This is a genomic window from Achromobacter sp. E1, from assembly GCF_037039475.1.
Classification (GTDB): Bacteria; Pseudomonadota; Gammaproteobacteria; order Burkholderiales; family Burkholderiaceae_B; genus Achromobacter; species Achromobacter mucicolens.
Window position 1 is genome coordinate 2,781,404 of the sequence record NZ_CP146253.1, and the last position, 225,125, is coordinate 3,006,528.

The 225,125-nt window shown below is 66.1% G+C and carries 199 protein-coding genes, 1 pseudogene and 1 other annotated feature (2 of these 201 running past the window's edge); of the genes and pseudogenes, 93 read left to right on the top strand and 107 right to left on the bottom strand.

Annotated features, from left to right (window positions below; genetic code table 11):
* Positions 1 to 556, top strand: the 3' portion of a protein-coding gene (locus V6V88_RS12835) for an ABC transporter ATP-binding protein (RefSeq protein ID WP_056317404.1). Its footprint begins 122 nt before the window's first position; the window shows 556 of its 678 coding nt (coding positions 123-678); the start codon falls outside the window, past its left edge; it ends in the stop codon at positions 554 to 556.
* A 4-nt stretch (positions 557 to 560) separates the two neighbouring features.
* Here the strand turns inward: V6V88_RS12835 and fabV are convergent, their stop codons facing one another.
* Positions 561 to 1,751, bottom strand: coding sequence for an enoyl-ACP reductase FabV (fabV, locus tag V6V88_RS12840; protein WP_062841166.1), 1,191 nt, complete (start codon positions 1,749 to 1,751; stop codon positions 561 to 563).
* Between the two features lie 106 nt (positions 1,752 to 1,857).
* Positions 1,858 to 2,832 carry a DMT family transporter gene (locus V6V88_RS12845; protein ID WP_223575605.1) on the bottom strand — a complete coding sequence of 325 codons (975 nt, stop codon included), beginning with the start codon at positions 2,830 to 2,832 and terminating at the stop codon, positions 1,858 to 1,860.
* Between the two features lie 93 nt (positions 2,833 to 2,925).
* On the opposite strand from V6V88_RS12845, the gene V6V88_RS12850 reads away from it, so the two are divergent.
* From V6V88_RS12850 to V6V88_RS12880, 7 genes are all read left to right on the top strand, one after another.
* On the top strand, positions 2,926 to 3,813 hold the full coding sequence (locus V6V88_RS12850; RefSeq protein WP_056317412.1) for a LysR family transcriptional regulator: 888 nt from the start codon (positions 2,926 to 2,928) through the stop codon (positions 3,811 to 3,813).
* A gap of 344 nt (positions 3,814 to 4,157) precedes the next feature.
* Entirely contained in the window at positions 4,158 to 5,204 is a 1,047-nt protein-coding gene (locus V6V88_RS12855; protein WP_280003452.1) for a TRAP transporter substrate-binding protein, read from the top strand.
* Between the two features lie 130 nt (positions 5,205 to 5,334).
* Positions 5,335 to 5,955 (top strand): TRAP transporter small permease, encoded by a 621-nt coding sequence (locus V6V88_RS12860; protein WP_226849232.1) that lies wholly within the window; start codon positions 5,335 to 5,337, stop codon positions 5,953 to 5,955.
* Positions 5,952 to 7,235 carry a TRAP transporter large permease gene (locus tag V6V88_RS12865; protein ID WP_108005640.1) on the top strand — a complete coding sequence of 428 codons (1,284 nt, stop codon included), beginning with the start codon at positions 5,952 to 5,954 and terminating at the stop codon, positions 7,233 to 7,235. Before V6V88_RS12860 ends, V6V88_RS12865 begins: the two co-directional genes overlap by 4 nt.
* A gap of 67 nt (positions 7,236 to 7,302) precedes the next feature.
* Positions 7,303 to 7,986 (top strand): DUF2848 domain-containing protein, encoded by a 684-nt coding sequence (locus V6V88_RS12870; protein ID WP_108005641.1) that lies wholly within the window; start codon positions 7,303 to 7,305, stop codon positions 7,984 to 7,986.
* A gap of 90 nt (positions 7,987 to 8,076) precedes the next feature.
* Positions 8,077 to 9,426 carry an amidase gene (locus V6V88_RS12875; protein WP_223576501.1) on the top strand — a complete coding sequence of 450 codons (1,350 nt, stop codon included), beginning with the start codon at positions 8,077 to 8,079 and terminating at the stop codon, positions 9,424 to 9,426.
* Positions 9,427 to 9,455: 29 nt separating this feature from the next.
* The gene (locus tag V6V88_RS12880; protein ID WP_056317425.1) at positions 9,456 to 10,262 is read left to right on the top strand and encodes a putative hydro-lyase; all 807 of its coding nucleotides are present in this window, start codon (positions 9,456 to 9,458) and stop codon (positions 10,260 to 10,262) included.
* A gap of 41 nt (positions 10,263 to 10,303) precedes the next feature.
* Here the strand turns inward: V6V88_RS12880 and V6V88_RS12885 are convergent, their stop codons facing one another.
* The 5 genes from V6V88_RS12885 to V6V88_RS12905 all read right to left on the bottom strand — a co-directional run bounded on the left by V6V88_RS12885 (position 10,304) and on the right by V6V88_RS12905 (position 15,980).
* Entirely contained in the window at positions 10,304 to 11,605 is a 1,302-nt protein-coding gene (locus V6V88_RS12885; RefSeq protein ID WP_280003457.1) for an alpha/beta hydrolase, read from the bottom strand.
* Positions 11,606 to 11,800: 195 nt separating this feature from the next.
* On the bottom strand, positions 11,801 to 12,871 hold the full coding sequence (locus V6V88_RS12890) for a porin (protein WP_280003459.1): 1,071 nt from the start codon (positions 12,869 to 12,871) through the stop codon (positions 11,801 to 11,803).
* 332 nt (positions 12,872 to 13,203) lie between these two features.
* A complete protein-coding gene (locus V6V88_RS12895; protein ID WP_062841158.1) occupies positions 13,204 to 14,505 on the bottom strand; it encodes a TRAP transporter large permease subunit in 1,302 nt (433 codons plus the stop codon).
* Positions 14,498 to 14,998 carry a TRAP transporter small permease gene (locus tag V6V88_RS12900; RefSeq protein WP_280004153.1) on the bottom strand — a complete coding sequence of 167 codons (501 nt, stop codon included), beginning with the start codon at positions 14,996 to 14,998 and terminating at the stop codon, positions 14,498 to 14,500. The genes V6V88_RS12895 and V6V88_RS12900 overlap by 8 nt, the downstream gene beginning before the upstream one ends.
* A 7-nt stretch (positions 14,999 to 15,005) precedes the next feature.
* Positions 15,006 to 15,980: a TRAP transporter substrate-binding protein gene (locus tag V6V88_RS12905; protein WP_280004152.1), complete on the bottom strand. Its 975-nt coding sequence runs from the start codon at positions 15,978 to 15,980 to the stop codon at positions 15,006 to 15,008.
* A gap of 293 nt (positions 15,981 to 16,273) precedes the next feature.
* Here V6V88_RS12905 and nudC point away from each other — a divergent pair, with 293 nt between their 5' ends.
* The 3 genes from nudC (at position 16,274) to V6V88_RS12920 (ending at position 21,403) form a co-directional block, all read left to right on the top strand.
* Entirely contained in the window at positions 16,274 to 17,044 is a 771-nt protein-coding gene (gene nudC / locus V6V88_RS12910; protein WP_280004151.1) for an NAD(+) diphosphatase, read from the top strand.
* Positions 17,045 to 17,181: 137 nt separating this feature from the next.
* Positions 17,182 to 17,691 carry a winged helix DNA-binding protein gene (locus V6V88_RS12915; protein ID WP_280004150.1) on the top strand — a complete coding sequence of 170 codons (510 nt, stop codon included), beginning with the start codon at positions 17,182 to 17,184 and terminating at the stop codon, positions 17,689 to 17,691.
* An 88-nt stretch (positions 17,692 to 17,779) separates the two neighbouring features.
* Positions 17,780 to 21,403 carry a hydantoinase B/oxoprolinase family protein gene (locus tag V6V88_RS12920; RefSeq protein ID WP_338619446.1) on the top strand — a complete coding sequence of 1,208 codons (3,624 nt, stop codon included), beginning with the start codon at positions 17,780 to 17,782 and terminating at the stop codon, positions 21,401 to 21,403.
* Between the two features lie 25 nt (positions 21,404 to 21,428).
* Here the strand turns inward: V6V88_RS12920 and V6V88_RS12925 are convergent, their stop codons facing one another.
* Entirely contained in the window at positions 21,429 to 22,463 is a 1,035-nt protein-coding gene (locus V6V88_RS12925) for a C45 family peptidase (protein ID WP_338619447.1), read from the bottom strand.
* A gap of 168 nt (positions 22,464 to 22,631) precedes the next feature.
* Between V6V88_RS12925 and glnH the strand changes: the two genes are divergently transcribed.
* The 4 genes from glnH to V6V88_RS12945 all read left to right on the top strand — a co-directional run bounded on the left by glnH (position 22,632) and on the right by V6V88_RS12945 (position 26,231).
* The gene (glnH, locus tag V6V88_RS12930; RefSeq protein ID WP_056317448.1) at positions 22,632 to 23,384 is read left to right on the top strand and encodes a glutamine ABC transporter substrate-binding protein GlnH; all 753 of its coding nucleotides are present in this window, start codon (positions 22,632 to 22,634) and stop codon (positions 23,382 to 23,384) included.
* Positions 23,385 to 23,519: 135 nt separating this feature from the next.
* Positions 23,520 to 24,176 (top strand): glutamine ABC transporter permease GlnP, encoded by a 657-nt coding sequence (glnP, locus tag V6V88_RS12935; protein ID WP_056317451.1) that lies wholly within the window; start codon positions 23,520 to 23,522, stop codon positions 24,174 to 24,176.
* On the top strand, positions 24,173 to 24,901 hold the full coding sequence (gene glnQ / locus V6V88_RS12940) for a glutamine ABC transporter ATP-binding protein GlnQ (protein WP_062841152.1): 729 nt from the start codon (positions 24,173 to 24,175) through the stop codon (positions 24,899 to 24,901). The genes glnP and glnQ overlap by 4 nt, the downstream gene beginning before the upstream one ends.
* Positions 24,902 to 25,002: 101 nt before the next feature.
* Positions 25,003 to 26,231 (top strand): IS3 family transposase gene (locus tag V6V88_RS12945; protein ID WP_338618505.1). Its coding sequence is split into 2 segments (ribosomal slippage): positions 25,003 to 25,350 and positions 25,353 to 26,231, totalling 1,227 coding nucleotides; the frame shifts between segments, so codons are not numbered across the junction.
* Between the two features lie 59 nt (positions 26,232 to 26,290).
* Here the strand turns inward: V6V88_RS12945 and V6V88_RS12950 are convergent.
* The 3 genes from V6V88_RS12950 to gmk are packed head-to-tail and all read right to left on the bottom strand — an operon-like array spanning position 26,291 to position 29,488.
* On the bottom strand, positions 26,291 to 28,585 hold the full coding sequence (locus V6V88_RS12950) for a bifunctional (p)ppGpp synthetase/guanosine-3',5'-bis(diphosphate) 3'-pyrophosphohydrolase (RefSeq protein WP_063954917.1): 2,295 nt from the start codon (positions 28,583 to 28,585) through the stop codon (positions 26,291 to 26,293).
* A gap of 22 nt (positions 28,586 to 28,607) precedes the next feature.
* Complete coding sequence (gene rpoZ, locus V6V88_RS12955; protein ID WP_006219679.1) at positions 28,608 to 28,811, bottom strand: DNA-directed RNA polymerase subunit omega; 204 nt, start codon at positions 28,809 to 28,811, stop codon at positions 28,608 to 28,610.
* A gap of 44 nt (positions 28,812 to 28,855) precedes the next feature.
* On the bottom strand, positions 28,856 to 29,488 hold the full coding sequence (gmk, locus tag V6V88_RS12960; protein WP_081101052.1) for a guanylate kinase: 633 nt from the start codon (positions 29,486 to 29,488) through the stop codon (positions 28,856 to 28,858).
* Positions 29,489 to 29,654: 166 nt separating this feature from the next.
* Here gmk and V6V88_RS12965 point away from each other — a divergent pair, with 166 nt between their 5' ends.
* A complete protein-coding gene (locus V6V88_RS12965; protein WP_056317463.1) occupies positions 29,655 to 30,425 on the top strand; it encodes an SDR family oxidoreductase in 771 nt (256 codons plus the stop codon).
* A gap of 117 nt (positions 30,426 to 30,542) precedes the next feature.
* On the opposite strand, the gene V6V88_RS12970 is transcribed toward V6V88_RS12965, so the two are convergent.
* Positions 30,543 to 31,139: a C40 family peptidase gene (locus V6V88_RS12970; protein ID WP_056317465.1), complete on the bottom strand. Its 597-nt coding sequence runs from the start codon at positions 31,137 to 31,139 to the stop codon at positions 30,543 to 30,545.
* A 376-nt stretch (positions 31,140 to 31,515) separates the two neighbouring features.
* Between V6V88_RS12970 and V6V88_RS12975 the strand changes: the two genes are divergently transcribed.
* Positions 31,516 to 33,012: an AMP nucleosidase gene (locus tag V6V88_RS12975; RefSeq protein ID WP_223576500.1), complete on the top strand. Its 1,497-nt coding sequence runs from the start codon at positions 31,516 to 31,518 to the stop codon at positions 33,010 to 33,012.
* Between the two features lie 229 nt (positions 33,013 to 33,241).
* On the top strand, positions 33,242 to 34,729 hold the full coding sequence (locus tag V6V88_RS12980; protein ID WP_338619600.1) for an amino acid permease: 1,488 nt from the start codon (positions 33,242 to 33,244) through the stop codon (positions 34,727 to 34,729).
* A gap of 21 nt (positions 34,730 to 34,750) precedes the next feature.
* Here the strand turns inward: V6V88_RS12980 and V6V88_RS12985 are convergent, their stop codons facing one another.
* Entirely contained in the window at positions 34,751 to 35,683 is a 933-nt protein-coding gene (locus V6V88_RS12985) for a YicC/YloC family endoribonuclease (protein WP_056317471.1), read from the bottom strand.
* A gap of 184 nt (positions 35,684 to 35,867) precedes the next feature.
* Between V6V88_RS12985 and rph the strand changes: the two genes are divergently transcribed.
* Positions 35,868 to 36,602, top strand: coding sequence for a ribonuclease PH (gene rph / locus V6V88_RS12990; RefSeq protein ID WP_056317474.1), 735 nt, complete (start codon positions 35,868 to 35,870; stop codon positions 36,600 to 36,602).
* A gap of 219 nt (positions 36,603 to 36,821) precedes the next feature.
* On the opposite strand, the gene V6V88_RS12995 is transcribed toward rph, so the two are convergent.
* Positions 36,822 to 38,195, bottom strand: coding sequence for an MmgE/PrpD family protein (locus V6V88_RS12995; RefSeq protein ID WP_056317476.1), 1,374 nt, complete (start codon positions 38,193 to 38,195; stop codon positions 36,822 to 36,824).
* A gap of 16 nt (positions 38,196 to 38,211) precedes the next feature.
* Positions 38,212 to 39,372 (bottom strand): acyl-CoA dehydrogenase family protein, encoded by a 1,161-nt coding sequence (locus V6V88_RS13000; RefSeq protein ID WP_056317477.1) that lies wholly within the window; start codon positions 39,370 to 39,372, stop codon positions 38,212 to 38,214.
* A gap of 231 nt (positions 39,373 to 39,603) precedes the next feature.
* On the opposite strand from V6V88_RS13000, the pseudogene V6V88_RS13005 reads away from it, so the two are divergent.
* Positions 39,604 to 40,989 (top strand): annotated as a pseudogene (locus V6V88_RS13005) (methyl-accepting chemotaxis protein); the annotation flags it as partial.
* 198 nt (positions 40,990 to 41,187) lie between these two features.
* Here V6V88_RS13005 and V6V88_RS13010 read toward each other — a convergent pair.
* A complete protein-coding gene (locus tag V6V88_RS13010; RefSeq protein ID WP_230964992.1) occupies positions 41,188 to 43,041 on the bottom strand; it encodes an EAL domain-containing protein in 1,854 nt (617 codons plus the stop codon).
* Positions 43,042 to 43,245: 204 nt separating this feature from the next.
* Between V6V88_RS13010 and rdgB the strand changes: the two genes are divergently transcribed.
* The 5 genes from rdgB (at position 43,246) to ntrC (ending at position 49,477) form a co-directional block, all read left to right on the top strand.
* Positions 43,246 to 43,869 (top strand): RdgB/HAM1 family non-canonical purine NTP pyrophosphatase, encoded by a 624-nt coding sequence (rdgB, locus tag V6V88_RS13015; protein WP_056317482.1) that lies wholly within the window; start codon positions 43,246 to 43,248, stop codon positions 43,867 to 43,869.
* Between the two features lie 34 nt (positions 43,870 to 43,903).
* Positions 43,904 to 45,124, top strand: a complete 1,221-nt coding sequence (gene hemW, locus V6V88_RS13020) for a radical SAM family heme chaperone HemW (protein ID WP_338619456.1) — start codon at positions 43,904 to 43,906, stop codon at positions 45,122 to 45,124.
* A gap of 183 nt (positions 45,125 to 45,307) precedes the next feature.
* A complete protein-coding gene (gene glnA / locus V6V88_RS13025) occupies positions 45,308 to 46,720 on the top strand; it encodes a type I glutamate--ammonia ligase (protein ID WP_056317488.1) in 1,413 nt (470 codons plus the stop codon).
* 187 nt (positions 46,721 to 46,907) lie between these two features.
* Positions 46,908 to 47,972: a nitrogen regulation protein NR(II) gene (gene glnL / locus V6V88_RS13030; protein WP_056317491.1), complete on the top strand. Its 1,065-nt coding sequence runs from the start codon at positions 46,908 to 46,910 to the stop codon at positions 47,970 to 47,972.
* The gene (ntrC, locus tag V6V88_RS13035; protein ID WP_338619459.1) at positions 47,972 to 49,477 is read left to right on the top strand and encodes a nitrogen regulation protein NR(I); all 1,506 of its coding nucleotides are present in this window, start codon (positions 47,972 to 47,974) and stop codon (positions 49,475 to 49,477) included. Before glnL ends, ntrC begins: the two co-directional genes overlap by 1 nt.
* Positions 49,478 to 49,507: 30 nt before the next feature.
* On the opposite strand, the gene V6V88_RS13040 is transcribed toward ntrC, so the two are convergent.
* Entirely contained in the window at positions 49,508 to 50,419 is a 912-nt protein-coding gene (locus tag V6V88_RS13040) for a LysR family transcriptional regulator (protein ID WP_056317499.1), read from the bottom strand.
* Between the two features lie 181 nt (positions 50,420 to 50,600).
* Between V6V88_RS13040 and V6V88_RS13045 the strand changes: the two genes are divergently transcribed.
* The 5 genes from V6V88_RS13045 (at position 50,601) to V6V88_RS13065 (ending at position 55,015) form a co-directional block, all read left to right on the top strand.
* The gene (locus V6V88_RS13045; protein ID WP_280003741.1) at positions 50,601 to 51,299 is read left to right on the top strand and encodes a pirin family protein; all 699 of its coding nucleotides are present in this window, start codon (positions 50,601 to 50,603) and stop codon (positions 51,297 to 51,299) included.
* 112 nt (positions 51,300 to 51,411) lie between these two features.
* Positions 51,412 to 52,317: a pirin family protein gene (locus V6V88_RS13050; protein ID WP_280003740.1), complete on the top strand. Its 906-nt coding sequence runs from the start codon at positions 51,412 to 51,414 to the stop codon at positions 52,315 to 52,317.
* Between the two features lie 103 nt (positions 52,318 to 52,420).
* The gene (locus V6V88_RS13055) at positions 52,421 to 53,011 is read left to right on the top strand and encodes an ABATE domain-containing protein (RefSeq protein WP_338619462.1); all 591 of its coding nucleotides are present in this window, start codon (positions 52,421 to 52,423) and stop codon (positions 53,009 to 53,011) included.
* Between the two features lie 171 nt (positions 53,012 to 53,182).
* The gene (locus V6V88_RS13060; RefSeq protein WP_280003739.1) at positions 53,183 to 54,055 is read left to right on the top strand and encodes an alpha/beta hydrolase; all 873 of its coding nucleotides are present in this window, start codon (positions 53,183 to 53,185) and stop codon (positions 54,053 to 54,055) included.
* A gap of 54 nt (positions 54,056 to 54,109) precedes the next feature.
* Positions 54,110 to 55,015 (top strand): LysR family transcriptional regulator, encoded by a 906-nt coding sequence (locus V6V88_RS13065; protein ID WP_338619463.1) that lies wholly within the window; start codon positions 54,110 to 54,112, stop codon positions 55,013 to 55,015.
* A 6-nt stretch (positions 55,016 to 55,021) separates the two neighbouring features.
* Here V6V88_RS13065 and V6V88_RS13070 read toward each other — a convergent pair whose 3' ends face one another.
* Entirely contained in the window at positions 55,022 to 55,486 is a 465-nt protein-coding gene (locus V6V88_RS13070) for a RidA family protein (RefSeq protein ID WP_062841141.1), read from the bottom strand.
* 55 nt (positions 55,487 to 55,541) lie between these two features.
* Positions 55,542 to 56,288: an SDR family NAD(P)-dependent oxidoreductase gene (locus tag V6V88_RS13075; protein WP_280003736.1), complete on the bottom strand. Its 747-nt coding sequence runs from the start codon at positions 56,286 to 56,288 to the stop codon at positions 55,542 to 55,544.
* Positions 56,289 to 56,495: 207 nt separating this feature from the next.
* Here V6V88_RS13075 and V6V88_RS13080 point away from each other — a divergent pair, with 207 nt between their 5' ends.
* A complete protein-coding gene (locus tag V6V88_RS13080) occupies positions 56,496 to 57,473 on the top strand; it encodes a tripartite tricarboxylate transporter substrate binding protein (protein ID WP_338619464.1) in 978 nt (325 codons plus the stop codon).
* A gap of 52 nt (positions 57,474 to 57,525) precedes the next feature.
* Here the strand turns inward: V6V88_RS13080 and V6V88_RS13085 are convergent, their stop codons facing one another.
* The 3 genes from V6V88_RS13085 to V6V88_RS13095 all read right to left on the bottom strand — a co-directional run bounded on the left by V6V88_RS13085 (position 57,526) and on the right by V6V88_RS13095 (position 61,166).
* Complete coding sequence (locus V6V88_RS13085; RefSeq protein ID WP_062841198.1) at positions 57,526 to 58,302, bottom strand: ABC transporter ATP-binding protein; 777 nt, start codon at positions 58,300 to 58,302, stop codon at positions 57,526 to 57,528.
* Positions 58,303 to 58,307: 5 nt separating this feature from the next.
* The gene (locus V6V88_RS13090; protein WP_338619465.1) at positions 58,308 to 59,978 is read right to left on the bottom strand and encodes an iron ABC transporter permease; all 1,671 of its coding nucleotides are present in this window, start codon (positions 59,976 to 59,978) and stop codon (positions 58,308 to 58,310) included.
* A 144-nt stretch (positions 59,979 to 60,122) separates the two neighbouring features.
* Positions 60,123 to 61,166, bottom strand: coding sequence for a Fe(3+) ABC transporter substrate-binding protein (locus tag V6V88_RS13095; RefSeq protein ID WP_062841138.1), 1,044 nt, complete (start codon positions 61,164 to 61,166; stop codon positions 60,123 to 60,125).
* A 348-nt stretch (positions 61,167 to 61,514) separates the two neighbouring features.
* On the opposite strand from V6V88_RS13095, the gene V6V88_RS13100 reads away from it, so the two are divergent.
* Positions 61,515 to 62,291, top strand: a complete 777-nt coding sequence (locus V6V88_RS13100) for a ferredoxin--NADP reductase (protein WP_056317527.1) — start codon at positions 61,515 to 61,517, stop codon at positions 62,289 to 62,291.
* A gap of 100 nt (positions 62,292 to 62,391) precedes the next feature.
* Here V6V88_RS13100 and V6V88_RS13105 read toward each other — a convergent pair whose 3' ends face one another.
* Genes V6V88_RS13105 through V6V88_RS13115 form a run of 3 tightly spaced genes read right to left on the bottom strand, consistent with a single transcriptional unit; the run spans position 62,392 to position 65,130 of the window.
* On the bottom strand, positions 62,392 to 63,354 hold the full coding sequence (locus V6V88_RS13105; RefSeq protein ID WP_175235302.1) for a tripartite tricarboxylate transporter substrate binding protein: 963 nt from the start codon (positions 63,352 to 63,354) through the stop codon (positions 62,392 to 62,394).
* Between the two features lie 37 nt (positions 63,355 to 63,391).
* A complete protein-coding gene (locus tag V6V88_RS13110; protein ID WP_056317531.1) occupies positions 63,392 to 63,775 on the bottom strand; it encodes a hypothetical protein in 384 nt (127 codons plus the stop codon).
* The gene (locus V6V88_RS13115) at positions 63,772 to 65,130 is read right to left on the bottom strand and encodes an acyclic terpene utilization AtuA family protein (RefSeq protein WP_338619467.1); all 1,359 of its coding nucleotides are present in this window, start codon (positions 65,128 to 65,130) and stop codon (positions 63,772 to 63,774) included. The genes V6V88_RS13110 and V6V88_RS13115 overlap by 4 nt, the downstream gene beginning before the upstream one ends.
* Positions 65,131 to 65,224: 94 nt before the next feature.
* On the opposite strand from V6V88_RS13115, the gene V6V88_RS13120 reads away from it, so the two are divergent.
* The 5 genes from V6V88_RS13120 (at position 65,225) to V6V88_RS13140 (ending at position 70,438) form a co-directional block, all read left to right on the top strand.
* A complete protein-coding gene (locus V6V88_RS13120; protein ID WP_338619468.1) occupies positions 65,225 to 66,151 on the top strand; it encodes a LysR family transcriptional regulator in 927 nt (308 codons plus the stop codon).
* Positions 66,152 to 66,247: 96 nt separating this feature from the next.
* Positions 66,248 to 66,634, top strand: a complete 387-nt coding sequence (locus tag V6V88_RS13125) for a Rid family detoxifying hydrolase (RefSeq protein ID WP_056317538.1) — start codon at positions 66,248 to 66,250, stop codon at positions 66,632 to 66,634.
* A gap of 39 nt (positions 66,635 to 66,673) precedes the next feature.
* The gene (gene recG / locus V6V88_RS13130; RefSeq protein ID WP_338619469.1) at positions 66,674 to 68,764 is read left to right on the top strand and encodes an ATP-dependent DNA helicase RecG; all 2,091 of its coding nucleotides are present in this window, start codon (positions 66,674 to 66,676) and stop codon (positions 68,762 to 68,764) included.
* A gap of 78 nt (positions 68,765 to 68,842) precedes the next feature.
* Positions 68,843 to 69,793, top strand: coding sequence for a LysR substrate-binding domain-containing protein (locus V6V88_RS13135; protein WP_338619470.1), 951 nt, complete (start codon positions 68,843 to 68,845; stop codon positions 69,791 to 69,793).
* A 144-nt stretch (positions 69,794 to 69,937) separates the two neighbouring features.
* Positions 69,938 to 70,438, top strand: coding sequence for a Dps family protein (locus V6V88_RS13140; RefSeq protein ID WP_056317547.1), 501 nt, complete (start codon positions 69,938 to 69,940; stop codon positions 70,436 to 70,438).
* Between the two features lie 103 nt (positions 70,439 to 70,541).
* Here V6V88_RS13140 and V6V88_RS13145 read toward each other — a convergent pair whose 3' ends face one another.
* The gene (locus tag V6V88_RS13145) at positions 70,542 to 71,135 is read right to left on the bottom strand and encodes an alpha/beta hydrolase (protein ID WP_223575576.1); all 594 of its coding nucleotides are present in this window, start codon (positions 71,133 to 71,135) and stop codon (positions 70,542 to 70,544) included.
* Positions 71,136 to 71,404: 269 nt separating this feature from the next.
* Between V6V88_RS13145 and V6V88_RS13150 the strand changes: the two genes are divergently transcribed.
* Positions 71,405 to 72,532 (top strand): branched-chain amino acid ABC transporter substrate-binding protein, encoded by a 1,128-nt coding sequence (locus tag V6V88_RS13150; protein ID WP_056317555.1) that lies wholly within the window; start codon positions 71,405 to 71,407, stop codon positions 72,530 to 72,532.
* A 171-nt stretch (positions 72,533 to 72,703) separates the two neighbouring features.
* On the opposite strand, the gene V6V88_RS13155 is transcribed toward V6V88_RS13150, so the two are convergent.
* From V6V88_RS13155 to ugpB, 4 genes are all read right to left on the bottom strand, one after another.
* A complete protein-coding gene (locus V6V88_RS13155; protein ID WP_062841130.1) occupies positions 72,704 to 73,792 on the bottom strand; it encodes a sn-glycerol-3-phosphate import ATP-binding protein UgpC in 1,089 nt (362 codons plus the stop codon).
* A gap of 50 nt (positions 73,793 to 73,842) precedes the next feature.
* Positions 73,843 to 74,694, bottom strand: a complete 852-nt coding sequence (gene ugpE / locus V6V88_RS13160) for a sn-glycerol-3-phosphate ABC transporter permease UgpE (protein WP_056317563.1) — start codon at positions 74,692 to 74,694, stop codon at positions 73,843 to 73,845.
* 21 nt (positions 74,695 to 74,715) lie between these two features.
* Complete coding sequence (gene ugpA / locus V6V88_RS13165) at positions 74,716 to 75,597, bottom strand: sn-glycerol-3-phosphate ABC transporter permease UgpA (RefSeq protein ID WP_056317567.1); 882 nt, start codon at positions 75,595 to 75,597, stop codon at positions 74,716 to 74,718.
* Between the two features lie 241 nt (positions 75,598 to 75,838).
* A complete protein-coding gene (ugpB, locus tag V6V88_RS13170) occupies positions 75,839 to 77,152 on the bottom strand; it encodes a sn-glycerol-3-phosphate ABC transporter substrate-binding protein UgpB (protein WP_128829267.1) in 1,314 nt (437 codons plus the stop codon).
* 520 nt (positions 77,153 to 77,672) lie between these two features.
* On the opposite strand from ugpB, the gene V6V88_RS13175 reads away from it, so the two are divergent.
* From V6V88_RS13175 to V6V88_RS13200, 6 genes are all read left to right on the top strand, one after another.
* Complete coding sequence (locus V6V88_RS13175) at positions 77,673 to 78,227, top strand: queuosine precursor transporter (RefSeq protein ID WP_280003088.1); 555 nt, start codon at positions 77,673 to 77,675, stop codon at positions 78,225 to 78,227.
* A gap of 453 nt (positions 78,228 to 78,680) precedes the next feature.
* A complete protein-coding gene (locus V6V88_RS13180; protein ID WP_280018342.1) occupies positions 78,681 to 79,796 on the top strand; it encodes a high-affinity branched-chain amino acid ABC transporter substrate-binding protein in 1,116 nt (371 codons plus the stop codon).
* Positions 79,797 to 79,987: 191 nt separating this feature from the next.
* Complete coding sequence (gene livH / locus V6V88_RS13185) at positions 79,988 to 80,914, top strand: high-affinity branched-chain amino acid ABC transporter permease LivH (protein ID WP_056317577.1); 927 nt, start codon at positions 79,988 to 79,990, stop codon at positions 80,912 to 80,914.
* A complete protein-coding gene (locus V6V88_RS13190) occupies positions 80,914 to 82,149 on the top strand; it encodes a high-affinity branched-chain amino acid ABC transporter permease LivM (RefSeq protein WP_062841127.1) in 1,236 nt (411 codons plus the stop codon). Before livH ends, V6V88_RS13190 begins: the two co-directional genes overlap by 1 nt.
* Positions 82,146 to 82,913, top strand: coding sequence for a high-affinity branched-chain amino acid ABC transporter ATP-binding protein LivG (gene livG / locus V6V88_RS13195; RefSeq protein WP_062841126.1), 768 nt, complete (start codon positions 82,146 to 82,148; stop codon positions 82,911 to 82,913). Before V6V88_RS13190 ends, livG begins: the two co-directional genes overlap by 4 nt.
* Positions 82,913 to 83,614, top strand: a complete 702-nt coding sequence (locus V6V88_RS13200) for an ABC transporter ATP-binding protein (RefSeq protein ID WP_062841125.1) — start codon at positions 82,913 to 82,915, stop codon at positions 83,612 to 83,614. The genes livG and V6V88_RS13200 overlap by 1 nt, the downstream gene beginning before the upstream one ends.
* A gap of 150 nt (positions 83,615 to 83,764) precedes the next feature.
* Here the strand turns inward: V6V88_RS13200 and V6V88_RS13205 are convergent, their stop codons facing one another.
* The 3 genes from V6V88_RS13205 to V6V88_RS13215 are packed head-to-tail and all read right to left on the bottom strand — an operon-like array spanning position 83,765 to position 86,963.
* Positions 83,765 to 84,508 carry an amino acid racemase gene (locus V6V88_RS13205; protein WP_280003091.1) on the bottom strand — a complete coding sequence of 248 codons (744 nt, stop codon included), beginning with the start codon at positions 84,506 to 84,508 and terminating at the stop codon, positions 83,765 to 83,767.
* 16 nt (positions 84,509 to 84,524) lie between these two features.
* Entirely contained in the window at positions 84,525 to 85,976 is a 1,452-nt protein-coding gene (locus V6V88_RS13210) for a D-aminoacylase (protein ID WP_280003093.1), read from the bottom strand.
* A 9-nt stretch (positions 85,977 to 85,985) separates the two neighbouring features.
* Entirely contained in the window at positions 85,986 to 86,963 is a 978-nt protein-coding gene (locus V6V88_RS13215) for a tripartite tricarboxylate transporter substrate binding protein (RefSeq protein WP_280003095.1), read from the bottom strand.
* A gap of 119 nt (positions 86,964 to 87,082) precedes the next feature.
* Here V6V88_RS13215 and V6V88_RS13220 point away from each other — a divergent pair, with 119 nt between their 5' ends.
* Positions 87,083 to 88,039, top strand: coding sequence for a LysR substrate-binding domain-containing protein (locus V6V88_RS13220; RefSeq protein ID WP_280003097.1), 957 nt, complete (start codon positions 87,083 to 87,085; stop codon positions 88,037 to 88,039).
* Positions 88,040 to 88,061: 22 nt separating this feature from the next.
* Here the strand turns inward: V6V88_RS13220 and V6V88_RS13225 are convergent, their stop codons facing one another.
* Positions 88,062 to 88,673 carry a glutathione binding-like protein gene (locus V6V88_RS13225; RefSeq protein ID WP_223575572.1) on the bottom strand — a complete coding sequence of 204 codons (612 nt, stop codon included), beginning with the start codon at positions 88,671 to 88,673 and terminating at the stop codon, positions 88,062 to 88,064.
* 151 nt (positions 88,674 to 88,824) lie between these two features.
* Between V6V88_RS13225 and V6V88_RS13230 the strand changes: the two genes are divergently transcribed.
* Positions 88,825 to 89,988, top strand: coding sequence for a PQQ-dependent sugar dehydrogenase (locus tag V6V88_RS13230; RefSeq protein WP_062841119.1), 1,164 nt, complete (start codon positions 88,825 to 88,827; stop codon positions 89,986 to 89,988).
* A 5-nt stretch (positions 89,989 to 89,993) separates the two neighbouring features.
* Entirely contained in the window at positions 89,994 to 90,632 is a 639-nt protein-coding gene (locus V6V88_RS13235) for a glutathione S-transferase family protein (protein ID WP_280003100.1), read from the top strand.
* Positions 90,633 to 90,653: 21 nt separating this feature from the next.
* Here V6V88_RS13235 and V6V88_RS13240 read toward each other — a convergent pair whose 3' ends face one another.
* Together V6V88_RS13240 and V6V88_RS13245 are read right to left on the bottom strand one after the other, a co-directional pair.
* On the bottom strand, positions 90,654 to 91,562 hold the full coding sequence (locus V6V88_RS13240; protein WP_280003101.1) for a DMT family transporter: 909 nt from the start codon (positions 91,560 to 91,562) through the stop codon (positions 90,654 to 90,656).
* A 59-nt stretch (positions 91,563 to 91,621) separates the two neighbouring features.
* A complete protein-coding gene (locus V6V88_RS13245) occupies positions 91,622 to 91,999 on the bottom strand; it encodes a DUF423 domain-containing protein (protein ID WP_062841117.1) in 378 nt (125 codons plus the stop codon).
* Positions 92,000 to 92,266: 267 nt separating this feature from the next.
* Between V6V88_RS13245 and V6V88_RS13250 the strand changes: the two genes are divergently transcribed.
* Positions 92,267 to 92,737 (top strand): antitoxin Xre/MbcA/ParS toxin-binding domain-containing protein, encoded by a 471-nt coding sequence (locus tag V6V88_RS13250; protein WP_056318733.1) that lies wholly within the window; start codon positions 92,267 to 92,269, stop codon positions 92,735 to 92,737.
* On the top strand, positions 92,734 to 93,246 hold the full coding sequence (locus V6V88_RS13255) for an RES family NAD+ phosphorylase (RefSeq protein ID WP_056317613.1): 513 nt from the start codon (positions 92,734 to 92,736) through the stop codon (positions 93,244 to 93,246). The genes V6V88_RS13250 and V6V88_RS13255 overlap by 4 nt, the downstream gene beginning before the upstream one ends.
* A 59-nt stretch (positions 93,247 to 93,305) precedes the next feature.
* On the opposite strand, the gene V6V88_RS13260 is transcribed toward V6V88_RS13255, so the two are convergent.
* Both V6V88_RS13260 and V6V88_RS13265 read right to left on the bottom strand, forming a co-directional pair.
* Positions 93,306 to 94,367 carry an alcohol dehydrogenase gene (locus tag V6V88_RS13260; protein WP_223575569.1) on the bottom strand — a complete coding sequence of 354 codons (1,062 nt, stop codon included), beginning with the start codon at positions 94,365 to 94,367 and terminating at the stop codon, positions 93,306 to 93,308.
* Positions 94,368 to 94,380: 13 nt separating this feature from the next.
* Entirely contained in the window at positions 94,381 to 95,589 is a 1,209-nt protein-coding gene (locus V6V88_RS13265; protein ID WP_062841115.1) for an ABC transporter substrate-binding protein, read from the bottom strand.
* A gap of 222 nt (positions 95,590 to 95,811) precedes the next feature.
* On the opposite strand from V6V88_RS13265, the gene V6V88_RS13270 reads away from it, so the two are divergent.
* Entirely contained in the window at positions 95,812 to 96,552 is a 741-nt protein-coding gene (locus V6V88_RS13270) for an IclR family transcriptional regulator (protein WP_223575568.1), read from the top strand.
* A gap of 28 nt (positions 96,553 to 96,580) precedes the next feature.
* On the opposite strand, the gene rocF is transcribed toward V6V88_RS13270, so the two are convergent.
* Positions 96,581 to 97,519 carry an arginase gene (rocF, locus tag V6V88_RS13275; protein WP_338619476.1) on the bottom strand — a complete coding sequence of 313 codons (939 nt, stop codon included), beginning with the start codon at positions 97,517 to 97,519 and terminating at the stop codon, positions 96,581 to 96,583.
* A 51-nt stretch (positions 97,520 to 97,570) separates the two neighbouring features.
* Complete coding sequence (rocD, locus tag V6V88_RS13280) at positions 97,571 to 98,806, bottom strand: ornithine--oxo-acid transaminase (RefSeq protein ID WP_081101049.1); 1,236 nt, start codon at positions 98,804 to 98,806, stop codon at positions 97,571 to 97,573.
* A 163-nt stretch (positions 98,807 to 98,969) separates the two neighbouring features.
* Here rocD and V6V88_RS13285 point away from each other — a divergent pair, with 163 nt between their 5' ends.
* The gene (locus V6V88_RS13285; protein ID WP_152385489.1) at positions 98,970 to 99,791 is read left to right on the top strand and encodes a MetQ/NlpA family ABC transporter substrate-binding protein; all 822 of its coding nucleotides are present in this window, start codon (positions 98,970 to 98,972) and stop codon (positions 99,789 to 99,791) included.
* 12 nt (positions 99,792 to 99,803) lie between these two features.
* A complete protein-coding gene (locus tag V6V88_RS13290) occupies positions 99,804 to 100,259 on the top strand; it encodes an Lrp/AsnC family transcriptional regulator (RefSeq protein WP_056317626.1) in 456 nt (151 codons plus the stop codon).
* 15 nt (positions 100,260 to 100,274) lie between these two features.
* Here the strand turns inward: V6V88_RS13290 and V6V88_RS13295 are convergent, their stop codons facing one another.
* From V6V88_RS13295 to V6V88_RS13330, 8 genes are all read right to left on the bottom strand, one after another.
* The gene (locus V6V88_RS13295; RefSeq protein ID WP_223575567.1) at positions 100,275 to 101,444 is read right to left on the bottom strand and encodes a metallophosphoesterase; all 1,170 of its coding nucleotides are present in this window, start codon (positions 101,442 to 101,444) and stop codon (positions 100,275 to 100,277) included.
* 101 nt (positions 101,445 to 101,545) lie between these two features.
* On the bottom strand, positions 101,546 to 102,766 hold the full coding sequence (locus V6V88_RS13300) for an alpha-hydroxy acid oxidase (protein WP_062841110.1): 1,221 nt from the start codon (positions 102,764 to 102,766) through the stop codon (positions 101,546 to 101,548).
* Between the two features lie 107 nt (positions 102,767 to 102,873).
* On the bottom strand, positions 102,874 to 103,743 hold the full coding sequence (gene asd / locus V6V88_RS13305; protein WP_062841109.1) for an archaetidylserine decarboxylase: 870 nt from the start codon (positions 103,741 to 103,743) through the stop codon (positions 102,874 to 102,876).
* A 133-nt stretch (positions 103,744 to 103,876) separates the two neighbouring features.
* A complete protein-coding gene (locus V6V88_RS13310) occupies positions 103,877 to 105,481 on the bottom strand; it encodes an ATP-binding cassette domain-containing protein (protein WP_338619477.1) in 1,605 nt (534 codons plus the stop codon).
* 321 nt (positions 105,482 to 105,802) lie between these two features.
* Complete coding sequence (locus V6V88_RS13315) at positions 105,803 to 106,672, bottom strand: CoA ester lyase (protein WP_223575565.1); 870 nt, start codon at positions 106,670 to 106,672, stop codon at positions 105,803 to 105,805.
* Between the two features lie 7 nt (positions 106,673 to 106,679).
* Complete coding sequence (locus V6V88_RS13320) at positions 106,680 to 107,402, bottom strand: response regulator transcription factor (protein ID WP_056317634.1); 723 nt, start codon at positions 107,400 to 107,402, stop codon at positions 106,680 to 106,682.
* A gap of 321 nt (positions 107,403 to 107,723) precedes the next feature.
* Entirely contained in the window at positions 107,724 to 108,215 is a 492-nt protein-coding gene (locus tag V6V88_RS13325) for a hypothetical protein (RefSeq protein WP_056317637.1), read from the bottom strand.
* 113 nt (positions 108,216 to 108,328) lie between these two features.
* Complete coding sequence (locus V6V88_RS13330) at positions 108,329 to 109,462, bottom strand: 3-deoxy-7-phosphoheptulonate synthase (protein WP_056317640.1); 1,134 nt, start codon at positions 109,460 to 109,462, stop codon at positions 108,329 to 108,331.
* A 313-nt stretch (positions 109,463 to 109,775) separates the two neighbouring features.
* On the opposite strand from V6V88_RS13330, the gene V6V88_RS13335 reads away from it, so the two are divergent.
* Together V6V88_RS13335 and V6V88_RS13340 are read left to right on the top strand one after the other, a co-directional pair.
* Positions 109,776 to 111,002 carry an EAL domain-containing response regulator gene (locus tag V6V88_RS13335; protein WP_175235316.1) on the top strand — a complete coding sequence of 409 codons (1,227 nt, stop codon included), beginning with the start codon at positions 109,776 to 109,778 and terminating at the stop codon, positions 111,000 to 111,002.
* Between the two features lie 153 nt (positions 111,003 to 111,155).
* Positions 111,156 to 112,466: a ferric reductase-like transmembrane domain-containing protein gene (locus tag V6V88_RS13340; protein WP_280003113.1), complete on the top strand. Its 1,311-nt coding sequence runs from the start codon at positions 111,156 to 111,158 to the stop codon at positions 112,464 to 112,466.
* 4 nt (positions 112,467 to 112,470) lie between these two features.
* On the opposite strand, the gene V6V88_RS13345 is transcribed toward V6V88_RS13340, so the two are convergent.
* Both V6V88_RS13345 and V6V88_RS13350 read right to left on the bottom strand, forming a co-directional pair.
* On the bottom strand, positions 112,471 to 114,123 hold the full coding sequence (locus V6V88_RS13345) for a mucoidy inhibitor MuiA family protein (RefSeq protein ID WP_223575564.1): 1,653 nt from the start codon (positions 114,121 to 114,123) through the stop codon (positions 112,471 to 112,473).
* A gap of 154 nt (positions 114,124 to 114,277) precedes the next feature.
* A complete protein-coding gene (locus tag V6V88_RS13350) occupies positions 114,278 to 115,177 on the bottom strand; it encodes a LysR family transcriptional regulator (RefSeq protein ID WP_056317651.1) in 900 nt (299 codons plus the stop codon).
* 106 nt (positions 115,178 to 115,283) lie between these two features.
* Between V6V88_RS13350 and V6V88_RS13355 the strand changes: the two genes are divergently transcribed.
* From V6V88_RS13355 to V6V88_RS13365, 3 genes are all read left to right on the top strand, one after another.
* Positions 115,284 to 116,564 (top strand): MFS transporter, encoded by a 1,281-nt coding sequence (locus V6V88_RS13355; protein ID WP_223575562.1) that lies wholly within the window; start codon positions 115,284 to 115,286, stop codon positions 116,562 to 116,564.
* A gap of 96 nt (positions 116,565 to 116,660) precedes the next feature.
* Positions 116,661 to 119,657: a GAF domain-containing protein gene (locus V6V88_RS13360; RefSeq protein WP_338619478.1), complete on the top strand. Its 2,997-nt coding sequence runs from the start codon at positions 116,661 to 116,663 to the stop codon at positions 119,655 to 119,657.
* Positions 119,658 to 119,790: 133 nt separating this feature from the next.
* The gene (locus V6V88_RS13365) at positions 119,791 to 120,156 is read left to right on the top strand and encodes a hypothetical protein (RefSeq protein ID WP_062839538.1); all 366 of its coding nucleotides are present in this window, start codon (positions 119,791 to 119,793) and stop codon (positions 120,154 to 120,156) included.
* 56 nt (positions 120,157 to 120,212) lie between these two features.
* Here V6V88_RS13365 and V6V88_RS13370 read toward each other — a convergent pair whose 3' ends face one another.
* Complete coding sequence (locus V6V88_RS13370) at positions 120,213 to 121,658, bottom strand: RNA polymerase factor sigma-54 (RefSeq protein ID WP_223575560.1); 1,446 nt, start codon at positions 121,656 to 121,658, stop codon at positions 120,213 to 120,215.
* Positions 121,659 to 121,816: 158 nt separating this feature from the next.
* On the bottom strand, positions 121,817 to 122,737 hold the full coding sequence (locus tag V6V88_RS13375) for a sigma-54 dependent transcriptional regulator (RefSeq protein WP_223576499.1): 921 nt from the start codon (positions 122,735 to 122,737) through the stop codon (positions 121,817 to 121,819).
* 259 nt (positions 122,738 to 122,996) lie between these two features.
* Between V6V88_RS13375 and V6V88_RS13380 the strand changes: the two genes are divergently transcribed.
* Positions 122,997 to 124,382 carry a sigma-54 dependent transcriptional regulator gene (locus V6V88_RS13380; RefSeq protein WP_223575559.1) on the top strand — a complete coding sequence of 462 codons (1,386 nt, stop codon included), beginning with the start codon at positions 122,997 to 122,999 and terminating at the stop codon, positions 124,380 to 124,382.
* Between the two features lie 6 nt (positions 124,383 to 124,388).
* Here V6V88_RS13380 and V6V88_RS13385 read toward each other — a convergent pair whose 3' ends face one another.
* Complete coding sequence (locus V6V88_RS13385; protein WP_056317667.1) at positions 124,389 to 124,763, bottom strand: hypothetical protein; 375 nt, start codon at positions 124,761 to 124,763, stop codon at positions 124,389 to 124,391.
* 150 nt (positions 124,764 to 124,913) lie between these two features.
* Between V6V88_RS13385 and V6V88_RS13390 the strand changes: the two genes are divergently transcribed.
* On the top strand, positions 124,914 to 125,129 hold the full coding sequence (locus V6V88_RS13390; protein WP_062839535.1) for a hypothetical protein: 216 nt from the start codon (positions 124,914 to 124,916) through the stop codon (positions 125,127 to 125,129).
* A 28-nt stretch (positions 125,130 to 125,157) separates the two neighbouring features.
* Here V6V88_RS13390 and V6V88_RS13395 read toward each other — a convergent pair whose 3' ends face one another.
* Together V6V88_RS13395 and V6V88_RS13400 are read right to left on the bottom strand one after the other, a co-directional pair.
* Complete coding sequence (locus V6V88_RS13395; RefSeq protein WP_223575558.1) at positions 125,158 to 125,466, bottom strand: DUF378 domain-containing protein; 309 nt, start codon at positions 125,464 to 125,466, stop codon at positions 125,158 to 125,160.
* Positions 125,467 to 125,512: 46 nt separating this feature from the next.
* The gene (locus V6V88_RS13400) at positions 125,513 to 125,779 is read right to left on the bottom strand and encodes a hypothetical protein (protein WP_338619481.1); all 267 of its coding nucleotides are present in this window, start codon (positions 125,777 to 125,779) and stop codon (positions 125,513 to 125,515) included.
* Between the two features lie 170 nt (positions 125,780 to 125,949).
* Here V6V88_RS13400 and V6V88_RS13405 point away from each other — a divergent pair, with 170 nt between their 5' ends.
* Positions 125,950 to 126,540 (top strand): phage holin family protein, encoded by a 591-nt coding sequence (locus V6V88_RS13405; RefSeq protein WP_062839532.1) that lies wholly within the window; start codon positions 125,950 to 125,952, stop codon positions 126,538 to 126,540.
* A 31-nt stretch (positions 126,541 to 126,571) separates the two neighbouring features.
* Positions 126,572 to 127,192: a DUF4142 domain-containing protein gene (locus tag V6V88_RS13410; protein ID WP_338619482.1), complete on the top strand. Its 621-nt coding sequence runs from the start codon at positions 126,572 to 126,574 to the stop codon at positions 127,190 to 127,192.
* Between the two features lie 7 nt (positions 127,193 to 127,199).
* On the opposite strand, the gene V6V88_RS13415 is transcribed toward V6V88_RS13410, so the two are convergent.
* The 3 genes from V6V88_RS13415 to V6V88_RS13425 form a co-directional block, all read right to left on the bottom strand.
* The gene (locus tag V6V88_RS13415; protein WP_062839530.1) at positions 127,200 to 128,090 is read right to left on the bottom strand and encodes an SDR family oxidoreductase; all 891 of its coding nucleotides are present in this window, start codon (positions 128,088 to 128,090) and stop codon (positions 127,200 to 127,202) included.
* A gap of 83 nt (positions 128,091 to 128,173) precedes the next feature.
* Positions 128,174 to 128,515, bottom strand: coding sequence for a DUF883 family protein (locus V6V88_RS13420; protein WP_056317694.1), 342 nt, complete (start codon positions 128,513 to 128,515; stop codon positions 128,174 to 128,176).
* 74 nt (positions 128,516 to 128,589) lie between these two features.
* Entirely contained in the window at positions 128,590 to 128,919 is a 330-nt protein-coding gene (locus V6V88_RS13425) for a four-helix bundle copper-binding protein (RefSeq protein WP_056317697.1), read from the bottom strand.
* Positions 128,920 to 129,037: 118 nt separating this feature from the next.
* On the opposite strand from V6V88_RS13425, the gene V6V88_RS13430 reads away from it, so the two are divergent.
* On the top strand, positions 129,038 to 129,319 hold the full coding sequence (locus tag V6V88_RS13430; RefSeq protein ID WP_338619483.1) for a hypothetical protein: 282 nt from the start codon (positions 129,038 to 129,040) through the stop codon (positions 129,317 to 129,319).
* Here V6V88_RS13430 and V6V88_RS13435 read toward each other — a convergent pair whose 3' ends face one another.
* The gene (locus V6V88_RS13435; protein ID WP_338619484.1) at positions 129,320 to 130,372 is read right to left on the bottom strand and encodes a DNA topoisomerase IB; all 1,053 of its coding nucleotides are present in this window, start codon (positions 130,370 to 130,372) and stop codon (positions 129,320 to 129,322) included.
* Positions 130,373 to 130,554: 182 nt separating this feature from the next.
* Between V6V88_RS13435 and V6V88_RS13440 the strand changes: the two genes are divergently transcribed.
* The 3 genes from V6V88_RS13440 to V6V88_RS13450 all read left to right on the top strand — a co-directional run bounded on the left by V6V88_RS13440 (position 130,555) and on the right by V6V88_RS13450 (position 132,025).
* On the top strand, positions 130,555 to 130,719 hold the full coding sequence (locus V6V88_RS13440) for a hypothetical protein (RefSeq protein ID WP_167427925.1): 165 nt from the start codon (positions 130,555 to 130,557) through the stop codon (positions 130,717 to 130,719).
* Between the two features lie 47 nt (positions 130,720 to 130,766).
* Entirely contained in the window at positions 130,767 to 130,919 is a 153-nt protein-coding gene (locus tag V6V88_RS13445) for a DUF3309 family protein (RefSeq protein WP_076520934.1), read from the top strand.
* A gap of 149 nt (positions 130,920 to 131,068) precedes the next feature.
* Positions 131,069 to 132,025 carry a 2-hydroxyacid dehydrogenase gene (locus tag V6V88_RS13450; RefSeq protein WP_223575553.1) on the top strand — a complete coding sequence of 319 codons (957 nt, stop codon included), beginning with the start codon at positions 131,069 to 131,071 and terminating at the stop codon, positions 132,023 to 132,025.
* Positions 132,026 to 132,103: 78 nt separating this feature from the next.
* Here the strand turns inward: V6V88_RS13450 and V6V88_RS13455 are convergent, their stop codons facing one another.
* Positions 132,104 to 132,940 (bottom strand): universal stress protein, encoded by an 837-nt coding sequence (locus tag V6V88_RS13455; protein WP_271264952.1) that lies wholly within the window; start codon positions 132,938 to 132,940, stop codon positions 132,104 to 132,106.
* Between the two features lie 115 nt (positions 132,941 to 133,055).
* Complete coding sequence (locus tag V6V88_RS13460) at positions 133,056 to 135,179, bottom strand: FUSC family protein (protein WP_338619485.1); 2,124 nt, start codon at positions 135,177 to 135,179, stop codon at positions 133,056 to 133,058.
* A 257-nt stretch (positions 135,180 to 135,436) separates the two neighbouring features.
* Between V6V88_RS13460 and V6V88_RS13465 the strand changes: the two genes are divergently transcribed.
* Complete coding sequence (locus tag V6V88_RS13465) at positions 135,437 to 136,348, top strand: EAL domain-containing protein (protein WP_338619486.1); 912 nt, start codon at positions 135,437 to 135,439, stop codon at positions 136,346 to 136,348.
* 177 nt (positions 136,349 to 136,525) lie between these two features.
* On the top strand, positions 136,526 to 136,705 hold the full coding sequence (locus V6V88_RS13470; RefSeq protein WP_338619488.1) for a hypothetical protein: 180 nt from the start codon (positions 136,526 to 136,528) through the stop codon (positions 136,703 to 136,705).
* A 123-nt stretch (positions 136,706 to 136,828) separates the two neighbouring features.
* On the opposite strand, the gene treY is transcribed toward V6V88_RS13470, so the two are convergent.
* Genes treY through glgA form a run of 8 tightly spaced genes read right to left on the bottom strand, consistent with a single transcriptional unit; the run spans position 136,829 to position 155,817 of the window.
* On the bottom strand, positions 136,829 to 139,456 hold the full coding sequence (gene treY / locus V6V88_RS13475; RefSeq protein ID WP_338619489.1) for a malto-oligosyltrehalose synthase: 2,628 nt from the start codon (positions 139,454 to 139,456) through the stop codon (positions 136,829 to 136,831).
* Positions 139,453 to 141,573, bottom strand: a complete 2,121-nt coding sequence (gene malQ, locus V6V88_RS13480) for a 4-alpha-glucanotransferase (RefSeq protein ID WP_338619491.1) — start codon at positions 141,571 to 141,573, stop codon at positions 139,453 to 139,455. Before malQ ends, treY begins: the two co-directional genes overlap by 4 nt.
* Positions 141,570 to 143,357 carry a malto-oligosyltrehalose trehalohydrolase gene (gene treZ, locus V6V88_RS13485; RefSeq protein ID WP_338619492.1) on the bottom strand — a complete coding sequence of 596 codons (1,788 nt, stop codon included), beginning with the start codon at positions 143,355 to 143,357 and terminating at the stop codon, positions 141,570 to 141,572. The genes malQ and treZ overlap by 4 nt, the downstream gene beginning before the upstream one ends.
* Positions 143,354 to 145,465 (bottom strand): glycogen debranching protein GlgX, encoded by a 2,112-nt coding sequence (gene glgX, locus V6V88_RS13490; protein WP_338619494.1) that lies wholly within the window; start codon positions 145,463 to 145,465, stop codon positions 143,354 to 143,356. Before glgX ends, treZ begins: the two co-directional genes overlap by 4 nt.
* A gap of 4 nt (positions 145,466 to 145,469) precedes the next feature.
* Positions 145,470 to 147,668, bottom strand: a complete 2,199-nt coding sequence (glgB, locus tag V6V88_RS13495) for a 1,4-alpha-glucan branching protein GlgB (protein WP_338619496.1) — start codon at positions 147,666 to 147,668, stop codon at positions 145,470 to 145,472.
* Complete coding sequence (treS, locus tag V6V88_RS13500) at positions 147,665 to 151,021, bottom strand: maltose alpha-D-glucosyltransferase (RefSeq protein WP_338619606.1); 3,357 nt, start codon at positions 151,019 to 151,021, stop codon at positions 147,665 to 147,667. The genes glgB and treS overlap by 4 nt, the downstream gene beginning before the upstream one ends.
* Before the next feature lie 17 nt (positions 151,022 to 151,038).
* The gene (locus V6V88_RS13505) at positions 151,039 to 154,236 is read right to left on the bottom strand and encodes an alpha-1,4-glucan--maltose-1-phosphate maltosyltransferase (RefSeq protein WP_338619497.1); all 3,198 of its coding nucleotides are present in this window, start codon (positions 154,234 to 154,236) and stop codon (positions 151,039 to 151,041) included.
* A 12-nt stretch (positions 154,237 to 154,248) separates the two neighbouring features.
* Positions 154,249 to 155,817, bottom strand: a complete 1,569-nt coding sequence (gene glgA / locus V6V88_RS13510) for a glycogen synthase GlgA (protein ID WP_338619498.1) — start codon at positions 155,815 to 155,817, stop codon at positions 154,249 to 154,251.
* Positions 155,818 to 156,068: 251 nt separating this feature from the next.
* On the opposite strand from glgA, the gene V6V88_RS13515 reads away from it, so the two are divergent.
* From V6V88_RS13515 to V6V88_RS13540, 6 genes are all read left to right on the top strand, one after another.
* On the top strand, positions 156,069 to 157,841 hold the full coding sequence (locus tag V6V88_RS13515) for a thiamine pyrophosphate-requiring protein (protein ID WP_338619499.1): 1,773 nt from the start codon (positions 156,069 to 156,071) through the stop codon (positions 157,839 to 157,841).
* Between the two features lie 39 nt (positions 157,842 to 157,880).
* Positions 157,881 to 158,081: a hypothetical protein gene (locus V6V88_RS13520; protein WP_280018288.1), complete on the top strand. Its 201-nt coding sequence runs from the start codon at positions 157,881 to 157,883 to the stop codon at positions 158,079 to 158,081.
* 89 nt (positions 158,082 to 158,170) lie between these two features.
* Positions 158,171 to 158,512 carry a DUF883 family protein gene (locus V6V88_RS13525; RefSeq protein ID WP_056317742.1) on the top strand — a complete coding sequence of 114 codons (342 nt, stop codon included), beginning with the start codon at positions 158,171 to 158,173 and terminating at the stop codon, positions 158,510 to 158,512.
* Positions 158,513 to 158,743: 231 nt separating this feature from the next.
* A complete protein-coding gene (locus tag V6V88_RS13530) occupies positions 158,744 to 159,172 on the top strand; it encodes a PRC-barrel domain-containing protein (RefSeq protein ID WP_056317745.1) in 429 nt (142 codons plus the stop codon).
* Positions 159,173 to 159,193: 21 nt separating this feature from the next.
* The gene (locus V6V88_RS13535; RefSeq protein ID WP_338619501.1) at positions 159,194 to 159,880 is read left to right on the top strand and encodes a PIG-L family deacetylase; all 687 of its coding nucleotides are present in this window, start codon (positions 159,194 to 159,196) and stop codon (positions 159,878 to 159,880) included.
* Between the two features lie 168 nt (positions 159,881 to 160,048).
* Positions 160,049 to 161,158 (top strand): DUF748 domain-containing protein, encoded by a 1,110-nt coding sequence (locus tag V6V88_RS13540; RefSeq protein ID WP_338619503.1) that lies wholly within the window; start codon positions 160,049 to 160,051, stop codon positions 161,156 to 161,158.
* Between the two features lie 19 nt (positions 161,159 to 161,177).
* Here V6V88_RS13540 and V6V88_RS13545 read toward each other — a convergent pair whose 3' ends face one another.
* From V6V88_RS13545 to V6V88_RS13585, 9 genes are all read right to left on the bottom strand, one after another.
* Positions 161,178 to 161,936: an alpha/beta fold hydrolase gene (locus V6V88_RS13545; RefSeq protein WP_056317755.1), complete on the bottom strand. Its 759-nt coding sequence runs from the start codon at positions 161,934 to 161,936 to the stop codon at positions 161,178 to 161,180.
* Positions 161,923 to 163,053, bottom strand: coding sequence for a DUF3182 family protein (locus tag V6V88_RS13550; protein WP_338619504.1), 1,131 nt, complete (start codon positions 163,051 to 163,053; stop codon positions 161,923 to 161,925). The genes V6V88_RS13545 and V6V88_RS13550 overlap by 14 nt, the downstream gene beginning before the upstream one ends.
* An 8-nt stretch (positions 163,054 to 163,061) precedes the next feature.
* Positions 163,062 to 164,063 carry a lysylphosphatidylglycerol synthase domain-containing protein gene (locus V6V88_RS13555; protein ID WP_142055299.1) on the bottom strand — a complete coding sequence of 334 codons (1,002 nt, stop codon included), beginning with the start codon at positions 164,061 to 164,063 and terminating at the stop codon, positions 163,062 to 163,064.
* Entirely contained in the window at positions 164,060 to 165,250 is a 1,191-nt protein-coding gene (clsB, locus tag V6V88_RS13560; protein WP_142055297.1) for a cardiolipin synthase ClsB, read from the bottom strand. The genes V6V88_RS13555 and clsB overlap by 4 nt, the downstream gene beginning before the upstream one ends.
* A complete protein-coding gene (locus tag V6V88_RS13565) occupies positions 165,247 to 166,014 on the bottom strand; it encodes an endonuclease/exonuclease/phosphatase family protein (protein WP_056317766.1) in 768 nt (255 codons plus the stop codon). The genes clsB and V6V88_RS13565 overlap by 4 nt, the downstream gene beginning before the upstream one ends.
* Before the next feature lie 111 nt (positions 166,015 to 166,125).
* On the bottom strand, positions 166,126 to 167,592 hold the full coding sequence (locus V6V88_RS13570; protein WP_338619508.1) for a SulP family inorganic anion transporter: 1,467 nt from the start codon (positions 167,590 to 167,592) through the stop codon (positions 166,126 to 166,128).
* A gap of 91 nt (positions 167,593 to 167,683) precedes the next feature.
* Positions 167,684 to 167,736: a sequence feature (sul1 is cis-regulatory element that is thought to sense ions involved in sulfur or methionine metabolism; They are found in Alphaproteobacteria), on the bottom strand.
* A gap of 74 nt (positions 167,737 to 167,810) precedes the next feature.
* Entirely contained in the window at positions 167,811 to 168,791 is a 981-nt protein-coding gene (locus V6V88_RS13575) for a c-type cytochrome (protein WP_338619511.1), read from the bottom strand.
* Positions 168,788 to 170,560 (bottom strand): GMC family oxidoreductase, encoded by a 1,773-nt coding sequence (locus tag V6V88_RS13580; protein ID WP_338619513.1) that lies wholly within the window; start codon positions 170,558 to 170,560, stop codon positions 168,788 to 168,790. Before V6V88_RS13580 ends, V6V88_RS13575 begins: the two co-directional genes overlap by 4 nt.
* Complete coding sequence (locus V6V88_RS13585) at positions 170,553 to 171,311, bottom strand: gluconate 2-dehydrogenase subunit 3 family protein (protein ID WP_338619514.1); 759 nt, start codon at positions 171,309 to 171,311, stop codon at positions 170,553 to 170,555. The genes V6V88_RS13580 and V6V88_RS13585 overlap by 8 nt, the downstream gene beginning before the upstream one ends.
* Positions 171,312 to 171,425: 114 nt before the next feature.
* Between V6V88_RS13585 and V6V88_RS13590 the strand changes: the two genes are divergently transcribed.
* Positions 171,426 to 171,848, top strand: a complete 423-nt coding sequence (locus V6V88_RS13590) for a hypothetical protein (protein WP_156403376.1) — start codon at positions 171,426 to 171,428, stop codon at positions 171,846 to 171,848.
* A 395-nt stretch (positions 171,849 to 172,243) separates the two neighbouring features.
* A complete protein-coding gene (locus tag V6V88_RS13595) occupies positions 172,244 to 173,821 on the top strand; it encodes a TerC family protein (protein ID WP_056317786.1) in 1,578 nt (525 codons plus the stop codon).
* Between the two features lie 24 nt (positions 173,822 to 173,845).
* Here V6V88_RS13595 and V6V88_RS13600 read toward each other — a convergent pair whose 3' ends face one another.
* The 3 genes from V6V88_RS13600 to V6V88_RS13610 form a co-directional block, all read right to left on the bottom strand.
* On the bottom strand, positions 173,846 to 174,328 hold the full coding sequence (locus V6V88_RS13600; RefSeq protein WP_338619518.1) for a hypothetical protein: 483 nt from the start codon (positions 174,326 to 174,328) through the stop codon (positions 173,846 to 173,848).
* A 126-nt stretch (positions 174,329 to 174,454) separates the two neighbouring features.
* Entirely contained in the window at positions 174,455 to 175,171 is a 717-nt protein-coding gene (locus V6V88_RS13605) for an NAD(P)H-dependent oxidoreductase (RefSeq protein WP_338619519.1), read from the bottom strand.
* Entirely contained in the window at positions 175,168 to 175,623 is a 456-nt protein-coding gene (locus tag V6V88_RS13610) for a GNAT family N-acetyltransferase (protein ID WP_056317796.1), read from the bottom strand. The genes V6V88_RS13605 and V6V88_RS13610 overlap by 4 nt, the downstream gene beginning before the upstream one ends.
* A gap of 112 nt (positions 175,624 to 175,735) precedes the next feature.
* Between V6V88_RS13610 and V6V88_RS13615 the strand changes: the two genes are divergently transcribed.
* Positions 175,736 to 177,160 carry a PLP-dependent aminotransferase family protein gene (locus V6V88_RS13615; protein ID WP_338619520.1) on the top strand — a complete coding sequence of 475 codons (1,425 nt, stop codon included), beginning with the start codon at positions 175,736 to 175,738 and terminating at the stop codon, positions 177,158 to 177,160.
* A gap of 21 nt (positions 177,161 to 177,181) precedes the next feature.
* Here V6V88_RS13615 and V6V88_RS13620 read toward each other — a convergent pair whose 3' ends face one another.
* Positions 177,182 to 177,661: a carboxymuconolactone decarboxylase family protein gene (locus tag V6V88_RS13620; RefSeq protein ID WP_056317802.1), complete on the bottom strand. Its 480-nt coding sequence runs from the start codon at positions 177,659 to 177,661 to the stop codon at positions 177,182 to 177,184.
* Positions 177,662 to 177,903: 242 nt separating this feature from the next.
* Between V6V88_RS13620 and chrA the strand changes: the two genes are divergently transcribed.
* A complete protein-coding gene (gene chrA, locus V6V88_RS13625) occupies positions 177,904 to 179,160 on the top strand; it encodes a chromate efflux transporter (protein ID WP_056317803.1) in 1,257 nt (418 codons plus the stop codon).
* A 35-nt stretch (positions 179,161 to 179,195) separates the two neighbouring features.
* Here the strand turns inward: chrA and V6V88_RS13630 are convergent, their stop codons facing one another.
* A complete protein-coding gene (locus tag V6V88_RS13630; protein ID WP_338619521.1) occupies positions 179,196 to 179,990 on the bottom strand; it encodes an enoyl-CoA hydratase in 795 nt (264 codons plus the stop codon).
* A gap of 54 nt (positions 179,991 to 180,044) precedes the next feature.
* Positions 180,045 to 181,247 (bottom strand): multidrug effflux MFS transporter, encoded by a 1,203-nt coding sequence (locus V6V88_RS13635; RefSeq protein WP_056317810.1) that lies wholly within the window; start codon positions 181,245 to 181,247, stop codon positions 180,045 to 180,047.
* An 87-nt stretch (positions 181,248 to 181,334) separates the two neighbouring features.
* On the opposite strand from V6V88_RS13635, the gene V6V88_RS13640 reads away from it, so the two are divergent.
* On the top strand, positions 181,335 to 181,643 hold the full coding sequence (locus V6V88_RS13640) for a SelT/SelW/SelH family protein (protein ID WP_056317812.1): 309 nt from the start codon (positions 181,335 to 181,337) through the stop codon (positions 181,641 to 181,643).
* Positions 181,644 to 181,787: 144 nt separating this feature from the next.
* The gene (locus V6V88_RS13645) at positions 181,788 to 183,008 is read left to right on the top strand and encodes an ISL3 family transposase (RefSeq protein ID WP_338615745.1); all 1,221 of its coding nucleotides are present in this window, start codon (positions 181,788 to 181,790) and stop codon (positions 183,006 to 183,008) included.
* A gap of 65 nt (positions 183,009 to 183,073) precedes the next feature.
* Here the strand turns inward: V6V88_RS13645 and V6V88_RS13650 are convergent, their stop codons facing one another.
* From V6V88_RS13650 to V6V88_RS13665, 4 genes are all read right to left on the bottom strand, one after another.
* On the bottom strand, positions 183,074 to 184,600 hold the full coding sequence (locus tag V6V88_RS13650; protein WP_056317816.1) for a tripartite tricarboxylate transporter permease: 1,527 nt from the start codon (positions 184,598 to 184,600) through the stop codon (positions 183,074 to 183,076).
* A 3-nt stretch (positions 184,601 to 184,603) separates the two neighbouring features.
* Positions 184,604 to 185,074, bottom strand: a complete 471-nt coding sequence (locus V6V88_RS13655; protein WP_056317818.1) for a tripartite tricarboxylate transporter TctB family protein — start codon at positions 185,072 to 185,074, stop codon at positions 184,604 to 184,606.
* Positions 185,075 to 185,333: 259 nt separating this feature from the next.
* Positions 185,334 to 185,813, bottom strand: a complete 480-nt coding sequence (locus V6V88_RS13660; protein WP_152384443.1) for a nuclear transport factor 2 family protein — start codon at positions 185,811 to 185,813, stop codon at positions 185,334 to 185,336.
* 53 nt (positions 185,814 to 185,866) lie between these two features.
* On the bottom strand, positions 185,867 to 186,457 hold the full coding sequence (locus V6V88_RS13665; RefSeq protein WP_223575522.1) for a TetR/AcrR family transcriptional regulator: 591 nt from the start codon (positions 186,455 to 186,457) through the stop codon (positions 185,867 to 185,869).
* Positions 186,458 to 186,772: 315 nt separating this feature from the next.
* Here V6V88_RS13665 and V6V88_RS13670 point away from each other — a divergent pair, with 315 nt between their 5' ends.
* Entirely contained in the window at positions 186,773 to 186,925 is a 153-nt protein-coding gene (locus V6V88_RS13670; RefSeq protein ID WP_338619522.1) for a hypothetical protein, read from the top strand.
* Between the two features lie 23 nt (positions 186,926 to 186,948).
* Here the strand turns inward: V6V88_RS13670 and V6V88_RS13675 are convergent, their stop codons facing one another.
* From V6V88_RS13675 to V6V88_RS13685, 3 genes are all read right to left on the bottom strand, one after another.
* A complete protein-coding gene (locus V6V88_RS13675; protein WP_338619524.1) occupies positions 186,949 to 188,703 on the bottom strand; it encodes a GGDEF domain-containing protein in 1,755 nt (584 codons plus the stop codon).
* Positions 188,704 to 188,939: 236 nt separating this feature from the next.
* The gene (locus V6V88_RS13680) at positions 188,940 to 190,490 is read right to left on the bottom strand and encodes a sensor domain-containing diguanylate cyclase (protein WP_056317825.1); all 1,551 of its coding nucleotides are present in this window, start codon (positions 190,488 to 190,490) and stop codon (positions 188,940 to 188,942) included.
* 114 nt (positions 190,491 to 190,604) lie between these two features.
* Complete coding sequence (locus tag V6V88_RS13685; RefSeq protein ID WP_056317828.1) at positions 190,605 to 191,723, bottom strand: site-specific integrase; 1,119 nt, start codon at positions 191,721 to 191,723, stop codon at positions 190,605 to 190,607.
* Positions 191,724 to 191,928: 205 nt separating this feature from the next.
* Here V6V88_RS13685 and poxB point away from each other — a divergent pair, with 205 nt between their 5' ends.
* Complete coding sequence (gene poxB / locus V6V88_RS13690) at positions 191,929 to 193,656, top strand: ubiquinone-dependent pyruvate dehydrogenase (protein ID WP_338619526.1); 1,728 nt, start codon at positions 191,929 to 191,931, stop codon at positions 193,654 to 193,656.
* 139 nt (positions 193,657 to 193,795) lie between these two features.
* Entirely contained in the window at positions 193,796 to 194,839 is a 1,044-nt protein-coding gene (locus V6V88_RS13695; RefSeq protein WP_338619528.1) for a DNA-binding protein, read from the top strand.
* 29 nt (positions 194,840 to 194,868) lie between these two features.
* Here V6V88_RS13695 and V6V88_RS13700 read toward each other — a convergent pair whose 3' ends face one another.
* The 4 genes from V6V88_RS13700 to V6V88_RS13715 all read right to left on the bottom strand — a co-directional run bounded on the left by V6V88_RS13700 (position 194,869) and on the right by V6V88_RS13715 (position 203,193).
* Complete coding sequence (locus V6V88_RS13700; protein WP_056317838.1) at positions 194,869 to 195,537, bottom strand: response regulator transcription factor; 669 nt, start codon at positions 195,535 to 195,537, stop codon at positions 194,869 to 194,871.
* A gap of 323 nt (positions 195,538 to 195,860) precedes the next feature.
* Positions 195,861 to 199,130, bottom strand: a complete 3,270-nt coding sequence (locus tag V6V88_RS13705) for a response regulator (protein WP_338619529.1) — start codon at positions 199,128 to 199,130, stop codon at positions 195,861 to 195,863.
* An 8-nt stretch (positions 199,131 to 199,138) separates the two neighbouring features.
* Complete coding sequence (locus tag V6V88_RS13710) at positions 199,139 to 200,356, bottom strand: EAL domain-containing response regulator (protein WP_280002119.1); 1,218 nt, start codon at positions 200,354 to 200,356, stop codon at positions 199,139 to 199,141.
* Positions 200,353 to 203,193: an ATP-binding protein gene (locus V6V88_RS13715; RefSeq protein WP_223575515.1), complete on the bottom strand. Its 2,841-nt coding sequence runs from the start codon at positions 203,191 to 203,193 to the stop codon at positions 200,353 to 200,355. The genes V6V88_RS13710 and V6V88_RS13715 overlap by 4 nt, the downstream gene beginning before the upstream one ends.
* A gap of 137 nt (positions 203,194 to 203,330) precedes the next feature.
* On the opposite strand from V6V88_RS13715, the gene V6V88_RS13720 reads away from it, so the two are divergent.
* From V6V88_RS13720 to V6V88_RS13750, 7 genes are all read left to right on the top strand, one after another.
* Positions 203,331 to 204,098 (top strand): hypothetical protein, encoded by a 768-nt coding sequence (locus V6V88_RS13720; protein ID WP_223575514.1) that lies wholly within the window; start codon positions 203,331 to 203,333, stop codon positions 204,096 to 204,098.
* A 115-nt stretch (positions 204,099 to 204,213) separates the two neighbouring features.
* A complete protein-coding gene (locus V6V88_RS13725) occupies positions 204,214 to 204,570 on the top strand; it encodes a hypothetical protein (RefSeq protein WP_223575513.1) in 357 nt (118 codons plus the stop codon).
* Between the two features lie 132 nt (positions 204,571 to 204,702).
* Entirely contained in the window at positions 204,703 to 205,830 is a 1,128-nt protein-coding gene (ydiK, locus tag V6V88_RS13730) for an AI-2E family transporter YdiK (protein ID WP_223575512.1), read from the top strand.
* A gap of 680 nt (positions 205,831 to 206,510) precedes the next feature.
* Complete coding sequence (locus V6V88_RS13735; RefSeq protein WP_223575511.1) at positions 206,511 to 207,218, top strand: RNA pseudouridine synthase; 708 nt, start codon at positions 206,511 to 206,513, stop codon at positions 207,216 to 207,218.
* Positions 207,219 to 207,463: 245 nt separating this feature from the next.
* Positions 207,464 to 208,417 carry an LD-carboxypeptidase gene (locus tag V6V88_RS13740; RefSeq protein WP_223576497.1) on the top strand — a complete coding sequence of 318 codons (954 nt, stop codon included), beginning with the start codon at positions 207,464 to 207,466 and terminating at the stop codon, positions 208,415 to 208,417.
* 123 nt (positions 208,418 to 208,540) lie between these two features.
* On the top strand, positions 208,541 to 208,885 hold the full coding sequence (locus tag V6V88_RS13745; RefSeq protein WP_062839481.1) for a helix-turn-helix transcriptional regulator: 345 nt from the start codon (positions 208,541 to 208,543) through the stop codon (positions 208,883 to 208,885).
* A 16-nt stretch (positions 208,886 to 208,901) separates the two neighbouring features.
* Positions 208,902 to 210,209, top strand: coding sequence for a HipA domain-containing protein (locus V6V88_RS13750; protein WP_280002124.1), 1,308 nt, complete (start codon positions 208,902 to 208,904; stop codon positions 210,207 to 210,209).
* A gap of 6 nt (positions 210,210 to 210,215) precedes the next feature.
* On the opposite strand, the gene V6V88_RS13755 is transcribed toward V6V88_RS13750, so the two are convergent.
* From V6V88_RS13755 to V6V88_RS13765, 3 genes are all read right to left on the bottom strand, one after another.
* The gene (locus tag V6V88_RS13755; RefSeq protein WP_056317851.1) at positions 210,216 to 210,680 is read right to left on the bottom strand and encodes an Rrf2 family transcriptional regulator; all 465 of its coding nucleotides are present in this window, start codon (positions 210,678 to 210,680) and stop codon (positions 210,216 to 210,218) included.
* A gap of 83 nt (positions 210,681 to 210,763) precedes the next feature.
* Positions 210,764 to 211,636 carry a class I SAM-dependent methyltransferase gene (locus tag V6V88_RS13760; protein ID WP_280002128.1) on the bottom strand — a complete coding sequence of 291 codons (873 nt, stop codon included), beginning with the start codon at positions 211,634 to 211,636 and terminating at the stop codon, positions 210,764 to 210,766.
* 42 nt (positions 211,637 to 211,678) lie between these two features.
* Entirely contained in the window at positions 211,679 to 213,028 is a 1,350-nt protein-coding gene (locus V6V88_RS13765; protein ID WP_280002130.1) for an APC family permease, read from the bottom strand.
* A gap of 585 nt (positions 213,029 to 213,613) precedes the next feature.
* On the opposite strand from V6V88_RS13765, the gene V6V88_RS13770 reads away from it, so the two are divergent.
* On the top strand, positions 213,614 to 213,952 hold the full coding sequence (locus tag V6V88_RS13770; RefSeq protein WP_338615271.1) for a DUF6152 family protein: 339 nt from the start codon (positions 213,614 to 213,616) through the stop codon (positions 213,950 to 213,952).
* A 13-nt stretch (positions 213,953 to 213,965) separates the two neighbouring features.
* Positions 213,966 to 214,451, top strand: a complete 486-nt coding sequence (locus V6V88_RS13775) for a DUF6644 family protein (RefSeq protein ID WP_280002134.1) — start codon at positions 213,966 to 213,968, stop codon at positions 214,449 to 214,451.
* A 7-nt stretch (positions 214,452 to 214,458) separates the two neighbouring features.
* Here the strand turns inward: V6V88_RS13775 and V6V88_RS13780 are convergent, their stop codons facing one another.
* Positions 214,459 to 215,394: an SMP-30/gluconolactonase/LRE family protein gene (locus V6V88_RS13780; RefSeq protein ID WP_280002136.1), complete on the bottom strand. Its 936-nt coding sequence runs from the start codon at positions 215,392 to 215,394 to the stop codon at positions 214,459 to 214,461.
* Between the two features lie 394 nt (positions 215,395 to 215,788).
* Between V6V88_RS13780 and V6V88_RS13785 the strand changes: the two genes are divergently transcribed.
* Positions 215,789 to 217,111, top strand: coding sequence for a tetratricopeptide repeat protein (locus tag V6V88_RS13785; RefSeq protein ID WP_280002138.1), 1,323 nt, complete (start codon positions 215,789 to 215,791; stop codon positions 217,109 to 217,111).
* A 26-nt stretch (positions 217,112 to 217,137) separates the two neighbouring features.
* Here the strand turns inward: V6V88_RS13785 and V6V88_RS13790 are convergent, their stop codons facing one another.
* The 7 genes from V6V88_RS13790 to V6V88_RS13820 all read right to left on the bottom strand — a co-directional run bounded on the left by V6V88_RS13790 (position 217,138) and on the right by V6V88_RS13820 (position 223,316).
* Positions 217,138 to 218,940, bottom strand: coding sequence for an alpha/beta fold hydrolase (locus tag V6V88_RS13790; RefSeq protein WP_280002139.1), 1,803 nt, complete (start codon positions 218,938 to 218,940; stop codon positions 217,138 to 217,140).
* Positions 218,937 to 219,350, bottom strand: a complete 414-nt coding sequence (locus V6V88_RS13795; RefSeq protein ID WP_280002141.1) for a hypothetical protein — start codon at positions 219,348 to 219,350, stop codon at positions 218,937 to 218,939. Before V6V88_RS13795 ends, V6V88_RS13790 begins: the two co-directional genes overlap by 4 nt.
* A 145-nt stretch (positions 219,351 to 219,495) precedes the next feature.
* The gene (locus tag V6V88_RS13800; protein WP_280002143.1) at positions 219,496 to 220,230 is read right to left on the bottom strand and encodes a helix-turn-helix domain-containing protein; all 735 of its coding nucleotides are present in this window, start codon (positions 220,228 to 220,230) and stop codon (positions 219,496 to 219,498) included.
* Positions 220,231 to 220,415: 185 nt separating this feature from the next.
* On the bottom strand, positions 220,416 to 221,069 hold the full coding sequence (locus V6V88_RS13805) for a response regulator transcription factor (RefSeq protein WP_062839547.1): 654 nt from the start codon (positions 221,067 to 221,069) through the stop codon (positions 220,416 to 220,418).
* On the bottom strand, positions 221,066 to 222,154 hold the full coding sequence (locus tag V6V88_RS13810) for a PAS domain-containing sensor histidine kinase (protein WP_175155490.1): 1,089 nt from the start codon (positions 222,152 to 222,154) through the stop codon (positions 221,066 to 221,068). Before V6V88_RS13810 ends, V6V88_RS13805 begins: the two co-directional genes overlap by 4 nt.
* A gap of 161 nt (positions 222,155 to 222,315) precedes the next feature.
* Positions 222,316 to 222,831 carry a hypothetical protein gene (locus tag V6V88_RS13815; protein WP_280002146.1) on the bottom strand — a complete coding sequence of 172 codons (516 nt, stop codon included), beginning with the start codon at positions 222,829 to 222,831 and terminating at the stop codon, positions 222,316 to 222,318.
* A 29-nt stretch (positions 222,832 to 222,860) separates the two neighbouring features.
* Complete coding sequence (locus V6V88_RS13820) at positions 222,861 to 223,316, bottom strand: CBS domain-containing protein (RefSeq protein ID WP_056317885.1); 456 nt, start codon at positions 223,314 to 223,316, stop codon at positions 222,861 to 222,863.
* Positions 223,317 to 223,482: 166 nt separating this feature from the next.
* Between V6V88_RS13820 and V6V88_RS13825 the strand changes: the two genes are divergently transcribed.
* Positions 223,483 to 224,856, top strand: coding sequence for an MBL fold metallo-hydrolase (locus V6V88_RS13825; RefSeq protein ID WP_280002148.1), 1,374 nt, complete (start codon positions 223,483 to 223,485; stop codon positions 224,854 to 224,856).
* Positions 224,857 to 224,877: 21 nt separating this feature from the next.
* On the opposite strand, the gene V6V88_RS13830 is transcribed toward V6V88_RS13825, so the two are convergent.
* Positions 224,878 to 225,125 carry the 3' portion of a universal stress protein gene (locus tag V6V88_RS13830; protein WP_280002150.1) on the bottom strand. The gene runs 178 nt beyond the window's last position, so the window shows 248 of its 426 coding nt (coding positions 179-426); its start codon lies beyond the right edge, outside the window; it ends in the stop codon at positions 224,878 to 224,880.

Below are 225,125 nucleotides of genomic sequence, written 5' to 3' on the forward strand. Positions count from 1 at the left end.
CACCGGCAGTTCCGGTTCGGGCAAGTCGACTCTGCTGGGACTGCTGGCCGGCCTGGATGTTCCCAGTGCGGGCAGCGTACACCTTGCGGGGCAGGACCTGTTTGCCTTGGACGAGGACGGCCGCGCGCGCCTGCGGGCCAATCATGTGGGCTTCGTGTTCCAGTCGTTCCAGCTGCTGCCCAATCTGACCGCACTGGAAAACGTGATGTTGCCGCTGGAATTGGCGGGCCAGTCCGCGCGCGAGGCCGCGCAGGCCATGCTGGAGCGCGTCGGGCTGGGCGCGCGCCTGCACCACTATCCGCGCACGCTGTCGGGCGGCGAGCAGCAACGGGTGTCGCTGGCCCGGGCCTTCGTGGTGCAGCCGGACCTGCTGTTCGCCGACGAACCCACCGGCAGCCTGGATGCCGCCACTGGCGTGACGGTCATCGACCTGATGTTCGACCTGCACCGCGAACAAGGCACGACGCTCGTGCTGGTCACGCATGACCCGCAACTGGCGGCGCGCTGCGGGCGGCAACTGGTGCTGGCGGCCGGCCGCATGGTGCCGGCTGATTGAGGCGCTAGGCCAGTTCGCGGATCGGCACCACCGGATCGACGTCTGCGTCGTAATCGACGCCGTCGATTTCAAAGCCGAACAGCCGCAGGAAGTCGCGCTTGTAGCCGGCAAAATCGGTCAGCGTATACAGGCTGGCCGTGTCGACCTGATCCCATAGCGCCTGCACCCGCGCCTGAACCTTGGGATCCAGTTCCTTGTAGTCGGCGCGCAACCGGCCCTCGTCGTCCAGGATGGGGGAAGGGCCGCACAGGCTGTCGCGATACAGTCCATACACCTGTTCGATGCAGCCTTCGTGCGTGCCGTCTTCCTTCATGACCTTAAAGAGCAGCGACAGGTACAGCGGCATCATGGGGATCGCCGAACTGGCCTGCGTCACCACGGCCTTGAGCACCGACACGCGGGCATCGCCGCCGCGCGCGGCCAGCTTGGCGCGGATGTCCAGCACGCGCTGGTCCAGGTCTTTCTTGGCCGCGCCGATGGACCCGTTCCAATAGACGTCGTGCGTGATCTTTTCGCCCAGATAGGTGAACGCGGTGGTGGTGGCGCCTTCGGCCAGCACCCCGGCTTGCAGCAGCGCATCGATCCACATCTGCCAGTCTTCCCCGCCCATCACGGCGACGGTGGCGTCAATCTCGTCTTGCGAGGCCGGCTCCAGCACGCCGTCCTTGATGAGTTCCTTGTCGGTGTCCAGGCCGCGCAAGGTCACGGACTTGCCGATGGGCTTGAGCGTGGAGGTGTGGACCTGCCCCGTCTTCGGGTGCGTGCGGCGCGGCGCGGCCAGGCTGTAGATGACCTGGTCGACCTGGCCCATGTCTGCCTTGATGGCGTCGATGGTGCGCTGCTTGATCTCATCGGAAAACGCGTCGCCGTTGATGCTCTTGGCGTACAGCCCCTCGGCTTGGGCGAACTTGTGGAACGCGGCGCTGTTGTACCAGCCCGGCGTGCCCGCCTTGCCGGCGTCGCCCGGCCGCTCAAAGAATACGCCCAGCGTCTGCGCGCCACAGGCGAAGGCCGCGCTGATGCGCGCGGCCAGGCCGTATCCCGTCGACGCGCCCAGGACCAGCACGCGCTTCGGTCCCCCGGGCACCGGTCCTTGCGCCTTCACGTAGTCGATCTGTTGCTTCACGTTGGCTTCGCAGCCGGCAGGATGGGTGGTGACGCAGATGAAACCGCGCACGCGGGGCTTGATGATCATGGGAGCCTCTTGTTGGGGATACGCCAGGGGCAGATGCCGGATCGGGCATCAGGCGAAGCGCATTGTACGGGAGGCGGCCGGCCGGTGACGGGGACAGCGCCGCCGCTCAGCGCCGGGCCGTCGTTCCGGCGGCCGCCTGGGCCAGCGCGGCGCCCAGCGCGCGGCTGCGCCGCCATTCGATCATGCCGATGCCCACGCCGCTGGCGCAGATGATCGCAATGCCCAGCCAGGTGAGCGGGTCGGGAAAATGCCCCCACACCAGCCAGCCGACCGACGTGGCGCTGATGATCTGCAGGTAGATGAATGGCGCCAGCGTGGAGGCCGGGGCGCGGCGGTAGGCGGCAATCTGGAACAGGTGGCCCACGCAGCCGGTGATGCCGGTCGAGATCAGCACGATCCAGTCGAACGCCGACAAGGCCTGGAGCACGGGCAGGGCGGGCGGAAGGATGAAGGGCAAAGCGAGCGTCAGGCAGATCGTGCCCACGGCGCCGCTCCAGATCAGCGAGGTGAACGGATCGTCGCCGGCCACGCGGCGCGTGGCGATGAATTGCGCGGTAAAGCAACAGGCGGTCAGCAGGCCGAAGATCGTGCCCACCGGGTGCAGGCCGCCGCCGGGGCGGATGACGATCAGGACGCCGACGAAGGCGATGCCGGCGGCGACGAAGCGCGACATGCGCGCCGGTTCCTTAAGGATCCAGGGCGCCAGCGACAGCACGAGCAGCGGCGCCAGGAAATTGATCGAGGTGGCTTCGGCCTGGGGGATGTAGCTGAGGGTCGTGAAGAACATCAGCGTGGCCAGGAACATCGAGCCGCCGCGGATGAGCTGTTCGCGCGGCTTGGTGCTGCGCAGCACCCGCACGCCGCGCGCGGGCAGCACCAGCGCCAGGACGAGCACCAGATGGATGGCGTAACGGACCCACGACAGCACCAGCAGGGGCACGCCCGCGTTCATGACCCATTTTCCGCTCGCGTCCAGGCACGACAGGGTCCACATCGACAGCACGAGCAGCAGCACGCCGATCATCGGGCCGCGCGCGGTGGACGCGCCGGAGCGCGGGCGACCGTTATCGGCCGGGGACATGGCGGGTACTCCTTTCAGCGTACACAGGGCATGGCGCCTTTGGGGCGATGAGCGGCTGACATGATACGCTCATCCCGCCGGGGGAAAAGGCCAATGATAGAACTACGCAACGTCGAAACTTTTTTTTGGGTCGCCACACTGGGCAGCTTCCGGGCCGCATCGGACAAGCTCAACACCACGCAGCCCGCCGTCTCGCAGCGCATTGCTTCGCTTGAGGCGGATCTGGGCGTCAAGCTGTTCGAGCGCGACGCGCGCGGGGTCAAGCTGACCGCCAAAGGGCACGAACTCCTGTCGCATGCCGAACGCATGCTGCAGGTGCGGCGCGACATGTTCGAGGCTGCGCGCGAGCAGAACGTCATGTCCGGCACCGTGCGGATCGGCGTGGCCGAGACCATTGTGCAGACCTGGCTGCCCGCGCTCATCGAACTGATCCATGCGACTTATCCGGCGCTCGTGCTGGAGATCGAAGTGGACACCACGCACGTGCTGCGTTCGCACCTGATGTCGCGCCAGATCGATCTGGCCTTCTTGATGGGGCCGGTGCTGGAGGCGCGCGTGGAGAACCTGCCGCTCTGCACGTATCCGTTGGCGTGGGTGGCCAGCCCGCTGCTGGATCTGGGGCCGGAGCCCTTGACGCTGGCCACGATCGGCAAGCTGCCGATCATCACGTATCCCTCCAACAGCTCGCCTTACCGCGTGGTGCGCGACATGCTGACCCGGGCCGGCGTGACCTCGCCGCGCATGTACGGCAGCGCTTCAATGTCCATGGTGGTCCGCATGACGCAGGACGCGATCGGCACCAGCGTCATCGCGCCTGTGTTCCTGGGCAAGGAGCTGGCCCGCGGCGAATTGCGGATCCTGCAGGTGCAGGCCGACCCGCTGCCTGAGCTGAGCTTTACCGCCACATGGGTGCAGGGCCCCGACAGTCATGCCGTGCGCGTCATTGCGCAGATGGCGCAAAAGGTCGCCGCGCAGGCCTGAGCGGGCAAAACAGCCGTAGGTGTTTTCCCGAGCCAGCGGCGTTGCCTGGTTGCCCGCGACATGCCCGCCAAGTCTCTCGCCGTACGTGCCCGATGCCCGCAAGGCCGCGCCAATGCGTCGTTTGCGGCAAATGGCATTGCTTGGCGCCGCGAGACCCAAGAAAAATTTATACCCCCACATCGGAACATACGATTGGACGCTTGCCGCCCCTGGCGATGCAATGGCGCTCATAACGACGTAGGGCCTGGATATATCCATCCTTGACCACCGATTCCTACCGGCGCGCGACCAGGACAACGGGATCCCGCGCGCGACAGACGATCCCGCCAGCCAGGAGTTTTTCCATGAAGAAGTCTCTTGTTTTTGCCGCCGTCGCCGTCAGCTTGCTGGCCGGCGCCGTCCAGGCCCAGGACCTGCCCAAGACCCATCTGAAGATCGTGGGTGGCCTGTCGAACCTCACCGCCTACAACGACTACGAAAAGCCGTTCTGGACCAAGACCATTCCCGAGCAGTCCAAGGGGCAGGTCACGGCGGAGATCAAGGGCTTCAACGAAATGGGCTTGAAAGGGCCCGAGCTGCTGCGCCTGATGTCGCAGGGCGTGATCGAATTCGGCACCGCCACGCTGTCTTACTTTGCCAGCGACAATCCGATCAACGAGGCCATCGACCTGGCTGGCCTGGCGCCCGACGTCAAGACCGCTCGCGCCGTCACCCAAGCTTTCGAACCGGTCTACGCCAAGCTTTACGGCGAAGGCAACAACGTCAAGCTGCTGGGCATCTCCACGTATCCCGCGCAAGTGCTGTTCTGCAATGCCGAGATCAAGGGCCTGGCGGACATCAAGGGCAAGAAGGTCCGCACCAGCAGCCGCACCACGGCCGAGTTCGTCGAGGCGCTGGGCGGCTCGAGCGTGACGATGGCCTTCGGCGAAGTCGTTCCCGCGCTGCAGAACAAGGTTGTCGATTGCGCCATCACGGGTTCGCTGTCGGGTTACTCGGCCAAGTGGTACGAAGTGTCCACCCACCTGGTCGCGCTGCCGATCAACTGGAACCAGCAGATCCACGCCGTCAACCAGAAGGCCTGGGACAAGCTGGATCCGAAGGTCCGCACGTTCTTGCAAGCCCAGATCACGACGCTGGTCGACAACATCTGGGATGCCGCCGCCCGCCAGACGCAGGAAGGCTATGACTGCAACACCGGCGCGGCCGCATGCCCGTTCCCGGTCAAGGGCAAGATGGTCCTGGTGCAGCCGTCCGAGGCCGATCAGGCGCTGCTCAAGAAGGTGGCGCAAGAGGCCGTCCTGCCCAAGTGGGCCGCCCGCTGCTCGGCGCAGTGCGTCAAGGACTGGAACGCCACCGTCGGCAAGACGCTGAACCTGACCGCCAGCAAGTAAGCGCCAGAAGGCGCCGGCCTTTGGGGCCGGCGCCAATTCCGGCCTGTGCGGCGCGCGGCAACCGTGACCCTGCATTCGGGTCGGCGGTGGCCGCCCGCGACGCCGGGTCGAGCCACCAGAGGTTCCCTTCATGACACAAACCGAACACTTCCGCCTGCTCGGCGGCCTGTTGCGGCGCGCCGAGAGCTTCTCCCGCGCGGCCGTGTGGGCCGGCGGCGCCCTGACGGTGGCTAGCGTGCTGCTGATCTCGTTCGACGTGCTGGCCCGCAAATTCCTGGGCTTCACGACCGGGGGCGCGGACGAGTTGTCCAGCTACGCCTTTGCCATCAGCACATCCTGGGCGCTGGCCTTTGCCACGCTGCAACGCGCGAACGTGCGCGTCGACGTGCTTTATCAATTTCTGCCGGTGCGCCTGTCGGCGGTGCTGGACTGGATCTCCATGGTGGCGCTGGCCGTCTTCATGGTGTTCCTCACGTATTACGCCTACGACGTGGTGGTGACCTCGTGGACCCAGAAGTCGGCAGCCAACACGCCGCTCGCCACGCCGCTTTGGATACCGCAAGGCCTGTGGTTGCTGGGCCTGGGTTGGATGTGCATCACGGTCGCGCTGATGCTGGCGCGCGCGTCGGCCGCGCTGGTCACGGGCGACATCGAACTGGTCAAGCAGATCTGCGGCGTGCGTTCGGCGCAGGAAGAGGCTGAAGAAGAAGCCGCCGCTGGCGAGCGCATGGTGAAGGGAGAAGCCGCATGATTGCCACCGCCTTGACACTGCTGCTGGTCCTGATCGGCCTGTCGATCCCCGTGGGCGCAGCCCTGGGGGTGCTGGGCTTGATCCTGGACCCGATGTTTTCGATGCTGCCGCTGACGCGGGCGATCGGCGAAATTTCGTGGAGTTCGAACAACGAGTTCCTGCTGGTCGCGATTCCGCTTTTCATCATGCTGGGCGAGGTGCTGCTGCGCGCGGGCTTTGCCGAACGCATGTACAGCGCGATGAGCCTGTGGCTGTCGTGGCTGCCGGGCGGGTTGATGCACGCCAACATTGGCGCCTCGACCCTGTTCTCGGCAACCTCCGGCTCCAGCGTGGCAACGGCCGCCACCGTGGGTACTGTCGCCATTCCGCAGATCCGCAAGTACGGCTACAACGAGCCGCTGTTCCTGGGCAGCCTTGCCGCGGGCGGCACGCTGGGCATCCTGATCCCGCCGTCGATCAACCTGGTCATCTATGGCGTGCTGACCAATTCGTCGGTGCCCAAGCTGTACCTGGCCGGCATCATTCCGGGCTTCGCCATGGCGGCGCTCTTCATGCTGACGGTCGTGATCGCCTGCGTGGCCAAGCCCTCGTGGGGCGGCAAGAAAATCCGCGCGACCTGGGGCGAACGCATCGCCAGCCTGGTGCACCTGGCCCCGCCGCTCGGCATCTTCTTCCTGGTGGTCGGATCGATCTACGCCGGCCTGGCGACGCCAACCGAGGCGGCCGCGCTGGGCGTGCTGGGCGCCTTCATCCTGGCAGCGTGGTTCCGCCGCCTGACGTGGTCGATGCTGCGCGAGGTGCTGGAGGGCACGATGCGGTCCACCGCGATGATCATGCTGATCGTCATCGCCGCCAGCTTCCTGAACTTCATCATGTCCGCCACCGGTTTGACCGACGCGCTGACCAAGTCCATCACCGGACTGGGCCTGTCGCCCGGCTGGATGCTGCTGATCGTGGTGATCTTCTACCTGGTGCTGGGCTGCTTCATGGAAACGCTGTCCATGATGATCACGACCATCCCCATCGTGGCGCCCATCATGATCGCGCTGGGTTACGACCCGATCTGGCTCGGCATCGTGATCATCATCCTGGTTGAGGCCGCGCTCATCACGCCGCCCGTCGGGTTGAACCTGTTCGTGGTGCAAAGCCTGCGCAAAAGCGGCGCCATGAGCGCGGTCATTGTCGGCAGCTTGCCGTTCGTGGCCGCCATGTTCGTGATGCTGGCGCTGCTGGCCTTCTGGCCTGACCTCGCCCTGTGGCTGCCGCGCGCCTTCGGTTGATGCGCCCTTGATACCGGCGCGGCCCAGCGGCCGCGCCATTCCCCATCCCCTTATTCGCAGGACTGATATGAAAGCCGTATTCCAGATCGACGACGCCAATCCCCGCCAGGTGGAAGTGACCTTCAACAGCGTGATCGTGGCCGGGTGGGCCGGTCGCGACATGGCCGCCATCGAGCATCACATCGAAGAGCTGGCCGCCATCGGCGTGCCGCGGCCCAGCAGCGTCCCGCTGTACTACCGCATCGCGGAAAACCAGCTCACGCAGGCATCCAACGTGCAGGCGCTGGGCGAGGAATCGTCGGGCGAAGTCGAGACCTTTGTGTTCGCGGTCGATGGCGAGATGTACGTCAGCATCGCGTCCGACCACACCGACCGCAAGCTGGAGACCGTCAGCGTCGCGATGTCCAAGCAGGTCTGCGTCAAGCCTGTGGGCGCGCATGCCTGGCGGCTGGCGGACGTGGCAGGGCACTGGGACGAACTCATCATCCGTGCCTACATCGTGGAAAACGGCGAGCAGGTGCTGTATCAGGAAGGCCCGCTGTCCACCCTGCGCACGCCCCAGGATCTGATTGCCGGCTACACGGGCGGCGGCGCCGTCCTGCCGGAAGGCGCGGGCATGACCTGCGGCACCGTCGCTGCCATTGGCGGCATCCGCCCGGCCGCCGACTTCACGATGGAGCTGCACGATCCGCGCCTGAACCGCACGCTGCGCCACCGCTATCATGTCGAGTCGCTGCCCGTGGTGGCCTGATCGCCAGCTTGCCGGGCATTGAACCCGGGCGCATTCCCTGCGAAGGCGCCCGTCCGAACATTTACGCCGCCAGGCGGCATTAGGACAATGATGGTTTCGACCTTGAATGATCTGACCACGGCCCTGCGCGAGGGCCGCAGCACCTCCGTCGCGTTGACCGAAGCCGCACTGGCGCGCGCGCAGGATCCGGCGGGCGAGGGCGCCCGCGCGTTCACCAAGCTTTATGCCGAGTCCGCGCTGGCGCAGGCGCGCGCGTCCGACACGCTGCGCGCGGCCGGCATCGTCCGGTCCGCAATCGAGGGGCTGCCCATCAGCATCAAGGACCTGTTCGACGTCCAGGGCGAAACCACGATGGCCGGTTCCGTGGCGCGCGAAGGCGAGCCCGCCGCCGAAGAGAGTGCCGAGGTCGTGCAGCGTTTGATCGCAGCCGGCGCCGTCATCATCGGCCGCACCAACATGACGGAGTTCGCGTACTCGGGCCTGGGCATCAATCCGCACTACGGCACGCCGCTCAATCCGTATGACCGCGCCACCGGCCGCATTCCGGGCGGCTCGTCGTCCGGGGCTGCCGTTTCGGTTGCCGACGGCATGGCCGTTGCCGGGATCGGATCGGACACGGGCGGTTCCGTGCGCATCCCCGCCGCGCTGTGCGGCCTGACCGGCTTCAAGCCCAGCGCGTGGCGCGTGTCCATGCAAGGCGTGCTGCCGTTGTCGGCAAACCTGGACTCCATCGGTCCCATCGCCGCCAGCGTCCGTTGCTGCGCTGAGCTGGACGCCATTTTGTCGGGCGATGCGGGGCCGTTGCCGCAGGCGCTGCCGGTGCGCGGCCTGCGCCTGGCCATCCCGACGACCTTGGCGCTGGATGCCATGGACAAGCACGTGTCGGACACCTTTGCGGCGGCCGTGCAACGCCTGGAAGCGGCCGGGGCCTTGGTCGACCGGATCGAGATTCCGGAGTTCGCCGCGCTGGCTTCCATCAACAGCAAGGGCGGCTTCACGGCCGCCGAGGCCTGGGCCTGGCACCAGGACCTGATCGCGCGTGCGGGCAAGCGTTACGATCCGCGCGTGGTGTCGCGGATCATGCGCGGGCAGGACATGTCCGCGGCCGATTACATCGCGCTGCTCGATGCGCGCGAGGCCTGGGTCGCGGCGGTGGACCACCGTATCGCCGGTTACGACGCGCTCATCATGCCCACCACGCCCATCGTGGCGCCGCCGGTGGCGGACCTGCAGGCCTCCGACGAGGCTTACTACGCCGCCAATGGCCTCATCCTGCGCAATCCCACCCTCATCAACTTCCTGGATGGCTGCGCGCTGTCCCTGCCGTGCCACGCACCGGGCACCGCGCCCGTGGGCCTGATGATCTCTGCCAGCAATGGCGCGGACCGCCGCGTCCTGGGCATCGGCTTGTCCGTGGAAGACCTGTTCGCCGGCCGCTGACCGGCAATCTTTTCGCATCGAGAGAATGCATGCCTGACGTAGATAACGTTAGAACCAGCCTGGCGCTTGCGCGCCAGGCGCGGCTGGACGCCCGCAGCGGACGCCTGACGGGCCCCACGGCGAATCTGGCGCCGGGACACGTGCAGGCCAACCTGGCGATCCTGCCGCGCGCCCTGGCGGCGGACTTCCTGCATTTTTGCCAGCGCAACCCTAAACCTTGCCCCTTGCTGGCGATGTCCGAGCCCGGCGACCCCGCGTTGCCGGAGCTGGGCGCGGACATCGACATCCGCACCGACATTCCGCGATACCGGGTCTGGAAGGACGGCGAGCTGGTGGCCGAGCCGACGGACGTGCGCGACCTGTGGCGCGACGATCTCGTGTCGTTCCTCATCGGCTGCTCGTTCTCGTTCGAAGAGGCGATGCTGGACAACGGCTTGCCCGTGCGCCACATCGAGCAGGGCAGCAATGTGCCCATGTACCGCACCAACATCGCGACGCAGCCCGCAGGCGTATTCGGCGGTCCGCTGGTGGTGTCGATGCGGCCCTTGAAAGCCGCCGACGCCATCCGTGCCATTCAGGTCACGTCGCGGTTCCCGTCGGTGCATGGCGCGCCCGTGCACATCGGCGACCCCGCGCTGATCGGCATCGCGGATATCGGCAGCCCCGATTACGGCGATCCCGTCGAGATCCGGCCGGGCGAGATGCCGGTCTTCTGGGCCTGCGGCGTGACGCCGCAGTCCGTGGTCGCGGCGGTGCGCCCCGAGTTCTGCATCACGCATGCGCCCGGGCACATGCTGGTCACCGACCTGATCAACAGCCGCATGGCGGTGTTCTGATCCGAGCCGGTCGCAGGGGTCCGATACCGGCCGTCCCTCCTTCAGCGCGTGAGCATCAAGGCTTTGACGCGCTGGTCGTAATCGGGCGGAAACGTCCAGAACCGCATTCCTTGCTGCGTATAGCCCTCTTGCAGGCCGCGTTCGGCCGGGGCTTTGTGCCACAGGAACTGCATCAGCACGTCGCTGCTGACCCAGGCGTTGCCGAACCAGAAACTGTGCGCGCGGCGGTTCAGGTCGGGAATCGCGCGGGGATCCACCCAGATCATGTCGAAGTTCAACTGCTGCGAGGCGGCGTTGATGAACTGGACCTGCTCCTCGGTCAGGTCGTCGGCGCTGGGCCGGCCCGCGCGGGACGCGCGCTGGTGGCGCGCCGCAAATCGCAGGGCACGGTCGTCCAGGTTGGCGCCCAGGCTGACGCGTTCGGTCAGGTCGATGTATTGGCGCAGGTCGGTGACGAAGCGGTACGTGTCTTCATCCGGGGCCGCGAAATAGATCTGCCCCAGCCGCAAGCGTGCCCGCAGCGCCTCGCGGGTTTCGCCGTTCTTCGGCTGGGCCAGCGTCGCGAGTCCTTCACTGGCAATGCGCGCACCGGCGCTGAAGGCAAGCACGTTGATGTGCTCGGCATTTGTGTTGCGTGCAAGCAGCTCGATCAGACGGGCAAACGCGGGCACGGACTGCCGCGCCGCGCGCACGTCCGTGGCATAGGCAAGCAGGCTGGCCGCCGAAGGCCACAGAAACACCAGCACGACGGCCTGCCGTCCCGTGAAGTGATGGAACTGCGCGGCCTGCGCGGTGCCGCGCCATACGGCGTTATTGAAGCCATGCACGTAGACGATCAGGTCGCGGTGCCGGCTGACAGCCAAGGCGTCGTTGATGAGCGCGAAGTAAGCCTGCGCCTCGGGCGAGCTTTCCGCGTCGCTTTGCGGGCCTAGCGCAACCAGCTCTTCCATGCGCTCCAGGCTGAGTACGGGCCGGCCGCGCTGGCTGTCCGACGTGGACAATTGGCGCAACTGGTCCCAGTCCAATGTGCCGTCGCCGATCTGCACCTTGGCCACGCCCAGGCGCAGCGTGTCGCTCGGAAAGATCGAATAAAAGGGTTGGCGCGATTCGAGAAAGACGGCGCGGTTGGTGGCGTACAGCAGGGGAATGGCGGTGGTGTCGGCTGCCGCCTTGTGCGCGAACGGATCGACCTGACCGGTCGTGAACTTGACCGGCGTGGGCATCAGCTGCACTGGTGATGAACAGGCCGCCAGCAGCACGCTGACCGTCACCGCCATGGCCGTCCATGCCGTCCGCCGCAGGCGGTCAAGCGGGGCAAGCGCGCAGGCATCGAGAAGACTCATACGGCGGGCCCGGTTCATGGTGAGGAAGCGGCGCCGCGGGGGGATGGCGATGAACGCGCGGGGCCGGGGACGTTCCACGGAAAACGGCAAGGCACGCGTGGGATTGTCGCCGTGGTCCACGCGGCGATCAAGGGGGAGGGGGGTGTCTGACACCCTTGGAAGACGGCGTTACATGGGTGTCAGACACGTCGGGGGTTAAAAGATGTGCCTGAACCCCACGGCTGCGCCAAGCTGGTTGCTCTTGCCTGCGATTTCGCCGCTGGCGGCGTCGCTGACCTTGTTCCAGTCGACGGTGCCGTACAGTTGCGACCGCTTGGACAGCGAGTATTCGGCCACGGCGACCAGCGCGTAGCGTTTGCCCTTGTCGCCTTCCACGACCACGTTCTCGCTGCGGTCGTAGTACGCCGCGCCCGTGATGGCCCAACGCGGGGTGGCTTGCCAGGTCACGCCGGCGAAGTAGCCGTTGTCCTTGCGGTCCAGGCTGGCGGTGGTGGTGCCGCCCATGACGCCATTGACCCAGCCGGTTTCGTCGCGGCCGTTGAAGTAGCCCGCGAAGACCTTGGCCGATTCGAATTGGTAGGACGCGTTCAGGTTCCAGGCGCGCTGGCGTTCGTCGGAATCGGTGGCGGCGTACGTCTGCTGCCAGGCCGCGCCCAGGCCGAGCTGGCCGATCGTGTAGCGCAGGCTGGCGCCGTACTGCTGGCCGGCCTTGCGATCGTCCCAGTCTTCGCCGTTGGCCCACGACGCCACGACGGACAGGTTGCCGAACGTGTTGGCGTACTTGGTCATGTTGTTGGTGCGCACGCGCGACATGGCGGCGGGCAGCCAGGCGTTCTGCTCGTAGTTGCCGACGGTCAGCGGGTCGAAGTAGTCGGCCAGCAGGTCGAACATGGGCGTGTTCTGCAGGCCCAGCGTCAGCGTGCCGATGCTGCCGCCGTCCAGGCCAACGTACGCCAGGCGGCTGAACGCCTTGGACGGATCGGAACCATTGCCGTTCTGCAGATTGATGCCGTTCTCCAGGCGGAAGAAGGCGCGGTTGCCATTGCCCAGGTCTTCGGAGCCGCGCAGGCCCCAACGGCTGTTGGAGATGGCGCCGTTTTCCATGCTGATGCGGCTGCCGTCTTGCCCAACGGCGCCGGAACTGGTGCTCAGGTAGCGGATGCTGACGTCGGCGATGCCGTACAGCGTGACGCTGGTTTCCGCGTTGGCCGCGCCGGCGGCCAGGCCCAGGCTGGCTGTCGCCAGCGAGAGGGTGATGCGTTTCATGTTGGACTCCTCCAGGTGTAGCTGATTTATGGTTGCGCCGCGCTTGTGGCGTGGCTTGCCGCGCCCGGCGAATTGCCGGGCGCCTGGCCGCAGCACCGACGCCATGAATGGGCGCGGGTCCGGAGCAGCAGCCAGCTTTGCAGTGTTGCGTCCTGCCGGTGCCGCACAGGAACGCCTGGGGATTCTAAGTAAGTTGACGTGCGCGGAATATCGAAAAGATTCGGCGTTTTCCCGGGTTTACAGGCCGGCAAGCGTGCGCCGCCTGGATAACGGACGATCGGAAGAGAAAAACCCCGTTCGCGGAACGGGGTTTTTGTGGCGCTGGCGCGACGTTACAGCGTCATGTGCAGCGGCAGCCAGGTGGCGATGCCAGGCACCAGATAGAGCAGCAGCACGGCCAGGATCATCAGGATGAACATGGGCATTGACGCGCGTGCGATGTAGGGCAGTTCGCGCCCGCTCATGCCGGACAGCACGAACAGGTTGAACCCCACTGGCGGCGTGATCTGGGCCATTTCCACCACGAACACGACAAAAATCCCGAACCAGATCAGGTCGATGTTTGCGGCCTGCACGGTCGGCAGCAGCACGCCCATGGTCAGCACCACGATCGAGATGCCGTCCAGGAAGCAGCCGAGCACGACGAAAAACACCATCAGCGCCATGATGAGGCCGAACTGCGACAGGCCGAGTCCGCCGATCCACTCCGCCAGGGCGCGCGGCAGGCCGATGTAGCCCATCGCCAGCGTGAGGAACTGGGCCCCCGCCAGGATCAGGGCGATCATGCAGTACAGGCGCGTGGCGCCAAGCAGCGACTGCTTGAAGGTGGATCCGTTCAACGATCCCTGCAACGCCGACAGGATCAGCGCGCCCACCACACCCACCGCTGCCGCTTCCGTGGCCGTGGCGATACCGGTGTAGATTGATCCCAGGACCGCGCCGATCAGCACCAGCACGGGAATCAGATGGCGCGAGCGCGACAGCTTCTCCATGAAGCTCAGGCCGGGATCAGCCGCCGGCACTTGACCGGGATTGCGGATGGCCCACCAGGCGATGTAGCCGCTGAACAGCAGCGCGAGCAGGATGCCCGGAAGGATGCCGGCGATGAACAGCTTGGCGATGGACACGTCGGCTGCCACGCCGTACACGATCATGATGATCGAGGGCGGTATCAGCAGGCCCAGCGTGCCAGCGCCGGACAGCGTGCCAAGAATCTTCTCCTCGGGGTAGCCGCGGCGGGTCAGCTCGGGGATGGTCATTTTGCCCACCGTCGCGCACGTGGCGGCCGACGAGCCCGACACGGCCGCGAAAATCGCGCAGCCGATCACGTTCGTGTGCAAAAGGCGCCCCGGCAACCGGTTCAGCCAGGGCGCAAGCCCCTTGAACAGGTCTTCGGAAAGCCGTGTGCGAAACAGGATTTCACCCATCCACAGAAAGAGCGGCAGGGCGGTCAGCGTCCAGCTGGACGAGGCGCCCCAGATCGTGACGGCCATGGCGTCGCCGGCCGGGCGGCTGGAGAAGATCTCCATGCCGATCCAGGCAGTGCCCGCCAGGGTCAGCCCGACCCAGACCCCGCAGCCGAGCAGGACGAAGATCGAGACGACCAATAAGGTAATGACGAGAAGTTCATTCATGGGTTTGCTGCGAGCTTGCGGCGGCGACGCCGCGCGACCGGCGGACCAGTTCGTCGACCAGTGCGATAAAGAACAGGATCGTGCCGACGGCCATGGTCGTTTGCGGGATCCAGAGTGGCGTGGCGTCGTTCGACGTGGAAATATCGTTGAACAGCCAGGAGTCGTATGTGAGCTTGACGCTGAAAAAGGCGAAGGTGGCAGCCAGCAGGCAACCCACGGCCAGGGCAAAGATGTCCAGCCGGCGGCTGCCAGCGGGATTCAGCGAATTGAGCAGCAGCGTCACACGGATGTGCTCGCCGTGCTTGAACGTGCTGGCCAGCGCAAGAAAGCCCGCGGCGGCCATGAAATAGCCGGCATAGGCGTCAGTGCCGGGAATGTTGAAGCTGAGCTGGCGGGCGATGATCGCCGCCAGCACCGAGACGAGCACACCTATCGTGCACAGGCCGGCCAGAAGGCCGGCCGCGCCGTACAGGTTATCCAGAAAACGGCGCATGGCGATATCACTGCTTCTTGTAGGCGTCGATCATGGCCTGGCCGTCCGCGCCAGCCTTCTTGAGCCAGTCTTCCAGCATGCGCTTGCCGATCACGCTCAGGCCTTCCTTGAGCTCAACCGTGGGCTGGATGGTTTCCATGCCGTTCTTGGCCAGTTCGGCCTGATACCACTTGTTCTTTTCCTGCGACAGCTTCCAGCCGCGCTCTTCGGCTTGCGCAGCCGCCTTCTTGAGCGCTTCCTGCGTGGCGGGCTCCAGCGCGTCAAAGGCCTTCTTGTTGACGATGATGGCGTTCTTGGGCAACCAGGCCTGCGTGTCGTAGAACTTCTTGATGTACTCGTACGTCTTGGTGTCGTAGCCGGTGGACGCCGACGACATGTACGAATCGATCACTCCGGTGGCCAGCGCCTGGGCCAGTTCGGCCTGCTGCACGGTGACGGGCTGGGCGCCGACGAGTTCGGCGATCTTGGCCGTGACCGGGCTGTAGGCGCGCCACTTCAGGCCCTTCATGTCGCTGATCTGCTTGATGTCCTTGTTGGCGAAGATGCCTTGGGGCGGCCATGCCACCGCATACAGCAAGGTCATGCCTTGCGAGGCCAGCTTCTTTTCCAGGAACGGCTTCTGGGCCTGGTACAGCTTGAACGATGCGTCGTAGCCGGTGGCCAGGAAGGGCAGGCCATCCAGTTCGTAAACCGGGTCTTCGTTGGCGAAGTTGGTCAGCAGGATTTCGCCGATCTGCGCCTGGTTGCCTTGCACCGCGCGCTTGATCTCGGGCGCCTTGTACAGCGAGGCATTGTTGTGCAGCGTGATCTTGAGCTTGCCTTCCGACAGCGAGTCGACGTCCTTGATGAAGTTCGTCAGGTTTTCGACGTGGAAGTTGCTCGCCGGGTAGGCGCTGGGGAGGTCCCACTTGGTCTGGGCCTGTGCGCCCGCGCTGAATGCCAGGACGATGCTGCCGGTCAGCAGCGAGATTTTCTTGTACATGGTGGTCCTTCTTTGCGAATGGTGAGGTCGGGTCTGACCCGATAGGCATTGCGAAAAAAAGCATGCGCGGCGCGGCGTCGCGCCGCCCGAGCGCCGTGCCATTCTATGTTGCTGTGCAGTAACAAAGGGCGGTAAATCGGCGTTTTACGGGTAATTCCTAGGAAGGGAATGTTGTTCATTGGTTGAAGGTTCAATGACGCCGCGAGGTCCGCGCCCGGTGCGGCGCGCAGACCGGCTGTCAGCGCGTTTTTCTTCTAAGATTGCGGGATCGATGACGCGCCGAAGAGGGTCGTGTGAATTTCGTTTTCCGCCGTGATGAATTGCTGGTCGAGGTGTCGTCCAGCGTGTTGCCGGATTCGGCGTTGTGTGAACGCATCGGGCTTGTCGCCTCGGCCTTGCAGCCGGTCTGGATGCAGGCGGGGTCGCCGTATCGCACGGTCTGTGTCGACCCCGGCCTCGAAGCGCCCGAGGGTTACGCCTTCAAGAAACTGCGCTCGCTGTTCGGCGTGTTCGATGACGAAGGCATGGCGCTGGCCGGCCGCGCCTATCAAATCGCCGAATGGGCGCGAACCCACCGGTTCTGTGGCGCTTGCGGCACGCCTGCCGAGCGTGTCGCGCACGAATTCTGTTTGCGATGCCCCGCGTGCGGGCTGTCCGCATACCCGCGCATCTCGCCGGCGATGATGGTGCTGATCCGCAAAGGCGACAGCATTCTGCTGGCGCGTCACGCCAACGCGCCGACTGCCCGCTACACCGCGCTGGCCGGCTTCGTCGAGCCCGGCGAAAGCATCGAGCAGACTGTCCATCGCGAGGTCTTCGAAGAGGTCGGGCTGAAAGTCGGCAACCTGCAGTACTTCGGCAGCCAGCCGTGGCCGTTTCCGCATTCGCTGATGGTCGCGTTCACCGCGGACTACGTCTCCGGCGACATCCGGGTCCAGGAAGACGAAATTGCAGACGCGCGCTGGTTCGGGCCGGGCGATGCCATGCCCGACATTGCAGCGCGCATTTCGATTGCAGGCTGGCTGATCCGGGCCAATCTGCCCATGGGGTGGAACGCGCCCTGACGGCTTCACTACAGCCTTGATCGGTAGGGGTATTCCCTCGAAACGAGGGATTTTTTGCGGCCATCTCCTATTTTTTATTGATGAAATATAGATAAATTATTAGTATTTCATCCAGTTAATCTTCGCTTGCGCCCTTTATGAGCCCCACCTTGATAGCGTCGTCGGCACATCTTGCCGGCGGCAGCGCGCCCGACCTGTCCGAAGTGGAATTCGGGCTCATGATCGCCAGCCACGCCTTCGACCGCTGGACGGTGCGATGCATGGCTGCGGCGGGTCTGCCCGACCTGACGCCTACCGACGTGATGGTGTTCCACCATGTCTACCATCGTGAGCGCCCGAAGAAGCTGGCCGATATCTGCTTCACGCTCAATGTCGAAGACACCCATATCGTCAGCTATGCGCTCAAGAAGCTGGAACGTCTTGGCGTGGTGCGCGGCGAGCGCAGCAGCAAGGAAGTCTTCTACAGCGTCACCCCCGAAGGCGCGGCGATCCTCAAGCGCTACGGCGAAATCCGCGAGCAATGCCTGACCGCCGGCCTGGACGGCCCGGGCGGGGGCGGCCTTGATTTCAGCCGGCAACTGGCGCACACGCTGCGCGCGCTGTCCGGCCTGTATGACCAGGCGGCCAGGGCCGCCACCTCTCTCTGAATCCAACATCCGGGGCAGGGCCCCGATCCATCCGCAACCCGACCGCGGCCGAACGCGCTGCGGCGGTCTCTTGTTTTCGAGGACACCTATGAAGTGGCAATTCTGGATTGACCGTGGGGGCACCTTCACCGACATCGTGGCGCGACGCCCCGATGGCTCGACCACCACGGCGAAGATGCTGTCGGAAAACCCCGAGCAATACCGCGATGCGGCCGTGGCCGGCATCCGCAAGCTGCTGGGCATCGCGCCCGGACAGCCGGTGCCCGCCGACCAGGTCGAGTGCGTGAAGATGGGCACCACGGTGGCCACCAATGCGCTGCTCGAGCGCAAGGGCGAGCGCACCTTGCTCGTCACCACGCGCGGATTCCGCGATGCCTTGCGCATCGCCTACCAGAATCGTCCGCGGCTCTTTGACCGCAACGTGCTGCTGCCCGAGATGCTGTACGAATCCGTCGTCGAGGCGGACGAGCGCGTGGCGGCCGACGGCGAAGTGATTCGTCCGCTGGACGAAGCCGGCCTTCGCCGTGACATGCAGGCTGCGTTCGACAGCGGCATCCGCGCGGTGGCCATTGTGTTCATGCACGCGTGGCACGCCACCGGCCACGAGCAGCAGGCTGCGCGCATCGCCGCCGAGATCGGATTCACGCAGGTGTCCGTGTCGCACGAGGTCAGCCCGCTGATCAAGTTCGTCTCGCGCGGCGACACGACCGTGGTGGACGCGTATCTGTCGCCCATCCTGAAGCGCTACGTGGACCAGGTGGCCGGCGAACTGCCCGGCATCCGTCTCATGTTTATGCAGTCCAGCGGCGGCCTGACCGATGCCCACCGTTTCCGCGGCAAGGACGCGATCCTGTCCGGGCCGGCCGGCGGCATCGTCGGCATGGTTCGGACCAGCGAAATTGCAGGCTTTCCGAAGGTGATCGGCTTTGACATGGGCGGCACGTCCACCGATGTGTCGCACTACGCGGGCGAGTTCGAACGCGAATTCGAAACCCAGGTGGCCGGCGTGCGCATGCGCGCGCCCATGATGAGCATTCACACGGTCGCGGCCGGCGGCGGCTCCATCCTGCATTTTGACGGCGCGCGACTGCGCGTCGGGCCCGATTCCGCGGGCGCCAATCCGGGCCCGGCGTGCTATCGCCGCGGCGGCCCGCTGGCCGTCACGGACTGCAACGTGCTGCTGGGCAAGATTCAACCCGAATTCTTCCCGAACGTGTTTGGCCCCGAGGCAAACGAGCCCCTGGACCGCGACGCCGTGGTCGAACGCTTTTCCGCCATGGCCGCCGAAGTGCTTGCGGCCACCGGCCGCGAGATGTCGCCGGAGCAGCTGGCCGAAGGCTTTTTGCAGATCGCGGTGGGCAACATGGCCGAAGCCATCAAGCGCATCTCGGTGCAGCGCGGCCACGACGTGACCGAATACGCGCTGACCGTGTTCGGCGGCGCGGGCGGGCAGCACGCCTGCCTGGTGGCGGACGCGCTGGGCATGACGACCGTGTTTGCGCACCCGCTGGGCGGCGTGTTGTCGGCCTATGGCATGGGCCTGGCGGATCAGACGGACATGCGCCAGAAGACCGTCGAAAAAGTGCTGGACGCGTCCCTGATGGGCGAACTGCAAGCGGAGCTGGATGTCCTGGCGGACCAGGCGGTCGGCGAACTGCGCCGCCAGCATGTGGCCGAGGCCGACATCTCCGTGCAACGCCGCCTGCACCTGAAATATCGCGGCACCGACACCGCGCTGGAAGTGGCGTTCTCCAATCTGGAACAGGCGCGCAGCGACTTCGAGGCAGCCTATCGCCAGCGCTATTCGTTCCTGATGCCCAACCGCGAGCTGGTGGTCGAGACCATTTCGGTCGAGGCCACGGGTGGCGGCGAGCGCGTGGGCGAAGCGGCTACGTCGCGCACCCGCGAAGGCGCGCTGGCCGCGCGCCGAGTGGTCAGCATGTACAGCGCGGGTGCCTGGCGCGATACGCCGCTGTACGTGCGTGAAGACATGGCTGGCGGCGACGTAGTCGCGGGCCCGGCCATCATTTCCGAGCCCAACCAGACCACGATCGTGGAACCCGGCTGGCAGGCCGAGCTGACGTCGCAGGACCACTTCGTGATCCGCCGCGTCGAGGCGCGTCCGGAGCAGCGCAAGGTGGGCACGCAGGCCGACCCCGTGATGCTCGAAGTATTCAACAACCTGTTCATGTCGATCGCCGAACAGATGGGCTACCGCCTGCAGAACACGGCGTACTCGGTCAACATCAAGGAGCGGCTGGACTTCTCCTGCGCCATCTTCGACGCGCAGGCGCGCTTGATCGCCAACGCGCCGCACATGCCCGTGCATCTGGGTTCCATGGGCGAATCGGTGCGCACGGTCATGAACGCCAATGCCGGCAAGATGCAGCCGGGCGACGCGTACGTGGTGAACGACCCGTACCACGGCGGCACGCACCTGCCTGACGTCACGGTGATCACGCCGGTGTTCGACAAGGCGGGGCGCGAGATCCTGTTCTACGTGGGATCGCGCGGCCACCATGCCGATATCGGCGGGACCACGCCGGGCTCCATGCCGCCGGACTCCAAGACGGTCGAAGACGAAGGCGTGCTGTTCACGAACTTCCAGCTCGTCAAGAACGGCGAGTTCCGTGAAGAAGCCGCGCGCCAGATCCTGGGGTCGGGCCGCTGGCCGGCGCGCAATCCGGACCAGAACATCGCCGACATGCACGCGCAGATCGCCGCCAACGAAAAGGGCGTGCAAGAGCTGCTGCGCATGTGCGACCACTTCGGCCTGGAGGTTGTGCGCGCCTACATGGGCCACGTGCAGGACAACGCCGAAGAGGCGGTGCGCCGAGTGATCTCGGTGCTCAAGGACGGCAGCTACGAGTACCCGCTGGACAACGGCGCGGTCATCCGCGTGGCGGTGCGTGTGGATACCGAGGCGCGCAGCGCCGTGGTGGATTTCACGGGCACGTCGCCGCAGCTGGACAACAACTTCAACGCGCCCGGTGCGATTGCCGTGGCCGCGGTGCTGTATGTGTTCCGCACGATGGTCAATGACGACATCCCGCTGAACGACGGCTGCCTCGTGCCGCTGACCATCATCCTGCCCGAAGGATCGATGCTGCGCCCGAACCCGCCCGCTTCGGTGGTCGCGGGCAATGTGGAGACCTCCATGTGCATCGTCAACGCACTGTACGGGGCGTTGGGGGTGCTGGCCGCCAGCCAGGGCACGATGAACAACTTCACGTTCGGCAATGCGCGTCATCAGTACTACGAGACTATTTCGGGCGGCACTGGCGCCGGTCCGGTCCGTATCGACGCGGCCGGTCCGCACGACGAGGGCTTTGCCGGTACATCGGTGGTGCAGGCGCACATGACCAACTCGCGCCTGACCGATCCGGAAGTGCTGGAGTTCCGATTCCCGGTGCGTCTGGAGTCCTACGAGATCCGCAAGGGCTCGGGCGGCGCCGGCCGGTATCCGGGCGGCGACGGCGGCGTGCGCCGCATCCGCTTCCTGGAAGACATGACCGCGGCCATCCTGTCGAACAACCGGCGTTACGCGCCGTTCGGCCTGGCCGGCGGCCAGCCGGGCGCCATGGGCCGCAATATGGTTGAGCGCGCGGACGGCACCATCGAGGAACTCGGTCCCCAGGACAGCGCGCAACTGCGGCCGGGCGATGTGTTCGTCGTGGAAACGCCGGGAGGCGGCGGCTACGGCGCGCAGTAATGCCCGCCGCGATGTCCGGTCCCGTTCATTCGGGATCGGACATCACGTCCAGCGCGATATCCGCGCGCGCCTTGCGGTCGTAAACACGCAGGACGACGGCCTCATCGGTGATTTCGAACATCGCCGTGGCCAGCGTGTTCTCGTCGTCGGGGTCGTCCTTTGCCGTGCGCAGGATCGGCAGCTTGCCCTGGGTATCGAGCAGGGCGGCAAGCATGTCGGCGTGGGTCGATTCCGGCAACCACCCATCCACCAGGCCTTCGATCCGGTTCTGCCGCGCCCGCGACGAGTCGGTGACGAGCTGCGCCTGGCCTCGCGTGGCGGCGTGCACCATGTGATTGGCATGGCCGTAGCGCCGGCCGACTTCCTGGATGGACACCGATCCCGGCGTCACCTCGGCGCTGAGCACGCGCGCATCTCCGGCCGCGCCCAACAGATGGTGAAATCCGCCCGCGTGGGGCTGCTCGCGCAATAGCGTCACGGCCTCGTCCAGCGTCGTGCAGTCCAGCACGGCCCGTGCCAGGAACATGCGGGGCATGCCCGCATGCCGCTGCCGGGTACGCAGGTTGTTGATGGTTTGCACGAGGCCCGCGCGATTGGCGGCAAACGTGTGGCCGGGCAGGGAGCCCGGGTAATAGAAGCTCAGATAGCCGGGCGCATCGTCCAGCGCGACATCCACCAGATGGCAGCGGCCATACAGAAAGGGATCGCCGTCCTCGTTGTGGCCGATCCAGCGCGATCCGTCTGCCGCCCGCATGGCGACCGACGTGCAGCCATCCGTGGTGCTGTGCAGCAGATCTCCGCGGCAATGCCATAGCAGCACGTCGTTGACCGGCATGCGCAAGCCTTCGGCCAAACCTTCAAGTTCTTCCCAGATCTGCGGCAGGGCGGCCTGCGCCTGTTGGGCCAGTTCATCGACGAACGGGTGGCCGCGCCACGGGCGCAGGGCGCTCCAGGTGCCGCTCTGGTCCAGATAGGTCCCCATGATGGGGCGGGCCAGCTTGCCCAGCGCCAGGCCGACCTGGCGGCGGTTTCCAGCGATGCGCACATATTTGTAGGCCATCGAAAACCTCCGGATGTCTCGCGGATTGTAAGGGGTCCGCCACCCGCCGGGGCGTGGATTGTTGCGTTAAGATCGTCGGTAAGTTGCGCTGGCGATCCCGGCGCGACCCAGGAATCATGCCCTTACAACAAGCCCGGGGTGCCCTGCGCTCCCCAAGAGGAGAGTTTCATGATCAAACGTAAAGTCGCCGCCGCAATGGTGGGCCTGTCCCTGACTCTGTTCGGCGCCACTTCCGCCGTCCAGGCCCAGGGCAAGGAATTGGTGGTGGCCACCGATACCGCTTTCGTGCCGTTCGAATTCAAGCAGGGCAACACTTACGTCGGGTTCGACGTGGACCTGTGGGCGGCCATCGCGAAGGAACTCAACCTCAAGTACAAGCTGCAGCCGATGGACTTCGCCGGCATCATTCCCGGCCTGCAAACGAAGAACATCGACGCCGCGCTGGCCGGTATCACGATACGCGACGATCGCAAGAAGGTCATCGATTTCTCGGATCCCTACTACGAAAGCGGCTTGGCCATCCTGGTCGGCGAAAAGAACACCGACATCAAGGACGCCAAGTCCCTGTCCGGCAAGACCGTTGCGGTCAAGACCGGCACGGCGACGGTGGACTTCCTGAAGGCGCAGGTGCCCGATGCCAAGCTCAAGCTGTTCCCGAACATCGACAACGCCTATCTCGAACTGGCAACCGGCCGCGTCGACGCCGCCGTGCACGATACGCCCAACGTCCAGTATTACGCCAATACCGCGGGCAAGGGCCGCGTGAAGGTGGTCGGCTCGGTCAAGAGCGGCGACTTCTACGGCATTGCGTTCCCCAAGGGCAGCGAATTGGTGCCCGAGGTCAACAAGGCGCTCGCCACGCTGAAGGCCAACGGCGAGTACGACAAGATCTACACCAAGTGGTTCGGCAAGAAGCCCTGACCGGCTGGGCAAGCGGCATTTTCTACGGACGCGCCGCCTGAAGCGCGGTCAAGGGCGCGGCGACAGCCGCCACACTTGCCGCGGGCGCGTCCGCCATGATGTGGGCGCGCCCGCGCGCGCCATTGGGGGAAGATCGTGGAGTTTGACTGGGCTGTCATCGAGGACGCGTTACCCAATCTGCTGACGGGTACGCTCATGACCATCAAGATCACCTTCTGGGGCCTGGCGGGCGGTTTCCTGCTCGGCGCGCTTTCGGGCGTGACGCGGGCCTACGGAAACGCGGTGCTCTCGGGCATCACGCAGGTGTATGTCGCTGTGATCCGCGGCACGCCGATCGTGGTGCAGGTCATGTTCATCTACTTTGCGCTGCCGCTGCTGGCGGACATCCGGGTGGACGCCGAATTCGCGGCGATCGCCACCCTCATCATCAACTCGGGGGCGTACATCTCGGAAATCGTGCGCGGATCGCTGCTGTCGGTCCACAAGGGGCTGAAGGAAGCAGGGCAGGCAATGGGCCTGCCCTTTTACAAGATCCTGCTGCACATCATCGGGCCGGTTGCCTTCCGGCGCATGATTCCGCCGCTGGGCAACCAGTGCATCATCAGCCTGAAGGATTCTTCGCTGTTCATCGTGATCGGCGTGGCGGAGCTGACCCGGCAAGGGCAGGAAATCATGGCCAGCAATTTCCGGGCGGTCGAAATCTGGTCCGCGGTGGCGATCATCTACCTGATCCTCACGGGCCTGATGGCGTTGACCCTGCATCTGGTCGAAAAGAGGATGCGCATCATATGAGCATGGTTGAATTTCATAACGTCACCAAGCGCTTTGGCGATTCGACGGTGCTGAACGACATCTCGCTCAACATCGACGCTGGCGAGGTCGTGGTGGTGGTCGGGCCGTCCGGGTCGGGCAAGTCCACTTTCCTGCGCTGCATCAACGTGCTGGAGACGATCAACGACGGCGATCTGCTGGTGGACGGTCTGAGCGTCAAGGGCGATGCGGCGACGGTGCGCGAGATCCGGCGCGAAGCCGGCATGGTGTTCCAGCAGTTCAATCTGTTCCCGCAGATGACGGCGCTGGAAAATGTCATGTTCGGACCCATCCATACCCGCGGCCAGAGCCGCGCCGAGGCGCGCGAGCTGGCCGAGAGCCTGTTGGCCAAGGTGGGCCTGGCCGAACGCATGAAGCACTATCCGGCCGAACTCTCCGGCGGGCAGCAGCAGCGCGTGGCCATCGCCCGCGCGCTGGCCATCATGCCCAAACTGATGCTGTTCGATGAGCCCACGTCCGCGCTGGACCCCGAGCTGCGCCACGAGGTGCTCAAGGTCATGCGCGATCTGGCCGAGGAGGGCATGACGATGGTGGTCGTCACGCACGAGATGGAATTCGCGCGCAAGGTCGGCAGCCGGCTGATCTTCATCGACGGAGGCAAGATCGCGCACGACGGTCCGCCGGAAGAATTGCTGAGCAATCCGCCCAGCCAGCGTCTGAAGGACTTCCTGCAGCACGTGACCTGAAAAGAAAAAGGCGTCCGGTTTGTGGCCGGACGCCTTTTTTCTTGGGGCTGACCCGTCCTGGAATTGGTTGACACCTTTTTGAGAGAAAAAAGGAGAGTCAATTGGAATCAAGGATCAAGCGAACCCAGCGGGACTACAGTCTGGCTTTTAAACTGTCGGTGGTCGAGCAGGTGGAAAAAGGCGAGCTGACGTACAAAGAGGCTCAGCGCCGCTATGGAATCCAAGGCCGGTCGACAGTGCTGGTGTGGCTGCGCAAACATGGCCGCCCGGGCTGGAGCGGCTGGAGCCTGCCGACGGTCAGAGGAGTGGATATGGATCGTCAGGGCAAGGAGGTCACACCCGAGCAGCGGATCAAGGAGCTGGAGGTGCAGCTCAAGGAGGCCCGCGAGAAGGCGCAGTTGTTCGAGGCGGTGGTCAACGTGTTGGAGAAGGATTACGGGGTGCGTGTCGTAAAAAAGCCTTTGGGCAAGTCCTCACGCAAAAGCTCGTCCAAGGGTTGAGCGTGGCAAGGGCTTGCCGTTACATGGGCCATAGCCGCCAGGCGTATTACAAGAGCAGGCATAAAGAGAACGAGCGCCAGCAGCAGGCATACCAAGTGGTATCCATGGTCACCGCGCTGCGGGTACGCCAACCGAAGTTGGGTACGCGCAAGCTGCATCACGTGCTGGGCCAGCCGCTGCGCGAGGCGGGGATCAAGGCCGGGCGCGATGCGCTGTTCGACATTCTGCGCAGCGCCCGGATGCTGGTGCGGCCGCGCCGGGCGTATCACAAGACCACAGATAGCCATCACCGCTTCCGACGCCACCCGAACCTGCTCAAGGCAGGCGAAGGCCAAGTGGTGCCGACGGGCCCGGAGCAGGTCTGGGTAGCCGACATCACCTACCTGCCGACCGCCCAGCGGTGCACCTACTTGAGCCTGGTGACCGACGCCTACTCGCGCAAGATCGTGGGCTACCACGTGGCAGAGAATCTGCAGACCGAAGGGGTGCGCCGCGCACTGGAGATGGCGTTGCGCTCGCGGCGCTCGAGCCAACCGCTGGTGCATCACTCGGATCGAGGCATCCAGTATTGCTCAACGTACTACCAGCGCCTGCACGCGCGGCACGGCATCCGTTGCTCGATGACTGACGGCTACGACTGCTACCAGAATGCCTTGGCTGAGCGGGTCAACGGCATCCTGAAGGGAGAGCTATTGCTCCACAAGCCCGCCGATCTGGCCCAAGCCCGGCTCATGGTCAAGCAGTCCGTCGAAATCTACAACACCGAGCGTCCGCACCTGTCCCTACAATGCAAAACACCCGATGAAGTTCACCGGGTGTTCAGTCCGTAGCCTGCTACGGATACCGTGCCGTAGGTGTCAACCTATGGCAGGACGGGTCAGGCCGCGCCTCAACCCTTCACGCGGACGATCTTCTGCACTTGCGGCACGTGCCGGATGGCTCGGATGACTTGCGCCAGGTGCTTGCGGCTGTCGACCTGGATGGTCAAGTGCAGCGACACGGTGGCGACGGCGTCGTCGTGCATCGTGACATGCACGATGTTGGCATCGGCCGCGGTCACTTCCGCCGCCAGCCGGCCCAGCACGCCGCGTTCGTTGCGGGTGACGATGTCGAGGCGCGTGGCCAGGTGCTTGGCCGTTTGCGCATCCCAACCCACGTTGATCCAGCGCTCGGGTTCGCGTAGGCGCTGGCGCAACGCGACGGGGCAGTCGGCCGTGTGCACCACCAGCCCATGACCCATGCGCATGCCGGCGACGATCGGGTCGCCCGGCAGCGGGCCGCAGCAAGGCGCAAGTTGCACCGCCTGGCCTTCGTTGCCCTGGATCAGGATGGGGGCGCTGCGTGCCGAGGTCAGTTCGTCCACCGCGGCAGCCGTGGTGGCGACAAGCTGGTGTTCCGGCGCGAAGCGGCGGGCAACCACCGCGGCCAGCCGCTTGCCCAGGCCGATGTCGGCCAGGATTTCTTCGCGCGAGCTGGCGCCGGTGCTGCGCGCCAGCTTTTGCCAGCCGGGGTCGTCGGTGGCGGGCAGCGGCATGTGCAGTTCCTGCATGGCCTGGGCCAGCAACCGCTCGCCGAAGGCCACGGACTCTTCGTACTTGACCGTGCGCAGGTAGTGACGGATTTCCGAGCGCGCGCGGCCCGTGCGCACATAGTTCAGCCATTGCGCATTGGGGCGCGAGGCTGGCGACGTGACGATTTCGACGGTGTCGCCGCTGCTCAGTTCGGTGCGCAGCGGCACGAATTCGCCGTTGACCTTGGCCGCGACCGCCTGGTTGCCGATGTCGGTGTGGATGGCGTAGGCAAAGTCGACGGGTGTGGCGCCGCGGGGCAGGGAAATGATCTTGCCGCGGGGCGTGAACACGTACACCGCGTCCGGGAACAGGTCGACCTTGACGTGCTCGAGGAATTCGCCGGAATCGCCGGTCTGGCTCTGGATGTCCAGCAGCGACTGCAGCCACTGGTGCGTGCGCTTTTGCAGGTCATTGAGCGTCAGGTCCGCGCCCTTGTACAGCCAGTGGGACGCCACGCCTTCCTCGGCGACATGGTGCATATCGCGCGTGCGGAACTGGAATTCCACCGGGGTGCCGTAGGGGCCGACCAGCGTCGTGTGCAGGGACTGGTAGCCGTTCACCTTGGGGATGGCGATGTAGTCCTTGAACTTGCCGGGCACCGGGCGGAACAGCTGATGCAGCGTGCCCAGCGCCAGATAGCACTCGGGCAGCGTATGGACCACGATGCGGAACCCGTAGATGTCCAGCACGTCCGAGAAAGACTTTTTCTGGTCGACCATCTTGCGGTAGATGCCGAACAGGGTTTTTTCGCGGCCGCTGACCTCGGCTTCGATCCCGGCGGCCGGCAGGGCGGCGCGCACGGAATCGGCGATCTTGGTGATGACCTCGCGGCGGTTGCCGCGCGCCGCCAGGACCGCCTTGTACAGCACCTGGTAGCGATTCGGGTACATCGCGGCAAAGCACAGGTCCTGCAGCTCGCGGAACAGCAGGTTCAGGCCAAGCCGATGCGCGATGGGCGCATAGATGTCCAGCGTTTCGCGCGCGATGCGGCGGCGCTTTTCGGGATTGACCGCGTCCAGCGTGCGCATGTTGTGCAGGCGGTCGGCCAGCTTGATGAGGATGACGCGCACGTCGCGCGCCATCGCCAACAGCATTTTCCGGAAGCTCTCGGCCTGTTGCTCGGCCTTGGTGGCGAAATCCAGGCGATCAAGCTTGGACAGGCCATCGACCAGCTCGGCGACTTCCGGCCCGAATTTCTCGGCCAGCTCGTGCTTGGCGATGCCCTGGTCTTCCATCACGTCGTGCAGCAGGGCGGCAGACAGCGCGTTGACGTCTAGTTTCCAGCCCGCGCAGATTTCGGTGACGGCGATGGGATGAGAGATGTAGGGCGAACCGCTGGCGCGGAATTGCCCAAGATGCGCCTGGTCCGCGAAGCGATAGGCTTCGCGCACGCGCTCAACATCGTTCTTGTCGAGATAGCTGCCGATGATTTCGGTCAGCGGCGCCAGCGAGGCGACCGGAGATCCGGTCACGTCCGCCGCTTCTTGCGCGGCGACGGACGGTGGCGTAGGGGAATTCTTGTCTTTCTTGCCCGTGCGGCGCCCGAGACGGGAGCCGGCACGCAGTGCGGCAAGCAGACCAGATGAAGCGTACTTCAGCCCGGGAAAAGCCATGCTTGCAGCCCCCCGGAGCGTGTCAGGTGGGAACTTTACGCAGCATTTCAACGCCGGTGAGGCCGCCAGCGATTTCGCGCAAGGCAGTGACCGTGGGCTTGTCTTTGCTGTCCAGGCGCGGGGCGTGGCCTTGCGCCAATTCACGGGCGCGGTACGTCGCGGCCAGCGTGAGCTTGAAACGATTAGGGATTTGATTCAGACAGTCTTCGACAGTGATGCGAGCCATTAGGACACCTGGTGCTGATGGATGATGGAAAGAATGCGTTCGGCTCAGTGCTCGGCCGGGATGCCAAGTTGCGCAAACAACTCGGCGTGGCGGGCGGCCTGAGACGAAAAGCGTAGCCGTGCGGCGCTGACGATTTGGGTCAGCTCCGACAGGGCTACGCTAAATTCTTGATTAATAATAACATATTCGCATTCAGGCGCGTGGGCGATTTCGCCGCCTGCCGCCATGAGCCGGCGGGCGATCACGTGCGGCTCATCCTGGCCGCGCGCCTTCAGGCGGCTTTCGAGCTCGTCGATGGACGGCGGCAGCACGAAAATGCCGATCGCGCGGGGAAAACGCTGCTTGACCTGGCGCGCGCCTTGCCAGTCGATTTCCAGGAGCACGTCGCGTCCCTGGGCGGTGGCCTCGTCGATGCGGTCGCGCGGCGTGCCGTAGAAATTGCCGTGGACCTCGGCCCATTCCAGCAGGTTCTGGCCTTCACGCATGCGCTTGAAATCGTCCAGCGACACAAACCGGTATTCGCGGCCGTCTTCCTCGCCGGGGCGGGGAGCACGCGTGGTGCAGGAGATGGAAAGCAGGATGGAGGGGTCTTGGGCAAGCAGGGCCTTCACGAGGCTGGACTTGCCGGCGCCGCTGGGCGCGACGACCATGAAGACGTTTCCGGGAGTGGCGTGCATGAATGAATGTGACCGGCGTGTGATGCTGAGACTCGAAGAATAGCAAATCGCGCGGGTGGCCGCGCGCGCCGGAATGTTGAAAGTGTGTCGCGCTTGGAACCTTCGCTTGCAGCATCCGTAAAGCGATTCGGGTAGGATTTCGCGCATTCATAAGACGGAGAATCCGATGAACACGAACGAGATCGATCCGCCCCGCGTCGCCCTGGTCACGGGCGCCGGTACCGGCATAGGCCGCGCAGTCGCGCTGGAATTCCTGGCGCAGGGTTACCGGGTCGTGCTGGCTGGCCGCCGGCGCGAGCCGCTGGAGGCCACCCGCACGGCGGCGGGCGAGGACGGGCTGCGGGCGCTGGTCGTGCCCACGGACGTGTCCGACGAGCAGGCGGTCCGCGATCTCTTCGATACCGCCCAGCGCGAATACGGCCGCCTGGACGTGCTGTTCAATAACGCCGGGCGGGGCGCGCCGGCCGTGCCGATCGAGGAATTGCCGGTTGCCGTGTGGCGCGAGGTCGTGGATACCAACCTGACCGGCATGTTCCTGTGCGCGCAGGCGGCCATCCGCATCATGAAGGCGCAGCATCCGCGGGGCGGCCGCATCATCAATAACGGCTCGATTTCGTCGCATGCGCCCCGGCCGTTCTCCATCGCCTATACCGCCACCAAGCATGCGGTGACGGGGCTGACCAAGTCGATTTCCCTGGATTGCCGCCCGTACAACATCGCGTGCGGCCAGATCGACATCGGCAACGCCGCCACTGAAATGACCGAGCGCATGGCCGCCGGCATCCTGCAGGCGGACGGCAGCACCAAGGTGGAACCGCGCATGGACGTCGCTCACGTGGCGCAGGCGGTCGCCGCGATGGCCCGTCTGCCGCTGGATGCCAACGTGCAGTTCATGACGCTCATGGCCACCAACATGCCGTTCGTGGGCCGGGGCTGAACCGGCTGGGCGGCACGCTTGGCCAGGACGGCCAGGCACGAGAACGCCGGCATGCGTATGCCGGCGTTTTTTTGATCTCCCCCGGCGCCGGTCAGACGCCGTCCAACGGCCCCGCGCTTAGCGGGACGCTTGGGCCAGCAATTGCTTGGGCGGGGTATCCAGGTAGGCGCGGGCGCCCAGGTAGCGCTTGGACCAGTAGGCGGTCTTCATGTCGTCCACCCGGACTTTCGTGCCGCGGCGCGGCGCGTGGACGAACTTGTTCTGACCAATATAGATGCCGACGTGGGACGTCACGCCGCGTCCGCGGGTGGCAAAGAACACCAGGTCGCCGGGGCGCAATTCCTTCTTGGCCGAGACGGTCTTGCCTTCGCTGCGCTGGGCGCGCGCGGTGCGGGGCAGCTCCAGGCCGGCGATTTCACGGAAGACATACAGGACGAGGCCGCTGCAATCGAAGCCGTCGGCATCGTCGCCGCCCCAGCTGTAGGGCGTGCCGATCGCCTCCAGGCCGGCCTGCACGACGCGTTCGCGCAGCGTCAGGACCGTGGGCTCTTGCGCCAGGCGCAGGCCGCTGAGGGTGGGGCGGGCTTGTTCGGCGGCCAGCGAGGCGTGGGCGGCGCCAGGAATCCAGGACAGGGTCAGGGCCAAGAGGGGCGCTGACAGAAATGCGGGAGTGCGGAATTGGGTAAAGCGAAACTTTCGCGTGGGCGGCGTCATTACGTCACTTCAAAAATCGGAGTGGGCGGCATGGCTTTGCCTTGACAGGCAAGCCGGCGGAAAGGGGAGCGGTTTACAGGCGGAACGCAAGAAACGCCTCATGATTATAGTGTAATAATGTTTCATTACATTTGTAGTGCAATGCAGCAAAATCCGCCGTCCGCTGTTACGGCGTGCCCACCGCGCGGCGTAACAGCGACGACATTTTTGGTGCGGGCGCGGCGTGGCGGCAACGACGCGATCGCCAATAACGCCGCATGACATTTGAATGCCCATCGCCTCGGGCATAATCGACCGCATCGGCCCGGCGGCGTTGCCGCCGCGCGCGGCCGAGGATGCAGGCAAGACAGATAAGAAGGCGGAGTAAAGCTCAATGATGAACGCAGTGCACCCTTTGTCCTCCATGAACCGGCCCGAGGACTTGCCCTTCGAACCCTTCCAGGACGCCGTGTCCGCCGTCGACCGGCTGGTTGAAATCTATGCGCGCAACACCGCATTCCTGCGTACTGCGTTCCGCGAGGTCCTGAAGGGCACCGGCAACGGCAGCGCGCGATTCCGCGCCTACTATCCGGCCATCCGAATCGTGGTGGAAACCTACGACCCCATCGACACCCGGCTTTCGTATGGCCACGTGGCCGAACCGGGCTACTACCAAACTACTGTCACCCAGCCGGCGCTGTTCCGCGACTATCTGATCGAGCAGGTCGGCCAGTTGTTGCAGAACCATCGGGTCGCGGTCGAAGTGGGCGAGTCCGATTCGCCGATTCCGCTGCATTTCGCCTTTCCCGAGGGCGCCTATGTGGAGGGCGAGCACCTCGAGGCGCTCAAGCGCCCGCTGCGCGACCTGTTCGACGTGCCGGACCTGGCGGTCACGGACGATGCCATCGTCAATGGCTCGTGGCGCGGCAAGGACGGCGAGCCCAAGCCGCTCGCGCCGTTCACCGCGCAGCGCGTGGACTATTCGCTGCACCGGCTGCAGCACTACACCTCGACCGCGCCGACGCACTTCCAGAATTTCGTGCTGTTCACCAATTACCAGTTCTACGTGGATGAGTTCTGCGCCCGGGCCCGCGCCCTGATGGCCAGCGGCAACGAAGACTATGAAATGCTGGTCGAGCCCGGCAACCGCATCACGCGGCGCGGCGAAAGCGGTCCCGGCGACGAAGTCCAGCCGGTGCGCCTGCCGCAGATGCCCGCCTATCACCTGGTGCGCGGCGATCATTCCGGCATCACGCTGGTCAATATCGGCGTGGGGCCGTCCAACGCCAAGACAATCACCGACCACATCGCCGTGCTGCGCCCGCACGCCTGGCTGATGCTGGGCCATTGCGCGGGCCTGCGGGATTCCCAGCGGCTGGGCGACTATGTCCTGGCGCACGGCTACGTCCGGGAAGACCATGTCCTGGACGACGATCTGCCCACCTGGGTGCCGGTCCCGGCCCTGGCGGAGGTGCAGGTGGCGCTGGAGCAGGCGGTCGAAGAAGTGGCCGGGCTGTCCGGGTGGGACCTGAAGCGCATCATGCGCACGGGCACCGTCGCCACAATCGACAACCGCAACTGGGAGTTGCGCGACCACGTCGATCTGGTGGAACGCTTTGCGCAGTCGCGCGCGATTGCGCTGGACATGGAATCGGCCACCATCGCGGCCAACGGCTTTCGTTTCCGGGTGCCTTACGGCACCTTGCTGTGCGTGTCCGACAAGCCTTTGCACGGCGAACTGAAATTGCCGGGCATGGCCAGCGCCTTCTACCGGCGTCAGGTCAACCAGCATCTGGAGATTGGCATCCGGGCGCTGGAGCGCCTGCGCGACATGCCGCCCGAACGGCTGCATTCGCGCAAGTTGCGCACGTTCATGGAAACAGCGTTTCAATGAAGGGGCCTCTGCCGCAAGGCTGAACGGCTGATCCGTCCCCCGCAGCCCGCGATTTTTCATGTCGGGGCCGATTGCGCTATTCTCGCGCGTTGCCCGGTAATCCCAGGGCGTTCGCGCGGCGTTGCGCGAGCGCCATCCAGACGTGAAGGAACGCATTTTGGCTCCATCGGAACACGATGACCGCCGCTCCGGCGGCACGCGCAACGCGCAGGCGGGCAGGCCGTCCGAATTGCGGCGCACGCTGTCCGCGCGCCACCTGACCATGATCGCGGTGGGCGGGTCGATCGGCACCGGCCTGTTCGTCGCGTCGGGTGCGACCATCGCCAAGGCCGGGCCCGGCGGCGCGCTGCTGGGCTACGTGCTGATCGGCATCATGGTGTATTTCCTGATGACCAGCCTGGGCGAACTGGCGGCCGCCATGCCCGTGTCGGGCTCGTTTTCAACCTACGGCGCGCGCTATGTCGAGGATGGGTTTGGCTTCGCGCTGGGGTGGAACTATTGGTACAACTGGGCGGTGACTGTCGCGGTCGACCTGGTGGCGGCGCAGCTCGTCATGGCGTACTGGTTTCCCGACGTGCCCGGCTTTTACTGGAGCGCGTTGTTCCTGGCGATCACATTTGGTCTGAACGCCATGTCCGCCCGCGGCTTTGGCGAGGCGGAATTCTGGTTCGCGCTCATCAAGGTGATCGCCGTGCTGGCCTTTGTCACGATGGGCGTGATGATGCTGCTGGGCATTATCCGTGGCGGCGAGACGGGCGGCGTGGCCAATTGGACGGTGGGCGACGCGCCGTTCGCCGGCGGCTTCGCCGCGCTGATCGGCGTGGCCATGGTGGTGGGGTTTTCCTTCCAGGGCACCGAACTGATCGGCATCGCCGCGGGCGAATCGAAGGATCCGGCGCGCAATCTGCCGCGCGCGGTGCGCCAGGTATTCTGGCGCATTTTGCTGTTCTACGTGGCGGCCATCCTGGTCATCGGCCTCTTGATTCCCTATACCGATCCGCACCTGCTGCGCAACGACGTCGAGGACATCAGCGTCAGCCCGTTCGCGCTGATCTTCGAGCGCGCCGGCTTGTTGGGGGCCGCCTCCGTCATGAACGCCGTGGTGCTGACCTCGGTGCTGTCCGCGGGCAATTCCGGCATGTACGCGGCCACGCGCATGCTCTACAGCCTGGCGCGGGAAGGCAAGGCGCCGCGCATCTTTGGCCGCATTTCGCGCGGCGGCGTGCCGCTGTGGGCGCTGCTGGCCACCACCGTCGTGGCGGCGCTGTGCTTTTTCACCTTCATCTTCAGCCCCAACGCCGTCTATATCTGGCTGCTCAATACCTCGGGGATGACGGGATTCATCGCGTGGCTGGGCATCGCCATCAGCCACTACCGTTTCCGCCGCGGCTACGTGAAGCAGGGCAACAGCCTCGCGGATCTGCCTTATGTGTCCCCGTTCTTTCCCTTCGGACCGATTTTCGCGTTCGTGCTGTGCCTGATCATCACGCTGGGGCAGAACTACCAGGCGTTCCTGCAGGACAAGATCGATTGGGGCGGCGTGGTCGCCACCTACATCGGCATTCCGCTCTTCCTGCTGATCTGGGCCGGCTACCGGCTGACGCGCGGTTCGCGGTTCGTCAATTACCGCGACATGCGTTTTCCGGATGCTCGCGCCCGCAGCCAATACCTGGATTCGGCGTTGCGGGGCGAACCGGCTATTGGCGAGAGCCGGTAAAGCGGGGGGGCGTGGCGCCCCTTACTCGATGTTCTGCGCCTGCTCGCGCATCTGCTCGATCAGCAGCTTCAGGTCCATGGCGGCGCGGGTGACTTCCATGCTGCCTGCCTTGGAGCCCAGCGTGTTGGCTTCGCGGTTCATTTCCTGGAACAGGAAGTCCAGCCGCTTGCCCGCGCTGCCGGCGCTCTTCTTGCCGGCCGCCGCCTTGCCGCCGCCGTCCGAGAGCAGATGACGCAGTTCTTCCAGGTGCGAACGCAGGCGTGAGAGTTCCTCGGCCACGTCGATGCGCAGGGCAAAGAGGTTGGCCTCCTGGGACAGGCGCTCGGACAGTTCGGCGCCGGAAATATGCGTGAATCCGCCGGGGAACGCGGATTCCACGCTTTCACGCAGCTTGGCGGCCTGCCGGTCGCGGTGGTCGGCCAGCAGTTGCGGCAGATGCGCCTGCACGATGTCCACCACGCGCGCGACGCCGTCGGCGCATTCGCGCATCATGCCGGCCAGGCGCTCGCCTTCGCGCTCGCGGCCTTCCTGAAGCTGGGTCAGCGCTTGCTGGGCGGCCTGCAGGCAGGCGGCGCCCCAGATCTGCGGATCCAGCGCATCGTTGCCGCGCTGGCCGGGCCAGTTGAAGAGTTCGGCAAGGCGCGGGGAGGCGATGTCCGGGATGATGCGGCGCGCGGCCTGCAGCTGTTCGGCCAAGCTGTCGAGCCAGGCGGGATCCAGCTTGGACAGATCGGTATTGGCCGCACGGGTAAAGGACACGCGGATTTCGACCTTGCCGCGCGCCAGATTGGCCGTCAGCAGTTCGCGCAGCGGCGTTTCCACGTGGCGCAGCTCGTCGGGCAGGCGGAAATACAGGTCGAGAAAACGGCTGTTGACGCTGCGCAGTTCTATGGCGAGAGTGCCTTGTTCTAAGTCTGCTCGGGCGTTGCCGAAGGCGGTCATGCTGCGGATCATGGTGTGCGAGTCCTGATAATTCCTGAGGTGGGAGCCGGTTGCGCCGGGGCCCGCGGCGCCCAGGGTCTGGGCTGCGGGTCTGTGTATTCAACCGGATACATCGCGGCAGGATACTCCAAGCGCGATTGTCCCGGCGCGCCTGCCCGTACAATGCCGCGAATCGAAGCCAAGTCTGGAGCCCGTTGTGACCACCATCCCCACCATTGCCCGGCCGTCGGGCCGCGCCGCCGACCAACTGCGTCCGTTCAGCCTGGAGCGCGGGTTCACGCGTTACGCCGAAGGCTCCGTGCTGGTGAAGGCGGGCGACACCCACGTGCTGTGTACGGCAAGCGTCCTGGACAAGGTACCGCCTTTTCTGAAGGGCAAGGGCGAAGGCTGGGTAACGGCTGAATACGGCATGTTGCCGCGGGCCACGCACACGCGCGGCGACCGCGAGGCCGCGCGCGGCAAGCAAAGCGGCCGCACGCAGGAAATCCAGCGCCTCATCGGACGCAGCCTGCGCGCCGTGTTCGACATGAAGGCGCTGGGCGAACGCACCCTGCACCTGGACTGCGATGTGCTGCAGGCCGACGGCGGCACGCGCTGCGCCAGCATTACCGGGGCCTGGGTGGCGGCAGCCGACGCGGTGGCGCTGCTGATGAAGCGCGGCGACCTGGCCGCCAGCCCGATCCGCGACGCGGTGGCCGCGGTGTCCGTGGGCCTGGTGCGCGGGCAGGTGGTGCTGGACCTGGACTACCTGGAAGACTCGGCTTGCGACGCTGATGTGAATGTCATCATGACGGGCAGCGGCGCCTTCGTGGAAGTGCAGGGCACCGGCGAAGGCGCCACGTTCACGCGCGGGGAGCTGGACACGATGCTGGTGCTGGCGGAAAACGGCATCGCCAATCTGGTGAAGGCGCAACGCGCCGCGCTGGCGTAAGCCACGCGAATTGTGCGCCGTGTGAACACGGTGTGTCGTGCGGACACGGTGTCTGACACCCTGGTGAGATAACCGGCAACTGACGGTTGTGCCCGCAGGGTGTCAGACACCTTGCAGCGTCGCCCACAATCACGACACGGTGTCTGACACCCTGGTGAGACAGCCGGCAACTGACGGTTGTGCCCGCAGGGTGTCAGACACCTTGCAGAGACGCCCGCATTACCGCGGCAGCAGCGTCTCAACCTTGCTCAGCTTCTCCAGCCCCCAGATCGTCGCGATCAGGCCGCGCAGTTCCTGCTCTGTCGCCGCGTCGGCGTAGCGGCCCAGACTGAGCGTCTTGTCCTCGATTTCGGGGCGGCTGAGCGTGTTGCCGGGATCGCCCTTGGGTTCGTCCACGCGGCCATGCAGCACGCGGCCGTCGCGGGTGTAGACCGTGACCTTGCCGATCCAACGTTGCGGATAGGCGCCGTCGACTTCCGGGTCGAGGGCCATTTCGACCTTGCCGCGGAAGGCAGCCACGCCGGGGTCGTCGAGGCCCGCGTCGAACTCCGCGAGCCCGGCGCGGCCCTGGCGCGCGATCAGCGCCAGCACCGTGCCCATCGAAAACTTGGACTGGTGCACCGTCTGCGGATTGACGACGGGGCCAAGGACGTCGATGGCGCCCTGGTGGACATGCGCCACGACGCGCTCGACGTCGGCCTCGGTGAGGTCGTTGTCGCGCAGCGCCTGTTGCAGCGCGTCCGCCGCCGGATGCGTGTGCCGGCAAGAGGCATGGAACTTGAATGAGGTCTCGGCCAGCGCCCAGCGCTGTCCCAGACGGTCGCACAGGCGGCTGGGATCGGCGTCCGTGGACATGCCGGCGGCCATGCCTTGCGGGCCTTCCAGGATGTGGCGGGCGCCCGTGAAGCCTTCGCGCGCCAGGTAGGCCGCGGTAATGCCGTCGGCGGCGGCCTTGGCGGTGTGCAACTGCTTGGAGTCGGCGGCGTCGCGCAGGAATTCCCACAGGCCTGCGGCTTGCGTGCCCGCCGAGCCCAGCGCGTGCAGCATCTGTTCAGGGGACAGGCCCAGCAGCCGCCCCGTGGTGACGGCGGCAGCCAGGGTGCCCGCCGTGCCCGTGGTGTGGAAGATCTTGTAGTGCGAGCGCCCGAGGAACTCGCCCACGCGAATGCCGACCTCATAGCCGGCCACGGCGGCGGTAAGCAGATCGCGCCCCGACGACCCCAGCGCCTGCGCAACGGCCAGCGCGGGAGGGAACACCACGGCGGCGGGGTGAAAGACCGAGCCGTTGTGCACGTCGTCCTGTTCGACTACATGCGCGGCCGCCGCGTTGACCATGGCGGCAAAAAGCGGCGTGGTGCGGCGGCGGGTGATCAGGACTTCGCTGGGGCCATCGGCCGGACCCATTGCGGCGGCATAGCGGTCTATCGCCTGGACCGCGCGGGCCGACGCGCCGGCAAGGATGGACGCCAGGCAATCGAGGAGCAGGTCTTCGGCGCGGCGCAGCACCGGGGCGGGGATGTCTTCGTAGCGCAGGTTGGCGGCAAAGGCGGCGAGTTCGGCGCTCAGGTGCGGGGTGTCTTTGTCTGCGGTCATGTCGGAAGTTGGCATGTCAGAAGGAGCGGGGCAGGCCCAGGATGTGTTCGGCGACGTACGACAGGATCAGGTTGGTGGAAATGGGGGCCACCTGATAGAGGCGCGTCTCGCGGAACTTGCGCTCGACGTCGTATTCGGTGGCAAAGCCGAAGCCGCCGTGGAATTGCAGGCACGCGTTGGCTGCTTCCCAGGATGCGTCGGCGGCCAGCAGCTTGGCCATGTTGGCCTGGGCGCCGCAGGGTTCGTGGGCGTCGAACAGGCGGCAGGCTTCATAGCGCATCAGGCTGGCTGCCTCGACGTTGATGTGCGCGCGCGCGATGGGGAACTGCACGCCCTGGTTCTGGCCGATCGGGCGGCCGAAGACCATGCGTTCCTTGGCGTACGCGGTGACCTTGTCGACGAACCAGTAGCCGTCGCCGATGCATTCGGCGGCGATCAGGGTGCGTTCGGCGTTCAGGCCGTCCAGGATGTACTTGAAGCCCTTGCCTTCTTCGCCGATCAGGTTTTCTTCCGGGATTTCCAGGTTGTCGAAGAAGAGCTCGTTGGTCTCGTGGTTGACCATGTTGGGGATCGGGCGGATCGACATGCCGTGCTTGACCGCATGGTGCAGGTCAACGAGGAAGATCGACATGCCTTCGGACTTGCGCGTGACCTGATCGAGCGGCGTGGTGCGCGCCAGGAGGATCATCAGGTCCGAGTGCTGCACGCGCGAGATCCACACCTTTTGGCCATTGATGACGTAGCGGTCGCCGCGCTTGACGGCGGTGGTCTTGATCTTGGTGGTGTCGGTGCCGGTGGTGGGCTCGGTGACGCCCATCGACTGCAGCCGCAGTTCCCCGGCGGCGATGCGGGGCAGGTATTCGCGCTTCTGGGCCTCGGATCCGTGGCGCAGAAGCGTGCCCATGTTGTACATCTGGCCGTGGCACGCGCCGGAGTTGCCGCCGCTTCGGTTGATCTCTTCCATGATGACCGAGGCTTCGGTCAGGCCCAGGCCCGAGCCGCCGTATTCCTGGGGGATCAGGGCGGCCAGCCAGCCGGCTTCGGTGAGGGCGCGCACGAAGTCCTCGGGGTAGCCGCGTTCTTCGTCGACCTTGCGGAAATACTCGGAGGGAAACTGCGCGCAGAGGTCGCGGACGGCTTCGCGAATGTCCTGGTAGGCGTGGGAGGCTTGGAGCATGTGACTGGCTTTTCTGATTGAAGGAATGGTTCGGGACAGGATCGAATGTGCCGCAAGGCCGCGCATGTGCCAATTCACAAATCATTAATACAGGGTTCCTGATCGCAAAAGCGCCGCTTCATGACGGCAGTGCGACACGTCCCAACCGAGGTTGTGTCAAGAAATTGCCAAACTGGGTGTCCATAATCCGTTGCACTGCCGCACGGGCGGCCACGCAACACACGGATGGATATGCGAAAAAATCTGAGGGTAACGACGGCGCTGTCGGCCATTCTTGCCTTGTTCGTTGTGCTGTTCGCGCTTGCCGCGGCAGCGGGCATCACGGTCCTGCGCGACAATCGCGCGGATATCGAGGCCCTGGGGCGGGGCAGCATCGAAAGGGCGAGCGATCTGGCCGACATGACCAGCCGTCTGTTCCAGGCGCGCGCGGCGCTCACGGATGCCAAGACGGCGATGGAAGGCGGGCTGGAAGACGCGCGCAACGCGTCGCTGGCCCAGGCCGATGGACTGCTCAAACAGGCCGCTGCCAGCCTGGCGCGCCTGCGCGCCAACCCGGACGACAGCGCCCAGGGCGCGCCGCTGTTTGCCCAGGTCCTGACGGCGTATGCCGCCTTTGCCGACCAGACGCTCGTGCCGATGCGCACCGCGATCCAGGGGTGGAACGGCATCGAGGTCAACCGGCTGACGGACAAGGCGCTGCCGGCCAGCGGAGCTGCGTATGTGAAGCAGGCCGAGGCCTACCAGGCCTACGCCCGCGAACAGGGGCAGGAGGCGGTGGCCGGCGCAAGCCGCACGCTTGAACGGGTGATCGTGGTGGCGGCGGCCGTGCTGGGTTTCGTCCTGGTGCTGGCAGTGCTGATCCGGCTGGGATTCCGCCGCAGCATCGTGCGGCCGCTGAATGAGGCGGGGGCGCACTTTGACCGCATTGCGGACGGCGACCTGACAGGCGTGATCACGCAACGCGGCGACAACGAAATCGGTGTTCTGTATTCGGCCATGCGCCGCATGCAGACGGGGCTGTCGGCCGCCGTGGCCTCGGTCCGCCTGGGGGTGGAAGAGATCCACACCGGCTCGGGCGAGATTGCGGCGGGCGGCGCAGATATGTCGGACCGCGCGGCGCGCCAGGCTGGCTCGCTGCAGGAAGCGGCGGCGAACATGACGCAGTTGGCCCATACCGTTCAGATGACCGCCGGCAACGCGGACCTGGCGAGCCGCCAGGCGGTGAGCGCCACACAGCTGGCGCAGCGCGGCGGCCAGGCCGTCGATGAAGTGGTGCACAGCATGCAGGGCATCGCCGATAGCGCGCGGCGCATCGGGGAGATCGTGGGCGTGGTGGACAGCATTGCGTTCCAGACGAACATCCTTGCGCTCAACGCAGCCGTGGAAGCGGCCCGCGCGGGCGAGCAGGGCAAGGGGTTCGCCGTGGTGGCGGGCGAAGTGCGGTCGCTGGCGCAACGCAGCGCCCAGGCCGCGCGCGAGATCAAGGGCCTGATCGAGGATTCGGCCGCGCGCGTGGATGCCGGCGTGCGTCATGTGAATCTGGCGGGCGACACCATGCGCGACATGGTGGCCTCGGTCGATCGCGTGACGCAGATCGTGACCGAGATTTCCAATGCCACCGCCGAGCAGGCCGCCGGCATTGCGTCGGTCAACCATGCGGTGGCCGATATCGAACGTGCCACGCAGGAAACCGCCGCAATGGTCGAGCAGACGGCGGCTGCCGCGGCGGCGCTGGAATCCCAGGCGCAAGGACTGCGCCGGGCCGTGGCCAAATTCCAGATCGCGCAGGGTGCGCAGGCCGCGGCGCGCGAGGCCTCAGCCGGTGAGTTGCGGCAGGGCGGCGCCGGTGTAGCGCTCGGCCACGAGCGACAGATTCCCGTGTTTGACCTTGTGCTTGACATGGGCGGCCGCCGAGGCGATGTCCTCAGGGCGGATGCGCTCGCATAACGAGGGCGTGACGGTCAGGGCGCCCACGCCCAGCGTCACGAACGGAAAGAAGCGCGGCACGCCGTAACGGTCTTCGGCCTCGATGCCGCCGTTGCGGCGGCCCTGTTCGTCATACAGGGCCACGGCTTCCTCGTTGAATTCGGCAATGATGCGCTCGATGCGCGCCATCCAGTCGGGGCTGCGCAGCAGCACCACGAAGTCGTCGCCGCCCACGTGTCCCACGAAATCGCGCTGCGGATCGCAGTGCCGCTTGATGACGTCGGCGGTCAGCATGATCATGTCGTCGCCGCGCCAATAGCCGTACACGTCGTTGAAGGGCTTGAAGTTGTTCAGGTCGCCGTAGCAGATGGTGAAGTCGGCGGCGTCTTCGAGCAGCGTGGCGATGTGCCGGCTGATGGGGATGTTGCCGGGCAGGGACGTCAGCGGATTGGCGTAGCGCGCCGCCTCGATCCGCATCTCGGTCACCGAGCGCACCAGCGTTTCGCCGGTGGCCAGGCCGTCGTAGCGGCCGTCGCGCGTGATGATGAGCCCGTCCATCAGGTAGCGCTGGTCTTCGGAAATCAGCACGTGGCTCAGCTGGTCGATGGACACGTTGACATCCACCAGCACCGGCTCGGCGTTCATGAAGGTCGAGCAGGCGTCGCGGCCGAAGAGCTCGCGCGTGTAGCGCTGGGCGTAGTGTTCCGAGAAGTCGCGCCGGTTGATGATGCCGACCGGCCGGTTGTCGGCGTCGATCACTGCCACGGCGTGCAGATTCTTGTGCTCGATGAAAAGACGATGCACGTCATCGTTGGTGTGCTTGGTCAGCAGCGCGGCCGGCGCTTCGACGCGCAGGCTGACGGCGGTGCCGCCGGCGGCGCGTTGCGACACCGGCGCCGACGTGCGGGAACGCAGCGAATCCCGCAGCGGCGGCGTCAGTTCGGTCAGCAGGATTTCCTCGGGCATGCCCAGGAACCAGCCCTGCGCGTAGCGGATATCCAGCTCGCGCACGACGGCCAGGTCTTCGGCGGTTTCGATGCCTTCGGCGATGACCGACGTGCCCAGATGCTGTGCCACCTTCAGGATGGCCCGCACCATGTTCTGCTTGCGCTCGTCGTGGCCGATGCCGTCAAAGAAGTAACGGTCGATCTTGACCAGCTCGGGCTGGGTTTCGGCCCAGAGCTGCAGGTTGGAATTGCCGACCCCGTAATCGTCCAGCGCGATGCGCATGCCGGCTTCGCGCAGGCACGCGAACGCGTTGTGCAGGTCCGCCATGCGGTCGGACAGGGGATCCTGTTCGGTAAGTTCGACAACGATGCTGGCGGGCTCGAGGGCGCAATCCTTGAGCAGCCGGGCGGGCATGTCGTAGCCCCAGAGGGTCCAGTAATGGAGCAGGGCAGAGCCGGACAGGTTCAGGAACAACTTGCCGGCGGCGTCGTTCTGTTCAAACCCCCGCGCGCCCGCGCGAAAACTGGCCAGTTCAAGCTGCGGGTGCAAGCCTTGACGGCGCGCCTCGGCGAACAGGGCATCGGGATAGTGCAGGGGCGTGTCGGCGGGACCTCGGATCAGGCTTTCGTGCCCATAGATCCGGCTGTGGGACAGGTCGATCACCGGCTGGAAGCGCGGACGCAACAATCTTTCGCGCAGGATGCCAGCCAGGCTGGCGTGGGCGGGCGCTCCGCCGGGATGGTGACGGGGAGCACGGGCCGCCGCAGGCCGTGGCAAAGCGTGAATGGAGTTCATCGCCGGGGCATTGAGAAACGATCAGTGACAAGATGGGTCATATTGACAACAAAATATGTCTGCGTTGTTGCGCCGAATCGTTGACGTGCAATCTTCGGGCGCTGTTACAAAAGTGTCAACAAGCAATTCACCCGGGGCGTGGTACCCGCGCCATCATCGTGGAATGCACGCCCGCCGCAGGCGCGCCCCTATACAATCCGCCCTATGACATCCCCCAAGATTCCCGACTCCCTGCGCCGCGTCGTCCTGGCGTCCAACAATGCCGGCAAGCTGCGCGAGTTCTCCGCCTTGTTCGCGCCGCTGGGCATCGAGCTGGTGCCCCAGGGCGAACTGGGCGTGCCGGAAGCCGAAGAGCCGCACGTCACCTTCGTCGAAAACGCGCTGGCCAAGGCGCGCCACGCCAGCCGCTTGACGGGGCTGCCCGCGCTGGCGGACGACTCGGGCCTGTGCGTGGCCTCGTTGGATGGCGCACCCGGTGTTTATTCGGCCCGCTATGCCAAGATGCACGGCGGCGAAAAGTCCGATGCGGCCAACAATGCGTTGCTGGTGCGCAACCTGGCATCGGTCGAAGACCGCAGCGCCTGGTACGTGGCGGTCCTGGCGCTGGTGCGTTCCGAGAACGATCCCCGCCCGCTCATCGGCGAGGGCCTGTGGCATGGCGAGATCATCGATGTGCCCGAAGGCGCCAACGGTTTCGGCTACGATCCGCACTTTTACCTGCCCGACATGGCGCTGACCGCCGCGTCGCTGGATCCCGACGAAAAGAACCGGGTCAGCCACCGCGCCCGGGCGCTGCGCGAGCTGCTCAGCAAGCTGGGCAACGCTTGAACACGGCGCCGGCAAGGCGCCAGGAATTTTCCGCATGTCCATCACCATTCCCATCCGCAACGACATGGGCGCGCCGAAGTCGCGCCTCGTCGTGCCTGCTGGCGCCACGCTGACCAGCCTGCCGCCGTTGTCCGTCTACGTCCACGTGCCCTGGTGCGTGCGCAAATGCCCTTACTGCGATTTCAATTCGCATGCCGCGCCGGGCGAAATTCCCGAGCGCGCCTATCTGGACGCGCTGCGCAGCGACCTGGAACAGTCGCTGCCGTCCATCTGGGGCCGGCAGGTGATTTCCGTCTTCATCGGCGGCGGCACGCCCAGTCTGCTGTCGGCCGCCGGCCTGGACGAGCTGCTGGCGATGTTGCGGGCGTACCTGAACCTGTGGCCCGACGCCGAGATCACGATGGAGGCCAATCCGGGCACGGCCGAGGCCGGCCGTTTCAGGGACTACGCGGCCAGCGGGGTCACGCGCTTTTCGTTGGGCATTCAGAGCTTTGACGACGCCCAGTTGAAAAAGCTGGGTCGCATCCACGATGCCGCGCAGGCGCGCGCGGCGATCGACATGGCGCAGCGGGCGGCGCCCCGCGTCAATCTGGACGTGATGTTTGCCTTGCCCGGCCAGACGCTCCAGGCCTGTACGGCCGATCTGCGCGAGGCCATATCGTTCGGCACCGAGCATCTGTCGCTGTACCACCTGACGATGGAACCGAACACGGTCTTCGCGAAGTTTCCGCCCGAGGACCTGCCCGACGATGACACCAGCGCCGCCATGCAGGACGCGGTGGAGGCCGAGCTGGCCGCGGCGGGGCTGGCGCGCTACGAGGTCTCGGCCTACGCCAAGCCCGGCGCCCGGAGCCGCCACAACATGAATTACTGGGAATTCGGCGACTACCTGGGGATCGGTCCGGGCGCGCACGGCAAGCTGTCGTTCCATGACCGCATCGTGCGCGAGGCGCGTCTGAAGAACCCCGATTCCTGGATGCAGGCCGCGATGGCCCGCGATGGCAGCCACCTGGCCGAAAGCCGCCACGTCGGTGCGGACGAACTGCCGTTCGAGTTCATGCTGAATGCCTTGCGCCTGAAAGACGGCGTGGCGGCGACGGCGTTCAACGAACGCACCGGTTTGTCGCTGGCCGTCATTGCGCACCAATTGGAGGCAGCCTCGAAACGGGGCTTGCTGGACGCCGATCCCACCCGCCTGCGGGCAACCCCGCTGGGCTGGCGCTTCCTCAATGACCTTCAGGAAATGTTCCTGTAAGGTGCAAGCACCAAGATGGGGCGATCGTGCCCCACCTTTTGCACCATAGTGGTGCTACATTTCCCCAAGACCGTCCTGCCTCCCCCCGGGAATACCGGGGTTAAACCTGGCACGCTTATTGCTTCCTTCTTTTATGCCAGTCGACGGGCAAAGCCCTCGACCCTTTTATCTAATGGAGATGACATGGCAAGCCCGAAAGACGTCCTGAAACAGATCGCCGATAACGAAGTGAAATTCGTGGATTTCCGCTTTACCGATACGGTTGGCCGTGAGCACCACGTTTCCGTGCCCACCACTGCTATCGATGAAGACAAGCTGGAAAGCGGGCAGGCTTTCGACGGTTCGTCGATTCCGGGCTGGAAGGGCATCGAAGCCTCCGACATGCTCCTCATCCCCGACTGCTCCACCGCCAACCTGGATCCGTTCCGCGAAGAGCCGACCCTGATCCTGTCGTGCGACGTGGTCGAACCGTCGGACCTGAAGGGCTATGACCGTGACCCGCGTTCGCTGGCCAAGCGCGCCGAAGCCTACCTGAAGTCCTCCGGCCTGGGCGACACCGCCTACTTCGGTCCGGAACCCGAATTCTTCGTGTTCGACGGCGTGACCTGGAACACCGACATGTCGGGCACGTTCGTCAAGATCAAGTCCGAAGAAGCGCCGTGGTCCACGGGCCTGGAATTCGAAGGCGGCAACACCGGCCACCGTCCGGGCGTGAAGGGCGGCTACTTCCCCGTTCCGCCGGTCGATTCGTTCCAGGACATGCGTTCGGAAATGTGCCTGCTGATGGAACAGATGGGCGTGCCGGTCGAAGTGCACCACCACGAAGTGGCAGCGCCCGGCCAGCTCGAAATCGGCACCAAGTTCAGCACGCTGGTCCAGCGCGCCGATTGGACGCAGATCGTCAAGTACATCGTGCACAACGTGGCCCACGCCTACGGCAAGACCGCCACGTTCATGCCCAAGCCCATCGTTGGCGACAACGGCTCCGGCATGCACGTCCACCAGTCCATCTGGAAGGACGGCCAGAACCTGTTCGCCGGCAACGGCTACGCCGGCCTGTCCGAATTCGCCCTGTACTACATCGGCGGCATCATCAAGCACGCCCGTGCCCTGAATGCCATCACCAACCCCGGCACGAACTCGTACAAGCGTCTGGTCCCGCACTTCGAAGCGCCCGTGAAGCTGGCTTACTCGGCCCGCAACCGCTCGGCTTCGATCCGCATTCCGTACGTTGGCAACCCGAAGGGCCGCCGCATCGAAACGCGCTTCCCGGATCCCCTGGCCAACCCGTACCTGGCTTTCTCGGCCCTGATGATGGCCGGCCTGGACGGCGTCCAGAACAAGATCCACCCGGGCGATCCGGCCGACAAGAACCTGTACGACCTGCCGCCGGAAGAAGACGCGAAGATCCCGACCGTCTGCGCCTCGCTGGAAGAAGCGCTGGAAGCCCTGGACAAGGATCGCGAGTTCCTGACCCGTGGCGGCGTGTTCAGCAACGACATGCTCAACGCCTACATCGACCTGAAGATGGCCGATGTGACGCGTCTGCGCATGACGACGCACCCGGTCGAATTCGACATGTACTACAGCCTCTGATGTCTTGAGGCCGTGGCTGGGGGGAGCGCGATGATGTAGGCAGAAACCAGGGCCCACACCACGCGCACCACCAGGTAGCCGCCCGATGAATTGCCCGCCCGGCGCCGCGCCGGCGGGCAGGGCGTCGGGCCGGCTCGCCCGTCGCGGACGCGTTCCGCTTTCCCCTGTCCATTCGGGTACGTTGAAAATGAATGTTGAAGCTCTCGATCTGCTAGCCACGTCAGTTTTCCTGGTCAACGAGCGCGGCCACATCGAATACGCCAACGCAGCCGCCGAGGACCTTTTCGGCCGTTCGCGCAAGCAACTTGGCGGGCACTCAGCCGCCACCCTGTACGACAACCCTGAGAATATCCAGTCATCGATCGACCGCGCCGCGGGCGGCAGGTACGCCGACGTGAGGCAACTGGCCTCGTTGCGCCGCGCCACCGAATCCGTGGAAGTCTCGGTGACCACCGTGGGACTGACCGGCCAGCGCTGGCCGGTACTGATCGAAACGCGCGAAATCGAGCAACGCGTGCTGGCCGACCGCAACCACCGGCTGGTTGATGAGATCGAAGCCCACCGCGAATTGCTGCGCAACCTGGCACATGAAGTCAAGAATCCCCTGGGCGGACTGCGCGGCGCCGCGCAGTTGCTGGAGGCTGAGCTGCCCAGCGCGGCCCTGGCCGAGTACACCCAGGTCATCATTTCCGAAGCCGACCGCCTGCAGGCGCTGGTGGACCGCCTGAGCGGTCCGCAACGTGTGCCGCTCAATGCGCGGCCGGTGAACATCCATGAAATCTGCGAGCGTGTCTGCGCGCTGATCCAGGCCGAGTTCCGCAACGACGTCACGATCCAGCGCGACTACGACGCTTCGGTGCCGGACCTGAAGGGCGACGCCGCCCGCCTGATGCAGGCCGTGCTCAACGTTGCGCGCAATGCCGCGCAGGAGCTGGTGGCGCGCCCGCAAGGTCCACAGACCGAACCCGGCGTGGTGACGCTGCGCACGCGTGTCGCGCGGCAGGTCATGCTGGCGCACCGTCAGCACCGCCTGGCGCTGGTGCTGTCTATCATCGACAACGGTCCTGGCGTGCCGGAACACATCCGCGACCGCATCTTCCACCCGCTGGTCACGGCCAGGGCGGGCGGCACCGGCCTGGGCCTGAGCCTGGCGCAGGACTTCGTGCAACAGCACGGCGGCATCATCGAATTTGAATCCCGACCGGGGCGCACTGAGTTTCGCCTGGTCCTCCCGATGGAGCCCGCAAACTGATGAAACCCGTATGGATCGTCGACGACGACCAGGCCATCCGCTGGGTCCTCGAAAAGGCCCTGGCCCGCGCTGGCGTCCCCACCCGCAGTTTTTCCCAATCGGCCGACGTGCTGGAGGCGCTTTCGCGTGAAACGCCCGTGGCGCTGGTGTCCGACATCCGCATGCCCGGCGGCAACGGCCTGGAGCTGTTGCGCCAATTGAAAGAGCGGCATCCCGGCCTGCCGGTCATCGTGATGACGGCGTTCGCCGACCTGGACAGCACCGTGTCCGCGTTCCAGGGCGGCGCGTTCGATTACCTGGCCAAGCCGTTCGACGTGAACGAGGCGGTCGCGCTGATCCAGCGCGCCATGCAGGAATCGGCGCAGCCCGAAAGCCCGGAGGGGCAGGGCGAGGCGGCCCAGAACAACGAGCGCTGGATGATGACCCAATCGTCGTCCACCGCCATGCAGGAAGTCTTTCGCGCGATCGGCCGGCTGGCCCAGTCCAAGGTCACCGTCCTGATCACCGGCGAGTCCGGCACCGGCAAAGAGCTGGTGGCCCGCGCGCTGCACGGCCACGGCGTGCGTGCCAGCGGACCGTTCGTGGCGCTGAACGCCGCGGCCATCCCGCGCGACCTGCTTGAAGCCGAACTCTTCGGCCACGAGCGCGGCGCCTTCACCGGCGCCAACAATCTGCGCCGCGGCCGCTTCGAAGAAGCGCACGGCGGCACCTTGTTCCTGGACGAAATCGGCGACATGCCGATCGAACTGCAGACGCGCCTGCTCCGCGTGCTGGCCGAGGGCAGCTTCTACCGCGTCGGTGGCGCGCAACCCGTGCGCGTGGACGTGCGCATCGTGGCCGCCACGCACCAGCCGCTGGAGCAGCGGGTCGAGCAGGGGTTGTTTCGCGAAGACCTGTTTCACCGCTTGAACGTGATCCGGCTGCGGCTGCCGCCGCTGCGCGAGCGCGTCGAGGACATTCCCGCGCTGGCCCAGCACTTCCTGACCGCCAGCGCGCGCACGCTGGGCGTGCCCGTCAAGCGGCTGACGCCCGAGGCGCTGGCCGTGCTGACCAAGTTCGACTTTCCCGGCAACGTGCGCCAGCTTGAAAACTTCTGCCATTGGCTGACGGTGATGGCGCCGGGCCAGACGGTGGACCGCGTGGACCTGCCGCCCGAGATCCGGGCCATGGAACACCAGCCGCCGCCGGGCGCGGCGCCCTTGCGGGCTGCTCCGCCCGTCGCGGGAGTGGGCACCGTGGTGCAAGCCGGCGCGTACGCCGAGCAGGCCGCAGGCGACGCCGCGCCGCGCAATTGGCAGGATTCGCTGCTGCGCGACGCGCAGTACCGGCTGGAGCGCGGCGAACCGGCCGTCATGGCGACGCTGACCCGCCAGTTCGAGAAGATCCTTTTGCAAAGCGCGCTGGACGCCAGCCGCGGGCGCCGGGTGGAAGCGGCCTCCCGTCTGGGGATCGGCCGCAACACCATCACGCGCAAGCTGCGCGAGCTGGGCATCGAAGACGAATAGCCGTGCGATGGGCCGGTCCGGTGGACCGGTCTATAGCCCCAGCAGGCTCTCGCACAGACGCGGGGACTTCAGCTTCTGCAGCCACCACTTCATGGCCTCGCCCGGCGGCTCCGCCCGCCAGGCGTAGGCAACGTGTTCCGTCAGGGACATGCCCTCATCCGTCTCACACACCACCAGCAGACCCTGCGCCAGGTAGGGCGCGGCCAGCGTCAGCGGCAGATAGCCGCAGCCCAGGCCGCGCACCTGCGCCTCGATCTTGGCCTGCATCGACGGCATCACCAGCGTCGGCTGATCCGACAGAATGCCGCGCGACTGCACGGGCAGGTTGCGTGAGGTGTCGGCAATAACGACCGCGCAGTAGCGCGTGATGTCGGCGCGGCTAAGCGGCTGGGGCAGGGCGGCCAGCGGATGGTTCGCCGCCACGCAGAACCCGAATTGCATCACGCCGATCGCCTGCGAGCGATAAGGGCCCGTCGGCTCGCCCGCCGCGCCCGCACCGATCACCAGGTCCGCGCGCCCTGAGGTCAGCGCATCCCAGTTGCCGCTCAGGACTTCGGTGGAGAAACGCAGCGTCGTGGCGCTGCCCACCGCATGGAACTCATCGATCAGGTCATAGATGGGCCGCCACGGCAGCACCGCGCTGACCGCAATGCGTAGCTGCACCTCCCACCCCGTCGCGATGCGCTTGACCCGGCTGGCCAGTTCGTCCAGCGACTGCAGCAGATGCCGGCCGTCCTTGAGCAGCGCCTCGCCCGCTGGCGTCAAGAGCGCCCGATGCCCCGATCGGTCGAACAGCAGCACGTCCAGGCCGTCTTCGAGCTTGCGGATGGAATACGTCACGGCGGAAGGCACCTTGCCCAGTTCGCGCGCGGCCTTGGCGAAGCTGCCGTGGCGTGCGATGGCGTCAACGAGGACGAGGAGTTCGGGCGTGATGGGCTGCATGGAAGGGCGGCAAAAGTGGGGATTCAAGAAATTTGAACGAAGTCATCAAAATATAGCGCCAAAACCGGCGGTCAGGGCGCGCAGAATATCACTCATGCCGGGGTTGCAGACAAACGGCGAGGCAGAAGGCCCAGCCAAGACGCAGCCCTAACCATTCATATTATTGAAACAGGAGTTCACCATGCTTACGATCCGCCGCGCTGCTGAACGGGGTCACGCCAACCACGGATGGCTCGATTCGTTCCATACCTTCTCCTTTGCCAACTACTACGATCCGGCTCACATGGGCTTTGGCGCGCTGCGCGTCATCAACGACGACCGCATCGCGGCGGGCCGCGGCTTCGGCACGCACGGTCACCGGGACATGGAGATCATCACGTATGTGCTGGATGGCGCGATCGCTCACAAGGACAGCATGGGCAGCGGCTCGGAAATCCAGCCCGGCAACGTCCAGCGCATGAGCGCCGGCCGCGGCGTGATGCACTCGGAGTTCAATCCCCGCCCCGATGCCGAAACGCACATGCTGCAGATCTGGATCGAGCCCAACGTGACTGGCATTGCGCCGGAATACGAAGAGCGCGCCTTCAGCGATGCGCAAAAGCGTGGCCGTCTGCAGGCCCTGGTGTCGGGCGACGGCATCGACGGATCGATGAAGATCCATCAGGACGCGCGTCTGTACGCTGGCCTGTTCGATGGCGACGAGTCGGCTTCGCTGCCGCTGGCCGCCGGCCGCCGCGCCTGGGTGCATGTGGCCCGCGGCAGCGTGACCGTCAACGGCGCCGCGCTCAATGCCGGTGACGCCGCGGCGATCACCGACACCGGCAGCGTCGAGCTGTCGGACGGCAAGGACGCTGAAGTGCTGGTGTTCGACCTGGCCTGACGCCAACCGCCGGGCGGATCCTGGAATCCGCCCGGCTTACCCGATTACCCCCATTACCGGCCCTGAGGCCATTAAGATGGCCCCAGGCCAATCCATTGCGGAGCATTGCACCATGTCGACCCTGTCCCAAGCCGGCGAAAGCCAGATCGAAACCGTCGTGGTGCCGCGCACCAGCGACCTGGGCGGATTTTCCGTCCGCCGCGCCATCCCTTCCATGCAGCGCCGCAGCGTCGGTCCGTTCGTCTTCCTGGACCAGATGGGTCCGGCGGACTTCGACATCGGCGCCGGCATCGACGTGCGGCCGCATCCGCATATCGGGCTGTCCACCGTCACCTACCTGTACGAAGGCTCCATGGTCCACCGCGACGGGGCAGGCAACACGCAAACCATCCTGCCCGGTGAAGTGAACTGGATGACCGCCGGCCGGGGGATCGTCCACTCCGAACGCTCCTCGCCGGAAAGCCGCCTTGCGTCGCAGCGGCTCTCAGGGCTGCAGATCTGGGTTGGCCTGCCCAAGGCGCACGAAGAAACCGATCCGGGTTTCGTCCATTACGGCCTGGATGCGCAGCCGGTGGTCGAAGGCGAGGGCGTGCGCGCCCAGGTCGTCGCCGGTTCGATGTTCGGCAAGACCTCGTCGGTCAAGACGCTGTCGCCGCTTTTCTACGGCGACTTGCAACTGCAGCCGGGCGCCACGACGGTGCTGCCGGCCGAGCACGAAGAGCGCGCGGCCTATCTGGCCAGTGGCACGGTGGAAATCGACGGCCAGGAATACGAGAGCGGTCGCCTGGTGGTGTTTGCCCCGGGCAAGCCGGTGCAGATCCGGGCCAAGACCGCCGCGCGCTTCGCGCTGCTGGGCGGCGAGCCGCTCGACGGTCCGCGCTTCGTGTGGTGGAACTTCGTATCCAGCAGCAAGGACCGGATCGAACAGGCCAAGCAGGATTGGCAACGCACGCGCTTCGATCAGATCGTGCCCGGCGACGAGACCGAATACATTCCGCTGCCGGAACCGCGCAACTGAGCGGGGCGGGATGACAATGCGTGATGGGCGGCGTAATGCCGCCCTATGATCGTGTAACTTTTATCGTTTATTTTTAAGGGTTACACTGTCGCCGGAGATCACCATGAACACCAGCCACGCACCCGAATTCCGACAACTGGGCGACCACGTCGCCCTGGACATGATAAACACCGTCGAGCAGAGCAGCGCCGGCCCCGTCGACCGATGGCAGTCGGATGCGGACGTGGCGGGCTGGCTGTCGCTTGCGGGTGTCGCCGCCGCGCAGGGCGCCGCGCCGTCCGGTTTGCTGGAAAGCGCGCGCGGCCTGCGCGAAACCGTCCGAGAGCTGGTCGCCCAGCGCAAGGCGCACGCACCGCTGGCGCTTTCCGCGCTGAATCGCGCACTGGCGGCGGGCGGCAGTCACCTCGAGCTTGCGCCGGCAGACGATGGCAGCCTGATGGTGTGGCGCCGTTATCCCTCGCAGACGGCGGCGCAATGGCTGCTGCCGGTGGCCGAAGCGGCCGCCGATCTGCTGGCGCATGGCGACTTCGGCCTGGTACGCAAATGCGAAAGCGATGCGTGCTCGCTCTGGTTCTACGACCGAACGCGCTCGCACAAGCGGCGCTGGTGCAGCATGGCGTTGTGCGGCAACCGGCACAAGGTGGCGGCGTTCCGGCAGCGCGAGGCGGCGGACGCCAGCGCCAAGGCGAAATGACAACGATCGATGGTTTCCAGCCCGGCTCATGCCGGGCTTTTTCATGGCCGCGCCAAATCATTTTTAAGTAACCGGTAAAAGTAATATTGACAGGTTACGCAAAATGCGTAGACTGTGCCGTGAAGCTTCGAAACCCCATCGTCATTCCTTGCCCGAATACCGGAGATCCTCATGAATGCCCAGCCCGACCACACCGTCCACTACCGCCATGCGCAAGCCGACGGCCTGCGCTTTTTCTATCGCGAAGCCGGCGACCCGCAAGCGCCCGTGCTCCTGCTGCTGCATGGCTTTCCCACGTCGTCGCATCAGTTCCGCAATGTCATCCCGCAACTGGCCGCGCACTTTCGCGTCATCGCGCCCGATCTGCCCGGCTTTGGCTTCACCGAAGTCCCGGCCGCGCGCGGCTACCGCTACACCTTCGATAACCTGGCCAAATCGCTGGAAGCGTTCGTGGACGAACTGGGGCTGACCCGCTACGCGATGTATTTCTTCGACTACGGCGCGCCGACCGGCTTGCGGCTTGCGGTGGCGCACCCCGAGCGCGTGACCGGCCTCGTTTCGCAGAACGGGAACGCGTATCTCGACGGCCTGGGCGACGCGTGGGCGCCCATCCGCGCCTACTGGAACGACCCGTCGCCCGCCAACCGCCAGACCATTCACGACGCCATCCTGAACTTCGAAGGCACTAAGTGGCAGTACGTGCACGGCGTGGCGGATCCGGACAGCGTCGCACCCGAAGGCTATACGCTGGACGCGGCCCTGCTTGAACGGCCGGGCAACAAGGACATCCAGCTCGACCTGTTTCTGGACTATGCGAACAACCTGACGCAATACCCCGCGTTCCAGGCGTTCTTCCGTCAGGCCCAGGTGCCGACGCTGGCAATCTGGGGGCGCAACGATCCGTTCTTCATTCCGCCGGGTGCCGAGGCCTATCGTCGCGACAATCCGGATGCCGTGGTTGAACTGCTGGACACCGGCCACTTCGCGCTGGAAACTCACGGCCAGTACATCGCCCAGCGCATCATCGATGTGTTGGGGCGGTGACCGGCAAGGGCGGCACTATGGTTTCCCCGGCCGGATGTCACGGCAGGAGCCCGAATGACGCGCCACTTTGACGACCTGCAGCTGGGCAGCATCGAGATGTTCTGCCTGGCGGCGGAACTCAGCAGTTTTACCGCGGCCGCCAACGCCGCGGGTGTGACGCCGGCGGCCGTCAGCCGCAGCGTCTCGCGGCTGGAGGCGCGGTTGGGCATCCGGCTGTTCGTGCGCAGCACCCGGCATATCCGCCTGAGCGATGAAGGACGCGCCTACTTCGAGCAGGTGCGCCCGGCCATTGCGCAACTGGTCGACGCCGAACGCCAGGTGGGCGGGCAGGGCGCGGCGGGGCGCCTTCGCATCAGCTTGCCCACGCCCTATGCGCATTACCGCGTCCTGCCGCTGCTGCCCGCGTTTCGCGGCAAGTATCCCAACGTGGACGTGCACGTTCACATCAGCAACCGCAATGTCGATTTTGCCGATGACGGCTATGACCTGTCGGTGCGCGGGCGCGCGCCCGACGACTCGGCGCTGATCGCGCGCAAGCTGGAGGATGCGGAGCTGGTGGTGGTCGGCGCGCCCGAGTACCTGCGCCGGCGCGGCACGCCGCAAGCGCTGGCGGATCTGGCCGCGCACGATTGCATCCAGTTCGACCGGCCCAGCAGCGGGCGCCGCATTCCGTGGACGTTTCAGGTGGACGGTGAAGCGGTCGATATCGTGACCGACGGCGCCTATGGCACGGGCGAGGATGTGCTGGGCGGCGTGACATTGGCCCGGGCGGGCGCCGGGCTATTCCAGACGTATCGCTTCGTGGTCGAGGATGACCTGCGCAAGGGCAGGCTGACCGAAGTGCTGCAGCAACATGGCGGCAGCACCCGGCCGTTCGTGTTGCTGTACCCGCATGCCCGGCACGTATCTCGCCGGGTCCGGGCGTTTGTCGATTTTCTGGTCGACAAGCTGGCGGACTGAGCGAGGTCAGCGGCCTTTCAACTGCGCGATCACCACCAGGATCACTGCCGCGTTGCCCGGCTGCTGCGCAACCGAATTGGCGGTGCGCGCGTGGCCGGCCTTATCGCCGAGCACGCGCGCGAACAGGCCGGATGCGCCATCCAGCACGGTGGGCTGATCCAGAAAGCCCGGCGCGCTGGCCACATAGCCTTCGACACGGACAAGGTGGTCCAGCCGGTCGAAGCTGCCGGTGTGCTGGCGAATCTGCGCCAGCACGTTCAGCGCGGCAAGTTCGGCGGCCTGCCGCCCCTGATCGACAGTAAGCTCCGCGCCCACGCGGCCCTGCCACACCACGCGCCCGTCGCGCAGGGGCAATTGGCCCGAGATGAACAGCAGGTCGCCCGCCTGGCTGGCGGCGGTGTATTGGCCCAGTGGCTGGGGGGCGGGCGGAAGGGTCAGGCCTAGGTCGGCCAGTCTGGCTTCAATGGTCATGGTGCTCTCTTGGCATTGGGACACCCGCCGCTCGGCGGGCGTCCGCTGGGGTTTGCTACCAGTGGCCGGCGGCGGCGCCGCCATCGACCGGAAGGATCGCGCCGGTGGTGTAGGCCGAATCGGTCAGGTAGGTCACCGCCCCGACAATGTCCTCCACCTTGCCCATGCGGCCGGCCGGCTGCAACGAATTCAGGAAGCCGAACGTGGCCGGATCGTGCATCGGCGTCTCGATGATGCCGGGCGCCACCGCATTGACGCGGATGTTCCTGTCCGACAATTCGATCGCCAAGGCCCGTGTGGCGTGATTCAGGCCGCCCTTGATCAGCACGGGCAGCAGCGCGGGGACCCGGCTGCTGGGCTGCATGGCGATGCTGGCCGTGATGTTGACGATGTGGCCCTCGCGGTTTTCGGACATATGCACCGCCGCCTGCTGGGTGATGTGAAAGAAGCCCTTCAGGTTGGTGTCGATGATGCGGTCCAGGTCTTCGTCGGTGTACTCGCTCAGCGGCTTGGGAATGAAGATCCCGGCGTTGTTGACCAGCACGTCGATGCGGCCGAACCGCTCGGTGGCCTGGCGCACGATGGCGCGGGCGGTGCTGGCCAGGGCGATGTCGCCGGCGACAGCCAGGAAGCGGTCGGGCAGGCCCAGTCCTTCGTGCGCCAGCCGCTCGGCGGCCGCATCCAATCCCTGCTGGCTGCGGGCGTTGCCCACCACGTTGTCGCCGCGGCGCAGGTATGCCTGCGCCAGGGCAAATCCGATTCCGCTGGACGCGCCCGTGATCACTACAGTCTTGTTCGACATTTCAATACTCCGGTTTGGCTTTTGGGATGCCTGCGCGCTCAGACAGTGAGACGAACTATAGGAGCGGGCGGCCAGGCAATAAACGCCCGTGGCGGAACATGAATTGATACGTGGCGGAACAAGCGCGGGCGTCGCCGCTGGGCGGCGGCGCCGTCCGGCGATAAGATGCGCTACCCGTGCATCAACAACAAACGGGAGGGAGACATCATGCGTTGCAATACCCATAATGCGCTGCGCGGATTGGCCGCGCTGGCGTTGATCCAATGCGCCATGCCGGCGCACGCCGCCGGCTATCCGGCCAAGCCCATCACGTTCATCGTGCCGTATACCGCCGGCGGGACGACCGATCTCGTCGCGCGCACGGCGGGACAGAAGGTGGCCGAGAAACTCGGGCAGCCTGTCATCGTCGAGAACCGTCCCGGGGCGGGCGGCAACATCGGGATGGATGCCGTGGCCAAGGCGGCGCCGGACGGCTACGTCATCGGCTTTGGCGCGATCTCGACGAATGCGCTCAATCCCTTCGTGTACCCGAAGATGCCGTTCGATCCGACCAAGGATTTCACGGGAATCAGCATGCTGGGCGCCTCGTCCGTGGTGCTGGAGGTGGGGCCGTCCGTGAAGGTGGACAGCGTCAAGGATCTGGTGGCCTACGCCAAGGCAAATCCCAACACGTCGTACGGCACGCCCGGCACGGGCACGTCCATGCACCTTGCGGGGGTGATGTTCGACCAGGTAACCGGGGCTGGCATGCAGCACGTGCCGTACAAGGGCAGCGCCCAGGCCTTGAACGATCTGCTGGGCGGACACCTGCCCGTGATGTTCGACAATCTGCCCGCGTCGCTGCCGCACATCAACGCGGGCAAGATCCGCGCGCTGGCGGTGACGGGCAGCAAGCGTGCGCCGGCGTTGCCAAACGTGCCGACGCTGGCCGAACTGGGCTATTCAGGGGCGGTGGTGAATCCGTGGTTTGCGGTGTATGGGCCGGCCGGCATGTCGCCCGAGGTGACGCGCGCGTTGAGCGAAGCCTTCCAGGCGGCGCTCGCCATGCCGGACGTCAAGGACAAGCTTGAGAAAGCCGGCTTCATGCCCTATGGCTCGACCCCGCAGGAAGTCGAGCGTCTGACGCAAAGCCAGCATGAGGCCTTCAAGGCCTTGTCGCAGAAGGTGAAGCTGTCGGCGGACTGAACCGCCAGGCGCGGTCCCGGCACGGCTGGCGCCGGGGGCGCCGGGGGCGCGGCTAGCGGCCGCGCGCCAGCGCCTGTTCGCGTTGCTCTTCAAGCGCCTCGCGGCGGATGAAGTCGCGCACGAAGGCGTCGGCCGGGTGATGGTGCAGGTTGTAGGGCGTGTCCCACTGCGCGATACGCCCCTTCGCCATCACCCCGATGCGGTCGGCGATCGCGAAGGCTTCGGCCTGGTTGTGCGTGACCAGGATCGCGGTGTGGCCCGTGGTCTTCAGGATCTCGCGCACCTCGAAGGCCAGGCGCTCGCGCGTGTCCACGTCCAGGTTCGAGAACGGTTCGTCCAGCAGCAGCAGGTCAGGCGACGGCGCCAGCGCGCGCGCCAACGCCACGCGTTGCTGCTGGCCGCCAGAGATCTCGTGGGGATAGCTGCTGGCGGCATGCGCCAGGCCGACGAGTTCCAGCATTTCCTCGACGCGGCGGGCGCGATCCTGCCGCGACAGCTTGCGCAGTCCGAACGCCACGTTCAGGCCAACGGTCAGATGGGGAAAGAGCGCGTAGTCCTGGAACATCATGCCCACGCGGCGCAGTTCGGGCGCAACCTGTTCGGTGGGCGATGAGATGACCGTGCCGTCCAGCAGGATTCGGCCGGCTCGCACCGGCTCGAAGCCGGCAATGGCGCGCAGCACGGTGGTCTTGCCGCAGCCGGATTCGCCCAGCAGGCAGCCGATGTGGCCGGCGGGCAGGCCCAGCGACAAGTCCTGCACGATCGGCTTCAGGCCAGCGGGCGTCTCGTAGGCGAGGGAAATATGGTCGATTTCTAACAGATCGGGCACGATGATCAATGTCCCATTTTCAGATTGGTGCGCGCCAGCAGGATGACCGGCAGCAGGCCGGCCAGGACGATGGCCAGCGCGGCCACGGCGCCTTCTTCGTACGTCCCGCGCGCGGCTTCCGCGTACAGCCACGTGGCAAGGGTGTCGAAATTCATGGGGCGCAGCAGCAGGGTGGCGGGCAGTTCCTTCATGGCGTCCACGAACACCAGCAGCGCGCTGGCGGCCAGCGCCGGACGCAGCAGGGGCAGATGCACGCGGCGCAACGTGCCGGCCGACGTCTCGCCCAGAAGGCGCGACGCCTGCTCGAGCGACGGCGGGATGCGCGCCAGCCCGGCTTCCACCGCCCCGGTCGAAATCGCCAAAAAGCGGATGGCGTAGGCGCAGACCAGCGCGCCCATCGAGCCCATCAGGAACAGGCCCGTGCCGCCGAAGACGCGCGCGACGGCGGTGTCGATCCACACGAACGGGGTGAGAAGACCAATGGCCAGCACGGTGCCGGGCACCGCGTAGCCCAGGCTGGCGACGCGGGCGCACGCGCGGCCCGGGTTGAACCCGGCGCTTTCGCGAAGGCTGCGGCCCGCCCACGCAACGATCAGGCCGCACAGCAGGGTGACGACCGTGGCGCTGGACGCGACGATGAGGGTGTTGGTCAGGCCGCCGATCAACTGGTCCGAGACGCCGCCCACCAGATGCAGGCGCTTGTAGGTTTCCACGACCAGATACAGCGCCGGCGCGGCGAAGCCCACCAGCACCGGAATCCAGCCCAGCACGGCCGCCACACCCGCAGCGGCGCCGCGCAGCCGGCGCGGCTGCATCGGACGCATGCGCTGCGTGTTGGCATAGCGCTGCCGCTTGCGGCCGTGGCGTTCCAGCAGGATCAGCCCGATAACGATCGCCAGCATGGTCAGCGCAATCTGCGCCGCGCCGGCCAGGTCCGAACGGGTCACCCAGGTGGTGTAGACGGAGACGGTCAGCGTTTGCACGCCGAGAAATTCGGAGGCCCCGATATCGTTCAGCGTTTCGAGCAGCGCCAGGCTCACGCCCACCACGATCGCCGGACGGGCAAGGGGCAGGGCGACGCGGCAGAACACCGCCACACGGCCCGCGCCCAACGTCCGGGCCGCTTCAAGCAGGCCGGCCGCCTGCGTCATGAACATGACGCGGGTGCTCAGGTAGACGTAGGGATACAGCACGAAGCCCAGCACGAAGATGGCGCCGTAGATGGAGCGCAAATCGGGCAGGCGGAACTCGCGCGGGCTGTCGTAGCCCAGCACGGCGCGGATCGCCGACTGGATGGGGCCGATGGGATGCAGCAGGTCCAGGTAGGCGAACGCGATGATGTAGGTCGGCACGGCCAGGGGCAGCAACAGCGCCCAGGTCAGCATCCGGCGCGTCGGAAATTCGTAAGCGGTCACCAGCCAGGCGGCCCCGGTGCCCAGGAACGTCACGACGATACCCACGCCGGCCAGCAGCATCACCGTGTTCGCCATCGCCTGCGGCAGCACATAGCTGGCCAGGTGCTGCCAGTGTCCAAGGCTGCCGCCCAGCGCCCACCAGCCCAGCGTCAAGACCGGCGCAAGCACCGCCAACGCGATCAGGCCGGCGCCAACCAGCCAGCCGGTTCCGCGTTCAGACCAGCGCAGCCGCAGCGGCCTGGGCAAGGATTCTGTATACATGCTTCAAAGTCGGTTGCATCAAAGGCAAGGCCTGTTCCCCCCAAAAAGCGGGAACAGGCCCTACGCGCGGCCCCGGTTCAGGGGCACGCGCGTGTCGTTGCCGTGGTCACGCGCTGCACGCTGGCAGCGCGGTGCGGCAGCTTATCAGTTATCGAAGCCGACCTTGTCCACCAATTCGCTGGCTTGCTTGCGATGCTTGGCGATCTCGGTCAGGGGCAGGGGATCGACCTTCAGTTCACCGAAGCTTGCGATCACCGGGTCCAGCTTCACGCCCTTGCGGACGGGGTACTCGTAATTGGCCTGGGCGTACATGGCCTGGGCGGGTTCGGACACCAGGAAGTCCAGCAGCTTGACGGCGTTGGCCTTGTTGGGGGCGTGCGCCGCGACCGCCGCGCCGCTGACGTTCACGTGCGTGCCGCCGCTCTTGGCGTTGGCGAACGTCGGGCGGATGACCTTGATGGCGTCGCCCCACTTGCGGGCGTCGGTGCCGGGCTCGGCGTTCTTCATGTGGCCCACGTAGTAGGCGTTGGCCAGGCCGATGTCGCAGATGCCGCCAAGGATGTCGCGCGCCACGTCGCGATCGCCGCCGGCGGCCTTGCGGGCCAGGTTGGCCTTGACGCCGCGCAGCCACTTTTCGGTGGCTTCGGCGCCGTCATGCGCGATCATGGAGGCGACCAGCGCGGTGTTGTAGGGGTGCTGGCCCGAGCGGATGCAGACCTTGCCCTTCCACTTGGGGTCGGCCAGGTCTTCGTAGCGGAAGGCTTCGAGCTTCAGGTCCTTTTCCACGTACAGCACGCGGTCGCGCAACGACAGGGCATACCATTTGCCATCGGCGCCGCGCAGGTTGGCGGGAATGACCGAATTGAGCGTGTCGGACTTGACGGCTTGCGTCACGCCGCCGTCCACCAGGTCGAGCAGGTTGCCGATGTCCACGGTCATCAGCACGTCGGCGGGCGACTTGGCGCCTTCAGCCTTCACGCGCTCGAGCAGGCCGTCCTTGACGAAGACGGTGTTCACCTTGATGCCGCTTTCCTTGGTGAAGGCATCCAGCAGCGGCTGGATCAGCTTGGGTTCCCGGGTGGTGTACAGGCTGACTTCCTCGGCGGCGTTGGCCGACACGGTGAAGGCGGCGGCGCCAGCCAGCGCGAGCGCGCGCAGCAGCGAATTCAATTGGGGACGATTGATCATTAGGGGAACTCCAGCTAGGGCCGAAACGAATTTTTTGCCGCGGGCTTGCCGCGCTCAGGGGGCGCCGCCACGCAAAGCAGTCTGCTAACGAAAATGATTATCAAAAGAGAGAGCGACAATAACAGGAAGCATTGCGCCGTTCAACTGCTCGTAAGCCGTCCCTGCAAGACGTTGATCCCCGTCAACTTGGAATAAGGGTATTACGGAATAATGAGAGCAGTTATCAACGAGACCTTGTAGAATAGGGACAACCCTAATGCCGACCGCGGCCTTTTTTTGCGGCTCGGAATGACCTTCGCGGCGCAGCCGGGCCCCGTCCGACCACCGTCCGCCCTTACTGAATACGACATGGCTGCTTTCAACACAGAGCGCGTACTTAGCGTGCACCACTGGAACGACACCCTGTTTTCCTTCACCACGACGCGTGACGCGGCCTTGCGGTTCCACAATGGCCACTTCGTGATGATCGGCCTCGAAGTCGAAGGCAAGCCGCTGCTGCGGGCCTACAGCATCGCCAGCGCCAACTACGAAGAAAACCTCGAATTCCTCAGCATCAAGGTGCAGAACGGCCCGCTCACCTCGCGTCTGCAGCACCTGAAAGAGGGCGACACCATCCTCGTCAGCCGCAAGCCCGTCGGCACGCTGGTCGTCGACGACCTCAAGCCCGGCAAGCATCTGTTCCTGTTCGGCACCGGCACCGGCCTGGCTCCCTTCATGAGCATCATCAAGGACCCGGACGTCTACGAACGCTTCGACAAGGTCATTCTGGTGCACGGCGTGCGCTGGGTCAGCGAGCTGGCCTACGCCGACTACATCGAGAACGAACTGCCGAACAACGAATTCTTCGGCGATATCGTGCGCGACAAGCTGGTGTACTACCCCACCGTCACGCGCGAGCCTTTCCGCAATCAAGGCCGCATCACCGAACTGCTTGAAAACGGCAAGCTCTGCGCCGACATCGGCATTCCGCAGATCAACCCCGAAACCGATCGCGCCATGATCTGCGGCAGCCCGCACATGCTGGCCGACATCAGCGCCATGCTCGACAGCCGCGGCTTCACGGTGTCGCCGGGCGTGGGCCAGCCAGGCGACTACGTCGTCGAACGCGCCTTCGTGGACAAATAAGCCAGACCGCTTCCGTTCGCGGCTTCAACAAACAACCCATCGCACATCGCGATGGGTTTTTTGTTTTGGCGTGAAGCGGCAACGCCACGCCTGGCGTGAATCATTCGGGCTGAATGCCTGCCTTCTTGATGATCTCGCCCCACTTCTTGGACTCGGCTTGCTGGAACGTGGCCAGTTCCTCGGGCGACGAACTGGCGGCGTCCGTGCCGGTCTGTGCGTAGAACTGTTGGGCGGCCTTGGCCTTGGTGGCATTGACCAGCAGTTCGTTCAGGCGCTTGACCACGTCGGGCGGCGTGCCGGCCGGCGCGTAGGCAGCAAACCAGTAGCCCATTTCGTAGCCGGGCACGCCGGCTTCCGCGATGGTGGGCACGTCGGGCGCCAGCGGCGAGCGGGCCTTGCCCGTGACGCCCAGCGCGCGAAGCTTGCCGGACTTGACCTGCGGCAGACCCGTGGCCGTGTCGGTAATCATCATGTCGATCTGGCCGCCCAGCAGGTCGGTAACCGCGAGCGGGTTGCTCTTGTACGGCACGTGCAGCAGTTGCACATTGGCCATCTGCTGCAACAGCTCGCCGGCGATGCGGCTGCTGGAGCTGCCGCTGCCAAAGCTCAGCTTGCCCGGCGACTGCTTGGCCTGCGCCAGGAAGTCGCCCACGGTCTTGGCGGGCGAACTGGGGTTGACCACCATGATCTGCCCGCCCTTGCCCAGCAGCGTGAGGGGCGCGAAATCCTTGACGGGATCGTAGGTCAGCGACTTGTACAGGTGCTCGTTGGCCGCGTGCGTGGTGTTGGTGGTGATGAGCACGGTATAGCCATCGGGCGTGGCGCGGGCGCCGGCGGCCGCGCCGATCATGGCGCTGGCGCCGGGCTTGTTCTCGATCACGACCGCCTGGCCGGTCTGCTCGGTGACGCCCTGGCCGATGGCCCGGCCGATCTGGTCGGTCGCGCTGCCGGCCGCGAACGGCACGATGAAAGTGATGGGCTTGGCGGGAAATTGCGCCATGGCCGAAAAGGGCAGGGCGGCGGCCAGCAGCAGGGCCAGCCGGCCCTTGGTAGCGATGCGCATGTATGTCTCCTGTGGTGTTTTTTTATCGGAACTGAAATCAGGCGGCCGCGGGACGGTCGCCGGGTATGTCTGGCAGCCGGCTCGCCAGCTCGGGGCTGACCTCCACCGTCATGTCCAGCAATCTGAAAGACAGGCTCTTGCCATGGGTGTCCAGGTTCAGCGCGTCGTTGACGCCGCCATCCAGCACACCCTCCAGCACAAAGTTCATGGCATTGAGCATCGGCAGCGCATAACGCGTCACGCGTTTCGGGTGGCGGTAGGCGAACCATTGCGCCACGCGCGATTCAGTCACTTGCGCGGTCAGCACGTCAAAGCATTCGGGGTCCCAGGCGATGAGGCTCAGGTTCGAGATATCGCCCTTGTCCCCGGAGCGGCTGTGAGCCAGCCGGTACAGCGGCACGGCGAGCAGGGTCTGGTTCATGGCGCGATCTCCTCCAGGAAGGTCCAGCCGCTCTTTACGGCCTCGCGGGGAATGGTGCAGGACATCATGTTCAGGCGCGGGCGCAGGGCGGTGCGCACGCCGCCGCCGCCCGCCGGTCCGCAGGTATAAAGCGCGGTTACTTCGCGCAGCACGCGTTCGGCTTGTGCGCGGTCGGCGTTTTCAGTGGCCAGCCGCAGCCGCACGTCGCGGGAATGGCTATCGGCAAGCGCGCGGCGCATTTCCCCGGCGTCGTCGCCCAAGATGCTGATGGCGCCAATCAGGTCCGCCCGCAGCTTGAAGTCCGCGCCCAGGCGCTTCTGGACGATGTCGGCCGCCAAGCGGGCGCGCGCCTCGGCCTGCACGCCTGCATACGAGATTTCCGCTTCGGCCAGCCAGCCGCCGCGATAGCAGACGTTCACCTTCAGTTCCGGCGGCCGCGCGTGGCCGGTAATGCCGTGAACCGCGACCCGATTGCCGCCCAGCTCGACCACGTGCGCCTGGCTCAGGTCCGCCACCACGTCGGGCGTCAGGTAGCGCGCCGGATCGTGCACTTCATAAAGCAGTTGTTCCTTGACCGTGCGCGCATCGACCGCGCCGCCCGTGCCGTCGGCCTTGCCGATCACGAACTCGCCGTCGGCCTGGATCTCCGCGATCGGGAAACCGGCCGCGTGCACGTCGGGAACCTCTTTCAGGCCCGGGACGCAAAAGTAGCCGCCGGTGACCTGAAGGCCGCATTCCAGCATGTGGCCCGCCATGGTGGCGCGGCCCAACCGCGGCCAGTCGGCCGGATCCCAGCCGAAATGCGCCAGCGCCGGGCCGAGCGTCAGCGAAGGGTCCGCCACGCGGCCGGCCACCACGATCTGCGCGCCGGCGGCCAGCGCCTCGGCGATCTCGGTGGCGCCCAGGTAAGCGGTGGCGCTCACGATGTCCAGGCCGTCCAGCGCCGCACCCAGGCGTTGCGCCAGCAGGTCGCGGTGTTCGGCACCGTTTAGCGCGTCGCCGTGCACGACGGCGATACGCGGCACGGGCAGGCCCTGTTCGCGCGCCAGTTCGGCGATGCGCCGCGCCGCGGCGGGCGGATTGGCCGCGCCGAAATTGCTGACGATGTTGATGCCGTGGCGCAGGCAATCGGCCAGGATCGGCCCCACCAGCTCGTCCAGCAGCGGTTCATAGCCGCGGTTCGGGTCGTCGTTGCGAGCCAGCTGCGCCAGCGCCAGCGTGCGTTCGGCCAGCGTCTCGAAGATCAGCGTGCCGCCGCCTTGGGCGGCCAGGGTGCGGACCACGGCCGCGGCGCCATCGCTGCGGTCGCCGGAAAATCCGGAGGCGCAGCCGATGAGCAAGGGAGTTTGAGACATGAGCAGTCCAGGCGCGTTCAGGGTTGGGACGACTATAGGCAAGGCGCGATCATCCGTAAAATAGAAAAATCGGATCGATTAATACAAGAAACCCATGAATCTATCGTCCCGCCAATTGCGCGCCTTCGTGGCCCTGGCCGATGAACGGCACTTCACGCGCGCCGCGCAGCGCTGCCACCTGACGCAGCCGGCGTTCAGCGCGCTGATCCGGTCGCTGGAAGACGCCGCCGGCGTGCGGCTCTTTGACCGCAACACGCGGCACGTGGAGCTGACTGCCGAAGGCCGCGTGTTGGATGCGACCGCGCGCCGCCTGCTGGCGGACATGGACCTGGCAATGGGAGACCTGCGCGACCTGGCGGACCGGCGCCGGGGCAGGGTGACGCTGGCCGCGCTGCCGTCGCTGGCGGCGGGTTGGCTGCCCGATCTGCTGGCGCGGTTTCAGCTGGATCACCCGGGCATCGTGCTGGATCTGCGCGACGCCTTGCTCGATCCTTGCCTGGACATGGTGCAAAGCGGCGTGGCCGATTTTGCCGTGGCCTCGCGGCGGCCGGACATGACGGATCTGGACAGCGAATTCCTGCACGCGGACCGCTACTTTCTGGTGTGCCGCGCAGACCATCCCTTGGCTGGCCAGCCGCGCGTGCGGCTGCGCGACGTGCTGCGCCATCCCATCATCCAGCTTGCGCGCGGCAGCAGTGTGCGCAAACATCTGGACGAAGCGTTGGGCGCCGAGGCGCCGTTGCCGGTTTTCGAGGTCGAACATCTGGCCACCGTCACGGGCCTGGTGCGCGCAGGACTTGGCGTATCGGTCGTGCCTGCCATGACGCTTTTTCATTTCCGCAGCGCCGATCTGCGTATCGTGCCGCTGGCGGGCCGCGCGTTGACGCGGCCGCTTTATCTAGTGCGCCGCAAGGGCCGCAGCCTGTCGGTGGCGGCGCACGCGCTGGCCGATCTGCTGATCGCGCATCGGGGCGATATCGGCGGCGCCGGCCATCCGGCGGGTGCGCTGGATCAGACCTAGGCCATCTTTACGGCAATCCGCCACTTTCGCAAACGTCTATTGCTGATTAAACTTCGATAGTTGTAGCTTCTATCCGTCACCAGAAGGATTCCGCCCATGAGCAAGCAAATCATCCATACCGACAGCGCGCCTGCCGCCGTTGGCCCTTACTCGCAAGCGGTTGCCGTCAGCGGCACCAAGACTGTCTACCTCTCGGGCCAGATCGGCCTGGAGCCCGGCACCGGCGACCTGGTCTCTGAAAACTTCGACGCGCAGGTGCGTCAGGCGTTTGCCAACATGCAGGAAGTCATCAAGGCTGCAGGCGGCACGCTGGACAACGTGGTCAAGCTCACGCTGTTTCTGACCGACCTGGGCAAGTTCACGGCGGCCAACGCCATCATGGCCGAGATCATCCCGCAGCCGTTCCCGGCGCGTTCGACGATCGGCGTGGCCAGCCTGCCCAAGGGCGCCCAGTTCGAAGTCGAAGCGATCATGGTCCTGTAAGGCGCGCCCGGACGTTTCATACCAGGGGTTCGTTCCTACATGCCGGCCGCAGCCGTGGCCTCCAAACGTACCGGCGCCGACAAGAACGGCGCCGGCAAAGCGATGACGGATACGGAGCGCAAGCTTCGTAACCTGGGCTTGGTGCTGCCCGAGGATTTCGTGCTGCACCTGCCGCTGCGCTACGAAGACGAAACGCGCGTCATCCCGATCAGTTCGCTTCGGCCGGGCTTTGCCGGCCAGGTCGAAGGCGAGATCACCAAATCCGAGGTCCTGTACCGGCCGCGGCGCCAACTGACCGCCACCTTGGCGGACGACAGTGGCGAACTGCAATTGCGCTGGCTGAACTTCTATCCCAGCCAACAGAAACAAGTCACAGTCGGCAAGCGGCTGCGCGCCCGTGGCGAAGTGCGCGGCGGGTTGTTCGGACGCGAGATGGTGCATCCGCGGCTGACCAACGCCGATTCGCCCCTTCCGACCGCCCTGACGCCCGTCTACCCCACCACTGAAGGATTGCCTCAGCCGGCGTTGCGACGCGCCATCGCGCAGGCGCTCAATACCGCGGACCTGTCCGACACGCTTCCGGACGAGGCGCGCGCCCGCTACGACCTGCCGCCCTTCGAGCCCTCCATCCGTGCGCTGCACACGCCTGCGCAGGGCGAATCCGAACAGGCCTTGCTGGATCGCGTGCACCCGGCGTGGCGGCGGATCAAATTCGACGAACTGCTGGCGCAGCAGCTGTCGCTTGCCGCCGCCCGCGCGGCGCGCCGCATCAAGGAAGCCGAGTCGCTGCCGGCGCAGAACGGGGCAGGGGGGCTGGTCGCCCGGTTGTACGAAACGCTGCCGTTCAAGCTGACCGGCGCGCAGCAGCGTGTCGTGCAGGAGATCTCGGCGGACCTTGCCAAGCCGTATCCCATGCACCGTCTGTTGCAGGGCGACGTGGGCAGCGGCAAGACCGTCGTGGCCGCCATCGCGGCCGCGCAGGCCATTGCGGGCGGCGCGCAGGTGGCGCTGATGGCGCCCACGGAAATCCTGGCCGAGCAGCACTTTCGCAAACTGGTGTCCTGGCTGCAGCCGCTGGGCGTGAATGTCGCGTGGCTGAGCGGCAGCCTTTCGGCCAAGGCCCGCCGGGAAGCCGCCGCTGCGGCGGCCGACGGCAGCGTGCAGCTTGTCGTCGGCACGCAGGCGCTGATCCAGGACCATGTCGAATTCCACCGGTTGGGCCTGTCCATCGTCGACGAACAGCATCGCTTCGGCGTCGGCCAGCGCCTTGCCCTCACGCGCAAGGGCGAGACCGTGCGCGGCCGCATCGTGCCGCATCAGCTCAACATGAGCGCCACCCCCATTCCCCGCACGCTGGCCATGACTTTCTTCGCGGATCTGGACGTGTCCGTGATCGACGAGCTGCCGCCCGGACGCAGTCCCGTGGTGACCAAGCTGGTCTCCGACGCGCGCCGGGAAGAGGTCATTGCCCATATCGCGCAGGCGGCGCGCGGCGGCCAGCAGGCCTATTGGGTCTGTCCGCTGGTCGAGGAAAGCGAGGCCCTTGAACTGCAGACCGCCGTCGACACCTACGAGGGCATGCGCGCCGATCTGCCGGACCTGCGGATCGGACTGGTGCACGGCCGCCTGCCGCAGGCCGAGAAGGCGTCGGTGATGCAGGCTTTCCGCGACGGCGAGATCGATCTGCTGGTCGCCACCACCGTCATCGAAGTCGGGGTCGACGTGCCCAATGCGTCGTTGATGGTGATCGAACACGCCGAGCGATTCGGCCTTGCCCAGCTGCATCAGCTGCGCGGGCGGGTGGGGCGCGGCACGGCCGAGTCCGTTTGCGTATTGCTCTACCAGACGCCGCTGTCCCAGGTTGCGCGAGAACGCCTGCGCGCCATGTTCGAGACCTCCGACGGCTTTGAGATCGCGCGGCGCGACCTTGAACAGCGCGGTCCCGGCGAATTTCTGGGAACGCGCCAGTCCGGCATGGCGCTCCTGCGCTTTGCGGATCTGGAAACCGACGCCGCGATTGCCGAAGACGCGCGCGATGCCGCCGTGTGGCTGCGCACCGAGCATCCAGACGCCGTCCAGGCCCATCTGGCCCGCTGGATGCGCGGCCGCGAAGACTTCCTGCGGACCTGACATGCGGCCCGACATTCACCTTGAATCCTCTACCGCCGGCCTCGGAGCCGGCGCATAACCCCGGGGGCGTAGTCCACCATGACTCTCACCGAACTGAAGTACATCGTCGCCGTCGCCCGCGAGCGGCACTTTGGCCGCGCGGCCGAGGCCTGTTTCGTCAGCCAGCCGACGCTGTCCGTGGCCATCCGCAAGCTGGAAGACGAATTGGGCGTGACCCTGTTCGAGCGCGGCGGCTCCGAGGTCGGGGTGACGCCCATCGGCCAGCGCATCGTCGCGCAGGCGCAGAAGGTGCTGGAAGAAAGCGCCAGCATCAAGGAGATCGCCCGGCAAGGCCACGACCCGCTGGCAGGCCCGCTGCGCGTTGGCGTCATCCACACCATCGGTCCGTACCTGCTGCCCAAGCTGGTGCCCGTGCAGATCGGCCGCACGCCGCAGATGCCGCTGCTGCTGCAGGAGAACTTCACGGTGCGGCTGGTGGAACTGCTGCGCCAGGGCGAAATCGATTGCGCCATCATGGCCTTGCCGCTGCCCGAAGCCGGTCTGGTCATGCAGCCGCTCTACGACGAGCCCTTCGTCGTGGCGGTGCCCAACGATCACGAACTGGCCAAGCGCAAGGCCATCGACGCCCAGGATCTGAAGCAGCAGACCATGCTGCTTTTGGGTAGCGGCCATTGCTTCCGCGATCAGGTGCTTGAAGTCTGTCCCGAACTGTCGCGCTTCTCGGCGGCCAGCGACGGCATTCAGCGCACCTTCGAGGGCTCTTCGCTCGAAACCATCCGCCACATGGTCGCGGCCGGGATCGGCGTCACCGTGCTGCCCGTGACCGCCGTGCCCGAGAACCCGCCCGCCAACAGCCTGTTGCGCTACCTGCCGTTCGAAGGTCATGTGCCCGAACGCCGTGTGGTGCTTGCCTGGCGGCGCAGCTTCCCGCGTCTGGCGGCGATCGAGGCGCTGGCGCAGGCCGTCTATGAATGCGATCTGCCGGGCGTGAAGATGCTGGCCGGCGAAGCGGCTGCGGTGCAGGATTGAGCGGCGGCGGCCGCCAGTGCGCGGCGCGTCTTTGCGCCGCGTCAATCGGTCGCAGGCCATATTGAGAACGGCTCTGCCACAACACCCGTTCTGTCGTGTTTGCAGTGGTATTCTTATTTCCGCCTTTTTCCCTAGGAGCTAGCAATGGCCAAGTCCACCAAGAAGACCTCGAGCGTTCCGCGCATCAACATCGGTATTTCGGACAAGGACCGCGCCGCGGTTGCCGGTGAACTGTCCAAGTTGCTGGCCGATTCGTACACGCTGTACCTGATGACGCACAACTTCCACTGGAACGTCACGGGGCCCATGTTCAACACGCTGCACCAGATGTTCATGACGCAGTACACCGAAGAATGGACCGCGCTGGACAGTATCGCCGAGCGCATCCGCGCGCTGGGCCACTACGCGCCGGGCACGTACCGCGAATACGCCAAGCTGTCCTCGATCGCCGAGCCGGACTCGGTGCCGGACGCGCTGGAAATGGTGCGCCTGCTGGTCGACGGCAACGAATCGGTCGCCAAGACCGCGCGCGCTGCCTTTGAAAAGGCCGACGCCGCCAACGACCAGCCCACGGCCGACCTGCTGACGCAGCGTCTGGACGTGCACGAAAAGAATGCGTGGATGCTGCGCAGCCTGCTGCAGTGATCCGATGGCCGTCTTCCCATCACGGGGAGGCGCCCGGCGCGATACGCGCCAACCTATTGGCCGCCCTGATCGGGCGGCCATTTTTTTGCTTGCGCGGTTTGCGTCAGAAGTCGTACAGCGGCACGGGCGGAATGCGCTTGGGCGGCGGGGGAATCCGCCAGGATGCCCGGCGTCGAAGCGCCCCGAGCAGCTTCAGGCCCTGCGGCCAGTCGGCAAGTCCGCTATCGGCATTGATATGGCCCGCGCCAGCCAGCACGACGATGCGGCTGCCCCAGTCCGCGGCGAACGCATGCGCGCGTTCCAGCGTGCAATAGGGGTCGTTGTCGCTGGCCACGACCACGCTTTGAAAAGAGAGCGGCTGGCGCGCGATGGGCGCGAAGCCGCGCAGGCACGCCGGGGTGTCGGGGCGTTCCACGTCGGCGGGCGCGACCAGCAGCGCGCCGGCAACCTTGGCGCGCAGCGGCACCGGCAGCGAAGCGCTGATCAGGCAGCCAAGGCTGTGGGCCACGAGCAGGACCGGGCTGCGCGCTTCGTCCACCTCGGCCGTCAGACGGGATATCCAATCGGCCGCGCAGGGGTTTTCCCAGTCGTGCTGCTCGATCCGCCGGGCGTTTGGCAACAGGGCCTGCCACCGGGATTGCCAGTGATCGGGACCGGAGTTTTTCCAGCCCGGGACGATTATCGGTTGGAGTCTCATGCGGCACATGATGCCGCCGCGCGTTAGTAACTCAAACGAATTAATGGTCTTTTGCATATACGGCGTTTGGAATAAGCCGAGGTGCCCCGCAGCATGCCGCAGTGCATCACAAAACCGCGGAAAACCCTGCGCAAACCCGGCCAAAAGCCGCGATATTTCAGTGTATGCTTGCCGTGCAAATGCACCCGCCAACGGGCACGACATCTACGTTATCCGGCCGTCAGCCCGTTGATGGATCAACGATTACAAGTCATTCGAGGAGTCCACTCATGAAGCCAGTATTCCGTCTGACCCCGGTCATCGCAGCGCTGGGCGTCGCCGCTGGTTTGACGTTTGGCGCGGCCGCGCACGCGCAGACCATCAAGATCGGCGTCGTCGGCCCCACCACCGGTGCGGTCACGCAGTATGGCGATATGGTCCGTGAAGGGGTAGATACCGCGGTCGAGCGCATCAACGCCGCCGGCGGCGTCAACGGCAAGAAGCTGGAAACCGTGGTGATCGACGACGGCTGCGAACCCAAGCAGGGTCCTAACGCCGCCAACCGCGTCGTCAACAGCAAGATCGGTTTTGTCGTGGGCCACGTGTGCTCGGGCGCCACCATCGCCGCTGCCGACATCTACAACAACGAAGGCGTGGTCATGGTCACCCCGTCGGCCACGTCGCCGGCCCTGACCGACGGCAAGAACTACGAGTTCATCTTCCGCACCATCGGCCGCGACGACCAGCAGGGCCCCGCCGCCGCCAAGTTCATCCTGGACAAGATCAAGCCCAAGAAGGTCGCCGTGCTGCACGACAAGCAGTCGTATGGCCAGGGCATCGCCACCGCGGTCAAGAACGACCTGGAAAAGGGCGGCGTGACCGTCGCCGTGTTTGAAGGCATCAACGCCGGCGACAGCGACTACTCGGCCGTCATCACCAAGCTCAAGAGCCAGGGCGTGGACTTCGTCTATTACGGCGGCTACCACCCCGAAATGGGCCTGCTGCTGCGCCAGGCGGCCGAGCAGGGCGTGAAGGCCAAGTGGATGGGTCCGGAAGGCACGGGCAACCCGGACATCAATGCCATCGCGGGCGACGCCGTCGAAGGCATGCTGCTGACGCTGCCGGCCGACTTCACGCAGAACGCCGCCAACGCCGACATCGTCAAGGCGTTCCAGGCGAAAAAGCGCAATCCCAGCGGCGCTTTCCAGATGACGGCCTACGCCGCCACGCAGGTCATCGCGGACGGCATCAAGGGCGCGGGTTCCGACGATCCGACCAAGGTCGCCAAGTACCTGCACGCCAATTCCTTCGATACGCCGATCGGCAAGGTGTCGTGGAACAAGCAGGGTGACCTGACGAACTTCGAGTTCGACGTGTTCACCTGGCACAAGGACGGCTCCAAGACCGTCTACAAGTAAATCGCAGTGCGGCGGGCCGCTACCGGCCCGCTGTCACGCGAACGGCACGTGCAGCGTGTGGGGCATCAGGCCGCACGCATCAGACGCCGCAAAAAAAACCGGGCCGCAAGCGATCAGCTTGCGGCCCGGTTTGTTATTGCGCCATTACGGGGCAGGGGCAGAGGCCGCCGCTTACAGGCCCTGGACGCGGCGGCCGGTGTCGGCCTCGAACCAGTGCAGCGGATGGCGGCCGTCCGGGCCCACGTTGACCTGCATGCCGACCTTGGCGGACGACTCGGACAGCTGGCGCGTCGTGCAGCGCACGACCAGCGTGCTCTTGCCGCAGCGGCAGTGCACAAGCTGTTCCGAACCCAGCGTCTCGACCATTTCGACTTCGGCGGGGATGCCCTGCGTGTTCAGCAGCATGTGCTCGGGGCGCATGCCCATGATGACCTTGCGGCCGCGAACCTGCGAAGGCACCTGCAGCGGCGAGATCTCGAGCTGGTTGCCGTCGGCGGTCTGCACGGTGCCGTCGCCGGACACCTGGACTTCCATGAGGTTCATGGGCGGCGAGCCGATGAAGCCGGCCACGAACGTCGAAGCGGGCTTCTCGAAGACTTCCATCGGGGTGCCGATCTGCTCGGGCACGCCCTGGTACATGACGATCATGCGGTGCGCCAGCGTCATGGCCTCGACCTGATCGTGCGTCACGTACAGGCTGGTGGTGCCCAGGCGGCGGTGCAGCTTCATGATCTCAAGGCGCATCGCCACGCGCAGCTTGGCGTCCAGGTTGGACAGCGGCTCGTCGAATAGGAACACCTTGGGTTCGCGCACGATGGCGCGGCCCATGGCCACGCGCTGGCGCTGGCCGCCCGAGAGGGCGCGCGGACGGCGGTCCAAGAGGTGTCCCAGTTCCAGGATCTGCGCGGCGGCGTCGACGCGCTTCTTGATTTCGTCCTTGGAGAACTTGCGGATCTTCAAGCCGTAGGCCATGTTCTCGAACACGGTCATGTGCGGGTAGAGCGCGTAGTTCTGGAACACCATCGCGATGTCGCGCTCGGCGGGTTCCAGCGTGTTGACGACCTTGTCGTCAATGACGATGTCGCCGCTGGTCACGGTTTCCAGGCCGGCGACCATGCGCATCAGCGTGGACTTGCCGCAGCCCGAGGGGCCGACGATGACGATGAATTCGCCATCCTTGACATCCATGTCGATGCCATGGATGACCGGCACGTTGCCGGCGTAGGTTTTCTTGACGTTGCGGAAGCTGAGAGTAGCCATGAGTTATTCGTGTTCAGAGTCGTGTTCGGGTGGGCGCGGGTGGGGCGGCGTTACTTCTCAGTGTCGACCAGACCCTTGACGAACCATTTCTGCATCAGGATGACGACCAGCGCCGGCGGGATCATCGCGAGCATGGCGGTGGCCATGGTGATGTTCCATTCGGTCACGCTGTCGCCGCCGCTGATCATCCGCTTGATGCCGATGACGACGGGATACATGTCTTCCTGCGTGGTGACCAGCAGCGGCCACAGGTATTGGTTCCAGCCGTAGATGAACTGGATCACGAACAGTGCGGCGATGCTGGTCTTGGACAGGGGCAGCAGCACGTCGCGGAAGAACCGCACGGGCCCCGCGCCGTCGATGCGGGCAGCCTCGATGAGCTCGTCCGGCACCGTCAGGAAGAACTGGCGGAACAGGAACGTGGCCGTGGCCGACGCGATCAGCGGCAAGGTCAGGCCCGCGTAGCTGTTGAGCAGGCCCAGATCGGCCACGACCTTGTAGGTGGGCGCGATGCGGACTTCGACCGGCAGCATGAGCGTGACGAAGATCATCCAGAAAAAGAACATGCGGCCGGGGAAGCGGAAGTACACGACCGCGAATGCCGATAGCAGCGAGATCGCGATCTTGCCGATCGAGATTGCCAGCGCCATGATCAGGCTCACGTACATCATGCGGCCCACGGGCGCGCCGGACGACCCGCCCGACGAGCCGCCGAAGAGGGCCTTCATGTAGTTGTCCACGAAGTGCGGACCGGGAATCAGGGACATCGGCGCTTGAGCGACTTCCTGCGCGGTCTGGGTGGACGCGACGAAAGTGACGTAGAGCGGAAATGCCACCATCGCCACGCCGCAGAGCAGAATGACGTGGGCCAGAATATCCAGCCAGGGACGGCGTTCAACCATTGTTATCAGCCTCGAACAAAATCAATACTGCACTTTGCGGTCGACGTAGCGGAACTGCACGACCGTCAAGGCAATCACAATGAACATCAGGACGACGGATTGGGCGGCGGACGAACCGAGGTCCAGGCCGCGGAAGCCGTCGCTGTACACCTTGTAGACCAGGATCGAGGTCGACGTGCCGGGCCCGCCCTGCGTCGTGGTGTCGATCACTGCGAAGGTGTCGAAGAATGCATAGATGATGTTGACCACCAGCAGGAAGAACGTGGTGGGCGACAGCAGCGGGAAGACGATGGTCCAGAAGCGGCGCGCGGGGCTGGCGCCGTCGATGGCGGCGGCTTCGATCAGCGAGCGCGGGATCGATTGCAGGCCGGCCAGGAAGAACAGGAAGTTGTACGACACCTGCTTCCAGACCGCGGCGACGATCACCAGGACCATGGCCTGGTTGCCGTCAAGGCGCGGGTTCCAGTCCACGCCCGACTTGCGCAGGGCCACGGCCAGGATGCCGACGGAAGGCGAAAACAGGAACAGCCACAGCACGCCGACGACGGCGGGCGCCACGGCATACGGCCAGATGAGCAGGGTCTTGTAGAGCCCGGCGCCGCGGATCACGCGATCGGCCATCACGGCCAGCACGAGCGACACGCCAAGGCCCACGCCGGCCACCAGCACCGAGAACACGGCGGTGACGCGGAACGAATCCAGGTAGGCCTGTTGCGAGAACAGGTCCATGAAATTGTCCAGGCCGACGAATTGCGAGGACAGACCGAAGGGATCTTCAAGGCGCATGGACTGCCACATGGCTTGTCCGGCGGGCAGGAAGAAGAACACCACGGTAATGATCAGCTGCGGCAGGAGCAGCAGATAGGGCAAGGTCTTGTGCCCGAATACAACGCGTTTTTCCATAGGGGGAACCCAAGGTACAGAAAAGCGGCGGTTGAAATAACCGCCGCCTGAAACCGCCAGCACGCATGCCGCGCGTGGCGCCCGGAGCCCGAAAGCACCGGCACTCATAAAAACACGATAGGCTTAAAGCCCCTTAAAAACCAGGGCTTTAAGCCTCGTTTGTCCTTGTCGCAACAGGGTCCTTGTCACGGCATGGAAAATGCCGATTGACAAGGCGGCGGTCAAGCCGCGCGAAAGGGCGTTACTTTACACTCTTCTCGAACTTTTCCAGCAGCTCGTTGCCGCGCTTGACGATGTTCTCGGCGCCGTCCTTGGGGGCAACCTTGCCCGAGACGATGCGTTCGATTTCAGCGTCCTCGATCTCGCGGATCTGGGGCAGGAAGCCCAGGCGCAGACCGCGCGATTGGGCGGTGGTTTCGACGTTCAATTGCTTGACGCCCACTTCGGTGCCCGGGTTCTTGTCGTAGAAGCCTTCCTTCTTGGTCAGCTCGTACGCGGCCTTGGTGACAGGCACGTAGCCGGTCTGCTGGTGCCAACGGGCGGCGATTTCGGGGCTGGCCAGGAACTTGAAGAACGCGGTCACGCCCTTGTAGGTTTCGGGCTTCTTGTTGGCGAAGACCCACAGCGAGGCGCCGCCAATGATGGTGTTCTGCGGCGCGCCTTTCACGTCGGCGTAGTAGGGCAGCGTGGAGGTGCCGAACTCGAACTTGGCGTTCTTGGCGATGTTGGCGCGCAGGCCGGACGAACCGGTGATCATGGCGCACTTGCCGCTGATGAACAGCGAGTTGGGTTCGTCGCCGCGGCCGCCGTACATGAAGATGCCTTCCTTGCCCAGCTTGGCGAGGTTCTCGAGGTGGCGCACGTGCAGCGGGGTGTTGATGGCGATGCGCGCATCCAGGCCGCCGAAGCCGTTGTCCTTGGTGGCGTACGGCACGTTATGCCAGGCCGAGAAGGTCTCGAGCTGGGTCCAGGACGGCCACGACGTGGTGTAGCCGCATTCCTGACCAGCGGCCTTCAGCTTCTGGCCGGCTGCGGCCAGTTCTTCCCAGGTCTTGGGGGGATTGTCGGCGTCCAGGCCAGCCTTCTTGAAGGCGTCCTTGTTGTAGTAGAAGACGACGGTCGAGCTGTTGAACGGCATCGACACCAGCTTGCCGTCGGCCGACGAGTAATAGCCGGCCACGGCGCCGATGAATTCCTTGGGATCGATCGGGTTGCCGGCTTCTTCGGACATCTGCTGCACCGGCTTGATGGCGCCCTTGGCGTACATCATGGTGGCGGTGCCGACTTCAAAGACCTGCAGGATGTCCGGGGCGTTGCCGGCGCGGAACGCGGCGATGCCGGCGTTCATGGATTCACCGTAGTTGCCCTTGTAGATGGCCTTGACCTGGTAGTCGGGGTTCTTCTTGTTGAATTCGTCGACCAGGCCGTTGACGCGGTCGCCCAGAGCGCCTTCCATCGAATGCCAGAACTGGATCTCGGTGGCTGCTTGCGCGGAAGCGCCGGCGAAAGCCGTCATGATGGCGGCAAAGGTCAGTGCAATACGATGGGATCGCATAAAGGGTTCTCCAGTTGGGCGTGTTGCGAACGGGTTGTCCGGCCGCATGAAACACGACACCTTATGAATTGTTTGTGACAAAACCGTGACTTTCACATCCCTACAAACGCCTGTCAAATTGCGCGTTTTAGGCGCGAACGAACATTTTGCGATTCCTTGTGCAGGGAGCCGACCGTTTACAATCGCCGCCTATGGAAAACGAACTTTCGATTGCGTTCATTGGCGATGGCTGCGGGACGGCCGCGCGGGCCTCGCGGCAGGCCCGCAGAGTATGCGCCGCCAGGGGCGTTCATGTCATTGACATTAACCAGGATGCGCGGGCGCCGCGGCCATGCGGGACGCGCATCGCGCGCGCCTTTGCCAGCGGGTCCGCACGCATCGCGCGTGGCGTGTTCGCGGCCGCGACTCGGAACATGCCAGGTGTTGTGGCCAGGACACGTCAATGTGGGCAAGAAGGGGCCGTGAACGGCCGTTCGGCGGGCGGTCGCCGTCAGCCGCGGTGGGCGCCGGAGTGCGCGCGATGACCACGGCCGCCGCGCGCTTTCCCGCCATGACCCGCCTGCAGTTCGGCATCTCGGTGCTGTGCATGCTGGCCGTGGTGGTCGGCTCCAACATCCTGGTGCAGGTGCCGCTTAACGATTGGCTCACGTGGGGCGGGCTGTCTTACCCTGTGGCGTTCCTGGTCACCGACGTCCTGAACCGCCGCTTTGGTCCGGTCGCGGCCCGGCGTGTTGTGTGGTTCGGCTTTGCCGCCGCGCTCGCGGTGTCGGTGTGGGTGGCGTCTCCCCGCATCGCGCTGGCCTCGGGAATGGCCTATATATGTGCGCAGCTCGTCGACATTCAGGTGTTCGACCGCCTGCGCGACCAGCGTTGGTGGCGGGCGCCGCTGGCGTCGGGCGTGCTGGGCGCCATCCTGGATACGGCCGTGTTCTTCAGCGTGGCGTTCGCGGCCACCGGCGCGCCCTGGGTAACGTGGATGCTGGGCGACCTGGCCATCAAGCTGGTCGTCAATATCAGCATGCTGGCGCCGTTCCGGGCATTGATGTGGAATCTGGCACGGCCCGCGAACGCCTGATTCCCCCTGTTTTTGCTCTTGAAGCCGCGCGTGCCTCGCTGCCTGCAGCGCAGGACGCGCGGCTTTTTATTAATGGCCGCGAGTATTAATTGATGCGGTTGTAGTAAGTCCTGCGTAAGGACTGTATTTAAATATGCGATTAAACGCCGTATTAATGATTTTTCATATAAACCGGCAAGCATAAATCCCAGCGAAACGCCAGCCAACTTTGCGGCCGGAATTGCGATTTCTCCATTGATTTCACGCCTTTACGCGGCCTATGCGTCACGATTAAATGCCGCGCGTGAAATATTGGGGATTACACGCAGTGACAGTATGACGGCTTGCTTTCAGAATACCGGCCACACCGTGTTTTTGCCCAAGAAGCCGGCGACGGGCAATGCGGACAAAGGGGTACTCTCCCGATAAACCGTGTTGGACAGAGCCGCTCAAAACCTCGCTGGAGAACTCCGCATGAAGTTTCTGAATCGCCTTACCCCGGTAGCCATGGCGCTTGGGGCACTTGCCTTGGCTGGCGCCGCGCACGCCGCCGACACGATCAAGATCGGCATTCCCCAGCCCATGACCGGTCCCAACACGCAATACGGCGACCAGATCCAGGCCGGCGCGCTGACCGCCATCGAAACCATCAATGCCAAGGGCGGCGTCAAGGGCAAGAAGCTCGAACCCATCCTGATCGACGACGGCTGCGAACCCAAGCAGGCCGTGCCTGCCGCCAACCGCGTGGTCAACTCCGGCGCCAAGTTCGCCGTGGCCCATGCGTGCTCGGGCGTCACGGTTGCCGCCGTGAAGGTGTATGAAGAAGAGGGCATCGTCGGCATCACCCCGGGCGCCACGTCGCCCCTGGTCACCGACACCATCAAGCCGCATTTCTTCTTCCGCACGATCGGCCGCGACGACCAGCAAGGTCCGTACGCCGCCAACTACATCGCCAAGACGCTCAAGCCCCAGAAGGTCGCCGTGCTGCACGACAAGCAGACCTACGGTTCGGGCGTGGCCACCCAGGTCAAGGACGCGCTGGCCAAGCAAAACGTCAACGTCGCGCTCTTCGAAGGCATCAACGTCGGCGACAGCGACTACTCGGCCATCATCACCAAGCTCAAGTCGGCTGGCGTCGATCTGGTGTATTTCGGCGGCTACCACCCCGAGCTTGGCCTGCTGCTGCGCCAGTCGCGCGAACAGGGCCTGAAGGTCCAGTTCATGGGTCCGGAAGGCACGGCCAACCAGGATCTGGTGGCAATCGCCGGCCCGGCCATCGAAGGCCTGCTCGTGACGCTGCCCGCCGACTTTACCAAGCTGCCGGGCAACGAAAGCATCGTCAAGGCCTTCAAGGACGCCAAGCGCGATCCGGACGGCGCCTTCCAGATGCCGGCGTACGCCGCGGTCCAGATCCTGGCCGACAGCATCAACGCCGTCGGCGAAGATCCCGCCAAGGTTGCCGACTACATGCACAAGACCACCTTCAATACCGGCATCGGCAAGGTCGAATACGATGCCAAGGGCGATCTGAAGGACTTCGAGTTCGCTGTCTATAAATGGGACAAGGACGGAAAGAAGACCCAGCTGTAAACTCGCGATCCCGCCGGCGTGTTGCCGGCGTGTAGGGCCTGCCGTCTCCGTCTTGCCGAAATCCGCGTAGCGATGCGCCAAAAGCGCTGTGCGGCCGGCAAGGCGGCGACGACAGGCCCTTATAAAATACGCCCAGGTTTCCGGCTCCGGGTCTCTCTACCGGGGCCGGAACCATTTGGAGCAATAGAATCATGTCTGATCTCATACCCCAACTGACCCAGCAATTCTTCAACGGATTGTCCCTGGGAGCGATCTATGCGTTGATCGCCATCGGCTACACAATGGTCTACGGCATCATCGGTATGATCAACTTCGCCCACGGCGAAATCTATATGATCGGCGCCTATGTGGGCCTGGTCACCTTGACGGCCATCGGCACCAATAGCGGATTGCCGACCCCCTTCATCATTGCGGCCATGCTGCTTGTGGCCATCACGGTCACCGGCATCTACGGCTTTTCGGTCGAGCGCGTGGCGTATCGTCCGGTGCGCGGCAGCCCCCGGCTGGTGGCGCTGATCTCCGCCATCGGGATGTCGATCTTCCTGCAGAACTGGGTGGCCCTCGGGCAGGGCGCGCGCGACATGGCCGTGCCTTCGCTGGTGTCGGGCGCCGTGCAGTTCCACATGGGATCGGACTTCGACGTGACGGTGCCGTATTCGCGCATCATGATCATCGTGGTCACCGTGGTGCTGATGATCGGGCTGACGCTGTTCATCAAGTACTCCCGCATGGGCCGTGCCTCTCGCGCCTGCTCGCAGGACATGCACATGGCCAATCTGCTGGGCATCGACACCAACCGCGTGATCTCGTTCACGTTCGTGATGGGCGCGATCCTGGCGGCGGTGGGCGGCGTGCTGATCGCCATCACCATCGGCAAGCTCAATCCCTTCATCGGCTTTCTGGCGGGCATCAAGGCCTTTACGGCGGCGGTGCTGGGCGGTATCGGCAGCATTCCTGGCGCGATGCTGGGCGGTGTGCTGCTGGGCCTGGCCGAGACCTTCGCGGCCGCGTACATCTCGTCGCAGTACAAGGACATCGTGGCGTTCTCGCTGCTGGTGCTGATTCTGCTGTTCCGTCCCACCGGGCTGCTGGGCAAACCTGAGGTGGAAAAAGTCTGATGTCGACCAACAATCTCAAAAACGCCACGATGGCGGCCGTGCTGACGGCGGTCATCGTCACCCCGGTCTTTGGCCTGCAGCTCATCCGCCAGGGTGCGCGCACGTCGATGGAGTCGAACTGGTCGCTGGTGGCGCTGGCCGCCGCCGTGGTGTTCGTCTTCCAGCTGCTGCGGCCCTGGCTGGCCATTCCGTTCAAAAAGCTCAAGACCGGCCTGCCGACGCTGTCCTCCGCGCCGGCCAGGAACCACAAGCCGCTGATGATCCTGCTGCTGGCCATTGCGGTGATCTGGCCGTTCTTCGCGGGACGCAGTTCCGTGGATATCGCCACGCTGGTGCTGATCTACGTCATGCTGGGCCTGGGCCTGAACATCGTGGTGGGCTTTGCGGGGCTGCTGGACCTGGGCTTCGTGGGCTTTTACGCGGTGGGCGCCTATACGTACGCGCTGCTCTACCACTGGGGCGGCTGGAGCTTCTGGGAAGCGCTGCCGTTTGCCGGCGCCATGTCCGCGCTGTTCGGCTTTGTGCTGGGCTTTCCCGTGTTGCGGCTGCGCGGCGACTACCTGGCCATCGTGACGCTGGGCTTCGGTGAAATCATCCGTCTGCTGCTGATCAACCTGAATACGGTCACCGGCGGTCCGGACGGGATTTCCGGTATCCCGAAGCCCACGTTCTTCGGCCTGGAAATGACGCGCCGCGCCAGCACCGAGGGCGATACGACGTTCCACGATTTCTTCGGGCTGACATTCCAGAACCAGGACATGGTTATCTATCTGTACATGATGGCGCTGCTGCTGGCGCTGGTGACGCTGTTCGTGTCCACGCGCCTGATCCGCATGCCGGTCGGCCGCGCCTGGGAGGCGCTGCGCGAGGACGAGATCGCCTGCCGTTCGCTGGGCCTGAACCCCACGCGCATCAAGCTGTCCGCGTTCACGCTGGGCGCCATGTTTGCCGGCTTTGGCGGCGCGTTCTTCGCTGCGCGGCAGGGCATGGTGAATCCGGAGTCCTTCACGTTCATCGAATCCGCGCTGATCCTGGCGATCGTGGTGCTGGGGGGCATGGGTTCTCAGGTAGGCGTGATCCTCGCTGCCATCCTGCTGACCGTGCTGCCCGAGCTGGCGCGCGAGTTCGCCGAATACCGGATGCTGATGTTCGGTCTGGTGATGGTGTTGATGATGATGTGGCGTCCGCAGGGGTTGTTGCCCATGAAGCGTCCCCACGTGGAGCTGGCTAAATGAGCGAGGCATTGCTGAAAGTATCCGGCCTGACCATGCGGTTCGGCGGTCTCCTGGCCGTCGATAGCGTGGGTTTCGAGGTCATGACCGACGAGGTCTTTGCGATCATCGGCCCGAACGGCGCCGGCAAGACCACTGTCTTCAACTGCGTGGGCGGGTTCTATGCGCCCACCGCCGGCGAGATCATCATGGACGGCAAGCCCATCACGGGTCTTGCCAGCCACAAGGTGGCGCGCCACGGCCTGGTGCGCACGTTCCAGAACGTGCGTCTGTTCAAGCAGCTCACGGTGCTGGAAAACCTGCTGGTTGCGCAGCACACGCAGGTCGAATCGCGCCTGTTGCCGGGGCTGCTCAAGACCAAGGGCTATCGCCAGTCCGAATCCGAGGCGCTGTCCCGCGCGGCGCAGTGGCTGGACTTCATGGGCTTGCGGGAATTCGCCAACCGCGAAGCCGGCAATCTGGCCTACGGCCACCAGCGGCGCCTGGAGATCGCGCGTTGCATGATCACCAAGCCGCGCCTTTTGATGCTGGACGAACCCGCGGCGGGTCTGAATCCGCAGGAAAAGCGCGATCTGCAATCGCTCATCGACCAGCTGCGGCGCGAATTCGGCGTCGCGGTGCTGCTGATCGAGCACGACATGAGCCTCATCATGGGCATTTCGGACCGGATTCTGGTCATGGAACACGGCAAGCCCATCACGACCGGCACCCCGGATCAGGTGCGCAACGACGAGCGCGTCATCAAGGCGTATCTGGGGGAGGAATGATGCTCAAGCTGGAAAACATACACACCTTCTACGGCGCCATTCAGGCATTGAACGGCGTGTCGGTCGACGTGAACCAGGGCGAGATCGTCACGCTGATCGGCGCCAACGGCGCGGGCAAGACGACGCTGCTGATGACGGTCTGCGGCAATCCGCGTGCGCGCGAAGGCAAGATCACGTTCGAAGGCGAAGACATCACGAACAAGGACACGCACCACATCATGCGCAGTGGCATCGCCATTTCGCCTGAGGGCCGCCGCGTGTTCAAGGACCTGACGGTCGCCGAGAACCTGATGATGGGCGGCTTCTTTTCCAAGCGCGACGAGATCGAGGCGGGCATCGACCACGTCTACGGCTTGTTCCCGCGCTTGAAAGAGCGCGCCAGCCAGCGCGCCGGCCTGATGTCGGGCGGCGAGCAGCAGATGCTGGCCATCGGCCGCGCGCTGATGACCCGGCCGCGCCTGCTGTTGCTGGACGAACCGACGCTGGGCCTGGCCCCGCTGGTGATCGCCCAGATCTTCGACATCATTCGCGAGATCCGGGAGCAGGGCGTGACCGTGTTCCTGGTCGAGCAGAATGCGAACAAGGCGCTGGGCGTGGCGGACCGCGGCTACGTGCTGGAAAACGGCCGCGTGGTCCTGCAGGACACCGGCGCCAATCTGCTGGTCAACGATCAGGTCCGCAAGGCTTACCTGGGCGGTTGACCTCTTCCCCGCGAAGGAAGTGGGCGCATCGAAAGATGCGCCTTTTTTTTGCATCTGACGGGGGATTTATTGCGGCCGGTGTCTGACACCCTTGAGACATTGCGGCTAACTCGAGGTCATCTCCGCAGGGTGTCAGACACCTTATGCAACTTACGCCGCGATCCGTTCCGCGGGCTGGTCGGCCTGGTAGTGCGCTATAGCGGCGCGGGCCAGGGCGTCGATGGAGTCGGTGAGGGTCACGCCCAGGCTGGGGCGCAGGGCGTGCGGCACGGCCAGGGGCAGTTCCGTGCAGCCCAGGACGACGGCGTCGGCGCCGCGCGCCTTCAAACGGGCGATGCACTCGGCGGCGGGGGCGAAGGCGTCTTCGAGCTGGTTGCCCTTGACCGCGCGGATCGAGCCCATGCAGAAGCGTTCGACTTCGTCCTCGTCAGGCACGATGCACTCGTAGCCCTGGGCTTCGAGGTGCCGTTGGTACAGGCCAAGCTTTAGCGTGGCGGCGGTGCCCATCAGGCCGATACGGCCGCGGGGCAGGCCCAGACGGCGCAGGTCTTCGATGACCGCCTCGATGATGTGCAGCACCGGCACGCCGGTGGACGCGGCGATCTCGTCGAACCACAGGTGGGCGGTGTTGCACGGGATGGCGATGAGCCGGGCGCCGGCCTGTTCCAGGAAGCGCACGCCGTCGACCATGTGGGGCAGCGGATTTTCGCCGCCGGCCATGTAGGCGCTGGACCGGTCGGGAATGCGCGGATCGTTGCGCAGCAGGGTGGGGATGTGTTGCTGGTCAACCGTGGCGGGCGTCAGCGCCGCCAGGCGGAGGGCAAAGGCCGCGCCGGCCATGGGCCCCATTCCGCCCAATACACCCAGGTAGCAGCCCTGGGAAAACTTCTTCACTTTATGTACTCCGTGCTCATGCTTGACCGGGCGACAGGACCTGACCCGGGCGTTCGGCGCCCGTCCGTTCCCCGTCCCAGACCTGCCTGCCGTTGACCCACACGGCGTGGATGCCCCGGCTTGCCTGAATGGGCGCTGAAAAAGTGGCCACGTCGGTGACGGTGGCGGGATCGAACAGCACCAGGTCAGCATGATACCCCTCCCGGAGCAGGCCGCGCCCGGCCACGCCGTATTGGTGGGCCGCCAACCCCGTCATCTTGTGGATGGCCGATTCCAGGGACAACAGGTTCTGCTCGCGCACCATCGTGCGCAGGACGTTGGTGAAGGTGCCCCACTGGCGGGGGTGCGGATGGGGATCGAAGGGCAGCCCGTCCGAGCCGACCATGGTCAGCGGATGGGCAAAGATGCGGTTGACGTCGGCGGGATCCATCAGGAAGTAGATGGCGCCGGCCGGGGCCAGGCGGGCCACGGCGGCCTCGTCGTCCAGGCCCAGTTCGGCCATCACTTCGCTGAAGTCGCGGCCCGTTGCTTCGGGGTAGCCCTTGGACCAGGTGATCATCGTCCGGCTGGCAAGCCGCGCGCGATCGAGCCGCAGCATGGTGGAGGTGGCGGGGTAGGGGTGGCAGTCCAGGCAGACGGGCTGCGAGGCCGCGGCGCGGCTGATGAGGTCCAGCGTTTCGCGGGTGCGCCCGTGGTTGCGCTCGCCCGCCAGCTTGTGATGCGAAAACACGACGCGGCAATCGATTTCGCGTCCTATGTGCAGCGCCTCTTCGATGGCCGGCACGATGTGATCGGCCTCGTCGCGCAGGTGGGTGGCATAGATGCCGGCGCGGCCGCGCAGCGGCTGGCACACGTCGACGATCTCGTCCGTGGGCGCGGCGCTGGCCGGCGGATAGAAGGTGCCGGTGGACACACCGAAGGCGCCGGCGTCCAGCGCTTCCTGCATGAGTTCGCGCATGGCGGCGCGTTCCGCGTCGTTGGCAGCGCGCGATGTGTCGTCCATGACGGCGACGCGCAAGGTGGTGTGCCCCACCAGCGGAATCACGTTGACCGCGGCGGGCGTGTCGCGCAGCGCGTCCATCCAGGACCGGAAGGTGCCAAAGCGAAAGAGCGACGGCGGGCCCAGCAGGTCCAGCGGCTGCGGGATCTGCGTGCGCGCCAGCGGCGCCAGGCTGATCCCGCAGTTGCCGGTGACGACCGTCGTGATGCCTTGCGACACCTTGGGCAGCATGTCGGGATGGGCCAGCAGATACCCGTCGTCGTGGGTATGCGAGTCGATGAAGCCCGGCGCCAGGACCAGGCCCCGGCCATCGACGACCGGCACGCCGGCGGGATGGGCAAAGCTGCCCACTGCCGCGATGCGCCCGCCGCGCACGGCCAGGTCGCCGGCGGTGGCGGACCCGCCCGATCCGTCGATGAGCGTGGCGCCCGCGACGATGAAGTCAGCCTGCAAGGTGTCTGCCGTCATGAAGAATGCTCAGTCGAGTTTTTCGATGCCGGCGGTGTCGATGATCTGCTGCCACTTGGCGGTTTCGCGATCGATCAGCTGCTTGAACTCGGCGGGCGAGCCGGATGCCGGTTCGGCGCCCAGCGTGGCCAGGCCCTGGCGCACTTCCGGCGCCTGCAGCGCCTTCTGGATGGCGGCGTTCAGCGTGGCGACCACGTCATCGGGCGTGCCCTTGGGCGCCACGACGCCACCCCATGCGACCGTCTCGTAACCCTTCAGGCCGGTTTCGTCCAGCGTCGGCACGTCGGGCATCAGCGACAGGCGCTTCAGGCTGCTGACGCCGATGGCGCGGACCTTGCCGCTCTTGACGAGCGGTGCGGCTTCCGAGGTGTTGACGAACAGGTAGTCCAGGCGGCCGCCGAGCAGATCCTGGATGGCGGCGGGGCCGCCGTTATAGGGGATGAACATCACGTCCAGCTTGGCCATGCTCTTGAAGAGCTCGCCGCCCATGTGGCCGGTGGTGCCCACGCCCGAGGCGCCGTACGACAGGCGGCCCGGCTCATTGCGGGCGCGGTCGATCAGGTCCTGCACGCTCTTGATGGGCGATTCGGCCGGCACGATCAGCGCGTTGTAGAGGTCGAACATGTGCGCGACGGGCGTCAGGTCCTTGTCCACGTCGTACGGCAGGCGCTTGAAGAGCGAGCGGTTGACCGCCAGCGTGTTGATGTTGCCGTAGCCGACGGTATAGCCGTCGGGGGCGGCGCGCTTGATGAGCGCGATGCCGATGTTGCCGGCCGCGCCGGGGCGGTTCTCGACGACCATCGTGGCGCCGGTGTCGCGGGCCATCTGGGTCGTGATCAGGCGCGACAGGACGTCGGGCGATCCGCCGGCGGCGGACGGGACCACGAAGGTGATGGGCTTGTCGGGATAGCCGGCGGCCGAGGCGGCGCCGATGAAGGCGACGCTGAGCGCCGCCATGGAAAGACTGCGAAGGAGCGTGCTGCGCATGATGGATTTCCCCTGGTTTTGTTTTGTGGAGCGGGCAGATTACACCTGGGCATGCGGCACTGCGTCATCGAAAAATGTCTCAAACCTATAATCCCCCGTTATCGGAATAGGGGAAAAAAATGGATGCGGATGCGTATGCCGACGAAGTCGGTCCCAGCGCCGGAAGGCCACTGAACCTGCGTCAGATCGAGGTGTTCCGGGCGATCATGATGGCCGGGTCGATCAGCGGGGCGGGGCGCATGCTGCATGTGTCGCAGCCGGCGGTGAGCCGGGTGCTGGCGCTGACGGAAAGCCGCCTGGGCTACCGGCTGTTCGAGCGGGTCAAGAGTAGGCTGTCGCCCACCGCCGAAGCCCGGCGCCTGTATGCCGAGGTCGAGCAGGTGTATGGCGGCATTCAGCGGGTGAACGACCTGGCCGCCAGCCTCGGCCAGTCGGGCGCGGGGATGCTGAAGATCGTGGCCAGCGCCAGTTTCGGGCAGCGCCTGATCCCGATGGCGCTGGAGCGGTTTCGCGGCCGCAATGCAGGCGCGCGCGTGGATTACCGCAGCGTGACTTTCGACGAACTGGCGGCGTATTTCCTGTCGGGGCAGGCCGACATCGGCATTTCCATGCAGCCGCCGGATCACCCCAACCTGACGTCCGTGCGGCTGGCGCGCGTGCCGGTGGTTTGCGTGCTGCCGCCCGGGCATCCGCTGGCCAGTCATGAGGTGGTGCAGCCGGAAGACTTTTCGTCGGCGGCGTGGATCGGCTATCCGCGCGACACGCCGTTGGGCCGCGCGCTGCAGCCATTTTTTGGAGACGGCCCGCGCTGCGCGGCGGCGGTCGAGGTGCATTCGCCCGTGACGGCCTGTTCGTTCGTGCAGCAGGGGCTGGGACCGGCGCTGGTCGACGCGTGGTGCGTCACGCCGGATCAGGCCGCCCACATGGCGCTTCGCCCGATCGAGCCCGAGGCCAGCGTGGAAATCTGGGCGACGCATTCCAACCTGAGCGCGCCGCCCTTGCTGGCGCGGCGCTTCCTGGCCGCCGTGAAAAAGATCCTGGAAAGCGAGACGCTGCCCGGCGCAGCGCCTGCGTAGGCGAGCCGGGCAGCGACAGCCGTTACAGGCCTTCGGCCTTCAGCGCGGCCTGCACGCCCGCGTCGGCCTGCATGCGTTCGAAGAACGCTTGCAGATGGTTCAGGCCGGACAGGTCGATTTCCTTTGCGTGGGCCCAGCGCAGCACGACAAACAGATACGCGTCCGCCAAAGACGGCGCGGCGCCGGCCAGATAGGACTTGCCCGCCAGTTGCGCATCCAGTTGCCCGAACAGCTTGGTCAGAAGCGCCGACGCGGAGGCCGCCAATTCCTTTTGCGCGCCTTCGTCCTTCAGGTAGCGCTGCGCGCCGAACAGCAGCGAGAAGGTCTTGTGGACGTCGGAATTGATAAAGCCGACCCAGCGGCGCACTTCGGCGCGCGAACGCGCGGTGCCGTCGCCCAGCAGGGGGATTTCCGGGGCCTGTTCGGCCAGGTATTCCAGGATGGCGACATTCTGCGTGAGGGTCCAGTCGCCATCGGTCAGCGCAGGCACGGCGCCCAGCGGATTGATCCGCAGAAACTCCGGCTCCTTCAGCGCTTCACGGCTGAGTTTGTGCGTCTCGTACGGTTTGCCGATCCACTCGAGGACGATGTGGGAAGCGAGCGAGCACGCGCCGGGCATGTAGTACAGTTTCATCTGGTCGAGTCTCCTGAGAGCAAGAACGGGAGAGCTCCCGTCCGTGGGCGCTATGGTACGCCAACCGGGTGTGCCAATTGCGAGCGGCCCCCGCGTCTCACTGTCATGCCTTGCGCGCCTGCTTTTCAATCTGTCGCCGCCGGAGATGTCCATGCAGTCACGCACCGCCGCGAGCACGCGCGCAATTCCCCTGATCCTGTCCTTGGCCGTGGCCTTTGCGGCCGCGCCCGCCGTTGCACAAGCCTCGCAGGAACCGCCGTCGGCGCCCGCCCGCGTGACACCCGTCGTCGGCGGCCTGGATCACCCCTGGTCCATGGCGTTCCTGCCCGATGGCGGCATCCTGATCACCGAACGGCCCGGGAACCTGCGGCTGCTGCGTACGCCCGGCGGGCTGTCCAAGCCGCTCTCTGGCGTGCCGCAGGTTGCCGCGCGCGGCCAAGGGGGACTGCTGGACGTGGCGCTGTCGCCTGACTTTGCGACCGACCGCTACGTGTACCTGGCGTATGCGGAATCGGATGGCGACAAGAGCGGCACGGCCGTGGGGCGTGGACGGCTGGCCGACGACGCCAGCGGCCTTGAGGGATTCAAGGTGCTGTTCCGCCAGGAGCCCAAGCTGTCGTCCGGCCAGCACTTCGGATCGCGCCTGGTGTTCGATGGCAAGGGCTACCTCTACATCGCGCTGGGCGAGAACAATCAGCGCCCGACGGCACAAGACCTGGACAAGCTGCAAGGCAAGGTTGTGCGGCTCAAGACGGATGGCTCCGTGCCGGCGGACAACCCCTTTGTGGGTAAGCAGGGCGCGCGCCCCGAGATCTGGTCGTACGGCCATCGCAATCCGCAGGGCATGGCGCTCAATCCCTGGACTGGCGAGCTCTGGGAAAACGAACACGGGCCGCGTGGCGGCGACGAGATCAATGTCGTGAAGCCGGGCAAGAATTACGGCTGGCCGCTGGCCACCTACGGCATCAACTATTCGGGCTTCGCCATTCCGGAAGCCAAGGGCGAAACCCTGCCGGGCATGGAGCCGCCGATCTTCTGGTGGCCGAAATCGCCCGCCATCAGCGGCATGGCGTTCTACGACGCGGACCGGTTTCCGGCCTGGCGCAATTCGCTATTCATCGGCGCGCTGGGCAATCAGAACCTCATCCGCCTGACCGTTGACGGCAATCGCGTGGTCGAGAAGGAACGGCTGCTGGTCGACCGCAAGCGGCGGATCCGGGACGTGCGGCAGGGGCCGGACGGTTATGTGTATGTGCTGACGGACGCCTCGCCTGGCGAATTGCTGCGGGTGGCGCCGGCCGAAACGGGAGGGTGACGGCCATGAAATCCTACGAGCTCATCGGGTCCGCGGGTTGCGGCTCGGCCATTGTCGAGATGGCGCTGGTGCTGGCCAATGTGCCGCACACGCTGACGGATGTGCCATATCTGAAGCCGGGTCCCGAGCGGGACCGGCTTTTGCATCTGAATCCGCTGGGGCAGGTGCCCACGCTCATCCTGCCCGACGGCGAGGTGATGACCGAAAGCGCGGCGATGATTCTGCACCTGAACGATGTGGCGCCGCAGGCCGGGCTGGCGCCCGCGCCGGACAAGCCGGAGCGGGCGCGTTTTCTTAACCTGCTGATGCGGCTGGTGGCGGCGGTGTATCCCACCTTCACCTACGGCGATGAGCCCGCGCAATGGACGACGCCTGGCGCGGGGGCCGACCTGCTGCGTGAGCGCGTGCACACGCGCCGCGCCGAGCTGTGGCAGGAGCTGGAACGCCAGGCTGGCGCGCCGCACATGCTGGGGCGGCGCTTTTCGGCATTGGACCTGTACGTGACGGTCATGACGCACTGGCGTCCGGGACCGTCGTGGTTCGGCGCCATGTGCCCGACGCTGACGGCGGTGGCGCGCGAGGCCGAACAAGAGCCGAACGTCGCAAAGGTGTTGCAGCGGCACTTTCCGCCGCCCACCGAATAGTGCTGGCGGGCAGGGCGGCCGTCAGTGCGCGGCGCGGCGGCGCGACTTGCCCCGCGCCTCGCGAACGGCGATGTACACGCCGCTGCCTGCAATGAAGACGGCGCCCAGGTACGCGTAGGCGTCGGGCGCCTCACGCCAGAAGATCCATCCGAGGATCGTGGCCCAGACGAGACCCGTGTAGTCAAAGGGGGCGACGACGGACGCCGGTCCGATACGGAATCCCTGCGTGATCAGTGTCAGTCCCAATGTGCTGAACAAGGCCACCGCGCCGAAGTACGGCAGGTCTTCGGCGGCCGGCGCGCGCCAAACCCACGCCAGCCCCAGCGAGCTCCACACCAGTTGGCCCAGCACGATGTAGAAGGTGATGGTCAGCATGCCTTCGGCGCGGTTGATGCCGCGCGCCGTAATCATCATGACTGCGTAAAGCAGGGCGGTGGTCAGCGGCAGCAATGTGGCCACCTGAAAGGCCTGCGTGCCGGGACGCACCACGATCAGCACGCCCGCAAAACCCGCCAGCACGGCCAGCCAGCGCTTGCCGTCCACGCGTTCCTTCAGGATCAGCACGGAAAGCGCCGTGACGAACAGCGGCGCGGCAAACGCGATGGCGGTGGCCTCGGCCAGCGGCAGCGCCTGCAATCCCAGGTAGAAGCAACTGGCCGAGATAACGTTGATGGCGCCGCGCGTCAGGTGCAGTCCGGGATGCATCGTGCGCAGCACGCGGCGGCCGCCCAGCCACAACGCCAGCGCGGTCACGAAAGGCAGCGCGATCAGCGCGCGCATGAAGAGGATCTGCAGCGGGTTGTACGTTGCGCCCAGCCATTTGGCGCTGGCGTCGCTGAGGGTCAGAAAGAAGATGCCGCCCGCCACACAGGCGATGCCTGCGGCGGCGGAGTGTTCACGGACGGCGGGTAATGCGGTGGTTGGGGACATCAGAGACCTGCAAGAGCGGCGGTTCCTGCCGCCGGGGATGAATCACGGGAAGTATCGGTTCAGGGCTGCGCGCGGTAGGCAGCCCAGGCGACCATGGCCCACGCGGCCAGGAATGCCGTTCCGCCGAACGGCGTGACGGCGCCCAGCCAGCCTTTGCCGGTCAGCGTCAGCACATACAGGCTGCCCGAAAACAGCACGATGCCGACAAACATCACGACGCCTGCCGCCGACAGCAGAGGCGAGCCGAAACGCGCGCCGAGCAGCGCGATGACGAAAAGGCCCAGGGCGTGGACCAGGTGGTACATCACCCCGGTCTGCCAGACGGCCAGCATTTCTGGCGTCAGGATGCGTTTGAGGCCATGCGCGCCGAAGGCACCGGCGCCCACCGCCACCATGAGATTGAGCGCCGCGAGTATCGTGAGCTGCCGGTCCGTCATTGCCTGTCCTTGAGAGAAATGCGAGGGGGTAAATTTGCCGCCGCCTATGATAGGCCGAAACAGGGGCCGTGACGGGCGGCGCAGCGCGTCCAACGGGAGCGCCGCCGCCTGGCACTGCGATGCCGGGTTTGTCCCGTGGAGGCGGCCGGCAGAGCCTTGCGCGGGAATTTCCAAATGGGATATTATAAATTCAATTTGGTAATTCAGCTGCTCATGGCGTGGCCGGTCCCCCGGTTTGGCGCCCGTGCGCGGCGCCCGGAGCAGACCATGACCATCGCCCTTGCCGATAAATCGCCAACCAAGCGCGGCGCCACCGCCAAGCGTCCGCCGCGCGCCCGGCAGCTGTTCCGCGGCCTGGTCGACAGCCCCCTGACCGACATCGCGCGCGATGTGCATCGCGGCCTTCCTGCGCAGATGGTCGACGATGCGGCCGATTATCTGCAGGTGCCCAAGTCCGAGATAATGGCCATCACGGAGGTCAAGGCGGCGTCGCTGTCGCGGTGGACGCGTGAAGGGCAGGCGCTCCCGCTGGGCGAATCCGACCGGCTTGCCCGCGTCGCCCGCGTGGTGCGCGTTGCGCGCCAGGTGCTGGGCAGCGACGAGGAAGCGGTGCTGTGGCTGAATACGCCCGTGCCCGCGCTGGGCAACGTCAAGCCGCTGTCGCTTCTGACCTCGGACGCCAGCAGCCGCATCGTCGAAGACACGCTTGCCCGTGCCGCAGCGGGCGTCTACGCATGACGGACTACGTTTCGCTCTGGCGCATCGGCACCACGGCGGGCAAATACCGGGCGGACGACCTGAGCGGCGCGGGCGCAGCCGCCGTGGGCGGACGCTACAACAGCCCGGGCACGCCCGTCGTGTATGCCTCGGCCAGCGTCGCGCTGTCGGTGCTGGAAACGGTGGTGCACTTTGCCGCGCGCGCGTCCCAGCAGGCGAACCGCTACCTGATCGAACTGGCCGTGCCCGCTGCCGTCTTCGAAGCGCGTCAGTCGCTGTCGCTGGCGCAGCTTCAGGACGACTATCCGTTCTGGGATGCGGTGCCTTTCGCGGAGGCCTCGCAGGCCGTGGGCGATAACTGGGTGGCGTCGGGCGTGTCGGCGCTGCTGGAACTGCCCAGCGCCATCGTCCCGTATCGCGGCGTGCCGGACTGCAATTTTCTCGTCAACCCGGCGCATCCGGATGCCGAGCACATCGTGGTGGTGCGGCGCGAACGCTTCATCTACGATCCGCGCCTGCGGCCCGCATAGCTTTCAACACACGACGCGCCCGATGCCGGGCGCGCCGCATGGGAATGACCGCGGATGGGTCAATCGACCGTCAGCACGGCGCGTCCCACGACCTTGCCTTCGCGCAGCGAGGCCAGCACGCTGTCCGCCTCGGCCAGCGCATGGCGGTGGACTGGCATGGGCGGCACCTTGCCCGCCCGCACCAGTTCCATCAGTTCCTTCAGTTCGGTCAGGTTGCCCACGTAGCTGCCGATGATCGACAGCGCCTTCATCGGAATCAGCGCGATCGGCCAGGTCGAGCCGCCGCCGAACAGGCCCACGATGATGAGCTTGCCGCCCTTGGTCAGGAAGTCGAACGCGAGCGAGGTGGTGGCGGGCGCGCCGACCAGGTCGATCGCGGCCTGCACCGGCTTGCCGCCCGCGGCCTTCATGATCTGCTGCGCGGCGTCGGGCGCGGCGCCGTCGATGGCCGCCAGCGCGCCCGCGTCCAGCGCCGCCTGCCGCTTGGCCGGATCGATATCGACGACGATGGCGCCCGCGCCGCCCAGTGCCTTGATGAGGGTCAGGCTCATCAGTCCGAGTCCGCCCGCGCCGAAAATTACGACGGGATGTTCGCGGTAGACGTCTGCGCCGATCTTCTTCAATGCGGAATACGTCGTCAGGCCCGAGCACGCGTAGGGCGCGATCTGCGCGGGATCGAGGTCGCCGATGTCGATGAGGTAGCGGGGATGCGGCACCAGGATGTGGTCGGCGTATCCGCCGGCGCGATGCACACCCAGGCAGGCCGGCGCGGTGCAGTGGTTTTCCATGCCGGCCGCGCACGAGGCGCACTTGCCGCAACCGATCCACGGATAGACGAGGTAGTTGCGGTCGGTGGCAAGCCCTTGCGCATCGGGCCCGACCGCCACGACGGCGCCGACCGTTTCGTGGCCCATCGTCAGCGGCAGCGACACGCCGCGGTCCTTGAGCGACAGGGTGCGTCCCTGGCCGAGGTCGTAGCCGCCTTCCCACAGGTGGATATCGCTGTGGCATACGCCGGCCGCGCGCACCTTTAGCAGCACCTGCGTCCCTTGCGGGGTGGGCGTGGGCTGATCCATTTCCTGCAGGGGCTCGCGGAAATTGACGACGCAATAGCACTTCATGGTTGTCTCCTTTCTATTTCTTGACCAGGGGGCATTCGCTGTCGGCGAGCGACACGAAGACCTTTTCGCCGGGCACCGTGGACAGGATGCGGTAGTAGTCGTTCGGGTATTTGGACTCGGCGGGCTTTTTCACCTCGACCAGATACAGGTCCATGATGACGCGACCGTCTTCGGGGCGCACACGGGCATTCTTTATCAATTTGGTCGTGATGGGCAATTCCCGCATCTTCTGGTTGACCGCCGCGCCATCGAAGCTGCCCGCAGCCTGCGCGGCCTGCAGGTAGTGGGTGGTGGCCACGTAGCTCAGGGCCTGGACGATGGACGGCGCGCGCGTGACGCCCATCTTCTTCTGCCAGCGCTGCGTCCACGCGCGGGTGTCCTCGTCCGCGTCCCAGTAGAAGCCGGTGGGAAAGGTGAGGCCCTGCGCGACCGGCAGGCCCATCGCGTGGACGTCGTTGATGAACGTCAGGAACGTCAGCATGCGCTGCTTGCCGCCCGCCAGCCCGAACTCCTGCGCCTGCTTGATGAGGTTGACCAGGTCGCCGCCGGCGCTGGCCAGGCCCACGACGTCGGCCTTGGACGACTGGGCCTGGACCAGGAACGAGGCAAAGTCCATGGCGCCCAGCGGGTGGCGCGTGCTGCCCACGACCTTGCCGCCCGCGCGCTCGACAAAGCGCGAGGCATTGCTTTCCAGCGATTTGCCGAACACGTAGTCGGTGGTGATGAAATACCAGCTCTTGCCGCCGCCCTCGACCACGCTCTTGACCACGGCGTTGGCCAGCGCGTAGGTGTCCGGCGCCCATTGCGTGCTGAGGTTGCTGCATTGCTTGCCGCTGAAATCGCCGGCAAAGCCGCCGCTGATGAGCGCGGTGCCGCCTTTTTCCCGGGCGACGCCCTGGGCCGCGAGTCCGGCCGAGCTGGCGCCGCCGTCAACCACCGCGACCAGGTTCTGGGTGTCGAACCAGCGGCGCACCAGGGCGGAGGCCACGTCGGCCTTGTTCTGGTTGTCCGCGCCGACCACCTCGACGGTCTTGCCTGCGACCTTGCCGCCAAAGTCTTCCACGGCCATGCGTACGGCCATCTCGGACCCGAGCCCGCCCAGGTCGGAATAGATGCCGGAACGGTCGTTGGATACGCCCAGCCGCACGACGTCGGACTGGGCCTGCGCCGCGCAGGCGGCCAAAGTGGCGGCCAAGGCCGCCAACACGGGTTTGATACGCATCTGTCTGTCTCCCAACCCTGGAATGGGCCGTTTTATTGATCTGTCGGATGACGCGGTAACTCGGGAAGGCGGCGCCGGTGCTCCAGCCGGCTAAAATTTATTTCATATTGGTGAATGTAAATTCCTGTGCAAGAATTTAGGTACCTGTCCATGAAAAGTCAACACGGTGGAACACCCTAGTCCGCGTGGACAGAATCCGTTGCCGCGAAGGAGGGAGACGTCGTGGAAGTCAAGCTGGTTGCCCGCACGCTGGAGCTGCTGGAGCTGTTTGCGCAGACCCGGCGTCCCATGCCGCTCACCGAACTGGCGCAGGGCCTGGGCGCGCCGATGTCCAGCTGTCTGGCCCTTGTGCGCACGCTGGTGGCCCGAGGCTATCTGTACGAGGTCCGGCGCCGCGCCGGGTATTACCCGACGGCCAAGCTGCACGGACTGGCCGCGCAGATCCTCACGGGCGATCCGTGGCTGGACCTGGTGCGTCCGCGTCTTGCCGCGCTGCGCGACGCCGCGAACGAGACCGTGATGCTGGGCAAGATCCAGGATGGCGCCGTCGTGTTCCTGGACGTCGTGGAATCCACCCAGCCGGTGCACTATGCCGCGCGTGCGGGCGAGCGGCGGCCGCTGCACACCAGCTCGGTCGCCAAGGCCATTCTGGCGCGCTTGCCCGCCGCCGAGCGCGAGCAGGTGCTGGCCGCGGCGCAATACACCCGCTACACGGACCACACGCTGACCACGCGCGAAACCCTGCTGGCCGATGTGGAGCGCGCGGCCGCGCAAGGCTGGGCGTCGAACGTGGGCGAGAGCGTCGTCGACCTGACCGGTCTGGCGGTGGCGCTGGATCTTGGGGGCGAATGGTATGCGCTATGCGTGGCGGGCCCCACGCCGCGCGTGTGGACGCAGCGCGAGGAAAACCTGCTGCATCTGCGCGAGGCGGCAGAGGCCATCCGCCGCGACCGCGAGGGTTAGCGCGCCGGTCCAGCGCGCTCGCGGCCCTTCAGGGCCCCCGGCGCACCAGCGTGGATTTGCCGAACAGGCTTTCGATGAGGTCCACCGCCAGCTCGGCCGTCCGGTTGCGCACGTCGAGCGCGGGATTCAGTTCCACTACGTCCAGCGAACGCATGAGACCGGTGTCGGCAATCATCTCCATGCACAGCTGCGCTTCGCGATAGGTGGGACCGCCCATGACCGTGGTGCCCACGCCCGGCGCGATCTCGGGGTCCAGAAAGTCCACGTCGAAGCTCACGTGCAGGTGCGTATCGGCGTCCAGGCCGGCCAATGCGGCCTGCATGGTGGCGCGCATGCCCATCTCGTCCAGGTAGCGCATGTCGAAGACCTCGAGGCCGGCCTCGTGCAGCAGGCGCTTTTCGCCCGGGTCGACGCTGCGGATGCCGATCTGGCGCACGCAGGACGGCTCGATGTCCGGGCATTCGCCGGACATGCCGATCAGCGGCGCCGGCCCGTTGCCGCACAGGCAGGCCACGGGCATGCCATGCAGGTTGCCGGTGGGCGTGAGGGCATGGGTGTTGAAGTCGGCGTGGGCGTCCAGCCACAGCACGCGCAGTTTTTTGCCCGCGGCGCGGCAATGGCGCGCGACGGCGCTGACCGAACCGATTCCCAGGCTGTGGTCGCCACCCAGCAGCACCGGCAGGCGGCCCGCCGCCAGTTCCTCGTGGACCGCATCGTGCACGGCGCGGTTCCACGCCGTCACTTCCTCCAGATGCCGGTAGCCATCCTCGGGCGGCAGCCAGGGGTTGGCGGGTCCGTACAGGTTGCCGCGGTCGCGGACCTGAAAACCCAGCGCTTCGATGACCGGGCCCAGGTCCGCGACACGCAGCGCTTCCGGGCCCATTGAGGCGCCGCGGGCGCCGGCGCCGATGTCGGTCGGCGCGCCGATCAGGGTGACGTCGGTGGGCAGGGTGGGGGTGTTCGTCAATTCGCGTGCTCCGTGTTGCGGTTCAAGACTTGCCGTGCGCGGGCGTGAACGTCAGGCGGCCGACAGCACCGCCGCCAGTTGATCGCACGCCCAGTCCACTTCGTCACGCGTGACGATGAGCGGCGGCGACAGGCGCAGGGTATGGCCGTGGGTGTCCTTGACCAGCAAGCCCCGCGCCTGCAAGCGTTCGCACCACAGGCGTGCGCCGCCCGCGTCCGGCTCCAGTTCGACGGCCAGCATCAGGCCGCGTCCGCGGACCTCGCGTACCGGACCGGGGAGGGCGTGCAGGCGCTCCAGGAAGTGGGCGCCGACCACGGCCGCGTTCTCGATCATGCCTTCCTCGGTCAGCACCCGCAACGCGGCGCGCGCGATGGCGCACGCCAGCGGATTGCCGCCGAAGGTGCTGCCGTGCTGGCCGGGCTGGAACACGCCAAGCACGTCTGCGTTGGACAGCACGGCGGATACGGGATAGAAGCCGCCCGACAGCGCCTTGCCGATGAGCGTGACGTCGGCCTCGATGCCCTCGTGTTCCTCGGCCAGCAATTTGCCCGTGCGCCCCAGACCGGTCTGGATCTCGTCCAGGATCAACGTGATCCCGCGCTCCGTGCAGCGCTGGCGCACGCGGCTGAAATAACCCGGCGGCGGCAGGACGACGCCGGCTTCGCCCTGGATCGGCTCGACCAGGAAAGCGACGGTGCGGTCGCTGATGGCGGCGTCAAAGGCCTCAAAATCGCCGAACGGCACGACCTTGAAGCCGGGCGCGAACGGCCCGTAATGGCCATAGGCGTCGGGATCGGTCGAAAACCCCACGATGCCCAGCGTGCGCCCATGGAAATTGTTGGCGCACACGATGATCTCGGCCTGGTCCTCGGGCACGCCTCGTACCTCGTAGCCCCACTTGCGCACCGCCTTGATGGCGGTTTCGACGGCCTCGGCGCCGCTGTTCATCGGCAGGATCTTGTGGGCGCCCGTCAGGCGCGCCAGGTCTTCGTAGAAGCCCGCCATCTGGTCATGGCGGAACGCGCGTGAGGTCAGTGTGAGCTTTTGCGCCTGCTCGGTCATGGCGGCCAGGATGCGCGGATGGCAGTGGCCCTGGTTGACGGCGGAGTACGCGGCCAGGCAGTCCATATAACGGCGGCCGTCGACGTCATGGACCCAGACGCCGCTGCCGCGCGCCAGCACGACATCCAGCGGATGGTAGTTGTGCGCGCCCAACTGGTCTTCGATGCGGTCGCGGCGGCTGGCCGCTGACTGCGCGCTGGGCTGGGGGGTCATCAAGGCACTCATGAACGTCTCCCAAGGGCGTACTCAGGCCATCTTAGCGCCGCCGGGGTTGCTTGGCATTGCCATTGCGTGACAAAGGCCTTTCCTGGGTGCGGGGCGCCAGGTGCTGCACAATAGCGCCTGTGCCGGACCGTCGTCCGGCGTTCCGAATCTGTGGATGGCTGACATGCTTGTGCACCAATTGCTTAAGAAATTGACGCGGGGGGCCGCGGTGGCGGCGCTGGGATTGGCTGTGATTGCGCCCGCAGCCGCGCAGGAACAGCCCCTGCGCATCGGCGTCATCGCCAGCGTGGCCAACGAAGCCACCGAATTGGCCATTGCCGAGGCTAAGCAGCAGGGTCTGGACGTCAAGCTGGTGGAATTCAACGACTGGGTGCTGCCCAACATCGCGGTGGCCGATGGTTCGGTGGACGCCAACTTCTTTCAGCACGCGCCGTTTCTTGAACTCTTCAACCAGCGGCGCGGCGCCAACCTGCAACCCATTGCGTACGGCTATTCCACGACCATCGGGCTCTTTTCGAAGAAGCTGAAAAAGGGCGATCCGGTGCCCGAGGGCGCCACGATCGCCGTGCCCAACGACCCGGTCAACACCGGCCGCGCCTTGCTGCTGCTGCAGTCGATGGGGCTCATCACGCTCAAGCCGGGTGTGGCGCATCAGGCCAGCCTGGAGGACGTGGTGGCCAATCCGAAGAAGCTCAAGTTCGTGCAGATCGAAGGTTCGCAGTCGGCCCGCACGTTCGACGATGTGACCGCGTCGGTCACCTACACGACCTTCGCCAAGCAGGCGGGCCTGAACGAAAAGGACGGCCTGGCCTTTGACAATACCGACCCGGACAGCATCCGGCGCTACGCCATCCGCTGGGTGGCCAAGCCCGAAAAAGCGCAGGATCCGCGCCTTTTGAAGTTCATTGCCATTTATCAGAACTCGCCCGAAGTGAAGGCCACGCTCAAGCGTCTTTACGGCGACCTCATTTCCTTCCCCTGGTAAGGGGGCATTCCCATGTCTGACCTCGATGACCGCGACCGGAAACTCTTGACGCTGTTGGCCGACGACGCCACGCCCAGCTATGCGGAGCTGGGCAAGCTGCTCAACCTGTCGGCGCCCGCCGTGCACGAACGGGTCAAGCGGCTCAAGCGCGACGGCCTCATCAAGGGCATTGCCGCCAAGCTCGATGGCGCGAAGATGGGCCGGCCGCTGCTGGCCTTCGTGCATGTGGACACGATCAACTGGACCATCACCCAGCAGGTGCTGGGTCTGGCCGAACTGAACGAAGTCGAAGAGATCCACACCATCACGGGCAAGAGCGCCATGCTGCTGAAGGTAAGGGTGCGCGACACCCAGGCGCTGGAACTGCTGCTGGCCCGTATCCATCAGATCGAAGGCATCAGCAACACCACCAGCGACATCGCGCTGACCAGTTATCTGGAACGCGGACCGCTGCCCGAGGCGGCCTGAGCCGCCGCCCTGCTGTCAGCGCGGCGAAGCGGTGCGCAGCCGCAGCCGCGTTATTTCGGACGGCGCCCACAGGCGCTTTGGCGGCCCCCAGTAACCGGTGCCGCGGCTCGTGTAGACCCACATCTTTCCCAGCCGGTGCAGCCCGGCGGTGAAGGGCTGCTGGAACCGCACGAAGAATCCCCACGGAAAGAACTGCCCGCCATGGGTATGGCCGGAGAGCTGCAGCGTGTAGCCCGCCGGCTCGGCCGCGGGCGCGCTGCGCGGCTGGTGCGCAAGCAGGATCCGGACCGCGGCGTCGGCGGGCGCGCCGGCCAGCGCAGCCGTGGGATTGCTGCGCTGATGTGGATCGTAGGCCCCGGCGCTGTAATCCGTGACGCCCGCCACCACCACGGGCAGGCCCGACGGATGGATCACGGCATGTTCGTTCAGCAGGACGCGCAGGCCGAGGCGGCGGAATTCCGCAATCCACGGGGCTGCGCCCGAATAGTATTCATGGTTGCCGGTGACCAGGTACACGCCGAAAGGCGCGCGCAGTTCGCCCAGGGGCCGGGACTGGGCGGCAAGCTGTTCGACGCTGCCGTCGACCACGTCGCCCGTGATGGCGATCATGTCGGGCAACTGCTCGTTGACCGCGTCGACGATGGCCTGGACATAGCGGCGCTTGATGGTCGGACCGACGTGGATGTCGCTGATCTGCACGATGGTGAAACCGTCAAGATCCTGCGGCAGGCCGGCAATGGGCACGTCCACGTCGACCACGCGTGCGCGCCGCCGCGCGTTGTAGAAGCCCGCCAGTGTGCCGGCAAGCGCAAGCCCGATGACCGTCCAAGCGCTGGCGCGCCGCAGTTCGGTCCAGGGCAGGCTGGCGCCCGCCGCAAGGTTGCCCAGCCACAGGATCAGTAGAAGCGCGTCGCGCAGCACCGTCAGCACGAACAGCGACGAGAACAGACCCATTGCCAAAAGGCCGACCCAGGCGATGCGGTCCCCCCATGGCGGATTGACGGACGAACGCGCCAGCATGCCCATCGGGATCAGCACGCACGACAGCACCAGGAAAAGAATGGCGGCGGCGTCGCCTTCGCGGCCAAGCAGCAGATCGGGAATCAGGCGGGCGCCGACGTACACATGGGCGAGGGCGCCCAGGGTCAGGAACCGCAGGAAGAATGAGGATTGGCGCAGGGACACGGCAGCGGGCAGGCGCGCCGCGGAACGACGCGCAGAAAACCAGGGAACCGCCATTCTATGCCCCGCCGGCGCGTGGCGCGTTGCACCGCGCGCCGGTCTGGTCAGGCCGGCAGCTCGCCTTCCCGGCAGATGAGGCTGGCGTCCATCTCATCAAGCCGGTTGATGCCCAGCATCGCCATGTTGCGGTCGACCTCGGCGCGCAGCAATCCGATGGCGTGCGCGACGCCCGCCTGTCCGCCCACCGCCGCGGCGTAGTTGAACGGGCGTCCGACGAACACGCAGCGCGCGCCTAGCGCCAGCGCCTTGAGCACATCCGTGCCGCGCCGCACGCCGCTGTCCATCATCACCGTCATCGCGCCTGCTTGCGCCACCACGCCCGGCAGCGCGCGCAGCGGCGAGATCGCGCCATCAAGCTGGCGCGCGCCGTGGTTGGACACGATGATGCCGTCCGCGCCGTGCTGGCGGGCCAGCGCCGCATCGCGCGGATGCAGGATGCCCTTGATGATGAGCGTGCCCGGCCATTGCCTGCGGATGCGCGCGACATGCTCCCAACTGAGGTGGTCGCGCGCCGTGAAGTCGCGCAGCACCGACGCGGAGACGATGGGCGCGCCGCGCGTGGCAAAGGAATTTTCAAAGTGCGGCATGCCGTGCGCCAGCAGCGTGCGCAGGAACGTGCCGGCCAGCCAGCGCGGGCGCGCCAGGCCGTCCAGCGCCAGGCGCAGGCTGGGCTTGAGCGGCGTGGAAAACCCCGTGCGCACGTTGTTCTCGCGGTTGGCGGACACGGGGATGTCGACGGTCAGCACCAGCGTCTCGAAGCCCGCTCGCCGCGCGCGTTCGATCAGCGCATCTATCTTGGCGGGATCGCCGGGCAGATAGGCCTGGAACCAGGTGCCGGGCGCTTCTTCAATGACGGCTTCAAGCGGGATCAGCGACGTGCCGCTCAGGATTGCCGGCACATTCTGCTCGCGAGCGGCGCGGGCCAGCACGATGTCGCCCCGGTAGGCCGACAGCGCGCTGATGCCCATGGGCGCGATGCCAAACGGCGACGCGTAGGTGCGCCCGAACAGTTCGGTCTGTTGCGTGCGGCGCGAGACATCGACCAGGACGCGCGGGGTGAACGCGTACTGGGCGAACGCGTCGCGGTTGCCCTTGAGGGATTGGTTGTCTTCGGCCGCGCCGGCGATGTAGCCGAAGATGGGGCGTGGCAGCCGGCGGCGCGCGGCGGTCTCGAAATCGTCCAGGGAGAGCATGCGCCCCAGCGCGCGGGACAGCGGACGGGCAGTGGCGCGAGGCGCGGCGGCGGGCAGGGCGGATGTGGTCATGGCGGGCCGGTAAAAGCCCGTAATCTAACAACGCCCGTTTGCGGCTGAAAGCGAATAAAACAAAAGCCGCTTGTTCGCTTTTGGTGAACAAGCGGCGTTGGTGTGATTTACACCGGTGCGGGCAGCGCCAGCAGTTCGCCCATGCGCACCGGACCCAGCACGGACGGCGTATCGGCCCAGCGGATCTTGCCCGGCCCAAACAGCACGATGGCCGTCGAGCCCAGCTTGAAGCGGCCCATCTCGGCGCCTTTTTCAAGGTGGATGGGCGCGCGGGCGGCCGCGTCGTAGCGCACGGACTTGATGCGGCGCTTGTGCGGGGTGACCAGACCTGCCCACACGGTTTCGATGGACGCCACGATCATCGCGCCCACCAGCACGACCGCCATGGGACCGTGTTCGGTGTCGAAGATGCACACCACACGCTCGTTTCGCGCGAACAGTCGCGGCACGTTGCGAGCGGTCAGCGGATTGACGGAAAACAGACGGCCCGGCACATGGATCATTTCGCGCAGCGTGCCGGCGACGGGCATGTGGACGCGGTGATAGTCCTTGGGCGACAGGTAGATGGTGGCGAACTGTCCGCCCTGAAAGGGCGCGGCGCGCTCGGTGTCGCCGCCCAGCAGGTCGGCAAGCCCGTAGCTGTGACCCTTGGCCTGAAAAATGCGGCCCTGTTCGATGGCGCCCATCTGGCTGATGGCGCCGTCGGCCGGGCAGACCACCGCGCCCGGCTCTTCGTCCAGCGGCCGCGCGCCGTCTTTCAGCGCACGCGTGAAGAAGTCATTGAAGCAGTCGTAGGCCAACGGGTCTTCTTGCAGCGCCTCGCTCATGTTCACGCCGTACTTACGGACGAAACGCGAGATCATCCAGTTCTTCACCGCGGGTTCGCGGCAGTCCGATGCGTATCCAAAGAAGCGCGACACCAGGTGGTGCGGCGCGAGATACTGGCTGGCAAGAAAAAGTTGGTCTTTGATAGGCATCTAGGGCGCTAAAAAACGCGTCCCGCATGCAGCGGGACGTGGTTGAAGGTGCCGCGCGGGCCAGGTTGAAGCTGGAGTCCGGCAATTCGGCGCGATTGTAACGCGGTTGGCCGGGCGCGGCGCGCAAAAACGCTCAGGCGGCCTTGGCGGCCAGCTTGGTCTTGTAGAGCCAGTCCTTGTAGTCGTCCAGGTCGCCATCGAACGGGTTGACCTTGCCGTCGGCCACGATGATGAACTGGTCGGTGGTGGCGCGCAGCAGGTGGCGGTCGTGCGAGACAAGCACCAGCGTGCCTTCGAACTGCGCCAGCGCGTCGGTGAGGGCCTCGCGGGTTTCCAGGTCCAGGTGGTTGGTCGGTTCGTCCAGCAACAGCAGGTTGGGGCGTTGCCACACGATGAGCGCGAGCGCCAGGCGCGCTTTTTCGCCGCCGGAGAAGGGGGCGATGGAACTGGTGGCCATCGTGCCGTTGAAGTTGAAGCTGCCCAGGAAGTTGCGCAGTTCCTGTTCGCGCACGGTGGGTGCGATCTTGGTCATGTGCCATAGCGGCGATTCATCGTGGCGCAGCATCTCGACCTGATGCTGGGCGAAGTAGCCGATGGACAGACCTTTGTTGAACTGCGTCTCGCCGGCAAGCGATTCGATCTCGCCGGCAATGGTCTTGATGAAGGTCGACTTGCCCGCGCCGTTGATGCCCAAGAGACCGATGCGCTGGCCCGCCTGCAGCGAAAAGTTGATGCCCGACACGATGATCTTGTCGGACACGGCTTCGGTGGCTTCGTCCTCGATGCGGTAGCCCGCGCTGACCTTGTCCATCGTCAGCAGCGGATTGGGAGCGCGCAGCGGCTCGCGGAACTCGAACGAGAATTCGGCGGCGGCGCGCAGCGGCGCCACTTCTTCCATGCGCGCCAGGGCCTTGATCCGGCTCTGCGCCTGCCGCGCCTTGCTGGCCTGCGCCTTGAAACGGTCGATGAACGATTGCAGGTGCGCGCGCTGGCGCATCTGCTTTTCCATCATGCCTTGCGCCAGTTCAAGCTGCGCGGCGCGCTGGCGCTCGAACGACGAGTAATGGCCGGAGTAGCGCTTGAGCTTGCGTTCGTCGATGTGGACGATCACATTCACCACGCCGTCCAGGAAGTCCCGGTCGTGCGAAATGACGATGAGCGTGCCGGGATAGCGCTTGAGCCAGTCTTCCAGCCAGATGATGGCGTCCAGGTCCAAGTGGTTGGTGGGCTCGTCGAGCAGCAGCAGGTCGGACGGACACATCAGCGCCTGCGCGAGGTTCAGGCGCATGCGCCAGCCGCCTGAAAAACTCGTGAGCGGCAGGTGCATCTGCGCCTGCGTGAAGCCCAGGCCGGTCAGCAACTGCTCGGCGCGTGAATGTACCGTGTAGGCATCGGCGTCGGCCAGCGCGGCATAGATCTCGCCCATGCGCAGACCGTTCTCCGCGCTTTCCGGCTCGGCTTCCAGCGCGGCCAGTTCCGTTTCCAGCTTGCGCAGCGTGGTGTCGCCGTCAATGGCGTATTCGATGGCGGGGCGATCCAGCGCGGGCGTCTCCTGCGCGACGTGCGCCACACGCCACGACGCGGGATAGTCCAGGTCGCCCTGGTCGGCGTGCAGCGTGCCGCGCAACAGGCCGAACAGGCTCGACTTGCCCGCGCCATTGGCGCCGATGAGGCCGATCTTGTCGCCGGGGTTCAGAAGCAGGTCGACCTTGTCGAGCAACGGCTTGACGCCGCGCATGAGTGAAACTTGTTGGAAGCGGATCATGACTACGAAACGGGATGGCGCGACGGGCGCGCGGCAAGGCGCCGGCCAGCGGCGCGGTGCAAAGGGCGGAAAGCGGGGCGGGAGGGCGCGCGCAACATGCGCGCCGGCGCGAAGCATGAACGGAATGGAAGCAACCCAACTCCGAACGCGAGGGGGGGATTGTACCCGGGCGGGCAGCTCTGGGCGGGAAGCTCCGGGCGGGAAGCTCTGGGCGGGTAGCTCTGGGCGGGTAGCTCCGGGCGGGTAGCTCCGGGCGGGCAGCCTCGGACGGGCGCCTCCCGCCGCGTCTTGCCCTTAAGCCGCGCCGATCGCCTGCGCCAGTGCCAGCACGCGCTCGGCCTCTTGCGCGTGCAGGTTCTCGACCAATGCGCCGTCCACGACCGCGACGCCCTTGCCCTCGGCCTGCGCCGCAGTCCATGCCTCGAGGCGCCGGCGTGCGGTGTCCAGTTCCTCGGGCGTCGGCGCGAAGGCCGCGTTCGCGGCGGCGATTTGCCGTGGATGGATCAGCGTCTTGCCGTCAAAGCCTTGATCGCGGCCTTGCCGGCATGCGTCTTGCAGCCCGGCGTCGTCGTTCAGGTCCAGGTGCACGCCGTCCAGCACGGCCAGGCCGTGCGCGCGGGCGGCCATGACGGCAAGCGAGCGTGCCAACAGCGTCTCGTCGCGCGAAGGCGTGTGACGCGCGTGCAGGTCCTTGACCAGATCCGATGTGCCGACGACGATGGCGGCCAGCCGTGCGTGGCCGCCCGCAATGGCGTCCAGACGCAGAAAGCCAAGCGGCGTTTCGGCCATGGCCCACAGCGGCAGGCCGGCGGGAGCGCCAGCCGCGTCCAGCGCCTGCGCCAGCGCCGCCAACTGGGCCGGACTCTCGACCTTGGGCAGCAGCACGGCATCGGCGCCGGCCTGCGCAATGGCGCGCACGTCGTCCAGGCCCCAGGGCGTATCCAGTGCGTTGACGCGCACGATGCACTCGCGCCGCCCGTAGCCGCCTTCCCGGAGCGCCGCGGCAACTTGTGTCCGGGCCTGCGCCTTGGCATCGGGCGCCACCGCGTCCTCCAGGTCCAGGATGAGCGCGTCCGCATCGAGCGTGCGCGCCTTGTCGAGCGCGCGCGCGTTGGCGCCGGGCATGTAAAGAACGGAACGGCGGGGGCGGAGCGGGGCGGTCATTGCGGTCTCAGGATTTGGGCAGGCTGCCCACGATGGTGACGGGCGTGGTGCAAACATAGCCCACGCCATAGACGGTGCGTATGCCCAGGTCGCCGCCGGCCAGCGCGCGCAGCTTGCGCCGCAGCCGGTGCATGTGGGCATCGAGCCGATGCGTGTCGTAGGCCTCGACGCTTGCGCCCAGCGCTTCGACGAGGCGCGCGCGCGTCAGCGGCAGCGGCGCGGCCTGGATCAGCGCGCCGATCAGCCGGCTTTCGGTGTCGGTGATGTCGACGCTGATCTGGCTGGGCGTGGTCAACGTGCGGCGCGCCGGGTCAAAACGCCAGGCGTCCGACTGCGCGTCCTCGGTGTCGGCCGCCGGCACGACGCGCAGGCGCCGCGACAGCGCCACCAGGGTGGCCCCCAGCTCGGCCAGGTTCACGGGCTTGGTCAGGTAGTGGTCGGCGCCCAGGCTCAGGCCCGATACCTTGTCTTCGCTCAAGAGGCGCCCGGTGAGCATGATGATGCCCATCGACGGATACGTGGTGCGCAGGTGCGATACCCGCGCGAGCCCGTCGCCGTCCGGCAGCATGGCGTCCAGCACGAGGATGGCGGGGGTGACGGTAAGCAACAGGCTGTCCAGCTCGGCCAGCGAACCCGCGGTGAGGATGGCTTTGTCCAGGCCCAGGTCCTGGATGTACTCGGCGATGGAATCGCGCCAATCTCCGTGGTCGTCGACGACGATGATCGTCACGGCGCGGCGCGCTTGCGCGCTCCTCGGGCGAACAGGGATGTTCTCGTCATGCTTTGAATTCGATAGGGGGCCGCGTGCGCGCGGAAATCAGGGGATGACGGTGTGCGTATCCCGCGTGCTTGCGCGCAGAATATCATCCCCGCCGTTGCGGCGGCGCGTCATGGATCAAGGATGCGATCCAGACCGAGGGCAAAAAGGGCCTGGTCAAAAATTGCGCAGCCCGGTGCGGATCGCCCGAAAGGCCATCAGCCGTGCGTTTGCGTTTTTCTTATCCACAAGTTCTGTGGATAAGAAAAACAGCGCGGATACCGTCCTGGCCGACTAAGGGAGTAATTCGACCGGCACGCCATCGGGCACTTTGCGCATCCGATCGCGTTCGATCCGGCCCGGTGCAAAGCGCGTTTTGCGCGCAGCAGCATTTTGCAGCAGCACCGACAGCACCGAACCCTTGTCCTGGATCCATCGCGTCTTGCCGCGCAACAGCTTCACCGCGTTCTCGGCCGTTCCCAGGCGGTAGGACATGGCGTTGATCTCGATCGAGGATTTGCCGTTGAACAGCGATTCGTCGATTTCGGTGATGGCGGCCGCGTCGAGATTGTTGCTTTCGTGGTCGATCCGGTAGACGTACTTGAAGCCGTGAAACGGATCCTGCACGACGATGAGTTTTTCCGATCCGGAAACGTCGGACATCATGCCGAGGATGCGCGACTCAACCATCTGGTTGCCGCGTTGTTCTTCGGTGTAGATGAAAATGCTGTGGCGCACGGGGGGCGATGCGGCCGGCGCGGCCGCGACAAGGCGAGAACGATCCATACCTGAGCGAAGAGAAGCGGGGAGGGGTCGAGAGACCCCGAAGCCCCGCATGATACCAATTGTTTCAGGAATGTGCTGTAACAGCGGCGGCCGGCCGCTGCCCGGCAACAGGATCAGCCGCGGGCGGCCAGCTTTTCGCGGCGTTGGCGCACAGCCAGCGCCAGCGCCGCCAGCACGGGCTCGGTCTGGGTCCAGCCCAGGCATGCGTCGGTAATGGAGACCCCGTGACGCAGCGGTTCGCCGGGCTTGAGGTCCTGGCGGCCTTCCTCGAGGTGGCTTTCGATCATGACGCCGGTGATGCGGCTGTCGCCCTGGGCGACCTGGGCGGCGATGTCGTTGGCCACGTCGATCTGGCGCACGTGCGACTTGTTGGAGTTGGCGTGCGAACAGTCGATCATGACCTGTTCGCGCTGGCCCGCCTTGCGCAGGGCGGCGCAACAGGCGTCCACGCTGGCGGCATCGTAGTTGGGGCCTTGCTTGCCGCCGCGCAGGATCACGTGGGTGTCCTGATTGCCGCGGGTTTCGAAGATGGCGGCCATGCCCATCTTGGTCATGCCCATGAACGCATGCTTGGCGCTGGCGGCGACCATGGCGTCGGCTGCGATCTGCACGCCGCCGTCGGTGCCGTTCTTGAAGCCCAGCGGGCAGCTCAGGCCGGAGCTGAGCTGGCGATGGCTGGGGCTTTCGGTCGTGCGCGCGCCGATGGCGCCCCACGCGATCAGGTCGGCGATGTACTGCGGGCTGAGCAGGTCGAGGAATTCGGTGGCAATCGGCAGACCCAGGCCGCCGATGTCCAGCAGCAGCTCGCGGGCGCGGCGCAGGCCTTCATTGATGCGGAAGCTGCCGTCCAGGCGCGGGTCGTTGATGTAGCCCTTCCAGCCGACGGTGGTGCGGGGCTTTTCGAAATACACCCGCATGACGATCAGCAGATCCTTCTTGTGCTCATCGGCGGCGGCGCGCAGCTTGCGCGCGTACTCCATGGCCTGCGCGTGATCGTGGATGGAACATGGGCCCACCACCAGCACCAGGCGGTCGTCCCGGCCGTGCAGCACGTCCGCGATCTCGGCGCGGCTTTGCTCGACGAGGTTCTGGATGCTGGGCGACACCGGCAGTTCGTCCTGCAGCAGCGCAGGCGAGATCAGCGGGCGCACCGCGCTGATGCGGGTGTCGTCGGTGCGGGTGTTGTCCTGGGTGGCGTCGGCGGCGCCGACCTCGCGGTCGTGCAGGGGGTCGTCAATGCGGGTCAAGGGAAAGCTCCGTGCCGTAGATGCGGGAAAGTCCGCCATTATCGCACCCGCGGACGGTGGAGGCGGATGGGTGGCATCGCCGCGCCCGCTTGCGGGGACAGGCCCCAATGTATGGAGCCGGACGGCGGATAATCCGGCGGCTACGTCTATCGGCGGCGAACTGAATTAACCCGTTATCGATAAGGACACTTTTCGCGCGGATGCCTTAGCATTGATGCACGCTCTCAGCAGGCCGGCGCTGCCGGCCAGCGGCAGGCGCAGGCGGGGGCCGCGCACGGCTTCTTTCCGTAGGCACAGTTCAGGACGGTCAGCAATGCCAAAACCCGATGCCGGATCGTCCCGACGGATTCTTCTTGTAGAAGACCATCCCGTCGAACGCGCCTATCTGCAGAACATGTTGCTGGCATTGGGCTACCGCCGCGTGGCGGGCTTGGGAAGCAGCATCGAGGCGGTGGGCGCGATCACGCGTCAATACCATGACGTGCTCATCAGCGACATCGTGATGGGCGAGGGCGACGGCACGCGCCTTCCCAACGACCTGCGGCGGCTGGTGGACGCCGGGCGCTTGAAGAGCATGCCGCCTATCATCTGGATCAGCAGCCTGAGCGACGAATTGCTCCAGTCGCATGTGCGGTTGGCCCTGCAGGCAGGTTGCCCCTCCGCGCAGGCGCTTTCAAAGCCCGTGTCGCGCGTGGCGATGCAGCAGGCCATCAAGAACGCGCTGCGCAGCATCGACGACGAGTCCGCCTCGCCGGACAAACCCAAGTCCGTGCGGCGCGAGGTGATGGAGGCGGCGCTGAGCCAGGCGCTGCTCTCGGGCACCAACATGAGCGTGGTGCTGCAACCCCAGATCAGCCTGTCGACCGGGCGTGTGGTGGCGGCCGAAGCGTTGTCGCGCTGGGTGGATCCGAAGCTGGGCGCGATCTCCGCGGCGGACTTCGTGCCTGCGGCGCATCGGCTGGGCATGGACCGCATGTTGTTCAGCCGCGTCACCGACCGCGTGCTGGAGGTGTTGCGCCGGCTGCAGGACGCCGATGTCGCGGTGCCGATCGCGATCAACGCGTCGGCCTCCACGCTGTGCTCGCGCGACCTGCCCGGCCTGCTGGAGCAGAAGGTGGGGCAGGCGGGGCTGCCGGCCCGTCTGATCAAGGTCGAACTTACCGAAGACGAGCCCGTGACCGACTGGCTGGCGCTGTCGTCCACGCTGAACCTGTTGCGCGTGCGCGGCTTCGAGCTGGCGATGGACGACTTTGGCGCGGGCATCGCCTCCATGCGCCTGTTCTCGGCAATGCCCTTCAACGAACTGAAGATCGACCGGGACTTCATCGTCCACATGCACCGCGAGCCTGCCTCGCGTGCCGTCGTGGCGGCGGCGATCGAAATGGGGCGGGTGCTGGGGCGGCGCGTGGTTGCCGAAGGGGTGGAGCAGGAGCGCGACGTGCAACTGCTTCGCGAACTGGGATGCGACCTGGCGCAGGGCTATGGGATTTCCATGCCGTTGTCCCCGGACGAATTCATCGCGTATTGCCGGGCGCATTGAGCGCGGGCGGCGCGGCATTTTTTGCCGGGTTGGGCTTGATTCGCGTCAAAGGACGGTCCAGGTACCCGAAATGGCGGCCCTGGGCGAAACTACCATTATGTCTGCGGCCTGTCTCGGTTCGGCACGGCCGCCGATTTACTGGGAGCGATGCCAATGCGCCGAATCCTTTTCACGGTCCTCGCCGTCAGCGTCCTGGCCTGGGCGCTTGCCTTGCGGCTGCAGCCGCCCGCCGCCTTCAACGTATGGACGTGGCGCGACCAACTGATTTTGCTGACCGGTCTGGCGGCTTATGTGCTGATGGCGCTCATCATGCTGCTGTCGGTCAGGCCGGTCTGGCTGGAAAAGCGGCTGGATGGCCTGGACAAGATGTACCGGCTGCACAAGTGGTGCGGCATCCTGGCCACCGCGCTGGCGGCGGCGCACTACTTCATCAAGCTCGCCAAGCCGCTGCTGCTGGCCATCTTCGATCCGGTTCCCAAGACGCCCCGCGCCGCGGCCATGCTGGACATGTTCCGGGGATCGGCCAAGGATCTGGGCGAATACGCCGTCTGGATCCTGGTGGCGATGGTGCTATTGACGCTGTGGCGGCGGTTCCCGTACCACGTGTGGCGCCAGGTCCATCGCATTGCCGCCGTGATCTTCCTGGTGGCGGCGTTTCATGGCGTCGTGCTCACGCCCGCCGCGTGGTGGTCGCAGCCGGCGGGGTGGCTGGTTGGCCTTGCGACCGCGGTCGGATCTGTCTGCGCGGTCATGGCGCTGACGGGCCGCATCGGGCGGGCGCGCCGCTACAAGGGCACCGTGCTGGACGTGCAGCATCTGTCGGATGACATCCTGCGCGTGACCTGTCTAGTCCAGGGCGATTGGCATCACCGCGCCGGCCAGTTCGCCTTCCTGACCGCGGATCGCAAGGAAGGTGCGCACCCCTTCACGGTGTCGGGCGCCTATGATGGCTCGGGCAGGGTGCAGTTTTCGATCAAGGCGCTCGGCGATTACACGCGGCGCCTGCAGAAGAGCCTGGCGGCGGGGCAGGCGGTGACCATTGAAGGGCCATACGGCTGTTTCGACTTTCGCCGGGACGAGGGCCGCCGTCAGATCTGGGTCGGCGCGGGCATTGGCGTGACGCCCTTCATTTCATGGCTTGAGGCCTTGCAGACGCGGCCCGCGAACGCGCCCGACGCCACCTTGTATTACTGCGCCCGCAATGCAGACGATGCGCCTTTCGCCGACCGGTTGCGCCAGTTGTGCGCACGCGTCCCAAGCGTGAAATTGGACGTCCGCTACAGCGACGAGCACCGGCCCTTGACGGCCGCCGAGCTGGCGCAGGCCAGACAGGAAGGGACGCCGTGGCCAAGTGTCTGGTTCTGCGGTCCCACGGGCTTTGCCGACGCGCTGAAAGACGGCTTGCACCGGCGGGGCATGCCGGTGCGGCAGCTGTTCCACCAGGAAGCCTTCCAGATGCGCTAGCGCGTCAGAGGCCGGACACGTCGATATCACCCGGGTAGTCCACCGAGAACTTCAACGTCGTCTCGCGCGACTTGCCCGGCTCGAGCTCCCAGTCCCACACCAGCTTGCCGTCCTCTTCGCGCTTGATGTCGCGGTCGGCGGGCGACAGCAGCTTGACCACGATTTTCTCGTTACGCGAGATGGGCAGGTGATCCTTGAAGGTCACCTGTTCCTTGGTTGACTTGTTGTTCTTGACGGTGATCTTGTACTCGTAGGTGACACGCTTGCCGCTGCCCGAAAAGCCGGTGCTCTCGGTGTAGCGGTTGACCAGCTGGCGCTTGATGGAGATGCCCTCGTCCGCGCCCAGCGCCAGCTCCAGCTTTTCGCCGGGCATGACCGCTTTCATGGCGCCCGTGGCGACAAAGGCATCGTCCAGGAAGGTATTGAGCGGCCCCGCCAGGAACGGAAAGTCTGTGTTGTTGCTGGCTTGCGCGGTCAGGTAGACGGTTTCGCGCAATGCGGGCGTGGATTGGTATTGCAAGGTGGCCGGCAGTTTGGCCGTGGCGATGGCGACGCGCTGCGTGGTGTTGTCCGACAGCAGCGTTGCCGGGTTCTGGATCTGGAACGACGCGCTGGTTGCCGCATTCTGGACCTGAGCCGTGGACAGCTCGATGGCCTCGGGTTGCGGCTCGGGCAGCATGGCGCTGTCTTCCATCGCGCGGGCGCGCGGCGCGCGCTTGGCGTGCATCTCGGCCTGGACGGCAGCAGGGGCCGGCGCGGCGGCGGGCCGGGGCGGCGGGGGCGGGGGAGGGGCAGCCACGTCGATGATCCACGGGCGCAGCTTGGGCGCGCCGCCGCCCAGCGACGGCCGGGCCGTGGACAGCGTCAGCTTCACGTTGGTCCAGTCTTCGCCCGTGTTCTGGCGGATGACACCGAAGTAACCAAGGTCCACCTGACGATCGGCCGGACGCAGCCGCGCATCATAGGCGGGCGTCCAGCGTGCGCCCGCCACGGCATACGACAGCGCGAGGTCCAGCTTGCCGGCGCGCGCCATGCCGACGCGCAAGGCCACCTTCTTGGTGCGCCGGCCCGCCTCGCCACGGACCTGGCCAAGCTGGGTTTGCAGTGCCGTCATTTCGCGCTCCAGCGCGGTCTTCTGTTCGGCGACGCGGCGCAGGCCCGCCAGCGTCGTGGCCAGCGATTCGGCGCTGAGCGTCTGGATAGCCTTGAGTTCATCCACGGTGATTCTGGCTCCGTCCTTGGCCGGTTCCGTGGCGCCGCGCTGCATCATCAGGATGAGCTCGCGCTGGTTGTCCAGCACCGCGGCCTCGTCGTCGAGCGCCGCCTGCCGGGCAGTTAATTTGTCGAGTTGCGCTTCGATCGACCTCACCCGTTCGTTAGCGGTGTCGGTCTGGTAGACGTCGCTGACCTTGACGTCCAGCAGGGTCGCCTGACCGGTGCTCTTGGCGGACACCTGCAGCGAGTTTTCCTGCAGCGAGGCCGGCAGGTTGTCCAGGATCAGTTCGTGTTCGCCGGCGGCCAGGTCGCTGCTGGCAGCGCGGGTGACGACGGCGCGGTCCTGATAAACCGTGACCGCGCCGATGGCGGAGGGCAGCGCGGCAGCAGCGGCGAAGCCGGGAATCGTTGCAAAGGCCAGGGCCAGAAGGGTACGTCGCACGGGGTCACCTTTGAAAAGTTGGGCGCGGCCGGCATCGCGGATTCCAGGGGACGCATCGCCAGCAAGCGCGAGAGTCTAGTCCCAGCCCCGCGCCGCAGGTTTACAGAAAATGACAAACGCGACAGGCCGATACGGCCACGCCCGGAGTCCGGCTTCACTCCCGTTCTGGATGCGCCAGCCGGCGCAGCATGCCGACGGCGTTTTCGGCGGCCACCGAGCGGTCATGGCGGCGGTAGGCCATGTCCAGCAGCGCATGGGGCGCATCGCCCTTGATGGGACGGTACTCGATGCCCTGCGCGCCCATGTGCCGCATCGCGGCGGGCACGATGGAGATACCCACGCCAGCCGCCACCAGGCTCACGATCGACGCCATCTGCGGCGCTTCCTGGATGACGCGCGGGGCAAAGCCGGCGCGCTGGCAGGCCGACTGGATGGCGTCGTACAGGCCCGCGCCGATGGGCCGCGGATAAAGCACGAAGTCCTCCTCGGCCAGCGCGGCGATCGGGACCGCGCGCTTCCGGCTGAGCGGATGGTCCGGCGGCAGGGCGATCAGCATGGGCTCATCGAGCACCCGCTCCGATTCGAATTCGGCGTCCAGCACATAGGGCGGGCGGACAAAGGCCACGTCCACGTCGCCCGCGCGCAGGCCTCGCAGCAGCGTGACGGTATTGCTTTCGGTGAGCGTGATGCGCACGTCCGGATAGCGGTCGCGAAAAGCGCGGATGGCCCGGGGCAGGTAGGGATGAAAGACGGCCGACGCGGTAAAGCCGACCGTGATGGCGCCGCGTTCGCCGCGCCCCAGCCGCCTGGCCATATCGACGGCGCGGTCGGCGCTGGCCAGGATGGCGCGGGCGTCGTCCAGAAATTGCACGCCGGCTTCGGTCAGCGCGATGCCGCGGGGCAGGCGCAGAAAGAGCGGCGTGCCGATCTCGCGCTCCAATTGCTGGATCTGCTGGCTGAGCGGCGGCTGGCCGATGCCCAGACGGGCGGCCGCGCGCGTGAAGTGCAGTTCCTCGGCGACGGCGGTGAAATACCGCAAGTGACGCAGTTCCATCGGTTTTAAATATAGACAGGAGCGGTTTCATATATTGGACATATGCAGGGGAAATGTCTACCTTGTTCTCCACGGGCTCCTGCCCGGGTGTTTTTCGAGAATTCTGATGGCTACCCCTTCTGCAAGTCACGCAACAGACTCCGGCGTTTCGGCGCCGGCTTATCTGGCGCGCGGCACGCCGGGTCTGCGCCGCGCCCAATGGGCGCTCTTCGCCGCCGGCTTTTCCACGTTTTCGCTGTTGTATTGCGTGCAGCCGCTGATGCCGCTGTTCACCCAGGCTTTCCACGTTTCGCCCGCGCAGAGCAGCCTGGTGCTGTCGCTGTGCACGGGTTTGCTAGCTATCGCCATTTTCTTTGTCGGCCTGTTTTCGGCCGCGCTGCCGCGCAAGCGCGTCATGGCGTGGTCGCTGTTCGCGTCCGCCATTCTTGGCACCATCGCGGCGGTCGCGCCGGACTGGCAGAGCCTGCTGGCCCTGCGCGCCTTGCAAGGGGTGGCGATGGGCGGGGTGCCGGCTGTCGCCATGGCCTATCTGGCCGAGGAGGTCGAACCGGGCACGCTGGGCTTCGCGATGGGGCTTTACATCAGCGGCAGCGCGTTTGGCGGGCTGTCGGGACGGGTGATCACCGGCCTGGTGTCCGATCACTTCGGGTGGCGCGCAGCGATGGGAACGCTGGGACTGCTGGGCATCGTCGCGGCCGTGCTGTTCCTGTGGCTCCTGCCGGCCTCGCGCCGCTTCACGCCGCGGCGCGGCCAAGGGTGGGCAGGCGTCTGGTCGGACGTGCGGGCCGGCGCCGGCGCGCACTTGAAGAATGGGCCGCTGTGCGCACTGTTCGCCATGGGCGGGCTGCTGATGGGCGCTTTCGTGGCCGTCTACAACTATGTCGGCTTCCGGCTGTTGCTCCCGCCGTTCTCGCTTAGCCAAACCTTCATCGGCTTCATCTTCGTCGTCTACCTGGTGGGCATCTTCGCATCCACGTGGTTTGGCCGACTGGCCGACCGTCATGGGCGCGGCGCGATGCTGTCCGCGGCGTCGGGGCTTGCGCTGGCCGGCCTGGTGCTGACGCTCTCGGATTCGCTGCCTGTGCTAGTCGCGGGCATCGTGATCTTCACGTTCGGCTTTTTTGCCGCCCATGCCGTCGCAAGCGGCTGGGTGGGTCAGATGGCACGGGGCTACAAGGCGCTGGCCGCCTCGTTGTACCTGCTGGTCTATTACGTGGGGTCCAGCGTCCTGGGCGCGCTGGGCGGCCAATTCTGGACGGTTGGCGGTTGGCACGGCGTGGCGGCGATGGCCGGCGGCCTGCTGGCGGCCGCACTGACGATCAGCGCGGGCCTTGCCTGGCGCACGGGGCGCCGTGACCCGGCGGCAGGGGTGGCGGGGCCCGCCTGACCGCCTCTTTTTTCCAGGAAGGGTAGCCTCGCGTTACGCAGGGTTGCCCCACGCGCGCCCCTATCGCGTACATTCTGTATTGCGATAGGGGGAAACATGCTGACCAAGCAAGACCGCGTGTCCCTGCCATGGACCGACACGCTAGCTCGTCTTGAAGACGAACGTATCATGCTGGAGCGAATCGCTGCCGGCGTGCCGCTCCCGCAGGTGCTAGAACATGTGCTTCACGCCATCGAGGCCCAATCGAGCGTGAAACTTCGCGCGTCCATCGCGCTGGTGGACGACAAGGGGGGCAGGCTGGAGCATGGCGCCGCGCCCAGCCTGCCGGATGAATTCAACGCTGCGGTAAGCGGGATGATGATCGAGCCCGAGGCCGGCCCCTGGGGCGCTGCGGCGCATTCGGGCAGCCCGGTCTACGTGGAAGACATTTCCCGGGATCCTCGCTGGGCCGCATGGCGCGACGTGGCGGCGGCGCACGGCCTGCGTGCCTGTTGGTCGACCCCGATCAAGGCGCCGGACGGGCGGCTGCTTGGCGTGTTCTCCAACTATTACGACGAAAGCCGCCTGCCGTCGGCGCACGACATCGACGCCATTGCGCTCGTCACGCGTAGCGCCGCCCTGGCCATCGAACGGCATCTGCTCGATGTGGCCTTGCGCCGCAGCGGCGACCGCTGGCGCGCCATGTTCGAGGGCATGCAGGAGGCATTCTTCCTGGCCGAGGCCTTGCGCGGCGAGGATGGCCGCATTGCCGACTTCCGCTTTCTTGAAGTGAACCCGGCATTTGAACGCCAGAGCGGCATGCGGGAAGGCGACACGCTGGGTCATACCCTGCGTGAAATGATTCCGGGCGTGCCCAGCCAGATCCTGGATACGTTCGCCCAGGTCGTGGAAACAGGCGAGCCGACCCAGTTCGAATTTGCCGTTCCCGCGCCCAACGATGCGTGGTACGAAGCGCGGGCGCGCAAGGAAGGGCCCGACCGCATCATGGCGCTTTTCCTGGACGTCTCCGCGCGCAAGGCGGCCGAGACCGAGCTTTGGGAAGGCCAGCATCGCAAGAATTTCCTGCTGGCGCTGGGCGACCGCATGCGAGAACTGCACCTGCAGGCCGCGATCGAGGAGACCGCCTGCGCGGGGCTGGGGCAGCACCTGTCGCTGGGCCTGGTGGCAGTTCTGGATTGGGCCGGCGACGGCGCGGCGCCCGTCGTGTCCACGGCCTGGCAGTCCGAGGTGTACGTGGCGCGCCAGGAGCCCCTGGCGACAGAGCAATTGGGCGACGACTTTTTCGAGGCGGTGCGCAATGGGCGCACAACCTACCTGCAGCCGCTCGTGGCGCAAGAGGGCGGCGACGTCCGGCCGTCCGCCATCGTGGTGCCGATGCGCCGATGGGCGCGGCAGGGCGGCGCGCTGGTGGTCCGCCCCCTGTCCAGCAGCCGGCTCAAGCCCGCGGATCTGGCCTTCATCGAGGAAGTGGCCGAACGGATGTGCGATGCCGTCGAGCGGTCTCAGTATGCGCGCATGCTGGAGCAGCGGGTCGAACACGCCATCGCCGAGCGGGACCGCATCTGGCGGATGTCGCCCGAGTTGCTCGCGGTCATCGATGGCCGCGGCAGGTTTGCCAGCGTGAATCCCGCGGTGCAGACCATCCTGGGCTGGAACCCCGACCAGTTCCTGTCGATGGGACTGTCAGAACTGATCCACCCGGATGACCTGGAGGCGACCCGCGCCGCCTGGTCGCCGCACGCCAAGGCGAATGGTGCGCAACCTGCCCGGCACGTTGAAAACCGGGTATTGCGGCGCGAGGGGGGCTACAGCTGGATCACATGGAGCATGTCGTGGTCCGAGGACAGCCTGTATGTGGCCGGGCGCGACGATTCGGACCTGAAGGCGCAGGCTGAAGCCCTGGCCGACACCGAGAATGCGCTGCGCCAGGCGCAGAAGATGGAAGCGGTGGGTCGCTTGACGGGCGGTATCGCGCACGATTTCAACAACATGCTCCAAGGGATCACGGGCGCGCTGTATCTGGTGCAGCGCAAGCTGACGGCCGGCGTGCCGGAACAGGCGCAGCGTTTCATCACCGTGGCCATGGATTCCGCGAACCGGGCCGCGCATCTGACGCAGCGGCTGCTGACGTTCTCGCGGCGCCAGCCGATCGACCCCAAGCCGTTCAGTGTGGAAGCCACGCTGCATTCCATGACGGACCTGTTCCATCGCTACACCGGCGAGCGTGTGAACCTGGTCTTCGATCTGGAGCCGGGTCTGTGGCCTGTGAACTGCGACCGGAACCAGTTCGAGAACGCAATGCTCAACCTGGTGATCAATGCCTGCGACTCGATGCCGAACGGCGGCGTATTGACCATTGCCGCGGCGAATACGCACCTGGACGCCGCGTCACTGCGCCAGAACCCGGGCGTCAATCCCGGCGCGTTCGTCGAGGTCACGGTGTCGGACGTGGGGTGCGGCATGTCGCCCGACGTGCTGGCGCACGCCTTCGATCCGTTCTTCACGACCAAGCCGCTCGGCGAGGGCACGGGTCTGGGTCTGTCGATGACCTACGGTTTTGCCAAGCAGGCGGGCGGCAGTGCCGTGCTGGAAAGCGCCGAAGGCGTCGGCACGTCGGTTCGCCTCTATCTGCCGCGCCATCAGGGCGTGCCGGAAATGGCGGCCGAAACGCCGCGGGCGACGGGCGCGAAGGCGGCGTCGGCGGGCCAGGCCTTCGTTATCGTCGTGGAAGACGATATGAACGTGCGGGAAATGGTGCGGGAGTCGCTGGTGGACATGGGGCTGCATGTGTTGACGGCCGGCGATGGCGAAGCCGGCCTTGAGCTGGTGACCGCCACGCGCAACCTGAGCCTGCTGGTGACCGACGTGGGCCTGCCCAATTTGAACGGCCGCCAACTGGCCGACGCCGCGCGCGTCGCGCATCCTGGCCTGCGGGTTCTGCTCATGACGGGTTACGCCGAAAGCGCGGCCAGCGCGGGCGGGTTCCTGCAAGAAGGCATGGAACTCATCGTCAAGCCGTTCTCACTGGATGCTCTGGGCGAGCGCGTGCAGCGCATGCTGGAAGAGGGCGCGGCGCCGCAACGGGCACGTTGAGGGTCAAGTGTTGCAAACGCAGGTAAAAAATGCCCCGCATGGAGGACTACCAGTAGGGCAGAAGGCGGGCAGGGGGTCAGGCACGGGGCTTGCGACTAGGCCGGTGCATTTCAACCAAGGAAGGAGCTACGCTATGAAATACCGTGCCATGACCTGCGCGCTTGCTTTGATTGCCGGCGTTGCGACCGCTGGCGGCGCTTATGCCCAGTCTACGGGCCGCAGCACGCCCGCGACTTCGCCGTCCACGACGCCGAATGACGGGACTGCCGTGCCGCCCAATACCAAGGTGCCTCCGGGCCAGATTCCCCCCGCCCCGAACGCCGCGCCCAATACGGGCACGACGCCGCCGAACCTGGACAAGAGCGGTCACATGAAGTCGGACAAGCATGGGTCGGAAATGCCCAATCGCAAGCGCGAGGCCAATGACAACGTGCCGAAGACCCCGGCCGCTGGCGCTACGCCTCCTCCGGGATATCCGAACACGGGCGGCAGCAAGTAAGCAGCCCAACAAAAAGGCTTCCGCGAGGAAGCCTTTTTTTATGGGCACAAGGCTGGTCAGTGCTGGCGGCGCAGCTCGGCGGGCGGTACGCGCAGTTGGCCGCGGTATTTCGACACGGTGCGGCGGGCCAGCAGGATGCCGTTGGAGGCCAGTTGCTGCGTCAGCGCAACGTCGGACAGGGGCATTGCCGGATCTTCGGCGTCCACCATCTCCTTGATGAGCGCGCGCACCGCGGCCGCTGAACACGAGCCGCCCGACTCCGTGGCCAGTTCGCGCGAGAAGAAGTGGCGAAATTCGAAAACGCCGCGCGGCGTGGTCATGTACTTGCTCACGGTCGCGCGCGAGACAGTGGACTCGTGCATGTTCAGATCGTCAGCCACTTCGCGCAGCATGAGCGGGCGCAGCGCCACTTCGCCATATTCGAAGAACATCTGCTGGCGCTTGACGATGGCCTCGGCGACTCGCTGGATCGTCGTGTAGCGCTGTTCGACATTGCGCACGAGCCAACGCGCTTCCTGGAGTTCCTGCGCCATCGGGCTGCGGTCGTCCAGGCGGGCACGGCGAAAGAGATCCGCGTAGGCGCTGTGCAACCGCGCGCGGGGCATCGCGCTGCGGTTGGGCAACACGCGCCAGCGTCCCTGCCATTTGTCCACGAAGACATCCGGCACCACGTACACCGGCGCGTCTCCGCTGTAGCGGCCGCCAGGCTTGGGATCCAGCCGGCGGATCAGCGCGCAGGCGTCGCGCAGAGCGTCATCGCCGCATCCCAGCGCGCGGCGCAGACCGACGTAATCGTTCTTGCCCAGCCGCTCCAGATGTTCCTGGACGATTTTCTGGGCCAGTGAGCGTGTGTCGTCGTCTTCATCCGGCAGCGCGGCAAGCTGCAGGATCAGGCACTCGCGCAAGTCGCGCGCGGCGATGCCGGGGGCGTCCAGCTGCTGCACCAGGCGCAACGCCGCCATCCATTCGGATTCCTCCGGAAGCGGGCTGATGTCCGCATCCGCGGAGGTGCACAGCGCGGAGAGCGGGGTGCGCAGGTAGCCATCGTCGTCCAGCGCGTCGATGATGAACTCCGCCAGCAGGCGGTCACGCGGCTGCAGGTGATAGTTGCCCAGTTCGAAGGACAGGCGATCGCGCATAGACACGTTGGCGCAGGCCCATTGGCCCAGATCGCTGTCGCCCCCCGAGGACGTGTGGGTGGGGTAGTCGCCGGAATAGGCGGGCGCGTCGGGCGGGGGCTCGTCGCCTTCCGGGCTGTCCGAGGCCGCAACGGGCTCCGGGGCGGGCTGTCCTTCGATGTCCGCCGTCTCGCCGCGGACGCCAGGCGCAGCCGGGGCCGCCGACTCGAGCTCCGAATCGTCCGGATCTTCGAGAAAAGGGTTTGAGGCCAGCGCGTGCTGCACGGCCGTGGTGAATTCAAGCGCCGACATCTGAAGCAGCTTGACGGACTGTTGCAGACGCGGCGCGAGCGTCATTTGCTGGCGCAGGCGAAGTTCTTGCATGGGGTGGCCCAATCGAGTCTCCTGAAGGGGCAGCCGCCGGAAGGCGGCTCATTCTCCTTCTATATGCAAAGATCGTGCCAACCCCGTTCAAGGGGGCGAAGGCGCCCCGGGAACGGGGCATGCTGAGCCAGTATTACAAACGCGGTGGTAAGAACTGCTCAGGCAGCTTTTTCAGGCTCGTCCTTTTCGTAGACGTCCAGCCTGTTGTAGAGCGTTTTCAGGCTGACCCCGAGCGTCTCGGCGGCCAGGCGTTTGTCCCCCGCATGGTGGGCCAGCGTGGCCAGGATGAATTCGCGTTGGGCGCGGCCCAGCGGCATGCCCACCGGGAAGTTCAGCGAGCCGTCGCGAACCTGTGCCTGGCTGGGCCCGCGGTTGCGCGTCGCCAAGTCGGCGTCCAGCTGGGTATCGGCCATGATGTACGCGCGCTGGACCACGTTGCGCAGTTCGCGCACATTGCCCGGCCAGTCGTGCGCCTTGATCGCCTCGAGCATGGCCGGCGAAAACGTCTTTTGCGTGCCGTGCTGCGCATTGAGGATATCGAGGAATTGGTGTGCCAGCAGCAGGGCGTCGTCGCCGCGCTCGCGCAGTGGCGGCACGCGTAGCGGAATCACCAGCAGACGGTGCAGGAAGTCCTGGCGCAGCCGGCCGTCCGCCACCGAGGCGGCCGGGTCCCGGTTGCTGGCGCAGATGACGCGCACATTGGCGCGCAGCAGGTCAGTGCCGCCCACGCGCTGATACGTGCCCACTTCAAGCACGCGCAGGAAATGCACCTGCATGTCCGGCGGCATTTCCGTCACTTCATCCAGGAACAGCGTGCCGCCGCTTGCGTACTCGAAGTACCCGGCGTTTTGCGACACAGCGCCCGTGAAGCTGCCTTTCTCATGGCCGAACAACTCGGCGTGCGCCAGCGATCCGCTGATCGCGCCGCAATTGACGGCAACGAAGGGCTGATCGCGGCGATCGCTCGCCTCGTGGATGGCGCGCGCAACGATTTCCTTGCCGGCCCCACTTTCGCCGATAATGAACACGCTTGCATCGGTAGCCGCGGCAAGTGCGATCTGGTTTCCCAGCTTGCGCATTTGCGGCGACATGCCGCTGGTGTCCGCAAAAACGGAAGTGGGGGAAGGCGCGGTGGCGCGCGTAGCGGTATTTCGACTGGCCATGCTGATTCCTAGTCCCGAAAGCGGGCCTGCAATAATCGCATCGTAGAGGGCGGTCCGCTGTCTGATTGCGACGAGTTGCAAGTATTGGAAAACGTTGTTGGAAACTGGCAGATATTTGCGCCGGCCGACCTCATAGTGACTATTCTGACGGTTATGGAAGGGATACGGAGATAGCATGCCTCACCTGCTTATCGTCGACGACGACGATGCAATACGGGAAACACTGGCCGAGATAGGCCGAGAAAGCGGGTTTTCGGTGGCCCTGGCGGCCAGCGTCAAGGACGCCCTCATCCAGCTCGAACGGCAAGCGCCCGACCTGGTGTTGACGGACGTCCGGCTGCCGGGCGGCAGCGGCATGGACATTTTCAAGAACGTTGCCGTGCACAGCGCAGAAGTGGTGGTGATGACCGGCCACGGTACTGTCGACAACGCCGTGCAGGCCCTGCGCCTGGGTGCGACCGACTATCTGGTCAAGCCGATCTGCATGGAACGCCTCGAAGAGATCCTGAAGCGGATCATGACCAATTCGGGCGGCGAAATGCCCGGCACCCCGTTCGAAGAACCGGGCCGCTTCGGCAAGCTGTATGGCAAGTCCGAACGCATGCAGACGCTTTATCGTCAAATCGGGCGCGTGGCGCCCACCACGGTCACCACCTTGCTGATCGGCGAAAGCGGCACCGGCAAGGAGCTGGCCGCTCACGCCATCCACGAACTCAGCCCACGCCGGCAGCGTCCGTTCATCGCGGTCAATTGCGGCGCGATATCGCCCAACCTGATCGAAAGTGAAATGTTCGGGCACGAGCGCGGCAGTTTCACCGGCGCGGACCGCCAGCACAAGGGGTACTTCGAGCGCGCCGACGGCGGCACGTTGTTCCTGGACGAAGTCACCGAAATGCCGCTTGACCTGCAGGTCAAGCTGCTCCGTGTGCTGGAAACCGGCCAATTCATGCGCGTGGGCACCAACCGGGAAATTGCCTGCGACATTCGCGTGGTTGCGGCGACCAACCGGAATCCGGAGCAGGCCGTGCAAGAGGGCAAGCTGCGTGAAGACCTGTATTACCGGCTGAGCGTTTTTCCCATCGAGCTGCCGGCGCTACGCGACCGCGGCAGCGACATCCTATTTCTGGCGCAGCGCTTTCTGCAGGCGCTCAACGAAGAATCCGGCAAGAACAAGGATTTTTCCCCCGAGGCGGCCGCCGCGCTCGCGCAATATGAATGGCCAGGCAACGTCCGCGAACTGAAGAACTTCGTGCGGCGCGCGTTCATCATGGCCGATGGGGATGTGCTGGATCTGGATATGCTTGTGCCGCAGGTATCGCCGGCGGGCGAGCCGGCCGGCGGGCAAGTCAGCGTGCCGGTTGGAGAGACCTTGGCCGAAGCCGATCGTCGTCTGATCCTGGCCACCCTTGAGCGATGCAATGGGGTCAAGAAACAGGCGGCCGCAGTGTTGGGGATCAGTCCCAAGACGCTCTACAACCGTCTTGAGGAATACGCGGCAGCAGGCTACGTGCTGCCCGGCGAAAATTCCCGGACGGGCGGACCGTCCCGGGAATCCGCCTGACGCCGCTTACTTGTTGAAGCGGGTCTTCAGGTCAGCCATGCAGGCGTCCTTGGCGTTGCCGGACATGGCATCGCACTTTTCCTTGCCGACCTTGTAGTCGGCATCGTTGCGCGTCTTGGCCGCGTCGTGGGAGGCTTCGGCCTTCTCCTTCGCGGCCTTGGCGTCGGCCTTGGCCTTGTCGCGCGTGGCTTCGGCCTGCTTCTGGCAGACGTCCTTGGCATTGCCCTTCATGCCGTCGCATTGCTTTTTGTCCATTTTGTATTGGTTGTCGATCTGATCGTTCGTGCGAACGCCGGTCGTGCCCGTTTGCGCGGAGGCCTGGAAAGCCAGGACGGAAAAGCACAGGGCAAAAGCGGGGCAAATCGTTTTGGACAGATTCATGACTGACTCCTTGGGTAAGTGATCCGGTAGTTGGCGGACCCGGCTACCCCTAGAGCAAGTAACGTGCCCAGGTTTTCCAGGCATGCCACTTGCGCAGTAGGGGCGAGGCCATTCGCGATTCACGGATGGCGCGTATCAAGGAGATGATTCATGACGACCCCACACGATCAGCAGCCCGCCAAGTCCAAGGCCAACACTCCCAAGGACGATACGGAGGCGGCGAACCAGAGCGGTCAGTTTGGCGCGGATAAACCGACCGAGAACGATCAGCCTTACAAGCGGCGTTCGGATAAAACGCCGAACCGCAAGGGGCCGGAATTTGAAGAGGGCGGCCAGTATCCGGGCAAGCGGCCTGACGGCAATTAATGCGAATGGCGGGCGAAACGGCTTGCTGTCAGCGGGCCGGTTCGCCCAATTCGTCGGCCAGACGAAATAGCATCACCACGCAATACAACGCCGCGATGCCGATCACGCCGTAGACGGTGCGCGCCGCCGCCATATGCGGAAAAATTTTCGCGATCACATCCAGATTGACGGCGGCGATCAAGCCGCTATTCAGACCGCCGACCACGACGACGATCAGCGCCATCCAATCCAGCACGGACAGGCAACGCCGGGCTTCGCCGCGGGCAGGCTCGGACACCGGCAGGCCCTCGTCGGTCTCGGACCCGGGTAGCAATTCCTCAGTACGGGATATTTCCATCGTCGTTCCTCAGGGAGTGCGGCGCCGGGGCCGGTTTGGGATGGCCTTAGCCACCGTTGCGGACCGGATCGGGCGCGTCGTGCGAGAGGCCGGCCTCGTCCGCGTCGGTGACGCGGTCGGTCGCCACGTCCGCGCCGTCGTCGTCCTGGAAGTCCGGTTCGACGCTCTCGCGGTCGCCCGTGGCCTGGGAGTCGCTATCGGTATGCCTGAGGTCGCGCGGCAGGTCGCTGGCCGAGTCTGAAGAATCGCTGGGACCCAGATCGGGACGGCCGCTTTCGTCAAGGTTTATATCGGTGTCGGGTACACGGGGCATGGGCATTCTCCGGTTAAGGGCGCGCGCGGGATCGGAACAGGCGGTGCGCGCGGCAGCGGGTGCGGAGCAGGCAGCAAGCGCCATGCCGAGGTCGCGAGGGGCAGGGCGGTTTCGGCAGCGCAGGTATGGAAGTTGCTCCTTGATTGAAAATTTTTCCCCGGGAGATTGTCATGTCCTTGATTGTCGCTGCACGGTTCCAGACCTTCGATGAAGCCACGCTGGCCGCCCAGAAGTTGTTCGCCGAGGGCTATACCGAGGATGACATCCACACTTTTTACGTCAGCATTGCCGGCGAGCACGGGCGCTTTCCGCTGGGGGGCGACCGGATCGCGGACCCCGATGCCAAAGGCGGGCATTTTGGCGCGGTGGCCGGCGCGTCGTTGCTGGGGCTGGTGTTTGCGCTGGTGGCGGGGCTGATTGCCGCGCAACTGGCCGCCTCGATCTTCATCACCATTGCCGCCGCCGGGGTGGGCGCCTACATCGGGGCGTTGGCGGGCGCCATGTGGGTGGTCGGCCGCAAGAAGCGGGTGCGCACCGCGCCGGGCGAGCCCGAGAAATCGCACCCGCCCGTGCGCCAGGCCGGTGTCATGCTGGCGCTGCACGTGGACCTTGGGCGCGAGCAGCAAGCCCGCCAGATCTTGCGCGCCGCGGGCGGCACCGACATCGAACGAGCCAATGGCCGATGGCAAGACGGCAAGTGGCAGGATTTTGATCCGCTGGATCCGCCGCGCCGGGTGGAAGCGCCGACCACCGCCAATTGACCCCCGCCCAGTCACGCACGGAGACAGCAACATGAAGCCATTCACTAAAACGTCATTTGCCGCGCTTGCCGCGGCGGTTGTGCTCGCGGGCGCGGGCCCGCTATCGCACGCCGCGGAACTGGACGCCTCGGACGCTCGCTTCCTGCAGGCTGCCTCGGGTTCGGGCATTTTCGAAGTGCAGGCCGCCGAGCTGGCAGGCAAGCGCGCCAAGGACGCACAGGTGCGCGCGTTTGCGGCCAAGATGCTTGAACAGCACACGGCGGTGAACAAGGAGATCCGCGCGTTGGCGGCCGCCAAGAACATCTCGCTGCCCGATCAGCCGGCCGAGCCCGACCGCGCCACGCTGCATGAATTGCGGGAAAAGACTGGCGCCGAGTTCGACCAGGTGTATATCAAGAAGGCTGCCGTGGACGCGCACGCGACAGCCAATCGCCTTTTCGAAACAGCCGCCAAGGAGTCGGAGGATGCGCAGGTGCGCGACTTTGCGACGCGCACCTTGCCGATGTTGAGCGATCACTACGCGATGAGCCGCGCGTTGGGTCGCGAGCCCGCCGTCAATGGCGACAAGATCGATCCGGCGCCCAAGGGCGAAGCGCCGCCGGTTTCCCCGGCGTCGCGCGCCGCGCCGGCGTCGGTGGTGCCGGAGAAGTGAGGATTGCTCAGTCGCCCGCGCTGCCCGTAATGGGCAGCACGATGCCCGTGATATAGCTCGAGCATTCGGGCGATGCCAGAAAGACGTAGGCGGGTGAGATTTCCTCGGGCTGAGCGGGGCGTCCCAGATCGGTCTTTTCACCAAATGACTTGATGTCTTCGGCGCTTCTGTCGGCCGGATTGAGCGGCGTCCAGACGGGACCGGGCGCGACCGCGTTCACACGAATACCCTTTTCGGCCAGGTTCGAGGCCAGCGACCGGGTGAACGCGTGGATGGCGCCTTTGGTCGATGAGTAGTCCAGAAGCTTGCCGCTGCCATTCAGACCCGTAACGGATCCCGTATTGATGATGGCGCTACCGGGCTTCAAATGTTCCAGCGCGGCGCGCGCCATGTAGAAATACGCGCTGATGTTGGTGCGCAGCGTCTTGTCCCATTTTTCGTCGCTGATTTCCGGCAGCGTCTCGGTGTGTTGCTGGTAGGCCGCGTTGTTGACCAGGATGTCGAGCCTGCCGAAGTGCTTGACCACCTGCGCCACGGCTTCATTGCAGAAGGCGGAATCCTGGACGTCGCCCGGGATCAGCAGGCACTGTCGGCCTTCTGCTTGAACGGCGCGGCTGGTCTCCCTGGCATCCTCGTGTTCATCGAGGTACATCACGGCGACGTCCGCGCCTTCGCGGGCAAACAGGACGGCGACGGCCCGGCCGATGCCGGAGTCGGCGCCGGTGATGATCGCAACCTTGTCTTGCAGCTTGCCGCTGCCTTTGTAGCCGGGCGCCTGATACTGGGGCTTGAGCACCATGTCGGCTTCAACGCCTGGCTGTTCGTCCAGGTGCTGCGCCGGCATGGGCGGGGTGGGGTGAGGGCGGTCGCCGGTCTGGGCGCTTTTGGGGGTGCTCATGTGTTCTCCCATTGGGCGGCGCGGGATGCGCCTTGCAATGGAAGTCGAGCAAACGCCGTTCCCGGCGACCGCACGGGAACGGCTTACTGGCGGCCGACAATAACGCCCAGCAGAAAGGCCGCGCCCGCCACCAGCCCGACTGCCTGCCAGGGACGCGCGTGGATGTAGTCCTCGGTGCAGTCCAGGGTCTCGCGCATGAGGTCATGGGCGTTGTCGGACGCCTCGCGCAGGCTCTGGCGCGTGGCTTGCAGCTGGTCGTTCAAGCGCGCCTTCAGGGCTTCAAGGTCCGTTGCCGAAGTGTCGCTGAGCGTGGCTTCCAGCTCGTCGATCCAGCTTTCCGGATGCCGCGAGCGCCTGTAGGCGCCACGATTGTCGGGGCCGTTCTCGGGGAAGTCGGAAGGCATGGGGGTATTCGTGGTGGCCATCGAAAGCTCCTGACTGTCGGGCGGAAAAATGCGCCGTTGCGGCCGGCCCGGGCGGCCGCGCGGCGGGGCGAGGCTTACGCCTCGACCATGTCTCGGCATGCCAGCGTGCAGGCGATGCAGGCGCCCGCGCAGATCTGGCAATGCTCGGCGTCGTGCGTGGAACATTGCCGGGCACAGGCATCGCAGACCAGCGCGCACAACGTGCAGAGCGCCTGGGCGAATTCGCCGCCGCGGGCCAGCATGGCCGCGCACAAGCGGCAGACCTCGGCGCAATCGGTGCACAAGGCGATGCTTGCGCGCATCTGCGCCGGATTCTGCCGCAGGCACGCGGCTGCGCATTGATCGCACGCTACCGCGCATTCATAGCAGGCTTGCACACATTGTTCGAAGTTTGGGTCTCGCATTGCATCTCCTTGTGAGCGGCCGCGGCCGCCCGGCCACACAGGCGCGGCTGGCGCGGCGGCACATCCGCTTGCAATTTGAAGGTCTTGACAGTTTTTCCTGCGGGCGAGGGGCCGTAGGATGAAGGTTCGCAACTGGCGGGAGAACACCGTGAAACCTTCGTCCACATCCAAAACCACCTCGCCGGCGCGCGCCGGCAATTCCGCGCAGGACAACGCTAAGATACTGCCGCCGAGCGGTCCCGTCGACGTGCCAAATCTACCGGATAAACCCGATGCCGATACGCCCGACGAGGCCGCGCGCGACAAGCGCGAGGTGGTCGACAACAAGACCGAATCGAATTGGGCCGACGGCTCCGCCCCGCAGCCCCGCGCCAAGAACGCGCGCTCCTCGATTTTCTGATCACGCATCGCCGGCGTCCTGCTCATGAAGAAAGGCGAGGAGGCGCCGCTCGTCGGCGCTGAGCCCGCGGGGCCCTGCTGGGGCGGCCGTGCGCGCGGGCAGCGTGCCGGTCAGGTAGGCCTCCATAATGGCCGGGTGCACGTAGCACGCGCGGCACACGGCGGGCGTATTCGCCAGCCGTTTTGACACGGCTTTGATCACATCCACCGCCTCCTGCTTGGCGCGGCGCTCGTCTTCGAACGGGCGCGCCTGCAGCGCGGCAAAGGCCATCACGGAGCCCGCCCAGGTGCGATAGTGCTTGGCGGTGTATTCGCCGCCGCCGGCGTTACGCAGGTAGGCGTTGACCGCGCCCGAATCGACAGGGCGCTTGTCGCCGTCGGCGTCCAGATACTGAAACAGCTGCTGGCCCGGAATATCCAGGCATTGCTTGATGATGCGCGCCACGCGCCGGTCCGTGACCGTGACGTCGTGGGCCACGCCGCTCTTGCCCTGGAATCTGAACCGGAAACGGCTGCCCGCCACGGTCGTGTGCCGGCGCTTGAGCGTTGTCAGGCCGTACGACTTGTTGGCACGCGCATATTCGCGCCCGCCAACGCGGATCAGAGTGATCTCCAGCAGGCGGACCAGGGTCGCGACCACCTTGTCCTGCGTGAGGCCCGGTATCTTCATGTCGCGCTCGACCTGGCGCCGGATTCGGGGTAACGCGTGCCCGAAGGACAGCAAATTTTTGTATTTGGTGGCGTCGCGTACTGCCGTCCAGTCGGGGTGATACCGATATTGCTTGCGGCCGCGCGCATCGCGCGCCGTGGCCTGAAGATGCCCGTCCGCCAGCGGGCAGATCCATACGTTTTCGTATGCGGGCGGGATGGCCAGGGCGTTGATGCGCTGGATCTGCGCCTCGTCGGTAATGCGCGCGCCTTTCTCGTCCAGATAGTGAAACGTATGGGCATTGACGCGCACGCGGGTGTAGCCGGGCTGCGTATCGTCCACATAGGTCAGCGATGCCTCTTCGACGGGCAACGGATCCGGGTCCTTTTGCGTGCGGGTGCTCATTCAATCTCCGGGTGCGCGCGGTAGCGCCGGGCTACAGCATGCCGCGTTCCCGGCGGCGGCGATCGCGGGCGTGGACGGCTTTGGGCACGCCGCTTGCTGAATGCCTTGTCGGCAATCGCGCCGCCGGAAACGCCCGCCGACCGGCCGCGCTGCCCGCGAGAGAATCTTCAGAGGAGAGTGCAATGCAAACCGTCCTGCAACTACATGTGCCGCCGAAGCCGGATCCGATCCCGCCCGGCTCGCCGCCGGGGGACTTGCCGGTAGACCCGGATACCGATGAGCCGGACGTGGACTTGCCGCCGCTGTCCCCGCCCGTCAAGGAAATCGTGCCGCCGAAAGACGCCTGATCCTTCGCCCCTTCCACAACTCAAATCAATAAATCCAAGGAGTCATTATGTCGACCATCCTGCTGATCATCCTGATCCTGTTGCTCATCGGCGCCGTTCCCGCCTGGCCTCACAGCCGTAGTTGGGGCTACTACCCGAGCGGCCTCTTGGGCATCGTTGTGATCGTGCTCATCGTGCTGCTGTTGATGGGACGCATATAGCGCCATGACACGCTGATGGCCGCCGGACGCCAGCGCGTCTGGCGGGCCGCCAGCAGGGCCCGGGGCGGCCCTGCCGTCCTGGCGCGCGCGTCGCGTCGGGCGTAAGATCTGCGGGTTTCAGCAGCAACCCACCTAGATCCCGCAGCCCCATGAGCATCCCCTTACTCATCCTGATCGACAGCGTTCAGGACTATCTTCCCGTCATCGAATCCCAGGGCTTTCGCCCGGTTCTCGCCACCACCGACCAGACCCGCGCGCAGGCCATTCAGGCGCATGGCGGGCAGATCCGCGCCGTCCTGACGCGTGGCGCCACTGGCCTGCGGGCCGACGAAATGGCCGCGCTGCCGAACCTGAGCATCGTTTGTTCGCTGGGCGTCGGCTATGAAAATATCGATCTCTTGGCGGCGCATGCGCGTGGCATTGTCGTGACGAACGGGCCGGGCGCCAATGCGGTTTCTGTCGCCGATCACGCAATGGCGCTGCTGCTGGGCGCGGCGCGCCGGCTGCCGCAGGCGGACGCCTGGGTCCGGCAGGGCCACTGGAGCGGCTTCATGGGGCCGCAGGTCAGCGGTAAGCGTCTGGGTATTTTGGGCCTGGGCACCATCGGCCTGGAAATCGCCCGCCGGGGCGCGAATGGGTTCGGCATGAGCGTCGGGTATTACAACCGCCGCGCCCGGCCAGAGTCGGGCTACACCTATTTCAACAACCCCCGCGCGCTGGCAGCGGAATCGGACTTTCTGGTGGTGGCCACCCCGGGCGGCGCCGGCACGCATCACCTGGTTGACGCCAGCGTGCTGGAGGCGCTGGGTCCGGATGGGTATCTGATCAATATCGCGCGGGGCAGCGTGGTCGATACCGACGCGCTGATCGCGGCGCTGGCCGAGCGGCGCATCGCGGGCGCGGGCCTGGACGTGGTGGACGGCGAGCCGTTCATACCCGATGCGCTCAAGCAACTGGACAACGTGGTGCTGACGCCGCACAGCGCGGGCCGCTCGCCCGAAGCCGTGGCCGCCACGGTGGCGCTGTTTCTGGAAAACGCCACGGCGCATTTTGCGGGCAAGCCGGTGTTGACGCCGGTTCGCGACGCGCAGCCCGAGGCGGCCTGATACTGCTCCGCTCCGGAATGCACCGAAGCCGCGCCCGGTGAGGGGCGCGGCTTCGTGTGGACGGGCAGGGGATGCGCGTTAGTGCGAGAACATGATGGGCACGGTCATGCTTTTAAGGATGGAAGCGGTGGCGCCGCCCATTGCCCATTCCCGGAACTTGCTGTGGCCGTACGCGCCCATGACGATCAGGTCCGCGCTGTAGTCCGCGGCGGCATTCAGGATGGTGCTGCCCACGCCGACGCCCTTGATGTCGCGGCGCACGTGATCGGGCGCGGCGATGCCATGCGCGACGCAATAGGTGGCCAGGTCTTCGAAGGGGATGGATTCGACATTGCGCGTGGCGGCCCCTTCGTCCATGGTCAGCACGACCACATGCGACGCGCCCTGTAGCAGCGGTGCCGCATCGGCCAGCGCGCGGGCGGCTTCGCGGCTGCCGTCCCAGCACAAGAGGACCCGATCGCCGACCACCGGAAAATCACCGCTGGACGGCAGCACCATGACGGGGCGGCCGGCGGTCAGCAAGGTTTGTTCAACGAATTCGTTTTCGTGCGCGGCTTCGACGTCGTCGCGGTTTTGCTGGCTGACGATGATGAGGTCGCTTGCCCGGCCGTGCAGGGCAACGGTGGCGCTGGGCGAGGATTCGCCGGCCCGGACGACGGCCGGCACGTCGGCGGCCGCTGCCGCTTCCAGAAAGGCGTTTTGTACCGCACCCCGATTCTGTGCCTGCAGGTTCTTCATGATGTTCAGCGTGCGCGACATCATGACGGATTCGCCGTAGTAGTACTGCGGCGGCGCGGAGCTGGCGTAGACCCCCACCAGTTCGGCCTTGTGGCGCTTGGCCAGTCCCAGCGCCAGCGCGGTGCGGCGGGTGCAGTCAAACCCGTGGTCCAGGTGGACGGTAATGCGGCGGTACATGGTGGGCCTCCTTGGTTAAAAGCGTGCCACCGTATGGTTGCCGTTTCGCCCGCGGGCTCCATTGATGTGCGTCAAACCTGTCTGAGTTTGGTCTCGCCGGCGCAATGAGAGGCCGTTATTGCGCCGTTTCGTCGCGCTGCACGCGTTCGCGCAGTTGCCGGATCTGGCGCGCCTGCTGGGCGATGCGGTCCAGCGGGGCGGCGAGCGCCGGTTCGGCGTCGGCGATGACCGCCGGCACGCCGATGCGTCGTGCGTCTGCGGGTGGGGTGGGGCCTTCGGGGTGCAGCACGTGCGCAAGCCTGGCGCCGTAGTCGCGCAGCGCGGCGGCCGCCGCTGACGCCGGAGGCAGCGCTGGCTGGATTTCCAGCACCGTACCCGCCGCCGTGATGCGGCGCATGGCGTTGAGCAGGTTCACGGCGGTGTCCACGTTGCGCTCGCGATGCACCGGATTCTGCTGAAGCCGCTGTAGGGAAGCCTCGGCATTGTCGGCCGACAGGCAGGCAAGCCTGCGCAGGCCGACGATGTCCTGCGAAGACGCGTCGCCGCTCTTTTCCTGCGTGAGGGCCAGCGCGTAGTCCGCGTGCCGCTGCAGCGCGCGGGCCAGGGCGCCCGCAAGCTGCCGCGGTTCCTTCTCGGGCCAGACCAGAAAGCCCACCAGCAGCGCCAGGATGCCGCCCAGCACGCTATTGAAAGCGCGTAGCGCGGCCAGCATGGGCTCGTAGATCTCGGGCTGCTGGATGTGGCTGACCAGCACGAACTGCGAGGTGAGGAAGAAGGTGAAGAGCGCGTAATGGATGGTGCGGGCGGCAAACGTGCCCAGCGCGATCGGCAGCACCGCCAGCGCCACCGACAGCGGCGTGCTGAGCAGAAGTCCCAGCAATGAGGCGCCGATGGCGCCCGCCACGCTGCCGATCACGCGCTCGACGGTGCGTTGCCAGGTCGTCGCGAAATACGGCTGCAGGATGAAGACCAGCGTCAGCGACATCCAGTAGCCGTGGTTGACGGCAAAGGTCTTGGACAGGGCGACGGCAATGGTGGCGCCCACGCCGACGCGAAACGCATGGCGGAAGGCATCGGATTCGAACCGCAGGTTCTGGCGCAACGTTTGCCAGGCCTGGCGCGCGCCGCTTGCGTCGCGGGCGCGTTGGGCGGGCGCGGCGGGCGCGGCGCCCTGGTCGAAAAGGGTGTGGGAGACCGCCTGAGCGGTGTGCAGCAGGCGGTCCAGCACCGGCACCACGGTGGCCAGGTCGGGCGCGTAGGCCATGGCGCCGCCGCGCAGATCGCGCAGCCCGGCGTTGTAGTGGGCCAGGCGCTCGCGCAGGCAATCGGCCTGCTTGGCATCGCTGACATCGGAGGTGCTGGCGATGGCGTTGCAGACGCTGGCGTAGCGGTGCAGGGCGTGCGACAAGTGGGCGCCGGCGCTACGGCCTAGCCAGCGCGGCGCGTTCGATTCCAGCAGGTCGGCGGCCGCGACCAGTGCGATGAAACTGTCCTCGGCGCTGTCCAGCAGGTACATCAATTGATGCGCGCGGGCCCGGCGCGACGGCCGGGCATCGAGCACTTCGCGGATGCGGACGCGGGCGGCTTCCAGCGCGGCGCGCTGGGCGCTGCGCTGGGGCTTGACGACGGCGGTCCAGGCTTGTTGCCCCGCGGCGGGTGCGAGGCCCGAATACATGCGAGCCAGCGCGTCGGAAAAATCGGCCAGCCCCCGGTAGCAGTGCGCGACCGCATGGGTCGCGTCCTTCCAGGGACGGCGGCGCCAGACGAGCGCCGTCATCAGGATGGCCCAGACCGCGCCCGCCAGGAAGAAGAGCGTGTACCAGAGGCTTTCCATCAGCGTCGGCGCGGGCAGCTCGGCGGCCACGACGAAGCCGGCCGACAGCAGGGTTCCCACGATGGCGGCGGCCGGTCCCAGCACGCGGAGCAGCCCGCCGAACGTGCAGCAGACAAACGTAAGAGGCAACAGCAGCCAGAGGTGCGCCGCGCTGGCGCTGGCCAGCAGGCAGAACAAGGCGCCGATCAGGCCCAGCGCCAGCATCGATCCCGCGCGCTTGCGCAAGGGGCCGCCGGGGTCGCCGAAGCAGGCCCAGAACGCCGCGATGGCGGTCCAGCCCAACCGGGGTTCGTGCACCAGCACGGCAAGGATGACGGGGGCCGCGCTGATGGCGGCGGCTTGCAGGGCGTCGAGCCACAGCACATTGCGCAGGGAGGCGCGCCAACGGGTAAGCAGACTAGTCACGCGGAGAGGGAAATACAGCGGAAATGGAACGTGGGCCGGGCCCGAAGACGGCAACCCTACCATGTCGACAAGACACCGTCAGGCGCGTGTTGCAGGGGGGCCCGCAAGCCGCGTGAAACATGAATTTCCGCACCTTAACACCTCTGGTTACATGTGTGTGACTTTATGGCGGAGTGAGCGCAGAATGCCCGAATATCGTGTCCCGATCTGCGCCCGGACAGCGCAGGCATCACGTCGGAGCGCATCTGGAGCAAGCCATGATCAACACTGAGCCTTGCCAAAATTCCGTGGTCAGCGATGCGGAAATTACCGCCATGATCACCAGCCGGGAAGGGCTGCGCGTGCTCCTGCAGCCGCAAGTGGACCTGCTGACGGGCAGGATCGTATCGGCCGAAGCATTGGTCCGATGGCAGCATCCGCAACTGGGCATCGTGATGCCGTCGGACTTCATCCCGGCCGTGAACCGGCTAGGGCTGGACTGCGTGCTGTTCGAGCGCGTCTGCGTGCGGGTCATCGATGCGCTCCAGACACTGCGCCGCCTGGGGTTGGCGGTGCCGCTGGCGATCAATGCGCCGGCCACCACGCTTTCCGAGGCGCGCTGCATCGATTTCCTGCTGGATCGCGTGCGGTCCGCTGAATTGCCACCCTCGCTGGTGCGCGTGGAATTGACCGAAGACCAACCCATCCATGATCTGGACGTGCTGCGCGCGTCGCTGCTTCGGCTGGAAGAGGCGGGTTGCGAAGTCAGCCTGGACGATTTCGGCACCGGCCATGCGTCGCTCAAGCTGCTGTCGGCGCTTCCGCTGTCGGAGGTGAAGATCGATCAGTATTTCGTGACTCGGATGCGCCGCAGCGCCGTGGCTTTTGAGGTGCTGCGCACCGCCGCGGAGCTGGCTACCCGGCTGGGCTGGCGCGTGGTTGCCGAAGGGGTGGAAAACGTGGCCGACATTCCCGCGCTGCGTGCGGCCGGATGCCGCTACGGGCAGGGCTTTTCGCTGGGCCGGCCCATGCCGCTGGACGAACTGATCTTGCGCCTGCGCACGCAACGCGACGGCGGCGAGCCGCTGGCCGCGCCCGCCGCTTATGCGTCGTCGTGGCTGGATGCTTTCGATGGTCCCAGCCAGGAAAGTGAGTCCACACGGCCCGTTGTCATGCGCACGGTGGCGTAGTCGCCGCCTGCCGTCGTTCTGCGCGAGCGTAGTTTTTACCGACCGGCGCGGGAATTGCCCAGCCCGGGCCCCGTCCCCTGAAAATGCTTGCCCTGGACCCGCCCGCCGCGCCTGCGCTGGGCACGCCGGTTGCTCTGGTATCTGGGCGGAATATCTCCGCTTACTAGGAGACTTGTAATGGCCAACCAGAACCAACCCGACCAGCAGAAGCAACAGCAAAAGCAACAGTCCCAGGAAAATCCGCGGGACCGCAATCAGTCGCCGGGTCAACAGCCCGGACAATCGGGTCAGCAAATGGAGAAAGACCGGAATCAACAAGGTCAGACTTCAGGCCAGCAGAACAGGACCCAGCGCTAAACGCGTTGGCTACGCCTGCCGCGTCACCAGCGCGCGGTTGTCTGCGTAGCGCCTGACGGCCCCGGCCGCGCCTCCTCCGTGGCGTATCCGGGGCCGAATTGCGTTTGAAGGGCCGTCGCGCGCTCACGCAGACAGGCACAACGCCGCCGGGCCATCGCGCAGCACTTCCGATACCGGCAGCAGGCCATCGGCGCCCGCGCGCACCCGGCGCCCGGTTAGCGCGTCGTGCCAGGACAACGCCGTCCTTGCCGCAGGCAGCCGCAGTGCCGTATCGCCCCAGAACGCCCGCGCCGCGCCCGGATCCCCGTTTACATAGCCGGTCAGCTGCAATGCGCAGGTGCGCGTCCCGACGATAAGGGCCGTCTGACCCTCATGTTGGCGCATGTAGGCCAGCACGTGGTCCGCCTGGCTGCCTTCGGCTTGCAGGGCGTGCAAGGTGCCTGCCGCAAACGGCGCGGGGGTACGCTGGCGGGCAAGGAGCAGGCGGTGAATCAGGGCCTGCTTGACCGCGCCCATGCGCCAAGCCGATTCCGACAGGTCCATTGCCACGTCGCGCGACCCTTCGGCCAGCAGCCGGGCGCGCAGGCCGTAGTCGACCGGCCTGCGATTGTCCGGGTCGACGAGGCTGAAATCCCAGAGTTCCGTACCCTGATAGAGGTCCGGCACGCCCGGCAACGTGCAGCGCAGCAGCGTCTGGGTAAAGCTGTTCACCATGCCGGCGGGTGCGATTTCCAGCGCAAAGGCCGCAATGCTGGCCAGCACGGCGCGGCCGTCAGCGTCGTGGCCCAGCCAGGTCAGGCACGCCTTTGCGGCCGCTTCGTACGCCGGGTCCTGGTCGGTCCAGCTGGTGTGCAGCTTGGCTTCGCGCAGCGCCTTTTCCTGCCATTGGGCGACACGGTCCAGCCAGGGTTGCAGGCGGTCGGCCGGCCAATCGGATGGGTCGGCGCGCCAGTCGCAGGGCCAGGCGCCGACCAGGGTCTGGATGAGCATGTAGCGGTCCGCACGCGTCATGCCGGCAGGCATGGCGTCGATCCAGCCACGCGCCGCTTCCAGCCAGCGCTGCGGCATCTCCGTCAGGACGGCCAGACGGGCCCGCGTGTCTTCGCCGCGCTTGTGATCATGCGTGGCGGTGGCCAGCATGGCGCGGGGATGCGTGCGGGCTCGGGCGGCACAGGCCTGAAAGAACTCGTCGCCGGACAGGCAGAAGCGCGCGGGCGACGCGCCGACCTCGTTGCGAGACAGCAGCGGCCCGTAACGGTAGAAAAGGGTGTCCTCCAGCGCCTTCGCGGCCAGGGGCGGCGTCAGTTGCTGAAAGCGTCGTAGTGCAGTGGCGTGCTCCGGCTGGCCATTGAACCATTCGGCGATCTGCGCCAGCAGCGTGGCGTCCGCCGAACCTTCACGAGCCGCCAGTGCCAACGCGGCGCCCTGGACGGCCGTGTTGCGCCGATGCGCGTCCGCCGGGTTGCTGCCCTCGTCCTCGGCGTAAGTGCGGTAGACGGGGAAGGCCGCCAGCAGGGCGCTCAGCGCGCGGTCGATCGCTGTTGCGGTCCAGTCGCGCGTGCGCACGTCCTGGCTGGCGATCTGTTCAAGGCAGCCGACCAGCGCCTGCCGTTCGGCGGGGAAGTGCCGCACCAGCATGCGCACGCGCGCCGCGCGCAGCTGCTCGGCAGCGTCGCGGTCGTCGCCTGTCAATTCTTGCCAGAATGTGCGCAGCGGCGCTTCGCCCTGCGGGTCATGCAGCACGGCGCTCACCTGGTCCATGAAGTCGTAGCCCGTGGTGCCGTCCGTCTGCCAGCGAGGATCCAGCGCCTCGTCATGCGCCAGGATCTTCTCCACGACCAGATACGGTTGATCCTGGCGCAGCGCAGCGGGCCGGCTGGCGTTGGCTTGAGCCAGACGCGCCGACAGCCGCCGCAAGTAGCCGCCGGGCGACGCCAGCCCGTCGATGTGGTCGATGCGCAGGCCGTCCAGCACGCCTTGCGCGTACAGGCGCAGGACAAGCGCGTGGACGGCGTCAAAGACCGCCTCGTCCTCGACACGCACGCCGACCAGTTCGCTGATTTCGAAGAAGCGCCGCCAGTTGATCTGGTCGGGCGCGGTGCGCCACCACGCAAGGCGGTAGTGCTGGCGTTCCAGGAGTTCATGCAGACGCTGGCGGCCGGGCGCCTCGGCGGGGTCGTGTTCGCGCAGCCACGCTTCGCGTGCAGCGCCGCGCGGCACGGACGACGGGGTCAGCGGATAGCGCTGGCCATGCACGTCCAGCTCGGGGGCGGCGGCATCCGGGTCCCATTGCGGCGTGATCGCGCCGCGTTCCAGGGACGCGCCGTACGGGTCGCCCAGCACGGGCAGCAGGACCTTGTTGCGCAGCGCCGGCGCGGGACGATTCCAGTCGATATCGAAGTAGGCGGACCACGCGCTTGCCGCGCCGTTGGCGAGCACGTCGCGCCACCACGCGTTGGTGGGATGGGCCGCCATGTGGTTGGGCACGATATCCGCGATGAGGCCCAGGCCGCGTGCCCTCGCGGCGCTGGCCAGCCGGAGCAGGGCGGGTTCGCCGCCCAGTTCCGGGCTGACTACGGCGTGGTCGATGACATCGTAGCCGTGCGTGGAGCCCGCTCGCGCGCGGGTGATGGGCGACAGATACAGATGGCTGACCCCCAGGTCCGCGTAGTAATCCACCTGGGCGCACGCGTCGTCGAGCGTGAAGCCTGCGTGCAGTTGCAGCCGGGCGGTGGCTTGCGGTGTGCTCAAGATTGTCTCCTTCCGGCGCGCGCGGCATCCAGGCGGGCCTGCGTGTCGGGATCGGCAAAGGTCGCGCGGATGCTTAGCGGCAACCTTTGGCACCAATTGGGGTGGGTGTCGATGGTGCCGGGCAGGTTTGGCTGGTCCAGCACGCCGGCAACGTCTTCCATCGGAATCAACATCAGGGGACACGGGCTGGAGGACACGAACTGCAGAAGCGCGGGCACCGGCGCTTCGGCGGGCGGCGTTGCCAGGCTTGGGTCCAGCGCCCGCGAGAGCAGTTCGCGGTCCAACGCCCGTCCGGCGCGAAGACTTTCCTCGCTGTCGTCGGCGCCGAGCAGACCCAGTTTCACGCGCCAGTCGATGTCGCGCTCGTCCCACCAGCCGCGTAGGGTGGGCAAGTCGTGCGTCGTCGTCATGGCGACGGCGTTGCGCGGCCACTCGGCGGGCGCAGTGAAACCGGCCGGGGCGTCGGGACCCGGCTGGGCGTCCGGCGCCTGACGCATGAACCAGAGCACGTTCATGCCGAGCACGCCGTTGTCCTTGAGCCGGTCATCAAAGCCCTCCGGCACGGTGCCCAGGTTTTCGCCGATGGCGCAGGCGCGGTGGCGCCAGGCCTCCAGCGAGATCAGCGCAAGCATGTCGTCCAGCGGATAGCGCAGGTAGGCGCCATCGGCGGGCGACGCGCCCTCGGGCACAAGCCACAGACGCGCCATCCCGAGGATGTGGTCAATGCGCACGCCGCCGGTATGCGCCAGCACGGCGCGCAGCATGTCGATGAAGGCGGCGTAGCCCTGGGTGTGCAGCGCGCGCGGCGACAAGGCGGTCAGGCCCCAGTACTGTCCGAGGGGGTTGTAGATGTCGGGCGGCGCGCCCACGGACATGCCGCGCATGAGGTCGGCCTGGCGGCTCCAGGCGTGGCTGCCGTCCGGACTGGCGCCCACGGCCAGATCGGCGAGCAGGCCGAGCCGCATGCCGGCCTCGCGGCCCGCGGCGTGCGCCGCCACCAGGCTCTCTGCCGCCAGCCACTGCGCGAATTGGTGAAAGTCCACGTCCAGCGCATGGTCCTCGGCAAAGCGTTGCACCTGCGACGAGGCGGGATCGCGCAGGGCGGCAGGCCAGCGCTGCCACGCGGGGATCGACCCGCCGGGCGCGCGTTGCGCCGCATGCAGCGCTTCAAAGATCGCGTGGTCGCGCAGGGCCTGGCCGCGCTCGGTGCAAAATTTCGCATAGCGCGCCCGCTCACTGACGCCGCCATGGACGGCAAATTCGGCATGCAGGGACCGCAGCCCTTGCAAGCGGATCGCCGCAGCGGCCGGCCAGTCGATGCGCGCCAATTCGTCCAGCGCGGTCAACGCCGCGGGGGCGACGCCGGCCAGCGCGCGCTGCAGCGCATCCTGGCCCAGCACGGGGGCGGGATCGGCGTACAGCACGTTCAGGAACAGGCGGTTGGACGGCGAATACGGGCTGGATCGCTCGGGTTGCGCGGCGTACATCGCGTGAACCGGGCTGATGGCAAGCATGTCCGCGCCTTGCTCGGCAGCGGCCACCGCCAGTTCGCGCAGCGCGCCAAAATCGCCGAAACCGTGCGTGCGCGGCGTGTCGGCGCGCGCGTCCTGGCGCAGGCTGTAGACCTGTGCGGCCAGACCCCAACAGCGCGGGCTGGCCGCGCCGGTCAGATCGGCCAGGCTCGGGGCCTCCCGCGGCGCCACTGCCAGCGTGGCCTGCGCCGACGTCAACAGCAGCCGGTGGTAGCCGGGCTCGTCGGGTGCGACCAGGAAGGGGATACCGTCCGCGCCCGCCTGAATATGGCCGTTCAGGATGTGGCCGGATTCGCACAGGATGCGATAGGGGCCGCGCGCAGTCTTGGGCAGCGGCGTGCGGGCGTTGCACCGCGTCACCAGCATGGGCGGCAGCGCGTCCGCCGCCTGTTCCGCCAAGCGCTGGCGGCTGTCGGCGATGTCCCGGGACGTCTCTGCCGGCAGGTCCATCGCAGCCAGCAGCGCGCGCAAGGTTTCCGGCGCGACGCGCTGCGGGCGCTGGCGCGCATCGGTCCAATGCTCCGCGATGCCGGCCTCGGCGGCCAGCGCGGACAGGCCATCCGGCTCGGCACTGGTGCGCTTCATGCCGCGTCCTCCAGCAGCCAGACGGTGCTGTCCGGGCACAGTTCGCCTTGCGCGAGCCGGTCCCGACCGCCCGCGGGCGATTCGAACAGCAGGGTCGCGAACACGTCCGGACCGGGCATGAGCGAATCGGGCACGGTCTGAGGATTGGGGCCCAGGTTCGCGTAGACCGTCAGGCGGGCGCCATCGGCCAATTCCCAGCGCGCAAACACGCTACGGTCGCCCACCGCCGCGGCGCCCAGGCTGACCGCGCCCGCCAGCCGCGGCGCGATCATGCGCGCGCGCAATTGCAGGAGCGCCGTATAGTCGCGCATCCACTGCCCCGCATCTGGCTCGTCCTGCCAGGGATAGCTGGCGTGGTAGGTGGACTCGTCGTTCGGATCGGGCAACTGCGCGGTAGGAGTATCGCCGGCGAATTCGGGAAAGGCCGAAAATTCGCGTTGCCGGCCGTCGCGCACCGCCTGCGCCAGCTCGGGATCGGTGTGGCTCGTGAAATACAGGAACGGCGCGCGCGATCCGCGTTCCTCGCCCATGAAGATCAACGGGATCTGCGGCGCCAGCAATTGCAGTGCGACGGCCGCACGCAGACGCTGGGGGTTGTCCACCAGCTCGGTCAGGCGTTCGCCGCGCGCGCGGTTGCCGGTCTGGTCATGGTTCTGCAGGAACAGAACGAAGGCCGTGGGAGGCAGGTCGGCGCTGCGCTCGCCACGCGGCTGGTTGCCCCGGTAGGCGGAGGGTTGGCCTTGATACACCCAGCCTTCGGCCAGGCAGCGCGCCAGCGCCTGCGCGGGCGCTTCGGCGTAGTCGGAATAGTAACCGCGCGATTCGCCGGTCAGCAGATGGTGCAGCACATGGTGCGCATCGTCGTTCCATTGCGCCTCGAAATCGCCGCGCAGCAGACTGGCGCGGTTGTCGTCGTTTTCGACGACGAGATGCACGTGGCGCTCGGCCGAGACGTTGTCGCGCACGAAGCCGGCCAGCTCGTGCAGCCACTCGTGTCCGGCGATGGCATGGACAGCGTCCAGGCGCAGGCCGTCAAAGCGGTATTCGGTCAGCCAGTACAGCGCGTTTTCCTTGAAGAAGGCGCTGACGGCCTCCTGCCGGAAGTCGATGGCGGCCCCCCACGGCGTGTCGATATCGGTGCGAAAGAAGGGCGCGGCATAGGCCGACAGGTAATTGCCGTCCGGGCCGAAGTGGTTGTAGACCACGTCCAGCATCACGCCCATGCCCAATCCATGCGCGGTGTCGATCAGGTTCTTCAGATCGTCGGGCGAACCGTACGCGGTGTCGGGCGCATAGGCCAGCACGCCGTCATAGCCCCAGTTCCGCTCTCCCGGAAAATCGGCGATGGGCATGAGCTCCAGCATGGTGATGCCCATGTCGGCCAATTCGGGCAACCGCGCGATCAGGCCCGCGTAGCCGCCGGCCAGTCCCGCGTGGACTTCGTAGATGACGGTGTCTTCCCACGGGCGGCCGGTCCATTGCGGGTGGCGCCAGCGGTACGCGCCGGGCGCCACGACAATGCTGTCGCCATGCACGTCGCCGTCCTGCAGACGCGAGGCGGGATCGGGCATGACGGTGCCGTCGTCCAGCCGATAGTGGTAGCGGGCGCCCGCCGGGCAGTCCACGTCGGCTTGCGCAAAGCCGTCCGGGCCGGGCCGCATCGGAATCGGGGGATGGCCCTCGACCTCCAGCACGAGACCCGGCGGGGCGCTCGGCGCCCACAGCCGAAAGCGGGTGACGCCGCTTTCCAGCGGCAAGGCGCCGAATGAGTACGGATGCGTCATGTCGCCTCTCCAGATTCCGCTCGCTGTCCCATCAAGACAAGACTATGAGGCGCAACCGTCACCGTTGGCTCGTCCCATGGCGCGGGCGCGGCTGGCTTGTCCGAGTCCAGTTCCAAAGACCAGGCGAAGCCGGCTTCGGGCAGCGTGAAGGTCACGGCTTCGTGCGTGGGGTTCATCAGCAACAGCGTCACGTCGGCGCCGCCCTCGGGGCGCAGCGCGGCACGGCGCAAGCCCATGACGCGCTCCTGTTCGGCGTCCCACGCCGGGCCCTCAAGCGGCGCGCCCGATGCGTCGAACCAGGAAATGGCCGGGACGCCCGGCAGGACCTCCTGGCCCGCATCGCCATAGCGGGCGCTGCGCACGCTGGGATGCGCGCGGCGCAGGGCCGTCAAACGGCCAACATAGCGGCTGAGCGCCCGGCCGGCATCGCTTTGGGCCTGCGTCCAGTCCAGCCAGGAAATGGCGTTGTCCTGGCAGTAGGCGTTGTTGTTGCCTTCCTGGCTGTTGCCGAATTCATCTCCCGCCAGCAGCATCGGCGTGCCGTCGGACAGCATGGCCGATCCCAGCAGCGCACGTTGGACGCGGCCGCGCGTCTCCAGGATTTGCGGATCCTCGGTCGGCCCTTCGGCGCCCCAGTTGTGGCTGAAGTTCTCGGAATGGCCGTCGTTGCCGTCCTCGCCATTGGCCTCGTTGTGACGGCCGTCGTAGCTGACGATGTCGGCCAGCGTGAAGCCGTCGTGCGAGGCCACGTAGTTGACGCTGGACCAGGGGCGGCGATGGCGGCGGTCGAAGATGTCGCGCGACCCGCACAGCCGCGCCGCCATCTCGCCGCGCATGCCTTCATCCCCGCGCCAGAAGCGGCGCGTGGTGTCGCGGAACTTGTCGTTCCATTCCGCGAACCCGGGCGGGTGGTTGCCCAGCTGGTAGCCGTCCGGGCCGATGTCCCACGGTTCGGAGATGAGCTTGAGCCTGGACAGCACCGGATCCTGCAGGATCACGTCGAAGAATCCCGAGCCGGGGTCGTAGCCGTTGCCCTCGCGGCCCAGCGTCACGCCCAGGTCGAAGCGAAAGCCGTCCACCCCGTAAGAGGTGGCCCAGTACCGCAGCGAGTCGGTCACCATCTGCAGCACCCGCGGATGCGACATGTTGACCGTGTTGCCGCAGCCCGTGTCGTTGATGTAGTAGCGCTCTTGCCCCGGCATGAGGCGGTAGTAGCTGGCGTTGTCCAGGCCGCGCCAGGAGAGCGTCGGGCCCATTTCGTTGCCTTCGCAGGTGTGGTTGTAGACCACGTCCAGGATCACCTCGATGCCCGCCGCGTGCAGACGGCGGATCGCCAGCCGCAGTTCGTTGGGGTGCTGCATCAGGTACGCCGGTTCCGGCGCGAAGTAGGACAGGGTGCTGTAGCCCCAGTAGTTGCGCAGCCCGCGCTCGGTCAGGAAGTGGTCCTGCAGGAAGGCATACACCGGCAAGAGTTCCACCGCCGTCACGCCCAGACGCTGCAGATGCTCGATGAAATGCGGATCGGCCAGGGCCGCGCAGGTGCCCCGCAGCGGCTGGCGCAGGTCCTCGCGCTGCATCGACACGCCGCGCAAGTGAACTTCGTAGATCGTCGTGTCGTTCCAGGGCGTGTCCGGGGCCTTGCTGTTGCCCCAGTTGAACGGCACCTCATCGGCCACGATGGCCTTGGGCATGGCGGGGGCGCTGTCGCGGCGGTCGAAGCTCAGGTCCTGCCGCGAGTGATTCATGCGGTAGCCAAAGAGCGCATTGCTCCAGTGCAGCGGGCCGCTCAGCTGGCGCGCATAAGGGTCCAGCAGAAGCTTGTTCGGGTTGAAGCGGTGCCCATTTTGCGGATCGTACGGGCCGTGGGCGCGGTAGCCGTACAGCAGGCCGGGCTGGGCATCCGGCAGATAGCCGTGCCAGATTTCGTCCGTGCACTCCGGCAGGTCGAAGCGGCGCAATTCCTTGCGCCCCTTCGGATCGAAGATGCACAGCTCGATACGGGTGGCGTGCGCGGAGAACACCGCGAAATTCACGCCCAGGCCATCGCTGGTGGCGCCCAGCGGGTGGGGCTGGCCGCCGGTGATTCGGGTCAGTTGGGACGGATCCATGGATTCAGCCTTCGTGCATCAGGAAGAGAGTCGAGAGGGGCGGCAGGGTAAGCGACAGGGCCTGCGGCTGCCCGTGGGCAGCCATGTCGCCGGTGTTGGCCCCGCCCTGGTTGCCCTGGCCGGACCCGCCGTAGTGGGACGCGTCGGTGTTCAGCAGTTCAGCCCAGCGGCCGGCCCGAGGAACCCCGATGCGGTAATCGTGCCGGGTGACCGGCGTGAAATTCGACACGGCCAGCACGTGCTGCTGGCCGTCGGTGCGAATGAAGGCGACGACGCTGTTGTCCTGGTCGTCCATGATCGTCCATGCGAACCCCGAGGGGTCCGCGTCTCGCGCGTGGAGGGCCGGGAGGTCGCGATACAGGCGGTTCAGGTCCGCCACGAGACGCTGCATGCCCAGATGGCCCGCGTCGTCCAGCAGGTTCCAGTCCAGCGTGGCGTCGTGGTTCCATTCGGTGGGCTGGGCCAGCTCGCCGCCCATGAACAGCAGCTTCTTGCCGGGATGCGCCCACATGAAGCCGAAGTACGCGCGCAGGTTGGCCAGCCGCGCCTGCTTGTCGCCGGGCATCTTGCCCAGCAACGACCCCTTGCCGTGCACCACCTCGTCGTGCGACAGCGGCAGGATGAAGCGCTCGCTGTACGCGTACACCATGCCGAACGTGATGTCGTGGTGGTGGTAACGGCGATGGATCGGATCCTGCGCCAGATAGTGCAGGGTGTCGTGCATCCAGCCCATGTTCCATTTGTAGTGAAACCCGAGACCGCCTTCGGACACGGGCGCGGTCACGCCCGGCCACGCGGTGGACTCTTCGGCAACCATGATGGCGTCCGGCACCTCGTGGCGCACGGTGTCGTTCAGCTCTTGCAGAAACTGGACGGCCTCAAGGTTCTCGCGGCCGCCATAGCGGTTGGGTATCCATTCACCGGGCCGGCGGCTGTAGTCGCGGTAAAGCATCGACGCCACCGCGTCCACACGCAACCCGTCGACGTGGAACCGGCGTAGCCAGTGCATGGCGCTCGCGATCATGAACGCCTTCACCTCGTTGCGCCCCAGGTTGTAGACCATGGTGTGCCAGTCGGGGTGATAGCCCTCGCGCGGATCCTCGTATTCGTACAGCGAGGTTCCGTCGAAGGTGGCCAGGCCATGCGCGTCGTCGGGAAAGTGCGCGGGCACCCAATCCAGGATGACGCCGATGCCGGCGGCGTGGCAGCGGTCGACAAAGCGGGCGAAGGCCTCGGGCGGCCCGTAGCGCGCCGTGGGCGCGAACATGCCAAGCGGCTGGTAGCCCCACGAGCCGCCGAACGGATGCTCCATGATCGGCATCAATTCCAGATGCGTGAAGCCCATGGCGCGGGCATAGCCCGGCAGCTTGTCCGCCATCTGGTCCCAGGCGCAGGGGCCCGCTTCGACACTGCTCCACGATCCGGCGTGGACCTCGTAGATCGACACGGGCGCGCCGGGAGACTGGCGGGCCCCGCGCGACTGCATCCAGTCGTCGTCGGACCAGGCGTAGGGCGCGGGGTCGTCCACGATCGAGGCCGTGGCCGGCGCCATCTCGCTGCGGCGCGCCATCGGATCGGCCTTCATGAACTGATTGCCGTTGCGGTCGGTGATGGCGAATTTGTAGCGGTCGCCGGGGCGTACGCCGGGAATGAAGATTTCCCACACCCCGGCAGCGTGGCGCAGACGCATGCCGTGGCGGCGCGCATCCCAGCCATTGAAATCGCCCGCCACCGCAACCCGCCGGGCGTTGGGCGCCCAGACTGCGCAGCGCAGGCCGCTGACGCCGTCCACCTCGACCAGGTGCGCGCCCAGGGCCTCGCCGGCCTCACGCCACGCGCCTTGGGCCAGGCGTTGCAGCGTGGCGTCATCCAGCAGGGCGCCGAAGGCATACGGATCGGCGGTGACCTGTTCGGCGGCAGGCCAGCGGATCGCCAGCCGGTAGGAAGCCCCGTCGCCGGCCTGCGCGTACGTCACGCGGCCGACGTACAGGCCCTGCGCCTGTTCCTCCAGGGGCGTGCGATCGCCATCCTGATCCAGGACTGCCACGGCCGAAGCCCCGGGAACGAAGACGCGCACCCAGCCGTCGTGCGGCCCCAGCACCCCGAAAGGGTTGTCGTGCAGCCCGTGGGCCAGCGCGGTCAGCTCCTGCGCGTCGATGTGGCCGTTGGTGGCAGCGGCGGGAGAGGCAAAGCCTGCGGTCATGACGTTTTTCCTTCGGCATCGATGGCGGCCGACAGCAGGACGCCGCGCGCCAGTTCGGTCAGGGCGCACAGGGGAATCGAAATCCAGTCTGGCCGGTGGGCCGCTTCGTAGCTGACCTCGTAGGCGGCTTTCTCCAGTTGTGCCAGGATCAGCAGCGTATCCTCGCGATCCTCCGTGGCGGCAAGGTCGCCGCCGCGCACGCCGGTGTACCCCTGCAGAAACGCGTCCGAGGCCCGCTGGCGGAAACGCGCCAGCAGGGCGTCGCGCTGTTCGGCCGGCGCGACGGGCGGCGCGGGCACGTCGTCCGCTCCCGCATTGGCGTCCAGATGCGCGCCGCCGATCAGGTCCGTCCGCGCAATCGACGCCGCCGCATAGTCAAACGAGCGCAACATGCCGGCCACGTCCTTGTACGGAGAAGCGAGCGATCGCCGCACTTCCAGGCTGCTGATCGGCTCACCTTCGAAATCGATCAGGTATGCGTCGGTCTGCGCGACCAGCACCTGGCCCAGGTGGAAGTCGCCGTGTATGCGCAGCCACGGCGCGCCCACCTCGGCCTGCGCCATCTCGGTGACGCGCTTGGCCAGGCGCTCGTGATGCTCGAAGAACCACTCCGCGCAGGCATGCGACGGCTCTTCAAGCTTGTCCAGCGTCGCGCGCAGGTTCTTTTCGGCGCGGTCCAGCAGCGCGAGCACCTGCTCGGCCCGCTTGTCCGCATCCGTCTGGCTGGCGGCTCGCGACTGGAAGTCCGCATCATCGGTTGGCGCGGCCAGCAGCGTGTGCATCTGGCCCAGCCGTTCTCCGATGGTGCCGGCCATGACGGCGTAGCCTTCCAGGGTTTCCTCGAACTCCTCGGGCGAGCTGCCAACCAGCAGGGCGTTGGCCAGCGTGCGCTTCAGGTAGTCCAGCGTCCAGCTCCAGGCATCGCCCTCATTGGAGACGTAGCCGTGCGCGACCGCCAGCGTGTGCACGACGCCCTCGGCGTCGACGCGTTGCACCTCGCCCAGCAGCGGCGGAATGTTCCCGTAGCCGGCCCGCGTCAGGTAGCGGGTCATCTCGGCTTCAGGCGACAGGCCCGGCTGCACGCTGCGGATCAGCTTCAGGATGACGGCATTGCCGACGATGACCGAGCTGTTGGACTGTTCGCCCGACAGCCAGTGCATGTCGAGGTCGCCGTCGAAATCCATGCCGGCCAGCCCCGCCTCGGGCAGAAAGCGGATCACGCCCGGCTTGTCGCCCGGCTTGCCGCTGCTGCGTCCGTCAAGTTCCGCGCTCGCCTGCATCGCGCGGAGCGTACTGCGCACGAAGCCCGGCTGCAGGAAGGCGTCGGCCAGGACGCCCACTTCGGCGCCGCGGCGCACACGGGCGATGGCGTACTGGATGACGGCGGTCTCGTCCCAGACCAGGACAAAGGGCGCTTGCGCGCGCATGCCCGTCGTGCCGTCCTCCGGCTCGATCTCGGCCCAATAGAATTCCCCCTCGGCCGAGGCGAACGGCGTGGCGTAGGCCAGACGTGCGCGGGCTGGCGCCTCCGACCCCGGATACCAGCGCTGGCGCGCCAGATACTGCGGCAGGATCTCGCGCTCCAGCGTGGCGCGGGACGCGTCGGTCAGCGCCGCGCCGCCCCGGTTCTTGAGCACCAGGGTAATCAGTTCGGGCATCTGGGCGGGCGCCGTCGCGTGCCATCCGGGCGGCGCGGCGTCCTGGCTCAGGTCCATCCAGTAAAAGCCGTAGGGCGGCAGCGTCAGCAGATAGGGCAGTTCGCCGATCGCGGGGAAGGGCGTGCCGCCCAGCATTTCGACGGGCACCCGGCCCGAGAACTCCTGCATGTGCAGCTCGACCGGTTGGGCCGCATTCGACAGGTTCGCCACGCACAGGATCGTGGTGCTTTCGAACTGCCGCAGATAGGCCAGTATTTTGCGGTTGCCGGCGTAGATGAAGCGCAGCGTGCCGCGCCCAAAGGCTCGGCTCTGTCCGCGTTGGGCCAGCATGCGCCGCGTCCAGTTCAGCAGCGAATGCGGGTCGCGCTGCTGCGCCTCGACGTTGACGGCCTCGTAGCCGTACAGCGGGCCCATCAGCACGGGCAATGGCAGCCGCTCGGGATCGGCGCGCGAAAAGCCGCCATTGCGGTCGGGCGACCATTGCATCGGCGTGCGCACCCCATCGCGGTCGCCCAGGTGGACGTTGTCGCCCATGCCCAGTTCGTCGCCGTAGTAAAGAACCGGCGTGCCGGGCATCGACAGCAGCAGGCTGTTCATCAGCTCGACGCGGCGCCGGTCGCGTTCCAGCAGCGGCGCCAGCCGGCGGCGGATGCCGAGGTTGATGCGGGCGCGCGGCTCGGCCGCGTAGACGTTCCACAGGTAGTCGCGCTCGCGGCTCGTCACCATCTCCAGCGTCAGCTCATCATGATTGCGCAGGAAGATGGCCCACTGGCAGGTCGGCGGAATATCGGGCGTCTGGCGGATGATGTCGGTGATCGGAAAGCGGTCTTCCTGCGCGATGGCCATGTACATCCGCGGCATCAGCGGGAAGTGAAAGGACATGTGGCATTCGTCGCCCGCGCCGAAATACTCCTGCGCGTCCTCGGGCCATTGGTTGGCTTCGGCCAGCAGCAGGCGGCCGGGGTACTCGGCCTCGATCACTGCCCGGATCTGCTTGAGCACGTCATGCGTCTCGGGCAGGTTCTCGTTGTTGGTGCCTTCGCGCTCCACCAGGTAGGGCACCGCGTCCAGGCGCAGCCCGTCCACGCCCATGTCCAGCCAATAGCGCATGACGGACAGCACTTCCTTGAGCACTTGCGGATTGTCGTAGTTCAGGTCGGGCTGGTGCGAATAGAAGCGGTGCCAGAAGTAGGCGTTGGCCACTGGATCCCACGTCCAGTTCGACTTTTCGGTATCGCAGAAGATGATGCGCGTACCGGCGTACGCCTTGTCGTTGTCGGACCAGACATAGAAGTTGCGCGCCGCCGATCCGGGCTTGGCCGCACGGGCGCGCTGGAACCACGGGTGCTGGTCCGACGTGTGGTTGACCACCAGTTCGGTGATGATGCGCAGGCCCCGGGCATGCGCGGCCCGGATCAGCTTGCGCACGTCGGCGATGGTGCCGTAGTCCGAGTGCACGCCGCGGTAGTCCGCGATGTCGTAGCCGTCGTCGCGGCGGGGCGACGGATAGAAGGGCAGCAGCCAGATGGTGTTCACGCCCAGGCTGGCGATGTAGTCCAGCTTGGAAATCAGGCCGGGCAGGTCGCCAACGCCGTCGCCGTTCGAGTCGAAGAACGACTTGACGTGAAGCTGGTAAATGACGGCGTCCTTGTACCAGAGGGGATCATCGTGAATGGGTTGGGCTTTACTCATCATGGCGTCGGGCGCGGGCTTCATCCATGCAGCGAAAGCCGCCACACGCGATAGGGTTGGTCGGGGGTCAGCGTCAGGCTGCGGTGCTTCTGATGCCAGGTCTCGCAGGTTTCGGTCAGCAGGTCTTCGGCGGACAGCTGACCGGCGTCCGATTCGCCGAACAGCCAGAATGGCGCCTCGACGCGCGTCTCCTGCGCCTGGAACGGATCCAGGCTGATGACGGCCAGCACCACGTTGCCGTGGCCGGGCGTGGACTTGTAGAAAGCCAGCACCCGGTTGTTGCTGCTGGCGGCCAGCGTCAGGCCGCGATGCGTCTGCAACGCCGGGTTGGCGCGCCGGATCTGGTTCAGCCGTGTGATCTCGGCCCGGATGTTGCCCGGGGCGTGCCAGTCGCGCTGGCGCAATTCGTACTTCTCGGAGTCCAGGTACTCTTCCTTGCCCGGCAGTGGCGCGCCTTCGCAGAGTTCAAACCCGCTGTACACGCCCCACAGTCCCGAGCCCAACGCGGCCAGCGCCGAGCGGATCAGAAAGCCCGGGCGTCCCGAGGTCTGCAGGAAGAACGGGTTGATGTCCGGGGTGTTCACAAAGAAGTGCGGACGGAAGAAGTCGGCCGCCGGCGGCGACGAAATCTCTTGCAGGTAGGCTTCCAGCTCGGCCCGCTCGTTGCGCCACGTGAAGTACGTGTACGACTGCGTGAAGCCGATCTTGGCCAGCCGGTACATCATCTTGGGGCGCGTGAAGGCCTCGGACAGGAAGATCACGTCCGGATGCTGCGCGTGGACTTCGCAGATCAGCCACTGCCAGAACGGCAGGGGCTTGGTGTGGGGATTGTCCACGCGAAAGATGCGCACGCCGTGGTTCACCCAGAACAGCACCACGTCGCGCAGCGCGCGCCACAAGCCCAGCTTGCGGCCGCGGCGGTTCTGGCCGCCGTAGAAGGACACGTTGACGATGTCCTCGTACTTTTTCGGCGGATTCTCGGCGTAGCGCATCGACCCGTCCGGCCTCCACGAGAACCAGTCCGGATGCTGCGTCAGCCACGGATGATCCGGCGAACACTGGATGGCAAAGTCCAGCGCAATCTCCATGCCATGCTGAGCGGCAGCATCCACCAGGTTCAGGAAGTCGGACAGGGTGCCCAGCGCGGGCTCGATGGCGTCGTGGCCGCCGCTCTGCGCCCCGATGGCGTAGGGACTGCCCACGTCGCCGGGCTCGGCGCGCAGGCTGTTGTTGCGGCCTTTGCGGTTGCGCTGGCCGATCGGGTGGATGGGCGGCATGTACAACACGTCAAAGCCCATCTCGCGGATGTCCGGCAGCCGCGCGACCACGTCGTCGAAGGTGCCGTGGCGGCCGGGTTCGGCCGCCTGCGACCGCGGGAAAAGCTCGTACCAGCTGGAATGGACGGCCTGGCTGCGGTCCACCCAGACCGGGTAGGCCGTGGCGGTGACCGCTTCGAACGGGTGGTCGTCAAGCGCGTGCATGGCATGCGCCAACGCCGGGTCCAGCAGCACGTCGACCTGCGCTTGCGTCGGCGGGACGGGATGGGCCAGGTCGGCGTCCGCGAAGGCCGCCAGCGCACGGCGCACGGGCTCGGCGTCCGCGCCGGCGGGCGAGCCGGCGTCGGCGCGCGCCAGGGCGTCGCGCAGCAGTGCGAGGCCTTCGTGGATCTCCAGGCTGATATCGCGGCCCGCCTGGTGCTTGACCTCGATGTCATGGGCAAACGTATGCCAGGCGTCGAACCAGGCGGCCACCACGAATTCATGGGCCCCAATGCGGCGAGGGCGGAATGCGCCTTCCCAGCGGTCGTTCAGGCCGCGCGTCATCGGGACGGTGTGCCAGCGCGCCTCGTCCTTGGCCCGCCAGCGCACCTCGGCGGCGAGTTGGTCGTGCCCGTCCATGAAGATGTCGGCCTGCACGGCGATGCGCGCGTGCGGGATGGTCTTGACCGGATAGAGGCCGCCATCGACGGCAGGGCTGATGTTCTCCAGCGCGACGCGCTGGTTGGCCAGGTCGTCGGCGCGCGTCCGATGATGACGCACGGCGTCGCGGACCGGCTGGGTGGGTTGGAACATCAGCAGCGCGCAGTCGCCCGCGGACAGGGAATCGGCCTGCCTCTGCAAACCGGCCGGTGGAGTAAAGGGGACGAGATCGGCCGGCGGCAACATCGGCGCCAGGGCATCCCAATCCACGCCCGCGTGCTGCGTGGGCGACGGATTGATGGCAAGCGCCAGTGTCGCGCCATCGCCCGCATCGCGCAGCATCACGGTGCAGCTGCCGTCCCGGCCGCCCAGCAGGCACAACGGGCCCTTGAGCCGGGAGCCGTCGAACCAGGCGTTCACGGCTTGCACGTCCGGCAGGCGGTGTTCGTCCTCGTCCGTCAGCATGAGTCCATCGCCCGACACCGCCGCGCTCCAGAGCGCGCTGAGCCCGTATTCAGACGGCCACTGCGCGCCGGATTGCGGCGGCGCCGCAATGACGTCGCCAATGGCGCGCAGGCGCGCGTCCTCTTCCGCCAGCCACGACGACTTGAAGTCCCACCAGGGCAGGGAAGAAAACGCGGCGTCGAACGCCGCGTCCCGCAGGCCCGCCAGGTCGGCGGGCGACAGGCCGGGTGTCCAGGCCAACAGGCGCACATCCGGATTCTGCGCGCGCAACGCGGCCCCCAGTTCCCGCCACGCCTCTGCCGGCAGCCGGTGAGGCGCCTGGAACACGAGGCCCTTGACCCCGCTGCGGGTCCAGTCGAGCAGACGCGCCGTCCACGCCGGCAGAAAGCCGGGCGGCAGGGGGCCTTCAGGCAGGTGCATCACCCCGCGCTCCTGCGGCGTCAGTCGCGGATCGCGCGCGGGTTCTTCATGCAGTGACCGGTACCACCCGGGTTCGGCGGTGGTCGCCACGGCATGGCGCGCACTGCGGTCCAGGATCACGTCGACGAACAGCGACAACCCGTGGGCCGTCAACTGCGCCGCGACCTCGGTGTACCACTGAGTAATTGGCGTGTCCTTGCCGTCCACGCGCGCAGTGTCCGCATCGCGCGCGGCATTCGAGCCCGGTTCTGGCCCGGTCAGCCACGGCGCCGGCACCAGCACGGCATTGAACCCGCGTTGCGCGAGGCGCTCGCACAGGGCCTGACGGTCGGATGAACCCTCCGGCAGGCCAGAGCGGGCGTGATAAAGACGTAGCGGGGCGCGGGACGGCGCGAGGGCGGTGGAACGGGGCACCGGGCTGGCTCCTTAGATGGCGGCTGGCAGTGCGCCGCCCGCTCGCGGCTGGCGGCGGCTGACGGCGGCAACGTCGGCGGGTTGCAGGGCCGAGGCGGGCGCCGCATCGCGATACTCGGGTTCCACCAGCGACCGGTACAGGCTGGCGTATAGGCTGACCGCGGCGCGCCAGCCGAAATCGCTGCTCATCGCGTTGCGCTGCATCAGCCGCCAGAGAATGCCGTGGCCGCGCAGGTCGATGGCGCGATCGATCGCGGCGCTCATGGCCTGCGGCGTGTCGCCTTCAAAAAGCACGCCGGTGGCCGATGCCATGGCCGACAGCGGGGCGCGCGGACCGGGATCCTGGATCGTATCGGCCATGCCGCCGACCCGCGAGCCGATCGGCAGGGTGCCGTAGCGCATCGCATAGAGCGGGGTCAGGCCGAACGGCTCGAAGCGGCTGGCATGCAGCAGGATGTCGGAGCCGGCGTGCAGACGGTGGGCGATGCCCTCGTCGTAGCCGATATGCGTGGCGCAGCGTCCCGGATAGCGGCGCGCGATGTCCTGCAAGGCTTCTTCCAGCCGGTGATCGCCTTGACCCAGGATGGCGATCTGCAGATTGGGGTGACGGTCCAGCGCTTCGGGAAGCGCGTGCACCGCGACGTCCGCCATCTTCTGTTCGGTCAGGCGGTTGCCCATCCCCATCACCGTCGCGCCCAGATCCGGGCGCAAGCCGAACTCGCGTTGCAATGCCGCCTTGCAATGAATCTTGTTGGTCAGGTCTCGGACCGAATAGCGGTGGCTGCGCAGGTACGGATCGTGGGCAGGGTTCCACAGCACGTCGTCGATGCCGTTCGGGATCGGCAGCAGGTCGTCCGCACGGCTGCGCAGCAGCGCTTCCAGGCCGCACCCGAACTGCGGCGTCATGATTTCGCGGGCGTAGGTGTGGCTGACCGTGGTGACGCGGTCCGCGTAGCGGATGCCGGCCTTCAGGAAGTTGAGCTGCCCCCAGGCCTGGGCGCCGTCGTCGGTGCGGGCCCATTCGGGCACGCCAAACTCGTCGGCGCATGCCATCGGGAACAGCCCCTGGAATGCCAGGTTGTGAATGGTCATCACGCTTTTCACGTCGGCGAGGTCGGCCGCGCGCAGCAGCAGCGGCACCAGGCCGGCATGCCAGTCGTGCGCGTGCACCAGCGTGGGGCGTGCAACGCCCGGCAAGCCCGCCGCCACGCGCACGGCGGCGTGCGCAAGCGCTGCATAGCGCAAGCCGTTGTCGGGGTGCTCGCGCCCGTTCTCGTCGGCGTAGAGGCCGCCACGGTCGTACAGGGCATCGTTCTCAAGCACCAGATAGTCGATGCCGGATTGGGGGCATTTGCCTTCCAGCAGGACGGCCGGACCGCCAGGCAGATCATCAAGCGTGGCCCCTTCGCGCACGCGGTTCAGCTTGGCGCGCACGCCCCGATAGGCAGGCAGCAGCACGCTCAGAGGCATTCGCGCCTCCATCAACGCGCGGGCCATGCCGGTAATGGCATCTCCCAGTCCGCCCGTTTTGGCCAGCGGAAAAGCTTCTCCCGCCACAATCAGGGTTCTTGTCTTCGCCATGCTTGCTCCAGTTGATAGGCCGAGGCTTCCCCTTACGCAAGCCGTGTGCCCAAAACCGCTGGCGCCAGAAAAATTGCGCAATGCAGCACAAATGCGGGTCATCCAAACGATGGAGCGACGACGCAGGCCTGGCGCCCGCCACGGCCGGTTTGTAATTTTTATCTGCGCCCCTGCGCCCAAATTCCAATCGGGGGCAGGAACGGCGGTTGCTGCATGGAGACGCTTTCAACGACGACCGCATGGAGAAACGTATGGAAACAGTGTCGGACTTCGTGTTGAAGCGGCTGTCGCAGTGGGGCGTGCGCACGGTGTACGGGTATCCCGGCGACGGCATCAACGGGCTCATCGGCGCCTTTGGCCGCACGCAGGAGCCGCTGGAATTCGTACAGGCCCGCCACGAAGAAAGCGCCGCTTTCATGGCGTGCGCCCATGCCAAATTCACGGGGCAGGTCGGGGTATGCCTGGCGACCTCGGGGCCCGGCGCCATCCATCTGCTCAACGGTCTGTATGACGCCAAGCTGGATCATCAGCCGGTCGTGGCGCTGGTGGGCCAACAGGCCCGCAGCGCGCTGGGCGGCGACTACCAGCAGGAAGTGGACCTGATCAGCCTGTTCAAGGACGTCGCGCACGATTACGTGCAGATGGCGACGACGGCCGAGCAAGCGCGCCATATGGTGGACCGCGCCATGCGCATTGCCCTGGAGCGCCGCAGCGTGACCTGCGTCATCTTTCCCAACGACGTGCAGGATTTGCCGGCCGTGCCGGCGCCGCCCCGCGAGCATGGCACGGTGCACACAGGCATCGGCGTGACCTCCCACGCCGCCGTGCCCGGCCCGGACGCGCTGCGCAACGCCGCCGACATCCTGAATCGCGGCGAGAAGGTGGCAATCCTGGTGGGCGCGGGCGCGCTGCAGGCGGGCGAACAGGTCGGCCAGGTCGCCGAGCTGCTGGGCGCGGGCGTGGCCAAGGCGCTGCTGGGCAAGGCGGTGCTGCCGGACAGCCTGCCTTACGTGACGGGCGCCATCGGACTGCTCGGCACGCAGCCAAGCTGGGACATGATGAACGAGTGCGACACGCTGCTGATGGTGGGCACCTCGTTCCCGTATGCGGAATTCCTGCCGCAGGAAGGCCAGGCGCGCGCCGTGCAGATCGACCGCGACGGCCGCAAGCTCAGCCTGCGCTATCCCGTGGAGATCGGGCTGGTGGGCGACAGCCGATTGACGCTGGAAGCGCTGATACCGCTGCTGGAACCCAAGAAAACGCGGCGCTGGCGCGAGCGTATCGAGAAGCAGGTTTCCGCCTGGCGCGAAACGGTGCATGCCCGTGCGATGGTCGATGCCAAGCCGATCAATCCTCAGCGCCCGTTCCTGGAGTTGTCCAAGCGGTTGCCTGCGCGGACCATCCTGACCTGCGACTCGGGCTCGGCCGCCAACTGGTATGCGCGCAACGTCGACATTCAGGCCGGCATGATGGGTTCGGTGTCGGGCGGGCTGGCCACGATGGGTTGCGGCGTGCCCTATGCGGTGGCGGCAAAGCTTGCCTACCCGGATCGCCCTGTCATCGCCTTGGTAGGCGACGGCGCGATGCAGATGCTGGGCATCAACGAGCTCATCACCATTGCCCACCGGTGGCAGGACTGGAGCAATCCCACTCTGATCGTCATGGTGCTGAACAACGGCGATTTGAACCTGGTGACGTGGGAACAGCGAGTGATGGGCGGGGACCCGCGTTTTCCGGACTCGCAGTGGTTGCCGAAGTTTTCTTACGCGGAATACGGCCGGATGCTGGGCCTGGAGGGCATCCGGGTGGACAGTCCCGACGACGTCGGACCGGCGTGGGACCGCGCCTTGGCGGCGGGACGTCCTGTCGTGCTGGAGATGGTGACCGATCCCGAGATGCCGCCGTTGCCGCCCCACATCCCGGCCAAGCAGATCGGCGCGTATTTCAAGGCGCTGCGCCAGGAAGACGCCGCCACGGGCGGCGCGGCGCTGCGCGCGACGATCAAGCAATGGTGGGCAAGTTGACAGCCGATTGCATCAGTCTTTTCATTTCAGGAGCACATCATGGCAAACACCGAGGGGACGCGTTCCCCACCGCCCGGACAGGGCGGGCAGAAGACCCCGGACCAGGCGCCAGCCGAACAACCTCAGCCCGACGCGCCCGGCGCGGGCAAGGATGAGAAGGGGCGTTGGCCTCCGGACAGCATTCCCAATCCCATGCCGGGCGTAGACCCCCAGCAGACGCCGGGTATCGACCGGCTGTGACCGGTCTCGCACGGCTTGCGGCTTGCGGGCCGCGCCTCGCGTGCGCCGTGCCGCGGGGGGAGCGATCCGCACTTTTCAAAGGAGTACACATGAACAAACGAGATAGGCTGCGCGACATGTTCCACACCTCGGACTCGTCTTCGCGGACGATGCGCGACTTGATATCAGGCACCGAGGATTTGCTGCGAAGCACCGCCAGCTACAGCGGGTCGGAGATCGAATCCGCCCGTGACAAGCTCAAGCACCAGCTGGATGCCGCACGCGATCAGGCCCGCGGATGGGAGCGCGCGGCCTGGGACCGGGCGCGCGTGGTGTCGCACGCCACGGACGAATACGTGCATGAGAACGCCTGGAAGAGCATCGCAGGCGCCGTGCTGCTGGGCGTGCTGGCCGGCATCTGCATGATGTCGGACCGCGGCAACCGGCGCTGACGCCAACCCGCGCCGTCCGACCCGCGCGCCGGCCGGGGCCGATCCTGTACACGCAGGGCCGGCCCCGGCATTTTTGTGGGGCCGCATGTAAGAACTGCCATCCTGCCCGGGCCGGGCCTGCGCAAGGCCGGGGCACCGGCCGCATCGTGGTGTGGCACAGGGCTTGCTTTGAAGGTGACCTGCATGCCGAACCGTTCGCCATGCAAGACGCTTCACTGAAGGAGACTCACCATGAACCATCCGTTGACAGGCGCCGGCCAGGCGCAAAGCGAAACCAAGATCGTGGGCGGTCCGAAAAACGATCCCAGCGGCCCCGGTCCGCAGATCATGGCGGCCAGCACACTTGAAGGGAACGACGTCTACAACCCGGCCGGCGAATCGCTGGGCAGCATCCAGGAAATCATGCTGGACGTGCCGCACGGGCGCGTGGCGTATGCCGTCCTTTCGCGTGGCGGCATTCTCGGCATTGGCGACAAGCTGTACGCCATTCCGTGGAGCGCGCTGACGCTGGATACCGACCGCAAGTGCTTCGTGCTGAACGTGGACAAGGAGGTGCTCAAGAACGCCGACGGGTTCGACAAGGACAATTGGCCCAGCATGGCGGACGAAACCTGGGCCAGAGGCATTCATCAGTATTACAACCAGCCCCCGTATTGGTAAGCCGTCGTCCCAGAGGAAACCATGCTCCGGGAAGGCAGACTGATTGCGGTTTCTCCCTGCTTTAACGACGCCGTCTGCGGCTGCGCAGGCCTGTTGGCGGCGCGTGCGGACAGCACCGTGCTCACGGTGTATTCGGGCCTGCCGCTGCCCGCTGGTTGCGCCAACGGCAAGGATAGCGCCGACCGTCTTGCAAGCGTCCGCGACGCCGTCCTTGCCCGCCAGGCCAGCAGCGCGCGGGCGCTGTCGCTGCTGGGCGTGCGCGGCGTGCAGATGGATATGGTGGAAGATCCGCACCCGGACAGCGGCAGGGCCGGGCGGTTGACGGGCGCCCTGGCATCGGCGCTGTCCGCGCTGCGGCCGCGGGTGATCCTGATGCCGCTGGGGCTTTGCGGGCCGGCGCAGCTGCAAGTGTCGGATGCATGCCTGACCGCGCGCGCGCTGTTTCTGCGCGTGGAGTGGATCGCCTATGAAGAGGTCGCGGACGCCGAGCCGGGCGCGGTCCAGGAGCGGCTGGCCAGTCTGCTGCGCCATCGGATCCTGGCCTCGCCGTTCGACGCCGGCGCCGAGGGCGACGTCACGCGTGGTCGTCAGCGCGCCCTGGTCGCGCGCAACAGCCTGGCGGCAGACGTGCAGGCGGGGCAGCTTGGCGCTTTGCCATCCCGTCCCGAACGCTACTGGCGCCTGTCCTGGCGGCGTGAGCTCGTTTGACCAGCATCGAGACGGCGAGGCCAGGCGCCGTCTCATCCTTTTCGAGCATTGATGAATGATTGCGCATCCCGGACGATGCTCTAGGTTGCGCAGGCCGCCGCGCCTCGCTATGGTGCAAGGGGTGTGGCGCCGGCGGCGCCGGTGATTTGTACAACTTCGGAAACCAAGATGAGTTCGAACGCAGCCGACGCGCGTGGCCGGTCAGGCTGGGGCACAGCCCTGGCGATACTGCTTCTGATCGGAGCCGTCCTTGCGGTGCTGGCGCTGGCCGCCACCCGCGTGGTCGAACAGCGCATCGCCAGCATTCTGGGCCCCCGCAGCCAGGTCGGCAACGTGCAGGTCGGCCTGCGGCAGGTAGTGCTGACCGACGTCACCGTACCCGGCGCATCTGGCCAGCCCGGCGCGCGCGCCCAGCGCGTTGAACTTGAACCGGAGTGGACCGCCTTTCTGCGCCGCGAAGCCGTGTTCAAGCGCATCATCATTGACGGGTTCGATTTCGCCGTGGTGCGCAGTCCGGACGGCGACATGCAGATCTCTCCCGCGCTGCAGGCGGCGCTGCGGGCGGGCGTGGGGGATGGCAAGACGCGGCGCAACGGGCCGATCCGCGTCGCCGAGCTGATCCTGCGCGATGGCCGGCTGGAATACCTGGACGGGGCTGTCTCAAAGCCGCCGCATCGCATTCCCTTCAAGGACGTGCAGGCGCGGCTGCAGCCGGTGGTCATTCCTGGCGATGGCACGTCCAGCGACATGGAATTTACCGGCAAGGTCGAGGACAACCGCAATGGCGAGTCGACGGTGCGCGCGCGGGGCAAAGTGGTGATCGGCGGCACGGACGCCGACATCACGGTCGCGGCGCGCAACATGGACGTGCGCCATGCCGCGCCTTATCTGGCCGAGAACGGCGCCGGCTCGCTGTCGGGCGGTTCGATGGACCTGGACATGAAGACGTCGATTGCCCGCCATGAGCTGAAGGCCTCGGGTGCCGTGGCCTTGCACAACCTGAAGTTCAGCGGCGACGGCAGCCTGTTCTCGTTGCCGCGCAAGGCAGTGCTGGCGGCCATGAAGGACAAGAGCGGCACGGTCCGGTTCGACTTCGCGTTGGCGGGGAGCCTGGATAATCCGAAGTTCTCGGTCACGCGCGGCTTTGCGGCGCAGGTGGCGCAAGGCTTCGGACACGCCATTGGGGTGGGCGCCGAAGGCGCCGCGGAAGGGGTCGCGGGCGCCGTCAAGGAATTGGGCAACGCGTTGTCGGACCTGCTCAGCCCCGCCAAGCCCTGAGCCGTCGCCGGGTAGCCGCCTAAGGCAGCGGGCGCGGCCGGCCGACCCGCGCGCCCATGACCATTTCGGTCACCCAATTCACCAGGATCGACGTATAGGCCTGCTGCGAGGCCTTGTCGCTGAGGGCGTGATCCGCGCCATCCAGGATGCGGTGCGTCATCGAATGGGACCGCCGGAAGGCCGAACGGTAGTTCATGATCGTCGAGTGCGGAATGTACACGTCGTGCTCGGCTTCCACGATCAGCACGTCGCCGGTGAAGGTGGCGCAAGAGGCCAGCGCGCGGTTGCTTTCGGGCTCGATATGGGTGTTGCGATACGCCCGCAGGGTTTCCCGGTTGAGCTGGTTCTTGGGCAGCATCCATTCGTCGTCGCGGTACAGCGCGGGCACGTGCAGGGCCAGCCAGCGCACGCGGCGCAGTCCGCTCAGAATGGCGGCCAGGTAGCCGCCGTAGCTGCTGCCCACTACCGCGACCGAGCCGCTGTCCAGCGACGGGTGCGCCGCAAGCCGGTCGTAGGCCGCCATGACGTCGCGCAGGTTGTCGTCGCGCGACACCTGCATCTGCTGCGCCTGCGTGGCGGCATGGCCGCGCAGGTCGAACGTCAGGCACACGCATCCCAGCGCGGCGATGCCCTTGGCGCGGGCCAGGTCGAACTTCTGGTCGCCGCCCCAGCCGTGAATGAACAGCACGCCCGGCACCTTGCTCTCGGGCGTCAGAAACGTGCCGGCCAGCTGCTGGTCCGCCACGTCGATTTCGATTGGGTCGCTAAAGGCGGCCATCGTCGTCCTCCAGAATGCCCCCGGATTTGGTGATCATACCCACGGCGGAGTCTTCGCCCCGGTACACGTATTGTTCTGACGTCGGCGGCGGTTCGTCCGCGCCATAGCGCTCGCGCGTGAAGGCGGACACGGATTTAAGCGATGGCGACAGCATGAACGCCTGCAGCGCGGACAGTTCCGCAATGCTGGCGCCGCCCGCCCGCCACGATTGCTCCAGCACGCCGGCGCGGGGTTCGCCTTGGGCGTTGCGGCCCACGCCCACGTCGTAGTTGCGCCGGGACGCGAAGAAATCAGGATAGGCGGTGGAGACCGCCGTGTCATAGCGGCAGCTCAAGTCCACCGCCTGCCGTTCTTCGCCGGTCAGGTTAAGCGCCCGCAACTCGTCGAAGCCCCCACGGGCGACGGTGAGATTGGAGCCGCCGTACACCGGCACGCCGTTGTTGTCGGGCGTCAGGCACTGCGTGCCCACATACGACGCTTCCAGCTTGCCCACGCGCACCCAGCCCACGCTGTAGGTCTCGATCTGCGCCAGGTCTTCCTCCAGCACGAGGCCCAGGCGGCGCACGGATGCAGCGTCCTGTTCGCTCAGCGCGGCCCGCAATTCCTGCGCGTTGCGAACGACGATCTGCCCGCGGCCCGCAGTGGCGTCGGCTGGCTTGACGCGGAATGCGCCTTCCTGCAGCAGCCGTTCCCCGGCCCGGTAGGCGTCCTCCAGCGTGAAGGCGGTGAAGCCGCGAAGCACGACCTCCTCGAGCGCGCCGGCCAATGATCGCGCCCACCCCTGCGGCACCCGCGCCTGGGCGTCGACGACGCCATGGGTGATGGATTTGGTGGCGACGAAGGCATGCGGCGTCACGCCGCCGAACAGGTCGGCCGCGCGCGTGATGCCCAACTTTGCCGCGCGGGCCAGGCTGGTGATGCTGCGATCCGGCACGTAGTAGGGCGGTGGTTCGCCGCGATTGCGGGTCGGCCGGAAGTCCGGGGCGAACCGCCGTCCCAGCAAGGCGGCAACGCGCAACGCCAGCGCCTCCTGCGAGGCGATATCGTGTTCGGACGCAGCGGCGCGCCGCGGATAGGCGGCGACGGTTCCTGCGGAGTCGGGTCGGGGTCTACTCATGGCGGTCCTCATTGCACGCGGCTTGCTTGGCCTGGGGGAGCGGCGTCCGCCTTGCGCCGACGCATGCCCAATTTCAGCTCGATCAGGGGATACGCGATCAGCGCCAGGCACAGCGGCGCCAACGCATAGACGGCCCGGTAGGCCAAGGCCGCGCCCAGCACTTCGGTGGGCGGAATCTGGGATCCCAGCGCGGCCACGAAGATGGCCTCGGTGGTGCCCAACCCGCCGGGCACGCGGGTGATGACCGACGCGAAGCTCGTGCAAAGCAGGATGCCCAGCACCGCCGGGTAGCTTGCCTTGCCCTGCAGCAGCACGTAGCAGATGGCGCCCATCAGGGACCAGGACAGCGCCGCCAGGGCGCATTGCGCCACGGCCATGCGGGCGCGCGGCAGCGTGATGTGGTGGCCCATCCACGTGACGCTGCGGCGCCGGGCCCGTGCGCACGTCACGACGTACGCAATGCCCAACGCCAGCAGCGCAAGTCCCAGGATGCGCAGCATGCCGGAGCCGATTTCCCAGCCCGCCGGCACCGGCACCACGCCCAATGCGAACACGATGCCCGCCAGCCACGCATAGCCGATCCAGTTCGATGCCGCCGCAAACAAGGCGACGCGGGTCGCGACAGACTTGCGGCAGCCCAGCCGCGTGTAAAGCCGCAGCCGTGCTCCCAGGCCGCCCACCAGCACGCCCAGGTTCAGGTTCAGCGCGTAGCTGAGCATCGCCACGCCCAGCGCCTTGGGCGCGGGCAGGTGGTGGCGCGTGTATTTCTTGCCCAGGAGGTCCAGGCTGCCGTACGCAAGGTAGCCCGCAACCACCAGTCCGGCCGCGATGGCGATGGTCTGGCCCGGAATCTTGCGCATGGCGACCCACACCTGCGGCCAGTCCACGGAGCGGCCGAAGTAGTACAGCAGCCCGGCGACCACGATCAGCACCAGCACGGGCAGGACGCGCTTGATACGGGGCCAGCGGCGCCTCAACGCCCGCATGGGTGACGAATGCAGGATCTTCATGCGGTCTCCCTTCCGGTATCCGCCGTCATGGATTGCAGGCGCGGCTTGTGGGCCGGCAAGCTGCCCGCCCACGCGGGAAACCGCCGCAGAAAGTGGAACACCACCACGCCCAGCCACAGGCGGCGCAACCGGCGCCGCGAGTTCTTGGCCATCTCGACCGGCCGGCAGTCTTCGGCAATCAGCCGGTCCAGGCTCTTGCGCAGGGCTGCGTTCAGCGACGCGTCCCGCACCACGACGTTGGCCTCCAGGTTCAGCGCCAGACTCAGCGGATCCAGGTTGCTCGAACCAATCGTCGACCAGTCATCGTCCACGCACGCGACCTTGCCGTGCAGCGGTTGCTTGCAGTACTCATGGATCTCCACGCCCGAATCGATCAGGTAGTCGTACAGCATCGACGCGGCCAGGCGGGCGACCAGGACATCCGGCTCGCCCTGCAGCAGCAGCCGCACGCGCACGCCGCGGCGGGCGGCCTTCACCAGGTCGCGCAGCAGGTGGTATCCCGGAAAGAAGTAGGCATTGGCGATCAGCACGTCCGAGCGCGCCGAGCGCACGCCCGCCCGGTAGTAGCGTTCGATGTCGCTGCGATGGCTGATGTTGTCGCGCACCACCAGCCGCCCGCCGCCGTCGCCGGCGGGCAGGGGATCCATCCGGGCGGGGCGGCGCCGCAGCCGCCGCTTGCCGTTGCCCAGCTGCGCGCGCGCGTAGTCGGCAATGTCGGCCGCCAGCGGCCCTTCAACCAGAACGGCGTAGTCCTGCTTCGCTTCCGGCCCATAGTCGGGCAAATGGTCCGCGGAAAAATTGATGCCGCCGATGAACGCGCGCTCGCGGTCGATGCCCACGATCTTGCGGTGCATGCGCCGGAACACGTTCGTACGCACGCCCAGAAAGCGCGGGCGCGGATCGAATACGTGAAAGCGCACGCCGGCCTCGGTCATCGCGCCGATGAATTCTTCGCTCAGCTCGTCGGAGCCGTAGCCGTCGACCAGCAGGTCCACGCTGACGCCGCGCTTGGCGGCGCGGATCAGAACCTGCTGGATATCCCGGCCGACGGTGTCGTCGAACAGGATGAAGGTTTCCACCAGCACTTCGCTCTTGGCCGCGTCGATGGCCTCGACGACGGCGGGAAAGTATTCCGTGCCGTTTTCCAGCAGGGTATATCGGTTGTTTTCGCGCCAGCCCAGGTTCATAGCGCAATCTCCGCGCAAATCGGCACATGATCGGAAAGGCGCGACCAGACGCGCGATGCCAGCGGCACCGGCTTCCAGTCGCGCACACTGCGTACATAAATGCGGTCCAGCCGCAGCAGCGGCCAGCGCGCCGGGAAGGTGCGCGCGGGCCGGCCCAGACGCGACGTGAAAACCTCCTGCGTGCCGCAATCGCGCATCAGCGTATCCGCGCGCAGCCGCCAGTCGTTGAAGTCGCCTGCAATCAGCAGCGGCTCGTCCGCGGGCACGCCGTGGGACACCAGCTCGCACAGCCGGCGCAATTGCTCGCCCCGGTGGCGCTCGAGCAGCCCCAGATGCACGCAGATGGCGTGCACGGGCGACGCAAGGGAAGGGGGCCGCAAGACGCAGTGCAACAGGCCCCGTCCTTCATGGCCATCGACGCTCACGTCATGGTTCTCGTGGCTTTCGATCGGGTAGCGCGACAGGATCGCGTTGCCATGATGTCCCTCGGGGTAGACCGCGTTGCGGCCATAGGCGAAGTCCGTCCACAACGTGTCGGCAAGAAATTCATACTGCGACTGCGCCGGCCAGGAATCGTGGCGCCCGGCGTGCGTCTGGTGTTCGCCCAGGACTTCCTGCAGAAAGACCACGTCCGGGGAGGCGGTGCGCAGCGCCTCACGCAGGTCGTGCAGCATGAAGCGGCGGTTGAAACTGGTAAAGCCCTTATGGGTGTTGACCGTCAACACCGTCAGCGTCGTGGCGTCGAGGGAATGCGAAGCGGGCATGAAAACTCCGGCAGATGCGATCTGGCGGAGTGAGCAAGCGGCGTGCCCGGGAAGTAACCAAACGTGTTGATCCGCAGCCGAGGCCGTGAAGGCATCGGCCGCGACGGCGCGCTAGTGGCCCGACTGCGCCCCTGGTTGGGCATAACGCCCGACCAGCGTGGCGCTGGCCTCGTTCAGTCCCACGACCTCGACCTGAATGCCCGCGCGGCGCAGCTTGAGCGTCACCTTGTCCAGTTCGCCAACGGCCGAAATGTCCCAGAAGTGCGCGGCCGTCAGATCGATCACCACGCGCTCCACGGCTTCATGAAAGTCGACCGCCGCCGAAAACCGCGACGCCGAGGCGAAAAAGATCTGCCCCGAATAGCGGTAGGTACGCGTGCGCCCATCCTCGGACAACAACGTGGCCACGTGCAGCAGCCCTTTGACCTTGCCGGCAAAGAACAGACCGCTCAGCACCACGCCCACCAGCACGCCGCGTGCCAGGTCGTGCGTCCAGACCACCACGGCGACCGTCGCCAGCATGACGACCGACGACTGCCAGGGATGCGAGCCGAGGTTGCGCAAGGAGCGCCAGTTGAAGGTGCCAATCGACACCATGATCATCACGGCCACCAGGGCCGGCATTGGGATCTGCGCCACCAGGGGGCCCAGCGCCACGATCAGGAACAGGAGGAAGACGCCCGCCACGCAGGTGGACAGACGCGTGCGGCCGCCGGCGCGCACGTTGATGACGGACTGGCCGATCATGGCGCAGCCGCCCATGCCGCCCAGAAAGCCCGTGACCAGGTTGGCAATGCCCTGGCCCTTGCATTCGCGGCGCTTGTCGCTGGCGGTGTCGGTCATGTCGTCCACGATCTGCGCCGTCATCATAGATTCCAGCAGTCCCACCGCGGCCATCGTCAGCGAGTACGGCAGGATGATGCGCAGGGTCTCCAGCGTGAAGGGCACATCGGGAACCATGAACGACGGCAGGGCAGAGGGCAGCGCGCCCATGTCGCCCACCGTGTTGACGTCCAGCCCCGCCTGGATGGAGACGGCCGTCATGACGATGATGGCGATCAGCGGCGATGGGATGACCGTGGTGAGCCGGGGCAGCAGATAGATGATGGCAAGCGCGGCGGCCACCATGGCATACGTGACCCATGTCACCCCGATCAATTGCGGCAGCTGCGCCATGAAGATCAGGATGGCCAGCGCATTGACGAAGCCAGTCACGACCGAACGCGACACATACTGCATCAGCAGGTCCAGCCGCAGGAATCCGGCCGCGATCTGCAGCAGGCCCATCAACACGGTCGCGGCGAACAGGTAGCTGACGCCGTGCTCGCGCACCAGCGGCGCGACCAGGACCGCGACCGCGGCGGTCGCGGCGGAGATCATGCCCGGCCGCCCGCCCATGAACGCAATGATGAACGCGATGGAAAACGAGGCATACAGGCCAACGCTGGGGTCGACCCCGGCGATGATGGAAAAGCCGATGGCTTCGGGAATCAGGGCAAGGGCGACGAGCACCCCCGACAGAACGTCCGCGCGCGGATTGGCCATCCAGTCGCGGCGAAGCTTGGAAAGAACTGACATTGATTGGCTAAGCAGATTTGAGCAAGCGCCGGGCGTGGGTCGCGCCGCAGCGTGTGCGGCAGGTCAAGGGCGAACGCCCGTTGGGCTTGCAGGTTGTCCGAGGGATAGGCGCCCGGCCGAGCCACCCGGCAAGCCGGGTCCATCTGGGATCGCGACAGCGTCGCGGCCGCGCACCCGTTGCGGGTGCGGCGGACGCGATTGTACTGCCTAACCGGCGCCTACCGCGGCGCTGGCGCCGGGCCGGCGTAGTATTGCGCCAGCGCCTGGATCTCCGCGTCGGTCAGGCGCCGCGAAAACGCCCGCATCACGCCGACATCGTCGTTCTGGCGCGATCCATTGCGAAACGCGTTCATCTGGTCGGTGAAATATTCCCGAGACTGCCCGGCCAGCCGCGGCAGCAACGGGCCTTCGCCCATGCCGCGCAGACCATGGCAATTGGCGCAGGCGGGCAGGGCGCGCGCGCCGTCGCCTTCAACATCCAGCTTGCGCGCCGCCTCGCCGCCGAACTCGCCCACGTGCAGCGGCGGGCCGGCCAACGTGCCGTAATAGGCCGCCACCTGTCCGATTTCTTCCTCTGTCAGCGCGCGCGCGATGGTGTTCATCAGGGGTTGCACCCGCGTGCCGGACCGGAAGTCGGCCAACTGCTTGGCGAGATACTCGCTGCGCAGCCCCGCCAGGTTGGGGAAAATGCCGCCCGTGGGCGTGATGCCGGCCGGGCCATGGCAGGCCACGCAGGCCTGCACCCCCGCGCCGGGCTTGCCGTTCGCGGCCAGCTGTTTGCCGACTTCGGGATCGGCCTCACGCAGCCACTTTTCCCAATCCGGGCGCGACGCGGTGAAATCGTTGGCGCTGCGTCCCGGCACGGGTTTCAGGGGGGCAGGCGGCTGGGCGCCCGATGGGGCGGCAGGCGCCGCTGCGCCCGATACGGCGGCAGGCGCCGCCGCGCCCGATCCAGCGGCGGGACCCGTCGCGGCCGGCGTGGCACCCGAAGCCGCCGGGGCCGCCCCTTGCCCCGCCGGCGCGGCCGCCTGCGGCGCCGGACTCGCGGCGGGCGGTGGCGGTTGCGGCACGGCCGAGGCCCGGATCGCCTCGTCGCCGCCCGCGCCCATCATCTGGTGCACGGTCGCGACCAGCGTGATGGCCGGCACCGCGACCATCAACCCGACAGTGAAGATGATGCCTTTGCGATGTTCGATCATGATGACACCAGCGGGCCCGGCGAACGCAGATAGTCCGCCTTGATTTTCTCTACGATCCAGTAGGCGGTGGCGCCCACGGTGCCTGTCGGGTTGTAGCCCGAGTTCTGCGGAAAGAGCGCGGCGCCCGTGACGAACACGTTGGGGACGTCCCACGACTGACCGTAGCGGTTAACGACGCTGGTGTTGGGATCGTCGCCCATCGCCGCGCCGCCCGTCAGGTGGGTCGACTGATACGCGGTCGCCGAAAACGGCCGCTTGCGCGGGCCCGGTTCGGTGCGGACGATGCCCTTCATGGCGCGTGCGATCTCGTCGCCTTTTTCCGTCAGAAAGGCCGACATGCGGATGTCGTTGTCCGGAAAATCGTAAGTCACCCGCAACAGCGGCAGGCCCCACGCATCCTTGTAGGTGGGATCCAGGCTCAGGTAGCCGCCGCGCCAGGGCTGCGCCGAGCCGGTGATGGTGATGTTGGCCGCATGGTTGTAGTAGCGCGCGACCGCCTTCTTCCATTCAGAGCCCCACGACGGCGTGCCCTTGGGCGTGGGATGAAAGCCGATCGGCGCGCCGCTGACGACCTGAATCTGCAGATAGCCGCCGCCGACGAAGCCCACGGGCCCATGGTCGAAGTTGTCGGCGCTGAAGTCGTCCATCGTCACCGCCACCGCGCCGGCGCCCATGAACGGGTTGATGTTGACCGACTCGTCGAAAAACAGGTTCACGCCCGAGGTGGTCTGGTGTGTGTAGTTGCGGCCCACGACGCCGGTGTTGGTTGCCGGATCGAAGGGCTTGCCGATTCCCGAGAGCAACAGCAGCCGCACGTTGTTGATGCCGAACGCGGACAGCACGACGATTTCGGCCGGCTGGAAGACTTCTTCGCCGCCCGCATCCACGTACGTCACGCCCCGGGCGCGCTTCTTGTCCGGCGTCAGCTCCACGCGCAGCACGTGCGCGCCGGTGCGGATCTCGAAATTCTCCATCTTCATGGCCACCGGCAGGATGCACACCTGCGGCGAGGCCTTGGCGAAGTGCTCGCAACCAAAGTTGGAACAGAATCCGCAGTACACGCACGCGCTCATGTGCAGGCCTTCGGTGTTCACATAGGGCCGCGTACAAAGCGCGGACGGCTGCACGTAAGGGTGATAGCCCAGCTTGCGTGCGGCTTCGCCAAAGAGCGCCGGCGCGTAGGGCACCTTCATGGGCGGGTTGGGGTAGGGGCGCGAGCGCCACGGCTCGAACGGGTTGCCGCCTTCCTGTTTCTCGCCCTTGATGTTGCCCGCCTGGCCGGAAGCGCCGATCAGGTAATCGAAGCGATCAAAGTACGGCTCCAGCTCGTCATAGGTGATGCCCCAGTCCTGACAGGTCAGTTCCTTGTCGAAGATGTCCTTGCCATAGCGCTCGTTGTAATGGCTGCGCATGACGAAGTCGGTGGGATCGAAGCGGTAGTAGGCGCCCGACCAATGATTGCCCGCGCCGCCCAGATGCGTGCCGGGGTAGGCAAATTGCCACCGGCGCATCGGCAGCGCCTTCTGGTCCGCGTTGTTGCGGAACGTGTAGGTTTCGGTCGCGGCGTCCTGGTGCAGTTCGTGGCGGCGCGTGTACTTGAGTTCGTCGTGGACGTTGGGCCCCTGAAAGTCAGGCGACGGCCACCGTGCCTCGCCGCGTTCCAGCACCACGACCCGTTGCTTGGCGGCGGCAAGCTCCTTGCCGATGATGGAACCGGTCCATCCGCCTCCAATGATTGCCACGTCGACCGCCGGTAGCGTTTTAGCCATGCTTGCCTCCGGGCGTCATCTTGTGGCTCGTGGCGTTGGCAATGGACACCGGCTGGCCGGCCCAGATCACGCCGTGGCGCTCGATGTCGTTGGAAAACGAGGCAAACGCGCCCGGAAACCCCACGAGCTTCCACCCCACCATGTCCGCATTGCCGCCATAGAGCGGGTCCGAAAAGAACCCTTCGATCGTGCCTTCCAGTAGCGCCTGGAAGAACACACCAGAGGGCAGCGGCGAGAAGTCGGGCTTGCCTTCCTGCATGTCGCGCAGCCAGGCGTCCTGGCGCGACGCATCCAATTCCGCGAACGGCTTGCCGTCCGCTTTGCGCGCCGCCGCGTCCAGCGCGGCCAGACCGCGCCGGAACATTTCGGCCGGTGTGAACGAAAGCTGGTAGCCCTGTTCCGGCGTGCCCGGTTCGAAAGGACCCTGGCGGTAGAGCTGTCTGCCCGCGCCCCAGGCGCCGGCAAGCTGGCCGTCAAGGAACAGCGTCACCCCCGCTTCCTTGGCGCCCGGACCCAGATCGTCGGCCGGAATCAGCCGCGCGGCGATGGCGTCCATCGTCAAGGCTTCCTGCGCATTGAAAAATTTGAGCGTCCGGTTGGGCGCGGCGCCGGTCGCGGCAGCGTCCGGCTGGGGGGCAGAAGGGGGATGGTCCGGTGCGCTGATTGCGCGGGGCGCCCAGGCGGCGCCGGGGACGCCGACGGCAAGGGCCTTGAGCAGCCCCCGCCGGCCGGGTACTGGTTGATCACGCATGTATCGCTCCCTCGGTGGGGCAGGCACGCCACTTGCCCCTGGATGAACAGAGATCCCGCGTCAGCTTATTGGCCTGGGGCTCAGTGTGTCACCGCTGTCGACCAAGGAGCAACCATGAAACACCCGATTCTGTATCTGTGCGCTACCGTCATGAGCGGCTTGCTTGCCACCGGCGCGTCGGCGCAGCGCGTTGAAAAAACGTTGGTTGCGCAGGCGCAGATGACGACGCCCGGCATGAGCGCCACCGGCCAGTCCAAGCGGGACCAGCCGTCCGGCGCGCAACAGCCGCCCGCGCAAACGCAGGGCGCGCAAGACAAGGGCGCAAACCATAAGGACGCAAAACAGAAACAGCGCGACCCCAGCCGGGACGAGCCCGCGCGGGCCGGAACGAGTCCGCGGCAAGACGACGCCGGCGCGGACACGCGAGGCGCCAAGGGCACGCCGGGCAGCAACACCGGCTCGACAGGGCACGGCGGCATGCCGGGCTCCGGCGCGTCGTCGGGCTCTGGCGGCACGGCTGACCTGCGCGGCCAATGAGCGTAGTAGTGGCCCCCATTCGCGCAATGCCGTGTTTCAGGTAAGATTCAGGATCCTGTAAGAAAGAGAGCCCGGCGGATATTCCGATGCGTCGCTGCCCCGGCAGCCTGGAGCCATCCGCCTTCTATGAACGAAGACCCTCCTCCTAGCAGGGCGCCGCACTTCTGCCGGCGCCCGACATCTTCTCCTCACACTGCCGCGGCAAGGCTTGTCTGCCCGCGCGCCGCCTCCCTGATCGCCACCGCGGCAACGCCGCGTTTGGGCGGCCGCGCGCCGCCTCGCCGGGTCACGTCCATTCGCGCACCTCTGCAACGATGGCTGCGCGCACCTGATGCACTCCCTTCCCGCCGGCGCGCCCCGAACGCGCGCTCGCTTACGCTTTCCGTGGAAACCTGATGATTTTCGACTGGATGTCCGACCCCACCGCCTGGCTTGGCCTGGCGACGCTGGTCATTCTTGAAATTGTGCTGGGCATCGACAACCTGGTGTTCATTGCCATCCTGGCGGACAAGTTGCCGCCCGAACAGCGCAACCGCGCACGCCTCATTGGCCTGACGCTCGCGCTGGTGATGCGTTTGGGCCTGCTGGCCAGTATTGCCTGGGTGGTCACGCTGACCGCGCCGCTTTTCACCGTGCTGGGCGCCGAAATCTCCGGACGCGACCTGATATTGATCCTGGGCGGCCTGTTCCTGCTGTTCAAAGGCACGATGGAACTGCACGAACGCGTGGAAGGCAGCGCCAGCCACGACCAGGGGCAAAAGCCGCAGCACGCCGTCTTCTGGCAGGTCATTCTGCAGATCGTGGTGCTGGACGCCGTGTTCTCGCTGGACTCCGTCATCACCGCCGTGGGCATGGTGCAGGAACTGAGCATCATGATGATCGCCGTGGTGCTCGCAATGGCCGTCATGATGATCGCCAGCCGCCCGCTGATGGCATTCGTTGGGCGTCACCCGACGGTCGTCATCCTGTGTCTGGGCCTGTTGCTGATGATCGGTTTCAGTCTGGTCGCCGAAGGCCTGGGCTTCCACGTTCCCAAGGGTTACCTGTATGCGGCCATCGGCTTCTCGATCCTGATCGAGCTGTGCAACCAGCTGGCCCGCCGCAACCGCGCCCGAGGCACGCATGCGCTTGGCCGCCGGCAGCGCACGGCGCAGGCCGTGCTGCGCCTCTTGCGCGGCGGCCGTGCCGGCCAGCCGGTGTCTCAAGCCGATGAAGTGGTCGCGCTGGTGGACGGCGCCGGGGACGAGCCGGCCTTCGCGCCCGAGGAAAGCTCGATGATCGAGCGCGTGCTGTCCATCGGCACGCGCGACATCCGCTCCATCATGGTCCCGCGCGGCGACATGACGTGGCTGGATGTGTCCGACACGCCCGACGTGATCATTCGCAAGTTCGCCACCGGTCACTCGCGCTTGCCGCTGTGCGCGGGGGATCCGGCCAATGTACTGGGCGTGCTTCACTTCAAGGAGGTCCTGCCGCTGCTGCAGAACCCCGGCCCGATCGACCTGGTGGAACTGGCGCGCGAACCGCGCTACGTGATGGAAACCACGCCGGTGCTGAAGGTGCTGGATGAACTGCGCGCCTCGCGCGATCACATGCTGATCGTCGTCGATGAACACGGCGTGTGCGAAGGCCTGGTCACGCCGCTGGACGTGCTGGAAGCGGTGGCGGGCGACTTGCCTGAACACCAGGAAGACCACCCGGACGCCCTGCAGCTTTCCGATGGCTCGTGGCTGCTGGGCGGCCGCTTGTCCGTCGACGAAGCCGCACGTCTCCTGGAAGCGCCGGCGCTTGCCGACGACTATCCCGATGCAACGCTGGCCGGATGCCTGCTGCGCGCGGGCGGCCGGATCCCCGAAACGGGCGACACCGTAATGCTGCGTGACTGGGGGTTCGAAGTGACGCGGCGGGACGGCCTGCGTATCGACCAGGTGCATGCGCGTCCGCACCAGCCCGAAGTCAGCGCGGCCGACTGACGCACAGGGCGGCTCGCCACCGCCTCAACTGCAGATGCGGCGCCATGGCGACCGGTTCACCGGGCAATAGCCCGGACACCGCGTCGCCACGGCCTTGCCGCTCACGCATTGCGCGTTCGGCTCTGTGAAGCCGTATTCCATGCTGCCGTAGCATCCGCACAGTTCCAGGATGGTGCCCGGCGGATGTTTTGGCGGGTCGGCGGGCGCCTTGGCCGGCTTGGCGGTCTTTGAGGTGTTGGTGGCGGCTGTCGCGGCTGTCGCGGCCGGGGAAGCCTCGGATGCGGCTTCGGCTGCCCCAGCGGCCGCTGGCGCAGCGGCCGCGGGCGGCGCGCGGTTCGATTTCGTTTCGCCCGCGCCCAGGCGTTCCTTCACCGCTGCCGCGCTCATCCCGCAGCGTTTGGCAATCGTCGCCACGCTGCGTCCCGCGTCCGACATCCCGCGCAAGGTCTTGTCGCTGCATGCCGCCTGCGCGCCGGCTGGCGCGAGGACACTCAGCCACAGCAGCACGCATGCGATTGCTCCAGGCCTGCATAGCGTCATGTTGCGCCTCCCGCACCTTGGTGCGCCGGGGCAGGACCACGCCCAAGTTGGACCACAAGTGCGGGCTAGCGTAGAGCGGCTAAATCAAGCGTGTCAATGCGGCCCGATCGGATCGCCCGAAGGGATTGCGCCACCGGCCGCCGGCGGGCCGGACAGGCGCCATCCGGCTGGTATCCGGCTGGAGCCGCATGCGGAGGCTGAGAAAGAAATGGCATCGACTGCGCGTTCGGCCTGCTTGCGAGCAGCAGCAAGATAAGCCGGCCCACGGGCCGTTCCCTCCACCGATACAAACGTCACCTGTTTCAACCCGATGGTCGCCAGCACGTGCCGCAGGTATGGCGTCAGGAAGTCCGGCTGACGGGCCTCTTCGCCGCTGAAGGTCCCGCCCGACGAGATCGCGACAAACACGGGGCGGTCCGCCAGCAATCCGACCTTGCCCTGCGGCGTGATGTGAAACGTATTGCGCACCCGGACGACAAGGTCCAGCCATGCCTTCAACGCGGAGGGGACGGTGAAGTTGTGCATGGGCGTGGCCAGCACGACGTGGCTGGCGTTTTCCAGCATCCGGATCAGCGCGCCCGACGCGTGCAGCGAACCGCGCCCGAGCACGTCGGCGGCAGGATCCGCCGGCGCGGCCAGCGCCGCGGCATAGTCGCTGTCCGCATGGGTGAGGGTGGTGGCGTCGAACTCCACGACCTCCAGGCCGCCGGCCGGCGCCGAACGCACGAGGCGGTCGACGATGCGCTGGGACAGGCGATAGCTCTCGGAATCGAGCCCCCGCGGGCTGCAGCGGATACGAAGAATGCTCATTGGGTGTTTCCTTTCAAGGATTTGCTGAACCGGATGGCGCTGGTCAACAGGCCCTGCCGGAAGTAGAAGCGTTGCGCCAGCGCGTTGCCCAGCCCGGTGTCCAGCACCAGCTTGTCGCAGTCCGCGCCGCGCGCCAGGTGATCCAGCTCGGCGATCAGCCGGGCGCCCCAGCGGCTGCCGCGCGCCGACGGCGCCACCACCAGGTCGTCCACGTACAGGAACCGCCCGTAGATCAGGTTTTCCTGATACCGGTATCCCGCCAGCGCCAGCGCCTCGCCGTCGCGCATGACGGCGAGCAGGCGATAGTTCTGCTGGTGCATGCGGGCCAGTCGTTCGACAAACGCGTCGTCGTGGGCAAGATGGGGTCGCAGCTCGCGCATCAGCGGCAGGCAGGCCTGCCATTCTTCCGGGGTCTCCAGATGGCGCAAGGACGGTTCCGTGGATGTGTGCATGGGATCAGTAGTTCGAAGTTCAGGGCGCGAAGCGTACGCCCACCGTGAGTAAGAATCTTAAAAACCACATGCCATAATTTGAAGGGCCATAAATGCGCTTACGGACTATGCCATGATTCCTGCAACCCCCGACGGTCTGCAAACCGTCTCTGACGCCGCCGGTCATCCGCTCTACCGCCAGATCTATGAGCGGTTCCGGGGCGCCATCGCCGAGGGCACCCTCAAACCCGGCGACCGCATCCCATCGGCACGCGCGCTAGCCAAGGAAATCGGCGTGGCGCGCGGCACCATCGAGGTCGCCTATTCGCTGCTGGCGTCCGAGGGCTACATCCAGGCGCGCGGCCAGGCCGGCACCGTGGTCGCTCCCAACCTGCAACCGGTTGCGCGCTCCGCGCCCGCCGCAAAGGCCCGGCCCGCTGAGGCGCCGGAAGACGGCTGGCAACGTCCGGCCGCACCGTTGCCTTTTCAGATGGGGCTGCCCGCGCTCGACGCCTTTCCGCGCAAGATCTGGGCGCGTCTGGGCGCGCGCCATCTGCGCGGCATGCAGCCGCCGGACCTTGCATACCCCGATCCCTCGGGCTTGCTCGCGCTCAGGACCGCGACGGCCGCCTACCTGCAGGTGGCGCGCGGCATCCAGTGCACGCCCAGCCAGGTGTTCATCACGTCGGGCTACAACAACACCCTGCAGCTCATCATGCAGGCGTTGTTCAAGCCCGGCGATTCGGTCTGGGTGGAAGACCCCGGCTATCCGCCCACGCGGGCGCTGCTGGCGCAGGCAAGGATGCAGGCAGTGCCGGTGCGGGTGGACGGGGAAGGGCTGGTCGTGGAGGCGGGCATTGCGCAGGAGCCGCGGGCCAGGGCGGCGGTCGTGACGCCCGCGCACCAAAGTCCGCTATGCCTGTCGCTTTCGCTGCCGCGGCGCCAGGCGCTGCTGGACTGGGCTGAACGCAGCAGCGCGTGGATCGTGGAGGACGATTACGACGGCGAATACCGCTACGTCGGCCGTCCGCTGCCGGCCCTGAAAAGCCTGGACCGCCAGGGTCGCGTGCTGTATTCGGGCACCTTCAGCAAGGTGCTGTTTCCCGGCATGCGGCTCGCCTACCTGGTGGTGCCCGAGGAGCAGGCGCCGCGCTTCGAGCGTCTGTGCATGCTGCTGGCGGGCGGCGCGCCGGCGTTGACGCAGGCCGTGCTGGCCTCGTTCATCAACGAAGGACACTTCGCGCGCCATATCCAGCGCATGCGCCGGCTGTACAGCGAACGGCGCGAGGCCACGGCCGCGGCGCTGTCCAGCGTGCTGGGCAACCGGTTGCGCATCGATCCGCAGCCGGGCGGCATGCACCTGGTGGCGCGGCTGGACGGCCATCAGACCGATCGCGAACTTGCGGCGCGCATGCTGCGGCAGGGCCTGTACGCCCATGCCTTGTCGCACTGGTCGGCGGCGCCGGACGCACGCGCCGGCCTGCTCATGAGCTTCACCAATATCGTCTCGGCCGAGCAGGCGGAGCAACTGGCGCGCCGCATCCTGCAGCTCATGTGAGTCGCGGCAGGAGAGCGCCGGTCAGTTCAAGCCGGCCTTGTCCAGGCCATAGGCCTTGTCCGCGGACCCGGGCTCGGTGCGAAATGCGACGTTCAGCCGGTTCCAGCCATTGATGCCGACCACCAGGAAGGTCAGGTCCGACAGTTCGGTTTCCGTGAACTGCGCCCGCACGGCATCGTAGATCTCGTCCGGCACGCCGTGCGGCGGCAGCGTCGTAAGCGCCTCGGTCCATTCCAGCGCGGCGCGTTCGCGCGGCGAGAAAAGGGGCGATTCGCGCCAGATGGCGACGTGATGCAGGCGCAGCGCTCGCTCGCCCTTGATCGTGGCTTCCTTGACGTGCATGTCCAGGCAGAATCCGCAGCCGTTGATCTGCGAGGCACGGATATCGACCAGCGAGCCAAGCTCCTGGACCACAGGCGTCTTCTTCAGCGCCATGCTGAAGTCCAGATACTTCTTCGACAGGACTTCGGACACCTGGAAATAATTCAACCGTTGGCTCATGTTCAGACCTTTCTATTGCAATGGGATGGGGGAATGACCGGCAAATGATGGCGCCGATTGGCCTACCGCTGAAGTGCCAAGAACCCATTTTTGATATGGGCCATGATGCGTTGGGCGGTGCGCCCGCCAAGCGCCAATTCCTGACATTTATCCGATTGAATCCCGGCCGTGGCCCGGCTATAAGCTTGGTGCTGGGGCCTTTTATAAAATCGCCGCCCCGATTCCCCACGAAGCCCGAGCCCATGCCGCACCCATCCCCCCATGACGAACATGTCGACAGCAAGCCGGCCACCGGCGCGCGCGCCCAGACGGACCGAGGGTCCTGTCTTGAAGTGTTTCTGGTGTTCCTGCGCCTGGGCCTGACGTCCTTTGGCGGACCGGTCGCGCATCTGGGTTACTTCCGCACCGAATTTGTCGATCGGCGCCGATGGCTCGACGATTACACCTTTTCGGACCTGGTCGCGCTGTGCCAGTTTCTGCCGGGCCCGGCCAGCAGTCAGGTCGGCATGGCGATCGGCCTGCGCCGCGCCGGGTGGGCCGGCATGCTGGCCGCTTGGGTCGCCTTTACGCTGCCTTCGGCGCTCGCCCTGATCGGATTTGCGATGGGGCTTGCCCACTACGGCTGGCTTTCCGGGTCGGCGGCCATTCATGGGCTGAAAGTGGCGGCCGTGGCCATCGTTGCGCAGGCGGTTTGGGGAATGGGCCGTTCGCTGTGCCCGGACCGATCCCGCGCCGCGCTGGCGGTCGCCGCCGCATTACTCACGGTGGTGCTGCCGGCCGCGCTGGCGCAGATCGGCGCCGTGGTGCTGGGCGCGGTGATCGGTGCGGCCTTCCTGCAATTGCCGGCCCGTCCCGTCCTGTCCCACGCGCCTTCCGGCGTATCGCGCGCGGCGGGCGTGGCCTCGCTGGTGCTCTTTGCCGTGCTGATGGCGGGGCTGCCGCTCTGGGCGCTCATCTCCAGCGGCGCGCTGGCGGGCCAGATCGACGGCTTCTATCGCGCCGGCGCGCTGGTCTTTGGCGGCGGGCACGTGGTGCTGCCGCTGCTGGAGACGGCGTCGGTCTCCACCGGCATGGTGTCCAGCGCGGATTTCCTGGCCGGTTACGGTGCGGCCCAGGCCATGCCCGGGCCCTTGTTCACCTTCGCGGCCTTCCTGGGCGCGATGTCGTCCGGCCCCTTGTCCGGATGGGCGGGCGGCTTGCTGCTTCTCTGTGTCATCTTCGTGCCGGGCGCCTTGCTGCTTACCGCGGCGCTGCCGTTCTGGGACACGCTGCGGCGCCGGCCAGGTGTGCGCAACATGGTGGCCGGCGTCAATGCCAGCGTCGTCGGCATCCTGCTCGGCGCGCTGTATGACCCCGTCTGGACCAGCGCAATCCTGGGCAAGGCCGACTTTGGCCTCGCGCTGTTGCTGTTCGCGTTGCTGGTCTATGCCCGCTGGTCGCCGTTATGGGTGGTGCTGCTGGCGGCCGTCAGCGGCTGGTCGCTGGGCTGGCTGGTCTAACGCCCGGCCCCAGCCGACGGCTCGTCGTCACGACGTCACGACGTCCAGCGCGGCGGGCGTTTCTGCAGGAAGGCGTCGATGCCTTCGCACGCGTCCGCCTCCATCATGTTGCGGGCCATCACGTCGCCCGCGTAATCATAGGCATCGGCCAGGTCCATCTGCCGCTGCTTGTAGAACATCCGCTTGCCGTAACGCACGGCCGCCGGGCTCTTGGCCAGGATGTCGTCCACCAGCGTGCGCACCCGCGCATCCAATTCGCTCTCGGGCGCCGCCGCGTTGATCAGCCCCCAGTCCACAGCCTGGGAAGCATCGATAAAGCGCGCAGTCATCAGCATCTCGAAGGCGCGCTTGGCAGACACGTTGCGGGTCAGGGCCACTGCAGGCGTGGCGCAGAACAGACCGACATTGATGCCGGACACGGCGAACTTCGCCGTGTCGGCGGCCACCGCCAGATCGCAGCTCGCGACCAGTTGGCATCCCGCGGCGGTTGCAATGCCGCGCACCTTGGCAATCACCGGGACGGGCAGCGCCTGCAAGCCTTGCATGACGCTGCCGCATCGGGCAAAGAGCGCCCGGTAGTAATCAAGGCCCGGCTGGCTGCGCATCTCGCGCAAGTCATGGCCCGCGCAGAACGCGCGGCCGGCCGACTCCAGCACCACGCAGCGGACGTCGGCATCGCATGCCAGTGTGTCGATTTCCTGTTGCAACGCGGCCAGCATCGCCTCGGACAAGGCGTTGAACTGGGATGGGCGGTTCAGGCGCAGCGTGACGACGCCGCCTTCGGCGCTGCGCCGCAGCACCGGTTCGTCCGCGGGTTTTTCGATGGACATGTCGCCTCCAGGTGGTTGTTCCTGGATACTAGCGCACGCCCCGCGCCCACTGGCTCAGGAACCAGCGGCAAGGCGCCGGCCCAACGCCGGCGAGAGCAGCAGCAGCGGCGCCACGATGACCGCGCCGACCAGCGCCATGGCCGCCTGAGGCGCCATGCCGCTGTCCAGCAGCAGGGTGGCGATCACCGCCGACCCGCTCATCTGGAAGAGGCCATACACGGCGGCGGCAGTGCCCGCCCGGTCGGCAAAAGGCTCGAGCGCCAGGCTCAGCCCCGATCCCAGCGCCAGCGAGAATCCGACGGTAAACACCGTGACCGGCAGCATGAAGACCCAGGCCGACAGGGGCATCCACAGCCACGCGCTGACCTGCAGGACCGACGCCAGCAGGAGGGCGGCCATGCCGACGCGCACCATGGTGTAGCGGCCATGGCGCGCGATGAAGGCGGGCGCCAGGAAAAACGCCGCGATGTTGATGGTTGCATTCGCCCCAAACCATGCCGAAAAGCCCAGCTCGCTGTACCCAAGCTGCTCGACCAGCACGACGGGCGCAGCCGACACGAACACCAGGATCATCGCCATGCCCGCCATGCCGAAGCACGCAAAGTAGAGGAACCGTCCGCTGGTGACGATGGACGCATAGCGGGGCAGGCTGTACAGCGCGCCTGGCCGGTGCGCCAGCTTGGCCCGGGTTTCCTCGAAGCGCACGGCCAGCAGCGCCGCCAATGCCAGCGCGAACACCGTCATGAAGACGAACGTGCTGCGCCAGCCTGCATGCAGGGCCAGCACGCCGCCCACCATCGGCGCCAGCGCGGGCACGGAACATAGCGCGCCGTTCAGATAGCTGTAGACGCGCGCGCCGACGGCCGGGGTAAAGCAATCCCGCACGGCGGCAAACGCGACCAGCGATGCCGAACACGCGCCCAGGCCCTGGATGACGCGCGCCGCGTAAAACACCTCGAGGGACGTTGCCGACGCGCCCAGCGCCGAGCCTGCCAGATATGCCACGGCGCCGCACAGGGCCACGGGCCGGCGGCCATAGCGGTCGGCCAGCGGGCCGATCAGCACCTGGCCCACGCCCACCGCAAAAATGAACAGGGTGATGCTGGATTGCAAGGCGCCGATGGGCTCGCCAAACGCCAATGCCATGGCGGGCAGGGAAGGCAGGTAGATGTCGATGGCCATCGGCGTGAGCGTGACCAGTCCCATCAAAAGACCGATCAGCCAGCGCTGGCCTCGGGGCGTCAAGGCAGACTTCATACGAGGCTCTGGGCCCATTGCAGACCCGGGAAAACCCGACATTATCCATGATCGCCTCCGCCCGCGCAGGCGTAGAATGCCGTACCCATGAACCCGTCTGCCTTGCGCCCTCGCATCGTCATCCTGTATTGCACGCAGTGCCAATGGCTGCTGCGCGCGGGCTGGATGGCGCAGGAATTGCTTTCCACGTTTTCGACGGATCTGGGCGAGGTGGCGCTGCAGCCCGGCACCGGCGGGATTTTCCAGATCACCTACGACGGCGATCTGATCTGGGACCGCAAGCGCGACGGCGGCTTCCCCGACGCCAAGGTGCTGAAGCAGCGCGTGCGCGACCGCCTGGATCCGGGCCGCCCGCTTGGCCACATCGACGGCCACACCGCCGCGCCGGAAAGCTGACCCGGAACGCGTGCACGCATCGCTGAGCCGCATCGCTGACCGGGCAGCCAGGCAAAAAAAGGGTTCATCGCGCAATAGCGTGGAGGGATTTGGCAAGTTTTCGTACTCTTGATGGCAGGAATTTGCCATCAGGAGTGCGTGGAGATGCTGGATCGCAAGCTGCTGGAGTCGCTGGGGGGCTGGCAAGGCTATGTCGTCGAACGCGTGGAGTGGCCCGAGGGCGCTGGGCGCACGCTGTCGATCTATTTGAAGCCGACCGCCAAGGTGATGCTGTGCGAGCAGTGCGGCGCACGATGTCGCCAGGTCCATGAGACCACGGTGCGACGGGTTCGAGATCTGCCGTTATTTGAGTACCGGGTTGTTCTTCACGTGCCACGCCGGCGCTTGTTGTGTGAGCAATGCGGTGGCCCGCGCCTGGAGCGGCTTACTTGGCTGGGGCGTTACCAACGGGTGACGGATCGGCTTGCGGCGGCCTGCAGCCAATTGCTGCAATCGAGCAACGTGCAGGCGGTGGCTAGGTTCTTCGAGCTGGGTTGGCATACCGTCAAGACGCTGGACAAGGCCCGGCTCCGAGCATCAGTGCGCGAACCGGATTGGTCCAGGATCGAGTATTTAGCGATGGACGAGTTCGCCCTGCATAAAGGGCATCGGTACGCGACGGTAGTCGTCGATCCGATCAGCAGGCAGGTGCTGTGGATCGGCCCAGGACGCTCACGCGAGACGGCTCGGGCGTTCTTCGAGCAATTGCCGCGTGGGGTCGCCCAACGCATCAAGGCCGTTGCCATCGACATGACTACGGCCTACGAGTTAGAGATCCAGGCCCACTGCCCACAGGCGGAGATCGTCTATGACTTGTTCCATGTCGTGGCCAAGTACGGACGAGAGGTCATTGATCGGGTGCGCGTGGACCAGGCCAACCAACTGCGCCAGGATCGTCCCGCGCGCAGGGTCATCAAATCGAGCCGCTGGCTGCTATTGCGCAACCGCGACAAGCTAGACCGGCAGCAGGCCGTCCGACTCGACGAATTGCTGCACGCCAACCAGCCGCTGCTGACGGTCTATGTCCTGCGGGACGAACTCAAGCGGCTCTGGTTCTACCGAAGACCTGCCTGGGCAAAACAAGCCTGGCACCACTGGTGCGAGCAGGCTGAGCAAAGCGGAATAGCCCCCTTGAACACCTTCGCTCAGCGCCTGAAAGGCTATCTGCATGGCATCCTGGCCAGATGCCGACATCGTCTAAATACCAGCATCGTTGAGGGCATCAACAACACCATCAAGGTCATTAAGCGGCGCGCCTACGGTTACCGAGACCAGGAATACTTCTTCCTCAAAATCCGCGCGGCCTTCCCCGGTAATGCTCAATGAACCAAAAAAAGGCCGGTCCTTTTGAGACCGGCCAAAGCAGCACTACCCCGATTCTTGATTTGCGTCTACGCGGCAGACTCCGCGTGCCTGAGCGCTTCGCGCGCCTTGCGCTGGCGCAGCGCCGACACGGCCAGCAGGGCGATCAGCCCCACGCAGGCCAGGATGAAGCCCAGGCTGATGGGCCGCGTCACGAAGATCGACAGCTCACCGCGCGACAGCAGCAGGGCGCGGCGGAAATTCTCTTCCACCATGGGCCCGAGCACGAAGCCAAGCAGCAGCGGCGCCGGTTCGAACCGCAGCCGGATCAACGCGTAGCCCGCGGCGCCGAACAAGGTCACCATCCCCACGTCGAAGAGGTTGTTGTTCGTGCTGTACACCCCCACGCAGACGAAGAATAGTGCGGCAGGGAACAGATAGCGGAAGGGAACCGTCAACAGACGCACCCACATGCCGATGAGCGGCAGGTTCAGGAGCAGCAGCAGCACGTTGCCGACCCAGAAGCTGGCGATCAGCCCCCAGAACATGTCGGCGTGCTCGACCATCATCTGCGGACCCGGCTGGATGCCGTGAATGATCAGCGCGCCCAGCATCAGCGCCATGACGGGATCGCCAGGGATGCCCAGGCTCATCGTCGGGATGAAGCTGGTCTGCGTCGAAGCGCTGGTTGCGGCTTCCGGACCGGCGATGCCTTCGATGGCCCCGCGGCCAAAGCGGCGCGGTTCACGGGCAACCTTCTTTTCCGTGGCGTACGAGATGAACGACGCGATGGTCGGACCCGTGCCCGGCAGGATGCCGAACGCCGCACCGATCGCCGTACCGCGCACCAGCGCGCCGCGCGACTGCTTGATGTCGCCGGCTTCCGGACGCATGGACTTCATGCTCACCTTCGTCGAGGTGACCTTGCTGTCGCCGCCGATGCGATTGATGTTCTTCAGGAAATCCGCCACGCCGAACAGCCCCATGGCCAGCGCCACGATCTGCAGCCCGTCGGACAGTTCCAGAATGCCGAAGTGAAAGCGCATTGTGCCGGTGTTCACGTCCGTGCCCACCACGCCCAGCAGCAGGCCGACCACCACCATCGCCACGCCCTTGATCGCCGAACCCTTGGCCAGCGTTGCGCCGGCCAGCAGGCCCAGCATCATCATCGAGAAGTACTCGGCGGGACCGAACTTGAACGCGACGTCGACCAGCAGCGGCGAGAACAGGATCATTGCCAGGATGCCGACAGACGCGCCGCAGAACGACGAGAACATCAGCATGAAAAGGGCCGAGCCCGCCTTGCCGTTGCGCGCGAGCGGATTGCCGTCCAGGCAGGCCACCGCGTGCGACGCCGTGCCGGGCAGGTTCAACATGATCGACGTGATGCCGCCGCCGTACTGCGAGCCGTAGTAGATGCCGGACAGCATCACCAGCGCCGCGGTGGGCGTCATCGTGTAGGTCAGGGGCAGCAGAATCGAAATGGCGGCCAGCACGCCCATGCCCGGCAGCACGCCGATCAGGTTGCCCATGAACACGCCAAAGATGGCCCACATCAGGTTGTCCAGCGCGAAAGCGACCGAAAACCCGTGCATCAGGTTATTGAAGATTTCCATGGATCAACCCCAGCGGAACAACGGAAACTGCAGTTGCAGCGCCCAGGAGAACACGGCCACGCCAAGCACCGTGACGCCGGCGGCAAGGATGGCTGCGGAGCGCCAGGTATGCTGGCGGTCGCCCATGGCAGAGATGAAGACCAGCACGAACGTCGCCGGCACCAGGCCGCCGAACTTGCCGATGAGGATGAAGGAAAGCAGGCCGCCGATGATGCAGCCCCAGCCGCGCCACTCGGGCGGCGCGACTTCTTCGGCATCTTCCTCGGCGGCCACGGGCGAAGCCGCCATCTTGGCGATGGCCAAGCCAAGAAGCACCAGCAGCACGCCCAGAATGGCCGGGAACATGCCCGGGCCCATGCGGTCCAGGGTTCCCAATGTGTAGGTTGACGCCTGCGCGATGGCGCCCAGGCCCAGCACGATCATCGTGCCCGCAGCCCACGCCTCGCGCCGCACGGCGCTGCGTTTTGATTGCATGGTCTTTTCCTCCCGTTGTTGTGCTTTTGCCTGACTGAGGTCTGAACAAAAGCTGACACTGCAATGAATGCGGGAGTCTAAAAATCCAAACTTCCGTTCACCTTTCAAGGCGTGCGAAAGTTGCGCGCGGGTGTCGCGATAGCCACGAAAACGGGGGAAATCCCTAGGCTTTCTTGAAGGGAAATGCGCGCGTCAAGCGCCTGCGCGGCACGCGGGCCGCCCAGGCGCTGCAGGCCCGCGCGAGAGCCGTGCAGGGCGTTTACATGCCCAGGTCGGACAGGCTGGGATGATCGTCCGGACGGCGTCCCAGCGGCCAGTGAAATTTGCGGTCGGCTTCCTTGATGGGAAGGTCGTTGATGCTGGAATGGCGGTGGATCATCAAGCCGTCCTCGCCGAATTCCCAGTTCTCGTTGCCGTACGAGCGGAACCAGTTTCGCGAGTCGTCGCGCCACTCGTATGCATAGCGCACCGCGATGCGATTGCCGGTGTAGGCCCACAGTTCCTTGATCAACCGGTACTCAAGCTCGCGCGCCCATTTGCGCGAAAGAAATTCGCGCGCTTCGTCGCGGCCATGCACGAACTCGGCGCGGTTGCGCCAGCGGGTGTCCAGGCTGTAGGCCTGCGCAACTTTGTCCGCGTCGCGGGTGTTCCAGCCGTCTTCGGCCAGGCGCACTTTCAGGATGGCGCTTTCGAGCGTAAAGGGAGGAAGGGGCGGGCGGACTTCAGGGGACGATGTCATGGCGGGAGCCTCATGGTCGGGGGGGAGGGAATCAGGAAGAAACGTGAATGGGGTCAGGCGTTGGGCTGAAGAAGCGCTGCGGCCGCGCGCTCGGCGCTGTCCGTGATCGATGCGTCGCCCGTGACCATGGCCACGGCAATCGCGCCGTCGATCAGCACCAGCAACTGGCGCGCGCACTCCTCGGGCTGCGCCACGCCAGCCGCTTGCACCAGCGATTGCACATGCGCAAGCAGACGCTCCTTGTGGCGCTGCGCCACCGCGCGGATGGGGCTGTCCGGGTCGCCGATTTCGCCGGCGGCATTGATGAAGGCGCAGCCGTGAAAGCCTTCCGAGGCGAACCACTCGCGCAATGCATCGAAGATCGACAGCACGCGATCGCGCGGCGAGGCCGCGCGCGTCGTCGCATCGATGAACCACTGCATCCAGCGCTCGTCGCGGGCCGACAGTGCCGCAGCCACCAGGACTTCCTTGGTGCCGTAGTGCTTGTAGATGCTCTTGCGTGCCACGCCGGAGGTCTTGACGATGAGGTCCATGCCGGTGGCGTTGATGCCCCCGGCATAGATCAGGGACTCGGTGGCGCGCAACAATTTTTCCTGCACGTCGGCGCGGGGTTCGGTATGGGAATCGATATGAGCTTCAGTCATGGAGAATGATCGTTCTATCTGCAATGGGCAAATAGTAGAACGGTCATTCTCCAGCGTCAACGCGATTTTTCGGTCCCAGTTCCAAAAGCCAAACGCGCTCCCAGGGCGACGCCCCGCAATTTAGCTTGCTATTTCTGCCAAAAGTCTGCTAAAATCTTTTATCTATCGGCAAAATTATAAGAACAAGCCAGTAGTTTCGAATCCCGGCGACGCCTGCTCCTGAATGCTCCCCCGCACCCGCGGCATTCATGGCCCGCCTGAATCTGTGCGCAATGCTCGGCGGGGGAAGCCATGCGCCTGTCCAGGAGCATGCTTATGTCTCATCAATTGACTGCCAAGAAGGGAAGCTTCGAGATCCCCCCGTTGAATTGGAAGGCCCCCGAGTCCAACAAGCAGTCCGACCGGCACGACACGCCGTCCCACGCCGACACGCCCAAAAAGGCCGACGTCTCGCGCGTGAAGAACTAAGCCTGTAAGCCCGGACCCTGCTTTCACCCCAGGGTGCGTTGCTGGACTTGATCGCGCCCGTTCAATTTCGCCAGATAAAGCAGTTCGTCAGCGGCCCGAAAAAGGCCGCTGACGCTTTCTGCATGGCTCCACGAAATACACGCCACCCCAAAACTGGCCGTCAGCCCGAACGGGACGCCGGTCGCCGACGTGACTGAGCAGGTCCGGATGCGGTCTCGCATCCGCTGCGCCATCTCCATCGCCTGCTGTGCGCTACGCGTGCGGCAGAGCACCGCGAATTCCTCCCCGCCCACCCGCGCAACGACATCCGACTGACGCCACGTCGTGTGGCACAGCTGCGCCACGGCCTTGAGCGCCAGGTCGCCGCTGGCATGCCCGTGCGTGTCGTTGATGGTCTTGAAGTGGTCTATGTCGAACAGGATGAAAGCCAGTATCGGCTGGCTCTCGTCCCAATGCGCGCGCGCCGCCTCGAAGCGCTTTTCAAAGGCTCGCCGATTCAGCAGCCCGGTCAGATAGTCCGTTTCGGCGGAGTGCGCCAGATCCGCAATCAACCGGTCGCGCTCGGCTTCAAGCTGCTTCTGCGCGGCGGACTTTTCCTTGAGCACGCGCAGCGCATTGAACATGTCTTGCACTTCGCCATGATGATTGCCGTGCGCAATGTTGGCGGGCGCCGAGCCGCTGGCAATGGATCCGATGATGCGCGTGGCCTGCGCAAAGGGCTGTATCACGCGCGTGCGAAATTGCACCAGCGCCACGGCAAGGGCGGCCACCAGCAGCGCGGTGGCCGCCAGCGTCACGGCAAGCAGCCGCGCAGCGGCCATGCGATGCGCCTCGATATGGCGTCCCATCTCGTCCAGCAGCACGTCGCGAAATTCCGTGATGGCGCCCATCAGCGGCACATAGGCTGCCGCCAGCGCGGCGGTCGACACGGCCGGCTCGTCGGACTGGCGCGATGCCTGCCCGCGCACACGCGCCAGATAGGCCAGGCCGTCGCCGAAGTAGCGCTGCTGCATGCGGGCATAGACCTCGGAGGCCCGCACATCGGGCTGCGTCGCCATGCGGGCTTCAATGAGCGCGCGCAACTCGTCGATCCGGCCCAGGACGCGTTCAATGCGGAACTGCTCCTCGGCCGTCAGCTTCCGGTGACGGCTCAGCGCGGGCGTATAGGTGGATCCCAGCAGTCCTGCCTGTTCGCGCAGCTCGCTGGCAAGCAGCGCCAGCGTCAGCAAACTGGGTGCATTGGCTTCACTGCGCATGACGCATCCCGCGTTGGCGGCCAGGCTGGCCTGCCACTGCGGAATGATGCGAACCATGCCGCTGACCGCGTCCCACAACAATTGTCCCGACAGTTGATCGCGCGGCGTGGCGATGAGCTGGTCGATGTCCAGCCGCGCGCTGGCCAGCGCCTGGCGAATCTGCTGAATCTCGCCGCGCTTTGCGGCGCCGTCGGCGCCGGCATGCAGCGCCAGCAGCGCGTCAATCAGGGCGTCCGTGCGCGCGCGGGCCGCCGACAGAGAATCCATGACGTGCTGCGGCACGGGCAGGGCGGACCCCAGCGCTGCGTTCATGGGGCCGCGCTCCGCCGAGGCATGCTCCATGACGCGGATCGTCGCGCGCACCGACGAGAATGCCTGCCGCGCGTGCGCAGCCGCCCCATACGATCGCCAATTCTGATAGAGCAGGATGCCGGCAAGCACCGACACCAGCAACAGCACGCCGACGGCCAGCGCGATGAAATGACATTCCAGGGATTTTGGCGCGACGGCGGGGCGCAACATCTCGGCGTGCAGGTCCAGGCAAAGTGGAAGCTGCGCAGGATACTGTAATTGCCCCTTTGAAGACCCGGGTTTTGGCAGGAGATGGCTTATTTCAGTTTATGGGGGCAAGATTATTTCGTTCCAACGCAGTTAATTGCGTTTATCTGCGAAAACTTGCGCCATCGACTTTCGGGGCGCCGTGCCGCGTGCAGACAGGGCACGCGTGCCGGCGACCTGCCTCCTCGCATTCCCAGGCATCACGCCTCGTGCATCACCACCCGGTTGCGGCCCTGCTGTTTGGCCACATACAGCGCGGCATCGGCGGCACGGAACGCTTCGTCCACATCCGGCCCGCTCGATGGCCATTGCGCCACGCCGGCCGACACGGTGACGCGATTGTCGCCGTGCAGGGGGCGCTCGGCGATATGCGTGCGCAGCCGTTCGGCGACATGGACAGCTTCCCGCGCGGCCACGCCCGGCAACAGGATCAGGAACTCCTCGCCGCCGTTACGGCACAGCACGTCGGACGGGCGCGAGCACTCGCGCATGATCTGCGCCATGTCGCGAATCACCTCGTCGCCCACGTTGTGGCCGTAGGTATCGTTGATCCGCTTGAAATGGTCGATATCCAGCGCCACCACCGAAAAAGGCGTGCCCCCGGCCTGCATCTGGTCCACCGCATCCTGGGTGCCGCGGCGGTTGCGCAGGCCGGTCAACGGATCGGTGATGCTGGCCAGGTTCAGCTTGCCAATTTTGTCCTGCAGACTGGTGAAACTGGCGATCACGGCGCGCTTGAGGCGCTCTGCCTCGAAGTACCACGCCTTGACGGAATGCACTCGCTGCATCGCCTCGCTGACGTCCTGATGCTCCACGTTCGTCGCCAGTTGCGACAGCGGTAGCGAAATCATGCGGGCGCACCACCAGATGGCCAGCAGGAACGCCACCGCCAGCGGCGCGGCATAGCCCAACAGCGCCCAGATAAGGTCGTGGATCGGCTCCAATGTGACCTGAGCGGGGCGCTGCGCCACCACGCCCCAGCCGCTGATGGGCACCGGCGCATACCCGGCCAGCATATCCACGCCCTTGGTATTGATGACGCGCATTGCCCCGGCGTTGCCTTTGACCACCGATGCCACCACCGGATTGGACAACACTGTCTCGCCCACGCGAGAGGCATCGGTGTGATAGATAAGCTGGCCATCGCCATCGACCACGTACAGATACGATCCATCGTGGTAATGGTGATTGCCCAGCAGCTCATGCAAGGCGCTTTCATTGCGCAGGTAAATCGTGCCCCCCACGTACCCCAGGTACTGGCCGTCGTTCGAAAAGATGGGATGCGACACATTGACGAGCAGATTGCCCGCAACCGACACATAGGGCTTGCTGATCATGGGCTGGCGGGCCCGCAGGGCGGCGCGGCTGCCCGGACTGTCGATCTGCACGCCCAGAAAGCTCCGGAAGGTCTGCGTGGTCGCCAGTACAGTACCGTCCACCCCCACGACACCCACCGAATTGAAGCTATCGGTCTGTTGCTGCACGCGCATCACTTCGGCGGCAAGGCGATCTGGCGATCCCATCAGCTCGGGCATGTGCCGGGCGCTGTAGCCCAACTGCTGCTGTGCGGACCGCAGGAAGCTTGCCGCGCTTTCCGCCAGCTTCGTGGCGTAGACGCGGTTCGATTCGAGGGTGTTCTCGATCAACTGCTCACGCTGCACCAGATAGCTTGCATACAGGGCATTGGCCGTGGCCGCGATGGCGCTGAAGACGGTAAGCGCAAGCACAAGCCCGCGAAGATTGATTTGCATGGGGGTCTGGGACGGGCAGGGGACAAGCCGGTGCCTTGGGCGGTTGCATCCGATCCGATGGGCATCGATCGGCGTAAAGGCCGGGGCGCGGTGATTGTACGGTCACTCCCACCATTACGGCAGGCCGGGGGGATCCTGTAGGTCTGGCCCCTGCGGGTCGTCCAGCAGGCGTGCGGCCGGAGATTGCGCCGCGGCGCCAGCCCGGAAATATCCCATCACCGTCGCCACGCTGGCGTGGCCGGTCATCGCCATCGTGTCGCCCAACGGCACGTTGCGCCGCCCGGCCTCCGTGACAAACCCGGACCGCAGGCTGTGTGCCGAATACGCGCCGTCCAGTCCGGCCAGCCGGCTGCGTTCCAGAACAATGTCGCGCACCGCCGCGGCGGCCAGCGGCTCGCCCACCACATCGCCGCGCCGCACGCGCCGGAAGATCGGCCCTTGGCGGATGCCGCTTGCGGCCAGCCAGTCCGCCAGCGCCTGCGCGGCCTTGCCCAATATCGGCTTCTGGTCCTGCGCCCGAAGGGCGCCCGTCTGGTTCGTCTTGGAATGCGCCATCGTATACAGATAGCCATCGCCCGCGCGGCGCGTGTTCTCCACGGTGGCCTGCACCACTTCGGACCGGCGCCGGCCGCCGCTTGCCCAGGCAAAAAGGAGCAGGGCGCGGTCGCGTTTGCCGCGCAACGAGTCGTCGCAGGTGTCCAGCATGGCTTGAAGCGGCTCGCGCGTCAGGGCTTCCTTGCGCGCGGGCGCGACGCCGCGGCGGGCGTACGCGCGGCGCGTCTTGGACACCAGCTCGCGCACGGCGGCGGCGCGGCAGGGGTTCGGGTGGCCCAGCAACTCATGCGCCTTGGACAACACCGACAGGCGTTGCAGCAGCGTGTTCAGGCTGGGCGCGCCCAACCGTCCCTTTGCCTTCAGGCGCACCAGTTCCCGGTCAAGCTCCAGCGGCAATTCCCATTCAAGACCGTCCCCGGAAGACCGCTGCGCGTGGTCCACCACAAATTGAATGACCGCGGCCTCTGACACGGGCAAGGCGAACGACCGGCCATAACGCAGCCCGAACCAGGCCGACCAGTAACGGATCGCCGTGCGATAGCTGGCAGCCGTGTTGGGGGAACTGCCTTCGCGCAACAGATCGCGCACCGCGGCGTCCGCGTGGCGGTCAAGGCTATCCGGATCCAACCGCGCCAGGGCGCGTGTCAACGCCGGCGCCGCGCCTGGCAAGTCATTCATGTTTCCGCGCGCACGGCAGATGCCGTCTCCTGAGTGATGAATCAGTTGAACAATCCCGTCATGTTAGCCGGTGGAGGCGCCTGCGGCCGCCATCGGCTAGGCATGGCGGGCGGTGCTACGATTTCCCGCACGCAAGTCAACTTCCGGCGCTGAGGGCAGTCAGTAGCGGTAGCGTTCCCGGCGGCGGTTCTTCAAGGAGCCTTCCATGGCCGCAACCGTCGCAGATTTTCTTGTCAAAGTGCTTACCGACGTCGGGGTACGCCGCATTTGGGGCGTGACTGGCGACAGTCTCAATGGACTGAACGACAGTCTTCGGCGGCTTGGCGGAATCGAATGGATGCACACCCGGCACGAAGAGACCGCCGCATTCGCCGCAGGCGCGGAAGCAGCCGTCACCGGATCGCTGGCCGTATGCGCAGGCAGTTGCGGACCGGGCAATCTGCATCTGATCAACGGATTGTTTGACTGCCAACGCAGCCGCCTTCCCGTCCTGGCCATTGCAGCCCACATTCCGTCCTCTGAAATCGGGTTGGGGTATTTCCAGGAGACGCATCCCCAGGAACTCTTCAAGGAATGCGCCGACTTCGTCGAACTGGTGTCGAACCCTGCGCAATTGCCAGGGGTACTGGCACGCGCCATCAACACGGCGGTCGGCAGGCAGGGCGTGGCGGTCCTTGTGATCCCGGGCGATGTGGCGCTTGCTGCGGCGCCCGCGGATGCGCCCGCGTTCTGGCCCGCGCCGCCCGCGCGTGCGCGCTTGCGTCCAGACGCGGCGGCCGTGCAGCAACTGGCCGGTCTGTTGAACGGGGCGCGAAAGGTGTCGATTCTGGCGGGCAGCGGCTGCGCCGGCAGCCACGACGCCGTGATCGCGCTGGCGCAGCGCCTCAAAGCGCCCATCATTCACGCGTTGCGCGGCAAGGAACACGTCGAGTGGAACAACCCGTTCGATGTCGGCATGACCGGATTCATCGGCTTTTCGTCCGGCTACCAAGCCATGGAAAACGCCGAGCTTCTGCTGATGCTGGGCACGGACTTTCCGTACCGGCCTTTCTATCCCAAGCACGCAAAGATCGTCCAGATCGATCGCGACCCCGCTGCCCTCGGCCGGCGCGCACCGCTGTCGTTGGGCATTGCCGCCGACGTCGGCGAAACCATTGCCGCGCTGCTCGATCAGCTTGACGAGCGTCAGGACCAGACATTCCTTGACGCTGCCCTCGATCATTACCGGCATGCACGCAAAGACCTCGATAGCCTCGCCGTGCCCGCGCCGGCTGGCAGGCCGCTCCATCCGCAATACCTGGCGCACCGCGTCAACGCGCTCGCAAACGAGGACGCGATCTTCGCGGTGGATGTCGGCACGCCCACCGTGTGGGCTGCGCGATATCTCTCCATGAACGGCAAGCGCCGGTTGCTGGGCTCGTTCAACCACGGCTCGATGGCCAACGCCATGCTGCAGGCCATCGGCGCCCAGGCGGCCGCGCCAGGCAGGCAGGTCATCTCGCTATCGGGCGACGGCGGATTCACCATGATGATGGGAGATTTCCTGTCCCTGTCCCAGTTGCAGCTGCCTGTGAAGATCGTCGTCTTCAACAACGGCGCGCTCGGCTTTGTTTCCATGGAAATGAAAGCGGAGGGCTTCCTGGATACCGGCACAGACCTCAAGAACCCCAATTTCGCGGCGATGGCAGAAGCCGTCGGCGTCCGGGGCATCCGGGTCGAGTCGTCGGAAATGCTGGACGCCGCGCTGACGGAAGCGCTGGCGCACCCCGGTCCCGCGCTGGTCGACGTCGTGGTTTCGGCGCAAGAGCTGATCGTGCCACCCAAGATCAAGCTCGAGCAAGCCAAGGGATTTGGCCTGTACATGCTCAAAGCCATCATGAACGGCCGCGGCGATGAGGTCGTTGAGCTTGCCCGGACGAATCTTGGACGTTGAGGGAAGGGCGGAGGCCGCAAATCGCGTTATGTATTAAATAATACGTATGCTGTAAGATATATAACGTATATGCAAGTTAAATCACGATAAGGTTCCATTATCGTGACTAATCCAACCCACCTCGGCGACGCAAATCATCATGGCCACTGGCATTACGGAATCGGACGTCTGGAGCGCTGCGGATGCGCTGTTGCTGGAGGGCGCCCGGCCCACCATCGAGCGAGTTCGCCAGAAAATTGGCCGGGGCTCGCCCAATACCGTCAGTCCGCATCTGGAAACCTGGTTCCGCGCACTGGGCGCTCGCATCCAGGATCCGCGTGCGTTTGCCGCACCCACCGCGGTACCGGACCCCATCGCCCAGGCGGCCACGCATTTCTGGGAAGCCGCGCTGGCGGCGGCCAGGGCTGAACAGGCTCGGGCGTATGAGGAACGATGGGAGGAATTGGCCAGGGAAGGGGAGCGGTTTGCCGCGCAGGCCGAACAGCTTGAACTGCGCGAGGCGCAGCTGATCGAGCGGGAAAAGCATCTGCAGGAAGCGCTGGAGGTCGCCAGGGCGCAATTGGCCACCACCGAAAACCGTCTGCAAGCCGCCGAAGCGCAATTGCGCCAGCGTGACGCGGCGCTGGCCGCGACGCAAACCCGTCTGGAGGACGTCCGCGCCGCCAACAAGGCCTTGCTGGCCGACGCCGAGCAGGACCGCGACCGGCACGCGCAGGCAATTGCCGCCCTGGATGCGCGCCACGCTGCCCACGAGCGCCGCTGGCTGAACGAGCTGGATGCGGAGCGGGGCGCGGTTAAGCGCTTGCAGACTCGTCTGGACGCATCCCTGGTTGCCGCCCAACAGCAGGCAGACCAGCTACGCGACGCGCTTGCCGCCGTCCAGGAGCAACAACGTGCGGCCGAGCAGCGAGCTGCCGCCCTTCAGGCGCAGGCGCTGGCCGACCAGCGCGAACGGCATGCCGAGACCGTGGCGGCGGCCCAAGCGCTTCAAGCCAGCCAGGCGCGGGAATCGGATTTGGCGCAACGCCTGGCGGGCGCATCCGCGCAGGTGGATAGTCTGATGGCGCAGCTGAAATCCCGGGACGTCCAGTTCGGCGAACTGACGACGCGTTTGCTGGCGATGCAAGCGTCGTCACACCCCACGCAGCCGGCGCACACACCTGAGCCGGCTCAACCCAAGTGATTCATGGCGCGCCGTTTGACGCGACTACATCAAGAGAACCCTTGTTCGTCCGCGTACCTGAGCAGTTCGGCGTTGGTCTCGATGTTCAGCTTGCGCATGGCCGATTGCTTTTGCGTGCCGATGGTGGCTACCGACCGGTGAAGGCGCTTTGCGATCTCTGTCACGGACAGGCCTTGCGCAAACATTCGGACCACTTCGAGCTCTTTGGGCGACAGCCCTTTTGTTCTGCCGGCGCGTCCCATCGTCACGTCATTCTGGCTGAGCCGCTGGCCGATGCTGTTGGACAGGATGGGGCCGCTTTCAGTCAGCGCGCGGATGCATATCGACACCAGCTCGTCGATGGGCTCTTCCTTGCTGACGATGCCCGTTACGCCCACCTGGCGAAGCTGGTTCAGGATGCCGCTGTTGGACAGCATCGTGAAGACGACGATGGGAATTTCCGGAAACAGGCGTTGCAGACGTTCGATGAGCCGCAATCCGTCTTCATCGCCGGACCGGGCGGCCATTGAAAAGTCGGTGACGATCAGATGGCAGGGATGGTCCTGCACCGCAGTGACCAGTTCGAGTCCCGAGCGCGCGGTGGCGACGACCGTGAAACCGGGCACCTCGTTCAGGGAATCCGCAAGCGCAAGAGAAATGATGGGATGATCGTCGGCGACGATGATTCGCACATCCTGGTCAGACGAAAGCTTCATCATGGACCCGCCATCGCGTTGATGTTCGAATGCACCTGGTGATTCCTCGTGTCCGGCTTGCGATGCCGCAGGGGGAAGCCGTTCCTTGGCTGGCCCCACCAGGCTAAGGGCGCCAGGACTTTCGATACTTCCGTCGGTGACCATTTTATGTTCAAACTCCACTGAAAAGGCGAGCAGAAGCGGTTGGGCTGCAGGCTGAATGGGCGTGAGGCAGGCGGGCGGGGAAAGAGATAAAGCCGCTGAATCTACCTTCGGATCGTCAACCGATACATCGATAAGCTTCGAAAGCAAGCCGGCGCAAGGCCAATAAGCGGACCGAATGAAGGCTAGATTTCCGCCAAGGTGTTGCGCAGCAGTTGCACCACCGCGTGACCCTCGGCCTGCGCCACGGCATCCAGACCCGTGCCGCGCAGCAAGTCTTCCAGTGCCTCCAGCCGTTCCGTGATCGCCGTCATCTGCATGACGCTCAGCGCGCCTCGCATGCGGTGCAAGGTGCGGCCCAGCAGACGCTGGTCGTTGATTTCAAGGGCCCGCACCATCTGCGTGACGTCCGCTTCCATCGTGCTGATGAACAATGCGCGGTACTTTTCCGGCACGGCAGGCTCGGGTTCGGGTTGGCGCGTGGCGCGCGGCTGCGCTGCGGCTTCGGCCGCGTCGGCCGGCTGCGCGCCGCTTCCCTGCAGATGCCGCCTAAGCGTGGAAAGGCTGATGGGCTTGACCAGCCACGACGTCATGCCGGCCGCGAGGCACCGTTCCTCTTCTTCGCGCATGGCATTGGCGGTCACGCCGATGACGGGAACGGTGGCGCCCTGGGCCCGCAACGCCTGGACGAGCTCATAGCCATTCATGCGCGGCATGTTCACGTCGGTCAGCACGACGTCGTAGCGGGCAAGCCCCCACAGCATCAGCGCCTCGGCGCCGTCGGACGCCAGCGTGACCTCGCAGCCCAGTTGCTCCAGCTGATGTTGCAGGGTGGCCTGGTTGATCGGGTTGTCTTCGGCGACGAGAATGGACAATCCAAGCGGGGTATACGCGCTACTGTCGGCGTCCCCGGGCAAGGCGACTTCACCGCGAACCGCCGCCAACATGCCGGCGGCGATGTGCTCGACGCTGGCGATCACCTTGACGGTCCGCGCGGTGGGCGGCTTGCCGCTTGCGCTGGCCAGCACATGGTGGCCGGGCCAGTCCGCCAGGTTGGCGCCTCCGGTGTAAAGCACGTCGACCAGGATGTCGTCCGGCGTGCCAGCGGGCAGGGGAGCGCTCGCGGGGGCTGCGGCGGCGCCCCAGCGCTTGAGCCATTGGCAGACGTTGTCGGACAGTTCGTGATGCGGGCTGCGAACGTACACGTTCATGCCGCTCAGGTCGGGCGGGCTGGCATCCGGACCGGGTGCTACAGACAGCGGCAGGTCCAGCGAAAAGCTGCTGCCCAGGCCAAGTTCGCTGGTGACGCGGATGCTGGTGCCCATCAGACCGGCCAGCCGCGCGCATATCGACAGGCCGATGCCGGCGCCGCGCACCGTGTGCGAGCCGCTGTCGATCTGATAGAAGGGAACAAACAGCTGTGCCTGGCCCTCCTTGGGAATTCCGATGCCCGTGTCGACCACTTGCAGCCGCAGATGCGTCTTGCCGTCCAGCACTTGACCCACCGTCAGGCGGACGATCACGTGTCCGGAATCGCTGAACTTGATGGCGTTGCTGAGCAGGTTGCTAAGGATCTGGCGGATGCGCACGGGGTCGCCGGTCATCCAGTCGGGCACGTCAACGTCCACGCTGCAAAACAGCAGCAGCCCCTTCTGTTCGGCCATCGCCGCGTAGGCGTTGGTGCATTCCTCGACCAGCTCGCGCGGGTTGAAGTCCGAATACTCCAGCGCGAGCTGCCCGGCTTCGATCTTGGTGATGTCCAGGACATCGCTGATGAGCTGCAAGAGAATCGCGGACGAGCTTTGCATGCGCTCCAGGTGCTGCCGCTGTTCCTCGTCCAGCGCGGTAAGGCTCATGAGCTGCAACGTGCCCAGCACGCCATACAGTGGTGTCCGGATCTCGTGGCTCATGGTGGCCAGGAAAGTCGATTTGGCTTCGTTGGCCTTGTCCGCCTCGCGCTTGGCTTCCGTCAGGGCCTGCTCGATCACGGCCCGGGCGCTGATGTCGGAAAAGGCGCACAGCACGACGTCCTGGTGGTTGTAGCGCGTGGGTGCGTAGGCGACGTACAGCGGACGTCCGTCCGTCGCCTCGAAACTGGCGATGGTGCCCGGTCCCGTCGCGCCCAGGACTTGCCGCAGGAAGAGGTTGGTCTTGGGTGAATTGTCCAGTTCGCGGCCGGGCTCGGCGCCCAGCCATTGAAGCGCGAGACTATTGCCGAACACCACCTGTCCCATCGGCCGCGCCAGCACGCACAGCGCCACGGGTGCGGTTTCAATCAATGTACGGCTGAATTCTTCCTTTTCGACGATGTCGCGCTGCGCATTGGACGCCGGCGTAATGACATGACGGCTGTACCAGCGCGAGGACACGATGCCGGCGCCAAGACTGAGCAGAAGCAGCAGGCCCGCGATGGCCGGCAGCCACAAGTTGTCCTGGAAAAACGCGCCATAGCTGATGCGGTACGTGCCCGTCCACACGCCGGAAGGATCCGTAACGCGCAGCACGATGCCGTCCGCTGTGTATTCGAGGCCATCCCTGGACGCCGCCGGGCCCGGCGCCTCGCCCAGCAGCAGACCTTCATCGCGGTGGGTCAGCCAGAATCCCCCATGCAGCGGCTTGCGCAGCGTCTTTTCAAAGATGTTGATCCGCTGGTGGTTGAATTGCGTGGTGGCATACACGGCCGATGTCCTGCCTTGTGCCGTGGACCAGACCGACTGCGGCATGTCGGCATAAATGATGCCCAGCATGCTGCCAGGCAGCGCTTCCGAGCGGAACCAATGCACGCGGCCGGTTCCTGGCAGTTCGCGGTGGCTCGGAAGGTCCTGGTCGATAAGGCGTTGTCGCACTGTCTGCAGGCGGCGCAATTCCGTCCTGACCGCGTCCGTCACCGCCAGGAATGCGGCGGCGTTCAGCCGGTCATACCCCGACACGGCATCCACGGCAGGCACGCTCATGCTGATGCTGTCCGCCTGGTTGACCAGAAATACCGTGGAAGCCGGGTAGTAGGATGCGGCCCAGAAGCTGGAGTAGAAGTCGGCCAGGAATTCGCCCAGGTTGGCGAGCCGGCGGCCCGCCGTGGGACAGTCCGTGGCCTGCTCGCACGCTAGCGAAAACGCCATTTCCGCATAGGTGCGCCGGCCTTCGAAGATCTGCATGCCGAAGCGTTCCGGTACCTCGGTCGCGTGCAGATTGATGGTCGTCGACAGACTTTCTTCGGGAAGGGATGCGTTATGCGCGCGCAGCCTGCCCAGGAATTGTTCCTGCGCCTGGATGTACCCGACCAGTATGGAGAAATCGAGCTTCAGGCGGTCACGCTCTTGGTCGACGATGCGATTCAAACCCCAATAGAGCGCGCCGATCAAGATCAGCGCAAAGGGAAGGATGCCGAAGAGCGCGAAGTTCAACCAGCGCGAGGTGCGGGTGATTCGGGCAAACGGAGTGTCCGGCTTACGCATGGTCGGCCTTACCGCGCGGGCGGAGTCATGGCGCGCTGCTCTCGGGCGAGAAGCTGGCTGAAGCCGTCGGTGTCCACCGCGGCCGAAATGAGGAATCCTTGGGCGCAGTGGCAACCGATCTGGCGCAGGAACTCGAGGTCGGAGGCCGCTTCGACGCCCTCGGCCGTGACCTGAAGCCCCAATTGCCGGCCCAACTGCACGGACGACCTGAGGGCCGCCGCCTGGTTTTCGTCGCTGGCGGCGCCGCTGACAAAGGCGCGATCGATCTTCAGTTCGGTGAACGGCGTCGAAATCAGGCTGTACATGGAGCTGTAACCTCGGCCAAAGTCGTCTTGTGCCAACCCGAAACCTTTCAGGCGTAACCGGCTGGCGCCCATATAGTATTGGCCTTGTGCCGTGGTTGTCTCGTCCTCGAGCAATTCGAATGTGACTTCCGACGGCGCCACCCCGCGGGTCAACACCATTTCCTCTAGTTCGTCGGGTAGATCCGGGTCGTCGAGGAACTGCGTGGGCAGGTTGACCGAGACCGGGACGCGAAAGCCTTGCTGCCCCCACTGCAAGTGCGCGCGCAGCGAGTCTTGCAGGATTTGCCGCAGCAGCGCCTTGTCCAGCCCCAGGCGGCGGATGGCGGGAAGAAAGGCGCCGGGCGACAGGCATCCCAGTTCGGGGTGCAGCCATCGCGCCAGCGCCTCGGCCCCGACGAAGCGTCCGGTGGCCAGCGACTGTTTCGGCTGAAACCACGCCTGCAACTGTCCGTGGTGCAGCGCCTGTTCCAGGGCAGAGCGGTCCGAAGCAGGCCCGGTCCCGGGGCGGCCCGGCATGGACTGCTGACGGTCCCGGCACAGCTGGCTGGCCAATTGGCTGGCGTCTTGCGCGGTGAAAGGCTTGCAAAAGGTGCCCAGCACGTCCAGACCCTTTTCCCGTGCCATCAAGGCGACGCTTTCGATGATGCGCCGCACGCAGGCCGATACGATTGCCAGCGCGGGCGAGCGGCGCTGCCTGGCGAGCCGGTCTATGAATTGCACGCCATCCATGCCGGCCATGTTCAGGTCGATCAGGACCAGGTGGTACGCCTGCAGCTCGGTCTTGGCCAGGGCAGTCTCGGCACACGATGCGACGTCCGCCTGCCCAAATCCGGCCGCTGCCAACTGATCTGCCAGATGGACGCATTGCAGCGGATGGTCGTCCACGATCAGGACCCTGTACTCGGACAGCGGTTTGGTCATGCGGCTTCCTTGAGGGTCATCAACGCCTTGCACAGCGCCGAAATGGGCAGCGGCTTGAGCAGCACGGTCGTCATGCCGGCTTCAGCGCTGCGCCGCAGGTCTTCGGTGAATGCGCTGGCGGTGATGCCCACGATCGGCCGGGTGTAACCCTGGCTGCGCAGTGTGCGGGTGAGCGCGTAGCCGTCCAGTTCGGGCATCTGCAGGTCCGTCAGGATGGCGTCGAAATCAGGAAGTTCGGGCAGCGCCAATGCGTCGTTGCCGTCTGCCGCCAGGACGACGGTGCAGCCCAGATGTTCCAGCTGTTCTCGAAGGATCTGCCGGCTGACCGGGTTGTCCTCGACGACCAGCAGGTGCATGTCGAGCGAATCGCAGGATGCCGGGGGGGCAGGGGGCGCCTTCGTGGCGGCGCTGTCCTGTGCAAGGCGGACCGCGCCGACGATGCTGGCCAGACTATGACTGTCGGCGGTCCAGCTGTTAATCGCCGGCTGCGGCTTGATGCCCGGCGGATGCGCAATGACCCGGGCTCCGCGCCAGGCTGCTGGAATGAAGTCCCGGGACCATGTTTCCACCAGCACGCTGCCTTCGCGCCGGCCATGCAGCGCGTCCTTGAACGGCATGGCCAGGGCGCCGCAATGCCGCAGCCACTGGCACAGATTGGTGACGACCTCGTTGTTGGCGCCCCGCACGAATACGGGCCGGGGGTCCAGCCGGACGCCCATTTCCGGTTGCGCGCCGCTGACGCGCGGAAGCGTCAGGACGAGCGACATGCTGGTGCCCAGGCCTGGCTCGCTGACGGCGGTGAGCGTGCCGTTCATCATCTCTGAAAGCCGCCGGCAAATGGCAAGTCCAAGGCCGGTGCCGGGTACGTTCTGGTTGGGTCCGCCTTCGGCGCGGAAGTAGGGTTCGAAGAGCCGCGCGTGGTGCTTTGCAGAGATGCCCATGCCGGTATCGGCCACCTGGAACTTCAGCGTCGCACCATGCGCGTCCTGGCTGAGCGTCTGAAGGCGCAACACCACCTGACCCGAACTGGTGTACTTGATGGCGTTGTTAACGAGGTTGTTCAGGATCTGGCGTACGCGCATCGCGTCGCCCAGGACCAGCGGCGGCGATGTCACGTCGGCCAGGGCATACAGCTGCAGACCCTTGGCTTCGGCGCGCGCCCCGTAGGTGCCGATGACGCTGTCCAGCATCTGAACGGGCGAGAACTCCGCGGTTTCGAGCGTGAGGTAGCCGGCCTCGATGCGCGACAGGTCGAGCGTGTCGTTGATGGAGCTCAGCAGGCTTGCCGAGGACTGCTGCATGGTTTCCAGGTATTGCTGCTGCTGTCTGTCCATGGCGGTCAGGCCCAGCAGTTCGAGGGTGCCGAGAATGCCGAACAGGGGCGTTCGGATCTCGTGGCTCATGGTGGTCAGGAACACCGTCTTGGCGTGATTGGCGGCGTCCGAGTGCAGCTTGGCCTGGGTGATGGATTGCTCGACCCGCTTGAACGCGGTGACATCGTTGATGCCGCAGAGGATGACGTCCTCGGCGTGATAAGTGATTGGCGCGAAGGTCAGGTACAAGCATCGCCCGTCGTTCAGGACGTATTCCCGGTCTGCGCTGAAGTCGTTTTCTGAGAGCAGCCGGGACAGCAGCCCGGCATCGCCCAGCAGCCAGTCCTTGGCAAGTTCGTTCGCCAGTAGCGGCACGCCATCGGCGCGGCGCAACAGGCACAGCCCCACGGGCGCGACTTCGACCAGCTTGCGGTTCAGGGACACGCTATCGGCCAGGGCTTCGTACTGCCGCAGGGCCGGGGCGACGAGTTTCTTGCGGATGTGCCGAATGCCAAAAATGACGGCCGCAAAGAGCAGGCAGGTGCCGCCGAGTATTGCCTGGATAGCGAACGCCATGTCGCCGAGGATGCGGCTGATGGGCGTGTAGTAGACAAGCCGCCAGCCCGCTTCACCCACGGATTTGCTGAGGACGACGAAGCGGGGCATCAGACCCGGCCCCCACCAGCCGAATGCGTCTTCCCGGCCGCCGTAACGGCTAAGGCCCGCCAGCACCTGCGGGTCGGCGGGACTGTGCAGGACAGGCGCGTCGTGCTGGTCGTGCAGGATGTAGTTGCCCCCACGAAGCGAGGACAGGTCGATGGCCTCGTCGAGGTCGCCGAGCTCCAGGCCGATCCATCCGGCGCGTGGCGTGTTGGGGTCGATGGGGGTGTACAGGTAGAGCGGGTTGGCGTTGTGCGTGGATGGCTTCAACCAGGTGATGGCGGTGCGCCGGTCGTGCGCCGCGCCTGGATCGGCCGCCGCCAGCGCCCGGGCGATCCAGGTTTGTTCGTCGGCGCCCAGCTGGGGGATGCGGGCAGGCCCGCGCGCCGGGGGCCGGGGAGGGCGCGGCGCGACGTACGTGGTTTGGCCGCTGCGGCCGGAGGTGAACAGCAGACGGGTGTGCGCGAAGGCGATGTCGTCAAGGACGCGGGGCGTGAGGATCAGCGCCCAATCGTAGACGTTCGGGTCTTCGTGTAGCGGAAAGACCTTGATCTGACGCGTGTTGCCGAAGTGCGATGGGGTGTCGGAGGCGGGCGCGGCATCGGTGTTGCGCACCAGACTGGAAGCCAGCGACCGGAGCAGCGCCTCGCGCTGGTCGAAGAAGATCTGCGCGTTATACGCGGCGGCGTTCATTTGCCGGCGGTACGTGGAAGCCGTGCTGGTAAAGGACCAATACAGCAGAAACACGGCCGCCGCCGCGATGCAGGCCAGCAGCGCGGCGGCGAAGAGATGCAAGAGCAGCGTGGGAGCTCGGGGGACTGGCTGGACGTCTGGCGCGGGGGTCTTTGGATCCTTGATTGGCATGCGGCCATCGTAGGCATCGCGCTAGACGGCGGATATAAGAATATTTTGAAAATGCACCACGCCTGGGGCGCAATCGCCGCCTGAATCGTACTTTTTCGATTGGTTTATGAATTTGCCATCCATAGACTCATCGACTTATGAACGCTATCAACCTGGCCGAATCCGCCACCCTCGTCAGCGAGCCGCTACGTATCCAACCCGTCCTGGACGCCAAAGGCGTCGTACGCGAAATGGCCCTGGTCGGCGGCCAAAGCTGGCACGGTCCCGCGCTGCTTGCCAACGCCGCCTCGGCCGACGCCCTGCGCCGCGCAGGTCGGGTCTTCCGGGCTGCAGGCTGCATGGCGCCACTGTCGATGGACCATCCGCTGAACGTCAACTCGGAAATCCTGCTGCCCCGCCAGCTATGCGAAGACCTGCGCATTGGCGCCGTCGCGGGCGATCAACTGCGCGAAACCCCACAAGAATCCCATCCCAGCCTGCCGATCTACCCCTGCGGCAAAGTCACCTACAACGTTCCCCTTAGCGACCGCCTGGCGCACGGCGCCACGCTTTTTCATGGTTACCAGGAACTGCGGCCCGCGCTGCGGGTGCGTTTGCTGCCGTCGGCGCAAGCATCATTCGGCACGCTTCGCGCCACGGGGCTGCGCGTCGGCATTCCCGAAGGCATCTGCACCCGCCGTCCTCTGCAAGAGCGCTTCTTCAGCCTGCTTGGGCAAGCGTCCCGCCAAGGCCTGAAGGTCCTGGCGCAGGACATTCGCAGGATCGAAGACTTCAACTGGCTGCGCGCGCAGCCCGACGTGCTGTTCCAGGGAGAGGCGCTATCCATCGCGCTCAGCCTGCAGTACGTGCAGGATTGGCTGACCAGCGCCGGTTCCAACTGGCGCGAATTCCAATTGGGGACATAGTCGCGCCCCATAGCTCCGCCGTAGTAGGGCAGGGGCCTCAAGCCCGCGCGGATTCGAGCCCAAGCCCCCGGCGGTACCCATCTCAAGCCCCCGGCGGATCCGATAAAATCCGCGCATGCTTCCCACTCAAGTCATTCTGGCGCTGCTGGTGCTACAGCTTGCGCTACTCATTCCCCTGGTTGCCGTGGCCATCCAGTTCGCGCGCTGGATTCATTGGTGCTTTCTTGCCGCTCCCGACACACGGGGAGAGCGCCCCCGGTTTACCGGACCCGTGCTGGCGCTTGTCTTCAGCACCCTGGCCGCCACCGACTTCATCGGCTTCGAGCCATTCCCCACGCTGTCGCAACTGAATCCCGTGCCCGAGGGCGCTCGCGCCTACTTTACGGTGGCGATGCTGGCCCTCGCGGTTTGGTGCTGGGCATACGCCGGCGCAATCCGCAGCCGGTTTCGCGCGATGCTAGGCGCCTCGTAGCGTCTACCCACGTTTCCATTCAGATTCTGCGCGTTTTCGAATACATTCGATTCAGCGCGTTGGCTGGCACGGACGGGCGCCGCCGGTCCTCATCCACCGCAACCGGGGCGGCAGCCTCGCCAGGAGGTTCGGGTGATACCACGCCAGTCCGTCGACATAGCCCGCATCCTGCTCGTCATCGTCATGCTGCTGGCTTTGATGATCGGCAGCCTGTACGTCCTTAGGCCCTTCCTGCCGGGCCTCATCTGGGCCACCACCATCGTGGTCGCCACCTGGCCGGTGCTGCTCTCGATCCAGCGGCATTGCGGCGGCCGGCGCTGGCTGGCAACGGTGGCGATGCTTCTCATCCTGCTGTTCGTGATCGTGCTGCCGTTGTACCAGGCGATCTCGACCCTGGCCCTGCACGGCGGCACCATCATGGCGGCGGTCAAGCGCCTGCCCGATTATGCGTTGCTGGCGCCTCCGTCGTGGGTACGCGGCATTCCGCTGGCAGGCCCCCGGATCGCCCAGGAGTGGCAGGCGCTTTCCGACGCCGGCGCCGGCGGCTTGCTGGCGCGCATCGAACCCTACCTGACCACCGCGGCGCACTGGTTGCTGGGCCACGCGGCGATCGTCGGCGTGTTCGTGATGCACATGCTGATCACGGTGATCATCGCCGGCATTCTGTACAGCAAGGGCGACGCCGCAGCGGACTTTGCGCTGCGGTTTTCGAACCGTCTGGCCGGCCCGCGCGGCGTGGCGGCGATCAAGCTGGCCGCGTCCGCGATCCGCGCCGTGGCGCTGGGCATCGTGGTCACGGCGGTGGTGCAATCGGCGCTGGGCGGCATTGGCCTGTGGATTGCCGGGGTGCCGGCGGCGGGGATCCTGACTGCCCTCATGGTGATGCTGTGCCTGGCCCAACTGGGACCTTTCCTGCCGATGCTGGGCGGCGTCGCCTGGCTGTTCCAGAACGATATGAAGCTGGCTGCCGCCGTGCTGCTGGTCTGGGCCATCGTGGTGGGCACCTTGGACAACCTGCTGCGGCCGCTGCTCATCAAGCGCGGCGTGAATCTGTCGATGCTGCTTATCCTGTCCGGCGTGCTGGGGGGCATGTTCGCCTTCGGCATCGTCGGGTTGTTCATTGGCCCGGTCATCCTGGCGGTGACGTCGACGCTGTTGAAGGCCTGGATCGACGAGGTGCCGCCGCCCGTGCAGGCCGCTTCGCAGGCGGCAGACTTGGAGCCGGAGCCGCCCGAGGGACTTGGGCAGAAAAGAGCGTAACATCCGTCTCAAGGTGCGGGCCATGTGGCCCGCTTTTCGCAATACCCGGCAATACCGATGACCAAGCTTCTGATCGCGGCGCCCAAAGGCGCTTCTGACCCATTCCTTTACCGCTTCAATCCGCTGTGCCAGGAGGAGGGACGATGAGCAGCACCTTGCGTCCCACCAAACCCGGCACGCTCAGCCTGTCGTCCCGTCCGGCCAAGCGCGCCACGGGAACCCGCAGTGCTCGTCCGCCCAGGTCCGGGCCTTCCGCCCCCGCGGCGGGAACACCCCGCCGCGAGCCTTCCGCCCCAAGCCCAAGCGAGGCCAAATCCGGCGTGAAACGCGCCGCCGATCGGCCCGTCCGTCCGGCGGCGTCGACGCGGCCAGCGCGTTCCGCAAGCAACGCACCGGCCCGTCCTGCCCAAAGCGGCACAACCGGACGCGCCAGCCCGCAGGCCAAGCCGGCTCGTTCTGCCCCAAGCGGCGGGACCGGCCGATCGCAACCGGCGGTCAAGCCAGGGATCAAGAGCCGCGCCGCAAAGCCCGGCACCGGCGGCGCGGGTAGCCGGCCAGGCAGCCGACCGGATCGTGCGCCTCAAAATCGTGCGCCTAAAGATCGCGCGCCTCAAGCCAGCGCGAGGCCATCGCGTGGCCAGCGTCCCGCCCAAGCCCCCGCTGCCGCGAACACCGAGCGGTTGGCCAAGCGGCTGGCCACAGAGCTGCCGTGTTCACGCGCAGATGCCGAGCGCTACATCGAAGGAGGCTGGGTCACGGTCAACGGCAAGGTGCAGGAAGAGCCCGGTTTGCGGGTCACGGCCTCGCAGACGGTCAGCCTGCTGCCCGGCGCCCGGCTGGAAGAGGGCCGTCCGGTCACCATCCTGATCCACAAGCCAGCGGGCATGTACGCTGACGACCAGCCCGGTTCGGCACGCGACCTGATCCTGCCCGAGAACCTGATGTCCGGCGACCGTTCCGGCCAGCGCTACTTGAAGCGCATGTTCAATGGACTGAAGCTGGTGACGCCGCTTGAGCGCGCGGCAAGCGGTCTGGTCGTGTACACGCAGGAGTTCGCGGTGGCGCGCAAGCTGGTTGACGAAGGCCGACACGTCGAGCAGGAGTACGTCGCCCAGGTCGAAGGCCAGCTCAGCGAGGCCGATCTGGCCCGCATGCAGCGCGGCATGGCCTATGAGGGCCGCCCGGCCACCCCGATGAAGGTGAGCTGGCAAAACGAAACCCATCTGCGCTTTGCGCTGAAGTCGCCGATGCCCGGATTTATTGAAGCGGTGTGCGAAGCGGCAGGCCTGCGCCTGCTGGCCCTGCGGCGGCTGCGGATCGGGCGCTTGCCGATGGCAGGCCTTGCAGCCGGGCAATGGCGCTACCGGCTGGAGTACGAGCGATTCTGATGCGCGGACCGACCAGCCCCCCGTTCGCCAATCTCCTGAACCGGCCCAGTCCGGAATCCGGCTCGCACCAGGATGCCGGTCTGCCGGACGCCAGACGCCGGCGGATGCTGTTGAATGCTGGCGCCCTGTGCCTGTCGGGGCTTGGCCTGGCGGGCTGCGCCGGCGGCCGGAAGACGTCGTCACCCGGTGCCCTGAACCGCCCCCCCGTGCCGCCGCCGTCGCACGCGAAACCCTCGGCCGCCCCCGTGCCGGCGTTGCGGCCGGGTGCGAAGGTCGCCATCGTGGCGCCTGCATCGACCGCGCCCAACGCCAGCGACCTTGCCGCGCAATGGCTCGAAGACCGGGGTTATTTTCCGGTGATCATGCCGGCATCGCGGACCCGGCTCGACGCTCCGTATGAATACCTGGCGGGCACCGACGTGCAGCGCCTGGATGATCTGCATGCAGCGTTCGCCGCGCCGGACATCGGCGCGGTGTGGTGCCTGCAAGGCGGTTTTGGCTCATGGCGCTTGCTGGACAGGCTCGATTACGGACTGCTGCGTCAACACCCCAAGCCCTTCATCGGTTACAGCGACATCACCGCCTTGCATCTGGCCATGCAGCGCCACGCCGGTTTTGTCACGTTTCATGGGCCGATGCTGGCGCAGGATCTGGTGGCAGGCAAGGGCGAACCCACCGAGTCGCATCTGCTGGCGATGCTGAGCGGCCAGATCGGGGAGGGCGCGTGGATCCAGCCGCCGCCGGACAGCCGGGCCATGGAACTGGTGGCTGGCACCGCAAGCGGGCGGCTGGTGGGCGGCAACCTGGCGCTTATTGCCGCGCTGATCGGTTCCCGGCACGAGATCGACACGCGCGATTCGATTCTGTTTTTCGAAGACGTCAACGAGGCGCTGCCGCGCGTGGACCGGCTCTTGAGCCAACTGGCGGCCGCAGGCAAGTTCGACGGCGTCCAAGGTGTGATCGTGGGCAATTTCACCCGCATCATCGGGACAAATCTGGACGACGCGCAGGCGCAGAGCCTGCTTTATCCGCTGATACTCGAACAGTTCGGCGCGCGAGGCATTCCGGTGCTGGCTGGCTGGCCCAGTGGACACGGCGATCCGAACCTGACCCTGCCGCTCGGGGCGCGCGTCACGTTGGACACCGCACGGGCAGGGTTGCGGCTGGATCAGGCGGTGATCCGTGCAGCCACCGGCTGATGTGATGAAATGTCTCATTAATAGCGCATAAGTCAAAATTATGCGCTATTAATGGCTCACAAAGCAGCATCGGTTTGCCTCATTAATAGTGCATAAAGCCAATCATGGCGCTATTATTGCGTCATGAAAAAGAAAATCGAACCCAGTTTCGAGGCCGCCGAGGCGTTGGCTCGCCTGGGCGCGCACATCCGCACCGCGCGCCTTCGCCGCAATGAAACCGAAGCCATGCTGGCCAGCCGCATGGGCGTGTCGCGCGCCACCATCAACCGGCTGGAACGCGGCGATGGCGGCGTTTCCCTGGCGCTCGCCGTTGAAGCGTTGTTGCTATACGGCTATGGAGACCAGGTGTTCGCATTGGGCGACCCGGACCTCGATGGGGTGGGCAAACGGCTTGACGCCATGCGCCGTCCCGCTCGGGGCAGCGGCAAGGCGCAGCATTCGCATCGCGCCGATCCGTCCAGCCTGTAACCCGGCGGTCGACATCGTGCCTGCCAAGAAAACCAAAACCGTCGAAAGCGAGCTTTTCGTCTATGTGGACATCCGGGGCGAAGCCGTGCTCGCTGGCGTCCTGACCCTGGATGACAGCGACGAGAATCACTTCTTCGCCGAATTCACCTACGTGCAGTCCTACGTGAACGATCCGCGGGCGTTTTCGCTGGATCCGCTCAATCTGCCACTGACCGACTCCGCCACCACTTACCGGACCGAAAGCCGGTACCAGACGCTGGGGGCGATTTTCGACGCCGCGCCGGATGCCTGGGGCCGCAACGTAATGCGCGTGGACAACGCGGGCGCCCGCGTGACAGAGAACGAAGTGCTGCTCAAGGGGCGGGGCATGGGCGTGGGAGCGCTTTTTTTTAGCGCCCGGCAATTGACACCCAACATGCGCAAGACCTATCGGCTGCCCGAAGTCAGCCAGCTGGATTCGTTGGCGGACCTTCTGACCGACATCGACCAGGGCATCAAGCCCAAGGGGCTGTATCGCGACATCCTGGGCAGCTCATGGGATATCGGCGGGGCGCGGCCCAAGACGATCGTGCGGGACGAGGCGGGCGAAATGTGGATTGCCAAGTTTCCGCGCAAGGGCGAATCCTACGACCGCCAGCGCGTGGAATACGCGAACCTGCAGATGGCCAAGGCCATCGGCCTGAACGTGCCGCAGATCCGCCTGGCGCAAACGCATCTGGGCGCCGTGCTGCTGACGCACCGGTTCGATCGCGAGCTGCTGCCGGTCCGGCAGGGCGCGGACCCGGTCATCGCGCGGCGGCACTTCCTTAGCGGCGCTTCGCTCATCAGCCCGTCAGTGAATATCGGCAAACGCGAGCTTGATGGCCCGCGCGGCAAGGCCACGTATTCCTACGCACGCCTGGCCGACGTGGCGCGCCGTATCTCGTCCAATCCCGTGCAGGATCTGCTCGAACTGTACGCGCGCATGATCCTGAACGTCGCGGTCCACAACACCGACGACCATCTAAAGAATGTCGGATTTCTGAAAGACGAAGATGCGCGCACCTACCGGCTGTCGCCGCTTTTTGATGTGGTGACCCAGGAAGGCTCGGCGCGGCACTACCTTCACATTGGCTCCGCCGGCCGCGACAGCACGTTTGCCAATTGCCTGACCGAGTACCGGCGTTTCGGACTCCGCTCGGAAGCGGCCGCCAGGTCGATCATCGACCGCGTGCGGGGCGTGGTCGGCGAGCGCAGGCGGTTCTACGAAGAAGCTGGCATGTCACAGGCCGAAATCGAACACGTCGAGGCCTCATTGATGGCGTGGCGCCAGCCGTGGGAATAGGGGCGCTCAAACCTCGTGCACGGCGTGCGGGTCGTAAGCCTGACCGCGCTCGACCATGCGCGCGTGAAAATCCCGGCTCAGTTCGGCTAGCGTGACCTTGCCGAGCCGGTCCAGAAGCAGCTGCTGGGCCTGTTCGAACACGTCGTCCAGCGAGGCATTGACCGCCTCTTCGACCAGGCATCCGGGCGATTCGCTGCGGTTGCCCATGGCGAAGATCTCTGGCGCGCCCAGCGCTTCGTAGATATCGCGCAGCGTGACCGCTTTGAAATCGCACGAAATCGTCCACCCGCCGCCATGACCTTTTTCGGATCGGACCAGGCCCTGTTGCCGCAGGCCGCCCATGATGCGGCGGATGACGACAGGATTGGTCTGCATGACGCGGCCCAGGTCATCGGAGGTCATGGGACCGGGGCGCTCGGCCATATGCAGCAGAACGTGCAATACGCCGGAAAGCTTGCTGTCTCTTCTCATGCAACAGATGCTATTGCATGACGGCAGCCATGGTCAACGCGGCGCGGCACCCGAACAGCCGCGCCCCGTGGCAAGGGCATCGATCAGAGCCGCTTGGCCTGCCATTCCCCTTTGCCGGCCGCGCTTCCGCTCATGCTGCGGCCGTTCACTTCGCCCGCGTAGCGCACGCCATTGGCGGTGAAGGTGATCGACTTGCCGTCCATCCGGGCGTCGGAGATCGGCACGGACCCCAGCTTGCCCGAGAGCATCTGGTAGTGCTGGTCAAGCTGCAGCGTCTGCCCGCCCAGATCCCATTTGCCCTGCACCTTGGCCGGCACGATCCACAGGAGCGCCGTGCAATAGGTCTGGCAGTTCTCGGTGACGGTTTCCGAGGCATCCGGCTCCCAGTCGCCCATGCGGAAGGTGTTTGACACCACGCGCGTGCCGGCCGGTAGCTCCAGCAGTTTGGGGCGCAGTTTCTCGTTGATGGTCGAGAGCAGGAACATCGTGATCACATCGGCCTGGGACAGATCTGTGGTGAACAGGTCTTGCGCCACGAACGTGGCGCGGTCGGCCACGCCCGCGCGCTTGGCATTTTGGCGCGACAGCTCGACCAGGTCGGGGTTGTACTCGATGCCTTGCGCGGTCAGTCCGCGCTGTGCGGCCGTGATGACCGTGCGGCCGTCGCCCGAGCCCAGGTCCATCAGCCGGTCCTTGGGGGTGACCTTGGCCATGTCCAGCATCTTGTCCACCAGGGTCTGCGGGGTAGGCACCCAAATGACGTCCTTGCCTTCCTGGCCGACGTCGGGCACGTAGGCTTTCTGGGCGCCGGCCTTGGCGGGCGCGGCGGCAGTCTGCGCCATGGCGGCGCCCGCGCTCAGCAGCGTGAAGGCCATCGCCGAGGCCAGCATCGCAAGGCGCAGGCGCGGGGTGAATACCTGGGACGCGGTTTTCGAATGGTCGAGGGAGCGTGGCATGGTGAGGGTTCCTTGGACGGTGGAGGACAGGGGAAGAGCCAGTCAGCTTGCGGCCTGGGCGGACTTGAGCAGGCGCATCAGTGGCGCGCCGGCCGCCAGCACCGCCAGCCCGATCAGGGCGCCCGCGCCGGCATACATGGCGCTGGACACGACCAGTCCGGCGCAGGTCAGCGCCAGCAGCAAGGGGGGCAGCGGAAAGAGCGGAACGCGAAAAGGACGAGGGCGGTCGGGGTCCAGGCGGCGCAGGCGCCAGACGGAGGCGGCGACCAGCATCATGAAAAGCCAGAACACCGGCGCCGTGTAGGCCACCATGGTCTGCACGCTGTTCTGGCTGAACGCGCCCAGCGCCACCAGCGCAAGGGTGATCACGCCCTGAACGACTAGCGCGCTGACAGGCGTCTCGTTGCGCGCGCTCCAGCCCGCCAGCGCCTGCAGCCGGGGCACGTCGCGGCCCAGCGCGTAGTACACCCGCGCGCCGGTAATGATGGTGCCGTTGATGGTGCTGAGCGCCGTGGCGCAGATGGTCAGGCTGAGCAGCGCCGCCGCATAGGGTCCTGCGGCCAGCTGCATGACCTCGGCACCCAGGGCGGGCGTGTCCCGCAGTCCCTGTAGTCCGAAGATCTCAAGCAGCGCGATGTTGGTCAGGACATAGGCGCTGGTGACCACCGCCGTGCCGATGAGCAGCACCCGGCTCATGTTGCGCGCGGGATCGCGCAGTTCGCCGCTAAGATACGCGGCCTCGTTCCAGCCGCCATAGGTCAGCAGCACGAAGACCATCCCCATGCCGAGCAGCCCGGCGGTATTGCCCGACAGCGGGGCCGGTGAAGCAGCAGTGACAGACTCGCCGCCCGACGCGGTCAGGCTGGCGATCAGCACCGCGGCCAGAGCAATCAGGGTCAGCACCGTGAAAACCCATTGCAGCCGTTTGGAATAACGTGTGCCGATCATGTTCAGGCCCGTCAGAACGACGACGGAGATGGCCGCGTGCACAGCGGGGCCCTGGGATCCCAGCGGCAGGAGCCGCTGTGCGTAATCCCCGTAGATGAATGCCACGACTGCGATCGCGCCGGTCTGGATGACGGAGCAGCGCGCCCAGGCGAACATCAGCCCGACGCGCCGTCCCCAAGCGCGGGTCAGATAAAGATATTCGCCGCCCGCGCCGGGATACGCCGAGCCGAGTTCGGCGTAGCAAAGCGCCCCGACCAGCATGACGAGTCCGCCCGCGCACCAGAGACCGATATAGACCGCTTCCGAATGCGCGTGCTGCGCGACCAGAGGGGGAAAACCGAAGATGCCGATCCCGATGACCACACCGACAAGCACCACGGTCGCGTCCATGACCGACAGGCCAGTGGGCGCGCGGCCGTTTACCGTATCAGGGACGGCGCTCATGGGAGAGCGCGCCGCAGACATGGATTGGCGCGTAGCGGCAGGCGGGGAACAAGCGGGAAATCCGGGGGGCGCGTGGTGAGAGTGTTGGACAAATTCGCGGGCAAACGCGAGCGGAGCGATGACATGCAATTCTCCCGGGGTGGACGCGCGGACGGATGCTCACGGCAGATGTCGGCATATGCTGACAATTGCCTGAACATAAAGCGACCGTGACCGGCGGCGGAAAGTTCCGCAGGGTTTTCCTGGGTCCTGGCGTCATCCAAAAACAGAGATCAGCAGATTTCGATATTCATGCAATGTCTTATATTAGGTGTCCAACCTATTGAGTTTTAAGGAAAATACACCCGATTAAAAATTCATAGTTGAAGTTGAATATCTAAAGTAATTTCTTAAGTACTGCCGACGTTTTTCTGTCCGCGCGCGTTCAATAAATTCCCCCGCACGTTGGAAACGCGCTGCTATCCTGCTTTTTCGTGCGCTCAACCCTGCGTCGCGGCGCGGGGAATGGCATGCCACCGCAACCACAGGAGCATCGACATGTAGCTTTCCCGACACGCGTTATTTGCCGCCTTGGCGCTGTCCGCCATGACCGGCGCTGCCCCGTCGGCCTTGGCGCATCACGGCTGGTCGTGGGCCGAATCCGAACAGATGACGCTGCAGGGCACGGTCGAGCAGGTGCAGATCGCGCCACCGCATCCCTCGCTCAAGGTGCGGGCCAAGGACGGCGTCTGGACCGTCGAGCTTGGCAATCCAAGTCAGACGAAGGAAGCCGGTTTCGTCGACGGCTCGGCCAAGCCCGGAGATGCCATCACCGCCGTCGGCAACCGAGACCAGGACGCCGCCGCCAAGCGCATGAAGGCGGTCCAGGTGACCGTTGGCGGCAAGACCTACGATATCTATCCCAGCCGCATCAAGAAGCCCTGACCGCGGGCCGTAGATGCCTGACCTGCTACGACTTGCGCTTGAACAGCTTCAATCCGTACCCCCAGCGCTGTGGCTGCGCCGGTCCGGCGTTCTCTATCTGCTCGTCAACGCCACCCATATCGTCGCCATTGGTCTACTGATCGGGTCGATCATTCCGCTGGATCTGCGCCTGCTCGGCGTACTCAAGCCGGGTGCGCTGGCCGTCCTGGCGCCCGTCTTGGCGCGCACGGCCGCAACGGGCTTGGCATTGGCGGTGTTGACGGGGGCGCTGCTGTTTTCGGTGCGGCCGCTCGACTACCTGTACAACCCGGCATTCCTGGCCAAGATGGGCTTGCTGGCGGCGGGCGCGGTCAACGCCTGGCTGGTGAATCGGGGCAGGGCTTGGGCAAGCGTAGCAAATGGAAGTCCGCCGTCGCCCGCGCTGCGCATTCAGGCGGCGGCCTCTCTGGTGCTGTGGCTGGGTTGTCTCGTGGCGGGGCGCTGGATCGGCTTTCTGTAGGCCGGCATCAGCAGTACCCGACCCCCTGCGCATTCACATACAGCGCGAAGAGACATTGCCCGGTGACCATGAACAGCCGGTTGCGGCGCGCCCCGCCAAAACACAGGTTGGCGCACCGATCGGGCAGGGCGATGCGGCCGATGGCCGTGGCGTCGGGCGCAAATACCATCACCCCGCTCAAGGCCGGGCCCGGGCCCCAGCCCGCCCAGACATTGCCGTCGGTGTCGCAGCGTATGCCGTCGGGAATCGCGCCGGTGTTTGCCTCGACAAACGTGCGGCCGTCGTCCAGCGACCCGTCCTGTCCCACCGCGTAGACCAGGATGCGATTCGGCGTCGAACCGTTGTCCACGACATACAGCAGTCGCTCGTCCGGCGAAAAACACAAGCCGTTGGGGTTGTGGATGCCGCTTACCACGACGTCCAGCCGGCCGGAGTCCGGATCCAGGCGGTAAACATGCGTCGGCAGCTCGGGTTGCGCCTGAAAGCCTTCGTAGTTGGAGAGAATCCCGAATAGCGGGTCGGAGAACCAGACCGACCCATCGCTGTGCACGACGACGTCGTTCGGCGCGTTCAAGCGCTTGCCCTCGAAACGGTCGGCCAGCACGGTCTGCGAGCCATCGTATTCGGTGCGGACCACGCGTCGACCGCCATGTTCGCAGCTGACCAGCCGGCCTTGACGGTCGCGCGTGTTGCCGTTGATGTACCCGGACGGCTTGCGGTGCACCGATACGGCGCCCGTTTCTTCGTCCCAGCGCATCAAGCGGTTATTGGGGATGTCGCTCCAGACCAGGCACCTCGCGTCACCGAACCACACCGGGCCTTCGCCGTACCGGATGCCGCTCGCCAATCGTTCGACGCCGGCGTTGGTGAGCCGGATCGTCTGGAATCGGGGATCCAGGACCTCAATGGCGGGATCGGGATAGCGCTCGGTGGGTTCCCACATATAGCCTCCTGTATAGGCAGGCGGCAGCTTGCCGGGGTGGCGCCGCCGTGCCCATCCACCGTCAGCAGCAAGCCGCCTGCCTGGACTGCCCATCGTCCCGGCGCGGGAGGCGCCGGGCGTCAGTTCATTTTCGGGTGCCGCGCAGCACATGGCCAAGTCTGTATGAGCGCCATGTCGCGAAATGTGGCCGCTCGCGCCGGAATCGCGGCGTACGTGTTCCTGGGGTTTCTGGCGCTGACGGCGCATTCCTCGCGGGCGTGAAATCGGGCAGCGGCGGCCCGCGCGTCCGGTGCAACCGCACTAGCGCAACTGCGTTTTGCCGAAACGCCGCAACCATGCTTATATTTTTGAAGATTTTCCAAGCCCGTCGCGGGCCGGCCTCTGGGAGACCACCATGGCGCTGAGCGATGTACGGGGCAACCCGGTTTCCAGCGATGAACCGGCATCAATGGCCGCCTACGAGCGGGCGCAAAGCCTGTTTCACGGCTACTACGGCGATCCGCTGGGCGTCATTGACGAGGCCTTGGCCGATGACCCCGTTTTCGTGATGGGCCATCTGCTGCGCGCGGGAATGATGATCACCGCCAGCGACAAATGCGTCGAACCGCTGCTGCGTGAAAGCGTGCAAGCCGCCGAAGCGCTCTACGACATTGCCAACGATCGCGAACGCCGCCACACCGCCGCGGCCCGCGCCTGGCTCGACGGGGAATGCTCCCGATCCTTGCGGCGCTATGCCGACATCCTTGCCGACTATCCGCACGACACGCTGGCGCTGCAGGTTGGCCACATTGGCGATTTCCTGCTTGGCCGCTCGACCATGCTGCGCGACCGCGTCGCCGGCATCCTGCCCGCCTGGGACCGCTCGATGCCCGACTACGGCTACGTCTTGGGCATGCACGCGTTCGGGTTGGAAGAGACGAACCTGTACGGGCCAGCCGAGGCGCAAGGGCGCCGCGCGCTGGAGCTCAACCCGCGCGATCCCTGGGCCGTGCACGCCGTCGCTCACGTCCTGGAAATGCAGGGCCGGATCGACGAGGGTATCGCCTGGCTGAACGGAAGACGGGGCGACTGGTCCGAGGACAACATGCTGGCCATCCACAACTGGTGGCATCTGGCTCTGTTTCAGCTGGATCGCGACGAGATTGGCGACGTGCTGGCGTTGTACGACAGCAGGCTGCGGGAAGCTTCCACGGACCAGGTGCTGGATCTGATTGACGCCTCCGCCATGCTGTGGCGTCTGCATTTGCGAGGCGTGGATGCCGGCTCGCGATGGCGCCAACTTGCCGATGTCTGGCAGACGCGTGGCGGCGCGGGGTTCTACGCCTTCAATGACGTGCATGCGCTGATGGCCTATCTGGGCGCGGGCGACGGCGCTGCCGCCCAGGCGCTCATCGAGTCGATGGAAACGGCGGCGGACGGCACGGGCACGAACGCGATGATGACCCGGGATGTGGGATTGCCCGTGGCGCACGCGCTGGCCGCGTTCGCCCGGCAAGACTACGCGCTTGCCGTCAACCTGCTGCGGGACGTGCGCCTAATTGCGCATCGATTCGGCGGCAGCCACGCGCAGCGCGACGTGCTGGCGCTGACATTGGTGGAAGCGGCGTTGCGCGACGGCGCGCGCTCCCTGGCCAAGGTGCTGACTGCCGAACGCATGGCCCTCAAGCCCGGCAGCGCGGGCAACCGCGCGCTTGCCGCGCGGGCCGCGGCGCTGTAGGCGCGCAACCGTGGCCTTGAGACGCGTCATTTCTGCATGACATAGCTGCCCGGCGCGGCCATCGGCGCGGCAGGATCGTCGTCGGGCCGCCGCCCGGCAACGCCGGATGGTGCGGGCCGCAAGGGCCCTGAGCGATGGGCCAGCCACTCGGTCCATGTCGGCCACCACGATCCGCCGCATTGCATGGTTGCGGCCAGCCATTCGTCCGGACCCGCGCGCAGATCATCCTTCGGCCCCGCGGAAAGCCGGTGCCAGCGGCCCGGATGCCCCGGCTCGCTCACGACGCCGGCATTATGGCCGCCGCTGGTCAAGACGTAGCGTATGTCCGCGTCCGTCAGGTAATGGATCTTGAATACGGAACGCCAGGGCGCGATGTGATCGTTGACCGCACCCAGCGCGAAGATGGGCGTGCGGATGTTGCGCAAGGCAATCGTGCGGCCGTTCACCTCGAATCGACCGGCCGCCAGTTCGTTGTTCAGAAACAGTTTGCGCAGATACTCCGCATGCATCCGGTACGGCATGCGCGTCGAGTCCGCATTCCACGCGACGAGGTCGTTCGGAAGAATGCGCTGACCCAGAAAATAGGTCTGCACGGCTCGGCTGGCGACATCCTCGATGGGCCGCAAGGACTGGAAGGCCGCAGCCATTTGTCCGGCGGACAGGTAGCCCTGCGCCCACATGACGCTTTCCAGCATATGCACCTCGCTCGCGTCGATGTACAAGCCCAGGCCACCGGGCTCGGTGAAGTCGGTCTGCGCCGCCAGCAGGGAGATCGTGGCAAGGCGGTCGTCCGCGTCGCCTGCCATGGTCGCGGCCGCAATGGCCAGCAGCGTGCCGCCCAGGCAGTACCCCACGGCATGCACGCGCTGGCCGGGCACGCATCGATTGACCGCCGCCATTGCCGCCATGAAGCCCAGGCGGCGGTAGTCGTCCAGGCAGAGGTCGCGGTCGCGCGCATCGACGTTGCGCCACGAGATGCAGAACACCGTGAACCCTTGCGCCACCAGGTAGCGGATCAGGGAGTTGCCGGGTGAAAGATCCAGCACGTAGTACTTCATGATCCACGCCGGCGTGATCAAAATGGGCTCCGGGCGGACCTGCGGCGTGGAGGGCGCGTACTGGATCAGTTCGATCAAGTGATTGCGGTACACCACCGTGCCCGGGGTCACCGCCACGTTGACGCCCACCTCGAACCGTTCCAGGCCGGGCTCCGGCAGGCCCAACAACCTGTGCCGCATGTCCTCTGCCAGATGGCCCATCCCTTGAACCAGGTTCAGGCCCCTGTCGGTCACCGTACGCTGAATCACTTCGGGGTTGGACCAGGGAAAGTTGGCAGGCGCAAAGACGTCGCACCATTGGCTTGCGCAGAAGGAAACGACGTCGGCGTGATGGGCGGAGACTCCCGGCACACGCGTCGTGGCCTCGGCCCACCACTTGCGCGCTTCGGAAAAGCAATGCTGCCAATATTGGAAGGGTTCAGCCCGCCAGGCCGGCGCGGCGCACCTGCGGTCAAGGGCAGCCTCGGGACAGACGTGAGGGCGGCCCGCCAGGGCCATCGCGGCATGCGCGCTGAGCGCCTGGATGGCGTTTCCCGCCTGCAGCGCCAATCCGATCTGCTTGCCAGGCGCGGCCCCCAGGTGGATCAGCCAGTCGGCCATCGCGAGCGCGAGGGCGCTTGGTGAAATGCCGCCCGTCAGCTGCGCGATGAGCGCCGCGCTGAAATAGTCCAGCGCCGCCAGCGCGTTGTCCGCGACAGGCGGCGCCGATGCCGAAGAGTCGGTAACGGGTTCCGCGACCGGATGCGCCTTCGCGACCCTCACATGCGTCATTGGCTGGCGCGCGTCATTGCGGCCACGGCATTGCCGTCGGCAAGGAATTTGGCCGTGCTTTCCGCGATCTGCGACATTCTTTCTTGCCAGGGATTCTTGCTCTCACGCAGGGCTGCGGCGGTCATGGTGGACGTCTCGCGCGCGATCTTCTCCATTTCCTTCATATAGCTGAACTCGCGGCCCATCAGATCCGTCATCAATTTTTGGTGCAGGGCGCACATGGCGGTCAGAGAGGTCGCAGCGTTGACCTGGGCATTGGCTTCCTGGGCGAATGCCAGCATTTCCTTGTCGGTCTTGAGCTGCAGCGAGCGGAGCTGCCGCGCGAATTCGAAATAACCGGTGGCCGCGGCCAGCGCAGAATGAATTCCGTATTTGTATAGCGCCACGTAGGGTTCATAGTCGGGTTGCATAAGGTCATCCTCCAGGTCACGCGTAACCGCTCGACGCGGCACTTCGGCGGCCGACCGGCTTGCTTCAACCAGAATAGGCCTGCCCGAGACCGGCATGTTGACCAAACTCAAGTTCCGAACGACATCCTGCAAGGCGCAGGCATGCCTACCCGCTGCTCATCTGCCGCAGCGCATCGACGTCGCGGATCTGGAGCTGTCGCCGGGATACGTTGACCAGCGAGGCCTCCTGCAGGCGGCCCAGCACGCGGCAGACCGTCTCGACTTTCATGCCCAGATGATTGGCGATGTCCTCGCGCGTCATCTTCAAGGTGAAGGAGAGGGGAGAGTAGCCATTGGCCGACATCTGATCCGACATTCCCACCAGGAAATCGGCGACCCGCTGCTCGGTCTTCATGCACCCCAGGGTCAGCAAAAGCCGCCGGTACTGATCGATATCGTGAGCGATCAAGCGGTGGAACTGCTGCGCGCACGAGAAATCATCCCGGCATCTGCCCATGATGTCCGAGAACGGCAGTACGCAGACGAGCGAGTCCTCGAGCGCGATGGCATCGCAGCGATGGGTGCCGCTCTCAATGGCATCCAGGCCCAGCAACGCGCCCGCGGACGGAAAGCCCATGATCTGCTCGAGGCCGGCCCGGTTGGTCGCGCGCAGCTTCACCGACCCTGACCGCAGCACATACAGGTTCTGCAACGCGTCTCCCGCGCGGTAGACAGATTCGCCGCGGTGAATCAGCCGCCGGCAGCGAACCGTGTCGCTCAGGGGGGGCCTGGCCGCGTCCGATCCTGCGCGGCAGATCCGGGCCAGGGCGCAACGGTCGCAATCGGCGGACACGCCTGTCGCACTGTCCGTGTAGTTCGTGACAACGATGGGTGAGTCCATGGCCGCGGCTCCTCGGGGGGAATGTGGCGGTGACACGGCAGCAGGCCGATCGCCTTGCCCGTATCGCCTTGTCGGTATCGCTTTGGGGGCTAGTATCGGATGCCGCGCTGCCGTGCGCTATCAGCGCAGATCGCCAGGTTTTGGCCGACGACGCCTACAGATGTAGGCAAATTCCTACAGCTTGCTTAGCGCGAAGGGGCGTCGTCATCGTCGACGAGCCGGTGCCGTATCGCGTAACGGACCAGATCCGCCTGATTGCGCAAGTGCAGCTTGATCAATATCCGGCTTTTATACGTGCTGACCGTCTTGACGCTCACGAACAGCAATTGTGCGATGTCCGAATTGTTCATGCCCGACGCCAGATGGCGGAAAACCGACAATTCCCGGTCGGACAGCAGGGCGTGGGGCAGCGATTCCGCATGGCCGTACCGGTCAAATGCAATGCTCTCGGCCAGCGACTGGCTCAGATACCGCCCGCCACCGGCCACCTTGCGCACCGCCTGCACCAGCTCTTCGCTGGCGCTGTCCTTGGTCAGGTAGCCCGCCGCTCCCGCCTTGATCGCCTGGACGGCGTATTGCTGCTCGCCGTGCATCGTGAGCACCAGGATGGGAACGTCCGGGTGGGAATTTTTGATGTGCCGGATCAGATCGACGCCGTCGCGCCCGGGCATCGACATGTCCAGCACCAGAAGATCCCATTGCCCCTCGGCCAGAAGGTTCAGCGCTTCGTTGCCGTTGCCGGCTTCGCCGCCGACGCGGATGTCTGCGGCCTGCTCGAGCAGCCGCCTCAGGCCTTCGCGCAGCAATGTATGGTCGTCGGCAAGCATGACGTTGATCATGTCGCCTCCCATTGCGAGTCGGGCGGGCGGACCGGGATGCGCACTTCCAGGCGAAACCCGCCTTTCCTGCGGGTGTGAACGGAAACATCGCCGCCCAGCAGGCGGACCCGTTCGCGAATGCCCTGCAGGCCGAGCGAAAGCGGCAGCTTCTTGGCCAGACTCTCCGGCGTGGCTCCGACGCCGTTGTCGGAAACGGTCAGCGCGCAATGCGAGTCGTCACAGACAAGGCGCACCTGGACGGCGCTGGCCTGCGCATGCTTGGCGATATTGGTCAGCGCCTCCTGCACGACGCGGAACAGGGTGGTGGCGACTTGCTTTGCCGGTTCGGCGGGGCCGATCCGGATGTCCGATTCCGTATCGACGCCATAGCGGGAAACGAAATTGGCCACCAGCCATTCGACCGCCGCCGCCAGTCCAAGATCGTCGAGCATGACGGGCCGCAGGTCCGAGGCGATGCGCCGCAGCGACTTGAACGTGGCCTTGATGAGCTGCCGCATGGACCGCACGCGCTCGCGCGCCTCGACGTTGTCGGACGCCAGGATCGGTTCAAGTTGGGACAGCTCCATCGTCAGCGCCGTCAGGCTTTGGCCCAGGTCGTCATGGAGCTCGCGCGCAATGTGCTTCTTTTCCTGCTCGCGCACGTGGAGCAGGGCATTGGACAGGCGGGTCAGCTCGTCTCGGGATGCCCTCAAGGCCTGATCGATACGCTGGCGCTCCGTGATGTCGCGCAGAAAGATCGACAGGTACACGCCGGCGCTGGTGCAGGTCTGCGAGATCGAAGCTTCCATCGGAAACTCTTCGCCGTTGGACCGAAGGCCCCATAACGGCGCGCCCAGGCCCATCTGGCGATCGGAAATTCCGGTGGTCATGAAGCGGCCAACATGCTTGGCATGAACGGCGCGAAAGCGCAGCGGGATCAGGATGTCCACGCTGGCGCCGATGGCCTGGTCGGCGGAAAGCATGAACACGCGTTCCGCCGCAGCGTTGAACATCACGATGTGTTGCAACGCGTCGATCGTGATGATCGGTTCTGTGGCGGACTGAATGATATCGAGCAGCGGAGGCGCGCCAGAGGAGAGCTTCATTGCTGGATATGTGGGTGCCGGGATCGCCCTTCCAGGGGGAACTTGTCCATTGCAACACACAATTCCGCAAGCGGCGAGGGCCGCGCGTGGGCTACCGCCACGTGCACTAGTGCAGGCGGCGGATCTGGTCAGCCGGGCTTGGACTTGTGCCCGAGCGCCGCTCAGTCAACGGCCGACAGCAGCGAGTCGCTCCCGCCCGATTCCCAGGCCGCGAGCGTCCTTTCCTTGAACCGGCAAAGGGACGCGTCGCACTCTTCGGCCAACACGTCGTACTGCTTGAGCAGAAGAATGCCGCGGGGCTTTGCGCCCACGACGGCGGCGATGTCATCGACAGCCCGGAATCCGCCATAGCCCGACATCACGCAAATGACGGAGTAGGTCTTGATCAGCCGCCCCTGCGTCGTCAGGAACGAGCGCATGGGGGCCGCGAGCGATCGAAGCCAGACTGGCGTGATCAAAATCACGTGGTCGAACTGGTCCAGGGCAGGGCCGGCATAGCGAATCTCGGGTTGGCGCTTGAAGAGGCAATCGGTGACGCAGCGAAGGTCGCCGGCCAGCCCGATGCGTGACGATGCGTCCCGCACTTCGTGGACCTCCCATCCCGTGATCGATGCCAGCCGCTCGGCCACGGTGCGTCCTGTGCCGGTGCGTGAATAAAAGACGATGCCGATCCGCATGGCGTTCACTCCTGGCCGCAACGACGGCCTCAGACTTCCTGGGCCAGCAGCGCCTGAAGAATGTCCCGGCGGCTGACCACGCCGACCAGTTTTCCCTGCCGGACTACGGGAACCCGCTTGATCCCGCGCTTGAGCAGCACGTCTGCAATTTCGGACAGGTCGGCGGACTCATCCACCGTGATGGCAGGGCTGCTCATCACGGCCGATGCCGTCTGCTCGCCCAGTTGAAGGCTGTGCAGAAACTCCAGATTCAGTGCCTCGCCTTCTGCCAGGAGCGACAGCCAGTGGTTCACCTTTCTCTGATGCGCGCTGTCCTGGCGCCGCACCAGATCGCCTTCGCTGACCACGCCGATCAACGCGCCGTCATCGCCCGTCACCATCACGGCGCTGATGTCTCGATCCAGCATGGCACGCATAATCTGCGAGACCGGGGTACGCGGGGATACGCAGTATGGGGTCGCGGTCATGAGGTCGCGCGCTTTCATGGCATTTCTCCTGGGTGGCGGGGGCACGCCCCTCGCCTGTTTGCTTGTCGGTCCTATGTTGATCTCGCGCCCGGCGGTTATCTTGACATTGGTCAAGCAAGGATGGGCCTGCCACATCAATGCTGCTTATTAGCGAAAACTTGGTCAGACAGTCAGGAGTCGATCCATGACACAGAAGCTGCGCATACACTTTTGCGGGGCCGCCGGCACCGTGACCGGCTCGCGTCATCTGCTGGATGCGTCCGGGCGGCTGATCCTGATGGATTGCGGGTTGTTCCAGGGGCTCAAGCCGCTACGGCTGCTCAACTGGGCGCCGTTTCCCGTGGCGCCCTCGAAAATCGAAGCCGTGCTGCTGTCGCACGCGCACCTGGACCATTCGGGATATCTGCCCAGGCTCGTGCGGGAGGGTTTCGCCGGCCCGATCTATTGCTCCGAAGCGACGCGCGACCTGTGCGAATTGCTTTTGCTGGATAGCGCGCACTTGCAGGAAGCCGATGCCGATTACCTGAACCGCCACGGCCTGTCGCGCCATCGTCCCGCGCTGCCCCTGTACACGGTCGCCGACGCGCGTAGAGCGATCGCCGCGCTCCGCCCGGTGCCGTTCGATGCGCCGATGCCGCTTCCGGGGGGAATGCAGGTCAGGTTGTCGCGCGCCGGCCACATCCTGGGCGCCGCCATCGTCGAACTCGATTACCCGGGCGGACGACTGGTTTTTTCCGGCGACCTGGGTCGCTATGACGACCCGCTGATGCCGCCGCCCGCGGCCGTGACGCAGGCGGATCATCTGATTGTCGAATCCACCTACGGCAATCGCAGCCACGGCACGCAAAGCGTGCCGGACACGCTGGCCGGCATCATCCAGCGCACCATCCGGCGGGGGGGCTCTCTTGTGATTCCGGCGTTTGCCGTCGGCCGCGCCCAGCTCCTGTTGTTTCACCTGTGGCGGCTCAGGCTGGCCGGAGGCATTCCTCGCGACCTGCCCATTTACCTGGATAGTCCGATGGCCAGCAGCGCGGTCGACGTCTATCTACGGCACACGGCTGATCAGCGATTGCCGCGCGCGGATGCCAGGGCCGCGTTCGGCGTTGCCACCTGCATCACTGACGTCGAACAATCCAAGGCGCTGGACCGCTCGCCGATGCCCAAGATCATTCTTTCGGCCAGTGGCATGGCCACGGGCGGACGGGTCATTCACCATCTCAAGCACTATGCCAGAGACCCTCGTAACACGATCCTCTTTGCCGGCTTCCAGGCGATGGGAACGCGCGGGGCCGCCATGCTGGATGGCGCCCGTCAAGTCAAGATACATGGAGAATATGTGCCGGTGCGCGCCGAGGTCGACAACCTGTCGATGTTGTCGGCGCATGCGGACGCCGACGAAATCCTGCGCTGGCTTCGTGGATTCTCAAGCGCGCCCCGGCATACGTACATCGTGCACGGAGAACCCGCGGCAGCCGACGCGCTGCGCCTGCGCATCAAGGACGAACTTGGCTGGCGCTGCCATCCTGTCGAGCCGTCCGAAACCGCCGTGTTGAACTGATCCGGCGTGGCGCCCGCCTGGTCAATTGATCATGACGACCGGTATGTGGGCGGTGTGCAGCACTTTCAGCGCCACCGACCCGAGCAGCAGGCTGCCTGCGGCTCCCAGCCCCCGCGAACCCATGACGATGTGGTCGCAGTGCTGTTCGGAGGCATAGGCGGTGATCGTTGCGGCCACCGGCCCCACGCGCATCTGCGTTTGATAGCTGACCCCGGCGGCATCCAGGACCGACCGCGCCTCGGCGAGCGCGGCGCTGGATTCATCCTCGT

What these genes read in the sequence shown, in the direction of transcription:
- fabV (WP_062841166.1), bottom strand. Translation starts at nt 1,751, where the DNA reads ATGATCATCAAGCCCCGCGTGCGCGGTTTCATCTGCGTCACCACCCAT.
- V6V88_RS12845 (WP_223575605.1), bottom strand. Translation starts at nt 2,832, where the DNA reads ATGTCCCCGGCCGATAACGGTCGCCCGCGCTCCGGCGCGTCCACCGCG.
- V6V88_RS12850 (WP_056317412.1), top strand. Translation starts at nt 2,926, where the DNA reads ATGATAGAACTACGCAACGTCGAAACTTTTTTTTGGGTCGCCACACTG.
- V6V88_RS12855 (WP_280003452.1), top strand. Translation starts at nt 4,158, where the DNA reads ATGAAGAAGTCTCTTGTTTTTGCCGCCGTCGCCGTCAGCTTGCTGGCC.
- V6V88_RS12860 (WP_226849232.1), top strand. Translation starts at nt 5,335, where the DNA reads ATGACACAAACCGAACACTTCCGCCTGCTCGGCGGCCTGTTGCGGCGC.
- V6V88_RS12865 (WP_108005640.1), top strand. Translation starts at nt 5,952, where the DNA reads ATGATTGCCACCGCCTTGACACTGCTGCTGGTCCTGATCGGCCTGTCG.
- V6V88_RS12870 (WP_108005641.1), top strand. Translation starts at nt 7,303, where the DNA reads ATGAAAGCCGTATTCCAGATCGACGACGCCAATCCCCGCCAGGTGGAA.
- V6V88_RS12875 (WP_223576501.1), top strand. Translation starts at nt 8,077, where the DNA reads ATGGTTTCGACCTTGAATGATCTGACCACGGCCCTGCGCGAGGGCCGC.
- V6V88_RS12880 (WP_056317425.1), top strand. Translation starts at nt 9,456, where the DNA reads ATGCCTGACGTAGATAACGTTAGAACCAGCCTGGCGCTTGCGCGCCAG.
- V6V88_RS12885 (WP_280003457.1), bottom strand. Translation starts at nt 11,605, where the DNA reads ATGAGTCTTCTCGATGCCTGCGCGCTTGCCCCGCTTGACCGCCTGCGG.
- V6V88_RS12890 (WP_280003459.1), bottom strand. Translation starts at nt 12,871, where the DNA reads ATGAAACGCATCACCCTCTCGCTGGCGACAGCCAGCCTGGGCCTGGCC.
- V6V88_RS12895 (WP_062841158.1), bottom strand. Translation starts at nt 14,505, where the DNA reads ATGAATGAACTTCTCGTCATTACCTTATTGGTCGTCTCGATCTTCGTC.
- V6V88_RS12900 (WP_280004153.1), bottom strand. Translation starts at nt 14,998, where the DNA reads ATGCGCCGTTTTCTGGATAACCTGTACGGCGCGGCCGGCCTTCTGGCC.
- V6V88_RS12905 (WP_280004152.1), bottom strand. Translation starts at nt 15,980, where the DNA reads ATGTACAAGAAAATCTCGCTGCTGACCGGCAGCATCGTCCTGGCATTC.
- V6V88_RS12915 (WP_280004150.1), top strand. Translation starts at nt 17,182, where the DNA reads ATGAGCCCCACCTTGATAGCGTCGTCGGCACATCTTGCCGGCGGCAGC.
- V6V88_RS12920 (WP_338619446.1), top strand. Translation starts at nt 17,780, where the DNA reads ATGAAGTGGCAATTCTGGATTGACCGTGGGGGCACCTTCACCGACATC.
- V6V88_RS12925 (WP_338619447.1), bottom strand. Translation starts at nt 22,463, where the DNA reads ATGGCCTACAAATATGTGCGCATCGCTGGAAACCGCCGCCAGGTCGGC.
- glnH (WP_056317448.1), top strand. Translation starts at nt 22,632, where the DNA reads ATGATCAAACGTAAAGTCGCCGCCGCAATGGTGGGCCTGTCCCTGACT.
- glnQ (WP_062841152.1), top strand. Translation starts at nt 24,173, where the DNA reads ATGAGCATGGTTGAATTTCATAACGTCACCAAGCGCTTTGGCGATTCG.
- V6V88_RS12950 (WP_063954917.1), bottom strand. Translation starts at nt 28,585, where the DNA reads ATGGCTTTTCCCGGGCTGAAGTACGCTTCATCTGGTCTGCTTGCCGCA.
- rpoZ (WP_006219679.1), bottom strand. Translation starts at nt 28,811, where the DNA reads ATGGCTCGCATCACTGTCGAAGACTGTCTGAATCAAATCCCTAATCGT.
- gmk (WP_081101052.1), bottom strand. Translation starts at nt 29,488, where the DNA reads ATGCACGCCACTCCCGGAAACGTCTTCATGGTCGTCGCGCCCAGCGGC.
- V6V88_RS12965 (WP_056317463.1), top strand. Translation starts at nt 29,655, where the DNA reads ATGAACACGAACGAGATCGATCCGCCCCGCGTCGCCCTGGTCACGGGC.
- V6V88_RS12970 (WP_056317465.1), bottom strand. Translation starts at nt 31,139, where the DNA reads ATGACGCCGCCCACGCGAAAGTTTCGCTTTACCCAATTCCGCACTCCC.
- V6V88_RS12975 (WP_223576500.1), top strand. Translation starts at nt 31,516, where the DNA reads ATGAACGCAGTGCACCCTTTGTCCTCCATGAACCGGCCCGAGGACTTG.
- V6V88_RS12985 (WP_056317471.1), bottom strand. Translation starts at nt 35,683, where the DNA reads ATGATCCGCAGCATGACCGCCTTCGGCAACGCCCGAGCAGACTTAGAA.
- V6V88_RS12995 (WP_056317476.1), bottom strand. Translation starts at nt 38,195, where the DNA reads ATGACCGCAGACAAAGACACCCCGCACCTGAGCGCCGAACTCGCCGCC.
- V6V88_RS13000 (WP_056317477.1), bottom strand. Translation starts at nt 39,372, where the DNA reads ATGCTCCAAGCCTCCCACGCCTACCAGGACATTCGCGAAGCCGTCCGC.
- V6V88_RS13010 (WP_230964992.1), bottom strand. Translation starts at nt 43,041, where the DNA reads ATGAACTCCATTCACGCTTTGCCACGGCCTGCGGCGGCCCGTGCTCCC.
- rdgB (WP_056317482.1), top strand. Translation starts at nt 43,246, where the DNA reads ATGACATCCCCCAAGATTCCCGACTCCCTGCGCCGCGTCGTCCTGGCG.
- hemW (WP_338619456.1), top strand. Translation starts at nt 43,904, where the DNA reads ATGTCCATCACCATTCCCATCCGCAACGACATGGGCGCGCCGAAGTCG.
- glnA (WP_056317488.1), top strand. Translation starts at nt 45,308, where the DNA reads ATGGCAAGCCCGAAAGACGTCCTGAAACAGATCGCCGATAACGAAGTG.
- glnL (WP_056317491.1), top strand. Translation starts at nt 46,908, where the DNA reads ATGAATGTTGAAGCTCTCGATCTGCTAGCCACGTCAGTTTTCCTGGTC.
- ntrC (WP_338619459.1), top strand. Translation starts at nt 47,972, where the DNA reads ATGAAACCCGTATGGATCGTCGACGACGACCAGGCCATCCGCTGGGTC.
- V6V88_RS13040 (WP_056317499.1), bottom strand. Translation starts at nt 50,419, where the DNA reads ATGCAGCCCATCACGCCCGAACTCCTCGTCCTCGTTGACGCCATCGCA.
- V6V88_RS13045 (WP_280003741.1), top strand. Translation starts at nt 50,601, where the DNA reads ATGCTTACGATCCGCCGCGCTGCTGAACGGGGTCACGCCAACCACGGA.
- V6V88_RS13050 (WP_280003740.1), top strand. Translation starts at nt 51,412, where the DNA reads ATGTCGACCCTGTCCCAAGCCGGCGAAAGCCAGATCGAAACCGTCGTG.
- V6V88_RS13055 (WP_338619462.1), top strand. Translation starts at nt 52,421, where the DNA reads ATGAACACCAGCCACGCACCCGAATTCCGACAACTGGGCGACCACGTC.
- V6V88_RS13060 (WP_280003739.1), top strand. Translation starts at nt 53,183, where the DNA reads ATGAATGCCCAGCCCGACCACACCGTCCACTACCGCCATGCGCAAGCC.
- V6V88_RS13065 (WP_338619463.1), top strand. Translation starts at nt 54,110, where the DNA reads ATGACGCGCCACTTTGACGACCTGCAGCTGGGCAGCATCGAGATGTTC.
- V6V88_RS13070 (WP_062841141.1), bottom strand. Translation starts at nt 55,486, where the DNA reads ATGACCATTGAAGCCAGACTGGCCGACCTAGGCCTGACCCTTCCGCCC.
- V6V88_RS13075 (WP_280003736.1), bottom strand. Translation starts at nt 56,288, where the DNA reads ATGTCGAACAAGACTGTAGTGATCACGGGCGCGTCCAGCGGAATCGGA.
- V6V88_RS13080 (WP_338619464.1), top strand. Translation starts at nt 56,496, where the DNA reads ATGCGTTGCAATACCCATAATGCGCTGCGCGGATTGGCCGCGCTGGCG.
- V6V88_RS13090 (WP_338619465.1), bottom strand. Translation starts at nt 59,978, where the DNA reads ATGTATACAGAATCCTTGCCCAGGCCGCTGCGGCTGCGCTGGTCTGAA.
- V6V88_RS13095 (WP_062841138.1), bottom strand. Translation starts at nt 61,166, where the DNA reads ATGATCAATCGTCCCCAATTGAATTCGCTGCTGCGCGCGCTCGCGCTG.
- V6V88_RS13100 (WP_056317527.1), top strand. Translation starts at nt 61,515, where the DNA reads ATGGCTGCTTTCAACACAGAGCGCGTACTTAGCGTGCACCACTGGAAC.
- V6V88_RS13105 (WP_175235302.1), bottom strand. Translation starts at nt 63,354, where the DNA reads ATGCGCATCGCTACCAAGGGCCGGCTGGCCCTGCTGCTGGCCGCCGCC.
- V6V88_RS13110 (WP_056317531.1), bottom strand. Translation starts at nt 63,775, where the DNA reads ATGAACCAGACCCTGCTCGCCGTGCCGCTGTACCGGCTGGCTCACAGC.
- V6V88_RS13115 (WP_338619467.1), bottom strand. Translation starts at nt 65,130, where the DNA reads ATGTCTCAAACTCCCTTGCTCATCGGCTGCGCCTCCGGATTTTCCGGC.
- V6V88_RS13120 (WP_338619468.1), top strand. Translation starts at nt 65,225, where the DNA reads ATGAATCTATCGTCCCGCCAATTGCGCGCCTTCGTGGCCCTGGCCGAT.
- V6V88_RS13125 (WP_056317538.1), top strand. Translation starts at nt 66,248, where the DNA reads ATGAGCAAGCAAATCATCCATACCGACAGCGCGCCTGCCGCCGTTGGC.
- recG (WP_338619469.1), top strand. Translation starts at nt 66,674, where the DNA reads ATGCCGGCCGCAGCCGTGGCCTCCAAACGTACCGGCGCCGACAAGAAC.
- V6V88_RS13135 (WP_338619470.1), top strand. Translation starts at nt 68,843, where the DNA reads ATGACTCTCACCGAACTGAAGTACATCGTCGCCGTCGCCCGCGAGCGG.
- V6V88_RS13140 (WP_056317547.1), top strand. Translation starts at nt 69,938, where the DNA reads ATGGCCAAGTCCACCAAGAAGACCTCGAGCGTTCCGCGCATCAACATC.
- V6V88_RS13145 (WP_223575576.1), bottom strand. Translation starts at nt 71,135, where the DNA reads ATGAGACTCCAACCGATAATCGTCCCGGGCTGGAAAAACTCCGGTCCC.
- V6V88_RS13150 (WP_056317555.1), top strand. Translation starts at nt 71,405, where the DNA reads ATGAAGCCAGTATTCCGTCTGACCCCGGTCATCGCAGCGCTGGGCGTC.
- V6V88_RS13155 (WP_062841130.1), bottom strand. Translation starts at nt 73,792, where the DNA reads ATGGCTACTCTCAGCTTCCGCAACGTCAAGAAAACCTACGCCGGCAAC.
- ugpE (WP_056317563.1), bottom strand. Translation starts at nt 74,694, where the DNA reads ATGGTTGAACGCCGTCCCTGGCTGGATATTCTGGCCCACGTCATTCTG.
- ugpA (WP_056317567.1), bottom strand. Translation starts at nt 75,597, where the DNA reads ATGGAAAAACGCGTTGTATTCGGGCACAAGACCTTGCCCTATCTGCTG.
- ugpB (WP_128829267.1), bottom strand. Translation starts at nt 77,152, where the DNA reads ATGCGATCCCATCGTATTGCACTGACCTTTGCCGCCATCATGACGGCT.
- V6V88_RS13175 (WP_280003088.1), top strand. Translation starts at nt 77,673, where the DNA reads ATGACCACGGCCGCCGCGCGCTTTCCCGCCATGACCCGCCTGCAGTTC.
- V6V88_RS13180 (WP_280018342.1), top strand. Translation starts at nt 78,681, where the DNA reads ATGAAGTTTCTGAATCGCCTTACCCCGGTAGCCATGGCGCTTGGGGCA.
- livH (WP_056317577.1), top strand. Translation starts at nt 79,988, where the DNA reads ATGTCTGATCTCATACCCCAACTGACCCAGCAATTCTTCAACGGATTG.
- V6V88_RS13190 (WP_062841127.1), top strand. Translation starts at nt 80,914, where the DNA reads ATGTCGACCAACAATCTCAAAAACGCCACGATGGCGGCCGTGCTGACG.
- livG (WP_062841126.1), top strand. Translation starts at nt 82,146, where the DNA reads ATGAGCGAGGCATTGCTGAAAGTATCCGGCCTGACCATGCGGTTCGGC.
- V6V88_RS13200 (WP_062841125.1), top strand. Translation starts at nt 82,913, where the DNA reads ATGCTCAAGCTGGAAAACATACACACCTTCTACGGCGCCATTCAGGCA.
- V6V88_RS13210 (WP_280003093.1), bottom strand. Translation starts at nt 85,976, where the DNA reads ATGACGGCAGACACCTTGCAGGCTGACTTCATCGTCGCGGGCGCCACG.
- V6V88_RS13215 (WP_280003095.1), bottom strand. Translation starts at nt 86,963, where the DNA reads ATGCGCAGCACGCTCCTTCGCAGTCTTTCCATGGCGGCGCTCAGCGTC.
- V6V88_RS13220 (WP_280003097.1), top strand. Translation starts at nt 87,083, where the DNA reads ATGGATGCGGATGCGTATGCCGACGAAGTCGGTCCCAGCGCCGGAAGG.
- V6V88_RS13225 (WP_223575572.1), bottom strand. Translation starts at nt 88,673, where the DNA reads ATGAAACTGTACTACATGCCCGGCGCGTGCTCGCTCGCTTCCCACATC.
- V6V88_RS13230 (WP_062841119.1), top strand. Translation starts at nt 88,825, where the DNA reads ATGCAGTCACGCACCGCCGCGAGCACGCGCGCAATTCCCCTGATCCTG.
- V6V88_RS13235 (WP_280003100.1), top strand. Translation starts at nt 89,994, where the DNA reads ATGAAATCCTACGAGCTCATCGGGTCCGCGGGTTGCGGCTCGGCCATT.
- V6V88_RS13240 (WP_280003101.1), bottom strand. Translation starts at nt 91,562, where the DNA reads ATGTCCCCAACCACCGCATTACCCGCCGTCCGTGAACACTCCGCCGCC.
- V6V88_RS13245 (WP_062841117.1), bottom strand. Translation starts at nt 91,999, where the DNA reads ATGACGGACCGGCAGCTCACGATACTCGCGGCGCTCAATCTCATGGTG.
- V6V88_RS13250 (WP_056318733.1), top strand. Translation starts at nt 92,267, where the DNA reads ATGACCATCGCCCTTGCCGATAAATCGCCAACCAAGCGCGGCGCCACC.
- V6V88_RS13255 (WP_056317613.1), top strand. Translation starts at nt 92,734, where the DNA reads ATGACGGACTACGTTTCGCTCTGGCGCATCGGCACCACGGCGGGCAAA.
- V6V88_RS13260 (WP_223575569.1), bottom strand. Translation starts at nt 94,367, where the DNA reads ATGAAGTGCTATTGCGTCGTCAATTTCCGCGAGCCCCTGCAGGAAATG.
- V6V88_RS13265 (WP_062841115.1), bottom strand. Translation starts at nt 95,589, where the DNA reads ATGCGTATCAAACCCGTGTTGGCGGCCTTGGCCGCCACTTTGGCCGCC.
- rocD (WP_081101049.1), bottom strand. Translation starts at nt 98,806, where the DNA reads ATGAGTGCCTTGATGACCCCCCAGCCCAGCGCGCAGTCAGCGGCCAGC.
- V6V88_RS13285 (WP_152385489.1), top strand. Translation starts at nt 98,970, where the DNA reads ATGCTTGTGCACCAATTGCTTAAGAAATTGACGCGGGGGGCCGCGGTG.
- V6V88_RS13290 (WP_056317626.1), top strand. Translation starts at nt 99,804, where the DNA reads ATGTCTGACCTCGATGACCGCGACCGGAAACTCTTGACGCTGTTGGCC.
- V6V88_RS13300 (WP_062841110.1), bottom strand. Translation starts at nt 102,766, where the DNA reads ATGACCACATCCGCCCTGCCCGCCGCCGCGCCTCGCGCCACTGCCCGT.
- asd (WP_062841109.1), bottom strand. Translation starts at nt 103,743, where the DNA reads ATGCCTATCAAAGACCAACTTTTTCTTGCCAGCCAGTATCTCGCGCCG.
- V6V88_RS13310 (WP_338619477.1), bottom strand. Translation starts at nt 105,481, where the DNA reads ATGCGCGGCGTCAAGCCGTTGCTCGACAAGGTCGACCTGCTTCTGAAC.
- V6V88_RS13315 (WP_223575565.1), bottom strand. Translation starts at nt 106,672, where the DNA reads ATGACCGCCCCGCTCCGCCCCCGCCGTTCCGTTCTTTACATGCCCGGC.
- V6V88_RS13325 (WP_056317637.1), bottom strand. Translation starts at nt 108,215, where the DNA reads ATGGATCGTTCTCGCCTTGTCGCGGCCGCGCCGGCCGCATCGCCCCCC.
- V6V88_RS13335 (WP_175235316.1), top strand. Translation starts at nt 109,776, where the DNA reads ATGCCAAAACCCGATGCCGGATCGTCCCGACGGATTCTTCTTGTAGAA.
- V6V88_RS13340 (WP_280003113.1), top strand. Translation starts at nt 111,156, where the DNA reads ATGCGCCGAATCCTTTTCACGGTCCTCGCCGTCAGCGTCCTGGCCTGG.
- V6V88_RS13350 (WP_056317651.1), bottom strand. Translation starts at nt 115,177, where the DNA reads ATGGAACTGCGTCACTTGCGGTATTTCACCGCCGTCGCCGAGGAACTG.
- V6V88_RS13355 (WP_223575562.1), top strand. Translation starts at nt 115,284, where the DNA reads ATGGCTACCCCTTCTGCAAGTCACGCAACAGACTCCGGCGTTTCGGCG.
- V6V88_RS13360 (WP_338619478.1), top strand. Translation starts at nt 116,661, where the DNA reads ATGCTGACCAAGCAAGACCGCGTGTCCCTGCCATGGACCGACACGCTA.
- V6V88_RS13365 (WP_062839538.1), top strand. Translation starts at nt 119,791, where the DNA reads ATGAAATACCGTGCCATGACCTGCGCGCTTGCTTTGATTGCCGGCGTT.
- V6V88_RS13370 (WP_223575560.1), bottom strand. Translation starts at nt 121,658, where the DNA reads ATGCAAGAACTTCGCCTGCGCCAGCAAATGACGCTCGCGCCGCGTCTG.
- V6V88_RS13375 (WP_223576499.1), bottom strand. Translation starts at nt 122,737, where the DNA reads ATGCGCAAGCTGGGAAACCAGATCGCACTTGCCGCGGCTACCGATGCA.
- V6V88_RS13380 (WP_223575559.1), top strand. Translation starts at nt 122,997, where the DNA reads ATGCCTCACCTGCTTATCGTCGACGACGACGATGCAATACGGGAAACA.
- V6V88_RS13385 (WP_056317667.1), bottom strand. Translation starts at nt 124,763, where the DNA reads ATGAATCTGTCCAAAACGATTTGCCCCGCTTTTGCCCTGTGCTTTTCC.
- V6V88_RS13390 (WP_062839535.1), top strand. Translation starts at nt 124,914, where the DNA reads ATGACGACCCCACACGATCAGCAGCCCGCCAAGTCCAAGGCCAACACT.
- V6V88_RS13395 (WP_223575558.1), bottom strand. Translation starts at nt 125,466, where the DNA reads ATGGAAATATCCCGTACTGAGGAATTGCTACCCGGGTCCGAGACCGAC.
- V6V88_RS13400 (WP_338619481.1), bottom strand. Translation starts at nt 125,779, where the DNA reads ATGCCCCGTGTACCCGACACCGATATAAACCTTGACGAAAGCGGCCGT.
- V6V88_RS13405 (WP_062839532.1), top strand. Translation starts at nt 125,950, where the DNA reads ATGTCCTTGATTGTCGCTGCACGGTTCCAGACCTTCGATGAAGCCACG.
- V6V88_RS13410 (WP_338619482.1), top strand. Translation starts at nt 126,572, where the DNA reads ATGAAGCCATTCACTAAAACGTCATTTGCCGCGCTTGCCGCGGCGGTT.
- V6V88_RS13415 (WP_062839530.1), bottom strand. Translation starts at nt 128,090, where the DNA reads ATGAGCACCCCCAAAAGCGCCCAGACCGGCGACCGCCCTCACCCCACC.
- V6V88_RS13420 (WP_056317694.1), bottom strand. Translation starts at nt 128,515, where the DNA reads ATGGCCACCACGAATACCCCCATGCCTTCCGACTTCCCCGAGAACGGC.
- V6V88_RS13425 (WP_056317697.1), bottom strand. Translation starts at nt 128,919, where the DNA reads ATGCGAGACCCAAACTTCGAACAATGTGTGCAAGCCTGCTATGAATGC.
- V6V88_RS13430 (WP_338619483.1), top strand. Translation starts at nt 129,038, where the DNA reads ATGAAGGTTCGCAACTGGCGGGAGAACACCGTGAAACCTTCGTCCACA.
- V6V88_RS13435 (WP_338619484.1), bottom strand. Translation starts at nt 130,372, where the DNA reads ATGAGCACCCGCACGCAAAAGGACCCGGATCCGTTGCCCGTCGAAGAG.
- V6V88_RS13440 (WP_167427925.1), top strand. Translation starts at nt 130,555, where the DNA reads ATGCAAACCGTCCTGCAACTACATGTGCCGCCGAAGCCGGATCCGATC.
- V6V88_RS13445 (WP_076520934.1), top strand. Translation starts at nt 130,767, where the DNA reads ATGTCGACCATCCTGCTGATCATCCTGATCCTGTTGCTCATCGGCGCC.
- V6V88_RS13450 (WP_223575553.1), top strand. Translation starts at nt 131,069, where the DNA reads ATGAGCATCCCCTTACTCATCCTGATCGACAGCGTTCAGGACTATCTT.
- V6V88_RS13455 (WP_271264952.1), bottom strand. Translation starts at nt 132,940, where the DNA reads ATGTACCGCCGCATTACCGTCCACCTGGACCACGGGTTTGACTGCACC.
- V6V88_RS13465 (WP_338619486.1), top strand. Translation starts at nt 135,437, where the DNA reads ATGATCAACACTGAGCCTTGCCAAAATTCCGTGGTCAGCGATGCGGAA.
- V6V88_RS13470 (WP_338619488.1), top strand. Translation starts at nt 136,526, where the DNA reads ATGGCCAACCAGAACCAACCCGACCAGCAGAAGCAACAGCAAAAGCAA.
- malQ (WP_338619491.1), bottom strand. Translation starts at nt 141,573, where the DNA reads ATGAAGCGCACCAGTGCCGAGCCGGATGGCCTGTCCGCGCTGGCCGCC.
- treZ (WP_338619492.1), bottom strand. Translation starts at nt 143,357, where the DNA reads ATGACGCATCCGTACTCATTCGGCGCCTTGCCGCTGGAAAGCGGCGTC.
- glgX (WP_338619494.1), bottom strand. Translation starts at nt 145,465, where the DNA reads ATGGATCCGTCCCAACTGACCCGAATCACCGGCGGCCAGCCCCACCCG.
- glgB (WP_338619496.1), bottom strand. Translation starts at nt 147,668, where the DNA reads ATGACCGCAGGCTTTGCCTCTCCCGCCGCTGCCACCAACGGCCACATC.
- treS (WP_338619606.1), bottom strand. Translation starts at nt 151,021, where the DNA reads ATGATGAGTAAAGCCCAACCCATTCACGATGATCCCCTCTGGTACAAG.
- glgA (WP_338619498.1), bottom strand. Translation starts at nt 155,817, where the DNA reads ATGGCGAAGACAAGAACCCTGATTGTGGCGGGAGAAGCTTTTCCGCTG.
- V6V88_RS13515 (WP_338619499.1), top strand. Translation starts at nt 156,069, where the DNA reads ATGGAAACAGTGTCGGACTTCGTGTTGAAGCGGCTGTCGCAGTGGGGC.
- V6V88_RS13520 (WP_280018288.1), top strand. Translation starts at nt 157,881, where the DNA reads ATGGCAAACACCGAGGGGACGCGTTCCCCACCGCCCGGACAGGGCGGG.
- V6V88_RS13525 (WP_056317742.1), top strand. Translation starts at nt 158,171, where the DNA reads ATGAACAAACGAGATAGGCTGCGCGACATGTTCCACACCTCGGACTCG.
- V6V88_RS13530 (WP_056317745.1), top strand. Translation starts at nt 158,744, where the DNA reads ATGAACCATCCGTTGACAGGCGCCGGCCAGGCGCAAAGCGAAACCAAG.
- V6V88_RS13535 (WP_338619501.1), top strand. Translation starts at nt 159,194, where the DNA reads ATGCTCCGGGAAGGCAGACTGATTGCGGTTTCTCCCTGCTTTAACGAC.
- V6V88_RS13540 (WP_338619503.1), top strand. Translation starts at nt 160,049, where the DNA reads ATGAGTTCGAACGCAGCCGACGCGCGTGGCCGGTCAGGCTGGGGCACA.
- V6V88_RS13545 (WP_056317755.1), bottom strand. Translation starts at nt 161,936, where the DNA reads ATGGCCGCCTTTAGCGACCCAATCGAAATCGACGTGGCGGACCAGCAG.
- V6V88_RS13550 (WP_338619504.1), bottom strand. Translation starts at nt 163,053, where the DNA reads ATGAGTAGACCCCGACCCGACTCCGCAGGAACCGTCGCCGCCTATCCG.
- V6V88_RS13555 (WP_142055299.1), bottom strand. Translation starts at nt 164,063, where the DNA reads ATGAAGATCCTGCATTCGTCACCCATGCGGGCGTTGAGGCGCCGCTGG.
- clsB (WP_142055297.1), bottom strand. Translation starts at nt 165,250, where the DNA reads ATGAACCTGGGCTGGCGCGAAAACAACCGATATACCCTGCTGGAAAAC.
- V6V88_RS13565 (WP_056317766.1), bottom strand. Translation starts at nt 166,014, where the DNA reads ATGCCCGCTTCGCATTCCCTCGACGCCACGACGCTGACGGTGTTGACG.
- V6V88_RS13570 (WP_338619508.1), bottom strand. Translation starts at nt 167,592, where the DNA reads ATGTCAGTTCTTTCCAAGCTTCGCCGCGACTGGATGGCCAATCCGCGC.
- V6V88_RS13575 (WP_338619511.1), bottom strand. Translation starts at nt 168,791, where the DNA reads ATGATCGAACATCGCAAAGGCATCATCTTCACTGTCGGGTTGATGGTC.
- V6V88_RS13580 (WP_338619513.1), bottom strand. Translation starts at nt 170,560, where the DNA reads ATGGCTAAAACGCTACCGGCGGTCGACGTGGCAATCATTGGAGGCGGA.
- V6V88_RS13585 (WP_338619514.1), bottom strand. Translation starts at nt 171,311, where the DNA reads ATGCGTGATCAACCAGTACCCGGCCGGCGGGGGCTGCTCAAGGCCCTT.
- V6V88_RS13590 (WP_156403376.1), top strand. Translation starts at nt 171,426, where the DNA reads ATGAAACACCCGATTCTGTATCTGTGCGCTACCGTCATGAGCGGCTTG.
- V6V88_RS13595 (WP_056317786.1), top strand. Translation starts at nt 172,244, where the DNA reads ATGATTTTCGACTGGATGTCCGACCCCACCGCCTGGCTTGGCCTGGCG.
- V6V88_RS13605 (WP_338619519.1), bottom strand. Translation starts at nt 175,171, where the DNA reads ATGAGCATTCTTCGTATCCGCTGCAGCCCGCGGGGGCTCGATTCCGAG.
- V6V88_RS13610 (WP_056317796.1), bottom strand. Translation starts at nt 175,623, where the DNA reads ATGCACACATCCACGGAACCGTCCTTGCGCCATCTGGAGACCCCGGAA.
- V6V88_RS13615 (WP_338619520.1), top strand. Translation starts at nt 175,736, where the DNA reads ATGATTCCTGCAACCCCCGACGGTCTGCAAACCGTCTCTGACGCCGCC.
- V6V88_RS13620 (WP_056317802.1), bottom strand. Translation starts at nt 177,661, where the DNA reads ATGAGCCAACGGTTGAATTATTTCCAGGTGTCCGAAGTCCTGTCGAAG.
- chrA (WP_056317803.1), top strand. Translation starts at nt 177,904, where the DNA reads ATGCCGCACCCATCCCCCCATGACGAACATGTCGACAGCAAGCCGGCC.
- V6V88_RS13630 (WP_338619521.1), bottom strand. Translation starts at nt 179,990, where the DNA reads ATGTCCATCGAAAAACCCGCGGACGAACCGGTGCTGCGGCGCAGCGCC.
- V6V88_RS13635 (WP_056317810.1), bottom strand. Translation starts at nt 181,247, where the DNA reads ATGAAGTCTGCCTTGACGCCCCGAGGCCAGCGCTGGCTGATCGGTCTT.
- V6V88_RS13640 (WP_056317812.1), top strand. Translation starts at nt 181,335, where the DNA reads ATGAACCCGTCTGCCTTGCGCCCTCGCATCGTCATCCTGTATTGCACG.
- V6V88_RS13645 (WP_338615745.1), top strand. Translation starts at nt 181,788, where the DNA reads ATGCTGGATCGCAAGCTGCTGGAGTCGCTGGGGGGCTGGCAAGGCTAT.
- V6V88_RS13650 (WP_056317816.1), bottom strand. Translation starts at nt 184,600, where the DNA reads ATGGAAATCTTCAATAACCTGATGCACGGGTTTTCGGTCGCTTTCGCG.
- V6V88_RS13655 (WP_056317818.1), bottom strand. Translation starts at nt 185,074, where the DNA reads ATGCAATCAAAACGCAGCGCCGTGCGGCGCGAGGCGTGGGCTGCGGGC.
- V6V88_RS13660 (WP_152384443.1), bottom strand. Translation starts at nt 185,813, where the DNA reads ATGACATCGTCCCCTGAAGTCCGCCCGCCCCTTCCTCCCTTTACGCTC.
- V6V88_RS13665 (WP_223575522.1), bottom strand. Translation starts at nt 186,457, where the DNA reads ATGACTGAAGCTCATATCGATTCCCATACCGAACCCCGCGCCGACGTG.
- V6V88_RS13670 (WP_338619522.1), top strand. Translation starts at nt 186,773, where the DNA reads ATGTCTCATCAATTGACTGCCAAGAAGGGAAGCTTCGAGATCCCCCCG.
- V6V88_RS13675 (WP_338619524.1), bottom strand. Translation starts at nt 188,703, where the DNA reads ATGTTGCGCCCCGCCGTCGCGCCAAAATCCCTGGAATGTCATTTCATC.
- V6V88_RS13680 (WP_056317825.1), bottom strand. Translation starts at nt 190,490, where the DNA reads ATGCAAATCAATCTTCGCGGGCTTGTGCTTGCGCTTACCGTCTTCAGC.
- V6V88_RS13685 (WP_056317828.1), bottom strand. Translation starts at nt 191,723, where the DNA reads ATGAATGACTTGCCAGGCGCGGCGCCGGCGTTGACACGCGCCCTGGCG.
- poxB (WP_338619526.1), top strand. Translation starts at nt 191,929, where the DNA reads ATGGCCGCAACCGTCGCAGATTTTCTTGTCAAAGTGCTTACCGACGTC.
- V6V88_RS13695 (WP_338619528.1), top strand. Translation starts at nt 193,796, where the DNA reads ATGGCCACTGGCATTACGGAATCGGACGTCTGGAGCGCTGCGGATGCG.
- V6V88_RS13700 (WP_056317838.1), bottom strand. Translation starts at nt 195,537, where the DNA reads ATGATGAAGCTTTCGTCTGACCAGGATGTGCGAATCATCGTCGCCGAC.
- V6V88_RS13705 (WP_338619529.1), bottom strand. Translation starts at nt 199,130, where the DNA reads ATGCGTAAGCCGGACACTCCGTTTGCCCGAATCACCCGCACCTCGCGC.
- V6V88_RS13710 (WP_280002119.1), bottom strand. Translation starts at nt 200,356, where the DNA reads ATGACCAAACCGCTGTCCGAGTACAGGGTCCTGATCGTGGACGACCAT.
- V6V88_RS13715 (WP_223575515.1), bottom strand. Translation starts at nt 203,193, where the DNA reads ATGCCAATCAAGGATCCAAAGACCCCCGCGCCAGACGTCCAGCCAGTC.
- V6V88_RS13720 (WP_223575514.1), top strand. Translation starts at nt 203,331, where the DNA reads ATGAACGCTATCAACCTGGCCGAATCCGCCACCCTCGTCAGCGAGCCG.
- V6V88_RS13725 (WP_223575513.1), top strand. Translation starts at nt 204,214, where the DNA reads ATGCTTCCCACTCAAGTCATTCTGGCGCTGCTGGTGCTACAGCTTGCG.
- V6V88_RS13745 (WP_062839481.1), top strand. Translation starts at nt 208,541, where the DNA reads ATGAAAAAGAAAATCGAACCCAGTTTCGAGGCCGCCGAGGCGTTGGCT.
- V6V88_RS13755 (WP_056317851.1), bottom strand. Translation starts at nt 210,680, where the DNA reads ATGAGAAGAGACAGCAAGCTTTCCGGCGTATTGCACGTTCTGCTGCAT.
- V6V88_RS13760 (WP_280002128.1), bottom strand. Translation starts at nt 211,636, where the DNA reads ATGCCACGCTCCCTCGACCATTCGAAAACCGCGTCCCAGGTATTCACC.
- V6V88_RS13765 (WP_280002130.1), bottom strand. Translation starts at nt 213,028, where the DNA reads ATGAGCGCCGTCCCTGATACGGTAAACGGCCGCGCGCCCACTGGCCTG.
- V6V88_RS13770 (WP_338615271.1), top strand. Translation starts at nt 213,614, where the DNA reads ATGACCGGCGCTGCCCCGTCGGCCTTGGCGCATCACGGCTGGTCGTGG.
- V6V88_RS13775 (WP_280002134.1), top strand. Translation starts at nt 213,966, where the DNA reads ATGCCTGACCTGCTACGACTTGCGCTTGAACAGCTTCAATCCGTACCC.
- V6V88_RS13780 (WP_280002136.1), bottom strand. Translation starts at nt 215,394, where the DNA reads ATGTGGGAACCCACCGAGCGCTATCCCGATCCCGCCATTGAGGTCCTG.
- V6V88_RS13785 (WP_280002138.1), top strand. Translation starts at nt 215,789, where the DNA reads ATGGCGCTGAGCGATGTACGGGGCAACCCGGTTTCCAGCGATGAACCG.
- V6V88_RS13790 (WP_280002139.1), bottom strand. Translation starts at nt 218,940, where the DNA reads ATGACGCATGTGAGGGTCGCGAAGGCGCATCCGGTCGCGGAACCCGTT.
- V6V88_RS13795 (WP_280002141.1), bottom strand. Translation starts at nt 219,350, where the DNA reads ATGCAACCCGACTATGAACCCTACGTGGCGCTATACAAATACGGAATT.
- V6V88_RS13800 (WP_280002143.1), bottom strand. Translation starts at nt 220,230, where the DNA reads ATGGACTCACCCATCGTTGTCACGAACTACACGGACAGTGCGACAGGC.
- V6V88_RS13805 (WP_062839547.1), bottom strand. Translation starts at nt 221,069, where the DNA reads ATGATCAACGTCATGCTTGCCGACGACCATACATTGCTGCGCGAAGGC.
- V6V88_RS13810 (WP_175155490.1), bottom strand. Translation starts at nt 222,154, where the DNA reads ATGAAGCTCTCCTCTGGCGCGCCTCCGCTGCTCGATATCATTCAGTCC.
- V6V88_RS13815 (WP_280002146.1), bottom strand. Translation starts at nt 222,831, where the DNA reads ATGCGGATCGGCATCGTCTTTTATTCACGCACCGGCACAGGACGCACC.
- V6V88_RS13820 (WP_056317885.1), bottom strand. Translation starts at nt 223,316, where the DNA reads ATGAAAGCGCGCGACCTCATGACCGCGACCCCATACTGCGTATCCCCG.
- V6V88_RS13825 (WP_280002148.1), top strand. Translation starts at nt 223,483, where the DNA reads ATGACACAGAAGCTGCGCATACACTTTTGCGGGGCCGCCGGCACCGTG.